Annotated in this window: 180 protein-coding genes and 2 pseudogenes (2 of these 182 cut by a window edge); 68 read left to right on the forward strand and 114 right to left on the reverse strand. The window is 70.8% G+C overall.

Translation table 11 applies throughout. The annotated features are described in order from the left end of the window. The 5 genes from OHS59_RS41305 to OHS59_RS41325 form a co-directional block, all read right to left on the reverse strand. Positions 1–2,046 carry the 5' portion of an RICIN domain-containing protein gene (locus tag OHS59_RS41305; RefSeq protein ID WP_328498458.1) on the reverse strand. It extends 9 nt beyond the left edge of the window, so only the first 2,046 of its 2,055 coding nucleotides appear in the window; the start codon lies at positions 2,044–2,046; its stop codon lies beyond the left edge, outside the window. 157 nt (positions 2,047–2,203) lie between these two features. Continuing rightward, positions 2,204–4,246, reverse strand: coding sequence for a beta-galactosidase (locus OHS59_RS41310; protein ID WP_328498459.1), 2,043 nt, complete (start codon positions 4,244–4,246; stop codon positions 2,204–2,206). A 100-nt stretch (positions 4,247–4,346) separates the two neighbouring features. Beyond that, entirely contained in the window at positions 4,347–5,687 is a 1,341-nt protein-coding gene (locus tag OHS59_RS41315; RefSeq protein ID WP_328498460.1) for an ABC transporter substrate-binding protein, read from the reverse strand. Between the two features lie 74 nt (positions 5,688–5,761). Further along, on the reverse strand, positions 5,762–6,736 hold the full coding sequence (locus OHS59_RS41320; protein ID WP_443061588.1) for a carbohydrate ABC transporter permease: 975 nt from the start codon (positions 6,734–6,736) through the stop codon (positions 5,762–5,764). 6 nt (positions 6,737–6,742) lie between these two features. Continuing rightward, positions 6,743–7,669: a carbohydrate ABC transporter permease gene (locus OHS59_RS41325; RefSeq protein WP_328498461.1), complete on the reverse strand. Its 927-nt coding sequence runs from the start codon at positions 7,667–7,669 to the stop codon at positions 6,743–6,745. 286 nt (positions 7,670–7,955) lie between these two features. On the opposite strand from OHS59_RS41325, the gene OHS59_RS41330 reads away from it, so the two are divergent. Beyond that, on the forward strand, positions 7,956–8,945 hold the full coding sequence (locus tag OHS59_RS41330; RefSeq protein ID WP_328498462.1) for a LacI family DNA-binding transcriptional regulator: 990 nt from the start codon (positions 7,956–7,958) through the stop codon (positions 8,943–8,945). Between the two features lie 335 nt (positions 8,946–9,280). Then, the gene (locus OHS59_RS41335; RefSeq protein WP_328498463.1) at positions 9,281–10,075 is read left to right on the forward strand and encodes an aminotransferase class IV; all 795 of its coding nucleotides are present in this window, start codon (positions 9,281–9,283) and stop codon (positions 10,073–10,075) included. 220 nt (positions 10,076–10,295) lie between these two features. Here OHS59_RS41335 and OHS59_RS41340 read toward each other — a convergent pair. Next, positions 10,296–10,367 (reverse strand): annotated as a pseudogene (locus OHS59_RS41340) (hypothetical protein); the annotation flags it as partial. A gap of 119 nt (positions 10,368–10,486) precedes the next feature. Between OHS59_RS41340 and OHS59_RS41345 the strand changes: the two are divergent. After that, positions 10,487–12,742, forward strand: coding sequence for an MMPL family transporter (locus OHS59_RS41345; RefSeq protein ID WP_328498464.1), 2,256 nt, complete (start codon positions 10,487–10,489; stop codon positions 12,740–12,742). A gap of 69 nt (positions 12,743–12,811) precedes the next feature. Here the strand turns inward: OHS59_RS41345 and OHS59_RS41350 are convergent, their stop codons facing one another. Together OHS59_RS41350 and OHS59_RS41355 are read right to left on the reverse strand one after the other, a co-directional pair. Continuing rightward, positions 12,812–14,209, reverse strand: coding sequence for a hypothetical protein (locus tag OHS59_RS41350; RefSeq protein WP_443061679.1), 1,398 nt, complete (start codon positions 14,207–14,209; stop codon positions 12,812–12,814). Positions 14,210–14,553: 344 nt separating this feature from the next. Further along, positions 14,554–15,573, reverse strand: a complete 1,020-nt coding sequence (locus tag OHS59_RS41355; protein WP_328498465.1) for an alpha/beta hydrolase family protein — start codon at positions 15,571–15,573, stop codon at positions 14,554–14,556. Positions 15,574–15,758: 185 nt separating this feature from the next. Between OHS59_RS41355 and OHS59_RS41360 the strand changes: the two are divergent. Further along, positions 15,759–16,574, forward strand: a pseudogene (locus OHS59_RS41360) (SAM-dependent methyltransferase). Positions 16,575–16,610: 36 nt separating this feature from the next. On the opposite strand, the gene OHS59_RS41365 reads toward OHS59_RS41360, so the two are convergent. From OHS59_RS41365 to OHS59_RS41390, 6 genes are read right to left on the reverse strand one after another with little or no spacing between them, the layout of a single operon-like run. After that, on the reverse strand, positions 16,611–17,873 hold the full coding sequence (locus tag OHS59_RS41365) for a vWA domain-containing protein (protein ID WP_328498466.1): 1,263 nt from the start codon (positions 17,871–17,873) through the stop codon (positions 16,611–16,613). Beyond that, positions 17,870–18,769 (reverse strand): AAA family ATPase, encoded by a 900-nt coding sequence (locus tag OHS59_RS41370; protein WP_328498467.1) that lies wholly within the window; start codon positions 18,767–18,769, stop codon positions 17,870–17,872. The genes OHS59_RS41365 and OHS59_RS41370 overlap by 4 nt, the downstream gene beginning before the upstream one ends. After that, positions 18,766–19,764, reverse strand: coding sequence for an XdhC family protein (locus tag OHS59_RS41375; protein ID WP_328498468.1), 999 nt, complete (start codon positions 19,762–19,764; stop codon positions 18,766–18,768). Before OHS59_RS41375 ends, OHS59_RS41370 begins: the two co-directional genes overlap by 4 nt. Further along, positions 19,761–22,154, reverse strand: a complete 2,394-nt coding sequence (locus tag OHS59_RS41380) for an aerobic carbon-monoxide dehydrogenase large subunit (RefSeq protein ID WP_328498469.1) — start codon at positions 22,152–22,154, stop codon at positions 19,761–19,763. Before OHS59_RS41380 ends, OHS59_RS41375 begins: the two co-directional genes overlap by 4 nt. Further along, positions 22,151–22,669 carry a (2Fe-2S)-binding protein gene (locus tag OHS59_RS41385; protein WP_328498470.1) on the reverse strand — a complete coding sequence of 173 codons (519 nt, stop codon included), beginning with the start codon at positions 22,667–22,669 and terminating at the stop codon, positions 22,151–22,153. Before OHS59_RS41385 ends, OHS59_RS41380 begins: the two co-directional genes overlap by 4 nt. Positions 22,670–22,674: 5 nt before the next feature. Then, positions 22,675–23,562, reverse strand: a complete 888-nt coding sequence (locus OHS59_RS41390) for an FAD binding domain-containing protein (protein WP_328498471.1) — start codon at positions 23,560–23,562, stop codon at positions 22,675–22,677. Positions 23,563–23,737: 175 nt separating this feature from the next. Between OHS59_RS41390 and OHS59_RS41395 the strand changes: the two genes are divergently transcribed. The 4 genes from OHS59_RS41395 to OHS59_RS41410 all read left to right on the forward strand — a co-directional run bounded on the left by OHS59_RS41395 (position 23,738) and on the right by OHS59_RS41410 (position 27,420). Continuing rightward, a complete protein-coding gene (locus OHS59_RS41395; RefSeq protein ID WP_328498472.1) occupies positions 23,738–24,697 on the forward strand; it encodes a LysR family transcriptional regulator in 960 nt (319 codons plus the stop codon). A 103-nt stretch (positions 24,698–24,800) separates the two neighbouring features. Beyond that, positions 24,801–25,610 carry an SRPBCC family protein gene (locus OHS59_RS41400; protein WP_328498473.1) on the forward strand — a complete coding sequence of 270 codons (810 nt, stop codon included), beginning with the start codon at positions 24,801–24,803 and terminating at the stop codon, positions 25,608–25,610. Between the two features lie 230 nt (positions 25,611–25,840). Further along, on the forward strand, positions 25,841–26,374 hold the full coding sequence (locus OHS59_RS41405; protein ID WP_328498474.1) for a GNAT family N-acetyltransferase: 534 nt from the start codon (positions 25,841–25,843) through the stop codon (positions 26,372–26,374). 395 nt (positions 26,375–26,769) lie between these two features. Beyond that, the gene (locus tag OHS59_RS41410) at positions 26,770–27,420 is read left to right on the forward strand and encodes a DUF4360 domain-containing protein (protein WP_328498475.1); all 651 of its coding nucleotides are present in this window, start codon (positions 26,770–26,772) and stop codon (positions 27,418–27,420) included. Positions 27,421–27,508: 88 nt separating this feature from the next. Here OHS59_RS41410 and OHS59_RS41415 read toward each other — a convergent pair whose 3' ends face one another. The 7 genes from OHS59_RS41415 to OHS59_RS41445 form a co-directional block, all read right to left on the reverse strand. Then, positions 27,509–28,816 carry an alpha-glucoside ABC transporter substrate-binding protein gene (locus OHS59_RS41415; protein ID WP_328498476.1) on the reverse strand — a complete coding sequence of 436 codons (1,308 nt, stop codon included), beginning with the start codon at positions 28,814–28,816 and terminating at the stop codon, positions 27,509–27,511. Further along, positions 28,813–30,039: a hypothetical protein gene (locus OHS59_RS41420; RefSeq protein WP_328498477.1), complete on the reverse strand. Its 1,227-nt coding sequence runs from the start codon at positions 30,037–30,039 to the stop codon at positions 28,813–28,815. Before OHS59_RS41420 ends, OHS59_RS41415 begins: the two co-directional genes overlap by 4 nt. Continuing rightward, complete coding sequence (locus tag OHS59_RS41425) at positions 30,036–32,354, reverse strand: tetratricopeptide repeat protein (protein ID WP_328498478.1); 2,319 nt, start codon at positions 32,352–32,354, stop codon at positions 30,036–30,038. The genes OHS59_RS41420 and OHS59_RS41425 overlap by 4 nt, the downstream gene beginning before the upstream one ends. A 147-nt stretch (positions 32,355–32,501) precedes the next feature. After that, a complete protein-coding gene (locus tag OHS59_RS41430; protein ID WP_328498479.1) occupies positions 32,502–32,864 on the reverse strand; it encodes a cupin domain-containing protein in 363 nt (120 codons plus the stop codon). A gap of 165 nt (positions 32,865–33,029) precedes the next feature. Next, positions 33,030–34,529 carry a metallophosphoesterase family protein gene (locus OHS59_RS41435; RefSeq protein ID WP_328498480.1) on the reverse strand — a complete coding sequence of 500 codons (1,500 nt, stop codon included), beginning with the start codon at positions 34,527–34,529 and terminating at the stop codon, positions 33,030–33,032. A gap of 96 nt (positions 34,530–34,625) precedes the next feature. Beyond that, positions 34,626–35,882, reverse strand: coding sequence for a cytochrome P450 family protein (locus OHS59_RS41440; protein WP_328498481.1), 1,257 nt, complete (start codon positions 35,880–35,882; stop codon positions 34,626–34,628). A 245-nt stretch (positions 35,883–36,127) separates the two neighbouring features. Next, entirely contained in the window at positions 36,128–36,541 is a 414-nt protein-coding gene (locus tag OHS59_RS41445; RefSeq protein WP_328498482.1) for a RidA family protein, read from the reverse strand. Between the two features lie 183 nt (positions 36,542–36,724). Between OHS59_RS41445 and OHS59_RS41450 the strand changes: the two genes are divergently transcribed. The 4 genes from OHS59_RS41450 to OHS59_RS41465 all read left to right on the forward strand — a co-directional run bounded on the left by OHS59_RS41450 (position 36,725) and on the right by OHS59_RS41465 (position 42,319). Further along, on the forward strand, positions 36,725–37,207 hold the full coding sequence (locus tag OHS59_RS41450) for a cupin domain-containing protein (protein ID WP_328498483.1): 483 nt from the start codon (positions 36,725–36,727) through the stop codon (positions 37,205–37,207). Continuing rightward, positions 37,204–38,130: an acyl-CoA thioesterase gene (locus OHS59_RS41455; protein WP_328498484.1), complete on the forward strand. Its 927-nt coding sequence runs from the start codon at positions 37,204–37,206 to the stop codon at positions 38,128–38,130. The genes OHS59_RS41450 and OHS59_RS41455 overlap by 4 nt, the downstream gene beginning before the upstream one ends. Positions 38,131–38,215: 85 nt before the next feature. Further along, positions 38,216–39,925, forward strand: coding sequence for an AMP-binding protein (locus OHS59_RS41460; protein WP_328498485.1), 1,710 nt, complete (start codon positions 38,216–38,218; stop codon positions 39,923–39,925). Between the two features lie 12 nt (positions 39,926–39,937). Continuing rightward, positions 39,938–42,319, forward strand: a complete 2,382-nt coding sequence (locus OHS59_RS41465) for a bifunctional salicylyl-CoA 5-hydroxylase/oxidoreductase (protein WP_328498486.1) — start codon at positions 39,938–39,940, stop codon at positions 42,317–42,319. A 180-nt stretch (positions 42,320–42,499) separates the two neighbouring features. Here the strand turns inward: OHS59_RS41465 and OHS59_RS41470 are convergent, their stop codons facing one another. From OHS59_RS41470 to OHS59_RS41485, 4 genes are all read right to left on the reverse strand, one after another. Further along, positions 42,500–42,919 carry a PPOX class F420-dependent oxidoreductase gene (locus tag OHS59_RS41470; protein WP_328498487.1) on the reverse strand — a complete coding sequence of 140 codons (420 nt, stop codon included), beginning with the start codon at positions 42,917–42,919 and terminating at the stop codon, positions 42,500–42,502. A 144-nt stretch (positions 42,920–43,063) separates the two neighbouring features. Continuing rightward, positions 43,064–43,876, reverse strand: a complete 813-nt coding sequence (locus OHS59_RS41475) for an SAM-dependent methyltransferase (protein ID WP_328498488.1) — start codon at positions 43,874–43,876, stop codon at positions 43,064–43,066. A 179-nt stretch (positions 43,877–44,055) separates the two neighbouring features. Beyond that, positions 44,056–44,796 carry a hypothetical protein gene (locus OHS59_RS41480; protein WP_328498489.1) on the reverse strand — a complete coding sequence of 247 codons (741 nt, stop codon included), beginning with the start codon at positions 44,794–44,796 and terminating at the stop codon, positions 44,056–44,058. Beyond that, positions 44,783–45,418 carry an RNA polymerase sigma factor gene (locus OHS59_RS41485; protein ID WP_328498490.1) on the reverse strand — a complete coding sequence of 212 codons (636 nt, stop codon included), beginning with the start codon at positions 45,416–45,418 and terminating at the stop codon, positions 44,783–44,785. Before OHS59_RS41485 ends, OHS59_RS41480 begins: the two co-directional genes overlap by 14 nt. A 395-nt stretch (positions 45,419–45,813) precedes the next feature. On the opposite strand from OHS59_RS41485, the gene OHS59_RS41490 reads away from it, so the two are divergent. From OHS59_RS41490 to OHS59_RS41500, 3 genes are all read left to right on the forward strand, one after another. Further along, on the forward strand, positions 45,814–48,417 hold the full coding sequence (locus tag OHS59_RS41490) for a glycoside hydrolase family 127 protein (RefSeq protein WP_328498491.1): 2,604 nt from the start codon (positions 45,814–45,816) through the stop codon (positions 48,415–48,417). Between the two features lie 158 nt (positions 48,418–48,575). Then, a complete protein-coding gene (locus tag OHS59_RS41495; RefSeq protein WP_328498492.1) occupies positions 48,576–51,986 on the forward strand; it encodes a glycosylhydrolase-like jelly roll fold domain-containing protein in 3,411 nt (1,136 codons plus the stop codon). Positions 51,987–52,065: 79 nt separating this feature from the next. Further along, the gene (locus OHS59_RS41500) at positions 52,066–55,338 is read left to right on the forward strand and encodes a family 78 glycoside hydrolase catalytic domain (RefSeq protein ID WP_328498493.1); all 3,273 of its coding nucleotides are present in this window, start codon (positions 52,066–52,068) and stop codon (positions 55,336–55,338) included. A gap of 118 nt (positions 55,339–55,456) precedes the next feature. Here the strand turns inward: OHS59_RS41500 and OHS59_RS41505 are convergent, their stop codons facing one another. The 3 genes from OHS59_RS41505 to OHS59_RS41515 form a co-directional block, all read right to left on the reverse strand. Further along, on the reverse strand, positions 55,457–56,902 hold the full coding sequence (locus tag OHS59_RS41505) for a glyceraldehyde-3-phosphate dehydrogenase (protein WP_328498494.1): 1,446 nt from the start codon (positions 56,900–56,902) through the stop codon (positions 55,457–55,459). Positions 56,903–57,086: 184 nt separating this feature from the next. Next, positions 57,087–59,654 carry a discoidin domain-containing protein gene (locus tag OHS59_RS41510; RefSeq protein WP_328498495.1) on the reverse strand — a complete coding sequence of 856 codons (2,568 nt, stop codon included), beginning with the start codon at positions 59,652–59,654 and terminating at the stop codon, positions 57,087–57,089. A 405-nt stretch (positions 59,655–60,059) separates the two neighbouring features. Then, positions 60,060–60,995: an SDR family oxidoreductase gene (locus OHS59_RS41515; protein WP_328499563.1), complete on the reverse strand. Its 936-nt coding sequence runs from the start codon at positions 60,993–60,995 to the stop codon at positions 60,060–60,062. Between the two features lie 141 nt (positions 60,996–61,136). Here OHS59_RS41515 and OHS59_RS41520 point away from each other — a divergent pair, with 141 nt between their 5' ends. Then, entirely contained in the window at positions 61,137–61,703 is a 567-nt protein-coding gene (locus OHS59_RS41520; RefSeq protein ID WP_328498496.1) for a TetR/AcrR family transcriptional regulator, read from the forward strand. Positions 61,704–62,135: 432 nt separating this feature from the next. Here the strand turns inward: OHS59_RS41520 and OHS59_RS41525 are convergent, their stop codons facing one another. Beyond that, the gene (locus OHS59_RS41525) at positions 62,136–65,309 is read right to left on the reverse strand and encodes an AfsR/SARP family transcriptional regulator (RefSeq protein ID WP_328498497.1); all 3,174 of its coding nucleotides are present in this window, start codon (positions 65,307–65,309) and stop codon (positions 62,136–62,138) included. A 274-nt stretch (positions 65,310–65,583) separates the two neighbouring features. Here OHS59_RS41525 and OHS59_RS41530 point away from each other — a divergent pair, with 274 nt between their 5' ends. After that, the gene (locus OHS59_RS41530) at positions 65,584–66,840 is read left to right on the forward strand and encodes a hypothetical protein (protein ID WP_328498498.1); all 1,257 of its coding nucleotides are present in this window, start codon (positions 65,584–65,586) and stop codon (positions 66,838–66,840) included. Between the two features lie 430 nt (positions 66,841–67,270). Here OHS59_RS41530 and OHS59_RS41535 read toward each other — a convergent pair whose 3' ends face one another. Next, complete coding sequence (locus OHS59_RS41535) at positions 67,271–69,415, reverse strand: ATP-binding protein (RefSeq protein WP_443061589.1); 2,145 nt, start codon at positions 69,413–69,415, stop codon at positions 67,271–67,273. Between the two features lie 114 nt (positions 69,416–69,529). Continuing rightward, entirely contained in the window at positions 69,530–70,273 is a 744-nt protein-coding gene (locus OHS59_RS41540) for a hypothetical protein (RefSeq protein ID WP_328498500.1), read from the reverse strand. 331 nt (positions 70,274–70,604) lie between these two features. On the opposite strand from OHS59_RS41540, the gene OHS59_RS41545 reads away from it, so the two are divergent. After that, positions 70,605–71,852, forward strand: a complete 1,248-nt coding sequence (locus tag OHS59_RS41545) for an aminotransferase class V-fold PLP-dependent enzyme (RefSeq protein ID WP_328498501.1) — start codon at positions 70,605–70,607, stop codon at positions 71,850–71,852. Positions 71,853–71,929: 77 nt separating this feature from the next. Here OHS59_RS41545 and OHS59_RS41550 read toward each other — a convergent pair whose 3' ends face one another. The 11 genes from OHS59_RS41550 to OHS59_RS41600 form a co-directional block, all read right to left on the reverse strand. After that, positions 71,930–72,967, reverse strand: coding sequence for a YihY/virulence factor BrkB family protein (locus OHS59_RS41550; protein ID WP_328498502.1), 1,038 nt, complete (start codon positions 72,965–72,967; stop codon positions 71,930–71,932). A 170-nt stretch (positions 72,968–73,137) separates the two neighbouring features. Beyond that, positions 73,138–74,064 carry a sensor histidine kinase gene (locus tag OHS59_RS41555; RefSeq protein WP_328498503.1) on the reverse strand — a complete coding sequence of 309 codons (927 nt, stop codon included), beginning with the start codon at positions 74,062–74,064 and terminating at the stop codon, positions 73,138–73,140. Next, positions 74,061–74,423, reverse strand: a complete 363-nt coding sequence (locus OHS59_RS41560) for an STAS domain-containing protein (protein WP_328498504.1) — start codon at positions 74,421–74,423, stop codon at positions 74,061–74,063. Before OHS59_RS41560 ends, OHS59_RS41555 begins: the two co-directional genes overlap by 4 nt. A gap of 140 nt (positions 74,424–74,563) precedes the next feature. Continuing rightward, a complete protein-coding gene (locus OHS59_RS41565; protein ID WP_328499564.1) occupies positions 74,564–75,625 on the reverse strand; it encodes a glycoside hydrolase family 5 protein in 1,062 nt (353 codons plus the stop codon). A 351-nt stretch (positions 75,626–75,976) separates the two neighbouring features. Further along, positions 75,977–76,258, reverse strand: coding sequence for a zinc-ribbon domain-containing protein (locus tag OHS59_RS41570; RefSeq protein WP_328498505.1), 282 nt, complete (start codon positions 76,256–76,258; stop codon positions 75,977–75,979). Positions 76,259–76,505: 247 nt separating this feature from the next. Beyond that, a complete protein-coding gene (locus OHS59_RS41575; RefSeq protein ID WP_328498506.1) occupies positions 76,506–76,994 on the reverse strand; it encodes a hypothetical protein in 489 nt (162 codons plus the stop codon). A 161-nt stretch (positions 76,995–77,155) separates the two neighbouring features. Then, positions 77,156–78,046, reverse strand: coding sequence for an STM4011 family radical SAM protein (locus tag OHS59_RS41580; protein WP_328498507.1), 891 nt, complete (start codon positions 78,044–78,046; stop codon positions 77,156–77,158). Between the two features lie 6 nt (positions 78,047–78,052). Continuing rightward, positions 78,053–79,471 (reverse strand): STM4012 family radical SAM protein, encoded by a 1,419-nt coding sequence (locus OHS59_RS41585; protein ID WP_328498508.1) that lies wholly within the window; start codon positions 79,469–79,471, stop codon positions 78,053–78,055. After that, complete coding sequence (locus OHS59_RS41590) at positions 79,468–80,274, reverse strand: STM4013/SEN3800 family hydrolase (protein ID WP_328499565.1); 807 nt, start codon at positions 80,272–80,274, stop codon at positions 79,468–79,470. The genes OHS59_RS41585 and OHS59_RS41590 overlap by 4 nt, the downstream gene beginning before the upstream one ends. A gap of 148 nt (positions 80,275–80,422) precedes the next feature. Further along, the gene (locus tag OHS59_RS41595; RefSeq protein WP_328498509.1) at positions 80,423–81,619 is read right to left on the reverse strand and encodes an STM4014 family protein; all 1,197 of its coding nucleotides are present in this window, start codon (positions 81,617–81,619) and stop codon (positions 80,423–80,425) included. Between the two features lie 36 nt (positions 81,620–81,655). Further along, on the reverse strand, positions 81,656–82,624 hold the full coding sequence (locus tag OHS59_RS41600) for an STM4015 family protein (protein WP_328498510.1): 969 nt from the start codon (positions 82,622–82,624) through the stop codon (positions 81,656–81,658). 325 nt (positions 82,625–82,949) lie between these two features. Here OHS59_RS41600 and OHS59_RS41605 point away from each other — a divergent pair, with 325 nt between their 5' ends. Together OHS59_RS41605 and OHS59_RS41610 are read left to right on the forward strand one after the other, a co-directional pair. After that, the gene (locus OHS59_RS41605) at positions 82,950–83,276 is read left to right on the forward strand and encodes a hypothetical protein (protein ID WP_328498511.1); all 327 of its coding nucleotides are present in this window, start codon (positions 82,950–82,952) and stop codon (positions 83,274–83,276) included. A 204-nt stretch (positions 83,277–83,480) separates the two neighbouring features. Beyond that, positions 83,481–84,518 carry a DUF6745 domain-containing protein gene (locus tag OHS59_RS41610; protein WP_328498512.1) on the forward strand — a complete coding sequence of 346 codons (1,038 nt, stop codon included), beginning with the start codon at positions 83,481–83,483 and terminating at the stop codon, positions 84,516–84,518. A 21-nt stretch (positions 84,519–84,539) separates the two neighbouring features. Here the strand turns inward: OHS59_RS41610 and OHS59_RS41615 are convergent, their stop codons facing one another. The 5 genes from OHS59_RS41615 to ligA form a co-directional block, all read right to left on the reverse strand. Then, positions 84,540–85,532 carry an endonuclease/exonuclease/phosphatase family protein gene (locus OHS59_RS41615; RefSeq protein WP_443061680.1) on the reverse strand — a complete coding sequence of 331 codons (993 nt, stop codon included), beginning with the start codon at positions 85,530–85,532 and terminating at the stop codon, positions 84,540–84,542. 317 nt (positions 85,533–85,849) lie between these two features. Then, positions 85,850–86,290, reverse strand: a complete 441-nt coding sequence (locus OHS59_RS41620; RefSeq protein WP_328498514.1) for a hypothetical protein — start codon at positions 86,288–86,290, stop codon at positions 85,850–85,852. A gap of 458 nt (positions 86,291–86,748) precedes the next feature. Then, the gene (locus OHS59_RS41625) at positions 86,749–86,895 is read right to left on the reverse strand and encodes a hypothetical protein (RefSeq protein WP_328498515.1); all 147 of its coding nucleotides are present in this window, start codon (positions 86,893–86,895) and stop codon (positions 86,749–86,751) included. A 166-nt stretch (positions 86,896–87,061) separates the two neighbouring features. After that, positions 87,062–87,679, reverse strand: coding sequence for a hypothetical protein (locus tag OHS59_RS41630; protein WP_328498516.1), 618 nt, complete (start codon positions 87,677–87,679; stop codon positions 87,062–87,064). Positions 87,680–87,790: 111 nt separating this feature from the next. Then, positions 87,791–89,938: an NAD-dependent DNA ligase LigA gene (gene ligA / locus OHS59_RS41635; RefSeq protein ID WP_328498517.1), complete on the reverse strand. Its 2,148-nt coding sequence runs from the start codon at positions 89,936–89,938 to the stop codon at positions 87,791–87,793. Between the two features lie 78 nt (positions 89,939–90,016). On the opposite strand from ligA, the gene OHS59_RS41640 reads away from it, so the two are divergent. After that, positions 90,017–90,568 (forward strand): GNAT family N-acetyltransferase, encoded by a 552-nt coding sequence (locus tag OHS59_RS41640; protein WP_328498518.1) that lies wholly within the window; start codon positions 90,017–90,019, stop codon positions 90,566–90,568. A 120-nt stretch (positions 90,569–90,688) separates the two neighbouring features. Here OHS59_RS41640 and OHS59_RS41645 read toward each other — a convergent pair whose 3' ends face one another. Then, positions 90,689–91,309: a hypothetical protein gene (locus OHS59_RS41645; RefSeq protein ID WP_328498519.1), complete on the reverse strand. Its 621-nt coding sequence runs from the start codon at positions 91,307–91,309 to the stop codon at positions 90,689–90,691. A 200-nt stretch (positions 91,310–91,509) separates the two neighbouring features. Then, positions 91,510–92,709, reverse strand: coding sequence for an FAD-dependent oxidoreductase (locus OHS59_RS41650; RefSeq protein ID WP_328498520.1), 1,200 nt, complete (start codon positions 92,707–92,709; stop codon positions 91,510–91,512). 294 nt (positions 92,710–93,003) lie between these two features. On the opposite strand from OHS59_RS41650, the gene OHS59_RS41655 reads away from it, so the two are divergent. Beyond that, positions 93,004–94,818, forward strand: coding sequence for an ABC transporter ATP-binding protein (locus tag OHS59_RS41655; protein ID WP_328498521.1), 1,815 nt, complete (start codon positions 93,004–93,006; stop codon positions 94,816–94,818). A gap of 285 nt (positions 94,819–95,103) precedes the next feature. On the opposite strand, the gene OHS59_RS41660 is transcribed toward OHS59_RS41655, so the two are convergent. Then, a complete protein-coding gene (locus OHS59_RS41660) occupies positions 95,104–96,192 on the reverse strand; it encodes a glutamate--cysteine ligase 2 (protein ID WP_328498522.1) in 1,089 nt (362 codons plus the stop codon). A 312-nt stretch (positions 96,193–96,504) separates the two neighbouring features. Here OHS59_RS41660 and OHS59_RS41665 point away from each other — a divergent pair, with 312 nt between their 5' ends. Beyond that, on the forward strand, positions 96,505–97,167 hold the full coding sequence (locus OHS59_RS41665) for a hypothetical protein (protein ID WP_328498523.1): 663 nt from the start codon (positions 96,505–96,507) through the stop codon (positions 97,165–97,167). Here OHS59_RS41665 and OHS59_RS41670 read toward each other — a convergent pair. The 5 genes from OHS59_RS41670 to OHS59_RS41690 all read right to left on the reverse strand — a co-directional run bounded on the left by OHS59_RS41670 (position 97,097) and on the right by OHS59_RS41690 (position 102,904). Further along, positions 97,097–98,101, reverse strand: a complete 1,005-nt coding sequence (locus OHS59_RS41670) for an ABC transporter permease (RefSeq protein WP_328499566.1) — start codon at positions 98,099–98,101, stop codon at positions 97,097–97,099. The two genes, OHS59_RS41665 and OHS59_RS41670, sit on opposite strands and share 71 nt — an antisense overlap. A 23-nt stretch (positions 98,102–98,124) precedes the next feature. Next, positions 98,125–99,087 (reverse strand): ABC transporter permease, encoded by a 963-nt coding sequence (locus tag OHS59_RS41675; protein WP_328498524.1) that lies wholly within the window; start codon positions 99,085–99,087, stop codon positions 98,125–98,127. Further along, on the reverse strand, positions 99,080–100,633 hold the full coding sequence (locus OHS59_RS41680) for a sugar ABC transporter ATP-binding protein (RefSeq protein ID WP_328498525.1): 1,554 nt from the start codon (positions 100,631–100,633) through the stop codon (positions 99,080–99,082). The genes OHS59_RS41675 and OHS59_RS41680 overlap by 8 nt, the downstream gene beginning before the upstream one ends. Position 100,634: 1 nt before the next feature. Next, positions 100,635–101,726, reverse strand: a complete 1,092-nt coding sequence (locus tag OHS59_RS41685; protein WP_328498526.1) for an ABC transporter substrate-binding protein — start codon at positions 101,724–101,726, stop codon at positions 100,635–100,637. Between the two features lie 164 nt (positions 101,727–101,890). After that, a complete protein-coding gene (locus OHS59_RS41690) occupies positions 101,891–102,904 on the reverse strand; it encodes a LacI family DNA-binding transcriptional regulator (RefSeq protein ID WP_328498527.1) in 1,014 nt (337 codons plus the stop codon). Between the two features lie 402 nt (positions 102,905–103,306). Between OHS59_RS41690 and OHS59_RS41695 the strand changes: the two genes are divergently transcribed. Further along, positions 103,307–105,910, forward strand: a complete 2,604-nt coding sequence (locus OHS59_RS41695) for a PA14 domain-containing protein (RefSeq protein ID WP_328498528.1) — start codon at positions 103,307–103,309, stop codon at positions 105,908–105,910. A 67-nt stretch (positions 105,911–105,977) separates the two neighbouring features. On the opposite strand, the gene OHS59_RS41700 is transcribed toward OHS59_RS41695, so the two are convergent. Both OHS59_RS41700 and OHS59_RS41705 read right to left on the reverse strand, forming a co-directional pair. Further along, positions 105,978–106,352, reverse strand: coding sequence for a toxin Doc (locus tag OHS59_RS41700; RefSeq protein WP_328499567.1), 375 nt, complete (start codon positions 106,350–106,352; stop codon positions 105,978–105,980). Then, complete coding sequence (locus OHS59_RS41705; RefSeq protein ID WP_328498529.1) at positions 106,349–106,588, reverse strand: hypothetical protein; 240 nt, start codon at positions 106,586–106,588, stop codon at positions 106,349–106,351. The genes OHS59_RS41700 and OHS59_RS41705 overlap by 4 nt, the downstream gene beginning before the upstream one ends. A gap of 173 nt (positions 106,589–106,761) precedes the next feature. On the opposite strand from OHS59_RS41705, the gene uvrA reads away from it, so the two are divergent. Further along, entirely contained in the window at positions 106,762–109,239 is a 2,478-nt protein-coding gene (uvrA, locus tag OHS59_RS41710; RefSeq protein ID WP_443061590.1) for an excinuclease ABC subunit UvrA, read from the forward strand. 31 nt (positions 109,240–109,270) lie between these two features. Here uvrA and mraY read toward each other — a convergent pair whose 3' ends face one another. Together mraY and OHS59_RS41720 are read right to left on the reverse strand one after the other, a co-directional pair. Further along, positions 109,271–110,338 (reverse strand): phospho-N-acetylmuramoyl-pentapeptide-transferase, encoded by a 1,068-nt coding sequence (mraY, locus tag OHS59_RS41715; protein ID WP_328498531.1) that lies wholly within the window; start codon positions 110,336–110,338, stop codon positions 109,271–109,273. 138 nt (positions 110,339–110,476) lie between these two features. Next, positions 110,477–111,511 carry a saccharopine dehydrogenase family protein gene (locus OHS59_RS41720; RefSeq protein ID WP_328498532.1) on the reverse strand — a complete coding sequence of 345 codons (1,035 nt, stop codon included), beginning with the start codon at positions 111,509–111,511 and terminating at the stop codon, positions 110,477–110,479. A gap of 242 nt (positions 111,512–111,753) precedes the next feature. On the opposite strand from OHS59_RS41720, the gene OHS59_RS41725 reads away from it, so the two are divergent. Further along, on the forward strand, positions 111,754–112,743 hold the full coding sequence (locus OHS59_RS41725; protein WP_328498533.1) for a helix-turn-helix domain-containing protein: 990 nt from the start codon (positions 111,754–111,756) through the stop codon (positions 112,741–112,743). Positions 112,744–113,128: 385 nt separating this feature from the next. Further along, complete coding sequence (locus OHS59_RS41730) at positions 113,129–114,784, forward strand: amidase (RefSeq protein WP_328498534.1); 1,656 nt, start codon at positions 113,129–113,131, stop codon at positions 114,782–114,784. Positions 114,785–114,823: 39 nt separating this feature from the next. Here the strand turns inward: OHS59_RS41730 and OHS59_RS41735 are convergent, their stop codons facing one another. After that, positions 114,824–117,346 carry a penicillin acylase family protein gene (locus OHS59_RS41735; protein WP_328498535.1) on the reverse strand — a complete coding sequence of 841 codons (2,523 nt, stop codon included), beginning with the start codon at positions 117,344–117,346 and terminating at the stop codon, positions 114,824–114,826. Between the two features lie 160 nt (positions 117,347–117,506). Then, a complete protein-coding gene (locus OHS59_RS41740) occupies positions 117,507–118,394 on the reverse strand; it encodes an SDR family oxidoreductase (protein ID WP_328498536.1) in 888 nt (295 codons plus the stop codon). Between the two features lie 130 nt (positions 118,395–118,524). Here OHS59_RS41740 and OHS59_RS41745 point away from each other — a divergent pair, with 130 nt between their 5' ends. Next, complete coding sequence (locus OHS59_RS41745; protein WP_328498537.1) at positions 118,525–119,319, forward strand: TetR/AcrR family transcriptional regulator; 795 nt, start codon at positions 118,525–118,527, stop codon at positions 119,317–119,319. 132 nt (positions 119,320–119,451) lie between these two features. On the opposite strand, the gene OHS59_RS41750 is transcribed toward OHS59_RS41745, so the two are convergent. From OHS59_RS41750 to OHS59_RS41770, 5 genes are all read right to left on the reverse strand, one after another. Further along, a complete protein-coding gene (locus tag OHS59_RS41750; protein WP_328498538.1) occupies positions 119,452–120,879 on the reverse strand; it encodes a cellulose binding domain-containing protein in 1,428 nt (475 codons plus the stop codon). Between the two features lie 72 nt (positions 120,880–120,951). Continuing rightward, positions 120,952–122,520 (reverse strand): beta-N-acetylhexosaminidase, encoded by a 1,569-nt coding sequence (locus OHS59_RS41755; protein WP_328498539.1) that lies wholly within the window; start codon positions 122,518–122,520, stop codon positions 120,952–120,954. Between the two features lie 78 nt (positions 122,521–122,598). Beyond that, positions 122,599–123,438: a carbohydrate ABC transporter permease gene (locus tag OHS59_RS41760; RefSeq protein ID WP_328498540.1), complete on the reverse strand. Its 840-nt coding sequence runs from the start codon at positions 123,436–123,438 to the stop codon at positions 122,599–122,601. Further along, positions 123,435–124,427, reverse strand: a complete 993-nt coding sequence (locus tag OHS59_RS41765) for a carbohydrate ABC transporter permease (RefSeq protein WP_328498541.1) — start codon at positions 124,425–124,427, stop codon at positions 123,435–123,437. Before OHS59_RS41765 ends, OHS59_RS41760 begins: the two co-directional genes overlap by 4 nt. Positions 124,428–124,552: 125 nt before the next feature. Next, positions 124,553–125,818 carry an extracellular solute-binding protein gene (locus OHS59_RS41770; RefSeq protein ID WP_328498542.1) on the reverse strand — a complete coding sequence of 422 codons (1,266 nt, stop codon included), beginning with the start codon at positions 125,816–125,818 and terminating at the stop codon, positions 124,553–124,555. Positions 125,819–126,092: 274 nt separating this feature from the next. Here OHS59_RS41770 and OHS59_RS41775 point away from each other — a divergent pair, with 274 nt between their 5' ends. The 11 genes from OHS59_RS41775 (at position 126,093) to OHS59_RS41825 (ending at position 139,849) form a co-directional block, all read left to right on the forward strand. After that, a complete protein-coding gene (locus OHS59_RS41775) occupies positions 126,093–126,932 on the forward strand; it encodes a GntR family transcriptional regulator (protein WP_328498543.1) in 840 nt (279 codons plus the stop codon). Positions 126,933–127,143: 211 nt separating this feature from the next. Next, positions 127,144–129,357, forward strand: coding sequence for a DUF262 domain-containing protein (locus OHS59_RS41780; protein ID WP_328498544.1), 2,214 nt, complete (start codon positions 127,144–127,146; stop codon positions 129,355–129,357). A gap of 144 nt (positions 129,358–129,501) precedes the next feature. After that, entirely contained in the window at positions 129,502–130,086 is a 585-nt protein-coding gene (locus OHS59_RS41785) for a TerD family protein (RefSeq protein WP_328498545.1), read from the forward strand. 261 nt (positions 130,087–130,347) lie between these two features. Then, entirely contained in the window at positions 130,348–131,592 is a 1,245-nt protein-coding gene (locus tag OHS59_RS41790) for an MFS transporter (RefSeq protein ID WP_328498546.1), read from the forward strand. Positions 131,593–131,734: 142 nt separating this feature from the next. Continuing rightward, a complete protein-coding gene (locus tag OHS59_RS41795; RefSeq protein ID WP_328498547.1) occupies positions 131,735–132,316 on the forward strand; it encodes a sugar O-acetyltransferase in 582 nt (193 codons plus the stop codon). 11 nt (positions 132,317–132,327) lie between these two features. Then, positions 132,328–132,876: a TetR/AcrR family transcriptional regulator gene (locus tag OHS59_RS41800; protein WP_328498548.1), complete on the forward strand. Its 549-nt coding sequence runs from the start codon at positions 132,328–132,330 to the stop codon at positions 132,874–132,876. Between the two features lie 100 nt (positions 132,877–132,976). Next, positions 132,977–133,390, forward strand: a complete 414-nt coding sequence (locus OHS59_RS41805) for a VOC family protein (protein ID WP_328498549.1) — start codon at positions 132,977–132,979, stop codon at positions 133,388–133,390. Between the two features lie 188 nt (positions 133,391–133,578). Further along, a complete protein-coding gene (locus tag OHS59_RS41810) occupies positions 133,579–135,969 on the forward strand; it encodes an excinuclease ABC subunit UvrA (RefSeq protein ID WP_328498550.1) in 2,391 nt (796 codons plus the stop codon). Between the two features lie 196 nt (positions 135,970–136,165). Then, a complete protein-coding gene (locus tag OHS59_RS41815) occupies positions 136,166–137,329 on the forward strand; it encodes a 4-hydroxybenzoate 3-monooxygenase (RefSeq protein ID WP_328499568.1) in 1,164 nt (387 codons plus the stop codon). Between the two features lie 120 nt (positions 137,330–137,449). Next, complete coding sequence (locus tag OHS59_RS41820; protein ID WP_328498551.1) at positions 137,450–139,129, forward strand: methyltransferase; 1,680 nt, start codon at positions 137,450–137,452, stop codon at positions 139,127–139,129. A gap of 126 nt (positions 139,130–139,255) precedes the next feature. Next, positions 139,256–139,849 (forward strand): DinB family protein, encoded by a 594-nt coding sequence (locus tag OHS59_RS41825; RefSeq protein WP_328498552.1) that lies wholly within the window; start codon positions 139,256–139,258, stop codon positions 139,847–139,849. Positions 139,850–139,939: 90 nt separating this feature from the next. Here the strand turns inward: OHS59_RS41825 and OHS59_RS41830 are convergent, their stop codons facing one another. The 5 genes from OHS59_RS41830 to OHS59_RS41850 form a co-directional block, all read right to left on the reverse strand. Then, complete coding sequence (locus tag OHS59_RS41830) at positions 139,940–141,205, reverse strand: saccharopine dehydrogenase family protein (protein ID WP_328498553.1); 1,266 nt, start codon at positions 141,203–141,205, stop codon at positions 139,940–139,942. Positions 141,206–141,279: 74 nt separating this feature from the next. Then, positions 141,280–143,691 carry a protein translocase subunit SecD gene (gene secD / locus OHS59_RS41835; protein WP_443061591.1) on the reverse strand — a complete coding sequence of 804 codons (2,412 nt, stop codon included), beginning with the start codon at positions 143,689–143,691 and terminating at the stop codon, positions 141,280–141,282. A gap of 43 nt (positions 143,692–143,734) precedes the next feature. After that, positions 143,735–144,208, reverse strand: coding sequence for a hypothetical protein (locus OHS59_RS41840; protein ID WP_328498555.1), 474 nt, complete (start codon positions 144,206–144,208; stop codon positions 143,735–143,737). A 158-nt stretch (positions 144,209–144,366) separates the two neighbouring features. After that, positions 144,367–144,603 carry a helix-turn-helix domain-containing protein gene (locus OHS59_RS41845; RefSeq protein ID WP_328498556.1) on the reverse strand — a complete coding sequence of 79 codons (237 nt, stop codon included), beginning with the start codon at positions 144,601–144,603 and terminating at the stop codon, positions 144,367–144,369. Beyond that, complete coding sequence (locus tag OHS59_RS41850; RefSeq protein ID WP_328498557.1) at positions 144,603–145,100, reverse strand: DUF2975 domain-containing protein; 498 nt, start codon at positions 145,098–145,100, stop codon at positions 144,603–144,605. The genes OHS59_RS41845 and OHS59_RS41850 overlap by 1 nt, the downstream gene beginning before the upstream one ends. Before the next feature lie 187 nt (positions 145,101–145,287). Between OHS59_RS41850 and OHS59_RS41855 the strand changes: the two genes are divergently transcribed. Further along, positions 145,288–146,493: a cysteine desulfurase-like protein gene (locus OHS59_RS41855; RefSeq protein ID WP_328498558.1), complete on the forward strand. Its 1,206-nt coding sequence runs from the start codon at positions 145,288–145,290 to the stop codon at positions 146,491–146,493. A gap of 42 nt (positions 146,494–146,535) precedes the next feature. On the opposite strand, the gene OHS59_RS41860 is transcribed toward OHS59_RS41855, so the two are convergent. The 5 genes from OHS59_RS41860 to OHS59_RS41880 form a co-directional block, all read right to left on the reverse strand. Then, positions 146,536–148,374: a hypothetical protein gene (locus OHS59_RS41860; protein WP_328498559.1), complete on the reverse strand. Its 1,839-nt coding sequence runs from the start codon at positions 148,372–148,374 to the stop codon at positions 146,536–146,538. Then, on the reverse strand, positions 148,371–152,147 hold the full coding sequence (locus OHS59_RS41865; protein ID WP_328498560.1) for a vWA domain-containing protein: 3,777 nt from the start codon (positions 152,145–152,147) through the stop codon (positions 148,371–148,373). The genes OHS59_RS41860 and OHS59_RS41865 overlap by 4 nt, the downstream gene beginning before the upstream one ends. Before the next feature lie 5 nt (positions 152,148–152,152). Then, on the reverse strand, positions 152,153–153,322 hold the full coding sequence (locus OHS59_RS41870) for an ATP-binding protein (protein ID WP_328498561.1): 1,170 nt from the start codon (positions 153,320–153,322) through the stop codon (positions 152,153–152,155). Positions 153,323–153,463: 141 nt separating this feature from the next. Further along, entirely contained in the window at positions 153,464–158,563 is a 5,100-nt protein-coding gene (locus OHS59_RS41875) for a hypothetical protein (RefSeq protein ID WP_328498562.1), read from the reverse strand. Further along, positions 158,560–159,414 carry a DUF4132 domain-containing protein gene (locus OHS59_RS41880; protein ID WP_328498563.1) on the reverse strand — a complete coding sequence of 285 codons (855 nt, stop codon included), beginning with the start codon at positions 159,412–159,414 and terminating at the stop codon, positions 158,560–158,562. The genes OHS59_RS41875 and OHS59_RS41880 overlap by 4 nt, the downstream gene beginning before the upstream one ends. A 356-nt stretch (positions 159,415–159,770) precedes the next feature. Here OHS59_RS41880 and OHS59_RS41885 point away from each other — a divergent pair, with 356 nt between their 5' ends. From OHS59_RS41885 to OHS59_RS41895, 3 genes are all read left to right on the forward strand, one after another. Then, positions 159,771–160,136: a peptidoglycan-binding domain-containing protein gene (locus tag OHS59_RS41885; protein ID WP_328498564.1), complete on the forward strand. Its 366-nt coding sequence runs from the start codon at positions 159,771–159,773 to the stop codon at positions 160,134–160,136. A 90-nt stretch (positions 160,137–160,226) separates the two neighbouring features. Beyond that, positions 160,227–160,994, forward strand: a complete 768-nt coding sequence (locus OHS59_RS41890; protein ID WP_328498565.1) for a peptidoglycan recognition protein family protein — start codon at positions 160,227–160,229, stop codon at positions 160,992–160,994. 156 nt (positions 160,995–161,150) lie between these two features. Continuing rightward, complete coding sequence (locus OHS59_RS41895) at positions 161,151–162,161, forward strand: ArsR/SmtB family transcription factor (RefSeq protein ID WP_328498566.1); 1,011 nt, start codon at positions 161,151–161,153, stop codon at positions 162,159–162,161. 67 nt (positions 162,162–162,228) lie between these two features. Here OHS59_RS41895 and OHS59_RS41900 read toward each other — a convergent pair whose 3' ends face one another. Further along, complete coding sequence (locus OHS59_RS41900; protein ID WP_328498567.1) at positions 162,229–162,819, reverse strand: TetR/AcrR family transcriptional regulator; 591 nt, start codon at positions 162,817–162,819, stop codon at positions 162,229–162,231. A gap of 293 nt (positions 162,820–163,112) precedes the next feature. Here OHS59_RS41900 and OHS59_RS41905 point away from each other — a divergent pair, with 293 nt between their 5' ends. Then, positions 163,113–163,994, forward strand: a complete 882-nt coding sequence (locus OHS59_RS41905; protein WP_328498568.1) for an alpha/beta hydrolase family protein — start codon at positions 163,113–163,115, stop codon at positions 163,992–163,994. Positions 163,995–164,187: 193 nt separating this feature from the next. Here OHS59_RS41905 and OHS59_RS41910 read toward each other — a convergent pair whose 3' ends face one another. Next, complete coding sequence (locus OHS59_RS41910) at positions 164,188–164,568, reverse strand: MerR family transcriptional regulator (RefSeq protein ID WP_328498569.1); 381 nt, start codon at positions 164,566–164,568, stop codon at positions 164,188–164,190. 125 nt (positions 164,569–164,693) lie between these two features. Between OHS59_RS41910 and OHS59_RS41915 the strand changes: the two genes are divergently transcribed. Next, complete coding sequence (locus OHS59_RS41915) at positions 164,694–165,767, forward strand: alkene reductase (protein WP_328498570.1); 1,074 nt, start codon at positions 164,694–164,696, stop codon at positions 165,765–165,767. 41 nt (positions 165,768–165,808) lie between these two features. Here the strand turns inward: OHS59_RS41915 and OHS59_RS41920 are convergent, their stop codons facing one another. Beyond that, positions 165,809–166,234, reverse strand: a complete 426-nt coding sequence (locus OHS59_RS41920; RefSeq protein ID WP_328498571.1) for an SRPBCC family protein — start codon at positions 166,232–166,234, stop codon at positions 165,809–165,811. Positions 166,235–166,508: 274 nt separating this feature from the next. On the opposite strand from OHS59_RS41920, the gene OHS59_RS41925 reads away from it, so the two are divergent. Continuing rightward, entirely contained in the window at positions 166,509–167,045 is a 537-nt protein-coding gene (locus OHS59_RS41925) for a DUF6328 family protein (RefSeq protein WP_328498572.1), read from the forward strand. Between the two features lie 6 nt (positions 167,046–167,051). Then, complete coding sequence (locus OHS59_RS41930; protein WP_328498573.1) at positions 167,052–167,813, forward strand: PIG-L family deacetylase; 762 nt, start codon at positions 167,052–167,054, stop codon at positions 167,811–167,813. A 29-nt stretch (positions 167,814–167,842) separates the two neighbouring features. On the opposite strand, the gene OHS59_RS41935 is transcribed toward OHS59_RS41930, so the two are convergent. From OHS59_RS41935 to OHS59_RS41970, 8 genes are all read right to left on the reverse strand, one after another. Continuing rightward, on the reverse strand, positions 167,843–168,352 hold the full coding sequence (locus OHS59_RS41935; protein ID WP_328498574.1) for an SRPBCC family protein: 510 nt from the start codon (positions 168,350–168,352) through the stop codon (positions 167,843–167,845). A 98-nt stretch (positions 168,353–168,450) separates the two neighbouring features. Beyond that, a complete protein-coding gene (locus OHS59_RS41940; protein ID WP_328498575.1) occupies positions 168,451–168,954 on the reverse strand; it encodes a GNAT family N-acetyltransferase in 504 nt (167 codons plus the stop codon). 89 nt (positions 168,955–169,043) lie between these two features. Then, the gene (locus OHS59_RS41945) at positions 169,044–170,237 is read right to left on the reverse strand and encodes an acyl-CoA dehydrogenase family protein (RefSeq protein ID WP_328498576.1); all 1,194 of its coding nucleotides are present in this window, start codon (positions 170,235–170,237) and stop codon (positions 169,044–169,046) included. Between the two features lie 79 nt (positions 170,238–170,316). Continuing rightward, positions 170,317–171,315 (reverse strand): ThuA domain-containing protein, encoded by a 999-nt coding sequence (locus OHS59_RS41950; RefSeq protein ID WP_328499569.1) that lies wholly within the window; start codon positions 171,313–171,315, stop codon positions 170,317–170,319. Between the two features lie 68 nt (positions 171,316–171,383). After that, a complete protein-coding gene (locus OHS59_RS41955; protein WP_328498577.1) occupies positions 171,384–173,567 on the reverse strand; it encodes an outer membrane protein assembly factor BamB family protein in 2,184 nt (727 codons plus the stop codon). Positions 173,568–173,719: 152 nt separating this feature from the next. Continuing rightward, positions 173,720–174,733, reverse strand: coding sequence for a citryl-CoA lyase (locus tag OHS59_RS41960; protein ID WP_328498578.1), 1,014 nt, complete (start codon positions 174,731–174,733; stop codon positions 173,720–173,722). Next, positions 174,730–175,932: a CaiB/BaiF CoA transferase family protein gene (locus OHS59_RS41965; protein WP_328498579.1), complete on the reverse strand. Its 1,203-nt coding sequence runs from the start codon at positions 175,930–175,932 to the stop codon at positions 174,730–174,732. Before OHS59_RS41965 ends, OHS59_RS41960 begins: the two co-directional genes overlap by 4 nt. Before the next feature lie 91 nt (positions 175,933–176,023). Beyond that, entirely contained in the window at positions 176,024–176,809 is a 786-nt protein-coding gene (locus tag OHS59_RS41970) for an IclR family transcriptional regulator (protein WP_328498580.1), read from the reverse strand. A 129-nt stretch (positions 176,810–176,938) separates the two neighbouring features. Here OHS59_RS41970 and OHS59_RS41975 point away from each other — a divergent pair, with 129 nt between their 5' ends. The 6 genes from OHS59_RS41975 (at position 176,939) to OHS59_RS42000 (ending at position 185,193) form a co-directional block, all read left to right on the forward strand. Continuing rightward, positions 176,939–178,489, forward strand: a complete 1,551-nt coding sequence (locus OHS59_RS41975; RefSeq protein WP_328498581.1) for an aldehyde dehydrogenase family protein — start codon at positions 176,939–176,941, stop codon at positions 178,487–178,489. Next, the gene (locus tag OHS59_RS41980; protein ID WP_328498582.1) at positions 178,486–180,264 is read left to right on the forward strand and encodes a thiamine pyrophosphate-binding protein; all 1,779 of its coding nucleotides are present in this window, start codon (positions 178,486–178,488) and stop codon (positions 180,262–180,264) included. Before OHS59_RS41975 ends, OHS59_RS41980 begins: the two co-directional genes overlap by 4 nt. A 129-nt stretch (positions 180,265–180,393) precedes the next feature. Continuing rightward, positions 180,394–181,581, forward strand: a complete 1,188-nt coding sequence (locus tag OHS59_RS41985) for an ABC transporter substrate-binding protein (RefSeq protein WP_328498583.1) — start codon at positions 180,394–180,396, stop codon at positions 181,579–181,581. Positions 181,582–181,607: 26 nt separating this feature from the next. Then, a complete protein-coding gene (locus OHS59_RS41990; protein ID WP_328498584.1) occupies positions 181,608–182,477 on the forward strand; it encodes a branched-chain amino acid ABC transporter permease in 870 nt (289 codons plus the stop codon). Further along, entirely contained in the window at positions 182,474–184,432 is a 1,959-nt protein-coding gene (locus OHS59_RS41995; RefSeq protein ID WP_328498585.1) for an ABC transporter permease subunit, read from the forward strand. The genes OHS59_RS41990 and OHS59_RS41995 overlap by 4 nt, the downstream gene beginning before the upstream one ends. Beyond that, positions 184,429–185,193, forward strand: a complete 765-nt coding sequence (locus tag OHS59_RS42000) for an ABC transporter ATP-binding protein (protein ID WP_328498586.1) — start codon at positions 184,429–184,431, stop codon at positions 185,191–185,193. The genes OHS59_RS41995 and OHS59_RS42000 overlap by 4 nt, the downstream gene beginning before the upstream one ends. Positions 185,194–185,227: 34 nt before the next feature. Here the strand turns inward: OHS59_RS42000 and OHS59_RS42005 are convergent, their stop codons facing one another. Beyond that, positions 185,228–186,088 carry a helix-turn-helix transcriptional regulator gene (locus OHS59_RS42005; RefSeq protein WP_443061592.1) on the reverse strand — a complete coding sequence of 287 codons (861 nt, stop codon included), beginning with the start codon at positions 186,086–186,088 and terminating at the stop codon, positions 185,228–185,230. Positions 186,089–186,262: 174 nt separating this feature from the next. Here OHS59_RS42005 and OHS59_RS42010 point away from each other — a divergent pair, with 174 nt between their 5' ends. Further along, the gene (locus OHS59_RS42010) at positions 186,263–187,129 is read left to right on the forward strand and encodes an SDR family NAD(P)-dependent oxidoreductase (protein WP_328498588.1); all 867 of its coding nucleotides are present in this window, start codon (positions 186,263–186,265) and stop codon (positions 187,127–187,129) included. A 44-nt stretch (positions 187,130–187,173) separates the two neighbouring features. After that, positions 187,174–188,172 (forward strand): aldo/keto reductase, encoded by a 999-nt coding sequence (locus tag OHS59_RS42015; RefSeq protein ID WP_328498589.1) that lies wholly within the window; start codon positions 187,174–187,176, stop codon positions 188,170–188,172. Positions 188,173–188,201: 29 nt separating this feature from the next. Here the strand turns inward: OHS59_RS42015 and OHS59_RS42020 are convergent, their stop codons facing one another. The 3 genes from OHS59_RS42020 to OHS59_RS42030 are packed head-to-tail and all read right to left on the reverse strand — an operon-like array spanning position 188,202 to position 190,641. Next, positions 188,202–188,561 carry an STAS domain-containing protein gene (locus tag OHS59_RS42020; RefSeq protein WP_328498590.1) on the reverse strand — a complete coding sequence of 120 codons (360 nt, stop codon included), beginning with the start codon at positions 188,559–188,561 and terminating at the stop codon, positions 188,202–188,204. Next, positions 188,558–189,832: a PP2C family protein-serine/threonine phosphatase gene (locus tag OHS59_RS42025; protein WP_328498591.1), complete on the reverse strand. Its 1,275-nt coding sequence runs from the start codon at positions 189,830–189,832 to the stop codon at positions 188,558–188,560. The genes OHS59_RS42020 and OHS59_RS42025 overlap by 4 nt, the downstream gene beginning before the upstream one ends. Beyond that, positions 189,832–190,641, reverse strand: coding sequence for an alpha/beta fold hydrolase (locus OHS59_RS42030; protein WP_328498592.1), 810 nt, complete (start codon positions 190,639–190,641; stop codon positions 189,832–189,834). Before OHS59_RS42030 ends, OHS59_RS42025 begins: the two co-directional genes overlap by 1 nt. A gap of 217 nt (positions 190,642–190,858) precedes the next feature. Between OHS59_RS42030 and OHS59_RS42035 the strand changes: the two genes are divergently transcribed. Beyond that, positions 190,859–191,701, forward strand: coding sequence for a class I SAM-dependent methyltransferase (locus tag OHS59_RS42035; protein ID WP_328498593.1), 843 nt, complete (start codon positions 190,859–190,861; stop codon positions 191,699–191,701). Positions 191,702–191,853: 152 nt separating this feature from the next. Here the strand turns inward: OHS59_RS42035 and OHS59_RS42040 are convergent, their stop codons facing one another. Both OHS59_RS42040 and OHS59_RS42045 read right to left on the reverse strand, forming a co-directional pair. Continuing rightward, positions 191,854–194,301 (reverse strand): ABC transporter permease, encoded by a 2,448-nt coding sequence (locus OHS59_RS42040; RefSeq protein ID WP_328498594.1) that lies wholly within the window; start codon positions 194,299–194,301, stop codon positions 191,854–191,856. Then, positions 194,298–195,065, reverse strand: a complete 768-nt coding sequence (locus OHS59_RS42045) for an ABC transporter ATP-binding protein (RefSeq protein WP_328498595.1) — start codon at positions 195,063–195,065, stop codon at positions 194,298–194,300. Before OHS59_RS42045 ends, OHS59_RS42040 begins: the two co-directional genes overlap by 4 nt. Before the next feature lie 216 nt (positions 195,066–195,281). Between OHS59_RS42045 and OHS59_RS42050 the strand changes: the two genes are divergently transcribed. The 3 genes from OHS59_RS42050 to pepN all read left to right on the forward strand — a co-directional run bounded on the left by OHS59_RS42050 (position 195,282) and on the right by pepN (position 199,912). Further along, positions 195,282–196,670 (forward strand): sensor histidine kinase, encoded by a 1,389-nt coding sequence (locus tag OHS59_RS42050; RefSeq protein ID WP_328498596.1) that lies wholly within the window; start codon positions 195,282–195,284, stop codon positions 196,668–196,670. Next, the gene (locus OHS59_RS42055; protein ID WP_328499570.1) at positions 196,667–197,380 is read left to right on the forward strand and encodes a response regulator transcription factor; all 714 of its coding nucleotides are present in this window, start codon (positions 196,667–196,669) and stop codon (positions 197,378–197,380) included. Before OHS59_RS42050 ends, OHS59_RS42055 begins: the two co-directional genes overlap by 4 nt. Before the next feature lie 81 nt (positions 197,381–197,461). Continuing rightward, entirely contained in the window at positions 197,462–199,912 is a 2,451-nt protein-coding gene (pepN, locus tag OHS59_RS42060; RefSeq protein WP_328498597.1) for an aminopeptidase N, read from the forward strand. Positions 199,913–199,970: 58 nt separating this feature from the next. On the opposite strand, the gene rox is transcribed toward pepN, so the two are convergent. Both rox and OHS59_RS42070 read right to left on the reverse strand, forming a co-directional pair. Continuing rightward, a complete protein-coding gene (gene rox, locus OHS59_RS42065; RefSeq protein WP_328498598.1) occupies positions 199,971–201,398 on the reverse strand; it encodes a rifampin monooxygenase in 1,428 nt (475 codons plus the stop codon). A 211-nt stretch (positions 201,399–201,609) separates the two neighbouring features. Then, positions 201,610–203,685 carry an MMPL family transporter gene (locus tag OHS59_RS42070; protein WP_328498599.1) on the reverse strand — a complete coding sequence of 692 codons (2,076 nt, stop codon included), beginning with the start codon at positions 203,683–203,685 and terminating at the stop codon, positions 201,610–201,612. A 91-nt stretch (positions 203,686–203,776) separates the two neighbouring features. Here OHS59_RS42070 and OHS59_RS42075 point away from each other — a divergent pair, with 91 nt between their 5' ends. After that, positions 203,777–204,256, forward strand: a complete 480-nt coding sequence (locus OHS59_RS42075) for a MarR family winged helix-turn-helix transcriptional regulator (protein WP_328498600.1) — start codon at positions 203,777–203,779, stop codon at positions 204,254–204,256. 42 nt (positions 204,257–204,298) lie between these two features. Here OHS59_RS42075 and OHS59_RS42080 read toward each other — a convergent pair whose 3' ends face one another. From OHS59_RS42080 to OHS59_RS42095, 4 genes are all read right to left on the reverse strand, one after another. Further along, positions 204,299–206,329, reverse strand: coding sequence for a hypothetical protein (locus OHS59_RS42080; protein ID WP_328498601.1), 2,031 nt, complete (start codon positions 206,327–206,329; stop codon positions 204,299–204,301). Positions 206,330–206,484: 155 nt separating this feature from the next. Further along, positions 206,485–207,729, reverse strand: coding sequence for a DUF418 domain-containing protein (locus tag OHS59_RS42085; RefSeq protein ID WP_328498602.1), 1,245 nt, complete (start codon positions 207,727–207,729; stop codon positions 206,485–206,487). A 187-nt stretch (positions 207,730–207,916) separates the two neighbouring features. Then, positions 207,917–208,588: a lytic polysaccharide monooxygenase auxiliary activity family 9 protein gene (locus OHS59_RS42090; RefSeq protein ID WP_328498603.1), complete on the reverse strand. Its 672-nt coding sequence runs from the start codon at positions 208,586–208,588 to the stop codon at positions 207,917–207,919. A 144-nt stretch (positions 208,589–208,732) separates the two neighbouring features. Continuing rightward, the gene (locus OHS59_RS42095; protein WP_328498604.1) at positions 208,733–209,680 is read right to left on the reverse strand and encodes a LysR family transcriptional regulator; all 948 of its coding nucleotides are present in this window, start codon (positions 209,678–209,680) and stop codon (positions 208,733–208,735) included. Positions 209,681–209,750: 70 nt separating this feature from the next. On the opposite strand from OHS59_RS42095, the gene OHS59_RS42100 reads away from it, so the two are divergent. Beyond that, a complete protein-coding gene (locus OHS59_RS42100) occupies positions 209,751–210,638 on the forward strand; it encodes an SDR family NAD(P)-dependent oxidoreductase (protein ID WP_328498605.1) in 888 nt (295 codons plus the stop codon). Between the two features lie 136 nt (positions 210,639–210,774). On the opposite strand, the gene OHS59_RS42105 is transcribed toward OHS59_RS42100, so the two are convergent. Then, the gene (locus tag OHS59_RS42105; RefSeq protein ID WP_328498606.1) at positions 210,775–211,365 is read right to left on the reverse strand and encodes a TetR family transcriptional regulator; all 591 of its coding nucleotides are present in this window, start codon (positions 211,363–211,365) and stop codon (positions 210,775–210,777) included. 140 nt (positions 211,366–211,505) lie between these two features. Here OHS59_RS42105 and OHS59_RS42110 point away from each other — a divergent pair, with 140 nt between their 5' ends. Next, positions 211,506–212,261, forward strand: a complete 756-nt coding sequence (locus tag OHS59_RS42110) for a dienelactone hydrolase family protein (RefSeq protein WP_328498607.1) — start codon at positions 211,506–211,508, stop codon at positions 212,259–212,261. A gap of 97 nt (positions 212,262–212,358) precedes the next feature. Here the strand turns inward: OHS59_RS42110 and OHS59_RS42115 are convergent, their stop codons facing one another. The 3 genes from OHS59_RS42115 to otnK all read right to left on the reverse strand — a co-directional run bounded on the left by OHS59_RS42115 (position 212,359) and on the right by otnK (position 215,862). Beyond that, positions 212,359–213,744 carry a tetratricopeptide repeat protein gene (locus tag OHS59_RS42115; protein WP_328498608.1) on the reverse strand — a complete coding sequence of 462 codons (1,386 nt, stop codon included), beginning with the start codon at positions 213,742–213,744 and terminating at the stop codon, positions 212,359–212,361. A 169-nt stretch (positions 213,745–213,913) separates the two neighbouring features. Further along, positions 213,914–214,573: a class II aldolase/adducin family protein gene (locus OHS59_RS42120; RefSeq protein ID WP_328498609.1), complete on the reverse strand. Its 660-nt coding sequence runs from the start codon at positions 214,571–214,573 to the stop codon at positions 213,914–213,916. Further along, positions 214,570–215,862, reverse strand: a complete 1,293-nt coding sequence (gene otnK / locus OHS59_RS42125; RefSeq protein ID WP_328498610.1) for a 3-oxo-tetronate kinase — start codon at positions 215,860–215,862, stop codon at positions 214,570–214,572. The genes OHS59_RS42120 and otnK overlap by 4 nt, the downstream gene beginning before the upstream one ends. 218 nt (positions 215,863–216,080) lie before the next feature. Here otnK and OHS59_RS42130 point away from each other — a divergent pair, with 218 nt between their 5' ends. The 3 genes from OHS59_RS42130 to OHS59_RS42140 are packed head-to-tail and all read left to right on the forward strand — an operon-like array spanning position 216,081 to position 219,688. Next, a complete protein-coding gene (locus OHS59_RS42130; RefSeq protein ID WP_328498611.1) occupies positions 216,081–217,481 on the forward strand; it encodes a homoserine dehydrogenase in 1,401 nt (466 codons plus the stop codon). Then, positions 217,481–218,839 (forward strand): GntT/GntP/DsdX family permease, encoded by a 1,359-nt coding sequence (locus OHS59_RS42135; protein WP_107017198.1) that lies wholly within the window; start codon positions 217,481–217,483, stop codon positions 218,837–218,839. Before OHS59_RS42130 ends, OHS59_RS42135 begins: the two co-directional genes overlap by 1 nt. Positions 218,840–218,893: 54 nt before the next feature. Beyond that, positions 218,894–219,688 (forward strand): DeoR/GlpR family DNA-binding transcription regulator, encoded by a 795-nt coding sequence (locus OHS59_RS42140; protein WP_328498612.1) that lies wholly within the window; start codon positions 218,894–218,896, stop codon positions 219,686–219,688. Between the two features lie 15 nt (positions 219,689–219,703). Here OHS59_RS42140 and OHS59_RS42145 read toward each other — a convergent pair whose 3' ends face one another. Beyond that, positions 219,704–220,531, reverse strand: coding sequence for an ArsR/SmtB family transcription factor (locus OHS59_RS42145; RefSeq protein WP_328498613.1), 828 nt, complete (start codon positions 220,529–220,531; stop codon positions 219,704–219,706). A gap of 227 nt (positions 220,532–220,758) precedes the next feature. Next, positions 220,759–221,502 carry a class I SAM-dependent methyltransferase gene (locus OHS59_RS42150; RefSeq protein WP_328498614.1) on the reverse strand — a complete coding sequence of 248 codons (744 nt, stop codon included), beginning with the start codon at positions 221,500–221,502 and terminating at the stop codon, positions 220,759–220,761. Positions 221,503–221,676: 174 nt separating this feature from the next. Here OHS59_RS42150 and OHS59_RS42155 point away from each other — a divergent pair, with 174 nt between their 5' ends. After that, the gene (locus OHS59_RS42155) at positions 221,677–222,864 is read left to right on the forward strand and encodes an FAD-dependent monooxygenase (protein WP_328498615.1); all 1,188 of its coding nucleotides are present in this window, start codon (positions 221,677–221,679) and stop codon (positions 222,862–222,864) included. Here OHS59_RS42155 and OHS59_RS42160 read toward each other — a convergent pair. From OHS59_RS42160 to OHS59_RS42180, 5 genes are read right to left on the reverse strand one after another with little or no spacing between them, the layout of a single operon-like run. Then, on the reverse strand, positions 222,853–223,755 hold the full coding sequence (locus OHS59_RS42160; protein WP_328498616.1) for an alpha/beta hydrolase: 903 nt from the start codon (positions 223,753–223,755) through the stop codon (positions 222,853–222,855). The two genes, OHS59_RS42155 and OHS59_RS42160, sit on opposite strands and share 12 nt — an antisense overlap. A 34-nt stretch (positions 223,756–223,789) precedes the next feature. After that, a complete protein-coding gene (locus OHS59_RS42165) occupies positions 223,790–224,758 on the reverse strand; it encodes an amidohydrolase family protein (protein WP_328498617.1) in 969 nt (322 codons plus the stop codon). Then, positions 224,745–224,972, reverse strand: coding sequence for a XapX domain-containing protein (locus OHS59_RS42170; RefSeq protein WP_328498618.1), 228 nt, complete (start codon positions 224,970–224,972; stop codon positions 224,745–224,747). Before OHS59_RS42170 ends, OHS59_RS42165 begins: the two co-directional genes overlap by 14 nt. Before the next feature lie 44 nt (positions 224,973–225,016). Next, positions 225,017–225,163, reverse strand: a complete 147-nt coding sequence (locus OHS59_RS42175) for a DUF1427 family protein (RefSeq protein ID WP_328498619.1) — start codon at positions 225,161–225,163, stop codon at positions 225,017–225,019. A 5-nt stretch (positions 225,164–225,168) separates the two neighbouring features. Then, positions 225,169–225,735 carry a quercetin 2,3-dioxygenase gene (locus tag OHS59_RS42180; protein WP_328498620.1) on the reverse strand — a complete coding sequence of 189 codons (567 nt, stop codon included), beginning with the start codon at positions 225,733–225,735 and terminating at the stop codon, positions 225,169–225,171. 131 nt (positions 225,736–225,866) lie between these two features. Between OHS59_RS42180 and OHS59_RS42185 the strand changes: the two genes are divergently transcribed. Continuing rightward, the gene (locus OHS59_RS42185; RefSeq protein ID WP_328498621.1) at positions 225,867–226,349 is read left to right on the forward strand and encodes a MarR family winged helix-turn-helix transcriptional regulator; all 483 of its coding nucleotides are present in this window, start codon (positions 225,867–225,869) and stop codon (positions 226,347–226,349) included. Between the two features lie 55 nt (positions 226,350–226,404). Here OHS59_RS42185 and OHS59_RS42190 read toward each other — a convergent pair whose 3' ends face one another. Continuing rightward, complete coding sequence (locus OHS59_RS42190; protein ID WP_328498622.1) at positions 226,405–226,887, reverse strand: MarR family winged helix-turn-helix transcriptional regulator; 483 nt, start codon at positions 226,885–226,887, stop codon at positions 226,405–226,407. Positions 226,888–226,958: 71 nt separating this feature from the next. On the opposite strand from OHS59_RS42190, the gene OHS59_RS42195 reads away from it, so the two are divergent. After that, a complete protein-coding gene (locus OHS59_RS42195; protein ID WP_328498623.1) occupies positions 226,959–227,864 on the forward strand; it encodes an NAD-dependent epimerase/dehydratase family protein in 906 nt (301 codons plus the stop codon). A gap of 61 nt (positions 227,865–227,925) precedes the next feature. Here OHS59_RS42195 and OHS59_RS42200 read toward each other — a convergent pair whose 3' ends face one another. The 3 genes from OHS59_RS42200 to OHS59_RS42210 all read right to left on the reverse strand — a co-directional run. Further along, on the reverse strand, positions 227,926–228,882 hold the full coding sequence (locus tag OHS59_RS42200) for a hypothetical protein (protein ID WP_328498624.1): 957 nt from the start codon (positions 228,880–228,882) through the stop codon (positions 227,926–227,928). A 234-nt stretch (positions 228,883–229,116) separates the two neighbouring features. Beyond that, entirely contained in the window at positions 229,117–229,734 is a 618-nt protein-coding gene (locus tag OHS59_RS42205; protein WP_328498625.1) for a hypothetical protein, read from the reverse strand. Positions 229,735–229,870: 136 nt separating this feature from the next. Next, a protein-coding gene (locus OHS59_RS42210; protein ID WP_328498626.1) for an RICIN domain-containing protein crosses the window boundary here: on the reverse strand, positions 229,871–230,686 show its final stretch. Its footprint extends 1,593 nt past the window's final position; 816 of the gene's 2,409 nt are visible here — the last part of the coding sequence; the start codon falls outside the window, past its right edge; its stop codon occupies positions 229,871–229,873.

The raw sequence follows: 230,686 nt of genomic DNA on the forward strand, positions 1-230,686 counted from the left end.
CGGGTTGGGCGCCTCGGTCACCTTCCAGCGCTGGTTGGCACCGGAGTTGGGCGTCCACAGGGTCACGGCCGCGCCCTCGTTCGTGGCCTGGCCGCCGACTTCGAGGAGCCGTCCGGTGGCCGCGTTCACGAGGGTCCAGGTACCGTCGCCGGTCGACGACATGATCCACTGGGTGGCCCTGTCGCGCGGGCCGGTGTCGGCCTCCAGTACCGGGGCGCCGTCACGCACGGCCAGCCGCTTGCCCTCCACCGGGTTGCCGAACACGTACCGCTGCCGGTTGCCGGTGTCCCCGGAGATCTGGCGCAGCTTCCACCGCTGACCCGGAGCATCGGCCGTCGCGCTCCTGATGACGAGGCCCGTGCCGTTGTCGGCGACGGTGAGTGCCTTGCCGCTCTGGACGCCGGTCAGTTCGTAGGTGTGGCCCTTGCGCAGCTCGGCGGCGTCCTTCGCGACACCCGAGACACCCTTGACCACGAAGGAGGTCACGGACTGCGCGGGCACCGTGAACGTGGCCCTGCGGTCACTGACCTCGACGGCCCTGTGGCGGTCCAGTTTGCCGTCGGCGCTGGTCACCACAGGGGTGACGGTGGCGTTGCGGCCGACCTTGCCGAACTTCGACAGGTCGACGGTGACGGCGCGGGACTCGTTGGTGCTGTTGACGTGGACGACCGTCGCCCCGTCGCCCTTCTTGGAGACCGCCGCAGCGCTGGACGTGTCGTCCGTCTTGATCAGCCGGTCACCGGGCTTGATGTAGTGCGTGAAGTTGCGGGCCGTGTCGAACTTCGTGTTGGTGTGGATCGGGCACGATTCGAGGGTGTCCTTCGAGGTGCAGCTGAACGGGAGCTGGATGCTGCCCCAGTTGCCGCCCTTGGCGGACTCGCCGCCCGGCTTCATGTTGTCGTAGTCCTCGACCGGCTGCCAGAACACCCAGGCCTTGGGCTCCAGTTCCCGCAGGTCGTCGACGATGCGCTGGGCGAGGCCCAGGCCCGGACGCATGTCCGTGAAGCTCTGGCCGTCGCCCCAGTCGCCCTCGACCTCGCTCTGCCACAGCGGCTTGTCGGCCGCCTTGGCCAGGTCGCGTACGGTCGTGCGCTGGCCGGTGCCGTAGGTGTGGACGTTCATCTGGCCGACGAGGTCCCGCACTTCCTGCGGATAGGTGTTCCAGTTCTGCGCGAAGATGGACGGGTTGGTCTCGTCCATCGCCGAGATCTCCGCCTTGGCCTTCGCCTTCTTCAGCGCCGGGGCCAGGGCGTCGATCACCTTCTGCTGGAGCTCGGGGCCTATGTGCGCCCCTTCCTGACGGCCGCCGACGGGCTCGCCGTCGGCGCCCAGACGGGTGCTCCAGTAGTTGGTGGTGGGCTCGTTGAACGGGTCGATCGTGTCGACCTTGATGCCCTCGGCCTTCTCAAGACGCCTGGTCGCGCCCGCCAGATAGGCGGCGAAGTCGTCGACGGACTCCGTCCTGAGCTGGTCCTCGGTGGCGTTGAACCCGCCGGACACGTAACCGCTCTTCGTCATGAACCACGGCGGGGAGTTGCTGAAGGTCTCCCAGTGGTCGATGTCGTCCTTGATGCGCTCGACCCACCAGCGCTGGGTGGCGTCGGCGTCCTTGTTCCAGTCGGCCGGGTCGTCGGCGCTCCACCAGTCGGTGTCCTCGCGGGTGGTGCCGGCCGGCGCCTTCCACCAGCCCTCCACCGCCCCACCGGCGCGCAGATAGTCCTTGACGTCCGGGGCGTTGCCACCGCCGATGTTGTAGCGGGCGATGTTCAGCGCCAGCCCGTCGTCCCCGAAGAGGAGCTTCGCGAGCTTCTCGCGTACGTCCCTGGGGTAGTCGCCGGTCGCGTTGGCGAACCAGACGAGGCTGGTGCCCCACCCCTCGAACTTCTGCTGCTCGTACGAGGGGTCGGGCCGCACGGTGACCGACGCGGTGTCCGCCGCCCGGACCTGCGCGGTGGACGAGGGCGCCAGGGACATGGCGGCCCCGGTGGCCAGTGCGGTGAGTCCGGCGGCTCCGAGGAGACGTCTGCTGCGGGTACGGCGTGCCATCGTGTGCTCCCAACTGAGGTGTGGGTCGCTGCGCGGTGGACCTCCCGCCCGTCGGGCAGGAGGGAACGCCCTCGGACGACGCGGTGCCGTCCGAGGAGTCGGTGGTGCGGGGAGAGCTGTATTCGGTCAGGTCGCGGACCGGCGCTGTGGGGTCCGCTCAGCCGGTGGGCTGGTGCAGTACGGCGACGTCCCTCGGTCCCAGGACGAGTCCGCCCTCGGTGTCGGTGGTGCCCACCAGGACCGCTCCGTCGAGACCGGCCAGGGCCACGTCCTCGTCGGTCCGGTTGACGAGGAACAGGAAGCGGCCGTCGGGTCCGCGGCGCACGGTCTGCTCGACCGATCCCCGTGCGTCGGCGGGCAGTTCGCTCTCCACGCCGGCCGGGCCGAGCAGCGCCGGCAGCAGACCGGCGAGCCCCTCGGCGCCGAGCCGGGTGGAGACGTACGCGGCCGAACCCTGGCCCACCGCGCGGCGGGTGACGGCGGGCCGCCCGGCGTACGCGCCGCTGCGGTAGTGGGCCAGCACGTCCACGGAGGGGTCGGTGACGTCGATCCGGTCGGTCCACAGAGTGCCCGTGGTGGCGCCGTCCAGCTCGACGGATTCGCCGTCGAGCAGCGGGCCGAACTCCTCGATGCGGATGCCGAGCAGTTCGCGCAGGGCGCCCGGGTGACCGCCGAGCCAGATGTGGTCGTTCTCGTCGACGACTCCGGAGAAGTACGTGGTGACGAGGTGGCCGCCGGCCTCCGCGTACCGCGTGAGCTCCTTGGCCAGCGGCGCCGGGACCACGTGGAGCACCGGGGTGATCAGGACGTCGTACCGGTCGAGATCGGTCGTGGTGGTCACGACGTCGGCGCGGATGCCGAGGGTGTGGAGCGCCGAGTACCAGTCCAGGGCTTCCTGGCGGTAGTCGAGGAGTGCTGAGGGGTGCGAGTCCTGCTCGCTCGCCCACCACGACTCCCAGTCGTAGACGATGCCCACGCGGGCCGGTTCGCGCTCGGAGCCCGCGACCGGTGCCAGCGCCTTGAGGGTCTGCCCCAGCTCGACGACCGCGCGGAAGACCTCGCTGTCGGCGCCGGCGTGCGGCACCATCGCGGAGTGGTACTTCTCGGCGCCCGCGGCCGACTGGCGCCACTGGAAGAAGCAGACCGCGTCGGCGCCGTGCGCGACATGCAGCAGCGAGTCGCGGGCCAGGTCTCCCGGCCGCTTGGCCACGTTGACGGGCTGCCAGTTGACCGCGCTGGTCGAGTGCTCCATCAGGAACCACGGCTGACCGCCCGCTGTCCCGCTGGTGAGGTTGGCGGAGAAGGACAGCTCGTCGCGGTCCTGCGGGCCCGGGTGCACGTAGTGGTCGTTGGAGACGAAGTCGATCTCGCCCGCCCAGTCCGGGTAGTTCATGCCCTTGGTGCCGCCCATCACCATGAAGTTGGTGGTGACCGGCACACTCGGCGTGATCTCCCGCAGCACGTCCCGCTCCGCGATCAGGTACTCCTTCAGCGCGTCGGAGGAGAAGCGCTTGAAGTCCAGCTGCTGCGTCGGGTTCGGGTGGGAGCCGGCCAGCCGGGGCGGCAGGATCTGCCCCCAGTCGCTGTACCGCTGCGACCAGAAGGCCGTGCCCCAGGCGTGGTTGAGGGCGTCGAGGGTGGTGTAGCGGGCGCGCAGCCAGTCGCGGAAGGCGTGGGCCGCGTCGTCCGAGTAGTCGTAGACGTTGTGGCAGCCCAGCTCGTTGGAGACGTGCCAGGCCACCAGCGCCGGGTGGTTCGCGTACCGCTCGGCCATCTTCCGTACCAGGCGCAGGGCGTGGTCGCGGAAGACGGGCGAGGTGGGCCGCCAGTGCTGCCGGGCCCCCGGCCACACCGTCTCACCGGAGGCGGTCACCGGGAGGATCTCCGGGTGCGCCGTGGTGAGCCAGGGCGGCGGGGACGCGGTGGCGGTGGCCAGGTCGACGCCGATGCCGCCCGCGTGAAGGAGGTCCATGACCTCGTCGAGCCACTCGAAGTCCCACCGGTCCCGGTCCGGCTGGATGCGGGCCCAGGAGAAGATCCCCACGGAGACCAGGTTGACGCCGGCCTCACGCATCAGCCGGACGTCCTCCTCCCACACCTCACGAGGCCACTGCTCGGGGTTGTAGTCGGCGCCGTACGCGAGACGCGGGGTGCGGTCACCGTCCGGCCCGTTCAGCTGGGACAGGAGGGTGGAGATCATCGTGGTCCTTCCGGGGTTTCACAGGGGTCCTGCCGTCCCGTCCCGAGCGGGCGGGACGGGACGGCAGGACCTGGGGGAGGCGTCGGGGCACAGGGCTCGTCTACTCGACGGTGAAGCCCTGCTCCTTGCCGTACTTGACGGAGGCGTCCTGCCAGGACTTCAGGCCGTCGGAGAGCTTGGTGTTGCCCACGTAGGCCTTGCCGACGGTGTCGTTGAAGATCGAGTTGGCGTACTGCTGGAAGGGCAGGTACGACCAGTCGTCGGCGACGTTGGCGGCGGAGTCCGCGAAGATCTTGTTGGCCTTCTGGCCGCCGAAGTACTCGAACTCGGTGTCGAGGAACGAGGACGACTGGAGTTCCGCGTTGGTCGCCGGGAAGGCGCCCTCCTTGACGCGGCTCTGCACACCGGCGCCGGAGTTGGCGTACTCGACGAAGGCGTAGGCGAGTTCCTTGTTCTTGCCCAGCGCGGGCAGGGTCAGCGAGCTGCCGCCGTTCTCCGCGCTCGCCTTGTCGCCCTTGGTCCAGGCCGGCATGGGCGCCGCGCGCCAGTCACCGGCGGCGTTCGGGACGCCGGTGACGAAGTTGGCGGGCATCCAGGCACCGCTGGCGAGGGTGGCGATGGTGCCGTCGCCCAGGCCCTTGTACCAGTCGTCCGTCCAGCCGTTGATCGGCGCGACGAGCTTCTCGTCGATCAGCTTCTGCCAGGTGTCCGTGTACTTCTTGGCGCCCGCGTCGGAGAAGTCGACGCTGACCTTGGTGCCGTCGACCTTGTAGGGACGCGAACCGGCCTGCCACAGCATGCTGGTGGTGAAGCCCGCGTCGCCGGCGTCGTTGGCGATGTAGACCTTCGGGTCGGCCTTGTGCAGCTTGCGGGCCGCCTCGACGTACTCGTCCCAGGTGGTCGGGACGGCGATCTTGTACTTGTCGAAGACCTTCTTGTTGTAGTAGAGCGCCATGGGGCCGGAGTCCATCGGCAGGCCGTAGACCTTGTCACCGCCCTGGCTCACCGCGTTCCACGGGCCGGGGGTGTACTTGGACTTGAGCTTGTCGGCGCCGTACGGGGCCAGGTCGCTCAGGCCCTTGGTGAGGGCGTACTGACCCAGCGCGAAGTACTCGACCTGCGCGACGTCGGGGACGCCCTTCTCGGCCGAGATGGCGTTCGACAGCGCGGTGTAGTGCTTGTCGCCCGACCGCTCGGCGACGAGGTTGATCTTGACCTTGGGGTACTTCTTCTGGAAGTCGGCGGCGACCGTCTTCAGCGTGGGCTCCCAGGCCCAGACCGTGACCGAGCCGCCCTTCTTCAGGGCCGCCTGGATGTCTCCGGCGGAGACGGCCTTCGTGTCGGAGCTGTCGTCGTCGGAGCCGCCGCAGGCGGTCGCGCCCAGGGCGAGGACGGAGAGGACGGCGAGGCCGCGCATCAGGCGGCTGGTCGTTCTGCGCATGGAGGTGCTTCCACTTCTTCGTGGGCGGGACAGGGTGAGGGTGGAGGTGGGGCTGAGGGGGGCCTGTGGGCGCGTCATTCCTTGACGCTTCCGGCGGCGAGACCGGACTGCCAGTACTTCTGCAGCAGCAGGAACGCGGCGATCAGCGGCACGATGGTGAGCAGCGAACCGGTGATCACCAGGTTGAAGATCACGTCACCGCCGATCGTCTGGGCCTGGTTGTTCCAGGCGTCCAGGCCCAGGGTCAGCGGGTACCAGTCCGGGTCCTTGAGCATGATCAGCGGCAGGAAGTAGTTGTTCCAGGTCGCGACCGTGGTGAACAGCAGGACGGTCACGATGCCCGGGGCGAGCAGCGGCAGGGCGACGGTGAAGAAGGTGCGTGCCTCGCCCGCTCCGTCGATGCGCGCCGCTTCCAGCAGCTCGACGGGGATGGCCTCGGAGGCGAAGACCCACATCAGGTACAGGCCGAAGGGCGAGACGAGCGAGGGGATGATGACCGCCCACGGGGTGTCGGTCAGTCCCATCTTGCTGAACATCAGGAAGGTCGGCACCGCCAGGGCGGTGCCCGGGACGGCGACGGCACCGATGACCACGGCGAACACCCCGCGCTTGCCCGGGAAGTCGAACTTGGCCAGCGCGTACCCGCCCAGGATCGCCAGGAAGGTGGCGCCGCCGGCCCCGAGCCCGACGTACAGCAGGGTGTTCAGCAGCCAGCGGACGAAGATGCCGTCGTGGTACGTGAACGTGTCGCGGATGTTGTCCCAGAGGGCGAAGTCGTCGGCGAACCACAGTCCGGACGAGTCGGCGAGCCCTTCCTGGGTCTTGGTCGCGCTGATCACCAGCCACAGCAGGGGCACCACGGTGTAGACCAGGATCAGGCCGGTGAGCACGGTCAGCAGGACGCTGCGCTTCGGGCGTCCCGCGGAGTGCTCACGGCGCTTGCGCAGCCGGGGCACACTCTTGGCCGTACCGGTGGCCGGGACGGACGCGGACGGGGAGGCGGAGGTGGCCGAACCGCTTGTGCTGCTCGTGCCGCTCATGCTGCTCATTGGTGGTCACGCTCCCTTGCGCATGCCGCGAAGCTGCACGACATAGGCGATGACCATGGTGATCAGCCCCATGATGATGGCGACCGCCGCGGAGTAGTTGTGCTGCTGGCCGTTGAAGGACAGCGAGTACGTGTAGAAGTTCGGGGTGAAGTCGGTCGTGATGGCGTTGCGCGCCAGCGGCCGCAGGATGCTCGGCTCGTTGAAGAGCTGGAAGCTGCCGATGATCGAGAAGATCGTCGCGATGACCAGGGCGCCCCGGATCGCGGGGAGCTTGATGGCGGTGATGACCCGGATCTGTCCGGCGCCGTCGATCTCCGCGGCCTCGTAGAGCGAGTTCGGGATGACCTTCAGCGCGGAGTAGAAGATCAGCATGTTGTAGCCGATGAACTCCCAGGTCACGATGTTGCCGATCGAGGCCAGCACCAGGTCGCTGGAGAGCGGGTCGGGCAGCGTGACGCCGAACGCGTCGTTGATGTCACCGACCAGCCCGTACTTGGTGCCGTACATGAAGCCCCACATCAGGGTGGCGACCACGGCGGGCACGGCGTACGGCAGGAAGATCGTGATGCGGAAGAAGTCCGTGCCGTAGAGCCGGCCGCTGTCCAGCGCGAGGGCGATCAGCAGGCCGATGAACAGCATGATCGGCACCTGGACGGCCAGGAAGAGCGAGACCCGTGCGAGCGAGTCCCAGAACCGGTCGTCCTGCAGGGCCTGTTGGTAGTTGTCGAAGCCGACGAACTGGGTGCCGCCGATCAACTGGTCCCGGAACAGGCTGAGATAGATCGAGTACGCGATCGGGGCCAGGAAGACGAGGGCGAACACGGCCACGAAGGGACCGATGAAACCCCACCCCGTCCAGGAGCGGCGGTCCCCCTGTGCCGGAGGTGGGGCCTTGCGCGGCTTGGCGCCCGCCGGCGGTTGTAGCGTCGTCATGTCGTTCCTCGCTCGTCCCTCTCGCGAAAACCCGGCGTCCTGCGCCGATGATGTTTGCGTAAACACGAAGGCCCGGAAGAGCTCGCCGCCTGTTATGTTTACGTAAACATCTGATGGCGGCATGTCTACACTGCCCCGTTGACGGTGGTCAAGGGTCATTTGAGGAAACTACGGTTCGGCACGACGAGGGAGTCGGGTGGACACAGCGGACAGCGCCTCGGCGAGCAGGCCACAGGCGGCGGGGCCCAGCAGGAGAAGGGCCTCGCGGCGGACGCAGAGCGCCTCCATGGCGGATGTCGCCCGGCTGGCGGGCGTCTCCTCGCAGACCGTCTCGCGTGTCTCCAACGGTTACGCGGGTGTGAACGAGGAGACCCGGCAGCAGGTGCTGGAAGCCATGCGCGAGCTGGGCTACCGGCCCAACAGCGCCGCCCGCGCGCTCAAGCGTGGCGAGTTCCGCACCATAGGTGTGATCACTTTCGGCCTTTCCACCACCGGCAACGTCCGCACCCTGGAGGCCATCGCGACCTCCGCGGCGCACGAGGGCTACGCCGTGACGCTGCTGCCCGTCGCCGTGCCCACCCAGGACGAGGTGCGCGGCGCGTTCTCCCGGCTGGGTGAACTGGCCGTCGACGCCGTCATCGTCATCCTGGAGGTCCACCTCCTCGACGCGGTGACCCTCTCGCTGCCGCCCCACATCAAGGTCGTGGTGGCCGACTCGGACGCCGGTGACCAGTACACCGTGGTCGACACCGACCAGGCGGGCGGCAGCCGCGACGCCGTACGGTATCTGCTCGGCCTCGGCCACGAGACGGTCTGGCACCTGGCGGGCCCCGAGGAGTCCTTCGCGGCGCAGCGCCGCGCCGACGCCTGGCGCGCCGAGCTCACCGGCGCGGGCCGCACGGCGCCCCCGCTGGTACGCGGCGACTGGTCGGCCGAGTCCGGCTACCGGGCCGGTCTCGAACTGGCCGAACAGCGGGACTGCACCGCGGTGTTCGCCGCGAACGACCAGATGGCGCTAGGTCTGCTGCGGGCGCTGCACGAGCGGGGCCGGTACGTGCCCGAGGACATCAGTGTCATCGGCTTCGACGACATCCCGGAGGCGGGCTCCTTCCTGCCCCCGCTGACCACCGTCCACCAGGACTTCGCCGAGGTGGGGCGACGGTGCGTCGAGGGCGTGCTGCGGCAGATGGGCCAGGACACCCCGGAGCACGGCACGACACTCGTACCGACGCGGCTCGTGGTGCGGGACAGCACGGCGGCGCCGCGGTCGCGGTAGACCACGGCGGGGGTCGGCGGGGCCGGGCGTTTGCGGGCCCGGCGTCCATGGCGCCCGCGGTCCGTGGGACCCGGTGCCCGTGGCGACGCCCGGCGCAGATGACACCCGTCTCCTGGCGGATCCGTCTCCCGGCGGGTGGACCCGGCTCTTGTGGCGCGGTCCTCGGCCCGGCCGCGGCAGCCGGGCATGCCTGGCTGGAGCATGCTCCCCACGGGTCCGGACACGGCTCACCGGCGGGTGCCGGCCGGACGTACTGATCACGCGGACGCGCCGCGGATGAATCCAGACGCGTCGGCGGACGTACTGACGGGTGTACTGAGAGGAGAGATTCTTTGATGACACAACCGGCAACCGCAGAAGGACTGTTGGCGTGGGTGCCCAGCCACGGACTGATCGCGGGTCTCGCGGCCGACACGCAGCTGCTGGTCGCGGACTCCTGGCTGCTCAGGGACGGGGAGGTGCGCGGCCTCGACCGGCACCGGGAGCGTTTCCTGCGGGCCTGCGGCGACTGCGGAGGACCCTCTCTCCAACAACTCACCGAGTTCTGGCGGGACATGATCGCCGCGCTGCCCCGTACGGGATCCTGGTTCCCGCGCGTCGAGCTGGTGGCCGGCTCCCTCCAGCTGAGACTGCTCCTGAGGCATGCCCCGCCCCTCTCCCCGGACGTACGGGTGTGGGCGGCGGGCCAGCCCGACCCGCGCACCGTGCCGCGCCGCAAGGGACCCGACCTGGACACCCTGGCCCGCGTCCGGCAGCGGGCCGCCGGACAGGGCGCGGAGGAGGCGGTACTGATCGCCCCGTCCGGTCTGGTGCTGGAGGCGGCTGCTTCCAGCGTGCTGTGGTGGGAGGACGACGTCCTGTGCCTGCCCCCGCCGCAGCTGCCGATCCTGGCCGGCGTCACCACGGCCCTTGTCCAGGAGCACGCTCTGCGCAGCGGGATCCAGCTGGCCCACCGCGAGCGAACCCTGGACCAGCTGGCGGACAGAGAGGTCTGGCTGGTGAACGCCTTGCACGGAATTCGGCCGGTGGTGAGCTGGGAGGGGCGGCCGATGGACGCGGGTCCGGCGCCGCGCGCGAGGGAATGGCGGGAATGGCTGGACGGCCGCATGGAAGCCCTGCCGGCTGACTGACCGAATACGGTGAGGACGGGATGTGCGCCGGGTCGAATCGGGGTCGGCCCGGCGCGCAATTACGTATACCTGCCTTTATCCTCTGCCCCTCTCCCCGTACATATCCGGATCGGATATTACGGGCGGCGATCGCGATGCGGTTGTACGCGTGGATGACGGTGGCGGCACGCTCGCGCGCGGCGAAGAAGGGTGTCTCCCACCAGGTGTTGAGCGCGAACAGACGCCGCTCGCTCCCACCCTGCGTGCGGGCGTATTTCGTGTGCATGCCGATACGGAAAGCGCGGCCGTTCATCTGCGATGCGCGAATCCGCCCCAGCTCCAGCAGTTCCGGCTCGACACGCTTCCGCAGGACGACGTGATCGGAACGTTGTTCAATGGATGAGTCAGACGAATACAGCCGTGGGAGTGCGCATGACGCCGACGGGGTCCAGCTCAGGAGGGGGCCCGGGCGCAGCTGGGAAACTGCGCAGGCTGGGGGAGTGGTGTGCCCGGCACTTCGTGATCGTCATCGTGGCCTGGCTCGTCGTTCTCGCGGCCGTGCAGGTACTGAACCGGTCGTTCGGCGGGGAGTACTCGGACGACTTCTCCCTCCCCGGTGTCCAGTCGCAGCAAGGGCAGGACGTCCTGAAACAGCACGACCCGGCGGCGGGCGGCTACAGCAGCCAGATCGTGCTGCGCGACGACAAGCAGCCGCTGACCTCCGCGAGTTCGCAGATGAGCCAGACGGTCACCGACCTGCAGAAACTGCCGCACGTACTTGCCGCGCAGAACCCGCTGACGGCACCGGGCTCCCAGCAGCCCTCGGGGCAGTCGCAGCAGCCGAACGTGGGCCCGCTCTCCAGCGACGCGAAAACCGGCTACATCACCGTCCGCTTCGACGTGCAGCCGTCCACGCTGGGCGACTCCTACCTCGACGGGGTGGACAACTCGGTCAAGCCCCTGAGAGGCGCGGGCGTCGACGTCGAGTACGGCGGACCGCTCGGCGAACTCGCCCGACCCGCCCCCGACGACCGGGTCAGCGAACTGATCGGCTTCGGCGTGGCGATCGTCGTCCTGCTCGTCGGCTTCGGCAGCGTCCTCGCGGCGGGCATCCCGCTGCTGACCGCCCTGATCAGCGCCCTGGGAGGGCTGGCCTGCCTGGGACTGCTGGCCGCGGCCTTCACCTTCGCCACGGTGTCACCGACGCTGGCCACGATGATCGGGCTCGGCGTCGGCATCGACTACGCGCTCTTCCTCATCACCCGGCACCGGCAGAACCTCATGGACGGCGCCGATCCGGTGCGGGCGGCGGGCCGGGCCACCGCCACGAGCGGCCGGGCCGTGCTCGTCTCCGGCTGCACGGTCATCGTCGCGCTGGCCGGGCTGTCGGTCTCCGGCGTCGGGTTCATCGGAAAACTGGGCGTCGCCGCGGCCGTGACGGTCGTCTCCGCCGTTGCCGGCGCGCTCACGCTCGTCCCCGCCCTGCTGGGACTCATCGGCCACCGCATCGACCGCTACCGGGTACGCCGCCCCGTCGCGGAGACGGACGCCGGGACGAACGCGGAACCGGGCGCCCCCGCCCACGGCACCTGGCACCGCTACGCCCAGCGCGTGCAACGGCGGCCCTGGTGGTTCCTGGCCGGTGGGACCGTCACCGTCCTCGTCCTGGCCATCCCGCTGCTCTCGATCCAGCTGGGTCACATCGGGGACGGCGCGGACCCGAAGTCGTTCACGGACCGGCGGGCCTACGACATCATGGCGCAGGCCTTCGGCCCCGGCTCCAACGGTCCACTGACCGTCGTCGTCGACCAGACGGGGGTGCCGTCCGACCAGCGCTCGGCGCTCCAGACACAGGTGCAGAAGTCCCTCACTGACGTGCCCGGCGCCGCCGCGACCACCCCGCTCACGCCCACCAAGGACGGCGACGTACTGGTCGCCACCGTCTACTCGAAGCAGGCCCCGCAGAACGCGGCCACCACCGACCTCACCAACCGCCTGGTCGACGAGACCCTGCCCCAGGCCGTCTCCGGAACCGACGCCAAGGGCTATGTCACCGGGACCACGGCCGCCCAGGTCGACTTCCGCGACATCGTCGCGGAGCGCCTCCCGCTGATCATCGCGGTCGTCGTCGCCCTGGCCTTCCTCATCATCCTGATGGTCTTCCGCGGACTGCTGGTCGCGCTCAAGGCGGCGGTCCTCAACGTCCTGTCGATCGCCGCCTCGTACGGGGTGGTCGTCGCCGTCTTCCAATGGGGCTGGGGCGGCCCCGCCCTGGGCGTGGACGGCAAGGTACCCATCGAGAGCTACGTACCGATGATGATGTTCGCCATCATCTTCGGCCTCAGCATGGACTACGAGATCTTCCTGCTGTCCAGGGTCCACGAGGCATGGCTGCACACCGGCGACGCGAAGGCGAGCGTCGCCCACGCCCTGGAGATCACCGCCCGTGTCATCACCTGTGCCGCCCTGATCATGGTGAGCGTCTTCGCCGCGTTCATCGTCAGCGACAACATCGTCGTCAAGATGCTCGGGCTCGGACTGGCGGTGAGCGTGCTGATCGACGCGACCGTCGTACGCCTGCTCCTCGTCCCCGCGGTCATGACCCTGCTGGGCCGGCATGCCTGGTGGACCCCCGGATGGCTCGACCGGATCATGCCTCACGTCGATCCGGAGGGCGATCACGACTGACCGGGGGCACCACGGTGCGGACACGCAGGACACGCAGGTTCCTGGGGGCGCCGGGGGCGCCGGGGATGCTCAGGGCGCGATGCCGACGCCCTCGATCCGGCTCCAGGACTTCTCCTGGCCGGACGTCATGGCCGGCCAACGCAGCCCGCCCGGACGGGGATTGACCTGAGAGGCGTACGAACCGGGTCGGAAGCCCGGGTCGTAGAAGCAGCCGGTGCCGTAGTCGGTGTCGAAAGCGGGGCAGGACGCCGCGACCGACTTCGGCGTCGGCTTCCTGCCGGTGCGCACCCAGGAGTCCAGCGCGGAGATCGAGTTGGCGTACTCGGAGTCGCTCAGCCCGCTGTGCTCGCTCTCCCGGGAGAAGGTCTGCACGAGGTGCCCCTCCCGGCCGGCGCCCCGAAGGCTGTCCCGGTACGCCGACTCGTGCTCGACGAACGCCGTCGGGTCGTCGATCGCGTGGAGCGTGAGCACCGGGATCGAGACCTTCCCCGTCAGGTCGCTGTCGTACGAGAGGTCGCGCACCGCGGTGGGGTCGGCGGAGAAGCGCTCGACGCCCGCGTTGAGCGCCTTGTCGTCATGGGAACCGGAGTAGCGCACGCCCAGGTTGCTGAACGGATTGCGCCCGCCGAGCCGGTTGTGCACGATGTCGCGGAAGGTGAACGTCGCGAACCGCAGATGCGACTCCAGGGTGCGCTCGGGTACCCCCGTGACCGCGAGGATGTCGTCCAGATTGCGCTGCTGCAGCGCCGTCCGCTCCTGCGGCGTCGACTCGAATCCCGTGCACTCCTGCAGACGCGCGCCGAGCCCGGCGGACGTCATGGTCGAGCCCGCCCGCAGACCCTCCCACAGCGGGTACTGGGCCTCGGTGGGACGAGGGTGGTTCTGGCAGTAGTACTGGTAGACCACGCGCAGGTCCACGCGGTAGTCGTAGCCGCGCGACCCACCACCGAGGACACCGTTGGTGAGCAGCGCCCCGTCGTACGGGCCGTGCTTCCCGGCGCCGTAGGTCTCCACGACCTTCGCGGCGACATCGCCGCCCCAGGACTGACCGTGCACGTACGTCCGCTTCGGCTTGCCGAACTCCTTGACGAAAAGGCGGCGCAGGTCCTCCGTGTCGGCGGCCGCCATCCGGGTCCCGTAACCGCCACGACGGTACGACGACCCGGCCCACGCGTAGCCCTCGTCCACCATCACCGACCAGCGTTCCAGGTCACCGGTGCTGCGCTCCGGGTCGGACTCCGCACCGAGGTCGGGGCCTCCGTGCGCGTGCACGACGAGGGATCTGTTCCAGTCCTTCGGGACGGCGATCGCGTAGTAGGCGCCGTCCGCGGCCCGGCCGGTGTAGCAGTCGGCCTTACCCACGAGGTTCGCAGGGCACTGCGCGGTTGCCGGTGCACCCGGGGCCGGCGCCACGGTGGCAGAGGCGGAAGAGGGACCGGAGAGTGTGCCGAGGAGGATTCCCGCGATGCCGGCGGCCACCGCCGCCCGGCGCCGCCGAAGAAAACCGGACCCGTGGGAACCGGACCCGTCGGGACCGGATCCGTGGGGACCGGGTCCCTGGGAACCGGGCCCGTCGTGGACCCCCGACGTACTCGGCCTCGTCCTGTCCATGGCGTGTTCTCCCTCTTCTCGCCGGCGCACCGTTGCGCGACGGGGCCGATGCTAAGGAGCGGCACGGCGAAAACCCATGGCTTGATCATTACGTTCATTGAGTTCGCCCGGGAGCCCACCGGGCGGCGACCGCGGACCCGGGGGCGGACTCGGGGCCAGACGTGGGGTCGGCCCCGGAGCGGACCCGGGGACCGCGTCGGTCAGCGCAGATGCTGTTCGAAGAACGCCATCGTCCTGTCCATCGAGGCCGGCCACCGCGGTCCGAACGTGTGCCCCTCGCCCTTCCACTTCACGAGTTCGACGTCCTTGCCCGCCGCCTCGAACGCCGCGGTGGTCCGCTCCGACCAGGCGAGGGGGCAGGTGTCGTCGGCGGTGCCGTGGTGGATCAGCAGCGGCTCGGTCGCCCGGTCCACGTAGGTGACGGGGGCGGCTTCCCGCCAGAACTTCGGGTTCTCCTCGGGCGTACCGTGCGCGGCGTCGATCTTCGCGACGGTCGGGTCACCCCCGCCGCGCTGGAAGTGGTCGATGTTCTGGTCCGGTCGCGAGCTGACCGGGGCGAAGACCACCGCGGCGTCGACCAGACCGGGCGCCACCACCAGCGTGTTGTAGACGACGCCACCGCCCATCGACCTGCCCAGCAGGCCGATCCGGTCGCCGTCGATCTCCGGGCGCCCCGACCCGCGCAGCGCCAGCACGGCGCCGATGGTGTCCTCGGTGTAGCCGAGGCGCAGGTTCACGTCGTTGTCGGGGTCGTCGTCGGAGCCCGCGTGGTTGCGGTAGTCGGTGTGCAGGACCACATAGCCGTTGCGGGCCAGCAGATCCTGCTCACGCGCCAGCCCGCGGCCCGTGGTGTAGACGGCGGGGTCGATGTAGCCGTGCGCCAGCACCAGGGCGGGGAAGGGCCCCTTGCCCCGGGGGATGTTCATGATTCCCGAGATGGTCAGCCCGTCCGCCTCGTACGTCACGGCGTACCGGGTGTAGGCGTCCGTACGGGTGAGGACGTCGCCGAGCCGAAGGTCCGAGCCGCGGTGGTCGCGCTCGATCAGGCCCGGGATCGACACGGGGTCGGCCGGCGCCGGGGCGGGTGTGGGGGTCCTGCTCGGCGCACTGCCGGTGGCGCGGGTCGGCGTCGGCGGATCCTCGCGGTCGTCCCCGGCGCAGCCGACCGCGGCCACCAGCACGAGGCCGGCGGCGGCGCAGGTCCAGCTCCGTGACCGCATGGGGCCAGTATCCCCCGGGAGGGCGTGATGGGGCGGGGCATGACGGGGACGGGCGGAAAGCAGTCGTACCGAGCCCCGATCCCGCCGGTGATACGAGGTAGCGCCGGTGCTGCGAGGCTCGATGGCCCTAGGTTGTATTCGTTGCACTCCCTGGCCGACGATGGCTCCCCCCAAGCAGGTTGCCGGTGACGCAGGACTCGTCCGCCCCCGACGAAGCGGCGTTGACGAAGATCGATTCGAAGGTGCCGCATTCGGCCCGGATCTGGAACTACTGGCTCGGCGGCAAGGACAACTACCCCGTCGACCACGCGGCGGGCGACGCGTTCCGCGAGGTCTTCCCCGGCATCACCGATCTCGCCCGCGACTCGCGGGCCTTCCTCGGCCGCGCCGTGCGCCATCTGGCGGGCGAGGCCGGAATCCGGCAGTTCCTCGACATCGGCACCGGGCTGCCGACGGTCGACAACACCCACGAGATCGCCCAGGGCGTGGCACCCGAGGCCCGTGTCGTCTACGTGGACAACGACCCCCTGGTCCTGATCCACGCCCGGGTACTGCTGACCAGCACCCCCGAGGGGGTCACGGACTACGTGGACGCCGATCTGCACGACCCCGAGACGGTCCTGCGTGAGGCGTCGAGAACACTGGACCTCACGCGGCCGGTCGCGCTGACACTGATGCAGGTCAGCGGGCACATGGACGACTACGACGAAGCACGCGGCATCGTCGACGCGTTGATGGCGGCGCTCCCTTCCGGCAGCTACCTCGCGTTCAACGACAGCGTGGACACCAACAAGGCCAACGCCGAGGCCACCCGCCTCTACAACGAGAGCGGGGCGGCGCCGTACCACCTGCGCAGCCCGCAGCAACTGGCCTGATTCTTTAAGGGGTTGGAGCTGCTCGATCCGGGTGTCGTTCCCCTCAACGACTGGCGGCCCGGCCCCGAGGGCACCCGCTCCTCCGGGGACGTGATCGCTCTGTGCGGCGTCGCACGCAAACCGTGATCCGTGAGCAGTGAGACGTGAACCACGGGAACGGGCTCACCGCCGGCCGGCCCGTCGGCTGCCGTCGTCCCCGATCGCCTCGATCACCTCGGTGAGGGCCATGAGGCTGTGCCCGCTCACGAAGGCGTCGCAGTGGGGGAGGGCGGCGGCCATACCGCCGGTGCGCGGGACGTAACCGGGCGCCGCCCTGCGCGGGTTGACCCAGACGATCCGATGGGCGAGCCGCGCGAGGCGGGACATCTCACGCCCGACCGCGCCGGGATCCTCGCCCTCCCACCCGTCGGAGAAGACCACCACCACCGCCCCGCGCGCCATGCCCCGGCGGCCGTACCGGTTGTTGAACTCGGCCAGCGCGTGGCCGATCCGGGTGCCGCCCGACCAGTCGGACGCTGCGGCGCCCACCCGGTGGAGCGCGGCGTCCACCCCGGACGGCCCGGTGTGCCGCAGCACCGGCGTGAGCCGGGTGAGCCGGGTGGCGAAGACGAACGCCTCGGCCGTGCCCCCGGCCGCGGCGCGCGGAAAGAGCCGCAGGTAGGCGCGTGTGTACGGTTCCATGGAGCGGGAGACGTCGCACAGCAGCACCAACTGCCGCCGCCGCAACCGGTCGCGGCTGCGGGCCAGCGTCATCGCCTCGCCACCCGTGCGCTGTCCGGCCCGGAGGGTACGGCGCAGGTCGACGCGGCGCCCGCGCCGACCGGTCTCCTGCCGGCGACCGCGGCGCAACGGCGTCCGCAGCACCAACAGGGCGAGCAGCCGGTCGACTTCGGCCAGTTCACCCGCGTCGAGAGCGGCGAAGTCCTTGTGCCCGAGAACCTCGGCCGCGCTGCCCACGCTGGGCAGCGCCTCGGTCCGCCGGTCCCGGCCCGCCTTCCGCGTGCGGTCGGAGTCTCGGTCCGGCACGGCGTCGAGCGCACCGCTCGGCAGCGGTGCGGCGCCGGCGTCCGGACCGGCGCCGGGCGGCACCGAAGCCCGCCCGGTCACGGGATCCGGCTCGGCCCCCGCCCCCGGCACCGGCCGCCCGCGATCCTGCCGCACGAAGAGCGACACGGAACGCGGAAGGCCTCCGAAGACCGTGTCGAAGACCCGGTCGAACGCACCGACCTGTTCGCGCCCCGTCACGAAGGCCACCCGGGCCGTCCAGTACAGCGCCGTACGGTCCACCGGCGGCAGCAGACGCAGCGCCTCCAGGAACCGCACCGACCGCTCCGGTGTCACCGCCACCCCGGCACGGCGCAGTTCCGCGCCCAGCCGGACCCCGAACTCGGCCCGGTCGAAGAGCGGAACCTCCACCGCGGTCATGGCCGACGGCCCGCGACCAGCCAGTCCAGACCGCGTTCGCGCACCGAGTCCTGGTCCTCCCGGTACTTCAGCAGCGAACCGAGGGTGCTCCCGGCGACCCCCGCGTCCAGGACGTCCACGTCGAGCAGCTTCAGCGCGGAGAGCCAGTCGATGGTCTCGGCGATGCCCGGTGCCTTCTGCAGCTCCAGCGCCCGCAGCCGCCGTACGGCCGCCGCGACCGAGACCGCCAGCTCATGTGACGTCCCGGGGACCCGGCGGCGTACGATCCCGACGAGCCGCTCGGTCTCCGGATAGTCGATCCAGTGGTACAGGCACCGGCGTTTCAGCGCGTCGTGGAGATCCCGCGTGCGGTTGGAGGTCAGCAGCACGACGGGCGGCACCTTGGCCCGGACGGTCCCGAGCTCCGGAATGGTGACGGCGGCCTCCGCGAGCACTTCCAGCAGGAACGCCTCGAAGTCGTCGTCGGCGCGGTCGATCTCGTCGATGAGCAGGACGGCGGGCGCGGGGCCGGGATGGCTGAGCGCGGCGAGCACGGGCCGGCGCAGCAGGTACGCCTCGCTGAACAGGTCGGCCTCGCCGATCTGTTCGTGCCGCGCCTCGGCGAGCCGGATGCCGAGCAGCTGGCGGGGATAGTTCCACTCGTACAGCGCCTCGGCCGCGTCCAGTCCGTCGTAGCACTGCAGTCTGATCAGCGGGCTGCCCAGGATGGCGGCCACGGACTTGGCCGCCTCGGTCTTGCCGACGCCGGCCTCGCCCTCAAGGAGCAGCGGCTGGGGGAGTCGCAGCGCGAGGAAGAGGGCGGTCACCAGGCCGTCGTCGGCGAGATAGCCCAGCGCGTCCAGCGCGGCGCGCAGACTCCCGACGCCCGGGAGGCAGCGCTCGACGTACTCGCTCACGAAGTTCCGGCTCCTGTCTCCGCCTCGGCCCGCGCGTAACGGGCGGGGTCCTTCTCGTACGCCTCGCGGCAGGCGGCGCAGCAGAACCACTGCCGGCCGCCGCCCGCGTCGGAATACGGGGTGCCGGCTTCCGCGGCGGCGACCTCCATCCCGCACACCGGGTCGACGGCGGTGACCGGGACGGCCACGGCTGCCGCTTCCACCCCTTCCGCGTCGTCCGCTCCCGGTACCGGCGAGCGCACCGCCCGCACGACCTCCGCGAGGATCGACAGCGCGATCTCACCGGGAGTACGCGCTCCGATCCACAGCCCCGCCGGGGTGCGGACGCGGGCCCGCTGCTCCTCGTCGAGTTCGGGACCGAGCCCGGCCAGCACCGCCGCCCCGCGCCGGGGACTGGCGACGAGCCCGATGTACGGCACCCCGGCCCGTACCGCCGCGATCAGGAGCCGCTCCTCGTCGCGGCCGTGCGAGGCGATCACCACGGCCCGGGTCCCGGCAAGAGTCCCGGCGCCGAGCACGTCGGCACCGGACACCGACGTGATCGCGTAGCCGAGCACCGGTCCGAAGGCGAGCACGGCGCGGGCGATGGGGGACTCGCCGAACACCAGCACGCGCGGTGCGGGCCGCAGGGGTTCCAGGAAGATCTCCAGCTCGCCGCCGGACAGACAGGGGTTGGAGACGCTGACCGCGCCCTCCTCGACGACCGGTTCCCCGGTGCCGTCCGCGGTCTCCTCAGGTGAGATGCGCAGCAGCAGGGACTCGCCGCTGCGCAGGGTCCGCAGCGCCTGGACCCGTACGGTGGCCTCCGCGCAGACCCCTCCGACGAAACCCTCGATCCTGCCGTCCGCGAGGACCAGCGCGGTGTCGCCAGGGCGCGCGCTCGCCGGACGGCGGGCGCGTACCACGGTGGCCTTCACGAACGGCACATGACGTCCCGTCAGTTCGGCCATGCGGGCCTCCAGCATCCCGGGAGGCGGTGGTGCGACGGGACTCATTGCGGTGCCTCCACCTCGCCGCCCTGCAGCGCCTGCCACACCCGGCTCGGGGTCAGCGGCATGTCGGCGTGGCGTGCGCCGATGGCGTCGAGGACCGCGTTGACGACGGCCGGCGGTGAACCGACGGTCGCGGACTCGCCGATGCCCTTCGCCCCGAACGGATGGTGCGGGGACGGTGTGACGGTGTGGTCCAGCTCCCAGGCGGGTACTTCCAGCGCGGTCGGCAGCAGGTAGTCCATGAAGGACCCGGAGAGACAGTTGCCGTCCTCGTCGAAGCCGATGATCTCCATCAGCGCCATCCCGATGCCGTCGGCGAGACCGCCGTGCACCTGCCCCTCGATGATCATCGGGTTGATACGGGTCCCGCAGTCGTCCACCGCGACGAACCGCCGCACCTTGACCGAGCCCGTGCCGGGATCGACGTCGACCACACAGACGTACGCGCCGAACGGGTACGTCATGCTGGGCGGGTTGTAGACGGTCGTCGCCTCCAGGTGGCCCTCGATGCCGTCCGGCAGCTCCAGTGAGCCGTGTGCCGCGAGCGCGATCTCCTGGATCGTTTTCGTCATCGCCGGGTCGCCCTTGACCGACCAGCGGCCCTTCGTCCATTCGAGATCGTCCGGGGCGACCTCCAGCATCGCGCCCGCGATGATCCGCGCCTTGTCCCGCACCTTGCGCGCCACCACGGCCGCCGCGGCCCCCGACACGGGTGTGGAGCGGCTGCCGTACGTGCCGAGCCCGAACGGTGTCCGGTCGGTGTCGCCGTGCACGACGTCGATGTCCTCGGGCGGGATGCCCAGTTCCTCGGCGACGATCTGCGCGAACGTCGTCTCGTGGCCCTGCCCCTGGGTCTGCACGCTCAGCCGGACGACCGCCTTGCCGGTCGGATGGACGCGCAGTTCACAGCCGTCCGCCATGCCGAGACCGAGGATGTCCATGTGCTTGCGCGGCCCGGCGCCGACCGTCTCGGTGAAGAACGAGAGCCCGATGCCCATGAGTTCGCCCCGGGCGCGCTTCTCGCTCTGCTCCTTGCGCAGTTCCTCGTAGCCCGCGAGGTCCATGGCCTTGCGCAGACAGGCGGGGTAGTCGCCGGAGTCGTACGTCCAGCCGGTCTTGTTCTCGTAGGGGAACTGCTCCGGGCGCAGCAGGTTGCGCATCCTCAACTCGGCCGGATCCGCGCCCAGTTCGTCGGCCAGGCAGTCCACCAGGCGCTCGATGAGATAGACCGCCTCGGTGACCCGGAAGGAGCAGGCGTACGCGACCCCGCCGGGTGCCTTGTTGGTGTAGACGCCCGTGACCTTGCAGTGCGCGGCCTCGATGTCGTACGAGCCGGTGAAGATGTGGAAGAAGCCGGCCGGGTACTTGGTGGGCTGCGCCGTGGAGTTGAAGGCGCCGTGGTCGGCGAGGACCTTGACCCGCACGCCCAGGATCCTTCCGTCCCGGGTCGCCGCGATCTCGCCGGCCATGTGGTAGTCGCGGGCGAAGGACGTGCTCATCAGGTTCTCGGAGCGGTCCTCCATCCACTTCACGGGCCGCCCGGTGACGATCGACCCGACGATCGCACAGACGTACCCCGGATAGATGCCGACCTTGTTGCCGAAACCGCCGCCGATGTCCGGGGCCACGACCCGGATCTTGTGCTCGGGGATGCCGGCCACCATCGCGTAGAGGGTCCGGTGGGCGTGCGGTGCCTGGGTGGTGGAGTAGAGGGTCAGTTTGCCGTCGACCGGATCCATCGAGGCGACCGCTCCGCAGGTCTCCAGCGGGGCCGGGTGGACCCTCGGATAGAGCATGGTCTGCTCGACGACGACGTCGGCCCGCGCGAACACCTCGTCGGTGGCCGCGCTGTCGCCCGCCTCCCAGTCGAAGACGTGGTTGTCCGTACGTCCTTCCAGGTCGTCCCGGATGACGGGCGCGTCGGGGTCCAGGGCGTGCCGGGCGTTGACCACCGGGTCCAGCGGCTCGTAGTCGACGTCGATCAGTTCGATCGCGTCGCGTGCCGCGTAGTGGTCCTCGGCGACGACGAACGCGACCTCCTGGCCCTGGAAGCGGACCTTGTCGGTGGCGAGCACGGCCTGCGTGTCCATCGACAGCGTCGGCATCCAGTCGAGCCCGAGCCCGGCCAGCGTCTCGCCGGTGATCACCGCCTTGACCTTGGGGTGCGCCTCGGCGGCGGACGTGTCGACGGACAGGATGCGGGCGTGCGCGAACGGGCTGCGCAGGACCGCCCCGTGCAGCATGCCGGGCAGCTGGATGTCATCGACGTAGCGGCCCTTGCCGCGTACGAAGCGGGGGTCCTCCTTGCGCTTCATCCGGCCGAAGCCGATGGGCCGCTCGTGCCCGTTCTCCTGTTGCCGCGGCGGCACCGGGGGTTCGTCGACGGTGGTCATGTCCGGCTCCCCGTGGTCGTGGCCGGAGCGGTGGCCGTGCCCTCGGGGGTGGCCGCGGCCTCTTCCCTGGCCGCCCACTGGATGGACCTGACGATGTTCAGATAGCCGGTGCACCGGCACAGCTGGCCCGAGATCGCCTCACGGATCTCCTGGTCGGACGGATCCGGGTTGCGGTCCAGGAGCGCCCGGCCGGTCAGCATCATGCCCGGCGTGCAGAACCCGCACTGCAGGCCGTGCTGCTCGATGAAACCCCGCTGCACGGGGTCGAGCCGGTCGCCGTCCGCCAGGTCCTCGACCGTACGGATCTCATGACCGGCCGCCATCGCCGCCAGGACCGTGCAGCTCTTCACCGGCTCGCCGTCCATCAGCACCACACAGGTGCCGCAGTTGCTGGTGTCGCAGCCCCAGTGCGTGCCCGTCAGCCCCAGGTCGTCACGGAGGAAGCGCACCAGCAGATGGCGGGGCTCGACCTCCCGGGTCCGGTCCTCGCCGTTGACCTTGACGGTGATCCGCATACGCCTCACGCCTCCCTTGCCGTGGTGGCCCCGGCGGCCCGTGCGACGGCTCGCCGCAGGGCCCGCCTGGTGAGTTCGCCGGCCAGGTGCCGCTTGTACTCGGCGCTGCCCCGGCCGTCGGTGACCGGCGAACAGCTCGCGGAGGCCAGCCGGCCGGCCTCCTCGTACAACGACTCGGCCGGCTCGCCGCCGTTCAGCAGCTCCTGGACCGCGTCGAGGTTCAGCGCACCGGCGCCCACCGCCGCCAGGCCCACGCCCGCGTCGGCGATCCGCCCCTCGCGCAGGGTCAGTGCGACCCCCGCGGCGGCGACGGCCCAGTCACCGGCCTTCCGCTCGACCTTCTCGTACGCGCTCCCCGCCCCCGGCAGGACCGGGATCCGTATCTGGACCAGCATCTCGCCGACGCCCACCGCGGTCTCGTACGGGCCCTGGTGGAAGTCGGCCATGGGCACGACCCGTTCGCCGCTCTCGCCGCGGATCACGACGCGGGCGTGCAGTGCCCCGCACACCGCGGACAGGTCCTCCGACGGGTCCGCCTGGCACAGGGAGCCGCCGATCGTGCCCCGGTTGCGGACCGGCGGGTCGGCGATCACCCTCTCCGCGTCATGGACGATGGGGAAGTGGCGGCCGACCAGCGACGATTCCAGGAGGGTGCGGTGCCGGGTGAGGGCGCCGATGTGCAGCTCCTCGCCGACCCTCTCGATGTGGTCCAGTTCGTGCAGGTCGTTGATGTCGACGAGGAGTTCGGGCCCGGCGAGGCGCAGTTTCATCATCGGCAGCAGGCTGTGACCGCCGGCCACGACCCGGGCCTCCTCGCCGTAGCGCCGCAGTAGCTCCAGCGCCTCGTCCACGCTCGCCGCGCGCCGGTAGTCGAACGAAGCGGGTACCTGCACGGCACGCTCCCTCCCGTCGAGGACCGGGCCGGTGTCCGGGGGTCCCGGGCCCCAGAGGTCCGGGGGGAACAATTGCGCGGGCGTATGTGCCGGTCAACGGCGACTCAAGCGAATGCTTAAGACACCTGGTACCGGAAGGGGTCCTACCGGCCGAACAGCCGTTGTAATGACGGACATGACGCTGACTCAGCTGCGCGCGTTCGTCACAGTGGCCCGCCTGGGCTCCGTGAAGGGCGCCGCCCAGTCCCTCGGTGTCACCGAGGCGGCCGTCTCCGGAGCGGTCGCCGCGCTCCGCCGCGAACTGGGCGACGTGCTCTTCATCCGGGCCGCCGGCGGGATCAGCCTCACCCCGGGCGGCAGCCGGCTGGCCGCGGGGGCCGCCGAGATCGTCGGACTCGCCGAGGAGACCCGGCACCGGGTCCGCCAGGCGAGTTCCGGCACCGCCCACCTGCGCGTGGCGTCCACCGAGGCCGGCGTCGAGCAGGTGCTGCCCGCGCTGCTCACGGCCTTCGGGCGCAGGCAGCCCGATCTGGACGTAGAGAGCCTCGCCGTACCGGTGGCCGTCTTCGGCGACCTGCTCCGCGACCGCCGTGCCGATGTCACGATCGGTCCGGCCCCGCATCCGGGACCGGCCGTCGAGTCGATACCGTTCCTGCGCTTCCAGCTGGCCGTCGTCGCCGCACCGGACCATCCGCTGCGAAACCGGCAACGGCTGGTCCCCGCCCAACTGGCCCAGGAACCATGGCTGCTCGGCCCCGCCGGGCTCGATCCGGACACCCTGTCCGGCGCCTTCCTCGCCCACATCGGTGTCGAGGCCACCGACGCCAAGGCGTTCCCGAGCGTCACGGCCTCGCTCAACGCGGTGGCCGCCGGGGCCGGCCTGTCCGTGGCCTTCCTGCACGTCGTGCGCGACGACCTGCGGCGCGGGGCACTGGTCCGGCTCGACGTCGCGGGCGCCCGGCTGGGCGGGATCCTGTACGCGAGCGCGCTCACCGGTGAACGGCGGTCGACGACGGCCACCGCGCTGTGCCGCTTCGTGACGACACCGGCCGCGACGCAGGCGGTGCTGACCCGCTCCAACGGGGTTCCCATGAACGAGTTCCGTCCGCCTGTCCACGTCACGATCTGGAGCTGACGTCCTCCCGCCGGGCCTCTTGAGCAGCTCCTGCCGGGCGTCTTAAGCAAAGGCTGAAGAGCACGTTGACGCCCCGGCGGGCGGAGCCCATCGTGTGTCCGTCATGGACTTCACCAACGAGTTCCGAGTGAACCTGCCGCCCGGCGAGGCCTGGGACGTACTGACCGACGTGGAGCGGATCGCTCCCTGCATGCCGGGTGCCCAGCTCACCGGCGTGGACGGGAATGCCTACAACGGCGTCGTGAAGGTCAAGGTCGGCCCCATGACCGTCCAGTACAAGGGGGTCGTCTCCTTCGAGGAGAAGGACGAGGCGGGGCGTACGGCGGTGCTGCACGCGCGGGGCCGTGACACCCGCGGCCAGGGCAACGCCGATGCCTGGGTCACCGCCCGGCTCGTCCCGGACGGCGACGGAACGCGGGTGACGGTGGACACCCGGCTCACCATCACGGGCCGGGTCGCGCAGTTCGGCAAGGGGATGATCGAGGAGATCAGCGGGCGGCTGCTCGCCCAGTTCGTCGACAACCTGGAGGGCCGGCTCGCCGCGGAGAGGCGCCGGGACGCCGGCTCGCAGTCCGTGCCGAGCGCCGGTCCCGCCGTGGTGCCGGACGCCGGCCCGGCGGGCGGACCGGCCACCGGGCCGGGAACCACGGTGCCGGCCGCCGCCACCGCGGACGGCCCGGAGGAGAACGCCCCCGCCGCCGCGACCGCAGCCGCGAAGGAGCCTGCCCCGGCGGCCCCGGTGGCTGGGCCCACCGCCGGGTCGAACGGCGTCGGCCCCGCACCCGCCCCGGCCGAGCCACAGCCCCTGGACCTGATGAGCGTCGCCCGGGGCGCCGTCCTCAAGCGCGCCCTGCCGGCGGTGCTGGTTCTGGCCGTGATCGTCATCGCCCTGGTGGTGTGGCTCGCGCGCTAGAACGCCCGGCCCGGCCACCGGGCCCCCGGACAGCCAGGGCGTCCCGCGGGTCCCTCGCGGGGCGCGGGGCGCGGGGCGCGGGACGCACGGTCGGAGGCGACGGTGGCGTGCGCCCCGCCGTCGGCTGGCGGGTCGGCGGCGGTCGCCGCGTGCCGCCGGACACACGTGCGGCCCACGGCTCGCGGCCCCGCGGATTTCGTACTCACGCCCGGTATCGACAGGATGGGGGCATGAACGACATCCGTACCCCCCGCCTCCTGCTGCGCCGCTGGCGGGACGACGACCTCGTGCCCATGTCCGAGATCCACGCCGACCCGACGGTCATGCAATGGATCGGCGACGGCCGCCCGCGCTCCCTGGAGGAGACCGCGGAGGACATCGAGGCGTGGGAGGAGGAGTGGGACGAGGAGGGTTTCGGGATCTTCGCCGTCGAACTCCTCGGCTCGGGAGAACTCGCCGGAGCGGTCGGCCTGTACGTCGCCGATTCCCCGCCCGAGATCGCGGACCGGATCGCCATCGGCTGGCGGCTGGGACGGGTCTACTGGGGACAGGGATACGCGTCGGAGGCCGCTCACGCCGCGCTTGAGTTCGCCCTCCAGGACCGCGGTATCGACCGGGTCGTCGCCGCGCCCCGGCCGGGTGACAGCGCGTCCGCGAACGTGCTGGACAAGCTCGGCATGAAGATGGAGGGCGCCGCGCAGGACCCGGTGCACGGACACGACCTGCGGCTCTACTCGATCGACCTGACGGAGTTCGAGGTCTGACCGGTGGGGTGCGCGCACGGCCGGCGGCTGCCCCGCCGACGGCCGATGCCGTGGACCGGAACGCGTCCGCGCCACGCCCGCCGTCGCAGGGTGCACAAATGGCTGGAGTTCGACCTGGCTCGTCCGGGTCGGGGTACGTACGATGCGATCGCTCCCGGCCTTCACAGCGCCTTCATGGCTCCTTCACAGGGTCGGGTCCCGGTAGGCGTGCGGACGGTGTGCGCGTAGTTGATTGTTTGACATGTGCATGACTGTCTGTGCGCCCGCGGCTCCATGTCTGATCCAAAGCACCAGGTCCGCGACGGCTCTCCGTGCACGCGGAGGCCCGCACCCCCCATTTCGCGGCGGGACACGTTCCCCGCCGCCGGAACACCGACGCAACGGATTGGAACACCATGACTGGTGGGCTGCTCCTGAGTGGCGCGATCGCCGCGCTGTTCGCCACCGCACTCCCCGCGCACAACCCGTCGGGCGTGATCGTCGACCCGCCCCCGGACAAGATCGTCATCAATGTCGCCACGGTGAACGGCTCCGGCTGTCCGCAGGGCACCGCCGCCGTCGCCGTGTCCCCGGACAACACCGCCTTCACGGTGACCTACAGCGACTATCTCGCCCAGGTCGGAGGCAACTCCGATCCCACCGCGTTCCGCAAGAACTGCCAGCTCAACCTGGTCGTCGCCGTGCCAGGGGGCTTCACGTACGCCATCGCCAGCGCGGACTACCGCGGCTTCGCCTCTCTCAAGGCGGGGGCGACCAGCACCGAGAAGGCCTCGTACTACTTCCAGGGCTCGTCGAACACGGCCTCCATCACCCATCCCTTCAGAGGCCCCTACGACGACAACTGGCAGGCCACGGACACCACGGAGTGGGCCCAACTGGTCTGGGCGCCCTGCGGTGTCCAGCGGAACTTCAACATCAACACCGAGATCCGTGTGAACGCGGGCACGTCCGCTCCCAGCAGCACCAGCTTCATGACCATGGACTCGACCGACGGTGAACTCAGCACCATCTACCACCTGGCATGGAAGGAGTGCCCCAGCTCCTGACCCGGACCGGGTCCCCTTGGCCGACTCCTCCGCACCGGGAGCCGGCCAAGGGCGTACCACCGGGCCGGTCCGGGGCGGACACCGGCTCTCAGCCGGCGGGGCCGGCGCAGATGTTCTCGGGCGGCCGGAACGAGCGGCCGTCGTCCGAGTCCTCGTCCACCTGGACCCGCACGGCATCCAACTGCCGCAGCAGCGAGGCGAGATGCTTCTTCGCGGGATCGCGGAAGAACGCGAGCACCGCTTTGTGGAAGGCGTCACGCAGCTCGGGCGGCATCACGTCCGAGGCGTCGAAGCACAGCGCGCGGGCCGTCGAGTTGAGCAGGCCGTCGATCTCCTGCTCGGTGGCGTTCGCGGGATCCGAGGGCGGCAGCCCCGTCGTGTTCGGGAACAGCGGGCGCACCGCCGGGTCCGCCTCGGCCCGCCACCGCTCCCGCCCGGCCGGGCTCGACAGCCGCTCCACCAGCTCCTGGGCCGCCGGGTCGTCGCTGAAGACGGCGGCCATGTCACCGGCGACCTCGAACGTGTCGCGGTACTCGGCCCGCCCGCGCAGGAACCGGGCCGAGGGCTCCACCCGGATGTCGTCGCCCGCGTACACGTAACGGATGAAGGCGCTCTGGTGTTCGTGGGTGCACTCGAAGCCGGGGGAGTTCAGCAGTCCCCGGGGCCCGGCCGGTCCGGACGTGCCCTCGTACGACGTGGTCAGGGACCGTTCCACGGAGGCGTCGGAGCGGCCGTCGAGCAGTTCCGCCCAGGTCGTCCACGCCCGTACGACGTCCGGATCCCGCCAGCTGAGCCTACTCGTCGCCCATTCCTCGTAACGGGTGGGGCCCGCCTGGTGGAGCAGGATGTCCTCGATCCAGTCCGTGCCGGGCCACCCCGAGGTGGCCTGCGAGGCGAGCCCCACGCACCAGGTCGGATCGTCGCTCGGCGTGCCCTCCTTGCTCCACACCAGGCTTTTCAGGTCGACCTTCAGCGGGACCCAGTAGGTGCGGCTGCTGCCGTCCACCAGGATTTCCGGCGACCACGGGGAGAAGGCGCGTTCGCGGGTCGGCGAGGTGAGCGGCTTCAGTTTGTCGCGGCGGGCGTACTCGGTGAGTTCGCCGATGCTGTTGAGGACCGCGACGTCCGGCGGGGTGTCCGCCTCAAGTTGTGAGACGAGGGTCTCGCGCAGTGAGCGGGTGCCCTCGTAGGTGTAGGTCCTGCCGGTCCCGTCGTCGAGCCGCTGGAGCGCGGCCTCGAAGGCCTCGCCCTCCGCTCCGGTCCACGGCCCCAGGACGACGAGGGGGTCGGGGTCGTCCGAGCCGCAGCCGGGGACCAGGGCGAGCAGACACCCGGCGAGCAGGACACGCAGGGCACGCAGGGGACGGGCCCTGAGGCGGGTCACGTGGCAGGTCATGAGACGGCTCCCGGGCGGGCGACCACGAGGTACTCGCGGCGGTACGCGTGCAGGGCGCCTCCGACGAGACCGGCGGAGAGCAGGCCCGCGGGGAGGACGACGGGGCCGGCCCCGTCGAGGAAGGGGAGCCGGCCGTCGGACAGTCTCTCGTCGATCCTGGTCTCCAGTACTCCGATGGCGTGGGGGTCGGGGCCGTCGAAGGGGCGCTCCTCGGCGATCGTCTCCGTCTCAGGAGACGTCTGCGCGGCGAGCGAGTGGGCCAAAGGCGCGGACCGTGTCTGGGCGTCCTGGGCGAGCAGCGCGTCGGCCGTCAGGAGCGGTACGGCGAGCAGGGGCAGTGCGGCGGCCGCCAGCGGAAGGCTGAGCCGGATCCGGAAGCGGCGGCGCAGGAACATCACGCTGTGCCAGAGACCGGCGGCGAAGAGTACGAGGGCGAGCCCGGAGACCACGGCGGCGGTGACCACGCCCCCGCCCCACGAGGCCCGTTCCGCGAGCCGTTCGCGCAACTGCCGCTCCAGCCCCGTGACCCGGTCCACGATCGAGGTCGCGCCGGAACCGGTCACCGCGGGACACGGCGGGTAGCGGTCCTGGCGGTCCGTGGCGGCGACCGGCGCCGAACAGAGCATGCTGCGCGCGTAGGTGAGCTCGGCGTCCCGCAGCACGGCGTCGTTCGCGTGGCCCTGGGCCCGCCCGATCCACCCCGTGTAGTCCACGACCAACGCCGACACCACGCGCAGCTCCTGCTCCTCGGCCACGGTCAGGGCTCCGCTGCGGGTGACCTGGTTGAGGCTCTGCGTCGCCCGCGCCACCCGTGTGCGGTACCGCTCGCTGAGCCCGCCCAGCTCGACGGCTCCCGCCTCGTCGAGGTTCTCCTCGGCCTCGCCCTGCGCGATGAACAGCGACGCCTTGGCGTTCGCGAGGCCGATCAGCGCGGGCGCCAGCCGGCCGCGCAGATACTCCGAGTCGTCCCGCACGTCCGTGTACGCCCAGCCGAGCGTGCCGAACGCCACCACCGCGAGCAGCGGCAGCGCGACGAGCCGGTCCCGCAGATACGCGCGGTTGCGGCGGCCGGCGGTGGACGGCCACAGGTAGCGCCAGAGCCGGCGGGCGAGTTCGGCGACGACGACCACCGCTCCCCGCGCGGCCCGGCGCAGACGTGCGGGCGGCGCCGTCTCGGCACCCGCGCCCCGGGCCGTACGCCTGCGTCGTGCCGCAGCGGTCACTCGCGGGCCGCCCGGACGGTCTTTCCCTGTGAGGGCGTATGGGCGATCGTCCGCAGCCAGGTCGTCACTCTCTTCCCGAGCCAGGGGCTGTCCCGGTGGTGCCGGAAGGCGAGCGGTCGGACCGCGTAGGCACGGTCCAGCAGGGTCTCGGCGACGGCCCCGTCCTCGGTGGCGGCGGACCGGGCGGCCTGGTGCGCGAGGGTGAGATACAGACGCGAGAGCTCTCGGCGCAGACCGGGCTCGTCGGACGGGAGTCCCAGCCGCGCGTCGGCGCCCGCGGCGAGCTCGGCCAGCCCCGCCGCGTCGATCGCATCCCGCACGAGAGCGCCCCGTACCGCTTCCCAGACCTCCGCGGTCATACGGACCCGGGCCTGTTCGTCCGTGAGTCCGTGCGCGTGGAACAGGCGGGCCAGTCTGGCCAGTACCTCGCGCAGCCGCTCGGCCACCGCGTCCGGGCGCTCGGCGGTGCGCACATGCTCGACGCCGACGCGTACGGCCGCCGTCCGCGCGGCGGTCCGGTGCCGTGAGTGCTGCGGCACCGCGTCCAGGGCCCGTACGGCGTCGTCCCACACCTGCTCCCCGCCCAGCGCGAGCCGCGCCCGTGCCGCACCGAACGCCGCACTGCCGAGCGACGGGTTGCGCAGCCGCACCGCCTCGTAGAACGTCAGCGCCTCCTGCCAGCGGCCGAGCCGCTCGGCGCAGTAGCCGAGGGCCAGCTTCGGCGCGTACTCGCCCGGGATCGCCGCGAACACCTCGTCGAAGTGGCGCCGTGCCGCCCCGGCCCGGTCCTGTCCGAGCGCGAGCAGCCCGCGGTGCCAGCCGAGGCGCCAGTCGTGGGGGGCGCGCTCGGCGCCGATCAAGCTCTCGGTGGACCGCAGTTCGCGTTCGGCGGCCGTGGTCCCGCCCCCTGCGCTGCGCAGTCGCAGACGGCAGCGCAGCAGCAGAACCTCCGGCGAGTCCCGCCAGTCCCCGGTGTGCTGCAGCAGCGCCTCGGGGGCGGCGTCGGCCAGCCTGCTCAGCTCGGCGTGATGCAGGTCGTGCGGATCGGGCCGCGGGACGGGCAGCCGCATGGCGACCTCGGCCGGCGAGGGCGGCGCGTACGGGGCGGGCGCGTCCGGTGCCGCCCACCGGGTGACGGGCGGCGCCGAACCGAGGGCCGCGTCGAGCGCGTACGGCGACTGGAAGAAGAGCGGTGACGGCTCGAAGGTCTCCAATCCGGTCCGCAGCGACCGCAACTCCCGGAAGACGCCGCGTAGTTGCTCCTCCATCTCCAGCGCGGTGGCGAACCGTTCGGCCCGTTCGCCGCGGGTGGCGCGGTGCAGTACCCGGGCGAGCGACACCAGTCCGAGTCCGCGGGGCGCGGGTGCCGTCATGGCGGGTGCCCCGGGAGTGTGAAGGATTTCGGCCCCGCCCGGTGGCTCCGACTCGCCGGTCGGCGGGCTGATCATGTCCAGGCGGCCCAGCTCCGCCAGGTCGTCGGGGCAGCGGCCCAGTCCGCTCAGCCGCCGCAGGGTCTCCCCGAGGCTGAACAGGTCGTCCTGGCCGGTGGACTGGCCGTCCGGGCCGACGGTCGGGGCCCGGAAACCCTCCGTGGTGTGGCCGGGCAGCCCGGCCGAGCGGACGCTCCCCACATCGATGATCTTCGTGGAGGTGCCGTCGTGCATCACGTTGTCCGGCTTGAGGTCGCCGTAGACCTTGCCGGGCCGGTCGGCGTGCAGATGCCCCAGCGCGGCCAGGATCCGTACCCCGTAGGCGAGTACGAACTCGTGGAAGCGGCCGCCGCCGAACTCGTCCGGGTTCACCTGGACCCGCGCCCGCACCTCTTCGAGCGTGAGGCCGTCCACGTACTGCAGGACGAGGAAGTCGCCGACCTCCGGATGGTGCCCGTAGTTGAAGACACGGATGATGTCGCCGTGGCTGAGGTCGACCAGGGCCCGCCGCTCCTGGGCCAGGGCACCCGCCGATGCCGCCGCCTGCTGCGGGTTGAGGATCTTGATGGCGACCTCGCGGTCGTCGACCTTGGTGTCGAGCGCGAGGTAGACCTCGCCCATGCCGCCGTAGCCCAGCGGCCGGATCAGCCGGTACTGGCCCGCGAGCAGCCGCCCCGAGGGCAGCGGCAGTCCTCCCGGGTCGCCGCCGTGGGACGCGGCCCGGTCCAACAGGGTGATCGACGGCAGCAGGACCGGGTCGGGGCTCTCCTCGGGCAGGACGACGTGCGCGGCCCGCAGGATCGGCGACGCGACCACGAGCGGGCCGAACGACGCACTGGACTCCGGCAGTTCACCGGTCGCCCCGCTGCCCGCTGCCCCCTCCATGCGACCCCAGAATAGACGCGGGGGCCCGGAATGACCCCGCGCCGAGGGGGAGATGCTGTGTCGGAGTCGGCCACCGTGTCGACCGACCGGCCGACCTGGGGGAGCGGACCGAGTGTTCCGGTGCCCACCGGGCTGTCGGCCGGGATGTCAGTCGGTCGCCTTCGCGTACTCCTGTGCCATGCCTCCGGCGAAGTCGAACACCACGGCGGGTTCGTCCCCCACGACCCAGGCGTCATGGCCGGGCGGGCAGACGAAGACGTCTCCGGGGCCGACCTCGCCCTCGGCGCCGTCGTCCATCCGTATCCGCATACGGCCCCGGACCACGTACCCGTTGTGATGGACCAGGCAGCTCTCGGTGCCCGCGATCGGTGCCACGGACTCGGACCAGCGCCAGCCCGGCTCGAACGTCGCCACGGCGAAGTCGAGCCCGGTGAGATGAACGGCTTCCAGGTGACCGTGCGGGAAGTCCCGCCGTTCGTCCGGCTTCTCGACCGCCTTGATCTCCATCATGACGGTCCCTCCAATCCAGCTTCGTTCACAGCCTCGGGGCCCTGCCGCCGTCCCCGTGACAGCCACGGAGTTCCCGTGACGTCCGCGGACACGCGGATCGGAGCCCCCTCCCTCTCATCGTCCGCCCGCAAGCCGGGCTCCGCCATTCGGGGGAACCGCCGCACGTCACACCAGCGGGATGGTCACCTCGTCCTCCACGGGCGGATCGACTTCCTGCGGCAGGTTCCCCGTCGCGGAGAAGCAGCGCAGCCGGACGGACTCCGGGGTGACGTCCAGGCGCAGGAAGCACTTGAAGAACGGCGGACTGTACGTCGCCGAACCGGGCGAGAAGAGCCGGCTGTGGACCTTGCGCACCGGCAGCCGCAGACGTGACGTGCGGTCGGGGCGACTGCCGGCACCCAGCAGGCTCGCGACCACGCGGGTGCGCGGGGTGACCCGGGTGGCCCGCACCCGGGCGCGGGTCGGGGGGACGCCGAGGCGCTCGGACACGACGGCGGTCGCCTGGTCCTCGGTGAGCGTGAAGAACCGCCGCATGCGCAGCCGGCGTCCGTAGAGCCTGCTGTAGAAGGCCAGGGAGTCGCCGCGCAGCGGATAGCAGCGGAAGTCTTCCTCGGTGACACCTGCGACGGAGATCCGCGGCATGGTGTGGGTGGCGTGCATGAAGGCCCCGCCGCCGCCGGCCACCACGTACTGGATGGTGCGGCCGTCCACGGCCACCGGGTAGCGCTGGTAGTTGTGGATGTCGCCGCCTATCGCGGCCACGTAGTGGTGGTCGGGATCGCGCACGATCTCGTCGACCGTTCCGCCGCCCTCGATGGAGCAGGGGTGGTGCTCGGCGTCCACGTACAGCGGGGAGCCGGTGACGAGGATCTTGGGGGTGTCCCCCTTGGAGACCTCGCGCAGCCATCGGCCCTGCTCGGCGTCGACGGTTCCGAGCAGGCCGGTGTCGATGCCTATGATCCGCACCGGGCCCGCGTCGACGGCCCAGTACGGGCCCGGCTGCACGGCCTGTTGGGCGGGCGCCGAGCGCAACCGCCGCGCCTCGGCGAGGCGTTGTTCGTCGGGCGCCCTCGGCTTGTGCCACAGCAGTGTCCGCCACCAGGCGGCCGACAGTCGGCGGGGCGGGGCCGGTGGCGCGAGGGGCGGCGCGTCACAGAAGACACGCATGAAGCCGTCCAGGTCCTCGTACCAGTCGTGGTTGCCGGGTATGGCGTATATCGGCGCCTGATAGTCCTGGTAGGGGCGGAAGAACTTCGGGCCGTAGTCGTCGGCGGCGCCGACCGGGTAGATCACGTCACTGGCGAGCACGGCGAACTCCGTGCCCCGACCGGCCTTCAGGAACCCGGGGACGACGGCGTACTGGGGGTCGTCCCCTTCGCCGGTGTCTCCGATGACCATGAAGGAGAAGCGGTCCGGCGCGGGGTGCCGGACCACTTTGTCGGCCGGTGCCCCGGCCGCCGTCCGCTGCTCCACCCAGCGGCCGCGGGTGTGGCCCGTCGGGTCCCCGAACAGTGAGGCCAGCGTGCCGTTCCGGGCCGGCCACAGGGTCTTGGGATTGACCCAGGACAGTTTCTCGACCTGCTGGGGCATCAGGTGCTTGTAGGCACCGCGTTCCGATGTGCCCCAACCGGCGCCGGCCGCGGTGTCGCGTGAAGAGTCAGACATCGGTGAACGGTAACAATGATCTGGTCGGCACCGGCTGTCGGGCACCTCCGGTGCCGGGCCGCGCAGTTGGTGACGCGTGGCGGGGGCGCCGGAGCCTCAGGCGGATGCCGGCCGGAGGACGACCGGGAGGGCGGCGAGGCCGTTCACCGCCGTGGAGATCACGGGCACCAGTTCCGACTCGGGCACGGCCAGCCGCATGGCGGGGAAGCGGGTGAAGAGCTGGGAGAGCCCGATCGCGCTCTCCAGGCGGGCCAGGGGGGCGCCGAGGCAGTAGTGCGGGCCCGCACCGAAGGCGAGCTGGCGTTCGTAGTGGCGGGAGTCGCGGATGTCGAAGCGCGCCGGGACCGTTCCGCGCTGTTCGCGGTTGGCGGCGGCCAGACCGACGACGATCGGCTCGCCGCGGCGCACGGTCACTCCGTGCAGGTCGGTGTCCCGCAGCGCGTAGCGCATGAACAGGTTGCGCAGCGGCGAGTTCCAGTGCAGGCCCGCTTCCACGGCGGCCGACCAGTCGAGTTCGCCGTCGAGAAGCGCGGTGAGTTGGTCGGGGTGGGTGAGCAGGGCGTGGACGGTGCTGGTCAGAGAGTTGACCGTGGTCTCGTGGCCGGCCAGCAGGATGATCTCCAGGGTGTCGATCAGCTCCTTCTCCGACAGCCTGCCGTCCTCGTCGTCCAACGCCTCGATCAGCGCGCTGGTCAGATCGCCGAGCGGGGCCGCACGACGGTCGGCGACCAGACGTGCCAGCACCTCGCGCTGCCCGACCGCGGCCTCCTGTCGCTCGGCGCCACTCACCTCGACACTCAGCATGGTCCGGAAGTGACCACGTAATCGGTGCTGCTGATCGGGATCGGTGAGACCGAACAGCTCGCAGATGATCAACAGCGGGAGCGGATAGGCGAAATTCTCCTTGAGATCGGTCACCGCTTCCGGCCCCCCGGACTCCAGACCGCTCAGCAACTCCCGGGTGATGTCACCGATCCGGGGCGCGAGCGCGTCGATACGCCGGGGAGTGAAGGCGTGGCTCACCAGGCGGCGAAGCCTGCGGTGGTCGGCCCCGTCCGCGTTGAGCATCGACTCCCCGACGATCAGGTTGAGCAGCGGCCACCCGGCGGGTATCTCCCCGCGTGTGTACGCACCCCAGTGCCGCGGATCGCTGGAGAGGTCGGGGTGTGCGTCCAGTACCGTCTGGGCCGCCGCGGCCGACATGGCCGCCCAGGAACGGACGTCGTCCGGCAGCGCCACCGGCACCATGGGGCCGAACCGCAGCCACTCGGCTGCTTCCTCGTGGGTCCCGCGGTTCGGATCGAGCCAGGACACGGGCTGGTCGAGCGACAGCTTCGAACGGTCGATGCGCATGGACAGCTCCAACTGCACGGGGGATACGTCGACTTGCGTCCGCCTACCGTGTGCGGCCGTACCGCGAGGGAAGCTGTACCGAGTCCGGGCCGACCGCCCGACAGGCATCGTATCGACCCGACCCCGCGCATACGTACGAAGCGGACGAAGCCCTGTCCGAGGAACCCAAGTCGTCTTGATTACCCGGTATGTTGACTGGTTCGACCGGTTTCCCAGGGGCGCGGGGCGGGGCAGGCCGGTCGGGGTTACGGCCGGATCAGCCGTTCCTCCGGGATCACCGCCACGCCCAGGATCTCGATCATCGCCTCGGGCTGCCACAGGGCCGTACAGCCGATGCCGGCCATCGCCGGATAGACGGGCCCGGCGAGCTCGCGCCACACCGTGCCGATCTCCTTGCCGTGCGCCTGGTAGTCGGGGATGTCGGTCAGGTAGATCGTCACGCTGACCAGGTCCCGCGGCTCGCCGCCCACCTCGCGCAGTGTCGTCAGGACATTGCCGAACGCCTGGCGGAACTGCTCGACGATTCCGCCCGGCACGATCTTCATGTCGGCGTCGAGAGCGGTCTGTCCGCCCAGGTGGAGCGTGTTCCCCGCGAGCGTTCCGTGCGAGTAGCCGCGGGGTGTCGGCAGGGCTCCCGGGTTCACGGCGATGGGAGTCACGTGGCCCTCCGGTTCGGATGGTCGCGGTCCGGCTCGACGAGTTGTCTCCGGCGCGCCATATTGACAATAAATGACGGTCGTGAAAAAAACGAGATACGACACTGACCGTGCAATCGATCACGCACCGATCACTCACTGATCACCCGCTCCCGAAGCCGCACGACCGGAACGGAGCCAGTCCCCATGGAGCCCGACCTCAGCAAGTACCGCCTGGAGGGTGACGCCTCGATGTACCGGCTGCCCAGCGGGATCGTGGCTCCCGTGGTGACGCGCGCCGGATCGGAGAGCGGGAACACCGCCGACTCCGGCGGGGCCGTCCGGATCTCGGGCGTCAGCATCCAGCACACACCCGCCACCAAACTGTGGTTCGGCAAGGTCAGCAACGACCCCGGCTACCGCTCGGTCACCCATCACCACGGCGAGGCCGAGACCGGCGGCTACGTCCTGTCGGGGCGGGCCCGCATCTACTTCGGCGAGAAGTTCGAGGACTACGTCGACATGTCGGAGGGCGACTGGGTCTTCGTCCCGCCGTTCATGCCGCACATCGAGTGCAACCTCTCCCGCACCGATCCCCTGACCTGGATGACCACCCGGACGCCGGAGAACATCGTCGTCAACCTCACCGACGTGGCCGACGCCGACCTGCGCGACTGGCTCGACCGATGACGCCGGGACCCGGTCCGACAACGGGCGGGACACCGCCGACCTCCGCGTTCTTCACCGAGGCCGTCACGCTGACGCCCACCCCGCCGGAGCACTTCGACCTCGCCTTCACCGCCGTCACCCAGCCCTGCCCCTGGCCCAAGGCGTACGGCGGCGACCTGGTCGCGGCGGCAGCGGCGGCGGCCATGCGGTCGGTGACCGACGCCAAGACGCTGCACTCGATGCACAGTTACTTCCTGCGCCCCGCCGACATCGGCGCACAGGTGCGCTACGAGGTCGAGGTGCTGCGCGACGGCCGCGGCTACAGCACCCGGCAGGTACGCGGCTACCAGAACGGCAAACCGCTCTACGTCTGCCTGGCCAACTTCGCGGCGGGGGAGCCCGGCGGGACCTTCCACGCGGAGTTCGCGGAGGTCGTCCCCGACCCGGAAGACCTCCCCGGCTCGGCCGCGTACCTCGAAGAGCGCAGCGGCGGCTCGATGACCGAGGAGTCCAAGGCCTACTGGTCCACCGGCCGCAGCTTCGACATGCGGCATCTGCCCGGCCCGGTCTACCTCACCGTCGAGGGCAAACGGCTGCCCCAACAGGCGGTCTGGGTAAGGCCGTTCGACACGCTGCGCACCGTCGAGGGACTGACCGACGCCCAGCGGGACCTGGCCGCGCTGGCCTACGTCTGCGACTACACGATCCTCGAACCCGTCCTGCGCGTACTCGACCTGGCCTGGGCCGACCCCGGACTCGTCACCGCCAGCCTCGACCACGCCATGTGGTTCCACCGCCCAGGACCGGTCGGCGACTGGCTCCTCTACGTCCAGGAAGCGGTCGCCGCCGACGCGGGCCGCGGAGTGGGCACCGGCCGCTTCTTCACCCGCGACCACCGTCACCTGGCCACCGTCGTCCAGGAGGGAATGATCCGCCCCGCCTGACCCGCCGCCCGGTACGGCTCGGCACCTCGGCACATCGGCGCCTCGGCATCGTCCGGTACCGGCGGCTCCCGGAAGGACTCCTCCGTTGACTCTTCCGCCACCGCTCCCACCGATCCGACCTCGGTCACCGGCTCCCTCGGCGTACGAGGACACCTTCGCCCGGGACCACCTCCCACCCGCGCACCTGTGGCCCGCCATCGAGTTCGGCACGCCCGAACTGCGCCACCCGGAACGGCTCAACGCGGCCACCGAACTCATCGACCGCACCGCGTCGACGTTCGGGGCCGACCGCCCGGCGCTGCGCACACCGGCCGGGGAGACCTGGACCTACGGGGAACTGAGGAAGCGGGCCAACCAGGTGGCCCAGGTGCTGACCGAGGACCTCGGCCTGGTCCCGGGCGGGCGGGTCCTGCTGCGCTCACCCAACACCCCATGGACCGTCGCGAGTTGGCTCGGCGTGCTCAAGGCCGGGGGCGTCGTCGTCACCGTCATGGCCGCGCTGCGCGCCCGGGAGATCGCCCCGGTCGCCGAACGGACCCTGCCCGCCCTCGCCCTGGTCGACCACCGGTGCGCCGAGGACGTCCACACCGTCCGTGACACCGTGCTGCCGTCGCTGAAGGTCGTCGAGTTCGGCGGCACCGGACCGGGCGACCTCGTGGCGCGCGCCTCGGCGAAGTCAGGTGAGTTCACCGCCGTGGACACCGCCGCCGACGACGTGGCACTCCTCGCGCCGACGTCCGGCAGCACCGGCACCCCGAAGATCACCATGCACTTCCACCGGGACATCCTGTCCATCGACGACACCTTCGGCCGCCATGTGCTGCGACTGCTCCCGGACGACCTGGTCGCCTGCAGCGCCCCCTTCGCCTTCACCTTCGGCCTCGGCATGCTCGTCGTCTTCCCGCTGCGGGCCGGCGCCTGCGCACTGCTCACCGAGGCCGTGACCCCGCCGGGCATGGCGGAACTCGTCCAGCAGCAGGGCGTCACCGTGCTCGCGACGGCGCCCACCGCCTACAAGGCGATCCTGCGCGAGGGGCGCGAACAGCAGCTAGCCGGACTGCGCGTCGGCGTCTCGGCCGGCGAACACATCCCCGTGGGCACCTGGGAGCAACTGCGCGACAGGATCGGACTGCGCGTCGTCGACGGGATCGGCGCCACCGAACTGCTGCACATCTTCATCTCGGCGGCCGGCGACGACATCCGGCCCGGCGCCACCGGAAAACCCGTGCCCGGCTTCCGCGCCACGATCCTCGGCCCCGACGGTACGGAACTCGGTCCCGGCGAGCCGGGCAGGCTGGGCGTCATCGGCCCGGTCGGCTGCCGCTACCTCGACGACGAACGCCAGAAGGACTACGTCGTGAGCGGCTGGAACGTCACAGGTGACGTCTTCCACCGCGACGAGGACGGCTACTTCCACTACCACGCCCGCGGCGACAACATGATCGTCTCCTCGGGCTACAACATCGGCGGGCCCGAGGTCGAGGCCGCCATAGACACCCACCCCGACGTCCTGGAATGCGCCGTCGTCGGCCGGAGCGACCCCGAACGCGGCGAAGTCGTCTGCGCCTTCGTCGTCCTGCGGCCCGGCGTGACCGGTGACGCCGCCAAGGCCAGGGAGATCCAGGACCACGTCAAACAGGTCATCGCGCCCTACAAGTACCCACGTGACGTGCGGTTCCGCGAGTCCCTGCCGCGCAACGCCAGCGGCAAACTGCAGCGTTTCGCGCTCCGCGCGGCCGTCGAGGGCACAACCGCCGAGGACGAGCAGGCCACCACGGCCGCCGGTGAGCACTGAAAGAGGAACCCCGTGAAGATCGCGATCGTCGGCGGTGGCCCCGGCGGCCTCTACTTCGCCGCTCTCATGAAACAGCTCGACCCGTCCCACGAGATCACCGTGTGGGAGCGCAACGCCCCCGACGACACCTTCGGCTTCGGGGTGGTGTTCTCCGACGAGACGCTCGGCGGCATCGAGAACGCGGACCGCGAGTTCGCCGACGCCATGGCACGCCGCTTCGCCCGCTGGACCGACATCGACATCCACTACCGCGGCCGCACCCACACCGTGGGCGGCCAGGGATTCGCCGCGATGGGCCGCCAGGAACTGCTCCGACTGCTGCAGCGCCGCTGCCACGACCTCGGCGTGCTCGTCCGCTTCTCCACGGCCGCCCCCGACACCGACGCCCTGCGTGCCTCGTACGACCTCGTGGTGGGCGCGGACGGTGTCAACTCGCAGGTCAGGGCGGCTCACCCGGGCGTCTTCCGCCCCACCCTGGACCAACGGCGCAACAAGTACATGTGGCTGGGCACGGACCGGGTCTTCGAGGCGTTCCAGTTCTTCGTCAAACAGACGGAGTGGGGGACCATGCAGGTGCACGGCTACCCCTACTCCGAGAGCGGCTCCACCTTCATCGTCGAGATGCACGAGGACGTCTGGCGCCGGGCCGGCTTCGACGTCACCGAGGAGACCGAGTTCCCGCCGGGTGCCTCCGACGAGCAGGCCGTCGAGCGTGTCCGCAAGCTCTTCGCCGACGAACTCGCCGGACACCAGGTGTTCGCCAACAACTCCAAGTGGCTCGGCTTCACCACCGTGCGCAACGAGCGCTGGTACCACGGCAACCTCGTCCTCGTCGGCGATGCCGCGCACACCGCGCACTTCTCGATCGGCTCGGGCACCAAACTGGCGATGGAGGACTCCCTCGCCCTCGCCGCCTGCCTGCACGAACACCCGGACACCGAGAGCGCGTTGGAGGCGTACGAGGCGGAGCGGCGCCCGGTCGTCGAGTCCACGCAGCGGGCCGCCCAGGCCTCCCTCGAATGGTTCGAGAACATCGGCATGTACGCCCACCAGGAGCCGACCCAGTTCTGCTTCAACCTGCTCACCCGGTCGCGCCGCATCACGTACGACAACCTCCGCACCCGCGACCAGGAGTTCGCCGACCGGGTCGACGCGGCCTTCGCGGCCTCCCAGGGGCTGCCCGAGACGGCACCGGCGATGTTCCAGCCGTTCCGGCTGGGCGAGCTGGAGCTGAAGAACCGGGTGATCGTGTCCCCGATGGACATGTACTCGGCCGTCGACGGCGTACCCGGTGACTTCCACCTCGTGCACCTCGGGTCGAAGGCGATGGGCGGCGCCGGACTGGTGATGACGGAGATGGTCTGCGTCTCGCCCGAGGGCCGCATCACCCCCGGCTGCACGGGGCTGTGGACCGACGGGCAGCGCGACTCGTGGGCGCGGATCGTGTCCTTCGTCCACGACCGCAGCACCGCCCGGATCGGACTCCAGCTCGGCCACTCCGGCCGCAAGGGCTCCACCCGGCTCATGTGGGAGGGCATGGACGATCCCCTGCCGGACGGCAACTGGCAGACCGTGGGCCCCTCACCGCTGCCGTACGGACCCGGCTCGGCCGTACCCCGTGAGCTGGACCGCGCCGGTATGGATGCGGTGGTCGCCGACTTCGTGGCCGCCGCCCGCCGTGGCGCCGAAGCGGGCTTCGACCTGCTCGAACTCCACTGCGCGCACGGCTACTTGCTGTCCTCGTTCCTCTCGCCCGCGACCAATCACCGCACCGACGAGTACGGCGGTTCGCTGCGGAACCGGCTCAGGTTCCCCCTGGAGGTCTTCGACGCCGTCCGGGCCGCCTGGCCGGCCGAGCGGCCGATGATCGTGCGGGTCTCCGCGACCGACTGGGTGCCGGACGGCACGACCGAGCACGACGCCGTGGAGATCGCCCGCGCCTTCATCGCCCACGGGGCGGACGCGATCGACGTCTCCTCCGGGCAGGTCTCCAAGGACGAGCGGCCCGCGTACGGGCGCTCGTACCAGACGCCGTTCGCGGACCGGATCCGCCACGAGGTCGCGGCGGCCACCGGCACGGCTGTCATCGCGGTCGGAGCCATCGCGTCCTACGACGACGTGAACTCGATCCTGCTGGCGGGGCGCGCCGACCTGTGCGCTCTCGGCCGCACCCATCTCTACGATCCGCACTGGACGCTGCACGCGGCGGCCGAGCAGGAGTATCGGGGCGGTGCGGGGCAGTGGCCGCTGCCGTATCGGGCCGGGGCGCGTAAGCCGCCGAGCGCTCGCACTGACGCTGTGCGTCCGCGGCTGTCCCTGCTGCGGGCCGAGGGTTCCGCGCAGACCGTGCACTTGCGGTGGCTGCCGCCACGGGAGCCGGTGCCTGTGTCGTGAGCGCTGCCCCGCACGGGGTGCCTGGGGTGCGCTCACAGGGCGACGGCCGTCTGTGGCTGGGTGCGCAGTTCCCCGCGCCCCTGAAACAGGCGCCGTACGTGGTTCCCGTGTCCCTGAAGCAGCGGCCGTCCGTGGCTGATCGCGCGGTTCCCCGCGCCCCAGAAAACGCGGAAGCGTGTCCTAGCCGGACTGGTTGCTGTCCTTCAGGGCGCCCCAGCCGTGCCAGCGGTCGACCTCGATCCAGGCGCTGACCCGGTCGCGGACGCGGTCGGGGTAGGGCTCGCCGGTGTAGTGCCGGGAGATGCGGTCGATGTCGGCGAGACCTTCGTCGTCCTTCATGTCCGTCACCTGGCCCAAGAGGGTGACATGGGTGTACCAGTCGTCCGCGTCGAGGACGGTCAGGGTCACCCGGGGGTCGCGGCGCAGATGCTTCAGACGCACCCGGCCCAGGTCCATGCTGATCAGCGCTCTACCGTCCTCCCACAAGTACCAGGTGGGCGTGGACACGGGCGCGCCGTCCGTGCGCACCGTGGCGATGACGGCCGCGTTGGGGCGGCTCAGCAGTTCGACGGCCTCGGGCGGAAGCGGCGGCTTGGACATGTGCACTCCTCCATCTCGGCGGGCCCGCAGAGTGGGGGGCTCCGGCGAATGCATCCTCGCGCCCCGCCATGGCCCGCGCCACTCGGCGCCGCCCCGACGTCGGACAGGCCCGGGGGGCGTCCGTCGGACGCCCCCCCTCGGCCGTCAGGGCTTCACGGCGACCGCGCCGAACTGCGGGACCGTGGTGGGGGAGCCGTTGCCGGCGTGCCAGTGCGTGCAGGAGACGAGGCCCGGTTCGAGGAACTCCAGACCGTCGAAGAACGCGGTGACCTCCGCGCGGGTGCGGGCGGTGATCGGCGGGGTGGCGTTCTCGTTCCAGAACTTCATCGCCTCCACGTTGCCCTCGCCGCCGAGGTCGGTGTCGGTCGTGGGATGGGTGAGGACCAGGTAGCTGCCGGACGGTACCGCCGCCAGGACCTGGCGCACGATGTCCTGCGCCTTACGGGTGTCGAGGACGAAGTTGAGGATGCCCAGCATCATCACCGCTACGGGCCGGTCGAGGTCCAGGGTCGCCGAGGCACGCTCGACGATCCCTTCGGGGTGGTGGACGTCGGCGTCTATGTAGTCGGTGGCGCCCTCGGGAGTGCTGGTCAGCAGGGTCCGCGCGTGGGCGAGCACGATCGGGTCGTTGTCGACGTACACGATGCGCGCGTCGGGCGCGGACCGCTGGGCGATCTCGTGCGTGTTGTCCAGGGTCGGCAGCCCGGTGCCGATGTCCAGGAACTGCCGCACCCCTCGCTCCTCGACCAGATGGCGGACCGCGCGGCCGAGGAACTCCCGGTCGGCGCGGGCCACGTCGCGGATCACCGGGAACATCCCGGCGACCTGGTCACCGACGGCCTGGTCGACCTCGTAGTTGTCCTTCCCGCCGATCCAGTAGTTCCAGACCCGGGCGTTGTGCGCCACCCCGGTGTTGAGTCTCCCTGAACCGCCGGACGGGGTCTGGTTCTCACTCATGTCTTTCCTCTCCCGGGCACGGCACGCGTGTCCTGGGCTGCTGCGGCCGCCTTGGCGGCACCGAACCGTCGTCCCCGCCATTCTGCCGCCTGTTGATCACGCCGTCCCGGGATTCCGGCCCGCCCGCCCGTGGCATCCGGCAGGCGGCCCGGAATCCCGGGCGTACCCGTGGGGCGGGCTCAGGGCCAGGAGAGAGGAGTCCCGGCCTTGTGGTCGCCGAGCCAGATGATCCGCTCGGTCTCGTCGTAGTGGCTCACGTCCGCGCAGGCGCCCTCGGGTTCCCGGTCCGCGGTCTGGAAGTGGCGTGCCGACCAGCCCGTGAGGCCGTGCCGGTCGAGCAACCGCCCGATGACCTTCCTGAAGTCCGGATGGGACACACAGGTGCGGTCGGCGAACTGCTTCCGAAGGTCGGCCCGGAAGTGCGAGAGGCGGAGCTGCTCCTCCGTGGGCCCGAGGTAGGGGTCCGAGCGATGGCTCCGGCACTGGTCCCGGCCACCCGTGTACACAGTGATCGACCCCTGCCGCGAGCTGTCGACGCAGGCGGTGAGTGCGGCGGGCGCCGTCCGGCCGAACAGCTCGGGCCACCGCTCGCGGCAGGTGGCCACGGGATCGTCGGTACCGGGGTCGAAGCTCAGCACGGCGTCGCCGTTGTCGGAGCTGACGCAGGACAGCCCCGTCGAGTCGAGGGTGTGGCCCCGCCCGTCACCGGCCACCCACGCGTAGGTGCCCGCGGTCGCGCCGGTCACGACCAGCGCCACGGTCGGCACCATGACCAGCACGCGCCTGCGCCGCTGGCGGGTGCGCTGCCGCACCCGGGCGAGAATTCTCGTCGCGACGGGCGAATCCGGGTCCGTGGCCCGTTCGCCGGGATCCGGATCACTGTCGCGCAGCATCCGGTCGAGTGCCTCATCGCTCAGCATGATCCTTCTCCTTCGTCGGATGCGCTGGATTCATCGGATTCGCCGGACCTCCCGGACTCGCCGAACCCGGTGGACCCGCCGAACCCGCTGAACCCGCCGGATTTTGATTCGGGTTCGCCGCGACCAGGTGCTGCTTCAGCCGCTGTCTGGCCCGGTGCATACGGGTGTCGACGGCGCCGACGGAGATTCCCAGCACTGACGCGATGCCGGCCCGGGACAGGTCGTCCCAGTAGGCCAGGCGCAGCAGCTCCCGGTCGGAGGCCGACAGCCGTGCCAGCGCCGCCGAGAGCCCGTCGTCCGGGTCGGAGACGGCGGAGGCGTCACCGCCGTGCGGCGGATCCGGCTCGCCCCGTTCGGCCACCCGCAGCAGCAGCCGCGCCCAACGGCGTCTGCCGCGTTCATGGTTGGCCAGCACCCGGCGTGCGATGCCCAGCAGCCACAGCACCGCCTCCTCGTCGTCGGCGGGCAGTTGCCGGCGGCGACGCCAGGCCACCGCGTACACCTCGGCCACCGCGTCGTGGGCCGCCGATTCGCCGGTCCGGCGCAGGCAGTACGCCGTCACCCTTCGATAGGTCGGCCGGAACAGTCGCTCCAGCCGTTCACCCCGTTCGTTCCCATCCATGCCCAGCAATGTCCACCACGTTCCGATCCCTTACCGCCTCGCGCCACGACTTCGCCCGGCGCATGCCCGCATGGGCGTTCTTGATCACTTTGAACGATTCAAATCACGTGTCCGATCGCATCGATTCACGGAGCAGCCGCGGCAGGCGCGTCGGGCCTCGGCCGCGCAATTCCCGCCTCCCTTGCGTGATCAACTCTGCCCGAAAAGCCCATTGATGGGGAACTGTCCTGACAACTGCCCTCCGTGTGCGAACTCTTGACGCGTGTGGTGTGCACACTTACCGTCTCCCGCGGACGACGTAAAACGATTCAAGTTTTCGAAGCGCACCACTCTCGCTTTCCATCTGCTGTGTGCCTGCTTTCTGTCTGTTCTCTGCCCGGAAGGAGCACGGCGTCTTGCCCGCACCGCACGACATGCCACGCCCGTCCCGCCGCCAGATCCTGGCCGCCGCGTCCGCGACGGCAGCCGCCGTCGTCCCGCTCGCCCCGCAAGGAGCCGCGGCGGCGACGCCCGGACGGCAGGAGCCCGCCGCCGGGGCGGCCGGACCACGTTCGGCGCTCACCGCCTTCGCGCCGGCCGACGTCCGGCTGCTGGAGAGCCCCTTCCTCGCCAACATGCGCCGCACCTGCGCGTATCTGCTCTTCGTCGACGCCGACAGGCTGCTGCACACCTTCCGGCTGAACGTGGGACTGCCCTCCGCCGCCGAACCCTGCGGCGGCTGGGAGGCGCCGGGCGTCCAGCTGCGCGGCCACACCACCGGACATCTGCTCAGCGCTCTGGCCCAGGCGTACGCCAACACCGGCGACGGCGCCTTCGCGGCCAAGGCCCGTTCCCTCGTGTCCGCACTGGCCGAGTGCCAGCGGGCCGCCCCGGCGGCCGGCTACCACGCGGGATATCTGTCCGCGTTCCCCGAGTCCGTCTTCGACCAGTTGGAGGCGGGCGGCAAGCCATGGGCCCCGTACTACACCCTGCACAAGATCATGGCGGGGCTGCTCGACCAGTACGAACTGGGCGGTGACAAGCAGGCGTTGGCCGTGCTGCTGGACATGGCGGCCTGGGTGGACGCCCGTACCGCCCCGCTCTCCGCCGAGCGGATGCAGACGCTGCTGAAGGTGGAGTTCGGCGGCATGAACGACGTACTGGCCCGCCTCCACCTGGTGACGGGGGACGCGGCGCATCTGCGGACCGCCCGGCGCTTCGACCACGAGGAGCTGTACGCCCCGCTGGCCGCCGGCCGGGACGAACTCGCGGGCCGCCACGCGAACACCGAGATCGCCAAGGTGGTGGGCGCGGTGCCGAGTTACGAGGCCACGGGGGAGCAGCGCTACCTCGCCGTCGCCGACCACTTCTGGACCACGGTCGTACGGGACCACTCGTACGCCATCGGCGGCAACTCCAACCAGGAGCTGTTCGGCCCGCCGGGCGAGATCGTCAGCCGCCTGTCCGAGGTGACCTGCGAGAACTGCAACAGCTACAACATGCTCAAGCTCGGCCGGCACCTCTTCCTGCACCTCCCCTCCCGCGCCGCGTACATGGACCACTACGAGTGGACGCTCTACAACCAGATGCTCGGGGAACAGGATCCCGACTCCGAGCACGGTTTCGTCACGTACTACACCGGACTGTGGGCGGGTTCGGAGCGGCAGCCCAAGGGTGGCCTCGGTTCGGCGCCCGGCAGTTACAGCGGGGACTACGACAACTTCTCCTGCGACCACGGCTCCGGTCTGGAGACGCACACCAAGTTCGCGGACAGCATCTACTTCCGCACCAGAGACACCCAGGGCACCCGAGGCGACCACAGCACGCGCGGCCCTTCGCTGTACGTCAACCTGTTCATCCCCTCCGAACTGCACTGGCGTGAGGTCGGTGTGACGATCCGTCAGGACACGGCCTACCCCACGACGGACCGCACCCGCCTCACCGTCACCGGGGGAGGCGCACGGTTCACGCTGAGACTGCGCGTCCCCGCATGGGTGGCGGACACCGGCGGCTCGGCCCGTCTCAAGGTCAACGGCCGGCCCCTCCCGATCCGGCCGGAGCCGGGTACGTACGCGGCCGTGGAGCGGCACTGGCGTTCCGGGGACACCGTGGAACTCGTACTGCCCCGCCGGCCCGTCTGGCAGGCCGCCCCCGACAACCCGCAGGTGAAGTCGCTGTCGTACGGGCCCCTGGTGCTCGCGGGGGAGTACGGCGGCACCGCGCTCGCCACCCTCCCGGCGATCCGGCCGGAGACCCTGCGGCCGGTGTCGGACAGCGGTACGGCGTTCACCGCTGTCGCCGACGACCGTCACGTCTCACTGCGCCCGTTCCACGAGGTGCACCACCAGCACTACAACGTCTACTGGGCCGTACCACCGCCTCCCGCACGCGAACGGGACATCGCCCGCTACCCCTTCGACGAGGGCGACGGCACCTCGGCGGCCGACCGCACCCGCACCTTCGCCGACGCGGCCCTCGCGGGAGGCGCCGCCTGGGCGGAAGCCGACGGTGTGCGGGCCGTGGCCCTGAACGGGCAGGGCGCCCACATCGCGCTGCCCGCCGGGCTGCCGAGCGGACTCGACGAACTGACCGTCAGCGTCCGGGTCCGGGTGGACACCCTGGCCGCGTCCGCCCGCGTCTTCGACCTCGGGTACCACAAGGACACGTACCTGTTCCTGGCGGCGACCACCGGAGCCCGGCGCGCCCGGGCCGCCCTGAAGATCGCCGGCATGGAGTCCGAGGACGTCATCGACGCCACCGGCCCGCTCCCCGTCGGCCGGTGGGTCCACGTCGCCCTCACCCTCGGCGGCGGCACCGGTGTCCTCTACCTCGACGGTGTCGAGGCCGGCCGCAACGACGCCATGGTGGCGAGTCCGCTGCTGCTCGGCGCGAGCACCCGCAACTACCTGGGCCGCTCGCAGAACACCACCCACCCCTACCTCCAGGGCGCGGTGCGTGACTTCCGGCTGCACAACAAGGCCCTGAGCGCGGCCGGGGCGGCGCGCCTGGCGGCCGACTGACCCATCGCTTCCGGTGCTCCGCCGAGCACCGGCTTCCCACCGAGTCACCGAGACCCTCTGTAGTACGAGCCCTGGTACCAGCCGCAGTACGAGTCCTTCCGCACACCGTTCCGTCCGGCGGGCACCCCGGTGCCCGCCGTTCACGCAGGAGTTCAACCATGTCTCACGACGACCTGTCCAGACGCCGCTTCGTGGCCGCGGCCGGTGCCGCCGGTACCGTGCTCGCGGCCGGCCTGTCCGCACCCGCCCATGCCGCGGGAGAGGCGGCCACGAGCGCGAGCGGGGCGGCCACGGGCGCCGAACACTCCTTCTCCGCACGGCACTTCACCGACCCCCGAAGAGACAGCAGGCCGACTGTCTACTGGTACTGGAACGGCCCCGTCACCCCCGAACTCGTGGACCGGCAGATGGCCGACCTGCGGGACAAGGGCATGTACGAGGTGGTGCTCTTCCCCTTCGACAACGCCGAGATGCAGCCGGTGTTCTTCACCGAAGAATGGTTCGACATCGTCGGACACGTGCTGCGCACCGCGGAACGCACCGGCATGCGCGTATGGCTGTTCAACGACGACCACTTCCCCAGCGGCCGGGCGGGGGAGTACATCGTCAAGGGTGGCACGGTCGGCTCCCGCACCTACGAGCCGCGTCCCGACCTGCGACTGAAGGCGTTGTGGCGTTCGACCACCGTCGTGACGGGCCCGGCCACCGTCGACCTGCGCCGCAGCAGCGGGGTGGGCGTGGAAGCGGGACACCTGGTCGCCGACGCGGCCGTGCTCGACGGCGCCGCCGTGCTCCGAGGCGGCGACAACTGGACGGACTACACCGTCACCGGCAGCGCCAAGGCCGAACACACCGCGGCCGGCCTCGTCGTCCGGGCCGCCGCCGACGGACTCGACGGGTACGCCGTCACCTTCGACCAGACCGGAGTCGTCACCGTCCTGCGCCTCAAGCGCGGAGCGGACCCGGTCGAACTGCTGCGCAGCACCCGCACCGACGGCTTCAACAAGACCAAATTCCACACGGTGGCCGTCACCGTCCGAGCGGCCACGCTGTCCGTCACCCTCGACGGCAAGGACAAGGGCACTGTCACCGACGACAGGTACGCGGCCGGTGGGGCGGGCGTACGGGCCGTGGCCGACCAGCGCTCCCTGTGGGACAGCCTCACGGTCACGGGGGCCGACGGCACCGCCCTCCACGCCACGACCTTCGACGACCCGGCCGCCGCGGGGGATTTCCCCGAGCGCGCCCGCCTCGGCGCCGACGCGACGGCCGTCGCCGCCGCGGCCCGACCGGTGGGCAGCACCGACGCCGCGGACGTCGTCGACATCACCGCGCGGCTGAGCGGCGCGCACACCTGGCAGGTCCCGGCGGGCCGCTGGCAGCTCGACCTGTTCGGTGGTTCCCCGCTCGTCGACGACAGCCAGGGCTACAGCCGCAGCTACGTCGACCTGCTCGACGACGAGCCCGTGGAACTGTTCCTCGACATCGTCCCGGGCGAGTACCACCGCCGCTTCCGCCGCTACTTCGGCACGGTGATACCCGGCTTCTGGGACGACGAGCCGTTCTTCGCGTCGGCGGAGGCCCACTTCAAGCGCCTGCCCTGGTCGCCCACCCTCGACAAGGCGCTGCGCGCGGTGGACGTCGAGCCGGGCGTCGCCTACGCCGCCGCCTTCGACGACCTGGGCCGCGACGGCCGGATCGCCCGAGGCCGCTACTGGCAGGCCGTGTCCAACCGCTTCGCCCGCTACTTCCAGAAGCAGGCCCGCTGGTACGAGCAGCGCGATGTCGCCCTCATCACCAACCCGCTCTACGACGAGACGTCCCTGGCCAAGCGCATCCCCTCCACCGGCGACCTGCACAAGGTCAACCAGTGGGCGCACGTGCCCGGTGGCGACATCATCACCGCCGAGTACGTGGCCGGTGAGCCCACCATGATTCCCCGTAACCCCGTGTCCGTCGCGCATCAGATGGGCCGGGAGCGGGCCCTGTTGGAGATGTTCGGCAACATGGGCTGGCAGGTCACGCCCGGGTTCGTGCACACGACCGTCGGCGCGCAGGCCGCCCGGGGCGTCAACCTGACCGTCCTGCACGCGCTGTGGACCGACGAGGTCCGCGTCTACTTCCCGCCGCCGTTCGGGCCGCGCGCCCCCTGGTGGTGGGCGATGCGGCCGCTCGCGGAGTGGATCGGCCGCGTGATGGAGGCCGGGCGCGGTACCTCCGGCGCCCGTACCGCCGTACTGCAGCCGCAGCGCGCCGCCGAGCAGTGGACCGGCACCGACCGGCAGGGAGAGGTCGACGGCGCGCTCGCCGACGCCGCCTACGCGCTGGAGCGTGCCCAGGTCGACTTCGACCTCGTCCACGAGGGCGCCCTCAGCGGTGACCCCGATCTGCTGAGCCACGCGAAGGTCCGCGGTGGCCGGCTGGCCGTGGGCGAGGCCCGCTACGACCTGGTGGTGGTGCCCGTGACGCCCACCCTGGACGTGGCCTCCGTGCGCGCCCTCGCGGAGTTCGCACGCGCCGGCGGCACCGTCGTGGCCCTCGGCACCCTCGCCGCCGAGGAGGCGGACCACAAGGACCGCTCCCTCGCCCGGGCGCTGACGGACCTGTTCGGCGAGCGGGTCCCCGGCCGCCGTCCGGTCGGCCGCGGACAAGCCGTGCGCGTCGCCGACCCGACCGGCCTGCGCGACGCCGCCCATGAGGCCGGGGTGGCCGCGGCCGTGCTGGAGACACCCCAGGACGCGGTACGCGTCATACGGGTCCACCGCGGCGGGGACACCGCCTTCATCGTCAACAACGAGGGCGGCGACGACGTCGAGACGTCCATGACCCTCCCGGCCACCGGCGTCCCCGAGCTCTGGGACCCGGCGACGGGCGGCACCGGCACCGCCCCCGTGCACCGGAGCGGCAGGAACGGCGTCCAACTGCCCCTGATCCTGGAGCCGTACCAGACCCGGATCTTCGTCGTACGCCATGACCGGGAGGCCGTCCCGCATCTGACGGCCTCGCCGCTGCCCGTCCTCACGGTCGAGCGGCACGGCAAGGCTGCCCTGCGCGCGACGGTGGAGGCCTCTGCCCCCGGCAGCCACCGGTTCACCGGCACGGACGGCACCCGCACGTACCGCGGCACGGTCCGTGTCGACGACCCGCTCGAACCGGTCACCGTGGACGGCGACTGGAACCTCACCCTGGAACGCGACGGCTCCACCCCGGTCACCGGACCCCTCGGCAGCTGGGTCACACATGACCGCCTCTTCTCCGGCAGCGGCACCTACACCAGGGACCTCGACGTCGAACGGGCCCTCCTCGACGGGCGCCGCGTCCTGCTCGACCTCGGAGACGTCCGTGACGTGGCGGCCGTCACCGTCAACGGCACCGAACTCCCGCCGCTGCTGTGGGCGCCCTGGGTCGTCGACATCACCCGGCTGGTCAGGGCCGGGCGCAACTCCCTCGCCGTGCGCGTCGCCAACACGCTCTCCAACGAGCGGAACAAGCCGCTGCCGTCCGGCCTGCTCGGACCGGTGACTCTGCGATTCCGACGTCACCTCACCGTCGACCTCACCCGCGACTGACCACCCCGACATCGCCTCCCCGCACGCCGTCCCCACCCCGCACGCCTTTGTCGCCCCGCACGCACTTCATGGAGCCCTCATGCTCAGACCCCGCCCGCGACCGCGTTCCCGCAGCAGGCACCGGCGGCCCGTGTCCGTACTCCTCGCCGGGCTGACCGCGTTCACGACCGTGCTGGCCGGCGCCGTCACCGCCGACGCCACCACCGCTACCGCCACCATCACCCCGGACCGGCTGCGCACCCAGCACCTGAGCCAGGTCCTGGGCATCGACGACACCACCCCCGACCTCAGCTGGGCGACCGAAGCCCGTGCCACGAACACCCGCCAGGCCGCCTACCGCGTCCAGGCGGCCAGTTCCCCGGAGCTGCTGCGCCGCGGCCGGCCCGACCTGTGGGACTCGGGCAAGGTCCGCTCGACGGTGCCCGAGACCACGTACGCGGGCAGGAAGCTCGGCTCCCGCGACCGTGTGTACTGGCGGGTCATGCTCTGGTCGTCGCACGGACCGCGCGACTCGGGCTGGAGCGACACCGCCGTCTTCGAGACCGGCCTGACCCGGCAGTCCGACTGGAACGCGGACTGGATCACCCACCCGGACTGGCGGCTGAGCGGGCGCACCGTCGAACCCGTCGTCGTCAAGGTCCCCCGCACCACGGCCCGTTACGTCCGGCTGGACGTCACCAAGCTGGGACTGCCCCTGGAAGAGGCCTTCCCCGACCGCACATGGCGCGTCCAGCTCGGCGAGATCGACCTGCGTGACTCCGCCACCTCCACCACCGGCCTCGCCCGCGGCGCCGCGGTGACGGCCTCGGAGACCAACACCCTGCGCAAGACCTGGGAACCGGCCCTCGCCGTCGACGGCCTGCCCAACAGCGCTCTGCAGACCGCCGCCGGATACGCGAGCGCCGCCCACACCGGCGCCGACGTGTCCGGCACACCCGTGGTCCTCACCCTCGACCTCAAGTCGGCGAAGACCTTCGACGAGGTGGCGCTGTACCCGCGCGCCGACGTCCTCACCGCGGACGGCCGCGTCCCCGACTTCCCCGTGGACTACGCCCTTTCGAGTGCCGACAGCGCCACCGGCCCGTACACCGCACTCGCCGACGTGGACGGACAGAAGACCCCCGAGCCCTACCTTCCTGCCGGACTGCCCCTGCTCACCGACGACTTCAGGCTTCCCGCCCGCGTGCGCAGCGCCCGCCTCTACATCGGCGGACTCGGCATCTACGACGCCACCGTCAACGGCGAACCGGTCGGTGACGCCGTCCTGGAACCCGCCAACACCGACTACGCGGAACGCGTCCAGTACGCCACCTACGACGTCACCGACCGGCTGAGGACCGGCGCCAACACCATCGGTGTCGCCCTCGGCAACGGCATGTCCAACGTCGTCAGCACCGCCGACCGCTACCGCAAGCTGTACGGCAACCTGAGTGACCCCAAGCTGATCGCCCGCCTTGAGGTGACCCTGGCCGACGGCAGCGTCCGTACCGTCACCAGCGGCGACGACTGGCGCACCACCCTCGGACCCACCACCTCCTCCAACTGGTACGGCGGCGAGGACTACGACGCCCGCCGCGAGATCGCCCACTGGGACGAGCCGAACGGCGACCGGCGAGGGTGGGACAGGGCCGTCGCGGTGGCCGGTCCCGGCACCGCGGCGAACCCGGCCGAACTCAGCGCCCGCGAGACCGAGCCCATCAGGGTCGTCGAGACCCTCAAGGGCAAGGAGGTCGCAGGCGCGGAGCACAGCCGGGTCTTCGACCTGGGCCGCAACATCGCCGGCTGGCCGGAGATCACCGTCAGCGCGCCCGCCGGAACGGCCGTCCGTGTCTACCCTGCCGAATCCCTCAAGGACGGCCACGCCTTCCAGTCCATCAGCAACGTGGGCGGACCCCTCTGGGACAGCTACACCACCCGAGGTACCCGCACCGAGACCTGGCACCCGAGCTTCAGCTACCACGGCTTCCGCTACCTGGAACTCAGAGGCGTACCCGAGGGCGCGACCGTCACCGTACGCGGCAAGGTACTGCGCACCGACAACACCTCGGCCGGTGACTTCAGCAGCTCCGACCCGCTCGTCAACGACGTCCACTCGCTGATCCGCCGGGCCGTCGAGGGCAACATGATGAGCGTCCTCACCGACTGCCCCAGCCGGGAGAAGCTGGGCTGGCTGGAGCAGAACCAGCTGGTGTTCCCGGCGCTCGCGGGCAACTACGACATGCGCTCCTACCTGCGCAAGATCGTCCGTGACATGGCCGACGCGCAGACCACGGACGGGCTGATCCCCAGCACCGTGCCCGAGTACACGAGCCTGCCCGGCGCCTACCGCAACGACTCCAACTGGGGCGGCGCCTTCGTCCTCGTACCGTGGCAGCTCTACACGACCTACGGGGACCGGGACACGATGGCCACGTACTACCCGCGTATGCGGCAGTACGCCGACTTCCTGGAGACGCAGGTGTCCGGGGGGATCCTCGACTACGGGCTCGGCGACTGGTTCACCCCGGACCGCACCTTCCCGCGGGCGGTCGCCGGAACCTACGGCTACTGGCGCGTGCTCGACGCCCTGAGCGGGACCGCTGCCGTCCTCGGCGACCAGGACGCGGCCGACACGTACCGGGCGAAGGCCGACGCCAGTGCCGCGGCCCTGGCCGCGAAGTACTACGACTCCGCGACCGGCACCTTCGGCGGCGGAGGCCAGGGCGCCGAAGCCCTCGCCCTCGACATGGGCGCGTACCCGGAGGGGGAGAAGGACCGGCTGCTCGGCCACTTCACCGGCGCCGTCGAGAGCGCCGGATTCCACCTGACCCTCGGCGAGATCTCCCTGCCCGCCGCCTTCCGCGTCCTGTCCACCAACGGCCGCGACGACATCGTCCACGAGATCGCCACGCAGACGACCAGCCCCAGCTACGGCTACCAGGTGCTCGCGGGCAACACCACGCTCGGCGAGTCCTGGGACGGCGGACCCGGCCAGTCGCAGAACCACTTCATGCTCGGCGCCATCGACTCCTGGTTCACCAGCAGGGTGGCGGGCATCGGACAGACCTCCGACTCGATCGGCTACTCCGAACTGCTCATCGACCCCGCCGTCGAGGGCGACATGACCTCCGCGTCAGGCTCCTACCGCTCCCCGTACGGAGTCGCCCGCACCGAGTGGAAGCGGGACGGCGGGCGGTTCCGTCTCACCGTGGACGTACCGGCGGGCAGCACGGCCGAGGTGCACGTCCCGCTGCTCGGCTCCGGCGCAAAGGCCCAGGCACCCGCCGGGGCACGACAGGTGCGTACGGGCGAGGACGAGACGGTGTACGAGGTCGGGTCGGGCAGGTGGAACTTCCGCTCGGCGGCTTCGTAACCGGGGCACTGCCCGGAGGCACGCCGGGACACTGCCCGGAGAGACGACGACGAACGCGCGCCCCGGTAACCGACCGGGGCGCGCGTTCTCGGTGCTCGGACTCGGGCTGCCGCCGGGGTCAGGCCGCGGGCGCCGGGTACGTCGGGTACTCGACCCCCGTCACATGCTGGACGACCCGGACGACCTGGCAGGAGTAGCCGAACTCGTTGTCGTACCAGAGGTAGAGGATCGCGTTGTCACCGTCGACCTTGGTGGCGCCGGCGTCGACGATCGAGGCGTGGCGTGAGCCCATGAAGTCGCTGGAGACCGCGTCGGGGGCGGTGGTGAAGTCGATCTGCCGCTTCAGCGGCGAGGTCAGCGACACGTTCCGCAGGTAGTCGAGGACTTCCTGCCGGGTGGTCTCACGGCCGAGCCGCAGGCTGAGGATCGCGATCGAGACGTCCGGCACCGGGACGCGGATCGAGCTGCCCGTGATCGGCGCGTCGAGATCGGGCAGCGCCTTGGCCACGGCGGAGGCCGCACCCGTCTCGGTGATCACCATGTTCAGCGGCGCCGAACGGCCACGACGGTCGGCCTTGTGGTAGTTGTCCAGCAGGTTCTGGTCGTTGGTGAACGAGTGGACGGTCTCCACATGGCCGCGCAGGACGCCGTACTCGTCGGCCATCGCCTTCAGCGGCGGGACGATCGCGTTCGTGGTGCAGGACGCGCAGGACAGGATCCGCTCGTCCGGCTTGATCGTGTCGTGGTTGACGCCGTGCACGATGTTGGGCACGTCGCCCTTGCCCGGAGCGGTCAGCACGACCTTGTCGATACCGGGGCGCAGGTGCTGCGACAGGCCCTCACGGTCACGCCACTTGCCGGTGTTGTCGATGAGGACGGCGTCCTTGATGCCGTACGCCGTGTACTCGACCTCCGACGGGTCGTTCGCGTAGATCACCTTGATCGCGTTGCCGTTGGCGAAGATCGTGCTGGTCGCCTCGTCGACGGTGATCGTGCCCTGGAACTGGCCGTGGATGGAGTCGCGGCGCAGCAGCGAGGCGCGCTTGACGATGTCCTGGTCACCGCCCCGGCGCACGACGACGGCTCGCAGACGCAGACCGTTCCCCGAACCGGCCTTCTCGATGAGGAGCCGGGCGACCAGGCGGCCGATGCGGCCGAAGCCGTACAGGACGACGTCGCGTCCCTCGCGGCTCTCGATCTTGTCGGCGCCCGTGGCACCGGCGACGGCCTCGGCGGTGAAGGCCTCCACCGTGAGGCCGCGGTCGTCGCTCCGGTGCGTGGCGGCGAGCATCCCGATGTCGATCTGGGAGGGGCCGAGGTCGAGCGTGGTCAGTGCCCGCAGGTAGGGCAGGGTCTCGGTGACCGAGAGTTCCACTCCGGCGATCTGCCGGGCGAACCGGTGGGTCTTGAGGATGCTGACCACCGACTTGTTCACCAAGGAGCGGCTGTGCAGCAGGACGGTGACGTCCCGCTCACGGTGTAGCTTCCCGATGATCGGGATCATCGACTCCGCGATCTCCTCGCGGTTCTTCCAGTTGGTGAACGAGTCGTCATTGACAGTCACAGGTTTATCTTTCGAGCTAGGCGGTGCTCAGATGATAAACCGTCGATCATCTTGCCTCGCACGGGGCCCGCCCGCATGCCCGTGCGGGAGCCGTACGACTGTGGCCCGCCGGGGAGGGCGGGCCACAGGTACCGCGGATACCGCGGGTACTGCTCAATCACTCAGCCGACTGTCACCGCAGCTGTCACGGGAAGCTGGTGATCTTCGAGGGGATGGTGTCCGAGCCCGAGGTCGGCGCGCCCGTGTCGTTGACGACGTGGGCGTACTGTCCCTTCCCTCCCAGTGAGATGACCTGGATGCTGTGCAGCTTGATCCCCGACTTGACCGGCACCTGGAACCCGTGGTGCTGGACGATCGTCGAGTCCGACGTGAAGTTGCAGTAACTGCCCAGGCCCCACGCCTCATGGGTGTTGACGCTGTCGGCCACCTTGTAGGCGGCGTACCCGACGATGCCGTCATGGGTGATGGCGGCGGAGTTCGGCACGTCGTAGGCCTTCTCGTTCTGGAAGAAGATCGTCCGGCCGCGTTCGCCGCTCCAGACCACGTCGTACTTGTTGAAGTGTTCGACGAACAGTCCCGTCGCGAGGACGTCGTCGCCGTTGACCTCAAGCCCGTAGTCGGCGCGGTTGGTCTCCCAACCGACACCTTCACCGTGGTCGGCTCGCCAGATCCACGTGTGGTCGATGATGGCGTCGTCGCTGTTGACGACCATGGAGTGGGTGGCCAGGCCGGGTCCGGCGCCGCCGATACGGACGAACACGTCCTGCACGGTGGTCGGGTTGGCGGCGTGGTCGGCCGAGGAGCCGGGCGCGCCGACCTGGAGCAGGGTGTCGGACTTGGCGGCACCGGCGTCGATGAGGAAGCCCGCCAGCCTGACCCCGTCGACGTCGGCGACGTGCATCGCGTCCACGCCGTTGTCGGGGATGATCGTGGCCAGGCCGAGCCCGAGGACCACGGTGTTGGCCCGGTTCACGTTGATCGTCCGGTCGAGGTGGTAGACGCCGGGCGTGAACAGGAGGTTGAGGCCCTGCGCCAGCGCCGCGTTGATGGTCGCCGCGGTCGCACCGGGCTTCACCACGTAGAACTGGCTGAGCGGGAGCGAGGAGCCGCCCGCGTTCGCCGGCCAGGACACGCCCCGGGCGTTCGTCCGCTTGCCGGGCACGAACACCTTGTAGTCGTTGCCGTCCAGGTACAGGAACGGCTTCTCGCGCGAGACCGGCGTGGTGTCCAGCGTCGTGTACGGGCCGGTGTCGAAGTTCGTCGCCGGGGCGCCCTGCACACCGGAGAACGTCATGTTCCACACACCGTTGGTCCAGCCGCCCACCGAGCTCTCGCGGGTGTACCACTGCTGCTGCGAGTACGGGCCGACCGTGCCGTCGATCTTCGAGTCCGCGATGTAGCCGCCGGAGGCCCAGCCGTAGCCCGCCGGTGCGAGGTTGAGACCGCCCTCGACATGGATACGGCGGAACGGCGCGGCCTGCGCGACCGCCCAGCGGTTGGTGCCGTTGACCGGCCTGATCGACAGGTTCTCCGCCGAACGCCAGAAGTTCTGGGTGGCGTTGCCGTTGAACCAGCCCGCGTCCACGGTGATGTCACCGTTGATCTTCACGTCGTCCGGGTTGAGTCCGAGCCCGGAGATCGAGGTGTAGAAGCCCAGTTGCGCGTTGATTCCGTTGTACGTGCCCGGCTTCATCAGGAACTGGTAGCGGCCCGAGCCGAACTGGTTGGACTCCTGCTGCGTGAAGACCTGGTCGAACTTGGCCTGCAGATTGGGGGTGTTCGGGTCCACGACGATGACGTTGGGACCGAGGTCGCCGCCGCCCTCGACGGGCGGGGTGCTGCCGCCGGTGCCGGTGTGCACCGCGACCTCCCACAGTGAGTACCCGTAACCGGTGCCGCGGGCCGTCCCGTTGATCCGCACGTAGCGGCCCGAGCCGCTGACGTCGTAGGAGGCGGTGCCGCCGGTGCCGTTGGTGACGGACTTCAGGGTCGTCCAGTCCTGGCCGTCGGCCGAGGCCTGGATGGTGAAGTCCTTGCCGTAGGCGGCCTCCCAGTTGAGGTCGACCTTGCAGATGTCCTGCTGCGAGCCGAGGTCCACCCGCACCCACTGGGGGTCGGACGCCTGGCTGGACCAGCGGGTGCCGGTGTCTCCGTCGAAGGCGGACGCGGCGGGCGTGCCCGCGTTCTCCGTGGAGGACGCGGTGGCGGGCTTGCCCTTGGCGGCGTTGGCGGTCGCGCAGTCACCGGCCGGGGGGTTGCCGGTGCCGGAGGTGCCGAAGACCTGGAACTCCCAGAGGGAGTAGCCGTATTCGGTGGCGCGGGAGACGCCCTGCATACGGACGTAGCGGCCCTGGCCGGAGACGTCGAGCGTGTCGGTCCCGCCGTCGCCGCCGGTGACGGACTTGATGTCGCTCCAGGAACTGCCGTTGTCGGAGACCTGGATCTTGTAGTCCTTGCCGTAGGCCGCCTCCCAGTTGAGGACGACCTTGCTGAGGGTGGCCGACGTCCCGAGGTCGACCTGGAGCCACTGGGCGTCGGTCCGGGCCGACGACCACCGGGTCCCGTTGTCGCCGTCGACCGCGCCGGCGGCGGGGGTCCCGGCGTTCTCGTCGGAGGAGGAAGTGGCGGTCCTGCCTTGGGAGAGCGGCGCTTCGGCCGCGGCGGCCGGTGTCTGCGCGGGGATGGTCACGAGTGCGGCTGCTGTGGCGAGGGCGATCCCGAGGGATCTGAGTCTTGTGCGTTGACGTCTCATACGTTGACTCCGTGCGGGTGTGGAGGACGAGGAGCGGCCGGGAAGAACTGGGTACCGGAAGTCGATACCGTTGCGGTGACGCTTAGTTCAGGTGTTGATTTAAGTAATGAATCAACTACTCGGCAACCCGTCGGACAACACTTCTTCACGGCGCGACGGAACGATTCCGCGATTCGCCGCGATTTTGTGAACGGGAGCGGTCCCGGGAGCGGGGGCGGTCTCGGAGGCGGGAGCACTTCCGGGAGCAGGGGCGGTCTCGGAAGCTGGGGCTTCCGGAAGCGGGGGCGGTGCCGGGAACGGGACCGGCCGCCGATGTGAGGTCGGCGGCCGGTCCCGAGGTGTGGGCGATGCCTGGACTCGGGGGGTGGGAGCGGGCGGTGTGCGAGCGGGTGGTGGGAGCGGCGGTCAGGCGGACGGGTCCGCGAAGTAGTGACCCTTGTCGAGGTCGTCGAGGAGCCCCGGCCGGGTCGGCTGCCACCCCAGCAGTTCGCGGGTCCAGGTGCTGGAGGCGGGGCTGTCGGTGCCGAGGAAGCCGCCCAGCCAGGCGAAGTGGCCGGCCGCGTCGTCGGGGGAGATCGAGACGACGGGCAGGTCGAGATGGCGCCCGATCACCTCGGCGACGGCACGGATCGGCACGCCCTCGTCCGCGATCGCGTGCAGGGTGGAGCCGGCCGGAGCGCTCTCCAGGGCCAGGCGGAACAGGTGCGCGGCGTCGGACCGGTGCACGGCGGGCCAGCGGTTGGCGCCGTCGCCGATGTAGGCGGAGACGCCCTTCTCGCGGGCGATGGCGACCATGGTGGCGAGGAAACCGTGATCCCCGTCGCCGTGCACGGTCGGAGGAAGCCGGACGACGGACGAGCGGACCCCGCGCTCCGCGAGGGCGGCCGTGGCGTGCGCGTTGGCCAGCCGCTTGGCCGGACCGGGGGCCCAGTGGGGGCTGGGTGGCGAGGACGGCTGGGCGTCCTGCTCGGTGCCGACCTCTCCGGGCTTCAGCCCGAGGGCCCCGGAGGCGATGAGGAACGGCCGGTCGGAGCCGGCGAGCGCCTCGCCGAACGTGTCGATGGCGCGCCGGTCCGCGTCGGCCGCGCTCTCGAAGCCGCCGCTGAAGGCGATGTCGTGCTTGAAGGCGAGGTGGATCACGCCGTCGGACTCGGCGGCCGCGCCGCGCAGGATGTCGAGATCGTCGATCGTGCCGAGGCGCACCTCGGCGCCCGCCTCGGTGAGGGCGGCGGCCGAGGCGTCGGAACGGGCGAGCCCGACGACCTGGTGGCCGGCGCCGATGAGCTCCGGAACGACGGCTGAACCGATCCAGCCGGACGCTCCGGTGACGAACACACGCATGAGGAGAACCTCCGGGTAGGCCGACCGGCCCCGCCCCGGGCTGCCGGGGAACGGCAGCATGAACGCGGACCAGTCGATGACAGTGACTGACATCAACCGTAACAGGCGATGTCAGTCACTGTCATCGCGTAGGATCGGGGCATGGGTCGATGGGAGCCGAACTCGCGCGGACGGCTTGAGCAGGCAGCGCTGGATCTCTACAGCGAGCACGGGTTCGAGCAGACGACGGCCGCGCAGATCGCCAAACGCGCCGGGCTCACCGAGCGGACGTTCTTCCGGCACTACGCCGACAAGCGCGAGGTGCTGTTCGGGGGTGCGCACCAGTTGGAGGAGGCCTTCGTGGAAACCCTCGCGGCCACCCCCGAAACGGCCGCGCCGATCGACGCGATGGCCTCGACGCTGGAGACCGTCGCCGCCTTCTTCCTGGAGCGCCACGAGTTCGCCCGGCAGCGTGCGGCCGTCATCTCGGCGAATGCGGAGCTGCGTGAGCGCGAGCTGATCAAGCTGGCGTCGCTGTCCGCGGCGCTCGCGGCCACCTTCCGGCAGCGCGGAGTCAAGGACCCGGCCGCGAGCCTGACCGCGGAGGCGGGCATGGCGGTCTTCAAGATCGGCTTCGAGCGCTGGGTCGGCGAGAACGGGGAGCGCACCCTGGCGGAGTTCCTGCGGGAGTCACTCGACGAGCTGAAGGGGGTGGCGGCGGGGGAGTGACGGGGCGGGCGGGCCGCTGTCGTGGCGGCCGTGCGAGCTCGGCCGGGTTGGACCCTTCCCGGAGTTCCGCAGCTCGTCGGACTCCTGCGCCGCACTCTCTGTGCCCGGTTGCGCATCGGTCACGGCTGCGACGCCGACAGCGAACGGTCATTCGCACGTGCAGGCGAGTGTCGAGAAGCAGAACTACTTGGATCATCCGGCCTGTACTTTGACGCTTGCCGCGCGATCATGCGCGTCGCATCTCATCGTTCTATGCGCAAGGAGCCCCATGTCTTACAAGCTGTTCACCGCAGCCGTACACGTCACGGCCGCCGCCTACGTGGTGCCGGTGGTCCTCCGCTGGATGTGGTGATCCCACCGCAGGTCGCCGGCAGCTGTGCGCGAGGCTGACCGGCGCCGACAAGGTGGCAGGGCCGGCTCCTGGGTGGGGGCTCAGGAGCCGGTCGATCTGTGGCTCGTCAGGGACCGGAGCAGTTTCGCGGCCTCCGCTTCCGCGCCCAGGTCGCGGTAGAGGGCGACAGCTTGTTCGCCGTACTCGACGGCCCGCTCGGTGGGGCGACGGGCCAGGGACGCGATCCGCGCGAGTCCCGCGAGCGCGTGGGCGGAACCCATGGGGAACTTGATGCGTTCGGCCACCTCAAGGGCCTGTTCGTAGCCCTTGGACGCGGTGTCGAGCCGGCCCGACTCCCGCTGGACGTCGGCCGCGGCGATCAGCGCCCGCAACCTCTCGTACGGATTGTCGATTCGAGTGGCCACCTGCTCCGCCATGGTGAGATGCAGCAGCGCTTCGCCCCGACGTCCTGACCGGGCGTAAGCCGTCCCCATGCTGATCAGCACGTCGGCCTCGCCCAGGGAGTCGCCACTCCCTCTGTGCGCGGCGAGTGCTCGCTTGAAACAGGTCAGCGCCTGATCGGTCTCTCCGAGAGCCTGGTGCACCCCGCCGAGATTGGTGTCGAGAATCGCCAGATCGACCCGCCCGCCGTGCTCTCGCATGAGGCCCAATGACTTCTCGTAGCAGCCACGGGCGTCGACGTAACGGCCTTGGAGGAAGTGCAACTCGCCGCGATTGTTCAGAGCCTGTGCCAGCCCGTACGGATCAGGCAATTTCTCATAGATCGACTCCATCAGCTGCACTTTGCGGAGAGCCTTGTCGTACCGCCCCGCGTAGGACAGGGCCGCTCCCTGGACATTGAGGCACTCGGCCTCGCCGGAGCGGTCGCCCACCTCGCGATACAGCTTCAGAGCCCGTTCCAGGACGCGCAGCGAGGTGTCGCCGTGGCCCGCCGCGAGATGGGCACGGCCTGCCTGGAACAGGGCGTCGGCACAGCCGTGGGTGTCGAGCCGGTCCTCGTGGATCGACAGGGCTTCGGTCGCGCATCGCAGGGCCTGACCATGGTTTCGCTGCGCCAGCAGGTCCGCGTGGTCGGTGAGGGTGCGGGCAAGCGCGGAACGATCGCCGGACGAGCGCAGGACCGGTACGCCCGCCTCGAAGAGCTCGGCCTCGATGTCCCACGCGCCCCACAGCTTGAGGGATCTGGCCAGGACGTGCGGGAACAGTGCCGCGTACTCCGGATGCCCGGCGGCGGCAGTGCGTGCGACCGCCACGAGGTTGGCGCGCTCGACGGTCAGCCATACCGAGGCCGCGTCCGCGTCCACGAACTTCGTGGCGTGCAGCGCCCGGGCCTCCGAGGAGAGAGGCAGGTCCAGCACACGGCGATGAGGGTGGGAGAGCCGGTCGGCCCGGTACGCGGTGGTGAGGTAGTGGGCGATGAGACGGCCGACCGAGGCATGCCGGACCGCTTCCGAGTCGGTGCGGAGACAGACCTCCAGGGCGTAGGACCGGGTGAGATCGTGCAGCCGGTAGCGTCCACGGACCGGCTCCTCCAGGAGACTGGAGTCGATCAGTTCCTCGATGCACCGCTCCAGCAGTTCGTGGTCCCGCCCCGGACCCGGTCCGACCAGTGCGGCGGCGGCTTGGAGAGTGATGTCGGAGCCGGGGTGCAGGGCGAGCAGACGGAACAACTCGCTCGCGGCGGTGCTGAGTTCTGTGTACGAGCACTGAAACACCGCGCCGATCACGGTGTCGAACTCCTGGAGCGGGCTGGTCGCCTGCGACAGCCGGTCGAGGAGATGCTGCAGGTCCCAGGAGTCCCGGTGGCGGAAACGGCTCGCCAGGACCTGGACGGCCAGGGGATGGCACGCGGACGCGTCCACGATCCGCTCCAGGCACTCCGGTTCGCCGGACACCCTCGATGCGCCGACGATCCGGGTGAAGAGAGCCGCAGCCTCTTCCCGGGACAAGGTGTCCACGAACAGATGGGCGGCGCCGTCCAGTCCGGCCAGCCGGCTCCGAGTGGTCACGAGGACACGGCAGGTGGGGGAGCCGGGCAGCAGAGGGCCGGCCTGAGAGGCGTGTTTGACGTTGTCCAGGACCACGAGCGCCCGACGCCCGGCGGTCCACTCGCGCCACCTGGTCGCCCGCTCGTCCAGCAGGGCGGGCAGCTCACCGGGCCAGCCGGTGGCGTGCAGCAGATTGGCCAGGGCGTCCGCCGGATCGAGCGGCTGCTGTCCACCGTAGCCCCGCATGTCCACGTAGAACTGGGCGTCCGGATAGGCCGTGGCCAACTCGTGAGCGGCATGTACCGCCAGAGTCGTCTTCCCGATACCGGGCATTCCGTGGATCACGGTTACCGGCAGAGCGGTGGTCGTGGCTTGCCCGGCCTTGGAGTCGGTGAGCAGGATGCGCAGTTCACCAGCTCGCCCGGTGAAATCCGGGATGTCGCGCGGTAGGCAGTTGCGGGGTTCCGGACGCGGGCCCGGATCAGGGGGCCCTGTCACCGTCTGCAGGAGGCCGTGGTCCTGTTCGAGCATGCGCAGATGAAGCTGCCGCAGTTCAGCGGACGGTTCGATGCCCTGGCTCTCCTGTAATCGCGCCCGTGTGTTCCGGTAGACGGCCAGCGCTTCGTCGTGACGTCCGGAGCGGTACAGGGCCAGCATCAGAGAACTGATCACCTGTTGGGCGAAAGGGCTCTGGGAGGCGAGTTCCCGCAGTTCGCCCACGAGGTCCGCATGACGGCCCAACTCCAGCTCCAGACCGATCCGTTCCTCCCGGACCCGGCGGTGGTCCTCGACGAGCCGGGCACGTGCCGACTGCGCCCAGGAACTGCCGTTGAACTCGGTCAGGGGTTCACTCCGCCACAGTGCTTCGGCGGTACGCAACAGCCCTATGGCCAGGGGTCGTTCACCGCGCGCTGCCGCGGCCAGTGCGTCCGAGCGCAGTCGTCGGAAGCGCAGCAGGTCGATGTCCTCCGGATCGGCACGCAACTGGTACAGCCGCAGAGAAGGCCGATCCACTCCCACCCTGTCGTCGCCGACCGCCCTGCGCAGCCGTCCCCGTAGCCGCGAGATGTAACTCTGCAAGGTGTCCACAGCTGTCGGGGGCAGTTCGCCGTCCCAGACCCGGTTCATCAGCGTGTCCGCCGATACCGGTTCACCCCGGGAATGGATCAGTACGGCCAGCACGCGGCGTTCCATCAGCGTCCCGAGTTCGTGCTGCCGCTCGTCGTGCCAGAGTTCAAGAGGTCCCAGAGCAAGAAGTTCCACCATGTCCCCCCGACGGGTGCTCTTCTTCCCACGGCCTTCAATGTCCGCACATCTGTGTGAGCCGTACCACTGTTCTACGGCTCTTCCGTGGAGTCAGGGGTGGAGACACAGGCGCACCGAAGCGTGACAGGCGCACAGGCATGGGCGCGATCACCGTGCCACAGGAGTGCAGGATTCCTGCAAGCCGACCGTCCAGCCCTGCGGGCATCCCTCTGCCATCGGCCGCGAAATGCCGCGGCCGCGAAGGCGATGATGGAAGAACCGGGGGATTTCAACGATGAGTTTGACAGTGCCGGAGCCGTATGGGCGGCATGTGCCGGTGCGTCTGGATGTAGAGCGCTGGGCCACCCGTCTGACCCGCAGAAGGGTTCTGGTCGTGGTGCACACAGTGATAGCGGGTCAGCGACTGCTCGACGCGATACGCCTGCTGGAGGGCGAGATCAGGGTGCAGACCTGCTTCACCCAGGCACCCGACGTGTTCAGCAACGGGGTCAGCGAGTTTCTCGAACGACTGGGCGGTCTGGTACTGCCCTGGAGTCAGGCGGTACAGACGAGCTTCGACCTCGCTCTGGCCGCCAGCCACGGCAGCCTGCACGAACTGCAGGCACCCGTCGTCGTCCTGCCGCACGGGGCCGGACACAACAAGATCATCCCGGTCGGGCAGCGCGGCCGTCCGGTGACGCGCCGGGGTGCCTACGGCCTCAGCAGGCAGAGGCTGGTGCGGGACGGCACGGTGGTACCCGAGGCCATCGTTCTGGCCCACCATGAAGAGCTGACCAGGCTCGGCCGTGAATGCCCCGAGGCGGTGTCGGTGGCGGAAGTGGTGGGCGACCCGTGTTTCGACCGTATCGCCGCGAGCCTCGCCTCGCGCGCGTTGTACCGGGAGGCACTCGGGGTCGGTGTGCGGCAGCAGCTCGTTCTCGTCTGCTCCACCTGGGGGCCCGACTCCCTTCTCGGACAGGGGTGGGACACACTGGAACGACTGGTCACCGAACTGCCCGGAGACGAGTACCGGATCGCCTCACTCGTCCATCCCCATGTCTGGAACGCGCACGGCGACTGGCAGGTCCGAACATGGCTCGCGGCGCTGGTTCGCTCGGGTCTGATCCTGGTCAGCCCGCACGAGGACTGGGCCGGAACGGTCGTCGCCGCCGACCACATAGTGGGTGATCACGGCTCGGTGACGCTCTATGGTGCGATGACCGGAGCGTCGGTGCTGATGGCGGGCCGCCCCGACGCACCTGTGGATCCGGGCTCGCCGATGGCCGAGCTGATGTCCTTCGCCCCGCGGTTGCACGAAGACCGTCCGGTGCGTCCACAACTGAAGCGGGGTTCTGCCTTCCGCGGCGCGCGTCGGTACGAGCAGGTCGCGGCCCGGATCACTTCGGAACCCGGCCGGTTCGCGCGCAGGATGCGTGCGCTGCTCTACCGCAAGCTCCACCTGCGCGCACCGGCGGCCAGGCCCACCACGGAAGCGGCGCGCCTCCCGCTGCCGGTGCGTTACGACGGACCCGGCAGCGTGGTGCCGCGGTGATTCTCCTCGCTGTGGTGTCCCGGACAGCGGTGTCCACGGCTGCGGGCGACGGCCCGGCGGTCAGGGTCCGGACCGTGCTGCTCGACGTTGCCTCCGGGGCTCTGTACGCGGACGAGCACTTCAGGGTCCGGGCTTGCGCACAGAACCCGCTGTCGGCGTTCGGTGACGTGCTGGTCGAGCCCGGCAAGGGAGCGTGGCAGGCCGACAGGCTGGCCGCATCGTGTCCAGGGGCCCTGGTCGTGGCGGTGCATCACGGCCCGCGCTGCTGGATACGGTCGGGCCCAAGTGGCAGGGTGCTCGAGGTCGAAGTCGGCGGACCGGGACAGCCGGAGGGGTTCTGGGAAACCGTTGCCTCGCTGGCTCATTCCTGTCTGGTGGCCGGGCTGCCTGCCTCAGCTCTCGGTTCCGCGGCGGTCTGCGTCCTGGGCACTCACGCCTCGTCGGGACCGTCGTGCTCCAACCGCCGGAGCCGGTGCCGGGCCGCTTCGGCGTCATCCGACCGCGACCGGCCCACGGACGAATAGAGGTCGAGCGCCTCCCGGTAGTGGTTCCGGGCCAGGCGTGTCCGCCCGCGCCGTTCGCAGACCTCGGCCAGGCTGCCGACGGCGCGGGCCACCTCGTAGTTCGCCGTCATGCCACGCAGCGTCGCCAGTGCCGACGACAGTAGTTCCTCCGCCAGGTCGAGTTGGCCCAGAACGAGATGCGCACGGCCCAGGAGGGTGGTCGCACGCGCGGCGTTGTAGGAGTCGCCCGCATCCCGAAGCGTGGCGTGAGCGACACCGGCATGGCTGACCACTTCCTCGGCCTGTCCGGTGGCGAGCGCGACATCGGCGAGGTTGAGCCTGGCCAGCCCTCCGGCCCGCTCGTCACCGTTCTTCGGCAGCTCCGTGGCGGCGCGCAGAAAATACGCCCCTGCCTCGTCCGGGCGCCCGAGTTGTCGGAGGGCGAGTCCGCGGTAGTTGAGCGTGCGGGCGTGACCGAGCCGGTCACCGTGCCCCAGGAACAGCTGTGCCGCCTGTTCGAACATGGCCAGGGCGCGGTCGGGGTCCCCGGCACCGAGTTCCCCGACACCGCCTGAGGTCAGCATCCGGCATTCGGCCGTCGTGTCCCCCAGGTTCCGCGCCGCCGCCAGCCCCTCCCTGTGTGCGGCGCACCAGTCTTCGTAGAACTTCCGCCGTAGGAAGAGCGGCCACAACGCGTCGGCCAGTTGCCAGCAGACGGCCGGGAATCCGGCGGTCCGGGCCTGACGGATCACGGCCATCAGATTGGGCAGCTCACGCTCCAACCAGTCCAGCGCGGTGTCGGTGCCGGTTCCCACATCGGCGATGACCACCGGTCCTGAGCCGTAGCCCCGGGCCATGGTCCGGTGCTGGGGATCGATGATCTCCTCAGCCCGCGTGGCGCTCGCAAGGTAGTGATCGGCGATGCGGCGCACGGCCTTGGCACGCTCCTGCAGTGATTCGTCCTCTCGCGCCTTCGCGGCGGCGTGCACGCGTACGAGATCGTGAAAGCGATGACGTCCTCCCGCGGTACTGACGAGCAGGCTCGCTTCGTGGAGCACGTCCAGCGCATGCTCCACATCTCGCTCCGTGGGGAGCAACGCCGAGGCCACCGAGGCATCGAACTCCCGGCCGGGATGCAGCCCCAGTAATCGGTAGAGACGGGCAACCGAGGGCGGCAGCGTCCGATACGACAGATCCAGCGCCGCTCGGACGCTGTGGTCGCCGTCTATGGCCAGTACCTCCAGTCGCTGATGTTCCGCAGTCAGTGAGCGGACCATGGTGCCGATACTCCGCTCGGGATGCGCCGCTAGTCGGGCACCCGCGACACGGACGGCCAGCGGAAGCCCTGCGCACAACTCGACCAAGGCGTGGGCGTCTTCGGGCTCCTCGGTCACCCGCCCGTCCGCGAGGGTGTCCGAGAGCAGTTCGACGGCCGAGTCGAGGGCGAGTGGTTCCAGGTGGACGGGATAACAGCCGTCGACGGTCAGTCCCGGCAGCCGCCTGCGGCTGGTCACCGCAGTGACGTTGCTGCCCCCGGGCAGCAACGGCCGGACCTGGGCCGCCGTCGCGGCGTCGTCGAGCAGCACCACCAGGCGACGGTCCGCGGTCAGTGACCGGTACAGCGCCGACCGTTCGGCAAGCGCCGTAGGGACGTCCTGCGCGGCAACGCCCAGGGCTCGTAGGAAACGCGCGAGTATCTCCGCCGGATGCTCAGGTCCGTCGGGCGACTGAGCGCCCAGGTCCGCGTGGAGTTGGCCGCCAGGAAACTGAGGGCGCAACGTATGCAGCCATCTCAGCGCGATCGTGGTCTTGCCGACTCCGCCCAGGCCGCTCACCGCGGCCAGTGCCGGCCGTTCGTCCCTTGCGGCGCGGGCGCGATGACGCTCCAACGCGGCCAGTTCGGAGGACCGGTCGATGACTCGTACGAGCGGGGGAAACTGCCAGGGCGTCTGACGGATGGAACTCGTCCGCGCACCTATGTGGATACCGCCGTGTACGGAGCCCGCCTGGACGACGGAACCGTACACGTCACCACGCAACTCGTTGTGGGACTCGTGCCCCTCTCTCGGCACTCGCGCCCTCCGCCCCATGTACGTAGGTACCCATGCCTCCGACGGATCCTTTCCGCGCCGGTGATCGATATCCGCGGATCCGGTGATGGACGAATTCAAGTGAGCCTCGACGCCTCAACGCATCAACGCACCCCGCAGCGTCAGCCCGTAGTTGACCCGTAGGCGTCGCTGTTCCCAGAGGGCGACCGTCGTGACGGAGAGCGGGGCGCCGAGCATGACCACGATCCGGGTGATCGCCGGCAGCGTCTCGTAGGCGCCGGTGAACAGGTCCACCAGGGCCATCTCCCAGACCAGCACCATCGCCAGCAGCGGCGGCACCGTCTCGTGGATGTCCGCCGTGCGGAAGACGTGGACGAGCGACATGCCGATTCCGTAGATGACGAAAGGCAGGACCCAGACGAGCGTGAGCAGCGTGGCGACCACGGTGACCACCGTCATCGGGACGTTCGTGGCCAGCCGCCCGTCGACCAGCCCGCTGAGCACGGACGCCGGGAACACGGCCACCCCGGCGATGATCGCCACCACGGACCCCACCGGCTTGGCCGTGCGGCGCAACAACTCCCGGCGAGCCGGCGGGCGGGCCACGGCGATCAGCACGCCGACGACCACCGGGAAAGTCATCGACAGGACGAGGACGTTGATCCACGACTGGTTCAGGCGATCGCTCGCTACGTCACCCGCCGACCGGGCGATCTTGTAGGAGAACGTCACCCACAGGACGGCCGCCAGACCGACGACGGTGCGGATCTTCTGGATACGGGCCACCACCGCGTCGTCCACGCGGTCCGGCCTCGAGGGGGTGAACACCTTGCGCCCGATCGCGATGGGCCCCACCGTGCGCCAGAGCCTCCCGAGCATGCCCGCACGCGGCGCGGGCGGCGGCCCGGGATACGGGTGACCGGGCCCCGGAGGGTAGGGGTGAGGGGCGTGCGGCGGATGACCGCCCGGCTGCGGTGGTGTGTTCGGGTACGGACCCTGCGGCGGGGGAGACACGTTGCGACCGTAGGGGTCGTACGGTGGTGGGCCCTGTGGGTTCCAGGCGTTCATTTCTGCGGCTCCCCCGGTTCGCGACTGCTGTGACGGACGCGTCGGGGCAGTGTATTGGTTGCACATGGGAAGCAGTTCGCGCCCGCCGGGACGCGTGTATGTGTGAGGAGTACGAACCTCGCGGGGATGGAAACACCCCTGTATGGAACTCACCGGCACGCGATACACCGGCACGGAACCGGGCTCGGACCCCGCTGTGGAACCCGGTTTGGACATCGAGGCGCTCCGCGAGGACACCCCGGGTACGGCGAACCGGGTGCACCTCAACAACGCCGGGGCCGGACTGCTCTCCCGGCGGACCCTCAGGACGATGACCACCCACCTGGAGCTGGAGGCGAACATCGGCGGGTACGAGGCCGCCCGCCAGGAGCAGGACCGCATCGACGCCACCCGCACGAACATCGCCCGGCTGGTGGGCGGGCAGCCCGAGGAGATCGCGCTCTTCGACAACTCCACGCACGCGTGGAACGCCGCCTTCTACTCGATGACGTTCAAGCCGGGCGACCGCATCCTGACCGGCCGGGCCGAGTACGGCAGCAGCGTCCTGGCCTATCTGCAGACCGCCAGGCGTTCCGGTGCCGAGGTCGTGGTGGTCCCCGACGACGAGTTAGGCCAGCTCGACACCGGCGCGCTGGCCGGACTGATCGACGAGCGCACGAAACTCGTCGGCGTCACCCACATCCCCACCAGCGGAGGCCTGGTCAATCCGGCGGCGGAGATCGGCCGGATCGCGCGAGCCGCCGGGGTGCCGTTCCTGCTCGACGCCACGCAGTCGGTGGGGCAGTTTCCCGTCGATGTCACCGAGATCGGCTGCGACATGCTCTCCGCCACCGGCCGCAAGTTCCTGCGGGGCCCCCGCGGCACCGGCTTCCTGTGGGTGCGCCGCGAGGCCCTGGAATACCTCGACCCCTTCGTCAGCGACATCGAGGCGGCCACCTGGGACGGCGCACGGGGCTTCACCTGGCACGCCGGCGCACGGCGTTTCGAGTCATGGGAAGCGGGATACGCCAACGTCCTGGGACTGGACGCGGCCGTGACCCAGGCCCTGGACCTGGGTCTTGACCGGATCGGGGAGCGGGCCACCGCCCTCGGCGCGTATCTGCGGCAGGCGCTCGACGCCTTGCCCGGCGTCACCACGTACGACCTCGGCCGGGTCCGGTGCGCCATCGTGACCGCGAGGGTCGACGCCGTGCCCACCGCGGACGTCGCCGCGGCGCTCGCACGGCAGGGGATCAACGTGAGCACGACCGTCCCCGAACACACCCAGTTCGACACGGAGACGCGGGACGTCCACCCGCTGGTGCGTCTCTCGCCGCACTACTACAACACCGAGGCCGAACTGGACCGGGCCGTGGAGGCCGTCGCCAGACTCGCGCGCACGGCCGGATGACTCGCGCGCGGGGTCGGACGACCAGCGTCCACGGCCGGACGACGGGCGGGCGCCCTCATGACGACGTGCGAGCGCCCTCATTCCATGCGCTGCTGCTCCTCGTCGGTCCAGGCGCGGGTGTCCCGGGGCGGGACGTAGGGTTCCTCGGTGTCCGGCAGACCGCCCGCGATGGCACGCTGCCGGGCCATCTCGGAGTCGAACTCCAGCCCGAGCAGGATCGCGATGTTGCTGATCCACAGCCAGACCAGGAAGACGATGACACCGGCGAGCGTGCCGTACGTCTTGTTGTACGAGCCGAAGTTCGCCACGTAGAACGCGAACCCGGCCGAGGCGATCATCCAGATCACCAGGGCCAGCACGCTCCCGGGAGTGATCCACTTGAAGCCGCGGCCCTTCACGTTCGGGGTCGCCCAGTAGAGCAGGGCGACCATGATCGTGACCAGGACGATCAGCACCGGCCATTTGGCGATCGACCACACCGTCAACGCCGTGTCGCCGATCCCCAGCGCCCCGCCGGCCTGGCGGGCCAGGCCACCGGTGAACACCACGATCAGCGCGCTGATCACCGTCAGCACCAGGAGTACGACGGTCACGCCCACCCGGATGGGCAGCACCTTCCAGACAGGGCGCCCTTCGGGCATGTCGTAGACGGCGTTGGCGGAGCGGATGAAGGCCGCCACGTAACCGGAGGCCGACCACACGGCGAGGACCACACCGACCACGGCCATGAGGGAGCCGATTCCGCCCCGGCCCTGCAGCTGTGTCACCGCGTCGCTGATGATGTCCCGGGCCGAACCGGGAGTCAGTTTCTTGAGATTGTCCAGGACCTCCTGGGTCGCCGACTTACCCGCGATGCCCAGGAGCGAGACCAGGAGCAGCAATGCCGGGAACAGCGAGAGAACGCCGTAGTACGTCAGTGCCGCGGCCCTGTCGGCGAGCTCGTCGTCCTTGAACTCCTTGACCGTGCCTTTCAGAACGGCCAGCCAGGACCGCTTCGGCATCTCGGTGAGCTTGTCCGGCGCTCGCTCCTCGATCTGCTCTCCCGGGCCCGGGACCTGCTGCTGCTCGGATCCCGGCGTCGTGACGTCGGGATCGGATTTCGGTGTCCTTGACATACCGGCCGGGTATCCCGCCCCGCCCCGCCCATGCCCGGAGCGCCGACCCTTAAGGGGCCCGGGGAACCGCGCGGCCGGCCACGACGCACCCGCACTCGCAGAAGCACCTCAGGAGCCCCCGGTTGAGGCTCCCCTTCACGCCCCCTCACGCACTCCCGTGGGCGGAGCCCTCAGCAGTCGACGTAACAGCGGATCACCGTGCCGTCGGGCCCCGTGTGGACCCGTACGAGATCGGTGAGGTAGTTCACCAGCAGCAGGCCCCGGCCACCGAGCTGGGCGGGCGGAGAGGGCCGCCGTCCGGCGAGCGGATCCTTCAGATGCCCCTCGTCGCGGACCTGGCACACCACCTGACCGGCCTCGGCCCATATGTGCACGATGCCCGTTCCGCCGCCGTGCACCACGCTGTTGGTGGTCAGCTCGGCCGCGACCAGCGCCAGGTCGTCCAGCCGGACGCCGGACAGACCGAACCGGGCGGCTCGCTCGACCACGAAGTGCCGGGCCGTCGGCAGCGCGTCCGCGTCGAAGGCGTGACCCTCCGCCGCCTGCGGAACCGGCAGGGGCTCGTTGTACCGCTCGACCACCCGCTCGGGCGCGTAGGACGGGCTGTTCCGCTGCCGGCCGTCGGTGATCACGACGGGATGGGTCGCGTACGCGTCGGTCAGTACCTGCTCGCTGAGCCCCGCCTCGTCGTACGGACACAGGATCGTGGCGTCCCGGCCCTCGAACGCGGAGTTGATCAGTGCCTCGTGCTGGGCGCAGGCCGGGTACTCCACGCCGGTGCGATCGGGCCAGATCGGCTCGCCGATGATCCGTACCCGCGTCTTCGGGTGGGCGTCGGCGAAGACCCGCAGCACTCTGGGGATGATCCGGCCGGGATTGCGTCCCACCTGCGTCATGTCGATGAAGCGCACGTCCGCAGCCGCGTCGCCCAGGGCGGAGCGGAGGACGTCCAGCTTCGGGCCGGGCACGGCGACCGCGACCGGTTCGCCGGCCGCCAGACCGTCACGGATGAACGGCACGGTGCCGTCCACGTACTCCTCGTCGCCCCGGTAGAACAGGGCGGGATGCACGAACGACTCGGTGATCAGGGCTGTCATCGCGCCACCACCTCGACGCCCGGCAGGTCGGGCCAGAACATGTCCAGTACCCGTCCCACGGCGGCAGGCGGCTGTTCGATCATGAAGCGACGTCCTTCGGGAAGACCTTGAGCCGCCACCGCGAGGGCGGACACACCGGCGACATCGACGAAGGTGACCGCCGAGAGTTCCAAGTGGTACACCTCCACGTCCTCCAGAGCCAGCCGGTCCAGCGCCCGCTCCCAGGCCGTGCGTGTGGCCAGACTGATCTCGCCCGCGGCCTGCCAGCCCGCACGGTCCGCCAACGGGCGCACCTGGAGGGTGCCCGTGGACCGCGCCGACGACACGTCCGGCGGATCCACCTCCCACGCTCTGTCCACGCTGACCACCCCTGGAGTGTCGTCGTTGCCGTCCCAGTATTCCCTCTCCCGGACCGCTGTGGAGCCACCGGGGCGCGGAAGATCCGATTCCGCGCCCCTCCGCCGCCGGAACGCGGAAACGCTGTCCCGTGGAGGTGCGGTCAGGGCCGGACGGGCTTGCCGCGTCCCCAGGCCCAGGACAGCCGGTCGGCGCCGGACCGGTTGGTGGTCGCCAGCCAGGGCCGGGCGGGGTCGCCGACCAGGGTCTGCAGCGAGTACGTGTCGTCGGTGCGCAGGCCCGGCCAGTACACGGACCCCATCTTGAGCTCGCGGAACGTGTCGGTGACGGCCTGCAGGTAGTTGACGAAATTGCTGTCGGGCGTCGCCTTGTCGTAATCCAGGCCGGTCGTCATCGGGGAGCCGAACTCGTCCGCCACGGTCCGGTTGGCGCAGTCACCGATGCGCACCTTGAGGTCGGCCACCCACTGGTCGTAGGTGGCGTACTCCTTCCAGAACCCGTAGTGGTGCAAGGACAGGTAGGTGCCCTTCAGGCGCGGGTCGGCGCAGACGGACGTGACGTGGTCGTTGTAGCCGGCGCCGCTGACGAACACCCGGTTGCGGGGCACGTTCCGGTACGTGTCCAGCCACTTCGCCGCTATGTCGGCCCACTCGGTGTCCGTGTAGCCGTGCGGCTCGTTCATCGGCTCGAAGTAGACGCGCTTGTCGCCCTTGTACGCCTTGACCACGGTGTTCCACATGGGCCAGTACGTGGTGGTGTCGTCGATGAAGCCGTCCTTGCGCGGACCCGTGCCCTCCCAGTAGGACAGGATCACCTTGAAACCCTTGTCCGACGCCGCGTCGATGACCCCGCGGTAGGACTTCCAGTACGAGCCGTTGACGGTGTACGGGTTGATGGGCAACCGGACGGTGTCGGCACCGAGGTTCGCGCGGAACGCCGAGATCACCCGGGACGCCTTTGTATAGGTCCGGGCATAGCTGTCCGAGGCCGACAGGCCGGAGAGCACGACGGGATCGTCGGCGAAGTTGTCGCGGGGATCGGCCCAGTTCACGCCCTTGAACCGGGTCGTGTCCATGCTCGGCGCGGCGGCGGTGGCGGCAGGGGCGGCGGCGATGCCCGTACCACTGCTCGCGGCGAGCGCAAAGGCCACCGCGGCGGCGCGCAGCCGGGGTGTGAAGCGTGGGCCGGCGGGGGTTGTGCGCATCATCTTGCCCTTTCAGGAGATGGCGGCTCGGCACAGTGATGGGGCCTGTGCGCCCCGCTTCTGTCTGCGTCACCGGACGCCATGCGGTGTTTACGTAAACACCGGGCGTCCGAAGCCCTGGCCGAATGGTCGGTCAGGGCTGGGTCGTCAGACATGTTTACGTAAACATGGCGGCGCCGGAATCGTGGCACCCACCGCAGTGATCGTCAAGGTTTCTCACGCGTGACATCTGTTGCCGCGAATCCGGGCGGAACGGCGGTCCGGCGCGGGCGAGTTGGAACCTGCCCGAGCCGGGGCGACAGCGCGGAGCCGTGGTGCCCGGGGCGGTCGCCCGGCGCCTCGCGGCCCCGGTCAGCCCTGGTAGGGCTGCTGCTGCGGCTGCCCGTGCGTCTGGCCGCTTGCGGCCTGCACCTGCAACTGCTCCGCCTGCTCCTTCGTGATCTTGTGCTGTACGCCGCAGAAGGTGCACTGGGTCGCGTACTTCGTCGAGACGGGGAACAGCGGGACGAAGAACAGGGTGAACTTCGTGACGCGCTTGCTGAGTGTGTGGGCGGCGGGGTTGCCGCACTGGCCGCACAGCAGGGTCAGTATCGCCAGCTGGTAGAGATAGCCCTTGGTGCCGAAGATGATCATGCGGTGGTTCCTTTCGGGGCGAGCGGTTTCCGGCGGCGCGGTGCCGGTGAGCGGAGAAGCGCGCTCACCGGTCACAGTCTCGTGCACGACGGTGTTCCCCGGTGACGGTACTTCCGCTGCCGCGGAGCCGTACGGCTGGTTGCCCCGGTGTTCGTGGGGTGTCGCTCGGCGGCCGGGCCGTCCGGGGCCGTTGGTGGAGCGGCCGGCCCGGTGGGTGGAGCGGCCGGCCGCCGAGCGAGGTGGTGGATCAGATGCCCATGGAGGCCATCTCGATCGCCGACCGGTAGTTCGCCGCCGCGGTCACCACACAGGCCCGGTACGTGCGGTTGTCCTTCACGGCGAGGAAGTAGTCCTTGAGGTTCTTCCAGTAGCTGAGCAGGTATCCGACGCCCGGGACGAAGCCTGCCGGCCGGGGCACCAGGGCGAAGGCCTCGGAACACCGGAGGATCTCCCCGGTCGCCGTGGAGAGCACGTCGGCGACCTCGGGGTTCATGTTCCAGCCGGCGGCCAGGTCCGCGTTCCAGATGGCGGCGGCCACCTCGCGCAGGTGGGCCTCCTCCTCCGGAGTGAAGCTGCTCTGACCGAACACCGCCTCCGCCGCCGCTACCCGCGCCGCCGTCGAGGGCGCCGGAGCCGAGGCCGGTCCTGCCGCGGCCGAGGCCGCGGTGCCCGAGACGCCGAGGAAGAGTACGGCCGCTGTGAGTGCCGCCGCGTACGTGACCTGTCTGCCGCCCATGCTGATCGGTCCCCTCTGTGGATGTGCCCGGAGTCTGCGCCCCGGACTCCGCTGCCCGGGGCAGACCGACGCTGTCATGTGCCTCGTAAAAGGGTCAACGGTGACATCCTGCCAGCGGCGGCCGACGGGTGATGCTTGACGCAACGGCAGTCAACCGGCCGTCAGATGAGCCCAGTTGTGGATATGAGGGGCAGGAGCGGGCGGTCGGGGAGGGTGGGCGGAACGCGTTCCAGGATGCCGCCCGCGAACACGTCGTACAGCGGCAGGGTCTCCAGGTGGACGTACCCGATGTGGCAGTCGCACAACTCCTTGGGGCAGGGCCGGGGGCCGAGCGCGGCACGGTAGGAGCCGTCGTAGAGGTTGCCAAGTTCGGTGCGGACGAAATGGCAGCGGCGGACCGTGCCCTCACCGTCGACCGAGAGGACGGACTCACCGGTGCGACACGGCATGCCCGCCGAGCGGTGGGGGTGTCGGCTGAACGGGAAGAGCGGGTCCAACTCCGTCCACTCGGCTGCCTGTTCGTCCGTGTACGTGTGTCCTTCGGCGGCGTTCACCCACAGGTAGACGTGCGACGGCAGTTCCACGCGCAGCCGCCGCGCGTGCTCCAGGTGGTCGGGCACGCCGACGATTCCGACGCTGAAACGGACGCCGAGGCCGGCCAGCGTGTGGGTCTTGGCCAGGAAGCGTTCGTACGGTGTCTGGCCGGGGTGATAGGTGCACCACAGGGCGACGGTGTCGAGGTCCGCGTCCCGCAGCCAGTCGGTCCGGCAGCTCAGATTGGTCTGGATGGCGACCCGTTGTACGTGCGGCTGGTTCGAGAGGTCCACCAGGGCGCGGCGGTACCAGGAGCGCACCAGCCCCTCGCCCCACGGGGTGAACAGCACCGAGAGACTGTCGTCCCGCTGCTCGTGCGCCCAGGCGGTGAAGCGCTCAAGTGCGGTGCGATCGGCCCGCAGTTGGGCGGTGGAGTCCCGCCGCTTCGCGAACGGGCAGTAGGGGCAGTCGTAGTCGCAGGAGGAAAGGGGTCCGCGATACAGCAGTGTGAGGTCCACCGGCGCTCACTTCGTCTCGTAGGCGGCCATGGCCTCGCGCACGGCCGGTGAGAAGAACTCGGGGCCGATGGCGTCCGAGTGCGCGAGCCCCTCGGCGGAGAGACGGAGCAGCTCCGGCCGGGCTCCGCCGAGCCAGCCGCGGGCGACGAGGGTGTCCAGCTCCGCCGGGAAGTCGTCGAAGGGGTCCGTACCGAACCGCAGGCGGTAGTCGGTGACGGTCAGGCCCTCCGCCTGGAGCAGCGACTGCAGCAGATGCCGGCGCCGCGCCTCGTCCTCGTCGACCCACCTGCCGTGCAGGGCGTGCGAGAAGTCCTCGGTGGCGGTGTAGTCGTCGATGATGCCGCGGATCTCCCGCATCGACACCGCGTAGTCGAAGGAGTAGTGCAGCCGCGAGGTGTACGAGCGGGCGCCGCAGCCCAGGCCGATCATGCCGTCCGTCTGGCACGCGTAGTCGTCCGGCCCCTGCGGCGGAGCGTCCGTCCGCCGGAACATGCGCATCGACACCTGCTCGTAGCCGTGGGAGAGCAGGTGGTCGCGCCCCTCCCGGTAGCGGCGCAGGCGCTCCTCGTCCCACTCCCGGTCGGCCGTCCGCCGGTCGGTGTGGCGGCCGAGGCCGGTGAGCGGACGTATGTAGAGGGGGTAGAGGTAGATCTCCTCGGGGCGCCAGGACAGGGCCGCGTCGAGCGAGTACCGCCAACTGGCCGCCGTCTGGCCGTCGATGCCGTAGATCAGGTCGATGTTCAGGACCGGGATGGCCGCCTCGCGGATGCGGGTCAGCGCGGCCTCGACGTCGCTTCGGCGCTGGGGTCGTACGGCGGCGCGGGACTCCTCCTCGACGAAGCTCTGCACTCCGAGGCTCAGGCGGGTGGTGCCGCGCTCGGCCAGCACCGCCAGCCGGTCCGCCGTGGCCGTGGACGGTGATGCCTCCACGGACAGGGGTACGGCCCGCAGGTCCACGCCCATCTCCCGCTCGGCGATGTCGCACAGCCGCTCCAGCTCGGCGGCCTCCAGATAGGTCGGAGTGCCGCCGCCGAACGCCGCGTTGGCGAAACGCGGCGGCTCCTCGTCACCCATGGCCTCGCGAACGGCGGCGGCCTGACGCCGCACGGCGTCCAGATAGCGGCCCGTCAGCCCGTCCGGCGCGCCGATACGGGTGAAGAGGTTGCAGAAGCCGCAGCGGATCTCGCAGAACGGGATGTGCAGGTACAGCGAGAGCGCCTGCCGGGACTCCCCGGCCCACAGGTCCGCGAGCCGCGGTTCCGGGGCGAGCGGCCGGTAGGCGGTCTTGTGCGGATACGCGTACGTATAGCTCTGGTAGGGGCGCGGCGGAGCGAGGGAGGTGCCCGCGGAACTGGGCGCGGTGGCACCCGTGGTGGCGCCTGTCGTAGTGGTGTCCGCGGAGGTGCCCGTGGAGGTGACGGTCATGCGGGCGGCTCCAGGAAGAAGTGGCCGTAGGGCACGGTCCACACGGATTCGTGGCCGAGGCGGTGGCCGGTGTAGCCGTCGTCCCCGTAGGCGGTGCCGTGGTCGGAGCAGACGATCGCGAAGCAGCGGCGGCGCGAACTCATCGCGCTGAACAGCCGCCCCACATGACGGTCGATGTACTCCAGCGCAGCGGCGTGGGTGCGGCGGCTGTCGCCCGTCTCACGGGTCGCGCCGGGGAGATGGAACCAGTTCGGCTGGTGCAGGGCGGAGGCGTTCAGAAAGAGGAACAGCCGCTGCTCCGCCGGGAGTTCGGCGACCGTCTTCTCGGCCCGTGCCACCTGCGCCTCGAAGGAGGTCGGAGAGGCCACGGAGAACTCCGGCTCCCAGTGGCTCTCCTGGAAGTAGCCGGGCAGCACGTCGCCCAGGGCGCCCTGCTTGTTGAAGAAGCCGACGCCGCCGATGCACACCGTGCGGTAGCCGCGCGCCGCCAGGGCGGACACGAGGTCCGGGGTCTCGAAGACGAACGTGCCGTCCGCCGTCGTCTCGCTGCCCGCGAACCGGGCCGCGAACAGGCGCGGATGCGGTCCGGGCCCGGCGGGCGTGGGGAGGAAGCCCGCGAACATCGCCTGGTGGGAGGCGTAGGTGAAGTTCCCCGGCGCGTGCCGCTTCTCCCAGGCGCCGCCCGGGAGATGGGTGCTGAGGTTGGGCAGCCGGCCGGCCGCCGCGAGCTCGACCGCCACGTCGTGGCGGAGCGTGTCCAGGGTGAGGAGGAGCAGATCGTCCCGCCCCACCACCTCGTTCATGTCCGGCGTACCGGTGCTGCCAGTGTTGCCGGTGGTGCTGGGCATGGCGGTGGTGCCGGTGGTGTCGACCGTGCCTACGCCGGTGCCGGTGCCGACGCCGGTGGTCGTGTCGGGAGGGCGGTCGGCCGCGGGCGGTACGGGGTCGGGCTCAGGCTGTGGCATGGGCTGTCCTTGGCAGGTCGTGCGGGTCGTGCGGTGAAACGGGCGGGCCGGGCTCCCGGGACGGTGTGGAGGGGCCGGGGGAGAGATCGCGGCAGAAGGAACCGGCCGCGGCTATCTGTGCCGCGTACGTGTCCAGTCCCTCCGCCCCGCTGCCCGGCAGGCCGGTGAGGCGGGGGAGCAGGTCGCCGAACGCGTTGACCTCGCCCACGGCGAAGCGGCGCCAGCCGATGGCGGGCAGCAGGTCGACGCCGACGCACAGCGTGCCCGGGAAGCAGGCAGCGGCCTGCTCACTCGCCTCGACGGCCGTGGCCCACCGGTCGCCCGCCAGTGCGCGCACGGCCGCCAGATCGCCGCGCATCCCGCCGAGATGAAGATTGGTCAGGGGAGAGCGGCTGGTGCGGACCACGGCATGGGTGGCCCGGCCACCCACGACCACGATGCGCAGATCGGCCGACCGGCCGCCGAGTGAGGCCTTCGGCAGCCACCGTTCGACATGCAGCCCGTCGGGAGCCAGGGTGTCGACGATCGCGGCGATCTCCGCCTCCGTCGTGTAACGGCGAACCCGCAGCGAGTTGTACAGGCGACCGCCCTCGCCGCGCTCCACCGACGTCGTCGCACGGATCCGGCCCGAAGCGGTGGTCTCGACGGCCAGGACACCGGAGGCGGACGAGCCGTGCGCGAGTTTGACGAAGACGCGCCGCATACCGGCCGCCTCCATGACATCCCGTACGTCCGCCCATCCCCGGATCTGCGCGAGGCCGCCGGACGTGGGGGACGGCGGCACCGGCACGTCCGCGCGCGCGAGCCGGTCGTGACACAGCCGTTTGTCGAACATCACGGCCAGATCCGCCGGGTCGTCGAGGCGCAGGCCACCACGCAGCGAGGCCACGCAGTCCAGGAACCGCGCGTACCAGCGCGCGGAACCCTCCACCCGTGTCGGGTCGTCGACACCGCGCAGCACGGCGTCCACGTCGGCGTCCTCACCGGGGGAGTCGAGGCGGACGATCTCGTCGTCGGCGAACTCGTGTCCGCCGTGGCGCAGTACGTCATGCCACTCGACGACCCGGGGTGTGCCGTGCCCGGCGGCCTCGGCGGCCGTGCGGAACAGGCCCACCCTGCGGTTGTCCCCGTTGGCGACGACCACCCACTTCGACGGTGCGTCCGCCGATCCCGTACGGCGCATGCCGCTCCCCCTCCTCGGTCCGGAATTCGCGGCGCGCTACTCGCCCACCGCGACGAAACGCCAGACCTCGCCGTCGTCGTCCTCGTCGGCCTCGGCGTCGTCCACGTCGGTGTCGACGCTCACGCCCGCGGGTTCGAGGGTCTCCAGCAGCCGTGTGCGCAGGCCGGGGCTGAGGTAGTTGTGGTGGAGGTCGAGGTTCTTGAGGTGCGTCAACGGCTGGCCGGTCAGCAGGGCCGTCGCGCCGTCGTCGGTGAGCACTCCCATCGAGACGTCGAGCTCCTCCAGGCGCGCCACCACGGGGGCGGACGCGAGGGCCGAGCAGATGGCGTCCTGGATCTCGCTGTTGTGCAGGGCGAGTTTCCTGAGAGAGGGCAGCCTGGTGCCCGCGAAGAAGGGTTCGAGGTCGGCGATGTCGGCGTCCCCGCCGTACTCGGACGTGCCCAGCCACAGGTCGAGTTCGACGAGGGCGGGCAGGTCACTGGCGGCGATACCGCGCACCGCCCCGACGGGCATACCGCCGGTCTCGACGCTCAGCTTGCGCAGCCGCTCGTGGCGGACGGCGGGGAAGACCAGTCCGTTGCCGCCGCGGACCCCGAACTCCTCCAGACCGGGGAAGGCTTCGAGGAGCGGACCCATGTCGCCCTGCGTGATCCAGGAGATCTCCGCCTCCTCCATCACGATGTCGCCGACGAACAGGCCGCGCAGGGCGGGCAGCCGGTCGCGGGCCGCGACCAGCGCCTGGACCACCTCGTCGGGGGCGGACTCGTACACATCGCTCCACGCGCCCACGACGATCGCCCGCACCCGCTCGGTGTCGACGGCCGCCAGGAAACGGCCGAAGGCCTCTTCCCACTGCTCGTCGGAGTCGTAGGAGTTCACCGCGATGTGCCAGGCCACGGACTCGGGCGACGGAAGTGAGGACGCGTCGGGTGCCGGCTCGTCGATGCCCGGGAAACTGAAGGCCGGCAGGCCGTGGAACTCCTTGAAGTGGTCACCGATGGTCATGCGCGCCTGCTCCTTCGTGCTGAAGTCCGTGGATCGGCAGTCGTGGGCCCTCATCCCGGCGCGCGCCGACCGCATCCAGGTACCGGAGTTCTACCAAGCCCCACTGACAACGCGTGGGACAGGGGTCCTCCTGCGGGATCCGACGGCTGTCCGACTGCCGTCCGACTGCCGTTCGGCACACGGCCGGAGGCGGCGCCCCGCGCACCGCACAGAGCACGTGACTCGCACCGCACAGGCCATGTGACCTGCGGGTGAGGGCGATTGTCAGTGCCCGCCTCTACGGTCCTTCCCATGGCACACGGTGTGCCGCAACGGGAGGAGACCCATGTACCGGCAAGGAGACGTCCTGATCGTGGCGCTGGACGAGAGCGCGGTGCCGGAGCACGCGACCGACGCGGCGTCCGAACCTCGCGACGGCCGCGGCAGGCTCGTCCTGGCACTCGGCGAAGTCACCGGTCACGCCCACGCGGTGGTCGGTCCGGGACGGCTCGTCCGCGAGGCCGGCCTGTTCGGGCCGATGCTGCTGCACGTGCCGGACGGAGCCCGCGTCGTCCACGAGGAACACGCGGCGATCTCGCTCCCGAAGGGCTGGTACCGGGTGATCCGGCAACGGGAGTACGTGCCGGGTTCGGTACGCATAGTCGCCGACTGACGACTGACGACTGACGACTGACGACTGACGACGGCTGACGACTGATGCGCGACGCGCACTCCAGGGCGCGCAGCGCAGGGGCGGACCGCTCAGAGGCACACAGTGCAGGGGCGGACGGACGGAATGCCAGGGCCGGGCGGCACGAGACGCGGCCCGACGCAGCAATGACTGCAATGACAGCAATCGGGGAGAGGAACGGCGTTGATGGACCAGGGCAGTTGGCGGACGACGGCGGCGGCCACGGGGCCGGGGGACCGGGCGGCGGCAGAGGAGGGCGTACGACTCGCCTACCGACGGGCGGGCCTGGCCGAACCGGACCGCATCGTGTGGACCCGCTCACCCCGCGAGGCGGTACGGACGCTCATGGCGGCGGCGCGTCCGGACGGCTCTCCGGACAGCACGGAGCAGGACACCTTCGGGGCGAGTGTCCGCGACGCCGTGCTGGGCGCGCCCTGGGCCGCAGAGCGGGCACGGCTGCACGGGGAGCTGGGTCCGGAGGGCTGGAGCGGCCATTGGCGTGCCACGGGAGCGGGCCTGTGGGAGTCCACCCGCATCCTGGTCGACCGCGTGCGGGCGGGAATCGTCGACGAACTCGCCGGCGACCGGCGGGAGGAGACACAGGTCCGCCTGCTCCTTCTGGACGCGGCACTGGGGCAACACGACGCGGCCTGGCTGTGCGCGTTCGACTCCGGGGACGAGGGCCCTCTGGCCGGCCTGGGCGCGGTGGCGCGCCACGCGGGCTGGTGGTGGCCCTACGAGAAGGTGGCGATCGTCAGTGAACGCCCCCTGACCCTGCATCGTGACGAAGCCGGACGCCTGGACCGCGGCGACGGTCCGGCTCTCGGCTACGCGGACGGGTTCGAGCTGTACGCGTGGCGGGGAATGCCCGTTCCGCGTGACTTCCTCGACGAACTGACCACGCTGACTCCCGAGCGGATCCGCGGCGAGGAGAACGCGGAGCTGCGCCGCGTGATGCTGGAGCACTACGGCTACGACCGCTACCTGGACGAGTCCGGCGCGGTCCCCGTGCACAGAGACGAGACGGGGGTGCTCTGGCGGGTCCAACTCGTCGGTGACGAGGACGTGGTGATGGTCGAGGTCGTCAATTCCACACCGGAACCGGACGGTACGAGCCGCACCTACTGGCTGCGGGTGCCGCCGTCGACCCGCACGGCCCGCGAGGGCGTGGCCTGGACGTTCGGCGTCGGTGCGGAGGCGTACGAGCCGCTGCAGCAGACGTAGGAGGCGCGGCGGCCGTGCGGGTCAGGGAGCCGGAGGCGAGCCGTCGGAGTCGCGCTCAAGCCTGATGTCGACGGCGACGGGGAGGTGGTCGCTGCCGGTGGCGGGCAGGGTCCGCACGTTCGTCACGGTTGCCGAGCGGGCCATGACGTGGTCGATCCGGGACACAGGGAAGGAGGCGGGCCAGCTGAAGGCGAAGGCCCGCCCTGCGTCCCCCGGCTCCATCCGTGAGGTCACCGGATCCAGACCTCGGTCGTCCACGGTGCTGTTGAGGTCACCGAGCAGGATCACCTTGTCCAGCATCTCGGCGGCGATGGCCGCACCCAGCAGCCCGGCGCTCTCGTCCCGCCGGCCGGAACCGAGACCGCTCAAGCCGAGGCGCACGGAGGGCAGATGGGCGACGTACACCGCGATGTCACCCCACGGAGTGCGTGCCGTGGACCGTAACCCGCGGCTCCACCCCTCCTCGATCCCGGCCGGTTTGATGTCCACCGGCCGTACGGCCGACAGCGGATGCCTCGACCACAGCCCGACCGTCCCTTCGACGGCGTGGTACGGGTAGTCCGATGCCAGGGCCTTCTCGTAGGCCGGCAACGCGGAGGGTGTCAGCTCTTCCAGGGCGATCAGATCCGGTGCGGCCTCGGTCAGGGCGAGAGCGGTGCCCGCGGGATCGGAGTTCACGTCACTGACGTTGTGCTGGACCGCCGTGAGGTCGTGTGCACCACGGTCCGCCGCCAGGAGCCGTCCGCCGAACATCTGCCCCCAGACGGCCGCGGGCAGCACCAGGACCACCATGGCGGTGGCCGAGCGGCGCAGCAGGGCGAGGACCAGCAGGAGGGGTACGGCCAGGCCGAGCCAGGGCAGGAACGTCTCCAGCAGGCTGCCGAGGCGGCCCACCGTATTGGGCACGGCGGAGTGGAAGGCCGACAAGGCGGCGGTCAGGACGGCGAGCGCGGCGATCACGCGCCCTCGCGTCCATGCCGACCCGTCGTCCGCGTCCGGCCCCCAATGCCGCAGGGGGAGGATTCGCCAGGAGAGGTGTCGACGCCATCGGTGGGGCGTCGCGGCCTGCCGCCCCGTCGCCGCACTGCCGTTCGCTGTCCGCTCCACCAAGTCCCACCCCTAGCCGTCCCGGAACCGCCCGCACCGCAAGCCATGAGTACGACTCAGGCCATGAGCACGACGTGCCGGTAACGACGCACCGTGCGGTGATCAGGTTCCGGCCGTGATCACCACGAACCCGGTGGGGGTGGGGTGGCCGCACGCCGACAGGCCCGTCGGAGCGAAGAGCTACGACGGGCCTGCGAGCAGGTGCCTTGGCGGCGTCCTGTTGCTCAGAGACGGCCGCCACTGAGACGGGAGAGCGGGCCGCGCTTGCGCAGACCGGCACGCCGGCCCACGGCGTAGGAGCAGAGGACCACAGTCGCGGTCCCTGCGCCGGCGGCCGCGGCCACGACCTTCCTGGCCTTCAGGAGGGTCCAGGCCAAGCCGGCCTTCCCGGCTGTCTGCTGGGCGGCGGTGGAAACGGTGCCCTGCACCGTCCTGGCCGTCTCCTTGGCTTTCTGCGAGGCGGCCCCGCCGAGGTTCACCAGGGCTTCCCTGCTGCCACGGCCGACGGCCCCGGCAGCGTCCCCGGCATTCTTCACCGCCTCGGTGGCGGCCTTCTGTGACTCCTTCGCGGGCGCCGTGGCACCTTCGGTCACGGTGGTCTTCGCCGCTCGCGCATGCGCGGTGGGCGACTGTCCGTTCGTGGTTTTGTTGTTCGCTCCAGCCATGAACACCGGGTATCCGGCTCTGCGTTCGGCAAACGGGAAATCTGTCCTACAGCTTCACACCGCTCCCGTACCGAGCACCCGAACACACACTTTTCGTCCACGATCCGCAGACAGGATCCGCGTATGTTCCGGCTTTGTCCGAGGACTTGTGGATTGCCCGGGCGGCAGACACCTGGCAGCACATGAGGATCGTCGGAGTGTGCCGAACCACCCGCGGAGGCTGGTAGACTCGATCTTGAGCGAGCCGCCAACCACGGCCCGGTCTCGCGTCGGTGGTCCAAGGAAAGACGCCCCGCTTCCTGCGGGGAAATGCAGGTGCAAGGCCTGCCCGGCGCTCAAAAAGACCCCACCCGTGTTTCTTCGGGTGGGGTCTTCGCGTTGAGGGGACGTCGGTGTGCGGGAGGCCCGCCCGGCAGCCGCGATCCGACTGCCGTCGCGGACGGGCCGCTCGACCGGCGTCAGCGTCGTCCGCGGAGCTTGCCCAGCAGTCCCTTGGCCTGGGCTCGGCGTCGCGGATCGGCCGAGGCGCGGCGAGCCTGCTCGATGGTGCGCCGTCCCTGCGGGCTCCTGGCGAACTGCTTGATCTTGTTCATGATGCCGGCCATGGCTCTACTCCTGTGGCGGGGGCGGTGGTGCGGTCCGTGCACAGCTCCGTATACCCCGCCGGGGGAGACAACAACAGAAATGGGCCTTCGCTCTTGCGCGGGACCTGACCGAGACGCTCCGCGGGACGGCGCCGTCACCAGGACCTACTCACCCGCGACCCCTCGGTCACGGGGTGAAGGTGTCGGTGAGGTGCACGGTGTAACCGTCGTCCTCCATGAGGAGAACGGTGACGCCGAAGGGGGAGGGGTGGTCGAGGTCGAGGGGAGTGAAGGAGTACTTGAGAGCGGCCTGGACCGGTGGGGCGAGGTCGCCACCGGGCTGCGGTCCCGGGACGGGGAGCCACACCGGCTCCGCCGCGCCCTGACCATCGACGCCCTGGCTGTCGGCGCCCTCACCGTTGGCGCCGTGACCGTCGGCAGAGGAGTCCACGGGCTGGTGGGTGTAGGGGAGCTGATGCAGCACGTGTCCGTCCTTCGTGGCGTGCACCAGGTTCAGGCAGGGGGCCGGGCCGACGACCGGAAGCCTGCACGCGGTGGCGACGTCCTGGGTCTCCCAGGCGAGGACGACCTCGTCCGCGCCGGCCGCCGAGGCGACGTTCGAGAGCTCGACGATCGCGCTCATGGCGTCCTCGCCGGCCTCGGCGGGACGTAGCCAGACGAGCCCGACCAGTTCACCGCGTACCAGCGGCATGATGACCGGGCGGGGCGCCCTCCCCTCGGCCAGATCCGCGGTGTACGCGTTCTTCATCGATGCGACCAGCGCGTCCCACGTCTGCGTGTCCACGGATTTCCCCTCACCAACAGCCTGTTCACGAGCGACGCAGAGCCTGTCACGGCGGCCCGGTCCCGCGCCAGCGGCCCCGGTCGAGGCCGCCGGGTCCGCAGGGCACGCCGTTCAGGGCTGTTCAGCAGGCTGTTCGAGGTGGTCGGTGACGAGCGCGGCGAACTCGTCGGGGGTGGCCAGCCGGATACCGAGGGTCTCGGCCTTGGCGCGCTTGGATCCGGCGCCCTCTCCGGCCACCACCAGGGTGGTCTTCTTGGAGACGCTGGAGGAGGAGCGGCCTCCGGCACGTTCGATGAGTTCGTTCATCTGGTTGCGGCTGAGCTTCTCCAGTGCGCCGGTCATCGCGCCGGTCACGACCACCGTCATCCCGGTGAGCGGCCCGCCCGCGGGCGCCGACCCCTCCGAGACGCCCTCCCCGCCCTCGGAGCCCTGGGCGCTCTCCGCTGCGCCTTTGGAGTCCCCGGCCGTCGGCGCGCTCGGCGGAGTGGCGCCGGGCTCGGTCATGTTCACCCCGGCGGCGACGAGTTTGTCGATGAGCGGGGCGAGTTCGGCCAGTTCGGCGACGATGGACGGGGCCTTCTCCGTACCGATGCCGTCGACCTGCTGCATCGCCGCGGTGTCGGCCGCGCGGACGTGGTCCATCGTGGCGAAGTGCCGGGCGATGCGACGGGACATCGACCGTCCCGTGCCCCGTACACCCAGCGCGCACAGCACCCGCGAAAGAGGCCGCCCCTTGGCCGTACCGAGCGCCGCGAGGAGGTTGTCGGTGCTCGTCTCACCCATCCGCTCCAGGTTCAGGAGCTGGTCGCGGGTGAGGGTGAACAGATCCGCGAGATCGGCGACCAGGCCCGCCTCGACGAGCTGGACGATGCGGGTGTGGCCCAGGCCCTCGATGTCGAGCTGATCGCGGCCCACGGCGTAGGAGAGGGAGGCCACCAGATGACAGTTGCGGCCGTTCTCGCAGCGCCAGCGCTGCTCGCCGGTGTCGATGTCGCTCCCGCACCGCGGGCACACCTCGGGGAAGGCGATGGGCTGTTCCTCACCCGTGCGCAGATGGGCGACGGGGGCCTCGATGCGGGGAATGACGTCACCGGCGCGGTGGACCATGACGTGGTCGCCCAGGCGCAGGTCGCGACGGGTGATGTCGGCCGGGTTGTGGAGGGTGGCGTAGGTGATGGTGGCCCCGTCGATGACGACCGGTTCGAGGACGGCGCGCGGTGCGATGATGCCGGTACGGCCCACGTTCCACTCGACCTCGAGGAGCCGGGTGATCTTCTCCACCGCGGGCAGCTTGTAGGCGATCGCCCAGCGCGGGGCGCGCGAACCGGATCCGGCGGTCTGCTGGTCGGCGGCCAGGTCCGCCTTGATGACGATCCCGTCGATGCCGAACGGCAGCGTGGCACGCAGCGCGGCGATCTCCTGGACCCGTGCCAGGACCTGCTCGGCCGTCTCGGCGGTGGTGCCGGGCACCGCGGTGCCCGCGGTGGTGTTCACCCCCAGCTCGGCGGCGCGGCCCATCAGCTCGCTGTGGGACAGCTCGGGCAGCCCTCCGGCGACCTCGGCGTCAGTGTCGGGCAGCGGCAGCAGCCCGTACCCGAAGAAAGTCATGGGCACGGTGTAGGCGCGCTCCTTGGCTCTCAGGGTGCCCGCCGAGGCGCCACGCGGATTCGCGAAAGGCTGCCCGCCGTGTGCGGTGCGCACCTCGTTGGCGTGCTCGAACTGCGCCGTGGTCATCAGTACTTCACCGCGCACCTCCACCGTGACGGGCTCGGCCAGCACCTCGGGAAGGCCCTCGACGGTGCCGATGGCGTGCGAGACGTCCTCTCCGGCCGTGCCGTCCCCACGGGTGATCAGACGCTCCAGACGGCCACCGGTGTAACGGGCGGCGATGGCCAGGCCGTCGAGCTTCGGTTCGACACTGAACCGCTCCACGTCGTGGCCGACGCGCCGGGCCAGCGAAGCCGTCCAGGCGGTGAACTCGTCGGCCGAGAACACGTTGTCCAGACTGAGCATCGCCACCGTGTGCGGCACATCGCCCTCCACCGCGCCACCGGCGACCTTTCCGGTCGGCGAGCCGGGCAGCACCTGGTCGGGGTGCTCAGCCTCCCAGGCGGTGATGGCGCGCACGAGGCGGTCGTAGGTGTCGTCGTCCATCGGCGAGGTGCCGCCCGTGTAGTAGCCGGCCGATGCCTTCACGGCGTCCTCGACCGCCTGCGCGTAGGCGACGGCATCCACGATCACTGCAACTGGTGAGGTCATGGGGTCATCCTGCACGCCACCACTGACAACGGCTCCGGACCGGGCTCCGACGCCGGACACCGCGTGATCCAATGGGGGATGGCATCGTTTTGGACCGGTGAACGAGTGCGGCTGCGCGGTATCGAGCCCGAGGACTGGACCGCGCTCATGCGCTTCGCGGCGGACGAGGAGCGGCTGGGAGACCTGGTGCAGCCTCCCCGCTCCGCCGAGGGCTACCGTGTCCGGGCGAAGGAACAGGCGGTCGCCGGGCCCGACGGCGACGTCTTCACCCTGGCGATCGAGGCCCTCGACACGGGAGAGATGGTCGGCGCCGTCGGTTCGCAGCACGCGGACGCGGGTGCCGGCCGGTTCGAGTACGGCATCACCATGGGCGCGGAGCACCGGCGCAGGGGATATGCGACAGAGGCCGCGGTGACGCTGCTGCGTTTCATGTTCGCCGAGCGGCGCTTCCACAAGTGCGAAGCGCGGGTCTTCGCACACAACGAGGCGTCGCTGTCACTGCAACGCCGACTCGGTCTCGTCGAGGAGGGGCGCCTGCGCGACCACGTGTTCTTCGCCGGCAAGCACCACGACATAGTCGTCATGGGCGTACTCGCCGACGAGTTCGCCCACCTGCACCCGGCCGGTTGACCGGTGAGGTGAGCGGCAGCGGACCCCGCGCCGTCGGCGGCCCCGGCACGCGATGGCGTACGCGAACGGGCGTCAGCCGGCGTGCCGGCAGCCTGGGGGCAGTGGCGCCGACGGGAAGGATCAGCTGGTCGCCGCGGCGGCCTCGGGCTCGGCGGCGGGCTCGGTGGTGGCCGTGTAGAAGACCGAGGAGCCCTGCTTGTTGCGGTGGGCACTGCTCCTGGCGACCAGGTTCTCCAGGGTGGTGCGCACGACGGTCGTCTTGATGGTGCGCTCGGGGTGGGCCGCGGTGAGCGCCGTGGTGATCTCGGCGGCGGAGCGCGGCTCGGTCTGCGCTTCGAGGTGGCCGCGGATCAGGTCGACGAGGCTCGGCTGAGTGGTTGCCTTGGCCGCCTTCGCCGCGGGCTTCTTGGCCTCGGTCTTCCTGGCCGCGGTCTTCTTCGCGCCCGTGGCAGCGGCCCTCTTCGGCTTGGCCTCCTTGGACTGCTTGGTCCGGGCGGTGGCCTGACTCGGCACGGAGGGCACGGTCCTGGCGGTTCCGGTGGCCGGCCTCGCACCGCCGAGCGCCTCCTGCATGTTCACCAGGACCGTGTGGTCGTGCTGCAGGGCGAGCAACTGCTCCTGCAGTGCCGCGATGTCCGCCGCGATGCGCTCCTGCTCCTTGCTGTTGCGCTCAAGGTCACTCGTCACCTGTGCGACGTACTGCGAGGTGAGTTCGGTGGTGGAGATCTGGTTCTCAGACATGTGTGGAGCCTTTCTCGGTCCGCCGGAACATGTGCAGAAGGAAAAGACATGTCCGTGCGCGAGTGGAGGGCGGGATGGTGTCTGTCAGGGCTGGTCCGTCCGAAGGACACACCTACGCGCTTTGCGCCAGTGTAGAGATAGTACGCACGTGTGGAACGGGCTGTTCCTGGTGCGTGCCTCCTCGGCTGTGCAGCCAGGTGTCAACGCGCGTGCCGATCCGGTGCCGTTGGTGACGCGGTCCACAGGTCGGTGTGCCACTCCAGGTGCCGGACGAGGTCGTCGTCGCCCGGGCGGGACGCCGGGGCTCCCTGGCCGGGACGGGGCGATGGGGGAGCACCGCGGGAGATGTTCCCGCTGACGGTGACGTTCTCCTCGACGCGCGGACGGCGGAGTGACTCGTAGAGGGAGAGCGCCGCCGCGGTGCCGGGTGCGTCGCGCAGGGCCTTCGCGAGGACGACGGCGTCCTCCAGCGCCATCGAGGCCCCCTGTCCGGTCGCTGGGGAAGCCGCGTGGGCCGCGTCACCGATCGTCAGGACGCGGCGGGAGCGCCAGGGCGTGCCGGTGGGAATCTCCGTGGCGTTGGTGACCATGAGACGGTCGGTGGTGGCCGCGACGACCCCCGCGGCAGGAGTGGTGTCCTTGCGCAGCAGCGGCAGAAGCAGCTCGCGCCAGCGGTCGGGGCTGCCGTGGTCGAGCTCGTCGGCGGTCAGCGGCTCACCGGCCACGCGCGCGAACCAGTACGTCTCCCCGTCGGGCGACACCGCGTAGCCGAAGGCGGTCGAGCTGCCCCGCACCATCGTGATGCGCTCGCTCTCCCCGGCGTTCTCCTCGGCCAGGAGCGGGTCGTCGGTGTAGCCGTAGAAGACGCGCTGTCCCGCGTAACGGGGCTCTACGGCAGGGGCGAGTCCGTGCCGTACGACGGAGTTGAGTCCGTCCGCCCCGACGAGCAGGTCACCGGTCGCGGTGCTGCCGTCGGTGAAGTGTGCGGTGACCGCGTCCGGGGTGTCCTGGACGGACGCGAGACGTGCTCCGTGCCGGATGTCGATGCCCCGGCGGGCGGCCTCCGCCTGCAGAGCGGTGGCGAGTTCGCCCCGATGCAGGCATCGGTACCGAAGGAGCGGGTCGTCGGCCTCACCGATCGGCACATGGGCCACCGCGGCACCCGTGTCGTCGAGGACACGCATCGAGCGCAGCGGGAAGCCGACCGCCGTGACCGCGGCGGAGGCGTCGATCTGGGCGAGAGCACGCATGCCGTTGCTCGCGAGCGTGAGGAACGCGCCGATGTCCTCGGCCGAGTCGGGATGCGCCTCGTACACGGTGACGTCCGAACCTGCCTTGTGCAGGGCGAGCGCGGCAGCCGTGCCGGCGATCCCACCGCCGATGACCAATGTGTGCACCACGTCGTATCCCCCACTCGTATGTGTACGGACCCTCGGTCGCACTGTATGCCCGCACTTCCACCTGTGCCTCGTGCGAGGCGTGAGGGCTGTGGCACGCCGTTGACGCAAGGGGAGTTCGGCCCTCGACTTCGCACATGCGTATGGGTGTACGGGTAGGAAAAGGCTTGGACTCATCAGCGGTCCGCGCGGGACAATTCCGGTTCCGGCCCACCCGTACCCACATGTCGGTGTGAGGCATGGGCAACTCCCCGGAGAAGCGGGCGACGGGCTGCCGTACGACTACTCGGGAGTGGGATGGGATCGCCTGAGACACGAGGAATTCAGCCGCGCAAGGGTGCGGTGTTGCTGGCGCTTCGTCACTACGGACGGGAGATGGCCCGGTTACGGCTCTTCTCGGTGCCCGCCCTGTTGCTGCCGGCGATGGGCAACATCGGCATCAACTACATCGCGCCGCTCGTCGTCGCGAAACTCGTCGCCCGGATCGCCGACGAAGGCGGCATCAGCGTATCGGCGGCGCTCCCTCACGTCCTCTGCTTCGCCGGCGTCCTGTTGCTCGGGGAGGCGCTGTGGCGCCTGGGCCTGCACTGCCTGAACCGGCTCGCCGCCCGCGGTATCGAGAACCTGTACGTGATCGGCATGGACGAGTTGTTCGCCAAGGACGCGGCCTTCTTCCACGACAACTTCGCCGGCTCGCTGACCAAGCGGGTGCTGAGCTTCGCCTCCCGCTTCGAGGAGTTCGTCGACACGCTGACGTTCCAGGTCGTGGGCCGTGTGGTGCCACTCGCGTTCGGGTCGGTGATCCTCTGGCGGTATGAACCGCTGCTCGTCGTCGGCCTGTTGACGATGCTCACGCTGACCGCGCTGTCCGTGGTGCCTCTCATCCGCCGCCGCCAAGCACTGGTCGACAGCCGTGAGGAGGCCATCGCCCGGGTGTCGGGGCATGTCGCCGACAGCCTGATGAACATGGACACGGTCCGGGCGTTCGCGGCCGAGGAACGCGAGGCCGCCGAGCACCGGTCCCGCGTCGCCGAGTCACGGCGGCTCACACTGCGGGCGTGGGACTACGGCAACCTGCGGATCGACACACTGGTCGCACCCCTGTCCGTACTCACCAACGCCCTGGGTCTGCTGCTCGCGGTCGCGCTCGCCGGCAGTGGGCACGGAGTGGAGGCGGTCGTGGTGGCCTTCACGTACTACTCGAACGCGACCCGCATCATGTTCGAGTTCAACCAGGTGTACCGCCGTCTGGAGAGCTCGATGACCGAGGCCGGGCAGTTCACCGAACTGCTGCTGATGCCGCCGACCGTGCTGGACCGGGTGCCGCCGGAGCCGCTGCTGTCCAAGGCCGCCGACGTCCACTTCGAGGACGTGACCTTCGCCCACGCGGGAGCGGGACCCCTCTTCGAAGGGCTCGAACTGGCGGTGCCCAGTGGGACGAAGATCGGTCTCGTCGGCCGCTCCGGCGGAGGCAAGACCACGCTCAGCCGGCTGCTGCTGAGGATGACGGACCTCGACGCCGGCCGGATCCTGATCGGCGGACAGGACATCAGCAGGCTGCGCCAGGCCGAGCTGCGCAGCCTCATCGCCTATGTGCCGCAGGACCCGGCGATGTTCCACCGCACGCTGCGGGACAACATCGCCTTCGCCCGGCCAAACGCCACCGACCGGGAGATCCGGCGCGCGGCCGAGATCGCGCACGTCACGGAGTTCGCCGACGGGTTGCCCGACGGCTTCGACACCATGGTGGGCGAGCGCGGTGTGAAGCTGTCGGGCGGACAGCGTCAGCGGGTCGCGCTCGCCAGGGCGGTCCTGCGTGACGCGCCGATCCTGCTGCTCGACGAGGCCACCAGCGCGCTGGACTCCGAGAGCGAGGTTCTCGTCCAGGAGGCGCTGTGGCGGCTCATGGAGGGACGGACGGCGCTGGTGGTGGCACACCGGCTCAGCACGGTCGCCACCATGGACCGGCTCGTCGTCCTCGACCGGGGACGGATCGTCGAGCAGGGCACACACCAGGAACTGCTCGCGTCGGAGGGCGCCTACGCCAAGCTCTGGCAGCACCAGTCCGGCGGCTTCCTCGACGACGGCCCCACCCGGGCGGCCGTGCACTGACGTGGCTGTGCATCGGGCCCGGCGTGCGCCGAAATGGAAAGGGGGGCGGGGCGACCGGATTCGAACCGGCGTCCTCCGAGATGATGTCGCGGCGCACTACCTCTGTGCTACGACCCCGCCCTTGGCCGTGATCGTAGGACCGATCACAACGATCAGCCACACCTTTTCGACGCGGCGGGCGGCAAGGCGGACCGGTCCGCCTTGCCGCCCGGGGCAGGCCGCGAGCACGGCCCAGGCCCCGCGAGCGGCAGGCGCCCGGTGGGTCCGCCCGCGCCCCGTCGATGCTCAGGTCTGGGTGCGTCGCACGCACTCCGTGACCACGTCGCTCAGGCTTCCCGTCCGTTCCAGGACCTGACGCTGCACCCGCGCGCCGTTGCCGTCGCGCAGCAGTTCCGCCGCGGACGTGTGTACGAGTGCGGTGTCTCCGCTGTCGTCCAGGGCGGGGCCGACATGGTCCAGCAGCGCGCGCACCACGTTCTCCGCCGGTGCCGGCGTCATGGACACGGGGTGCAGCAGTTCCTCCTCAAGACCGGACCGGGCGGCCCGCCAGGCGGCCAGGCGCAGCAGCTCCACGGGGTGTGCCGACGGGGCGGTTCCCGCACGCCACTCGCGCGCCGCCGTCTCCACGAGCCCTCGGGTGAGGGTGGCGAGGAGGGTGGCGGTGCTCGCCTCCAGGCAGACGTCCGACACGCGGATCTCCACAGTGGGGTACCGCTCGGCGATCCGCGCGTCGTAGTAGACCATGCCCCTGTCCTTCAGCACCTTGGTGGCCACCATGTCGTCGACCCGCCGGTGGTAGGCGTCCGCCGAACCGAAGAGTTCCGTGGGGCCGGCCATCGGCCAGCGCATCCACACCCGGCTCCGGTAACTGCTGTAGAGGCTGTCCTTGCCCTGCCAGAACGGGGAATTGGTGCTGAGCGCCGTCAGCACGGACATCCAGGGGCGTATGCGGTCGAGGACCGCGGCACCCTCTTCGTCGGACTCGACCGAGACATGGATGTGGCAGCCGCAGACGAGCTGCTCCTGGGCCGGCAGACCGAACTCCTCGACCATCCACTGGTAACGGGAGTTCGTACTGACCGACGGCATGACCGGCAGTGGGGAAGTGGCGAGAGCGACGACAGTGGCCCCGATGTCCCCCGCGACGCGCGCCGCCTCCTTCCGGCACCGGACGATCTCCGCGCCGAGTTCCTTCATGTCCGCCTGCGGATGGGTGGCGAATTCGAGCTGCTGGTTGTGCAGCTCCTTCTCGAACGTCTCCTCCGACGGATCGTCCCGGGCGGCGCGAGCGAGTACCGCGGCGGACAGAGCCTGGGGTTCCCCGGTATCGGGATCGACCAGGAGAAGTTCTTCTTCCACTCCCACGGTACGCACGTGATGAAGCCTCTCAGAAAGGTCGTCAGGGGCGACGACGAGGAAATGCCGGGAAGGCGGAGGCAGGCCACTCCTCCGTGAACCGCTCCCATGATCCGGCCGAGCGGCCTTCTCAACCTCGCGGCGCTTGTCCTCCCGGATTCCGAATGCCCTGGAACGGCGGACGGACACTCTGTCGCCCCGGCCGCGCCGCCGGCCTCCTCGCCCAGCAGCACCCCGACCGGACCGGCGAGCGAATCAAGGCCCTGCTCACCGGCTCCGCGAAGCCGGGCTCGTACAGCTCCTTCCAGCACGGCACCGGCCGTACCGACGGTGGGCCGGGCGCTGGACCAGAGCGTCGTCACCGAGCAGGGGCCGCTCGACTTCGGCACGCACCAGTGGCCGCACGACGACCGGCCGGCGACCGGGCGACTGCCGTACCGCGACCTCGGTACGGAGCCGGTCACCCTCGGCCCGTCCGTCGGCGCGTACTCGGTGGACGGCAAGCCCGCCGCCGAGGACATGTTCTCCGTGTCGCCCGAGCGGCTCACCGTCCCGGCGGGTGGCGAGGTGAGCGCCGCCGTCACGGCGGACAGCGGGGCGGGCAGCGCCGACGGCACCTCCGGCCGAGGCGCGGCAGCCGGACAGCGGCCCGCGAAGCTCGCCTTCGAGGTCTCGTACGACGAAGGGACGACCTGGCGGTCCGCCAAGGCCGTCCACGGTACGCACCTGTCGCTGACCCGCCCCGCGGAGGCGGGCTCCGTCTCCCTGCGGGCCACGCTGACGGACCCTGCGGGCGACAGACTGGTCCAGACGGTCGAACGGGCCTGCCTCACCACCGAGACCACCGAGTGGCAGCCAGGAAGCACCCGGACGCGTGACCGGCCTTGCCCGGGCGGCAGCGACGCCGCCCGGGCAAGGCCGGTCACAGCACCCGTCGTCTACGGCCCAGCCATGTCTGGGCCACCACGACCACGGCGAGGAAGGCACCGCTGACCACCTGCTGGTACGCGGAGTCCAGGGAGCCGATCTGGTTGATGACGTTCTGGATCACCTTCAGCAGCAGCACACCGACCAGCGAACCGCTGACGAAGCCGAAGCCGCCGGAGAGCAGGGTGCCGCCGATGACGACGGCCGAGATGGCCTCCAGCTCCATGCCCGACCCGAGGATCGTCACGCCCGACACCAGCCAGGCCGCGTTGAGCGCGCCCGCGAGGCCGGCGCACAGCCCGGACAGCGCGTACACGGCGATCTTCGTACGGGCCACGGGGGCACCCATCAGGGCCGCCGCGTCCTCGTTGCCGCCGACCGCGTACACGTACTGCCCGAATCGGGTGAGCCGCAGGACGACCGCGCCCAGTACGAACAGGGCCACCGTGATCCAGATCGGTACGCCGATGCCGAGCAGCGAGCCCTGCCCGAGCGTCGCGAAGAACGAGTCCTTGTCGACGAGATACGTCCGCGAGCCCTCGTCGGTGATCGCCAGCAGGATGCCGCGCGCCCCGAGCATGGCGGCGAGGGTGACGATGAACGGGGCCAGTCCCGACCGGGCGATGAGCAGGCCGTTGACCACTCCGATCAGCCCGCACACCGCGAGCGGGAGCAGGAGGGCCACCGCCGTGCCGTACTGCGAGCCCCAGGCCGCCAGCACGCCGCCGAGTGCGAACAGCGAGCCGACCGACAGGTCGATCCCGCCGGTGACGATGACGAACGTCATGCCCAGCGCGACCACCGCGAGGAAGGCCGAGGACAGCGCCATGTTCTCAAGGTTGTCGCCGGTCAGGAAGGTGTCGAAGCTCAGCGACGCCGCCACCATGGCCACCAGCAGGGTGACCAGGGCGCCGTGCTGCTGCGCGAGGGCACTGAAGCGCTCGGCACGGGTGGGGGCGTCGGTCCTGTCGGTGTCCTGCTGGACGGCGGCCGGTCGCATCTCGGCCTCTGTGGTCTTGATGGTCATCGCTTTCCCCGTTCACGGGCCGCGTAGACGGCGGCGATGATCACCACGGCCTGGGCCATCTGCGTCCACGACGGTTGCAGGTCGTGCTTGACGAGCGTGGTGGTCAGCAGCTGGATCAGGACCGCACCGGCGACCGTGCCGCCGATGCGTACCCGGCCGCCGGACAGGGGCGTGCCGCCGACGACCACCGCCGTGATCGCCGACAGTTCCATGAGGTTGCCCAGCGAGGTGGGATCGCTGGCCGTCAGCCGGGCGGTGGCGAGGATGCCCGCCACCGCGGCCAGCGCGCCGGAGCACGCGTACACCACGATGAGGACCCGGCGCACGGGCAGCCCCGCAAGCCGGGCCGCCGGCCTGCTGTCGCCGACGGCGAGCAGCTGACGACCGAAGGTGGTGCGGCGCACCACGAAGGCCACCAGCAGCGCCAGCGCCGCGGCGATGAGGACGAGATACGGGATGCCCAGCACGTCGCCGGAGCCGAGCGACGCCATGCTCGGATCGCGTACGTCCTCCAGCTGCGGGAGCAGCACCAGGGCGATCCCGCGTCCGGCGACCATGAGGGCGAGGGTGGCGACGATCGGCTGGACGCCCAGGAAGGCGACCAGCGACCCGTTCGCCAGACCGATCACGATGCCGCCCACCACCGCCATGAGCATGGCCATCCACGGGCCGTAGCCGAGGTACAGGGACAGCAGCGAGGTGGACAGGGCCATCACCGAGCCCACCGACAGATCGACGCCCTCGGTGCCGATCGCCAGCGCCATGCCGAGCGCGACGATGAGCACCGGCGCGACCTGCACGGCCTGGGTGCGGAAGTTCTCCGCCGAGACGAAGTTGGAGGTGAAGACGAAATTGAAGACGAGCAGTACGACGACACCGCCGTAGACGCCGTACTCCTGGAGCAGGCGCAGCAGCCGCTCGCGGTCCACCTGTCCGCGTGTGAGCGTCAGGTCAGTCATGGGCGCTCCCGGCCTGTTTCGCGGGTTCCGCGGGTTCTGGGCTTTCTGTGGGTGCCGCTGCGATGGCTCGCATCAGCGCGTCCTCGGTGACGGCGTCGCCGGTCAGTTCGTCGACCACCACCCCGTCCTTGAGGACGATGATCCGGTCGCTGCCCTCGATCAGTTCCTCGGTGTCGGAGGAGATCAGCAGCACGGCGAGTCCCTCCTCGGCGAGTTCGTCGATGAGGGACTGGACCTCCGCCTTGGCGCCCACGTCGATGCCCCGGGTGGGCTCGTCGAGGAGCAGCACCTTCGGGTGCATGGCGAGCCAGCGGGCCAGCAGCACCTTCTGCTGGTTGCCGCCGGACAGCTCGCCGACCTTCTGGTGCGGGCCCGCGGACTTGATGCGCAGCCGCTTCACGAACGTGTCGACGACCTTGTCGACCCGGGCGTTGTCCACCAGACCGAAGCGGGAGAGCCCGGGAAGGGCGGCGAGCGCGATGTTCTCCCGTACCGAGAGGCCGGGCGAGATGCCCTCGGCCTTGCGGTCCTCCGGCAGCAGGCTGATGCCGGCCCGGATCGCGGCCGGTGTGGAGCCGGTGCGCACGGGCAAACCGCCCACCGATACCCGGCCCGAGTCGGTCGGCAGCGCTCCCGCGATGGCCCGCGCGGTCTCACTGCGGCCCGAGCCGAGGAGCCCGCCCAGACCCACCACCTCGCCCGGACGGATGGCCAGTGAGACGTCGTGCAACTGGTGACGGACCGTCAATCCGTCGGCCTGCAGCACCGGTTCGGCCGAGGCCTGGTGGGAGCCGGTGAACTTGGTCAGGCCCTCGCTGCGGACCTCGCCGATCTCCCGGCCCAGCATCAGCGAGACCAGGCGCAGCCGGTCCAGGTCGGCGAGCCGTCCGGTGTGCACCACCCGGCCGTCACGCAGCACGGTGACGGCGTCGCAGATCTCGTACAGCTCGTCCATGCGGTGGCTCACGTAGACCACGGCGATGCCGCGCTCGCGGAGCATGCCGATCACGTCGAACAGAGTGCGCACCTCACGCGGTTCGAGCGAGGAGGTGGGCTCGTCCATGATGACGACCCGGGCGTCGATGGCGACGGCGCGCGCGAGGGCCACCATCTGCTGGGCGCCGACGCCGAGTTCGCGCAGCGGCCGGCTCACGTCGACCCGGATGCCGAGGCCCCGCAGCGCCTCGTCCGCCTCCCGGTGCATACGCCGGAAGTCGATCAGGCCGAGCCGGCCGCGCGGTTCGCGGCCGAGGAGGAGATTGCGCGCCACGCTCATCAGCGGGACGAGGTTGACCTCCTGGTAGATGGTGGAGATGCCTGCCTGCTGGGCCTGCAGAGGTGTCGTGAAGCGGACCGGCGTGCCGTCGTGGACGACCTCACCGGCGTCCGGCTGGTAGACACCGGTGAGTACTTTGATCAGGGTCGACTTGCCCGCGCCGTTCTCGCCGACGAGGGCGTGCACCTCCCCGGCGCGGGCGGTGAAGTCCACGTCGGACAACGCCTTCACGCCGGGGAAGAGCTTGGACACGCCGGTGACGGAGAGCATCTCAGTAGGCCTTGGCGATGTCCGACTTGGCGTTGGACTCGGTGTACGCGCTGTCCTTGATGACGATGTCCTGCGCGACTTCCTCGCCCTTGGTGAAGCTGTCGAGGGTCTGGAAGGCGAGCGGCCCGAAGCGCGGGTTGGACTCGACGACCCCGCTGATCCAGCCGTCCACGATGCCCTGGACGGCGTTGCGCGTGCCGTCGATCGTGACGATCTTGACGGCGCCGGGCTTCTTGCCCGCGCCCTTGAGGGCGTTGACGGCGCCGAGGCCCATCTCGTCGTTCTCGGCGTAGATGCCCTTGATCCCGGGCTTGGACTGGATGAGGTTCTCGGTGACCGACTGGCCCTTCTCGCGGGCGAACTCACCGGTCTGCTGGAACACCACCTTGAGGCCGGGCGCCTCGGCCTTGATCTGGTCCACGAAGCCCTTGGTGCGTTCCGTGGTGACGTTGTTGCCCGCCGCGCCGAGCAGGATGGCGATCTCGCCCTTCCCGCCGGTCGCCTCGATCATCTGGTCGGCGGCCCGCTTGCCCTGCTCCACGAAGTCGGAGCCGATGAAGCTCACATAGTCCTTGCACGCCTCGGCGTTGATCTTGCGGTCGACCGTGACGATCGGGATGTGCTTGGCCGCCGCCGTCTTCAGCACCGGCTCCCAGCCGTCCGAGTTGAGCGGGGCGATCACCAGCACGTCGGCGCCCTTGGCGATGAGGTCCTGGACGTCGCTGATCTGCTTGGAGAACTGCGACTGGGCGTTGGCGGTGAGGAGCTTGATGCCGCGCTTCTTCGCCTCCGCCTCGATCGAGGCGGTCTCGGCGATCCGGAAGGGGTTGGCCTCCTTCTCGGACTGCGAGAAGCCGACCGTGGCGTTCTTGAGGTCGAGCTTCTCGCCCCCGAACGTGTCCAGGGTGCAGGCGGGCCCCGAGCCGGCGCTCGGGGAGGCGACCTCCTGGCCGGCGTCGGCCTGCTGCTCGGTGGCCTTGTCGTCGGAGGAGTCCTCGGACTTGGTGCATCCGGTCAGTGCCAGGCTCGTGAGGAGGCCGGTGGCGAGAATGGCGCGTGCGGTGGTGCGGCGAGACGATGCGAGCGGCTTCATGAGGTCCCCAAACGGCGCGGCCCTGGAGCTGAGAGCGCTCCCGGGTAGTTCGGCACTTGACGGTCGATACGGCGTGCACGGCGTTCAGGGGAGGTTTTTACATCGTTGGAGAGGTCGTGTAAACCCCTCCGTCCGATATCTCGACCAATTCGTTCGGCCCGCCGTCAGCGTCGTCCGAGGGTGCTCTCCCGCTCCACCAGCTGGAACTCCGCTGTGAGTTCACGTCCGCCGGGGTCCTGGCGGCCCGAAAGACTGCGCAGCAGCGAGGCCACCGCGAGGCGGGCGATCGCCTGTTTGTCCGGTGCGATGGTGGTCAGCGAGACGGCTCCGAAACGGCTCTCCGCGATGTCGTCGAAGCCCACCACGGCGATGTCCCACGGCACCCTGAGCCCTCGCTCGTGCAGCACCCGCATGGCGCCGATCGCGATGAGGTCGTTGAACGCGAAGACCGCGTCGGGCCGGTGGCCCGCGTCCAGCAGCTCGGCCATGGCCCGGGCGCCGTCGTCCCGGTCCCAGCCGCCGACGGGCACGATCAGATCCTCGTCGGGCGTCAGGCCCGCCGCCGCCAGTTCCGCGCGCCAGCCGTCGAGCCGCAGATGGGCGGGCCGGTTCGCGGAGTCAGTCCGGACACCGAGGTAGGCGATCCGGGTCCGGCCGCGGTCGAGCAGGTGGCGCACCGCCGCCCGGGCGGCGGCGACGTTGTCGATCGCGATGTGGTCGAAGGGCAGACCGTACTCGCGCTCACCGAGCAGCACCAGGGGCACGTCGTCCGCCCGGCCCTGCAGATCCTCGGCCTCGAGCTCCAGCGGACTGAGGATCAGCCCGTCGATCACCCGGGCCCGGAAACCCTGGCTGACCAGCAGTTCCTGCTGGCGCTCGCCCCGCGTGTGATCGAGCAGGACGGTGAACTCGTGCTCGGCGGCGGCGTCGATCACCGCGCCCGCGAGCTCGGCGAAATAGGGGTTGCCGAGCTCGGGAACGGCCAGCGCGATGATGCCGGTACGGCCTTTGCGCAAATGCCGTGCGGTGAGGTTCGGCCGGTAGCCGAGCTCGTCGATCGCCTCCTGGACTCTGGTGCGCATCGCCGGAGTGATGTGCGGATAGTTGTTCACGACGTTGGAAACGGTCTTGATCGAGACGCCGGCCCGTTCGGCCACGTCCTTCAGGCTGACCCGCAAGGGATCTCCTCGGCATCGACGGGAACTCCGCGACCGGAGCTGTGTCACGAACCTGGACAGCGGGCGGGAGCCCGTGCTCTCATGCCAACTGCCTCTGCTTCCAACGTTGTACAGACTGAAGCTCCGAGCCGCCACCCTTCCTCACCCTAGGCCGTGTCCGCACAGTCCCGTCGTCCGCCCGGAGGCGTGCCAGGCGTCGCGGGGCAGGTGGGACTTTGTGGACACGGTCCGGGGACTTCCGCCGGGTCTCCGTGAGGTAGGGGCCGGCGTTCGGTGTGCGTGCTCGGCGTGGTGCGAAGGGCCATGTGGCGGGGCCACCTGTCCCCTCGCACCGTGCGCCGGGGGTGCCTGCCGCGCGTCGCGACGCCACGGAGTTCCGTCGGTGACTCCCAAGGAGGATTCGTGCGCATCAGACCACTCAGAAATCGGCTCGCCCTGCTCGTCGCGGCCTTACTCGGTGCCGCGGGACTGGCCGCCGCACCGGTCGCGACGGCCGTGGAGGAGCCTCCCGAGGTCCACGGCCTGAAGGGTGAGTACTACACCCAGTCCGCCCCCGGCGCCTTCGACTTCGACGAACTCAAAGCCACCGGCATGGACGCGCGACTCGACTTCGACAACCTGGAGTCGCGTCTGCGTTCCGCGACCGGGAAGTCGGACGACGTCAGCGTCCGCTGGACCGGCCGGATCGTGCCGGAGAAGACCGGTCCCACCACCTTCTCCATCATCGGGGACAACGGCTTCCGGCTGTGGGTGGACGGGAAACTCACCATCGACCACTGGGTCGACGACTGGGACCGCGAACAGAGTGCGGAACCGGTGGAGCTGACCGCGGGCAAGGCCTACGACATCAAGGTCGAGTACTTCGAGCACTACGGAGGCTCCAACCTCCACCTGCGCTGGACTCCGCCCGGCGGCGCCAAGACGGCCGTTCCCCAGTCGGCGTTCCTGCTGCCCGCGGGCTACGACTACGACGGCGCCATCGCCACCACGGTCCTGGAGACCGGCCGCACGCTGCGGCTCGACTTCGCCCAGAAGCTCAAGGCACCCCCGGCCGGTCTCACCGACCACCTGGACGCGGTGATCGGCGGCGCCACCTGGCCGCTCGGACGCGTCAAGCTCGACCCGGCGGACCACAGGTCCCTGCTCATCGCGCTCAAGGAGCCCGTGGTCGGCAACAAGACCGGCACCGCGCGCGGCACCGCCGATGTGCGCTACGACGGAGCGGGGGGCCTCTCCGCGGAGGACGGCAACGTTGTCAAGTCCTTCTGGAGCAGCGGCACCAACCTCTCGACCCACCAGCTGAGCACCAAGTGGGGCAAGGACGTCACCCCGGCCAACGCCCACCGCGAGTACCCGCGGCCGCAGCTCACCCGCGACGACTGGAAGAACCTCAACGGCTCCTGGCAGTTCGCGGCGGCCGAGGCGGGGGAGCAGCCCCCGGTGGGCCGGAACCTCGCCGAGAAGATCCTCGTCCCGTACCCCGTCGAGTCCCAGCTCTCGGGCATCGAGCGGCACGAGGACCGGATGTGGTACCGGCGCACCTTCACCGTCCCGAAGGACTGGAAGATCGGCTCGAAGCAGCGCCTGCGGCTCAACTTCGGCGCGGTCGACTGGCGCTCCGAGGTCTACGTCAACGGCACCAAGGTCGCCGATCACCAGGGCGGCTACGACAAGTTCAGCGCCGATGTCACCGACGCCCTCAAGCCGGGCCGTACCCAGGAGCTGATCGTCGGCGTCTACGACCCGACGGACGCCGCGAACGGCGAGAACCCGCCCATCGGCAAGCAGCGTCTCGACCCGAGCGGCATCTGGTACACGCCGTCCTCCGGCATCTGGCAGACCGTGTGGATGGAGCCCGTCGCCGCCGACCACGTCGACTCGCTCGCCCTCACCCCGGACGTGGCCGCGGGCACGCTGACGGTCGCACCGAAGGGCGTACGCGACGGAGTACCGGTCACCGCGACCGCGTACGAGGGCAAGCGCAAGGTGGCCACCGTCTCCGGCCGCACGGGCGGACCGCTCACCCTGAGGATCCGTGACGCGCGGCTGTGGTCGCCGGACGACCCGTTCCTGTACGACCTCAAGGTCAAGGTCGGATCCGACCGCGTCAGCAGCTACTTCGGCATGCGGTCCATCTCCGTCGAGAACGTCGGAGGAACCCCTCGCACGGTCCTCAACGGCAAGCCGGTCTTCATGATGGCCACCCTCGACCAGGGCTTCTGGCCCGACGGCCTGCACACCGCCCCGAGCGACAAGGCATTGGCCCACGACCTCAAGATGCACAAGGAGATGGGCTTCAACTCGGTCCGCAAGCACATCAAGGTCGAACCCGACCGGTGGTTCTACTGGGCCGACAGGCTCGGCCTGATGGTGTGGCAGGACATGCCGGCCATGACGGCGGGCGTCAACCCGTCCGCCACCGCCCGCGCCGGCTACGAGCGCGAGATGAAGCAGATGATCGACGAACACATCAGCAGTCCGTCGATCGTCATGTGGGTCACCTTCAACGAAGGGTGGGGCCAGTACGACGTGGGCCGCATCGCCGAACAGGCCAAGGCCTGGGACCCGACACGCCTGGTCAACAACCAGTCGGGCCTCAACCTCGGCGCCGACGGCGGCACGGGCGACATCATGGACGAGCACGGCTACCCGAGCCCCGCCCTGCCGCCGCATCCGGACGGCAGACGGGCCCAGGTCATGGGTGAGTACGGCGGCCTCGGCCTGGCCGTGCCCGGACACGCCTGGTCGGTGCAGCAGTCCTATGTCGACGTCGACCCGGCCACGTACACCGACGACTACCTCACCAAGCTCGCCGAGGTGCACGCCCTGGCCTGCGAGGGCGGCAACGGCGCGGTGTACACCCAGATCGCGGACGTCGAGGGCGAACTCAACGGGCTGCTCACCTACGACCGCGCGGTCGTCAAGCCCGATGTGAAGCGGCTCAAGGCGGCCCACGAGGCCCTGATCGACGACGTGTCCCGGGCGACTCCCGCGGGCTGCGTCTGATACCCGGGCCGCCCGGCGGAACGCCTCCCCGCCGATCGCCGGGCGGCCCCGGCCACGTCGAACCCCGTCAGATCCGCCAGGTACGTATCCGGTCGGCGGCCTGGTAGACGGTGGCCTTGCGGGCCTGGATGTCACGCACCAGCTCGACCAGTGCCCCGTAAGGCGGATCGATGCCCTCGGCGGAGGTGTGCATGTAGGCGACGGCGACCTGGCAGGCGTACAGGGAGTTCCGGTACGGCAGGGGCTCCAGCCGGACGATCGTGTGCAGGAGCGCCGCCGCCCGCCAGGCCGCGTCCGGTGTGGCGAGGCCGGGGCGCGGGATGCGGGTCTTGTGGCGGGCGACCGCGGCCACCAGGGCGGAGTAGTCCCCGACGGTCACGTCCTCGGGAACGGCCTGCTCCTGGATGTCGAGCAGCCAGGCGATGTCGACATGGAGCATCAGGCGGCTTCGGCTCCCTGTCGGTGACCGGCCGGGGGGATCTCGTCCGGGAAGGCCTCGTCGAACTCGGCGCGCTGCGTCTCGCCCCAGGAGACGGCGTAGCGCACGAACTGCTGGCGCTGGCGCTCGCGGAGTGACAGGTCGTGGACGTACTGCTTGAGGGAGGTGCCGGCGGCGGCCGCGGCGGCCCGCAGTTCCTGCATCTCCTCGTCGCTGTAGGTGATGTTCAAGGACGGCATGGGGGAATGGTACCTAGTTGGTACCAGGGTGGGCAACCGAGTCCCTACCGAGTCCCTACCGGGGAGGGGGGATGTCGTTGTCCGCGCGCCGGTCCTTCCCGGGGTGCTGAAGTGGGGTGGGAGGGTCAGGGTGGAGGTGTGGGGGTGGGCTTTTCAGGCTGGGAGGCGTTGTGGTGGGTGCCGCGTCCGACCCGTTCGTGCACGTCAAAGGTGCCTCCGAGCACAATCTGAAGAACGTCGACGTGGACGTGCCGCGTGACGCGATGGTCGCCTTCACCGGGATCTCCGGCTCGGGCAAGTCCTCGCTGGCCTTCGGCACGCTCTACGCCGAGGCTCAGCGCCGGTACTTCGAGTCCGTCGCGCCGTACGCCCGCCGTCTCCTCCAGCAGGTCGGCGCGCCGCACGTCCAGGAGATTTCCGGGCTGCCGCCCGCCGTCGCCCTGCAACAGCGGCACGGCGCCCCCAGCTCACGGTCCACGGTCGGCACCCTGACCACGCTGAGCAACCTGCTGCGCATCTTGTACTCGCGTGCCGGCACCCATCCGCCCGGGTCCCCGCGGCTCGCCGCCGAGGCGTTCTCGCCGAACACCGCCGCCGGTGCCTGCACGCGGTGCCACGGGCTGGGGGCCACCGTCGACGTCGCCGACGACCTGCTCGTACCGGACCCCTCCCTGAGCATCCGCGAAGGCGCCATCGCGGCCTGGCCCGGTGCCTGGCAGGGCGCCAACCTGCGCAGTGTCGTCAGCGGTCTGGGCATCGACATCGACAAGCCGTGGCGCAAACTCCGGAAGAAGGACCGAGACTGGCTGCTCCACACCGACGAGCAGCCGTCCGTCCTCATCGAGCCGGAGCGCGACCGCGTCGACTACGGCTACCACGGCAAGTTCTGGAGCGCCCGCGCCCACGTCATGCACGTCCTCGCCGACTCCAAGAGCGAGCGGATGCGGGAACGGGCGCTGCGCTTCGTCCGGAGCGTGCCCTGTCCGGAGTGCGGGGGCAGCGGCCTGCGGCGGGAGGCTCTGGCCGTGACCTTCGCCGGCCGGTCCATCGCCGAGGTCAACGCGATGCCCCTCACCGAGGTCGTCGCGCTGCTGCGGCCCGTCGCGGAGCTGCCCGCGGCCGAGGCGGCCACCACGGCGGACCCGGACGCGGAGAGGAACGAGGTCGCGGTACGGATCTGCGCGGACCTGGTCGCCCGTATCGAGGTGCTGCTCGGCCTGGGCCTCGGCTACCTCGGTCTGGGGCGCCGCTCCACGACCCTGTCGCCCGGCGAGGCGCAACGGCTGCGTATCGCCACCCAGTTGCGTTCGGGCCTGTTCGGCGTCGTCTACGTACTCGACGAGCCGTCCGCCGGACTCCACCCGGCCGACGCGGAGCCGCTCCTGGACGTCCTGGACCGGCTCAAGGCGTCGGGCAACTCGCTCTTCGTCGTGGAGCACGACATGGATGTGGTGCGTCGGGCGGACTGGGTGGTGGACATCGGCCCCGGGGCGGGCGAGAGCGGCGGCCGTGTCCTGTACAGCGGCCCGGTGCCCGGCCTCGAACAGGTCCCGGAGTCGGCCACCGGCCGGCATCTGTTCGGACACGTCCCGCCGACCGGGCACCGTCCGCGCAAGCCGCAGGGCCGGCTGCGGCTGAGCGGCGTCTCCCGACACAACCTGCGGGACGTCTCGGTCGACGTACCGCTGCAGGTGCTGACAGCGGTGACCGGTGTGTCCGGATCCGGGAAGTCGACGCTGGTGACACAGGTGCTCGCCGAGGTCGTACGCCGCCACCTCGGCCAGAGCCCGGAGGCGACCGAGGACGAGGACGAGGGCGCGGAACTGGAGGTCGACCTGCGGGACGTGTCGGGCCTCGAATCCTTCGACCGGCTGGTACGGGTCGACCAGCGGCCCATCGGCCGGACACCCCGCTCCAACCTGGCGACCTACACGGGCCTGTTCGACGCGGTCCGCAAGCTGTACGCGGCGACCGACGAGGCACGGGCGCGCGGGTACTCGGCGGGGCGGTTCTCCTTCAACGTCGCGGAGGGCCGCTGCGAGACCTGCCAGGGCGAGGGGTTCGTCGAGGTCGAGCTGCTGTTCCTGCCCGGCACGTACGCCCCGTGCCCGGCCTGCCACGGCGCGCGGTACGACGCCGAGACGCTCGAAGTGACGTACCGGGGCAGGAGCATCGCGGACGTGCTGGCCATGACCGTCGACGATGCCGCCGGATTCCTCGCCGACCTTCCCGCCGCGTCCCGGAGCCTGGAGACGCTGCGGGAAGTGGGCCTGGGATACCTGCGGCTGGGCCAGCCCGCGACGGAGCTGAGCGGCGGGGAGGCCCAACGCATCAAACTCTCCACGGAGTTGCAGCGCGCCCGCCGCGGACACGCGCTGTACCTCCTCGACGAGCCGACGGCCGGGCTCCACCCCGCCGATATCGCCCTGCTACTGCGCCAGTTGCACCGGCTCGTCGACGCGGGCAACACGGTCGTCCTGGTCGAGCACGACCTGGACACGATCGCCACCGCCGACTGGATCATCGACCTGGGCCCGGGCGGCGGCGACGCGGGCGGCCGGGTGATCGCCGAAGGCCCTCCGGCCAAGGTGGCGAGATCACGACGCAGCGCGACGGCACCGTACCTGGCACGGCGGCTGGCGGGTTCCTGAACCGCCTCCCAGGCGGGCCGGGGCAGTGCCCTCAGCTCGCCGCCCAGCCCGCGTAGAACACGCCGATGCCGACGATGACGCATATGCCCTGGATGGTCCAGAAGCGGACCACCACCAGGACCTCCGACCAGCCCTTGAGTTCGAAGTGGTGTTGCAGCGGGGCCATTTTGAAGACCCGCTTGCCGGTCAGCTTGAAGGAGCCGACCTGGATGACCACGGACAGGGTGATCAGGACGAAGAGGCCGCCCAGCAGGGCGAGCAGCAGCTGGGTGCGGGAGCAGATCGCGAGGCCGGCCAGTGCGCCGCCGAGGGCGAGCGAACCGGTGTCACCCATGAAGATCTTGGCGGGAGAGGTGTTCCACCACAGGAACCCGATGCACGCGCCCATCAGCGCGGAGGCGACGACGGCCAGGTCGAGCGGATCCCGTACCTCGATACAGGAACCGGGGTCGGTGAGGGTCATGGCGTTGGCGCACGAGTTCTGGAACTGCCACAGACCGATGAAGGTGTAACCGGCGAGGACCATGGCCGAGGCGCCGGTCGCCAGGCCGTCCAGGCCGTCGGTGAGGTTCACCCCGTTGGACATGGCCAGGATCATGAACAGGGCCCATACGACGAACAGCACCGGCCCGATGGTCCAGCCGAAGTCGGTCACGAACGACAGCTTCAGCGATGCCGGTGTCAGGCCGCGGTCGTCGGCGAACCGGATGGCCAGGACGGCGAACAGGATGCCGACGATCAGCTGGCCGGCCATCTTCGCCCCGGCCCGCAGCCCCAGCGAACGCCGCTTCACGATCTTGATGTAGTCGTCGAGGAAGCCGACGACTCCCATGCCCGCCATCAGGAACAGCACCAGGACACCGGGAAACGTCGGTGCCTCGCCGGTGATGACCTTGGTCAGGACGTACGCGGCGATGGTGGCCAGGATGAAGGCGATACCGCCCATGGTGGGCGTGCCGCGCTTACCGTGGTGGCCGCGGGGACCGTCGTCGCGGATGAACTGGCCGTACCCCTTCCGGGCCAGCAGCTTGATCAGCAGTGGTGTCCCGCCGAGGGTCAGGAACAGGCCTATGGCCCCGGCAAACAGGATCTGGTTCATCGGACGGCGGTTTTCCCCTCGGCTGCGTTCCCGTGCGTGACGGCCGCACCGTTACGGGCGGCCGTCGCAGCCCACACCCTATGCATAGAACCAAACGCTGTGAGCCGGTGGGTAGTTGAGGTGAAGCACCACCGACGGCTACTTCGTCGTCGAGCAGATGATGTGCGGGGCGAGCGCGTCGAGGAAGTCGGGTGCGTCGAAGATCTCGCCCGCTGAGGCGACACCGGCTTTCCTGATCCGTCCATCCAGGATGCGCTGGACGGCCTCCACGGCGAGGGGCGCGGTGACGGCGTAGATGTCCTGCCCGGCGGCCGTGGCACGGCGCTCGCTGCCGCCGGAGCGTACGACTACATCGACGAGGAAGGTCTGCGCGGACCGCCCGCGCTCGTCGACGGCGGTGGGTGCCGGGGTGTCCGGGGTCCCCAGGTCACCGGCCGCCTCGGTGGTCATGTAGGTGCGCACCTCGGGGACGGACAGGTGACTGGGGACGGTGACGACATCGGCCATCGTGAACTCCCCGACGACGGCCCGGGTGCCCATCGGATCGGGGAAGGGCCAGTCGAGGGTGGGCAGGTCGTCCTGGTGGTACTCCAGCCGACCGTTCCGGTACCGGACGCGTCGGCCGTCCCGCCGTGACTGGGCGGCCCTGCCGGCGGTGCGCGTCCCCGCGGTGGGATGCCAACCGCTCAGACCGTAGGCGATGTGCACCTCGTCGGCCGCGGTCCAGTCACCCATCGCGGCGGTGACCAGCAGATCGCCGAGGCCTCCGTAGAAGGCCATCGCGGGCACGACCACTGTTCCCGCGGCACGGGCACGGTCCGCGAAGTTCGCGAACGTATCGGCGTTGGCCTCGATCTCGGCCGCCACATCGACATACGGGATCCCGGCGCGCAGGGCCGCCTCGATCACGGGGGCGGCCGTGGTCGCGAAGGGTCCGGCACAGTTGATCACCGCCGCCGCACCGGCCAGGGCGCGGTCGAGTGCGGCAGGATCGTCGACCGGGGCCGGCCGTACGTCGAGTCCGGGACGGGATGCCGCCGCCAACGCGCGCAGTTTGCCCGCGTCGCGGCCGGAAAGCACCGGGACGAACCCGCGCTCCAGCAGCTCCGCCACCACGAACCGCCCGGTGTGCCCGTACGCGCCGAACACCACGACCGTGTGACCCGCACTCATGACTACTCCCCGTGCTCGCTGTGTTTGCTGTGTTCGTTGTGTTCGTTGTGCTTGCTGTGCTTGCTTGAAAGACCCGTCAGGATCCGCTTCGGATCCGCTTTCGGTCCGCTTCGGATGTACTGCAGATGCTTTCGAGCCGTTGTGATGTGTCGGGTTCCGTTGTGGTCCGCTGTGGCCATCCTGTCGAGCGAGGGTGGCCGGCCGTGAGTGTCCGGAACGCCATGCTGCGTACAATTACGGACATGACTTCTGTCGCGGTGGTCGCCACCGAGGGAATGCTGCACTTCGAACTGTCCGTGGCCTGCGAGGTGTTCGGCAGCGCCCCGGTGGGAGTGGACGTCCCGTGGTACGACGTCGAGGTCTGCGGGTCCGCCGCCGTGCGGGTCGGCCGGTTCCGGCTGGAGCCCGACCGCGGGCTCGACCGGCTGCCGTACGCCGACACGGTGCTCGTCCCCGCCTGGGCCGACGTCGACGAGGACCCGCCCGGCGAACTGGTCGACGCGGTGCGCGCGGCCCACGAGGCAGGCGCACGGGTCGCCTCCCTCTGCACGGGCGCCTTCGTGCTGGCCGCCGCCGGTCTGCTGGACGGCAGGCGCGCCACCACGCACTGGGCGCACACCGACGTGCTCGCCGCCCGCTACCCCCGCGTGGAGGTCGACCCGGACGTGCTCTACGTGGACAACGGCAGCGTGCTCACCTCCGCGGGCAAGGCCGCCGCGATGGACCTGTGCCTCCACCTCGTCCGCCTCGACCACGGTTCGGCGGTCGCCAACGCGGTCGCCCGACGGCTGGTCGTGCCGCCGCACCGGGCAGGCGGCCAGGCCCAGTTCGTCGCCGCACCGGTGCCCGCCCGGGACGACCATCCGCTCGCCGCACTGCTGCCCTGGGTCGTCGAACGCCTCGACCGGCCGCTGACGGTGGAGGACCTGGCACGCCGGGCCGGGATGAGTTCGCGCAACCTCGGCCGCCACTTCAGGGCGGCGACCGGCACCACCCCGCTGCAGTGGCTGCTGTCCCAACGGATCCGCCGCGCACAGGAGTTGCTGGAGACCACCGACAGCGGTGTCGAAGCCATCGCGGAGGCCACCGGCATGGGCACCGCCACGACGCTGCGCCGCCACTTCAACCACACGCTCGGTGTCCCACCGGACACGTATCGCCGAACCTTCCGCTCACGGCCCGGCCCCGCGGGAGCCGCAGACACGCGGAGTATCCCCCAACTCCGTGATTAATGAGGTGAGTTGGGAGACAACTCCCAAGGGGTCTCACAGCTCCCGGTGAAGGTGGTCCTCAGGTCCGCCCCCAGGTTCTGCCGCCATGACGGAAAACACACTCTGACCGTGGGCGTCGACGGCTCCGCCTGACGCCGCACAGTCGTTCCGGCCGGGCCGTGGAGGGCCGCCGCGACCCCTCCACGGCCGGGCCCGGCCCCCCCCCCCCCCCCGCGGCCGGGCTCAGCTCACCATGGCCAGGCCTGGCTCAGCATGGCCGCGGCGACCTCCTGGAACCCGGAGGGAATACCGGCTGGCCCCCGTTGGCGCAGGGGGCTGCTCGGACCGCGGAACCGGGGGACAGCCGGAGCGAGAAACGCCGGCCACACACCTAGCGTGTTGTTGCATGACGTCGCAGGAGTCGCACCGAACGGACCGGACCAACACCCCACGCCGCACCGTGCTCGCACTCGGCACCGCCGCTGCCGCCTCGCCGCTGCTCGGCGCGTCCCCCGCCCGGGCCGGTACCGCGAGCAGCACGCGGCACGCGTCGACCACGGCACCGACAGGACCGACAGCACTGGACGAACTGGGTATCGGAGAACTGCGCCGACGGATGGCCGACGGACGGCTCGACGCCGAACGGCTCACCCGTCACTACCTGGAACGTATCGAGCGCATGGACCCACTCCTGCACGCCGTGATCGAGGTCAATCCCGACGCGCTGCGCGAAGCCCGGCGCCTGGACGCCGAGGGTGACCCGCGGAAACCGCTGCACGGCATGCCCGTCCTGCTCAAGGACCTGGTGGAGACCGCTGACCGGATGCACACCACGGCCGGTTCCCTCGCCCTGGAGGGGGTGCGTCCGGCGACGGACGCCACCGTCGCGGCCAGGCTGCGCGCGGCCGGCGCCGTCATCCTCGGCAAGACCAACCTGAGCGAGTGGGCGGGCGGGATGTCGCTCACCCACCACGCGGGCTGGAGCGCCAGAGGAGGACAGACCCGCAACCCGTACAAGCTGGACCGGTCGCCGAACGAGTCGAGCTCCGGCAGCGCGGTCGCCGTCGCGGCAGGCCTGTGCGTCGCCTCGATCGGCACCGAGACCAACGGCTCGATCATCGACCCGTCCTCGGCCAACTGCGTCGTCGGGGTCAAGCCGACCGTCGGACTGGTCGGACGCGGCGGAGTCATCCCCGGTGTGCCGAGCCAGGACAGTGTCGGCCCGATCGCCCGCACGGTCCGTGACGCCGCGATCCTGCTCGGCACTCTCGTCGGGGTCGACGACCGTGATCCGGCGACCCGGGCGAGCCGCGGCCGTTTCCATCGCGACTACACCCGGTTCCTCGACGCCGACGGGCTGAAGGGAGCGCGTATCGGCGTACCGCGGACGGTCTACTTCGGCTACAGCCACCACGCCGACGACATCGCGGAGCGGGCCATCGCCACCCTGCGCGAAGCCGGGGCGACCGTGGTCGACCCGGCCGACATCCCGACCGCCGAGCAACTGGAGGACCTGCCCAGCTCGATGGTCGTCCAGGCGTACGAGATCAAGCGCGCCCTCAACGGATACCTGGCCGATGCCCCCGGTGAACACCCGCGCAACCTAGCGGAGTTGATCGCGTTCAACCTTGAACACGCCGACCGCGAGCTGCGTTATGTGCGGCAGGACGGACTGGAGGCGGTGCAGCGACTGGACTTCGGTGAGAGCGAGTACCGCGAGGCGCTGGCCACCAACCACCGGCTCTCGCGGGCCGAGGGCATCGACGCGGTGCTGCGCCGCTACCGCCTGGACGCGCTGGTGATGCCCACCACCGGGCCGCCCGCCAAGATCGACCTGATCCGCGGGGACAGCTACGGCGGCGGTGCCTCCACGCCCGCCGCCCTCGCCGGATATCCCGCGGTCAGCGTCCCGGCCGGCTTCGCGCTCGGCCTGCCCGTCGGACTGACGTTCATGGGCACGGCGTGGAGCGAACCGGTCCTGCTCCGCCTCGCCCACGCCTACGAACAGGCGAGCCGGGTCCGCCGACCGCCCACCTACCGGCCGGCCGACGTCGGCTTCTGACCCGGCCGACGGGACGCTGCCGACAAGGCATCAGCTGTGTCAGCCGCGCAGGATCGTCACCTTCAGGGTCGGGTCGGCCGAGATCTCCGCCGCCGTGAAGCGCTCGGTGACCCACTGCTTGCGGGAGAAGAGACGGGTCTGGTCCGTGTAGTGGGGGGAGGCCGGATTCGTCGACTGCCCGTAGGTCAGGAGAGTGTGGGCGCGCGGGCCGTCGGGGGTCAGTTCGACGGCCATCAGGAAGGTGCTGCCGAAGGCGCCCGAGGGCGGTGTGCCGGAGCCCGCTCCGGGGCTGGCCTCCAGGACGTTGAAGCAGCCCTTGTCGCCGTTGCAGCCGGGCAGCGGGATCCCGGCCCACCTCTGTACGGCGCCGAGTTCCGTGTCGACCGGGAGGTCACTGGCGGCGAAGTCCTGGACGGCGTCGGCGAGGGCGCGTCGGACGCGCACGTCGTCGCCCTTGATGCCGCGCGGTGTGGTGAGGGGCTGTGCCGGGTCGTAGGGGACGCGGCTCCAGGTGTCGGACGGGCCGTTCTCGGAGAGGCGGTCGTGGAAGGTGATCCAGAGCGCCGCACCCCGGCTGCCGGTGTCGGCGCGGGTGTCCCAGCGGGCGAGGGTGGTGCAGGCCTTCCGCACGTCGACCTCGTTGCCGTCCGTGGTCCTGAGGCGGGGGTGGGCACGGCACATGGCGACCACGTCGTCGCGGCCCGTCTCGGCCGACAGGACACGGTTGCCGAACATCGACGCGCGCAGGCCGCGTCCGGTGAAGCCCGGGGCGCCGAGTCCGTCCGTACCGGCCAGGCGTTCCGCGATCATACGGAGGCCGAGTTGGGCGCGCTGCCCGAGGCGGGCCGTGTTGTCGTAGCCGCCGGGGAAGCCGGTGAGCGGGGCTTCGGGGTTGGTGTACCGGGGCCCGTTGTTGGAGTTGGCCACGTAGTCCGAGCGGCTCAACCTCGGCTGCCGGGACGGGCCGCGGACACCCGGCACGAGCGCGTCGGGGTCACTGCCCCAGGCGCAGGCCGACGTCGAACCGTCCAGGGCGGGCGGCCCCTCCTCGCTGCCGGGCAGAGTGCAGCGCGTGAGTTGTTCGCCGGTCAGGTGCGGTACGTGGGAGGAGTCGGTGAAGTACGTCCCGCCGCCGCTGTCGGCCGCGAGGGTGTACGTCCAGGGGATGCCCTGGTAGGTGTCTTGGGCCGTGCGCAACTGACCGAGGTCCTCGGCCTTGCTCATGGCCAGCCAGGTGTTCAGGGACCGCAGGTTGTCGGCGTTGGCGTCGCGGACCGCGTAGGCGGTCGTCGCGGTCCAGCCGAAGGCGAGGACCTGACCGAAGCGTGAGGTGTACAGGGTCCGCTCGACGGTCGACAGTCCGCCGTTCCTGTCGCGGACGGTGACCGGGACGGTACGGCGTTCCATCCGCTCGGTCCTGCCGTCGACCAGATAGCTGGTCGGGTCACCGGGCGCGAGCTTCAGCGCGTAGACGGAGGAGTGCTCGGCGTTGCTCGCGGTGTGCGTCCAGGCGACGTTCCGGTTGTGCCCGATCTGGACCAGGGGCGTGCCGTACAGGCCGGCGCCGGACACGTCCAGGGTGCCGGGGATCGTCAACTGCACCTGGTAGAAGCGGAAGTCGCCGCCGACCCAGGGGAGGTGCGGGTTGGCCAGGACCATCGCGTTGCCGCTACGGGTGGCGTCCTTGCCCAGCGCCCAGCCGTTGCTGCCGAAATCGGCGGGGAGGCCCCGGCCGCTCTGCGCGCTGTGGGCGCTCAAGGCTCTGTGAGTGTTCAAGGCGCCTTGAGTGCCCTGGGCGAAGGCTGTCGCGGCCTTCGAGGCGGGGGTGTCCGGGGCGGGGGTCTCGGGGGCGCCGCCCCCGGAAGCCGCCGTGCCGTCGGCGCTCGCCGTCGCAACCGCCGCCGCCGTCGCAACCGCCGCCGCCGTCGCTGTCGCCGCCCCCGTCGTCACCGGAGGCTTCGCGTCCCCGATGGCCGGGGCCAGCGGTACGACGCCGGTCGCGCCGTTGACGTCGTACACGAGGGTCCACACGTCGAGCGGGGTGATCGGCCGCACCCACGGTTCGCCCTTGCAGCGCGGGTCCGGCAGCTCGTCGGTGCCCGTGTCCCGGAGGTAGCGGTTGTATCCGGCGGCGTATCCCTCGACCAGTCGGCGCAGTTCCGCCGTCGGCCCCAGCGGTGCCTTCATGTCGAGCAGCTTCCGGACGGTGCCGGCGTGCCACTGCCCCTTGTAGTAGCTGTCGCTCGCCAGGTTCGATCCCTCGCCGTCCTCCCCGTCGGCGCCGAAGAACCGTGAACGCTCGCCCCGCAACGTGACCATCCGGTCGGCGAGTTCACAGACGTTGTCCTGCGCGAACGCGTAGCCGTAGCCGTAGCCGAGCCCGTCGAAGTTCGCTGCTCGGATGTGCGGGATGCCGTACTCGGTCCGGCTGATCCGGGCCGTGCGGCCGCTCTCGGTCAGTCTCTCGCCGCCCGCTCCCGTCACGGCGGCAGCGGAAGCGGAGGCTGAAGAGGGCGCGGACTGCAGGGCCATGGTGGCAGAGGTGAGACAGAGTGCGGCCATGACGGCCGCCAACCGGCTTCCTCTGGAACGTGCTTGACGTGTCGTCAGCGTTCTGGATTCACCCATGACCCCCACTCTTCAGGGCCGACCGGCCGCCGGACATCCAGCCGACGGTGGAGATTCCTGGCCGCCCATGGCTCTCGGGATGTAGCCCTGAGGCCTATCGCCCGTCCGTCGCGGCGGCCGCGTTGTCGGACAGTCGCTCACGCAGGACCGTGCCCATGGTGATGGGTTCGCGGCCCAGCAAGGCGGCCAGCGTCGGGTCCACGGTGGCGAATTCACCGGCGCGAGCGGCCGTGAAGACGCCGAGCAGCTGGTCCGCGGCCTCGGCGGGCACACCGCGGCCGATCAGCTGCTGCCGGAACAGGTCGTCGGGTGCGGTGCTCCTCGTGATCGTGCGGCCGGTGACCTCGGTGGCGATGCGGGCGATGTCGTCGAAGGTCAGGGACCGGCCCGCGGTGAGCGGGGGCGTGGGGCCGTCGAAGCGGCCCTCGTCGGCCAGGACGGCGGCGGCCGCGTCGGCGAGGTCGGCGTGGGCGGTCCAGCTGACGGGTCCGTCCGCGGGAAGCGCGACTTCGCCGGACTGCAGGGCGTGCCCGAGGAACTGGACCGCGCTGGACGCGTAGAAGCCGTTGCGCAGCGAGGTGTACGGCACGCCGCAGGTGCGCAGCACTTCCTCGGTGGCGGCGTGGTCGCGGCAGGGCTGGAAACGCGACGACGCGGAGGCCCCCATGTGGCTGGTGTAGAGGATGCGGCGGGCGCCGGCGGCGACGGCCCCGTCGATGGCGGCGCGGTGCTGCCGCACGGCCTCTTCGCCCATCTTGTCGACGGAGACGATGAGCACCTGGGAGGCGCCCTCGAAGGCGTGGACCAGGCCGGCGGAGTCGGTGAAGCTGCCTTGCCGGACGCGTACCCCTCGATCGGCGAACGCCTTCGCCCGCTGCGGGTCGCGGACGCTGACGCCGATCCTGTCCGCGGGTACGCGGGTCAGCAGCTGTTCGACGACCTGTCGTCCGAGCTGTCCGGTGGCTCCGGTCACGATGATCATGTTGCGCTCCAGTGAGGTGGTGATGCGGTGACGTGGTGATGTGGCAGCTCGGTGAGCTGGTTCCAGTGGAAACAGATCAAGCGTATCACCGATATTAACGCTGGAAACGCATGTGCGGTATCGTTGATATATGCCACCAAATTCACACGTCGGGGACGACGCCGCCGACTCCAGCCCCAGCCCCATCCCCAGCCCCGGCGCGGACGCTGGCTCGGGGTCAGGCTCGGGCTCCGCGGTCGTGGGCCGCGAGGAGACCCGCCGGCGCGTCATCGAGGCCGCCGCCGACCTGCTCGCGCGCGAAGGCCGTGACGCCGTCACCACTCGCGCGGTCGCGGTCGCGGCGGGCTTGCAGCCGCCGGCCATCTACCGGCTGTTCGGTGACAAGGACGGGCTGCTCGAAGCGGTGGCCGAACACGGCTTCGCCGTCTTCCTGGCGGCCAAGCACGTCGACCCCGACCCGCAGGACCTCATCGAGGACCTGCGGGACGGCTGGGACCTGGCGGTCGAGTTCGGTCTGGCGAATCCCGCGCTGTACACGCTGATGTACAGCGAGCCGACAAGGCCTGCATCGGCAGCCTTCAAGGCCGGTATGGAGATCCTGATGGGCCGCATCCGCCGCCTCGCCGCGGGCGGCCGTCTCCGCGTCGGCGAGGAACTCGCGGCCACCCTCATCCATGCCACGGCACGCGGCGCGGTCCTCACCTGGCTGTCCCTGCCCGCGGACCGGCGCGACCCGGCCCTGCTGACCATTCTTCGGGAGTCCATGGTCACCGCCGTCACCAACGAGGAACCGGCCGTCAAGGACGTGGGCCCGGCCGGCGCCGCCCGCGCACTGCGCGCGACGCTCCCTGACCAGACGACCCTCAGCGGCGCGGAGCAGCACCTGCTGAGGGAGTGGCTGGACCGCCTGGCCTGCGACGGTTGAGACGCTGCCGCTCGCGCGGGCCCAAGCCCCCGTGGGCCCGGACCCCGTAGGCCGAAGCCTCGCGGGCCCGGACCCCGCGGGCCCAAGCCGCGCAGGCCCAGGCCGCCCCGGGCCTGGGCCTGCGGCGTGCGGTCAGCTGCCGGGGACGGTGTCCTGGAACGTGGTGCCCGCGCTGCGGTAGGCGTTCAGCCTCGTGGTGACCTGGGCCGGTGTGAGCACCTGGTCCTTGACGTGCAGGACGTAGTCGACCTGCTGGTCGTACGCCCTCGCCGTGGTGCTTGTCTGGCCCGCGAGGTCGATCAGCCACTGGTTGAAGTTGATCGACATGGGCCGCTCCGGAAGGTACTCGGAGCCATGCGTGCCGAAGAGCTGCCCGTCGATGTAGTACTTGATGCTGTTGTTGTCGATGGTCAGCACCAGGTCGTGCCAGCCACTGAAGCTCTGGCGGGCCTCGGTGTGCTGGTTGACCGCCACCCACGGCTCGGCCTGATAGGTCTCCCAGGACGTCGTGTAGAGGATGTTGGACGGCTCGCCCCAGCCGCCGTTGGGCAGGTACTCGAAGTCGTACTCGGAGTAGTCGTCCGCCAGCGGTGCCTTGAGGTCGTTGATGGTGAAGAACGTCTGGACGAGGCGGTCGCCGTCCGGACCGTACTTGGGCGCGTCGTTGAACCGCACCCGTGCCGCGTAGGTGCCGTTCTTGAACTTCGTCGACTTGGTGAGGATCTCGGTCTGCTTGGTGCTCGCCGCGGTGCCGGCGGTCGACGTCTCCAGGTTCATGATGGAGTTGCCGCCCGTGGTGGCGAAGGTGACCTTCTCGGGCGCCCAGGTGGCACCGGGCACGCCCGGGCCACCGGAGTTGGAGCGCACGTTCCAGCCGTTCGCGGAGATCCTGGGGTCGTTGTAGCCGCTGTAGTTGAAGTCGTCGAACAGGGTGGCGGCGTCGGCCGGGGGATCGGTCGGCGGGTCGGTGGGCGGATCCGTCGGCCCGTTGCCCGCGGGGGCCTGGCCCCACAGGGTGGTGCCGGCCAGCTGCGCGGTGACCTTGGACCAGTCGCCGTACGAGGTCTGCGAGGCGCCGAAGGAGTAGTCGTCGCTCTGGTTCAGCGAGGCCCACGACGACTGGTAGAAGCGCAGTTGCAGGTCACCGGTGTCGGCGCCCGGGGCGAGTGAACCGGCTCCGGAGGTGAAGCCGATCTCCAGGTAGCGGTCGGCCGTGGCGGTCGGGTTGGCGAGCGTGCCGAAGGTGCCCGTGACGTTGGCGCAGCCCTTGACGGCCCAGGAGCAGGCGAAGCGGTAGCTGGCGCCCGCCGAGTCGGCCTTGAAGTAGTAACGGACCTTGACGCTGCTCAACTGCACGGTCGTGGCACCGGTGTTCTTCACCTTGAACCAGGGTTCGGCCTGGTCGGCGCCGGCTCCGGTGGCGCTCGTACGGTACTGGACGCTCAGTCCGTCGGCGGCCGCGCTGGCGGTGGCCGGGAGTGCGGTGAGCGCGGCGGCGCCCATGGCCACCGCGACGGCGGTGTGTGCGGTGGCGCGCAGCCGGTTCTTCGCGAATCTCATGGTGGTTCCTCTCCAGAAAGGTGGGGTGATTCCCGGAAACGGACGGGGTCGGGGTGGGGGCGGGAAGGCGGGTCAGGGGTGGTGGTGGACGCCGAGTGCGTCCAGCCGGGCTGTGTGTCCGTCCAGGCGGGACCGGAAGTCGGTCCAGTCGGTGGCGCCGCTCCAGCCGCGGTCGGCGAGGGCGCACAGGCGCGGATAGGTGAGGTACTCGATGTGTGCGGGCGTCGTGACGAACTCGGTCCACAGCTGGGCCTGTGTGCCGAGCACCCGCCCCGCGGCCTCGGCGTCCGCGTCCTCAGGCACCGGGTCGTGGGCGTGGACGCCGCGCAGATCGACGACGGAACCGGGCTGTGCCGGGGGCTCGTTCGGGTCGTCGGACTGGGCGTAGTCGAGGTAGGTGGCCCGGTGGTATGCGTCTATCACCGGGTGGCCGCGGCGGGCCGCCGTGAGGGTGTGGGAGGGGTCGCGCCAGGTCATCACGGTGAATTCGGGGGGCAGTTCGGCGCCGGTCTCGGCCCAGCCCACCGGGCGGCGGCCGTTCCGGACGAGGTGGTCGCCGATCTTCCCGAGGAACCAGCCGTGCAGGGCCGCGGGGCTCGACAGGCCCTCCGTCGCGGCTCGTTCGCGTGCGGTGGCGCTGTGCGTCCACTCGGCGGTGGGGCACTCCTCGCCGCCCAGATGGATGTACGGCGACGGGAAGACGTCCATGACCTCGTCGAGGACGGTGCGGCAGAAGTCGAGGACCTCGTCGTGGACGCCGAGGACGGTGTCGCACACCCCCCAGCGCGTCCAGACGTCCAGCGTGCGCTCCGGATGGTTGCCCAGGGCGGGATAGGCGGCCAGGGCGGCGCGTACATGCCCGGGCATCTCTGTCTCGGGCACGACCGTGACGCCGCGGGCCGCGGCGTACCGGACGAGACCGGTGAGTTCGGCGCGCGTGTACGCCCCACCGTGCGGGATCCCGTCGTACGCGCCGCTGCCCGCCGGGCCCTTCTGCGACTCGGCGCGACGGCTGCCGATCTCGGTGAGCTTGGGGTAGGCGGCGACCGGCATGCGCCAGCCCTGGTCGTCCGTGAGGTGCAGGTGGAAGACGCTGATCTTGTGCAGGGCGAGCACATCGACGTACCGGCGGAGGTAGGACACGGGCTGGAAGTGGCGGGCCACGTCCAGCATCGCGCCGCGCCAGGGGTGCCGCGGGACATCGGTGATGTCGACGCACGGCAGCGGCCACCGGGTGACGCGCTGCGGATCCGCCGACAGGGCTGCCGGGGGCAGGAGTTGACGGACCGTCTGAATGCCGCGCAGCAGGCCGGTGGGGTGCGCGGCGCGCAGCAGCACGGCGTGCGGTTCGACGGTGAGTACGTATCCCTCCTCACCCAGGCCACCCAGGCCGCCCACGTCACCGGGGTCGCCCAGCCCACCGGGGCCGGAGTCGAGTGCCAGGGTGAACTGTCCGTCGGGGGAGGGCGGCAGGGGCAGTCCGGTGGCGGGGGCGAGCAGGGTGCGCAGCAGGTCCGCGGCCGGTTCGGCGCCTTCGCCGATGCGCAGCGCGGTGTCGGCGTCGAGCGTGAAGTGTCCCGGCCGAAAGGCTGCTTCGGTGGGGCGGGGGATGAGGGTGGGTGCAGATGCCTGTGCGGGCACGGATCGCCTCCGGGACGACGGTCGCGGGGAGTGCGGGGGGGGGAGTGTGCGGGATGTGCGGGGCGGTCCTGCGCGGGTTCAGCCCTTGACCGCGCCGGCGGCGAAGCCGGACGTGACATGGCGTTGGAGCAGCAGGAACACCACGAGCGCCGGGGCGGCGAAGAGGGCCGAGGCGGCCATGGTGGCGCCCCAGTCGGTGCCGAAGACGTTCTGGAAGGAGGACAGCCACACGGGCAGGGTGCGGTTGTCCTGATGCTTGATGATGAGGAAGTTGGCGTAGGCGAACTCGTTCCAGGCGGTGATGTAGCCGAACAGCGAGGTCGCCATGAGCCCGGGCGCCAGCAGCGGGAACGCGATGTGCCGGAACGCGCCGATCCTGGTGCAGCCGTCGACCTGCGCGGACTCCTCCAGCTCCGGCGGGATCGTGCCGATGAACCCGCGCAGGACGATGACGGTGAAGGGCAGCGTCATCATGAAGTAGACGAGGGTCAGGGTCGGCAGCCGGTCCAGCATGCCGGTGTCCCGGGAGATGATGTAGACCGGGATGATCAGTGACTCCCAGGGCGCCATCTGGGCGATGAAGACCATGAGCATGAACTGCCGGCGTCCCCTCCACCTCATCCGGGCCACCGCGTAGGCGGAGCCGAGCGCGATGACGAGGGAGAGCAGGACGGCGCTCAGTGTGACGAGGAGGCTGTTGCGCCAGAACAGGCCGAAGCCGTCGGCGCCGACAGCGGTGCGGAAGTGGTCGAGCGTCCAACTCTCGGGCAGGAAACGGGGGTTGTCGGACTGGATGTCACGGGTCGGGGTGAACGCGGTCGCGACCATCCAGTAGACCGGGAACAGACAGAGCACGACCGTGACGACGGCGGCGACATTGAGGGGTATGCGGCGGATACGGGGCCGGGTCGTGCTCATGAGAGCTCGTCCTCCTGGCGGAACATCTGGCGGAAGTAGAGGACGAGTACGCCCGACATCAGTACGACGGTGACCATGGAGGCCGCCGACCCGAGGTCGTAGCGCTGGCTCGACAGGGCGGTCTGCACCGCGTACACGGGCAGGATCGTGGTCGCGTCGCCGGGCCCGCCGTTGGTCATCACCCAGATCTGGACGAACGCCTTGAACGTCCAGATGACTTCGAGCGAGAACACGAGCAGGAAGATCGGCCGGACGACGGGGAAGGTGATGGAACGGAATATCCGCGCCCCCGACGCCCCGTCGAGCCGCGCCGACTCGTACAGCTCGACGGGGACGGTGGTGAGCGCCGAGTACAGGGTGATCGCCGCGAACGGCACGGACTGCCACACGATGAGCGCGACCAGGATGGCGAAGGCGGCCGGTCCGTGCGCGAACCAGGCGTAGCGGTCGAAGGACTCGAACCCCAGGTCCGTCAGGACCGCGTTGACGATGCCGAACTCCGAGTGGAACAGCCACTGGAAGACGGTGGTCGCCGCGATGACGGGCATCGCCCAGGTCAGTACGAGCGAACTGAGGACCGCGGTCCGGCCGAACCGGCCGAGCCGCTCGATCATCAGCGCGACCAGCGTGGACAGCAGCATGATCAGTGCGACGTTGACCGCCATGAAGAGGAAGGTGCGGCGCACGACCTCCCAGAAACGGCTGTCGCTCAGCAGCGTCTCGTAGTTGTCGAGTCCGACGAACCGTGCGTCGCCCAGGATGAGTTGGCGCAGTCCGAAGTCCTGGAGCGAGATCACCACGGCGCGGGCCAGCGGATAGACGAGCAGGTAGAGCGTGCCGAGGACGGCGGGCGCGATGAGGACGTACGGCCAGAACCCGCGGCCGACGCCGTCCTTCGAAGGGCGCGGTGGTCCTGAGCCGGTCGAGCGCCGGGGGCGGCGACTGGTCGGTGGGGGATGGGGTGCGGTCTGCTCTCGGACGGCCGTCACGGCACACTTCCTCCAGCGCGTGCACCGGCGTGGACGGCCGGTGGGTGGACGGTTCAGGAGTCGGTCGGCCTGGCTTCAGGAGTCGACCGGCCGGCAGGTGCCGACCGGGTCAGGTGTCGGACGGTTCAGGTGCCGGAGTTCATCGCCGTGGTGATGGCCTCGGACGCCTTGGCGGCTTCCTTGCGCGCGTCGCCTCCGGTGAGAACGGCGGTCAGGTAGTCCTTGATCGGGTTCTTGGCCTCGACGGCGGCCCAGCCGGGTGTGTTGGGCGTGGCATGGCCCTCGGCGGCACCGACCGCCATGGCCGAGGCGCCCGGGTCGTCGGCGACCGCGTCGGACAGGGTGGTCTTGTTCGGTACGTAGCTCATGGCGACGGCGAGCTTCTTCTGCCAGCTGTCGCCGGTGAGTTCCTCGATGAAGGTGTAGGCCGCGTCCTGCTTGGCGGAGGCCGTGGGGATGACGAGGTCGGAGCCGCCGGTGAAGACGGCGCCGGGGGTGTCGGCGGTCTTGCCGGGGATCGGGAAGAAGCCGAGCCTGCCCTTCAGGCCGGGGTTGTTCTCGACGACCGTGTTGGCGCCGCCCGGGGACGAGACGACCTGGGCGACCTTGCCCTTGGCCATGACGTCCGCCTGCGGAGGGTTGGCCTCGTCGGAGTCCTTGGGGCCCCTGCCGAGCGCCTGGAGCTTCTTGTAGAACTCCATGCCGCGGATCGCCTCGGGGGTGTCCAGCGATCCCTTCCACTTGCCGCCGGACTCGGTGGCGAGGTCACCGCCCTCGTCCCAGACGAAGCCCGCGAGGGTGTACCAGTTCTGGCCGGGCAGGTAGATGCCCTGCCTACCACCGGTGTTGAGCTTCTTCGTGGCGGTGATCCACTGGTCACGGGTCTTGATCGCGGCCGGGTCGACGCCCGCTTTCTCGAAGAGGTCGGTGCGGTAGACGACGACGCGGTTGGCGGCGTAGTACGGGATGCCGTACTGCTTGCCCTCGTAGGCGCCGGGCTCGGCGAGGCCCTTGAGCCAGTCCTTCCCGCCGAGTTCGCCGACCTTGTCGCTGAGGTCGAGCAGGCCCCCGCTCTGCGCGAACTGGGCGACCTGGGTGTTGCCGGTCTCGATGACGTCCGGCGCGTCACTGCTGGCGAGGGCCGCCGTGACCTTCTCGCCGATGCCGTCCCACTCCTGGATCTGCACCTTGACGTCGATGTCGGGGTGCGCGGCCTCGAAGCCCTTGACGAAGTCCTTCTGGAACTCGGCCGAGACGCTGTCGCGCATCAGCCAGACGTCGATGGTGGTACTCCCGCCGGAACTGCCGTCGGAGTCGTCGGAGGAACTGCAGGCACTCAGTCCGGCGGTCATGACGAGTACGGACACACCGGCAACGAAGCGGAACTTCACGGTTCACCTCTGGAGGACATGAGCCAACCACCTGACCAGTGAAGTCCACTGGACAGCTCACCTCTCGATGCGGGGATGAAACTGGCATAGACCAATCGACGCCGTCAACCCCTCGCGCTGAGCGGGTTGTTGGGGACCTCACGGGCCAGGACACGGGCGCCGGCGGTTAGACAGCGGTTACACTTCGCCCGACCAGGAGGGACGCCGCGTGCGACAACTGGTCAACTGGTAAGGGGGCGTCGTGCATGAGGGGCACAACATGAGGGGGAGCGGCATGAAGGAAGACGCACCGGGTGCGGTACTGAAGCGGGAGCGGGTCCGCGACTTCATCCTCGACCTCGTCGAGTCGCGCAGCCCGGGTGACGCGATCCCCTCCGAGCGCTCCCTGTGCGCCCGCCTGGAGGTGTCCCGCCCGACCCTGCGCGCGGCGGTCGACGAACTCGTGGCCGCGGGACTCCTCGTACGGGAACACGGCCGAGGCATGTTCGTGGCCCCCGAGAAGATCACCCAGGAACTCGTCTCCGGCCGGCAGAGCATGACGGCACCCCAGGCCGCCGGGGCCTGGTCGAGCCGCCTGCTGGAGTTCACCACCTTCCCGGCCGGCGCACGCGTGGGCCGCAAACTGCGGATGTCACCCGCCGCCGAGATCGTGTACGTGGCACGGCTGCGCCTGGTCGACGGCGCCCCGATGGCCATCGAGCACCTGCACATCAGGGCCGACCTGGTCCCCACGCTGTCCGCCGAGGAACTGGAGGCGGGTGACCTCTACGAGCACCTGCGAAAGCAGCACGGCGTACACGTCCAGGAGGCCGTACAGGCGATCGAGCCGACCGTCGTCACCCGCGCCGAGGCCGAACTGCTCGACGTTCCCGAACTGTCCCCGGCGCTGCTCTTCGAACGGCTCACCTCGGACACCACGGGCCGCCCCGTCGAGTACGTCCACTCGATCTACCGCGGCGACCGCTACCGCATCGTCTCCCGCCTCACCCTCGACCCCTCGGCCACGGAACCCCCGACCGGACTCGGCCACCACCCCGGCATCCCCCCGGGCGACTTCGCCCACCGCGAGACGATCGCGTCGTCCACGCGGGGGGACATCCAGGCGGGGTCGTGAGCACCAGCCCTCACGCTGAACGGGCGTCCGCGCCCCCAGCACCCGGCAACAAGCTGAACGGTCATTCATGCCCCATCATCCGGCGACAACGGGCCCGGTGGCCTAAGAAGAAGCTCGGTGACCGTCTGTACGGCTCAGGACGTGCTTGGCAGCATGGATGGATGGCAAGGTTGCCTGCGGAGTGGTTGTTCCGGCTGGGGGGAGCGGCGACATGGGCGCGGAGGAGATCAGGTCGCAGGGATTCAGCCTCAAGGAGCTGTTCCGCGATGTCTCCTACGAGATCGACTACTACCAGCGCGACTACACCTGGGGCGAGGACGAGGTAAGAACCCTGCTCAGGGACTTGTGCGACACATTCCGGAGCTGGTCCAACAACCCGGCGATTCTCCGCCGTCCCGCGAACGCCCCTCAGTACTTCCTCGGCCCGTTCGTCTACTACGAGCAGTCCCGCGGCCGGCGTTGCCTGGTCGACGGCCAGCAGAGGTTCGTCACACTGCACCTGATGTTCCTGCAGATACGAGCCAGGGCTCGGGAGCTGCGGCACGACCGTGCGGTCGACCGTCTGAACCGGGCGATCACCACCGACGGCCGGCGTTTCTCGGTGGCCATCAGCGATCACGAGCCGGTACTCCGCGCGATCAGTGACGGCCACACCTTCGAGGCGGACCTGGGCGACTCGCTCTCGCGCCGCAATCTGTGGGCGCGCAGCCAGCAGATAGAGGCCCAACTCGCCGAAGAGATCGACGGGGACAAGCTCCACCTGTTCACCGAGTGGCTGCTGGACCGGGTGGCACTGGTCGGCATCCGGGCCGCGAACCAGGACCACGGCTACCGGATGTTCGAGACGATGAACGACCGGGGTGCCCGCCTCACCGCCGTCGATCTGCTCAAGAGCCATCTGCTCTCCCACGTCGGATCGAACGAGGACCGGCTCAACACCCAGTGGCAGGAGATGCTCAGAGAGCTGACCACGGACCGCGAGGACCCAGGAGCGGCGGGACGCTTCATCAAGGCCGCTCTCCTGGCCCGTCACGCACGCCCCGGCCGCGACGAGGACCGTCGGCAGATCAATTCCAACCTCAACATGTGGGTCCGCCAGAACGCCACGCATCTGGGACTCGTCTCGGAACACCCGGAGCACTTCCTCCGCTTCGTGCAGGATCTTTTGGAGACGGCACGGCTCTACCGGCCCTTCCTCGCGGCGAGCCGCGAACTCAAGAAGGACGGCGACCGGTTGGAGACCGTCCTGTTCAACGAGCGCAACGGACTCGGCGAACAGGCGGTGGCCGTCCTCGCCGCCATCGGCCCCGAAGACACGCCGTCCGAGGCCAAGGACAAAGGTCGGCTGGTGGCCAACTACATCGACCGCTGGTACGCCCTGCGCGTGCTCCAGGACCTGTCGGTGCAGTCGGCCGACCTCACCGACCTCGTCCATGACACGCTCGTACCGGCGCTGCGGGAGTGCCGCACTTCGGCCGACGTCGCCTCCACGCTGAGCGGGTTCGCTCTGCGCGACGGCGTCTCCGTCCCCGAGGCCGCCACCTTCGGACTACGCGGGAACAACGCGCATCAGACGAGGTACCTGCTGGCCAGGGCCACCGCGTACGTCGAGGAGGCCTGTCAGCGGCCCCACGACGTGCTCGACTATCTGGACCGAACGCGGTTCCACATCGAGCATCTGTGGGCCAACCACCACAGCCGCGTCGAGAAGGAGATCCCCGACCCTGTCGTCTTCCGGAGCCACCGGAACCAGCTCGGCGGACTCGGCCTGCTGATGGGCAGGGAGAACCCAAGCATCAACGACATGCCGCTGCAGGAGAAAGCCCCGTTGTACGCGCGCAGCAGCATCCTGCTCGGAATCATCTCTCCTGGATACGACCGCCGGAATCCGCTGCTGCGGGAATTCATCAAGACGCATCAACTGGACAAGCTCCTAAGGTCGTTCGGGCCCCGGGAGCCGATGACGTCCGTCGTCCGGACCCGTCAGGAGCTGTACCTCCGACTGTTCTCGCTCATCTGGAACCCCGAAGGGCTCGGATTTCCCCTGCCCGAGCAACCCGAACCGCAGGTCCCGGAGGCATCTGTCGCGCGGCGCCGCCCGGATTCCGTTCGGCGTGCGACGGGGACGCGACGCCGTCGCACCGACGTGGCGAAGATGCTAGACGCTCAAGTCCTCGAACCAGGTACGGCGATCGTGCTCACCTATCGGTCCGTCGATCATTGGGCGACCATCGACGAGGACGGGGGCATCGTGCTCAAAGCGACCGGCGGAACGCCCTACGGCCGAGTGGACGAGGCCGGTGCCGTGGCGCGCGGCACCAAGACTTGTCAGGGCATGAACGAGTGGCGGGTCGAGGACGCTGAGGGCGTGCGCATCTCCCTGCGCACCCTGCGGGACCGCGCGGTGGCGGCCGGCCTCCTGTAGGGCCGCCCGTATCCGGTGTGCTTGGGGTGCCTGTGCCCCGAGGGGGACAGGGATCTGGTGATTCGTGTGGGTCCCGGACTATGTGGTGTGACAAGGGGGAGGCACACTGCATACAGGCATTCTCACGATCACGAGGGAACAGGCATGATCACGCTTACGAAGGAAGACGGCCCGGCGGATCTCGACGGAGTGACTCATCTGTCGATCGGGGTGTCCTGGGACCCCACCGTCGGCAGCAGCGGCGGACTGATCGGCAAGCTGCGTCAGAAGACGGGCACGGACCTCGACCTGATCGCCATCGCGATGCAGGGTTCGGACCCGGTGCGTCTGGCCGGTCTGGACTCTCTGGACCCGCTGGGCAACGGTTCGTTGGTGCACACCGGCGACAACCAGACCGGCAAGGGAGCCGGTGACGACGAGACGGTGACCGTCGAGTTCGCCCGTGTCCCGACGAACATCACCTCGATCGTCTTCGTCGCCGCCGCGTACAAGAAGAGCAGCTCCTTCCAGAAGGCGCGGAACATCAGCTTCAAGGTGTACGACGCGAGCGGGGGCAGTACACAGCAGGTCGCGGACATCTGGCCGAGCCTCCTCAGCAACGACAACGGCTGCGCCGTCGCCAAGGCGATCCGCGTCGGCGGGGCCTGGAAGCTGCAGGTCATCAACGAGACCGGAAAGATCAAGCAGGGCGACGAGCAGGCCCTGATGCGCTTCGCCGCCAGCAAGTAGGTAACACAGGCGGGTCGCACAGGGGGACATAGGGCGGGGCGGGACCGGTGCGCATACCGGTTCCGCCCCGCCCTATGTCCTGGGCCCGACCCCGAGCACCGGGGCCTGCCGCACCGGTCCTGGTTCGACGGAGTCCAACGACTTGCCCGTCCGTGGTCTCCGGCAGCACCCCGAGCCGTCCGGGCCATCCGGACCACGGCTTCCGAAGGTGCCGACAGCCAGGAGTGTACGTTCGTACGCTCTGGCTATAAGGTCTCGCGTATGACTGTTGACGTACTGCGCCGACCCGCGGCGGCCGAACGGCAGGCTCGCGTAGCCGTCGCCGTGCTGTTCTTCACCAATGGAGCCCTGTTCGCCAACCTGCTGCCGAGGTATCCGCAGATCAAGGCGGATCTCGGCATGGGTAACGCCGCATACGGCCTGGCCGTCGCCGCGTTTCCGGCGGGGGCCATCGCGGCCGGTCTCGCCGCGGGAGTGGTCGTCCGGCGGATGGGCTCGGGGCGGGCGGCGGTGGCCGGAACCCTGCTGACCGGCGCGGGGATCCTCGTCGCGGGCCTGGCCGACTCGGTGGTGCTGTTCGCGGCGGCGTTGTTCCTGGCCGGAGCGATGGACGCGATCACCGATGTCGCGCAGAACGCCCACGGCCTGCGTGTGCAGCGACGCTACGGGCGTTCCATCATCAACTCCTTCCACGCGATCTGGTCCATCGGCGCCGTCGTCGGCGGATCCATGGCCGCCGCGGCGATCGCACTCGGTCTCTCGCGCGGGCAGCACCTGACGATCTCGGCGGTGGTGTTCGCGGTGGCCGCGTGCGTCGCGTTGCGGTTCTGCCTGCCGGGCCCCGAGACCGACACCGAGCCCGGAGCGGAAACCGGGTCGGCTGCGGAGTCGGCGGCCGAGTCCGGCCTCGACGGTCGCACGGGACGGCAGGGGAAGCGTCCGGCGGTGGGCCGGCGTACCGCGTACGTGCTGGCCGCGCTCGTGCTCATCGCCACGGCGGGCACGCTAGTCGAGGACGCGGGCAGTTCCTGGGCCGCTCTCTACCTCTCCGACTCGCTGTCCGCGTCGGTGGAGCTGGCCGCCTCCGGCTACATCGCCCTGGTCGGAGCCCAGTTCGTCGGCCGCATCATCGGCGACCGGCTCGTCGACCGGTTCGGCCAGCGCACGGTGGCCCGGGCCGGCGGCCTCATCGTCGTGGCCGGCATGGGCCTGGCGTTGGCCGTGCCCACGGTGCCCGGCACTATTCTCGGGTTCGCCGCGGCCGGGTTCGGTGTGGCGACGCTGGTCCCCGCCGCGATGCACGAAGCCGACGAGCTGCCCGGCCTCAAGCCCGGTTCGGGGCTGGCCATCGTCTCCTGGCTCATGCGCCTGGGCTTCCTGCTGTCCCCGCCGGTCGTCGGACTGGTGGCGGACGCGGCCAGTCTGCGGGTGGGCCTGCTGGTGGTGCCCTTCGCCGGACTGCTCGTGCTCCTGCTCGCCGGAGTGCTGAAGCCCGGGCGCAGGTAAAAACCGGGCGCGGGTATACCCGGTGCAGGTGAATCCGGCGCAGGCAGATCCGGCGTGGACAGGTCCGGCGCCGGTAGGTCCGGCCTTCGCGGCGCGTGCGTTTCACGGACCGCGGTCCGACGTCGAGTGTACGATCGTACGCATGTCGACGGACTACTTCGCCCAGGATCCCCGCACGAACCTCGAACGCATGACGGCGGGTGACCACTACATCGCCGACGACCCGGAGATCGTCCGCCGGTACGAGCGAGCCATGCGCCTGGCCGCCCGCTACCAGGCCGCCTACATCGAGGACACCGAGGCGGCCCGGCCGATCCTCGCCGAACTGCTCGGGGCGCTGGGCCCGGACGTACACGTACGGCCGCCGCTGTACGTCGACTACGGCAGCAACATCACGATCGGCGCGCGGACCTTCGTCAACTACAACCTGACCGCGCTGGACGTCGCCGCGATCACCATCGGCGAGGACTGCCAGATCGGCCCGAACGTCCAACTGCTCACCCCCACCCACCCCTTGGAGCCGGAGCCCCGGCGCGACAAGCTGGAAGCCGCCCAGCCGATCACCATCGGCAACAACGTGTGGCTCGGGGGAGGCGCCATCGTGCTGCCCGGTGTCAGTATCGGCGACAACTCCGTCATCGGCGCGGGCGCGGTGGTGACGAAGGACGTGCCCGCGAATGTCGTCGCCGTCGGCAACCCCGCCCGCCCGGTCCGTACCCTCTGAAGGCTCCCGCCATGGCCACCGGACACACCGACCCGCAGCGCCGCGAACGCATCATCGCCGCGACCCTCGATCTCATCGCCGAGGAGGGGATCGCCAACGTCTCGCACCGGAAGGTCGCCAGGCGCGCCGGTGTCCCTCTGGGTTCGATGACGTACCACTTCAGCGGCATGGACGAGCTGCTCCGGGAGGCGTTCACCCGCTTCGCCGACCACATCGTCGCCGTCTTCGACGCCCACCTCGCGGCTCCGGCCGACCGTGACCAGGCCCGCGAGGCGGTGACGGATCTGGTCCACGTCCTGTCGGAGGGGAGCCAGCGCGACCTCGTACTCACCCAGGAGCTGTACATCCTCGCCGCTCGTCGGCCCGTCTACCGGGAACTCACCCACGAGTGGATGGGCCGCAGCCGCGTCCACCTGGAGAAGCACTTCGACCCGGACACGGCACGTCAACTCGACGCCCTCATCGAGGGGTTGACCCTCCACCGCGCTCTGGACAACGAACCCCACGACCGTGCCCTGACCCTTGAGGCGATCACTCGCATCACCACGAAGGGCACGTAGGGCCGCGGCGAGAGGCCTCACAGACCGGGGGGGGGTGGGAGGCCGGATCGATCAGGAATCGAGAAGCGCCGACCCCCGTGCCCCATCTAGCGTGACTGCCATGGACGTCACCATTCACGCGAGCTTCCTCCCGCACAACGATCCGGACGCCTCCCTGGCCTTCTACCGGGACGCCCTCGGCTTCGAGGTCCGTGACGACGTCGGCCACGGCGGCATGCGCTGGATCACGGTCGGGCCCGCCGGCCGGCCCGGCACGTGCATCGTCCTGGAACCGCCGGTCACCGACCCCGGCGTTTCCGACGACGAGCGCCGCGCCGTCGCCGAGATGATGGCGAAGGGCACGTACGCGGGCATCCTCCTGGCCACCCCCGACCTCGACGCCACCTTCGAGCGAGTCCGGGCGGCGGGGAGCGGCGAGGTGGTCCAGGAGCCGGCCGAGCAGGCGTACGGCGTGCGGGACTGCGCCTTCCTCGATCCCGCGGGCAACATGATCCGCATCCAGGAACGACGCTGAGCGGTCCGGCGACCGCAGCACATCCACGCGCACTGCTCGAAGCCGGTCGGACCGAACCGGTCGAACCGGACTGGCCGGACCGAACCGGTTGAACCGAACCGATTGAACCGGACCGGTCGGACCGAACCGGGCGACACCTGCGGGGACCGCGAGGGCGGCCCCATGCACCAGCAACAGATGGAGACACGATGAGCATGGCCCCGAACACGGACCCGCAGTCGCCCGCGCCGCACGCCGCCGACAGCCACGACCTGATCCGCGTGCACGGCGCGCGGGAGAACAATCTCAAAGACGTCAGCATCGAGATCCCCAAACGCCGCCTGACCGTGTTCACCGGTGTCTCCGGATCGGGCAAGAGCTCGCTCGTGTTCAACACGATCGCCGCCGAGTCGCAGCGGATGATCAACGAGACCTACAGCGCCTTCGTGCAGGGCTTCATGCCGACGCTCGCCCGCCCCGAGGTCGACGTCCTCGACGGGCTGACCACCGTGATCACCGTCGACCAGCAGCGGATGGGCTCCGACCCCCGCTCCACCGTGGGCACGGCCACCGACGCCAACGCGATGCTGCGCATCCTCTTCAGCCGCCTCGGGACGCCGCACATCGGCCCGCCCAGCGCGTACTCCTTCAACACCGCCTCGGTCCGGGCCAGCGGCGCGATCACCGTCGAACGCGGCGCCAAGAAGACGGTGAAGGCCACCTTCAACCGTACCGGCGGCATGTGTACGCGCTGCGAGGGCCGGGGCTCGGTCTCCGACATCGACCTCACCCAGCTCTACGACGACTCCAAGTCCCTCTCCGAGGGCGCGTTCACCATCCCCGGCTGGAAGTCGGACAGCCAGTGGACCGTGCAGGTCTACGCCCAGTCCGGCCTTGTCGACCCGGACAAGCCGATCCACGAGTACACCAAGAAGCAGCTTCAGGACTTCCTCTACGGGGAGCCGTTCAAGGTCAAGGTCAACGGCGTCAACCTCACGTACGAAGGACTGATCCCCAAGATCCAGAAGTCGTTCCTGTCCAAGGACAAGGAGTCGATGCAGCCGCACATCCGGGCGTTCGTGGAGCGCGCGGTCGCCTTCGCCACCTGCCCCGAGTGCGAGGGCACCCGGCTCAGCGAAGGGGCCCGCTCGTCGAAGATCGGCAAGCTCAGCATCGCCGACGCCTGCGCGATGGAGATCCGCGACCTGACCGAGTGGGTCCGCGGCCTCGACGAGCCGTCCGTGGCGCCGCTGCTCGCCGCGCTGCAGCAGGCCCTCGACTCGTTCGTGGAGATCGGTCTCGGCTATCTCTCGCTCGACAGGCCGGCGGGCACCCTGTCCGGCGGCGAGGCGCAGCGCGTCAAGATGATCCGCCACCTCGGCTCCTCGCTCACCGACATCACCTATGTCTTCGACGAGCCGACCATCGGCCTGCACCCCCATGACATCCAGCGGATGAACGACCTGCTGCTGCGGCTGCGGGACAAGGGCAACACGGTGCTCGTCGTGGAGCACAAGCCCCAGACCATCGCGATCGCCGACCACGTGGTCGACCTCGGCCCCGGAGCGGGCACGGCGGGCGGCACCGTCTGCTTCGAGGGCACCGTCGAAGGGCTGCGCGCCAGTGACACCGTCACCGGCCGCCACCTCGACGACCGGGCCACCCTCAAGAAGACGGCACGCAAGCCCACCGGCTCGCTGGAGATCCGCGGCGCGACGTCGCACAACCTGCGGGGCGTCGACGTCGACATCCCCCTCGGGGTGCTCACCGTCGTCACCGGTGTCGCCGGCTCCGGAAAGAGCTCGCTCGTGCACGGATCGATCCACGACGACGAGGGCGTGGTGTCGATCGACCAGGGCGCGATCCGCGGCTCCAGGCGGAGCAACCCGGCGACCTACACCGGGCTCCTGGACCCGATCCGCAAGGCGTTCGCCAAGGCCAACGGCGTGAAGCCGGCACTGTTCAGCGCCAACTCCGAGGGTGCCTGCCCCACCTGCAACGGCGTGGGCGTCATCTACACCGACCTGGCGATGATGGCCGGTGTCGCCACCCCCTGCGAGGAGTGCGAGGGCAAGCGGTTCCAGGCGGCGGTCCTGGAGTACCACCTCGGCGGCCGTGACATCAGCGAGGTGCTCGCGATGTCGGTGACCGAGGCCGTGGAGTTCTTCGGCGAGGGCGAGGCGAGCACACCGGCCGCGCACCGCATCCTCGTCCGGCTCGCCGACGTCGGCCTCGGCTACCTCAGCCTCGGCCAGCCGCTCACCACGCTCTCCGGCGGTGAGCGCCAGCGGCTCAAGCTGGCCACCCACATGGCCGACAAGGGCGGCGTGTACGTCCTCGACGAGCCGACCACCGGCCTGCACCTCGCCGACGTCGAGCAGCTGCTCGGCCTGCTCGACCGGCTCGTGGACTCCGGCAAGTCGGTCATCGTCGTCGAGCACCACCAGGCCGTCATGGCACACGCCGACTGGATCATCGACCTCGGTCCCGGCGCCGGCCACGACGGCGGCCTGATCGTTTTCGAAGGCACCCCCGCGGACCTGGTCGCCGCCCGCTCCACCCTCACCGGCGAACACCTCGCGGCCTACGTCGGCGCCTGACCCGGCGTCTGTCCATCGAACGCCAGTAGCCCCGCGGCGACAGGTTCAAGGGCCTGTCGCCGCCATGGTGATCACTTTGTTGTTCGAGTCGCGCATTCGGGTGAATCAGGTCTGCCGACCGGTTTTGGGCTCCCTAGTATCTGGTTCCGTGACAGACGGGAAGAGGCGCCCAGGACCGGCTGACCACACGACCGACGTGGTCGTCCTCGGGGCCGGACCGGCCGGGCTCGTGCTCGGCAACATCCTGGTGGACCGGGGGATCGACTGCGTCGTCCTGGAACGGTCCGAACGCGCCCATGTGCAGAGACGGGCCCGTGCCGGATTCCTGGCGGCCAACACCGTGCGGATCCTGGAACGGCACGGTCTCGCCGAGGGGCTGAGCCGACACGGAAAGATCCACAGCACCTGCGAGTTCCGGACCGAGGACGGCCGGTTCCGGCTGGACTACAGCGGGCTCGGGCAGGGGGAACAGCACACCGTCTACCCCCAACAAGAGCTGGTGAAAGGCCTGTTGACGAGGTTCCTGGCACGCGGCGGGCAGCTTCGTTTCGGCACCGAGGCCGTAGCCGTGCGCCACGCCGACACCGGGCGTCCCGAGGTGGCCGTGCGAGACGCCGACGGACGGCCCGGCCTGTGGCGGGCGCGGTACGTGGCCGGCTGCGACGGGCGGCACGGCGCCGCCCGGCGTTCACTTCCCGCCGGTACGGTCCGCCACCACCGCGACCACGGCGTGACCTGGCTCGGCCTGCTCGCCGAGGCACCCCCCAGCCTGGACGCCGTCGGATACGCGGTCCACGAGCGCGGGTTCGCCGGACACATGGCCCGCACCAGCGAGGTCACCCGCTACTACCTGCAGACCGGGCGCGGCACCCCGGCCGACGCCTGGTCCGAGGAGCGGATCTGGGACGAGCTGGAACTGCGGATGCGGTCGCGGGAGTACGGCCCGCTGCGCCGCGGGCGCGTCGTGCAGCGCTCCGTCGTCGACCTGGAGTCCGACGTGCTCGAACCGCTGCGCCACGGCGCGCTGTTCCTCGTGGGCGACGCCGCCGGTCTGATCAGCCCGTCCGCCGCGAAGGGCGCCAATCTGGCGGTTCTCGAAGCGGCACTGCTGGCCGACGCCCTGACCGATGACCTCACCCTGGGGAACCCGGCGGGCCTCGACGCCTACTCCGCACGCTGTCTGACACACATCTGGCGTGCCCAGGAGTTCTCACACTGGATGATCGGGCTGCTGCACGGCCCCTCCGGCACGGACGGCGAGTCGCTGTTCCACAACTCCCTGCGCCGCTCCCGCCTCACCTCGCTGCGCACCTCGCGCAGCCAGCAGGACTGGTTCGCCGAGCACTACGTCGGCGTATAGCCCGTCACGCCCCGAGCCCCGCACCCGCCTGCATCCGTACGCCCACATCTATACGCCCACATCTGTACGCCTGCCTCCGTATGTGTACATCCGAACCCCGGAATGAGGATCCCCCCGCACATGATCACGGCATTGTCGGGCGACACGTCCCGTCTGCGCGCGACGGTCGACTTCGTCAAGGAACAGGACACCGCCACACTGCTCCCCCTCCTGTTTCCCGGGCTCGACGGCCCGGAGCTGCGGGCCCTGGTGGAGTGCTGCGACTTCTCACACGCGGCGCTGCTCGTCTTCCCGTCCGACGAGGCGGCGCTGGCCGCCATGCTCGCCGACTGCGGGCTCGTCCCGGGCACGCCGCCACAGCCGAGCGTCGTCGTGCGCGAACGCCTCGCCGTACGGCACAAGCGGGGTGCGGCGGAGCTCGACGTCGGCATCCTGCGCCCCGCTGTGGAACGCCCGGACGGGACGCGGCGCATGGTCGAGGTGTTCGCGCTGACCGTGCCACCGGGGTCGGACCTCGGCACCGTCGCCGCCTACGAGCGGGAACGGCAGCACGAGACACACATCGCCTTCGAGGTCGAGACACCTGACCCCTTGGTGCTGCGCGGCCTGTGTGCGGCCTTCGGACGGTACGGCGCCACCCCCGACGGCGGCGGCTACAACCCGCACGAGAACGGCACGGTGTTCTACTTCACCGCGCCCGCCGAAGCCAAGGCCGGGTACCGGCGCGTGGAGCTGTACGTCCCCGGCGACCACCGCGACATCCTCGCCGCCCACCTCGACGAGCACCGTGCACGGCAGCCCGCCGAGACCCTGCTGCGCCTGCTGACCGGGGCATGGACGACACAGGCCCTGGCCGCCTTCGCCCAGCTGGAGGTGGCCGACGCGATGGACGAGGAGCGGGGCATCGGCCTGGCCGAACTGGCGCGGGACACCGGTGTGCTGGCTCCGAACCTCGCCACCCTGCTGCGCTACCTCACCATGCTCGGCGTGGTGAACGAGGGCCGCGACGGATTCCGGCTCACGGACACCGGCCGGCTGCTGCGCGCGGACGCCGAGGGGTCGATGCGGGCGCTGGCGCTGATGTACGGAGGGCCGTTCTACGAGTCCTTCGCCGGGCTCGGACACACCGTGCGCACCGGAGAGGTCGCCTTCGAGCGGTGCTTCGGCGAGAACCACTTCGACCACTTCGCCCGCGATCCCGAACTCGCCGAGCTCTTCGACCGGTCGATGGCCGCCGGTTCACGGATGTTCGATCCGCTGCCCACCCACCCGGTCCTCGCGGCGGCGGCCGAAGGGGCCACGGTGGTCGACATCGCGGGTGGCGACGGGGAGTTGCTCGGCCGGATCCTGTCCGCGCATCCCCGCCTGCACGGCATCCTGCTGGAGCGTCCGCGCACCGTCGAGACCGCCCGCCGCCTCCTCGACGCGGCCGGCCATACGGAGCGGTGCGCCTTCCGGGCGGGTGACTTCGCGGACGTACCCGCGGGCGGCGACGTCTACGTACTGTCCCGCGTCCTGCACGACTGGGACGACGACCGCTGCCGCGAGATCCTGCGCCACATCGCCCGCGCGATGTCCGACACCGCCGATCTGCTCGTCGTCGAACGCGTCCTGCCCGCCGACGGCTCCGCCTCCCTGGCCACGGCCTGGGACCTGCACATGATGTGCAACGTCGGCGGCCGGGAACGGCGCGCCGACCACTACGCCCGGCTGTTCGCCGACGCGGGCCTCACCCTGGTGGGTCTGGCACCGCTGCCCCTGGACGGCAGCGTGCTGCATGTCCGCACCCGATCCCGCTGAGAACGCTTCGGCCATACGGTCACCGGTCGTCCCTCGCGGCCCCTCGCCCGGTGACGGGCGTGGCCGACCGGCCGCGGTGGGGCGGGTGGTGGCGAGGGGCCGGTACGCGGCGGGAGACTTGGCCCCATGAACACAACCGATCCCAAGGCCGACCTTCACTTCTACCTGCAGAACGCCCGTGACGCCCTGCTGTGGAAGCTCGAAGGGCTCTCGGAGTACGACATCCGCCGTCCGCGGACGCCGACCGGCACCAACCTCCTGGGCCTCGTGAAACACACGGCCGGTGTGGAGTTGGGCTACCTCGGTGACACCTTCGGCAGGCCGTCCGGCGAGACACTGCCCTGGCTGGAGGCCGGCGCCGAACTCAACGCGGACATGTGGGCCACCGCGGAGGAGTCGCGCGAGCACATCGTGGGGCTCTATCGCCGGGCCTGGGCGCACGCGGACGCGACGATCGACGCGCTCGCGCTGGACACGGTCGGCCGGGTGCCGTGGTGGCCGAGCGGCAAGGACGAGGTGACGTTGCATCATGCCGTCGTGCGTGTCGTCGCAGACACGCACCGGCACGCCGGCCATGCCGACATCCTCCGGGAACTCATGGACGGTTCGGTCGGGATGAACAAGACCAACGACGGCATGGCGTCGGATGACGCGGAGTGGTGGGAGGAGTACCGGAGCAGGCTGGAGCGCGCGGCTCAGGAAGCAGACCGCGACGCGTGACGCAGCACCGTACCGCCCTGGCGGCGGCCACTCGGGCCCGGCACGATCGCCCTCGTGACAAGTCCCCCACGACGGGTCCCCCACGACAGGTCAGCGGGACGGGCCGTCGAGGTCCTCTGCGGGTACGCCGATGGTCTCCTCCCGCATGCCCCACGGCGACCCGTACTCCGTGAGCAGGTCGAGGAACGGCCGTGGAGGCATCGCCTCGGGGCCGAGTACTCCGCTGCCGTGCCAGGCCCCGGACGCGATGAGTTCGAGGGCCGCCACGGGGTTGATCGCGGTCTGCCAGACCACGGCCTGGGAGCCGTACTCCCGCATCGACCACTGGTTGTCGACCACGTGGTAGAGGTACACCTCCCGTGGCCGGCCGTCCTTGGTGCCCTTCACCCAGGTACCGGCGCACGTCTTGCCGCGCATCCGGTCTCCGAGTCCGGCCGGATCGGGCAGACAGGCGGCGACCACGTCCCGCGGGGAGACCGCGGCCTTGCCCCCGCCGCCGCCGTCCACGGTGACCGGCTCGGTACGGTCCAGACCCAGTTTGTGCAGGGTCTGCAGGACGCCGATGGACTCGTCGCCGAGTCCGTACTTGAAAGTGACCCGCCCGGCCTTCAACCACCGTGGGATCAGGAGCACTTCCTCGTGCTCGACGTTGACGCACTCCACCGGACCGATGCCCTCGGGGAAGTCGAAGACCTCCGGCTCGCTGAAGGGCGCTGTGGTGAACCAGCCCCGGTCCGCCTCGTAGACGACCGGCGGGTTGAGGCACTCCTCGATGGTCGTCCAGATGCTGAAGGACGGGGCGAAGCCGTATCCGTCCACGACCAGGTCGGCGCCGTCACGGACGCCGATCTCCTCGATCTCGTCGAAGAGGACGTCGGCGGCGTACCGGGCGAACACGTCCGACAGGCCCGGCTCCACCCCCATACCGACCAGTGCGAGCCGGTCCGCCGCCTCCCACTCGACGGACCGGGCGAACTGCGCGTCTCCCAGCTTGACGCCGCACTCCTCGTAGGGACGGACCGGATGCGGCCGGGAGAGGGACATCGCCATGTCCAGGTAGTGGGCGCCATGGGTGAGCGCCGCGTCGAAGAGCGACAGCACGAAACGGGGGTCTGTGGCATTGAGCAGGACATCGCAGTGGTGCTCGGCGAGCGCGGCCCGTACGCCGTCGGTGTCCGAGGCATCGAGCAGCGCCGCCGAGAACCGGTGCTCGTCCTCTCCGAGTGCCGCGACAGCCGACTCGGCCCGCGAGAGGTCGTGGTCGGCGACAACCATGTGCTCGAAGAAGGAGCGCCGGGCCGCGATCCTGGTGATCGCGGTGCCGACGCCCCCTGCTCCGACCAAGAGGACTCGCATCGCGCGGCACTCCTTCGTCCGGCCCGCCCGTTCAGTGGGCCAGGACGATAGCAGTGGCGGCGCTCGAACCGTCCCTAGTACGCCTCCTGCTTCCGCGTGCCGGGTTTCCGTGTGCTGGGTTTCCGTGTGCTGGGCGGTGGTGCGGTGCGGCCCTGGAGTTCGATGGCCAGGGGTGCGGCCGTGAACATCGAGGAGTACGTGCCGACGACGATGCCGATGAGCAGGGCGAGGGCGAAGTCCGTCAGGGAGTCGCCGCCCAGCAGAGTGAGGGCGGCGAGGATGAACACGGCCCCCATGCCCGTGTTGACGGTCCGGGGGAGGGTCTGCAGGATCGCGGTGTTGACGAGGACCGGGAAGGAAGTCCTCTTCTGTTCGTCGGTCCGGTTCTCTTTGGCGGGCCGGCCGGCGGCCTGGTTGTCGGCCGACAACTCCCTGATCCGGTCGAAGACGACGACGGAGTCGTTGACGGAGTAGCCGATCACCGTGAGCAGCGCGGCGAGGAAGACTCCGTCGACCGGCTTGCCGAGCCAGGCGAAGACACCGACGAGGATCAGGGTGTCGTGGACCATCGCGGCGACCGCGGACGCCCCGAAGGCCCAGCGGAAACGGACCGCGAGATACAGCAGTTGCGCGGCCAGGGCCGAGCCGAGGGCGATGAGAGCTCCACGGCGCAGTTCGTCCCCGAGGCTGGGGCCGATGAGCTCGTCACGGATCTTCTCGGCACCTCCCGCGAGATCGCCGACGGCCTTGTCCACCTCCGCCGCCTCGGCGTTGGACAGCTGATCGGTGCGCACGGTGAGGTCGCCGTCGCCTGAGGTCTGCACGACCGCGCGGGGCTGTCCCACGTCGGCCAGGGCGCCCCGGGCCCGGTCGGCGTCGACCGGCGCGGAGGTGGCGTACTCCATGAGCCGTCCGCCGGTGAACTCGACGCCGAAGTTCAGCCCTCTGACAGCGATGCCCGAGGTGGCCAGGACGAGGGCGACGGCGGACGCCGCCAGCCAGGTGCGCCCGTGCCGCATCAGGTCCGGGTTGCGGCGGGTGAGCCGGTCGCGGACCTTCCCGGTGTCCGCGATGCCGGTGAGACGCGGACGCCGTCGTACGGACCGGCGGGCGACCGCGTGGTCGGCGAGGACGCGGGTGATGACCAGGGCACTGAGCATGGAGGCGAGTACGCCGATGCCCAGGGTGACGCCGAAGCCGCGGACCGGGCCGGAAGCGAGGAGGAAGAGCAGACCGGCGGCGATGAGGGTCGTGATGTTGGAGTCGGCGATGGCACTGAAGGCGTTGCGGAACCCGGCGGTGAGAGCCGGGCGCAGACCCTTCCGGCGGGCCGCGTACTCCTCACGGGCCCGTTCGAAGACGAGCACGTTGGCGTCAACGGCCATGCCGATGGCCAGCACGAACCCCGCGAGCCCCGGAAGGGTCAGGGTGGCGCCGAGCGCGACCAGGGCCGCGTAGGAGATGACCCCGTAACAGGCCAGGGCCAGGGCGGCGAGGGCGCCGAGGAGCCGGTAGACGGCGATGATGAACAGTGAGGTCAGCGCGGTGCCGATGACGGCGGCCCAGGCACTGGCCTCGATGGCCGAGGCGCCGAGCGTGGGGCCGACGGTGCGCTGTTCCACGGTCTCGACCGGCACCGGCAGAGCCCCGCCGTTGATGAGCAGGCCCAGTTCGCGGGCTTCGTCGCGGCGGAAGGAACCGCTGATCTGGGTGGATCCTCCGGTGATGCCCGTACGGCAGGCGACGGTCGAGTCGACCTGGGGGGAGGAGATGACCTTGTCGTCCAGGACGATGGCGACGCGGCGGGCCGGATCGCCGGCCGGGTGACACGCGGCCCTGCCGGTCAGCTGGGCCCAGGCGTCGCCGCCCGCACCCTTGAAGTCGACGCCGACATACCAGCCGGCCCCGCTCTGCTGGTCGATACGTGCCTCGGCACTGTCGACGTCCGCGCCGGTGAGCACCGACGGGCCCAGTCGTACGGGGTGTCCGGACTCGTCGGGGAGGACGAGGTCGGCCGGCGGCTCGGTCGGCCGTTCGGACTGCCGCTCGGTCTGCGACTCAGGTGTGGCTTCGCCGGAGTCACCTGTGCCGGGGCTCGTGGACGGATCGGTACCGAGAACGGGGTGGAAGGCGAGCTGGGCCGTACGGCCGAGGACGTCCGCGGCTTCGCGCGGGTCCTGGACACCGGGCAGTTCGACGATGATCCGGTCGTCCCCGGAACGGGCGATGGTGGGTTCGGACACGCCGAGCGCGTCGATGCGGTGGCGGAGTACCTCCAGGGTGCGGTCGGTGGCTTCGGAGTCGGCCTCGGCGGTGGGGGAGTCACGGGTTTCGAGGACGATCTGTGTTCCGCCGCGCAGGTCGAGTCCGAGACGGACCGGCACGGTGAGGGTGATGTAGAGCGACAGGGCGAGCACGGTCAGGGCGAAGAACGCCCGCACGCGGATGGCGCGCGACAAGGGTGCCTCCAACAGGGCAACAGGCATACCGCGCCCGTGAGACGGGCGCGGTGGGGATCGACGGGTGACGTCAGATGCCGGTTGACGGCGGCGGGCCCCGCCCGCTGTGCCGCGCGGAGTGCTGCGGAGGTGTGAAGGCGCCGGGAGCGGCCGACTGCGGCGGCCCTGGTTCCGGCAGGGGGACCACGAGGCCGGCCGGTACGGACACCCCGGCGGGAGGCGGTGCGTGCCACTCGCCCGCGGTGGACCGGCCCGCGCGGGGCGGCTGCCCGCAGACGGTGGTGCAGGTGTCGTCGACGCCGGTACGGGTGTCGGCCTCGGCCTTTGCCAGTACATGTGCCAGTACATGTTCCGGCGCCGGGCTGTGGTGTGTGGCGACCGGGACCGGCGTCGGTGTGCCTGGGGAGGCCGTGGCGGGGATGCCCTGCAGGCCGAGTACGCCGAGGAGTGTGAACAGCGCCGCCAGCAGCATGCCGGTGACGGGGGGCCGGTGTCCGGCGGTGGGGGAGGCCGCACGGGTTCGCTCTGCCCTGTGCTCTGCCACGATGTCTCCCCCCCCACCTGTCTCTGCCCGAACGGGTCACGCCGACGAAGAACGGAAACACCGGGTCCGCTCATGGGCGGGCCGCCACGGACGGCGGCCCCACAGGACAACGCACGGGCGACGCACAAGGTTCGCGCGAACCGGCACGGATGAAGGAATCAGGTCCGGGACGCCTGACGGTCGATCTCCTCGTCCGGTACCCAGCGCAGCACGTCACCCGGCTGGCAGTCGAGTGTGCGGCAGATCGCGTCGAGGGTCGTGAACCGCACGGCCTTCGCGCGGCCGTTCTTGAGCACGGCGATGTTGGCGGGCGTGATGCCGACGGCGGCGGCGAACTCACCGACCGACAGATTGTGCCTGGCGAGCTGGAGGTCGATGTCGACGATGATCGCCATCAGACGACCCCGGCGATCTCGGTCTCCAGGTCCGTCGCCTTGCGCAGGAGGCCTCGCATGATGACGGTGAGCATCGCGAACGCCGCGCCCACGGCGACAGCCATGACCGTGGCCCCCAGTACTCCGAGGAGTTCCATGCCGTCGTCCGGAGAGGGAATGTCGCTCAGGAGGATGTGCACGGAGACCCCGCCCGCCAGCAGCGTCGCCACGACCGAGGACCCGATGACGATGTCGACCCAGCGGAAGGCCAGCGGCGTGAAGATCGCGTCACGCTGCACCATGTCGAGCAGCATCCACACCGCGAAGAGGGCGACCTGGACACAGGCGACGCCGATGATCGCCACCGTCACATAGGGCGTGGCGAACGGGCCGTAGGGCGGGAAACGCTCGACCTCGTCGGCCGCCGTCGTCGGAATGACCACTATCTGGCCGAAGAGCCCGCCGGCGACCGTCGCGAGGATGCCCACCCGGAGCACGGCAATGAAGAGTTGATGCATGCATCGATTATCGATCGGTATCTATCGAAAATCAATCGATTCCCCAAACTCTTCATATGGCCTGGTGAGCGAGGGCCCCTTGTGGCGGGAGGAACGAACGATCACGCTGCAAGGGCGGCCGGACCAACGGGCAGGGCCGGCCCACAGCACAGCCGGTCGCCCCGGCATGGCACCGACAGGAGCATTCGTGACGTACGACATCACCGCCCTCCGCGCCCAGTTCCCGGCGCTGAGCGCCGGGATCGCGCACTTCGACGGGCCTGGTGGTACCCAGACCCCACAGCCCGTCATCCGGGCGATCGCCGACGCGATGGCGCAGCCGCTGTCCGTCCGGGGCCGGATGACACCGGGGGAGCGCAACGCCGAGGCCATCGTCACCAGGACGCGACAGGCCCTGGCCGACCTTCTGGGAGCGGACCCGGCAGGGATCGTCTTCGGCCGCAGCGCCACACAGCTCACCTACGACTTCTCCCGCACCCTCGCCAAGTCCTGGTCACCCGGCGACGAAGTGGTCGTCACCCGCCTCGACCACGACGCCAACATCCGCCCCTGGGTCCAGGCCGCCGCCCAGGCCGGCGCCACCGTGCGCTGGGCCGACTTCGATCCCGCCACCGGAGAACTGACCGCCGCCCACATTCGCGCCGTACTGTCCCCGCGCACCCGGCTGGTGGCCGTCAGTGCCGCCTCCAACCTGATCGGAACGCGTCCCCCGATCGCCGAGATCTCCGGCCTGGCACACGAGGCCGGAGCGCTCACCTACGTCGACGGCGTCCACCACGCCGCCCACGCGCTGGTCGATCTGGAGGAACTGGGCGCGGACTTCTTCGTCTGTTCCCCGTACAAGTTCTTCGGCCCCCACCACGGAGTTCTCGCGGCCCGGCCGGAGTTGCTGGAGACGCTGCACCCGGACAAGCTGCTGCCCTCCACCGAAGCGGTCCCGGAACGCTTCGAACTGGGCACCCTGCCGTACGAGTTCCTCGCGGGCACGGAGGCGGCCGTCCATTTCCTCGCCGGGCTGGACGCGAACGCCACGGGGACACGGCGGCAGCGTCTTGCCTCGGCGTTCACGGCCCTCGAAGCACATGAGCAGATCCTGCGCACACAGCTCGACAAGGGACTGGCCTCACTCCGAGGAGTCCAGGTCCACTCCAGGGCGGCCGACCGCACGCCGACCGTGCTGCTCACCTTCGAGGGCCGGTCGACGGCGGACGCGTACAGCTTCCTCGCGGAGCGTGGCGTCCACGCGCCGGCCGGGTCCTTCTACGCGATCGAGGCCTCCCGCCGACTCGGCCTCGGTGACACGGGAGGCCTACGGGTCGGCCTCGCCCCCTACAACAGCACGGAGGACATCGAGCGGTTCCTGACAGGCCTGGCCGAGTTCCTGGCACTCTGAGGGGCTCACCGGCCGTCTTGATTCAGGGCGGTTCAACCTGAATCAAAGGGAAGGCGGCTGTGCCGGATCGGCGCCCCACGCCGCGGCGCACAGCGCCCGGTCCACCTCCTCGGTGTAGTGGGCCGCAGCGAGCCAGGCGCGGGCGAACCTGTCGATGTCCGCGGGGATCAGCCGGCCGAAGACATCGCGGGACCGGTCCGCGGCAGCCGCGTGGAGTTCGTCGAGGAGGTCTCCCGCGCAGGCGAAGCCGTACCGGCTCAGACGCCTGCTGTCGGCGGAGCCGTCCCCCGGGAAGGCGAGGACGCGACGGCCCGCCGAGGCCGCCTGGTGGACACGGCGCCGCAGGAGATGCAGCGGCGCCTCGTCCGGGGCGGGCGGGGAGCCGGCCGGGGGCATTGCCGGGGCGGGCAGATCCGCGTGCTGAAGGCGGTCGAGGCCCAGGCCGACATGGACACCCGCAGCACGGGGGTGCTCCACGGCGACCAGCAGTGCCCGGGGTACGGGAGCGGGGTCGAGGCGGGCTATGACACGCAGCCGGGTACCCGGCGCGCTCGCGAGGAGCCGGAGGTTGTCGCGGTGGGGCAGCGCGGGATGGTCGTGCGCGGCGGCGAGACGGAGTGTCAGACCGTCGCAGTCGGCGAGCAGACAGTCGCCCGCGGCCTCGCGGACCGTCCCGGTGAGGGTGACATCGAGGAACAGCAGATCGTCCCCGCCGGCCGAGCCGGTCAGGGCACGTGACACCTGTTCGGCCACCGGTGGCGCCCACAGACGGTCGAGAGGATCCTCGCTCCAGGCGGCGCCCGCCGCCCGCACGGCCCGCACGCCCGCGCCCGCACCCAGCCGGCCCGTCGGGGAGACGGTCGCGCCGGACACGGCGAGCCCGGCCCGCGACAGCTCTCGGTGGCTGAGGGTCGTGTCCCCGACGCGGACGGCCCGGTCGGCCGCGCCCACGGCCCGGCCGGAACCGCCCGGGGCGACATCGGACACCGTGTACAGCCGGCCCTCGGCGTCGGCCGTCCAGGTGACCGCTCCCGCATAGCCGGTGGCCGTCAGGACGGGCTCGGAGAACAGCCCGTACAGCCGCAGGGACCCGTCCGGAGCGTACGGCTGCCGTGCGGTGCCGCGCAGGCCGGCGAGTTCGGGTCCGGTGGAGTCCGGAAGACGGTGGGACGTCCCGAGAACCTCGCGCAGAGCGGCGGTGAGATCGGTGAGGCGGTACGCCGGATCGGCGGCGCGGGCGGCGCGCAGTTGGGTGACCACGGAGACCGCCGAGGCGGAGACCCTGGGCATACCACTGACCCGTGCGGTGTGCGCGGCGCGCAGCAACTCCGCCTGCAGCACGGCGCCTGCCCCGTCCGTCCCGGCTTCGAGCACCGCGCCCGCGGCGGCGTACATGGCCCGCGCGGCGGCACGCTGCTCGGGAGTGGCGGCCTCGGCCTCCGCGCCCGGCACGGTTTCCGATACCGGCTCGGAGCTGGACCCGGACCCGGACCTGGACCCGGACCCGGACTTGGGCTCGGCGCCGGGATCGAGGCCGGACCCGGTGCTGGACTCGGAGTCGAGGATGGGCGCGGAGTCGGTGATCGGCGCGGACTCGGCGATCGGCGCGGCCGAGGCGGCGGCGGCGCGGTGCAGGCAGTCCGGTGCCAGCAGGCAGCCGCAACGGATCGCGTCCGCGCTGGTCACGCTGCCACCGGGAGCGTGCAGTTCGAGGTGGGTGTCGTCGTCGACGGCGATGCGCACGGTGTCGCCTTCGCGGACGCGCGGGCGATCCGCGAGCTTGGTGACGCCGGCGTCCAGCCGCTTGCGGAGCCGGGGGGTGAGCCCCCGCACGAGTTCGGCGGTCACGGACGGGGCGACCGGAGGCAGGTCGAGGCTCATGAGACTTTCTCCCCTACCCAGCGGGCGAGTTCGAGCGGGCTGAGGGCGGCGACGGGCATACCGGCGGCGACGAGCTGTCCGGCGACGCCGGTCGAGTACCGGGGGCGGCCCATGTCGTCGAGACTCGCGCAGCCGAGTACATGGCAGCCCGCCCCGACGAGGCCGCGGACCTCGGCGAGCAGACCTCCGATGGGGTAACCCTCCTCGAAGTCGCTGACGACCACGACGAGGGTGCGCGACGGCACGGTGACGAGCTCGCGGGCATGGCGCAGTCCCGCCGCGATGTGGGTGCCGCCGCCCACACTCACCTCAAGCAGCAACGACAACGGGTCGTCGACATGGCCGGTGAGGTCGATGACCTCCGTGGAGAAGGCCAGGAAGTGCGTGGACAGGGTCGGTACCCCGGCCAGGACCGAAGCGGTGAGCGCCGCCCAGACGGTGGAGGCCTCCATGGACCCCGACACGTCGGTGACCAGGATCAGCCGCCAGTCCGCGGCCCGTTTGGCGCGCGAACGGAAGACGGGGTGCTCCGGAACGACCTGGACGGTTCCGTCCGGGCCGCGGCGTGCCGTCGCGAGGTTGGCGCGCAGGGTGCGGGCCAGATCGAGTCCGCCGCCCGGCCGTCGGCTCGGGCGCGGCAGAGTCGTGCCGTGCAGCGCGGGACGCAGGCGGGTGGCCAGTTCCCGCGTCAGCGCCTCGACCAGGCGGCGGACCAGTGGGCGCAGGGCGGCGAGCCGTGCCTCGGGCAGCCCTCCCGCGTGCCGGAGCACGTTACGCAACAGGTCGACGGAGGGGCGCACGCTGTTCGGATCGAGTTCGGCGAGCACGTCCTTGCGGCCCGACGTGGCGGCAGCCGCCAGCACCTCCTCCCGGATGCCCGGGCCGAACAGCGCGGCGAGTTCCTCGGACCACTCGCGCACTCCGGGGTACGGGGCTTCACGGCCGCCGCGTGCGCCCGGCCCGTTCAGACCGCCTCTGCTGCCCTCGCCGCGGCCGCTGCCGTACAGCTCGTCCAGCGCGGTCGCCAACGCCGAAGCTGAGGACGGCAGTTGCTCCGTACGGCGGCCGAGCACGAGCCGCCAGCGATCGGCGGCCCCGAGGACGTGTTCCTCGGGGGAGGGCTGGGCGACACCTGGGGCTGCTGCCCCCGGTGCCTCGGGTCCCTCGGGCGTTTCGGACGTCGTCGGTACGTGCTTGCCCACGGGCGGCGGTGGCAGCAGCCCGAGCGTGCGCAGGGCGGCGCGGGCCGCGAGGTCCGCGCCGGTCCAGGTGGCGAGTGCGGCGGGATCGACGCCACCGGTGTCGCTCGGACGCGTGGTGGCGAGGCGCTCCTCGACGATGTCGAGGAGCCGGTCCCGGGCCGCGGGACTGAGGGCGTCGAAGCCTCCCCGCAGCGCGGGGAGCCGATCGAGGAGGTGCCGGTCGGGCATCTCGGCCACACGGTCGAGCAGCGGCTCCAGGGCGGGAGGCGCCGCCTCCAGCAGCGGACCGGCGGCAGTCAGCACGCCGATGAGGCGGTCGGTGAGCGCCGACCGGGCCTCGGGGGTGTTGGCCGCGTCGACCCAGGAGGCGATGCGATCCCCGAGAGCGTGCGGGTCCTCGTGTCCGAGGAGCACCCGTACGGCTCCGGCGGCGCCGCGCATCAACGGAGAACCGTCGGCGGCCAGCCGGGCGAGCGCGTCGGTGAGCCGTATGCCGCCCAGGAGGTCGGCGCGGTGGGCGAGTTCGAGCAGCGCGTGCGCGTCGGCCGGGTCCTCGGAGCCCGTGAGACCGTCCACCTGCCGCACCGCGGCCGCGGTCAGCAGCTCGGCCACGCCGGCCACCACGGCGGTACGTTCCTTGCACGCGTCCAGGCCCGCGACATGACCCGTCCGCAGCCGGTCCAACAGAGCCAGAGCCGCGAGGAGTTCCGGCAGTGTGGCCGACTGGGGGAGCACCTCGCGGACATCGGTGAGACGTTCGTCGGTGAGAGCCGGCAGACCGCACTCCGCCGCCTGCCGGAGCCCGTGCAGGGTCTGTGCGGCCGTGGGTCCGCCCTCGTCCTGCTTCGTCCGCCGACGCTCACGCAACAGGCCTTCGGTGGCCTGCGCGAGGGTGACTCCTCGGACACCGGCCGCGGTCAGCATGGCCGCCGTGGCAGGTGTCCAGCGCGCCTCCCAGCGTGAGGTCAGAGCCTCCGTGCCGCCGGCGCCGACGGATTCCTTGCGCTCCCCGTACGGCACACCGCACACGGTCAGACGCTGCAACAGGAGTTCACGGCGGCGGTCCAGGTCGGAACGCAGCGGGTCCAGCCGCAGCTCCCGGGTGGCGTCGGTGCCACGGCTGTCGGGCCCGGGGAGCCGCAACGCGGCCAACTCGTCCTCCACCGCCGGAGCGAGTCCGCTGCGGGGCGCTCCGGGGGCCGGACGGCCGGCGCGCGTGCCTACGAGCACCCGCTCCATCGCCCGTGCGACGGCCCGCCCTCGCCCGTACGGCTCACCCTGCGTGAGTACGGTCTGCACCGCCTCGACCAGCTCGCCCCGGCCGGCCATGGGGAGGCCGCGCAGCCGGGCGAGATCTCCGGCGAGGCGGGTGATCTCCCTGGCCTCCGCGGGCCCCGACGGGTGGCCCAGCGTGCGCAGTTCGGCGCAGACCTCCACGGCGGCGCGAGTCAGGGCCTCCTCCAGCGCGGCCGGATCGCCCGCCGCGCGCAGCACCAGATGCTGCCACTCCGGATCCCGGATACCCGCCGGATAGCCGGACCGCTCGTCGAGCAGCGCGTAGGTGTAGGGGATGAGAGACGTCGTCCAGGCGGGGGAGTCGGAGCGGGTGGCGCCGGGCGAGGGGGACCGGGGTGCCCCAGCCGCCCCCGGCGACGCCGGCGACGTCAGCGCCGGCGACGTCAGTGCCGATGACATCAACGCAGGCGCATGGAAGGCGCCGACGACCACGGCGGCACGTTCGCCGTTCGCGGTGGCGGCGGCCAGCCGGGCGCGCATCCACTCCTCGCGCCGCAGGTCCAGCTCGGGCACGCCTCCCGAGGCCGCCGCGTCCTCACGCAGCGCCCAGCCCGTCAGAAGCGCGGCGCGACGCAGCGCTTCGGGAGGCGAGCCCGGGGCGGCCGCCTCGACGAGACGGTCCCAGAGATCGTCACCGGAACGGCCCGTGAGGCGCGCCCGCAGTGCGGTGGCGATGCCTGCGGCGGCCCGGGAGACCGGTGCGGAATCGAGGTCCGGTGCCGAATCGCTCGGCACACCCGGTGACCGCGGGGCCGACGACCGGTCCGCACCGTCGTGGCCGTCATGGTCGTCGTGACTGTCGTCCGGGGGCACGGCGTCGTGGCCGCCGTTCGGACGCACGGGATCGTGGCCGTCTTGCGGGCGTACGGCGTCGTGCGGATGTGCGGGGTTCTGGCGTCCGGCGGTGCTCCACGCCCGGTCGGCGAGCGGCAGGTCGCACGCGACGACCGGCACGCCGTGCCGCGCGGCCCAGCGCAGGGCGGCCAGTTCGGGCGAGAAGTCGGCGAACGGATAGAAGGCCGGACCCCGGCCGCCGCCCCCGTCGCGGGGAGCGGCGGCGAGGGCGACCGGAGCCCGCGTCTCCTCATGGCTGAGCCAGGGAAGCCATTCCTGCATCTCGTCGGGGAGTTCGACGAGCAGCACGTCCGGCGCGGCCGCGTCCAGCAGTGCGGGCACGGCCGCGGCCAGCGAGGGCGCGTGATGCCGTACGCCGATGAGACAGGGCGCCGCCGGGTCGGTGAGGGCCGCGACGGCTTCCTCGGGGGAGAGGGGCACGGTGGTCAGTCCTCCAGGACGGTGCGCAGGTCCCACAGGGTGCGCCAGGTGGCGGAGCCTTGCTCGGCGCGGCGCCTGACGGGGCCGTCCCAGTAGCCGCGCAGCCGGGCCGCGTCGGCGGGGTCGTCCTTGCGGACCACCCCGAGGAGGTGGCCCGGCAGCAGGCCGAGGACATCACGGTCACCGGGGAAGTAGGCGGCGGCGAGCCCCAGGGCGCCCGCCACGGACACGGCTTCCGCGGTGCTCATCACCGTGGAGGGCCGCTCGACCTCCCAGCCCTCCGCGGACCGGCCCTCCCGCAGATCCCGGAAGGCCGTGATGAGGGCTTCCAGCACGGCGTCGTCGACCCGGAAGGGCGCCCCGGCCCGCTCGACCGAGGCACGGGCCTGACCGCGTACGAGCGCGGTCTCGGCGTCGAGGTCGGCGATGGGCCCGATGGTCTCGAAGTTGAAGCGGCGCTTGAGCGCGGCCGACATCTCGGAGACGCCCTTGTCGCGCAGGTTGGCGGTCGCGATGAGGGTGAAGCCGGGCGCCGCGTGCGCCAGGGCGTCCTCGGTGCCCGACAGTTCGGGCACGGCGATGCGCCGCTCGGACAGCAGCGACACCAGTGCGTCCTGCACCTCGGGCAGGCAGCGGGTGACCTCCTCCACCCGCGCGACGGCTCCCCTGGTCATGGCGGTCAGGACGGGCGAGGGCACCAGGGCCTGCCGACTGGGCCCCTGGGCCAGCAACAGGGCGTAGTTCCAGCCGTACTTCAGCTGGTCCTCCGTCGTGCCCGCGGTGCCCTGGACGACCAGGCCGCTGGTGCCGCAGACCGCGGCGGACAGCAGCTCGGACAGCATGGACTTGGCGGTGCCGGGCTCGCCCACGAGCAGCAGCCCGCGCTCACCGGCGAGGGTGACGACGCACCGCTCCACCAGGGCGCGGTCGCCGACGAACTTGCCCTCGATGACAAGACGCCGCGGCACCCCCTCGGGCACCTGGCCGCCGTCGGGCAGCCGCAGTGCCTGCCCGCCGCTGCCCATGACGAACGTGACGACGGCGCGGGGCGTGAGCCGCCACGCCGGGGGCCGGGGCCCGCCGTCGTACGCGGCGAGGAAGGCCAGCTCGGTTGCGTGGCGGTCCTCGGGCGGGGTGATCTGGCGGCCGGGGGCGGAGGCCAGGGTGGTCGTCATCGGTGGTCCGTCCGGTCGCGTCGTGAGGTCGTCGGCAGGGGGGTTGTGAGCAGAGGGGTCGTCGGCAGTGCGGGCGTCATCCGCGGAGCCGCCGTCCGGGGAGCCGTCATCAAGGGGCCGTCCTGTCGGCTCGGGTGGTGGTCATCGGCGGCGGCCCTTCCGGGTGGCGCGGGTGGTGAGCTTCTCGTAGGCGGGCACGTCGCCGTCCCGCACACGCTGCCAGGCGCGGGCGAACAGCTCGGGCACCGGGAGGAACGGCACGGCGCGCGTGCTCTCGCGTATCGGGTAGAGGCTCTCCTTCCAGGTCTCCACCGGCAGGGCGGGGGACTTGAGGTCACGCCATCCGCACGGCAGGAAGAGGGTGCGCCCGGCGCGCGGTCGCTTCGCCTCGACCACCAGGTCGGTGGCGGCCAGTTCGGCGCGGGCCTTCTTCAGCCGGGCGGGCCTCCAGCCGGTCCAGCGGGCGCAGTTGCGGTCCGTCGGATCGGGCAGGGCCAGCAACTGGAGGTAGAGCGTCGCCGCGTCCTCGCCCAGACCGTGTGCCTCGGCGACCTCGGCGACCAGCGCGGGAGCGGCGACGGTCGGGTCCTGCGCGTATCCGGCAGGCCCCTCGGGGTCGGCGCCGGCCTTCAGCGCGTGGGCCAGTTCGTCGGCGAGGATCGAGCGCAGGGCCTGGAGACCACCGTCGCGATCCGGGCCCACCAGGCCCGACAGGAGGCCGAGGACCGCGTCGTCCGGGCCGGTGAGGGCGGCGGGGCGCAGCAGGACCGTCTCCCGGTCGCCGTACCAGGGGCGCAGCACGAGGACGTCCCCGACAGGTGTCAGACCGTGCTCGTCGGCGCCCCCGGTGGTGGGGAGCCCGTGCACCTTGCGCAGTTCGACCGCCGTCGAGGCGCCCTTGTCCGTCCACATGACGTCCAGGTCCAGCAGCAGTCCGGGGTCGGTGAGGCGGCGCCGCAGCGCTGCCAGCCCCTCGGGCAGGGACGCGCGCAGCGGGTGCGCGTACGGCAGGGCGTAGGCGAGTGAGGCCAGGGAGGCGACAGCGCGGGTCAGGTCGTGCCGGCCGGGCAGTGCGGTGGGGTCCGCCGGTCCGAAGTTGCCGTCCTTGTCGAGACGCTGCACCGTGGTGCGGCTGATCCAGGGGGTGAGCCCCGGGTTGAGCACGGCCTCGGCGAAACCGGCGGGCAGACCGGCGAGGTCGACCGCGAGATCCTCGGGCAGGCGGACGACGGAACCGAGCCGCTCGGCCCACACCCGGCCCGCCGCCGCCGTGTCGGGGCCGGTCGTCCACAGGTCCGCGGGGTCCTCGGGCAGCAGGGCACTGAGCAGCGCGGACCGGTCCTCCCCGCTGAGCGAGGACAGACGGCCGTTGCCCAGGTCCAGTTGCCGGGGCTTGAGTCCGATCGTCGCCAGCGCGTCGGCTCCGGGCTGCTGCGGACGCCCGGCGAGCAGCACCGTCGCCTGGACGGGGCCCAGGCCGCCGCGGGTCGCCGCGGCGAACGCGGCGGGCGCCTCGGGCAGCCAGGGCGCGGCGCCCTTGTCCCGGACCAGCCGGGTGACGGCGGCGAGGCCGTTCTCGGGGAACGCCGACACCACCGCCTTCTCCTTCTCCAGGGTGAAGTGGGCGACGGCACCGAACGCACCCGAGGGGTCGTGGTCGAGAGCGAGCCAACTGACCCGGGCCCGCTGGGTGTCGACGTTCTGGCAGCCCAGGACGACCACGGTGCGGCCATCACGGCGAAGTACCTGACCGACGCGCTGCTGCTGGGTGTGCGGCTCGCTCAGCTGGATCTCCCGGAGCCCGTGTCCGGGCGTGGCGAGCGGCCCTTCGGTGATCGCCTCGAACAGCAGGAGCAGCGCTTCGCGCTCGGCCTCGGCCGCGATCGGTGTGGCGGCCCGGTAGGCCAGTGGCCGCAGCGCGGCCAGCAGGGACGGCCACGCACTGCCCATGCCGGGGACCGTGTACTCCTCGCTCCGCCACCCGTCACCGACAGCACCCGTCACGGCGAGGTCGGGCAGCGGCTTGCCGTCGGCGGGCCGCCCCGACAGGACATGGTTCACGGCCCGGATCTGGCGCAGAGCGGTCCACTGGGTCTCGCTGCCCCAGCCTCCCCACATGTCGGCGAGGCCGTCGGCCGCCGTACGCACGGTCCGGTCGTCGCCGTGCACGGGACTGTAGTCGGCGAACATGCCTTCGCTCCGCCGTCGGTCGCTCCGCGGCCGCTCGACCGGCGGCTCCACGAACGAGGCGACCGACCCGACGACCCGGAGCGTCGCGTGGACCAGGGCGGACACACCGGTGAGCATCCGCTCGTCGGTGAGGTCGGGCAGGGCCTTGGACACGGCACGCCGGACGAATTCGTCCGCGGACGGGACGACGGGCTTGGCGTCGGCGGTGGTCCTGACGGCATGAACCGCCCTGAGGACGGCACTGCGCACCTTCGTGGCGGTGGCACCGGCCTGGGGGGCGGCGCCGTCGGCCTTGAGGATCTGGGCCTCCCGCTCGGCCAGCGCCTGGGCCGCGGCGGCCAGGACGTCGGCCGCCGTCTTGTCGGTGAGCGCGCGCAGTACGGCGGACGCCCGCTCGTCACGGGGGCGCAGCGCGTGCCAGAAGGCGACCGGCGGTACGAGCCGGGTGCCCGCGGCGAACTCCCCGCCGGCCTGACCGGGTGTCACCCGGCCGAGCTCGCCGGTGACCGACGTGTCCTCGGCGGCGAACAGCGCCACCTGCTGGTGGAGCTGTGCCGCGACGGGCTCGGCGCCGCCGGGCAGTCGCAGCGCGCCGAGGGGGAAGCCGGTCGACCTGCTGCCGCCCGAAAACAGGGTGACCGTCCTGCCGTCCGGTGTGCCGCTGGTCGTCCGGGCCTCGGCGCCGGCGCCCTCCGAGCGCACCCAGCGGCCCAGCACCGTGCCGTCGGTGCCGAACGGGCTGTGTTCGAGGCCGGGTTGCAGCGGCAGAACCTCGCAGTGGTGCTGCAGGAGGGTGGCGTCCGTACGGATGCCCGACTGCAGGAAGGCCGGCAGGGACGCGCGCCCGTGCGTCCCGGTGGCCGGGTCGTACTCCAGCCAGACCTGCTGCAGGCCCTGCCTGCCCTGGCGCCAGCACGTCGTGCCGTCACCGATGACGGGCCGGTCCGCCGGCAGGACGGTGTCGCCGGCGTGCAGGGTGCGTCCGCCGGTGGCACGGCCGCCGCCGGGCAGCGGGATCGACGGGTCACCGGCGCCGCTGCGGTACCAGTAGGTCAGTTGCTCGCCGCCGAGGGTGAACACCTCGGACGGCCGGGCCGACCAGTAGCCGAACTGCTTGTTGTCCTGCCGCCACATCACCAGCAGTTCGCCGTCGGTGTAGCGGAATTGCGGATGGGTCCAGCGGTCCAGCTCCACGGGCAGCCGCAGGTCATGGTCCAGGAGCACCTCGTCCGGGCCGACGACGACGGCCTTGTGTCCGCGGGACAGGATCAGCGCGGGCCAGGCCTCGGTGAGGCGCAGATGGTCGTCCTGGTCGCGGCCGGTCTCGCCGTCCATGAGCCGCAGCGCCTCGTCGAGGGCGGGCCAGCCCAGCTCGTCGGGGATGCCGGCCCGCAGGGTACGGCCCAGCAGCGGCGCGATCTCGTGCTTCGCGACGCGCGCGACCGCTTGCGGGCTGACCCGCGCGGCGACCGGGCGGAAGGGGCGCAGGCGCTGGAGTGCCGCGCGGGCACCGGGCAGGCCTGTCGACCCGCCGAACGTCTCGGCCGCGTCGTCCAGCCACTCGCGCAGCACGTCGTTCAGGACGGGATGGACGGCGAGGCTCTCCAGTAGCTGGGAGGAGAGCGACCGGTCGTTGCTCAGTGCCCCGACGGCCCGGTGCAGCAGAGGCCGGGTGCGCGCGTCCGCGCCGGCGGCCGTCAGATCGCGTCCACCGGGCAGGCTTTCGCGCAGCCAGCGGTCGAGGGCCAGATGCACATCCTTGTCGGCGTCGGGCATCGCGAGAGGGATACCCGACGCCACGCACAGGTCCAGCAGGTCGAGGTCCGCACCGGCGTACCACCGGCCCGTGAAGAGGTCCACGGCCCGGCCGTCGGCCCGCAGGCGCGGCGCCATCCGCTCGACGAGCTGAAGGGTGAGCGGGGAGCGCCCGCTGACCGTGCCACCGTGCTTGCGGTGGGTGGCCCAACGGCTCAGCCAGTCCGCCGCGTCGACGCTGTCCGCACCGACGACGCCGTCGGCGGTGCCGGTGCCGGTGCCGCCGTCCTCACCGGTGAGGAGGCGATCGGCTCCGGTCTCCGCGAGGAGCGTCAGCCAGAACTCGTCGTCCTTGACGTCGCGTCCCAGACCGGTCGGCATGATCTCCAGCAGCCGCGCCCGCACGTCCCGTCGCCGCTCGGCGAGGACGGCGAGAGTGGCTCGGTACGCGGTCCAGAAGGAGGCGGGGGCACGCACCGCGGCGGGTGAGGCGACCAGGTCGGCCGCGAAGGCGCACTCCTCGGTGACCCTGTTGAGCCCGGCGGCCTTGATCAGGCCGCGGGCATCCTGCGGCAGCGACGCGTACGGCGGCATGCCCGCCGCGCAGCGCTCCACGCACAGCTGCCGGAACTGCGCCCACGCCGTTGCCGGGTCGAGCCGGTGCGCCAGATCCTTCACGTATTCCTTGAGCGCCTTGACCGTCAGTGCCCCGGCGAAGGCGAACTCCAGGAACACGGCACGCTGCCGCTCCTCGTCGACGGTGAGCGCGTGGACCCGCTCGGCCTCGCGGGCCTTGCCGAAGAAGGTGGCGGCGTACGTCGTGTTCTCGTACTGGAGGAAGACCCGGGCTGCCTGTTCGTAGAAAGTGGGCAGGAAGTGGGGCACGGCGCGGCCGAGCCGCTCGCCGAGCACCTCGAAGCCCTCCTTGGCCGTGCCGGGGCGGGACTTGGCCTGGCGCGCGAGCCGCTCGACGTCCTTGACCAGTGCCAGTGCGTGGTGACCGTTGGCCGGGTCGTTGACCAGTGCCCAGGCAGGGAAGCCGAGGGTCTCGCGGCGGACCTGGCCGACCTCGGGAGTCTCCGGTTCGCGGGCCAGACCGAGGAACTCCAGGGCCAGGTCCTCGGCCTCGCCGAGCGTGCCCGGCACGAGCCGGACGGCCACCCGGCCGTCCAGCGCGGGGTGGCTGTACGTCCGCACGGTGAGGGTGTCGGCGTCCTCACCGGTGGTGGCGCCCATGGGCAGGACGGCGCCGGCTTCGAGCAGCGCGGCCGTGGTGGTGTGTGCGTAGGTGGTCATGCGGCCTGCTCCTCGTCCTCGATGTCACGCCCGGCGAACAGGGTGGCTGCCATGCGCATGCCCTCCGACCAGGCGACGGGTCCCACCTGGCCGAGCTTCAGCACCCGGCCGGCGCTGTCGGTCCACATCAAGGGGCCCGTCTCGGTCTGCTCGTAGCTGTCGTAGTCACCGATCCAGACGCGGGCCTCGACGCCGCGGGAGTCCTCCCGCACGGAGCAGACGGCGTTGCCGCCGCGCACGCGGTATCCGTGCTGGGTGGTCCGGCCCTGCAGGAAGCGCAGTTGCTTGAACGCGCCGCCCGCGTAGTCCTCCACGGTGGTGGCCTCGGCGTCGATGCCCGCGGGCCGCCGCCACACCTCGCGGAAGAGCTGCTGGGCGCGCTGCTCGACACCGATCTCGACGGCGAACTCCCGCAGATCTTCGAGCTCGTCCAGGAGGACGGGATGGGGGAGACGGACGAGTTCGGGGGTGATGCGCACGCTGTCTCCGTCGAGGTCGACCAGACCGAGACCGCGGTCGAGGTCGGCGTCCCGCAGGAATCCGGCCACTTCGCTGTCCGGGCCGGTGACCACGAGATCGCGCAGCGCGCTCTGCCAGGCGGGATCGGGCCACACCCGGGCGATGACGGCGAAGGGCACGGGAAGCGAACGCACCATCCACTTCTCGACGTCGGTGAGGCATTGGCGTTCGTGCCGCTCCAGCCACTCGGAGAGCTGTCGCAGTCCCATGACCGCGGGATCCTCCGCGAGTTTGGCCGGTACGGACTTCAACCGCCGTCCCGCGGCGTTGCGGCACACCACCTTTCCGCCGTCGAGGCCGACCTCGTAATCGCCGGCCGTGACCCACCCCATATGTGCCTCCCCGCACTTCACTGATCAAGTGCCGAGAACTGTAGGTGAGACCACTGACAACGCTCCCTCCGGAGCGTATGACTCCGGACCCGGCACTCCGGACCCCGGCACTCCGGACCCGGCACTTCGGACCTCGGCACTCCGGACCCCGGCGCTCCGGATCCCATGGCTTCCGGCGGGCCCGCCCCGCGCCCTCCGCCTGAACGCACCACTCCGGTACGGCGGTTGCGTGACATGGCCGCCGCAGACCGCCTGACCTGCCTTCTTTCGGCCTGTTCGAATCTCGTGGACCGACGGTCGTGTTCCCACGCACTCTTGCTTCCATCACGGCACCCACACACTCCGGGAGAGACATCATGCGCACCCATCGCCTAGCCCTCCTGGGCAGCACCGTCGTACTGGCCGTCGGAGGATCCCTCGCGGGCGCACCCTCCGCGAGTGCCGCCGCAGCCGAGCCCTACTGCAACTACATCTCCGACACCGCGCGGCCCACGGTCCGGCCCGACGACGAGGGCAACGCGGTGCGTCAGGTGCAGTGCCTCATCAACGTGTACAGCGCGTACCCCACCTGGCTCGAAGTGGACGGGGACTACGGCCCGGCCACCGCGCAGGGCATCTACTGGGTGCAGACCTGTAACGGCACGACGGGCGGTGCCGACGGCATCGTGGGACCCAGCACCTGGTCCCGCCTCTACAGTCCCAAGCCCGCCTGCGCCCTGTAACGGAATGCCGTTGTCCACGAAGCCGCCCGCCCCCTGTCCGACGGGGCGGGCAGCTTCGCCGGGCCCGAACACCCCAGGAGGAACCGCGCGATGACGGCACCGGACCCGAACTCCGCACGCTCCCCGAGCCCGGCCCGCACAGAACTCCCGGTGTCCCGACGCGTCTTCCTGGGCGCCCTCGGGGTCGCCGCCACCCTCGGCGCCGTACCCCCCATGTCTTCGTCGGCGGCTGCCGCGTCGGCCGCGTACACCCTGCTGTCGCGCGGGGACTGGGGCGCGGACGAAACCCTTCGGTACACCGCCGACGGTACGGAGACCTGGCCGCCGGAGTACTACCCGGTGCAGACCCTCACCGTGCACCACACCGACGACGGGAGCACCGATCCGGACCCGGCGGCGGTGGTACGCGCGATCTACCGCAACGACACGGTCGGCAAGGGCTACGGCGACATCGGCTACCACTTTCTGATCGACAGGAACGGCCTGGTGTACGAGGGGCGTTGGTCCGGTACCGACGGCACGGCGGCACATGACCCGGAGGGACGGCTCGTCACCGGCGCGCACGTCCTCGGCCACAACACCGGGAACGTCGGCATCGCCCTCCTGGGCACGTTCACGAACACACCACCCTCGGCCGCCACCCGCACCGCACTCGTCCAGCTCCTGGCCGGACTGGCCGAGCGCCATGCCATCGCGCCCCTGGGAAAGGTGCTCTACCGCAATCCGGTCAGTGGAGTCAGCCGTGCCGCGCCCGCCATCGGCGGCCACAGTCACTGGGCGGCCACCGACTGTCCCGGCACCGTCCTCGCCGACATGCCCGCCATACGCGCGGAAGTCGCCGCCCTGATCCAGGGGTGACGGCCGCGCGCACCGGGAGCCGGTTCTGTGCGTGCGAGCGTTCTGTGCGTGTGTTCTGTGCGTGCACGCGAAGGGCGATCCGTCCCAGTCATTGTCTTCGTGGGGGCGGCGCGGCATTCTCTGCCACATCGGGCAGGAATCACGCATGGGGGAACCGTGCTGCGCATTCATTTCACGACCGAGGATCTCTCCAGAACCCGGCTCGCCGCCCGCCCCGACCCCTTATGGGAGATCGCCGCCAGCCTGCACCGCTTACAGTCCCAGCTCGGACGCTGGGCCTACGCCTCCTGGCACCGCGAGGCCCGTGCGGCCATCGCCACGCGGCAACTGGGCGTCGCCGTACGCACCCTGCTCATTCCACTGTTCCCACGTGCGACGTACTTCCCCGACTTCCTCACCCCGGCCGAGGCGGGCCACGGACTGAGCAGTGGCCTCGACGCCATCCTCGGCACCCCGCCGGCCCGGGTCAGGCACGAGATCGGTCTGCTGGCACAGGTCAGGAAAGTCCCGACGGGCATGTACCGCCTGGCGGACAACGACGTCCGTCCGGAACTGGTCACGGCGCTGCGCAAGTACCACGAGGCCGTCATCGCTCCGTTCGGCGACCGCATGCAGGCCCGCATCGACGCCGAGTGCGCCCGCCGAGGCCGCGATCTGCTGCACGGCGGAGCGGAGAGACTGCTCGGGGGACTGGGGCCCGCAATGCGCTGGAGAGCCCCCGTGCTGGAGGTCGAGTACGTGGGCGGTGTCGATCGTGACCTGCACCTCGGCGGACGCGGCCTGCTCCTGATCCCCTCGTACTTCTGCTGGCAGAAGCCCGTCTCCTTCGCCGACCCCGATCTGCCGCCCGTGCTGCTCTACCCGCTGGCGCCGACCGGCCCCACGGCCCCGCCCCGCTCGCCCGACACGCCGTTGTCGGCGCTGCTCGGCCGCACCCGTGCGGCGATCCTGTGCGCGGTGACGTACGGCGCGACCAACTCCGAGATCGCCCGCGCCGTATCGGTCTCCGCGGCCAACGCCAGCCACCACACCGCCGTGCTGCGCGACTCGGGACTCATCGCCAGCCACCGTCACGCGAACACGGTCCTGCACACCCTCACCCCGCTCGGAGCGGCGCTCCTGCGCCTCCCCGACCAGGACCGCAGCACCTCGATGCAGGACAGCTGAGGACAGCTGCGGACCGAAGGGGCAGGCACCGGCGGAACCGGCCGTAGGGATCCGTGCGGGCTCAGGGTCACCGGCGCAGACCCGCGATGAGGATCTCCACCATCCGGCGTGCGTCGTAGCGGGGGTTGCTGCCGGCGCCCGCGCACAGCCCGCCGACGCCACGCATGAGTTCGTACGGGTCCATGCCGCCGCGAATCTCCCCCGACTCGGCCGAGGCTTCGAGCAGGTCGGCGCACACGGGCACGAGGCGTTCGAGGAAGTAGGAGTGCAGGGGGTCGAAGCAGGGGTCGTCGGACTGCAGCACTGAGGCGAGCCCTTGCTTGGTGACCACGAAGTCGACGAAGAGGTCGATCCACTGCGCCAGTGCGGCATACGGATTCGCGGCGGACGCCAGTAGCGCGGGGCCGGCCTCGGCCAGGGCCTCCACCTGGTGCCGGTAGACGGCGACGATGAGATCCGCCCGGGTCGGGAAGTGGCGGTAGATCGTGGCCGTACCGACGCCGGCCTTGGCGGCGATGTCGCGAATCGGCGCCTCCACGCCCGATGCGACGAAGACGGCGGCGGCCGAGTCGAGCAGGACCTCCTCGTTGCGTCGCGCGTCCGCCCGTTTGGGCCGGGCCGGGGTCGTACGTCCCGCGCCCTGGTCGTCTCCGCTCACCGCACCGTCTCTTTCGCCGTCGGCCTTCCCTGCCCGCTTTACTAAACGGGACAGTGTCCCGTATGTTCGGGACCAATGCGGGACAGTGTCCCGTTTCTCCATGATGGCAGATCGGGGAGGCCGCGTTCCAGCCGGACCCCGTCGTCGCCTCGGACAGTCGGAAAAGGAAAATCCCCGTGCCTGCATCAGCCGATTCAACCCCTGCGTCAACCCCTGCATCGACCCCTGCGTCAACCGCGTCGAGCGAGGCGCCGACGGACGTCACCGTCGCCGCACCCACCCCCGTCGTCTCGGTGAATCCTGTGGTGCTGGAAGCGCCCGGCCGTGGCGAGGACCTGCGGGTGAAGGTCTCCGCGCCGGTGACCGGGGACGGCCTGCCGATCATCGTCCTCTCGCACGGCTTCGGGTCGTCGCTGCACGGCTACGGTCCTCTGGCCGACTTCTGGGCCGCTCGGGGCTTCGTGGTCGTCCAGCCGACCCACCTCGACTCACGGAGGGTGGGCCTCGCCCAGGACGATCCCCGTACGCCGCGGATCTGGCGTTTCCGCGTCGAGGACATGAAACGGGTTCTCGACGGGCTCGATGTGCTGGAAGCCGCCGTACCCGGTCTCGGTGGTCGTCTCGACCGGACCCGCATCGCCGCGGCCGGACACTCCTTCGGCGGTCAGACGGCCGGCAACCTGCTGGGCCTGCGGGTCCTGGATCCGGTGAGCAAGGAGGAAGAGGACCTGTCCGACGCGCGGATCAAGGCGGGCGTACTGCTCGCCACGGCAGGGAAGGGCGGAGCCGACCTGACTCCGTTCGCGGCCGAGCACTTCCCGTTCATGAACCCGAGTTTCGAGAACATGACCGCGCCGGCCCTCGTCGTCGTCGGGGACCGGGACGACTCCCCGCTGTCCGTCCGGGGGCCGGAGTGGCTTGCCGACCCGTACTTCCTGAGCCCCGGTGACAAGAGTCTGCTCACCCTGTTCGGGGCGGAACACTCGCTCGGCGGGATCGCCGGGTACGAGGTCCGGGAGACGACGGACGAGAACCCCGAGCGAGTAGCCCTGCTCCAGCAGGTCACCTGGGCCTACCTCCGCCAGGCGCTCGGCATCGAGGACGACAGCTGGACGGCCGTGCAGAAGGAACTCGCGGAGAGCGCCGCTCCATTGGGCCGGATCGAATCCAAGTGACGTTCCGCGCGGCTGCGGCTGCCGTTGGGACTATGACCGCGACCGCGACCGCGACCGCGGCGCTGCCGGGCGGTGGTCGCGCGTCGGCGCCACACCCGGCGCCGTCACTCTCGCTGTCGCAGTGGCAGTCGCTGTCGTCGTCGCTGTCGCAGTCACCGGCCTGGGACGGATTGTCGGCCGTGCGCCGGTGTCGTCAGACGCAGGTCGCGGCTGTCTGGAGCTGGTCGCGGTATGCCCGCGCCGAGGTCATCAGCCGGTCGAGGGCGTCGCGGGTCTGGACGAGATCAGCGATGTGCGCGGTGAGCCGGTCGCGCTCCTCGGCCATGCGGTCGAGGGCGGCGTCCGAGTTCTCCTCGCTGGGCGAGTCGACGCAGGGGAGCAGTGCGGCGATGGTCCGGCTCGACAGGCCGGCCGCGTAGAGCCGCTGGATGAACCTGACACGCTCGACCTCGTACTCCGTGTACTGCCGCTGCCCACTGGCACTGCGGGTGCTGGTGAGCAGTGCCTGTTCCTCGTAGTAGCGCAACGACCTGACGCTGACACCGGCCCGTTCCGCCAACTCCCCGATACGCATGCCCTGCTCCCCGCTGATACGTGCGCTGTTATCTGCGCCACAGACCTTGCCTCTGACGTCAATGTCAGGTTTTAGCGTAACCGTTGTGCCCGGCAGCCGGGCCACGGATCGCTAAGGAGTCTTACGTGACGAGCCTGTTCCAGCGTTATGAGCTCGGTTCCCTGACGCTGCCCAACCGAGTGGTGATGGCCCCCATGACCCGGGTGAGGGCCGCTGCCGGAGGTCTGGCCACGCCGTCGATGGCGACCTACTACGCCCAGCGCGCGAGCGCCGGGCTGATCGTGACGGAAGGGGTCCAGCCGAGCCTGATCGGGCAGTCCAACCCCGGCACTCCGGGTCTGCACACCGATGAGCAGCAGGCGTCCTGGCAGCAGGTGACGGACGCCGTGCACGCCAACGGCGGACGGATCTTCGCCCAGCTCATGCACGGCGGGCGCGTCTCGCACCCCGACACCATGGGCTCGCAGCCGGTCGGCCCGTCGGCCGTGGCCGCCGTCGGCGACGTGTTCACGCCGACGGGGCCCCAGCCCGCCCCCGCGCCCCGCGCACTGGAGACCTCGGAAGTGCCGGAACACGCCCGTTCCTACGGCGACGCGGCTCGCCGGGCCGTGGACGCGGGATTCGACGGCGTGGAACTGCACGGCGCCAACGGATACCTGATCTCGCAGTTCCTCTCCACCAACGCCAACCTGCGTACCGATGTGTACGGAGGCTCCGTGGCGCACCGGATCAGGTTCGCCGTCGAGGCGGTGTCCGCGACCGTCGAGGCCGTCGGCGCGGCGCGCACCGGCATCCGGCTATCCCCGGGCGGGACCTTCTGGGGCGTGGAGGAGGCGGAGGTCACGGAGCTGTACACCGCTCTGCTCGCGGAGTTGGCGCGGCTGGAGGTGGCGTACGTGCACATCGAGGCGACCACGGACGAAGAGGTGCTGGTGGCGCTCCGCCGCGCCTGGCCCGGCACCCTCGTCATGAACCCGGTCATGCCCATGGGTCCCAAGCAGACCGGCCGGTCGGACGCCGATCACTGGCTCGGCCTGGGCGCGGACCTCATCAGCTTCGGCCGCGCCTTCCTCGCCAACCCCGACCTGGTGGAACGCCTGCGCACCGGAGTTCCCATCGCCCCCGTCGACGAGGCGACCTTCTACCAGGGCGGCGACGCCGGATACCTGACCTACCCGGCGCACCAGTACAGCGCCTGACACCGGCGGGGCACAGCGCCTGACACCGACGGGCGGAGTGGTCAGGCCGACGCGGCGGTCTCGGCGAGCTTCTGGAACTCGCCGAGGTCGTAGTTGGCGAGCGCCGAGTCCAGGTTGGTCAGGGCGCCCAGGCGCTCGACGAAACCCTTCGGGTCGTACTCGATCTGCAGCGTGACGCGGCTCGACGTCTCGCTGAGGCGGTGGAACGTGACGACCCCCGCGTGGTGGACGCCCTCGACGGTGTGCCAGGCGATCCGCTCCTCGGGGACCACCTCGGCCAGTTCGGCGACGAAGTTCTTGTCCGCGCCGGGCAGGGACAGCTGCCAGGCGAAACGTCGTTCGTCCAGGGGCTCCACGAGTCGTACGTGGCTGAGGAAGGACGGCCACCTCGTCACATCGCTCCACAGGGCCCATGTGACGGAAACAGGGGCTTGGATGTCGACGGTCTCCACCAGTGATGCGGACACGGAGCCACCTTTCGTGGTCGGTTCGGCGCGGATCCGGATGGATCAGCAGGGCCCGGCTACCCGCGCACTCTCCTCCCACACGCGGCGGGCGCCCGGCCCGTTCCTCGGCCGCCCGAGCGGTGCACCCGGCGCCGTGCCCGCCGCCACTGCCCGAATTGCCCCAACTGCCCTGCGGACGGCCGGGCTTGGCGCAGGCCATGCGGGGTATCCGGGCGGGGTGTCGGGCTGCCCCGACGTACCGCACACCAGTCGCACACCACCTGTGGAGGACCTCATGGCCGTGACGGACCCATCCGCCCCGACGATCCCCTCCGCCCCCAGGGACGCCCTGGGGGACCAGGTGGAACCGGAGGCACCGAGAGAGCAGGCGAACCGGCGCTGGAACGAGATCCTCCAGGAGACCCGGGTCGCCCAGACCGGCGTACAGATCCTCTTCGGCTTCCTGCTCAGCGTGGCCTTCACCCCCGGGTTCAAGGACCTCGGGACCATCGACCGGACGATCTACGTCGTCACCGTCGTCCTCGGAGCGGCGGCCACCGGGTCCCTCATCGCCCCGGTCTCGATCCACCGCTTCCTGTCCGGCCAGCGGATGAAGGACGAGCTGGTGGAGACCGCCCACCGGCTGATGATGTTCGGAATGGTCCTGCTCGCCCTCACCATCGGCTCGACCCTGCTGCTCATCCTGCGCGTGGTTCTGCCGGGGCTGATAGCGGAGTTCCTCGTCGCCGGGGTGATGCTGTACTTCGCCCTGTGCTGGTACGCACTACCCCTCTGGCTGCGCCGCCGCTCGACACGCGACGATGCCGCCTGAGGCCACATGACCGCACCGAGTGTGCTCGCGGTGTTCGCCCACCCGGACGACGAGTCCCTGTCAGCGGGCGGAACGCTCGCACGGCACGCCGCGGCGGGTGCTCGCGTCGCGGTCGTCACCGCGACCTGGGCTCCCGGCACCAGGCGTGCCGCGGAACTCGCGGAAGCGCTCCGAATCCTCGGCGCCGGCACTCCACGGCTGCTCGGCCACGCCGACGCCCGTGTCCCCCGGTCGGCACCCGGCAGGGTCCGGTTCTGTGACGCGCCACTCGACGGGGCGGTGGGTGAACTGGTCGCGCATCTGCGGGAGTTCCGCCCGGAGGTCGTGGTCACCCATGACGCCTACGGCGGGTTGACCGGCCATCCGGACCATGTCCACACCCACCGAGTGACGATGCTCGCCGTCCAGGCGGCCGGCCTGGAGCGGCTCTACCCGGACGCGGGCGAGCCCTGGCGGCCGAGCGCCCTGTACCTGGCCACGCACCCGTACTCGGCGCTCCGGGTGTGGGGCGGACACCTGGCCCCCAGGGGCAGGACGATGCGCAGCGTGCCGGACGAGTGGATCACCGCGACCGTCGACGTCGGCCCCTGGCTGGAGCAGAAGGTGGCCGCTGTACTGGCTCACCGCACCGAGGTGGAAAGGGGAGCGGTCCCGGCGCTGATCGCCGGACTCTCGGCGGCCGACCGGGCGCGGCTGCTCTCCACCGAGTGGTACATCCGCCACGACCCCTGCTCCACCGCGGCCCCGCGGACAGAACTGACGACCTGAACCGGACGCGGAGTGGCGGCGGGCGGTTGTCAGGAGTGTGACGGTGCTTCGAGTTCTCGTTTGAGGTTGTGCAGGGTTCTGTCCATGTTGCCGACCTGGAAGACGGCGAAGGTCTTGCCGCCGGTGGCCACGCGGTCGAAGGCGTTCGCCACGAGTGTGGGCCAGGAGCGCCGGTCGTCGGTCCAGGTCTCCGTCACCCGCGTGCCGCCGCCCTCCGCCTCGAACCGGTACTCCCACGTGGCGATGGGCGCCTTGAGGCGCGGACGCCTGAGTCCGATCGCGTGGACGCGGAAGGCGAAGCGGCTGCCGGGATCCGCCGCGGTGACCGTGCAGCGGGTCGTCCAGCGAAAACCGCGACGCTTGTTGTGTCCCTCGAAGACCATGCCGACATGAGCGGGCGCGTCCCCGCCCGGGATCGTCGCGCCGAGGTTCTCCGGGCTCCAGCGGCCCATCTGTGAGAGCCGGCTGACCTGGTCGTACACCGTTGACGGTGCTGCCTCGACCAGGATGCTACGAGCGACGGTGAACGTGCGGGGCATGGGCACTCTCTCCCTGGGCGCAGAAGCTACTGGCGAGTCTACTGGTAAGTAAGGAGCGTACTCGGGGCTCGTTCGCCGATGGCGGGCGCGTCGGAGAGTCAGGTTCCGGAGCGGTCGGCGGAGATATGGAACTCCAGCTCGGGCCGGTCCCAGACCACGGCCGGCGGGGTCGCCGACGCGGTCCCTACGTGCACCGCGCCCACGCTGCGGTAGAAGCCCTCGGCGGGCGGATGCGACACCACGCGGACACGGTCGAGCCCTGCCGCGCGGGCCTCGGACTTCATGTGTGCGACGAGCAGCCGTCCGACCCCACGCCCCTGCGCCTGGTCGGAGACGAACATCAGGTCGAGCTCCGGCGGGGCGAGGACGAGCGAGTAGAACCCGAGAACCTGGCTCTCGTGTCCGTTCATGGCGGCGACGGCCACGAAGACGCGGTGGGTCTCGATGTAGTCGGGGCCGACCCGGTAGCCCGCCACCATGGCCGCGTACTGGCCCTCGTAGGCGCGTGAGCCGCGTACGAGCCGCGTGAGCCGTTTGGCGTCCCGCGCGACGGCCCGCCGGACCGAGACCGGCCCACTCCCGCCTGTAATGCTCCTGTTCATTGGGTGAGTATTACAGGCGGGAGATCGCCGTCTTCACAGCAGGCTTCAGAGCAGGAGGTCCCAGGGCCTCAGGCCTCAGGCCTCAGGTCTCAGACGAACGCGCTCTCGCCCGTGACCGCCTTCCCGACGATGAGCGTGTTCATCTCCCGGGTCCCCTCGAAGGAGTAGATGGCCTCCGCGTCCGCGAAGAAGCGGGCGACGTCGTAGTCCAGCACGATTCCGTTGCCGCCGAAGATCTCCCGGGCCCAGCCGACGACCTCACGCATGCGTGCCGTGACATGGGCCTTGGCCAGCGACGAGTGTTCGTCCTTGAACACGCCCGAGTCCTGCAGCCGCGCGAGCTGCAGCAGCATGCCCCAGCACGCGGTGATGTTGCCGAGGCTCTTGACCAGCAGGTCCTGTACGAGCTGGAAACCGGCGAGCGGCCGGCCGAACTGCTCGCGCTCGGTGGCATAGGCGAGCGCCAGCTCGTACGCGCCGATCATCACGCCCAGGGCCTGCCAGGCGACCCCGCTGCGGGTGGCGCGCAGGACCTCCGCGACGTCACGGAAGGACGAGACGTTCTGCAGCCGGTCGGTCTCCGGCACCCTGACATCGGTCAGCGTGATGTCCGCGTTCTCGACGATCCGCAGGGAGATCTTGTTCGCGATCTTCTCCGTGACGAAGCCCGGCGTGCCCTTGGCGACCATGAATCCCTTGACCTGGTCGTCCGCGAGGTCCCGCGCCCAGACCACGATGTGGTCGGCGAAGGTGGCGTTGCCGATCCAGCGCTTGGCGCCGTTGAGGACCCAGGTGTCGCCCTGCCGCTCGGCGGTGGTGCCCATACCGGCCGCCACGTCGGATCCGTCGAGCGGTTCCGTGAGGGCGAAGGCCCCGATCGTGTCCATGGTGGCCATGCCCGGCAGCCAGCGGTCCCGCTGCTCCTGGCTGCCGCCGGCGTGGACGGAGTACATGGCCAGTCCGCTGTGCACGCCGAAGAACGTGGCGACGGACGCGTCCACCCGGCTCATCTCCAGTGCCATCATGCCGGTCAGCAGGTGGCTCACCGCGGGACGGTGCTCGCCGTAGCCCTCGTACGCCAGCCCGACCAGGCCGCTCTCCCGGAACCTTGTGATCAGCTCGGTGGGGAAGGTGCCCGCGGCCCAGTTCTCGTTCACCAGCGGCTTGACCTCGTCGCGCATGAAGGCTCGCGTCTTCAGCAGAAGCTTGCGCTCCTCGTCCGACAGCGCGGCCTCGAAGTCGTAGAAGTCGGCGACGATCCCGTCATCCATGGAAGATCTCATAGCGGCCTTCTTCCACGCTTTCCTTGCAGGATGCACGGGAATTCGGCGAACGGGTGAACCGCCACCGCGCGGGAGCGGTTCAGCCTGCCCGGCAGAACGGCTTCCTGCCCATGGCGGACTCGATGCCGCCGAGGATCAGCTTCCGGAACTGTTCGGCGCCGGGGTACGAGCCGTCCGTCGAGAAGGCCTTGGCGTCATGGCCGAGGGTGGTGAGCCAGGCACGTCCGCCGTCGTAGTACTGGCACCAGGCGACCGGGTGGTTCCCGCCATGACCGGGGTGCCCCTGGTTGCCCGTGACGCCCTCGGCGAGCGTGGACTCGTCGACGGTGGCCAGGACGCGGACCCTCGAAGGGGCCGGGACGAGGTTGTACCACTCGTCGGTGAAGTCCCAGTGCGCCGGCAGACCGGAGGTGGAGGAGTCGCGCCGGTTCTGTACGTCGACTCTGCCGCGTTGCTCGGGCCCGTGGTCGTAGAAGTTGGCGCCGCCCAACAGGCCTTCGTACCAGGGCCAGTTGTACTCCGTGCCGAAGGCGTTGTGGATCCCGGCGAAGCCACCGCCGCCGCGGATGTACTGGCGCAGGGAGGTCTGCGCGGCGTCGTCGAGGGTGTCGCGGCTGGTCGAGTAGAAGACGACCGCGTTGTACCGGAAGAGCCTTGCGGGCGAGGAGAGTTGGGTGACGTCCTCGGTCCAGTCGACGGTGAAGTCGTGTTCGGCGCCCATCTTGACCAGAGCGTTCTGTACGACGTTGGTGTCGGCGAGCGCCGGGTTGAGTCCGGCGCCGAGTGCGGGACCGAGGTTCGCGTGACGGGGTCCCGCGGTCCGGGTGTAGAGAAGCACCCGATAGCCGTCGGTGGCCGGGGAGAAGTTGCCCCAGTCGTGGTAGCACCTGGCACTCGCACCACGGCACACCCCGTAGTCCGGATCGCCCAACTCCTCTGCCCCCTGCGCTCCTTGGGTCGTTCGGGCTCCGACTCCCGCCGGTCCGCGCTCGCCCCGCCCGGCCGCCTCGTACTGAAGGCCGAAGAAGGCCGCCAGGGCGACAAGGAGGGTGCTGCTGACGGCGGCCAGGACGACCACCGTCAAACGTGCAGTACGTGCCGAACGTGTCCCGGACGTCATGACAGTCTGCCCTCTCACTCGCCCTCTCACCGGACGACGACCTTGCCGGTGGACTGGGGGAAGACCGGGTCGTTGTAGAAGTACTCCCCGGGCTTGCCGAAGGTGTACGTGTACGACTGGCCCGGCATCAGCAGCCCGGTGTCGAACTCCGCGTCGAAGAAGGCGACCGCGCCGTGTGCCTGGGCGTTGTCGGCGGGATTGGTGAAGGTGACGGTGGTGCCGGCGGGGACCGTCAGGTGCTGGGGCGCCATGGCGTTCTGGGCGACCGTGTTCTCGGTCGCGCCGGGTGCGCCCGTGGCAGCGCTCCAGACCCGCCCCAGGGTGACGGTGTTGCGGGCCGCCGCGCCGGTCACGGCGGCGGTGCGGATCTGGTTGCGGCGGGAGGGTGGGGTGGGCGCCGGAGCCTGGCCGACCCCGCCGCCGAGCTTGAACGCCCAGAGGTGGTCGCCCCGGGGGATGTCGGGGAAGGGGAGCCCGTTCCCACCGGCGAGCACGGCTATGTACTGCTCGCCGTCGATCTCGTAACTGACAGGGACGGTGTTGACCCCGGCGCCGCACTGCCAGGTCCACAGAGTCCTGCCGTCGGTGTCGTCCATCGCTTCGAGCACGCCGTCCGGGCGGCCCTGGAAGAGGACTCGTCCGGCGGTGGTGAGGACGCCGTTGCCGTGGGCCAGCGACCAGGGGCCCTCCTTGCGCCAGGCGACCGTGTTGGTGCGGGGGTCCATCGCGACGAGCCCGCCGCCGAACAGTTCGCCGAGGGGTCTGGCCGTGTTGACCCGGCCGCCGCGGGTGTTGGAGTAGGAGGAGTTGACGAGCCCGTAGCCGACATAGACGTATCCGGTCCTCGGGCTGAAGGAGGGGAAACCCCAGTCGGCGCCGCCGCCCGCGCCGGGGAAGATGATGGTGGCCCGGTCCCAGAAGACCTCGTACAGGCCGCCGGTCGGATAGAAGGGCACCGGCCGGGTCGTCTTGTCCAGCTCCGGATACGGGGACACGAACGGCTCGCCGCCGGGGAACGGCTGGGTCGGTGAGGTCTTCTGCAGGGTGTGCTGGGGGACCGGCCGCTCCTCCATGCCGTGCACGGCCTCACCCGTGCGGCGGTCGAGGATGTAGTACCAGCAGGTCTTCGAGCCGTAGACGACGACCTTGCGCTTCCTGCCGTCGACGATGAGGTCGGCGAGCACCGGCGCCATGACGTTGTCGGCGTCCCAGATGTCGTGGTGGACGGACTGGAAGTGCCAGCGCCGCTTGCCGGTCTTGGCGTCGATGGCGACGATCGAGTTGGCGAAGAGGTTGTCGCCGCCGCGCGAGGATCCGTCCGTACGGGGATAAGGGTTGCCGAACGTCCAGTAGACCAGGCCGAGTTCGGGGTCGACGGCCGGGTGTATCCACGGGACCGCGCCACCGGTCTTCCAGGAGTCGCCCTCCCAGGTGTCATGTCCGTACTCCCCGGGGCCGGGCGGGCCCCAGAAGGTCCACCGGACGTCGCCGGTCTTGGCGTCGAGCGCGTACCCGCGTCCGCGGGCCCCGGCGGTCGAGCCCTCCGTGCCGATGTAGACCAGGCCGTCCCAGTGCACGACCGCGCCCGCGAGGCCGCCGCTGTTGCCGCCGCACTGACCGCTGTCGTTGTCGCAGCCGTCGTCGCCGCCGTTGTCGTCGACGATCAGTGGTTTCTGCCAGACGATCGCGCCGGTCTTCTTGTCGAGGGCGTACACGATGTTGGCGCCGGAGATGGTGAAGACCTTGCCCTCGGCGACGGCGACGCCGCGCATGTTGGTGGTCTCGGTGCCGAGGCTCGTCCGCCAGATCACCTCACCGGTCCTGCCGTCGATCGCGAAGACGTTCTGCTGGGTGGTCTCGACGTACAGCACACCGTTCTGCACGACGATCGTGCACTGCTGGTACGCGCCGGTGGAGCCGCCCTCCAGGTTGACGTGCCAGGCGCCGCCGAGCCGCTTGATGTTCCGCGGGGTGATGTCCTGGAGTGTGGAGTGGTTCTGGTTGCCGTGGTTGCCGCCCACCTTGGGCCAGTCGGCGCCGGTGGTGCCCAGCGCGGCCGACTGCGGGGGCACCGGGAGCGCGAGGCCGGGGGACGCGTTCGCCGCGCCGCTCGGGGCGCTGCCGGAGGCCGCTTCCGCGGTGGACGCCAGGGTGGAGACGCCGGCCGCGCTGCCCGCCGCGGCCGTCAGGAGGAAGGTCCGTCTTTCCATCGCCGAGTTCCCTCGATTCGATCAAGGTCCGCTAGATGGTTCGTACGAGCCGCAGAATGGGTTCGTGTGATGGGAGGTCACGTTAGAGACGGCAGTGCGTCCATGACAAGACACGTGACAGGGATTTTCGGGCCATGAGGGTCAACAGGGCGCTACGGGCGCGCTGTTGGTGCCACCAGGTGGACCGGCACCATGGATGGCGGCATGGGGCTCTTGTTGCGCCGCCCCTGCCCGGTCTCCTCCCAGGCGTGCGCCAGGATGCCGACACTGCGGCTGAGTACGAACAGGCCGCGGGCGAGCGGTGCGGCGAAGCCCAGTTCGGCGTAGATGACGGCGGTGGCGCCGTCGATGTTCATGGGAACCGGCTTCTTACCCTCGCGCCCCCGGTTGAGCAACTCCTCCACCGTACGGGCCGCCCGCAGGTGGGCGCCCTCCACCAGACCGTCCGCCACGGCCCGGTCCACCAGGGAGAGCAGTGGGTCGCGGCGCGGATCGCGGGGGTGGAAGCGATGGCCGAAGCCGGGCAGATAGCGCGAACGGCTCTGCCACTCACCGACGACCTCCGCGACGGCGAGGTCGAACCCCCTTCCCTGACCGTGCCGTTCGACGATCTCGCCCAGCAACTGCACACACTGCTGACCGGCCCCGCCGTGCACATCACCGAGCATGTTCACACCGGTGGCCATGGCGCTGTTGAGCCCCACTCCGCAGGTGGCGGCCATTCGGGCGGCGGCGATGGAAGGGGCCTGCGGTCCGTGGTCGACGCCGGCCACCAGGGCCGCCTCCAGGAGCCGGGCCTGCTCGGCACGGGGGAGTTCGCCGCGAAGCAGCAGCCAGATCGTGTCGACGAAGGTCGCGTGGCCGATCAGGTCCTGTACCGGGTGCTCGCGCAGTTCGATGATGCCGGGTTCGACCCGGCTGACCGCGGTGGCCCACCACTGCGCGACGAGACCGTCCTGCGAGCCGGCTGCCGGACCGTCTTGCGAAGCGACTGCCAGGCCGTCCTGTGAACCGGCTGTCGCGCCGTCTTGCGAACCGGCTGTCAGGCCGTCCTGTGAACCGGCTGTCAGGCTGCCCCGCGAACCGGCCGTCGGAAGGTCGTGCCGTCCGTCCGTCGGGGGCTCGTGGGGTCCGGCCGTCGGCACATCGTCCGGCCCGGTCGTCATGACGCCCGGGCCCCGGCGGCGTGGCGGTGCGCCCGCCAGCGGGCGATCAGCCGCTCCCGCCCCTCGCCGTGCTGGTCGAGCAGCGGGGGCGGGGCCTCCGGCGGGAGGGCTTCACCGTCCACGAGCACGCCGTTGCCGCTGACCCGCAGCGTGCGGCCGGAGCCGTCCGGATAGGGCAGATCCGTGAAGAAGCCGCGGTGCTCCAGCTGTTCCAGCTCGACGGCCTCGGGGACGGTCAGCACGCGGGCCGCCGGGACCCCGGCCGCGGACAGCGTGGCCTCCCACTCCAGGGCGGTCTTCCGGCGCAGTGCCGCGTTGAGTTCGGAGTTGAGTTCCGCGCGGTGCAGTTTCCGTGCCTCGCGCTCGGCGAACCTGGGATCCTCGACCAGCTGTGGCAGCCCGGCGAGACGGCAGAGCGTGACGAACTGCTCCTGCCGGTTGGCCGCGATGTTCAGGCCCCCGTCGGCGGTCTCGAAGGTCCCCGAAGGCGCCGCGGTGGCGTTCTGGTCACCCATCGGCTCCGGATCCACCCCGCTGACCAGGTAGTTGGAGACGGCCCAGCCCATCGCGGAGAGGGAGACCTCCAGCATCGAGAGGTCCAGCCGGGCGCCTTGCCCGGTCCTCTCCCGTCCGACCAGGGCCGCGCTGATCGCCAGAGCAGCCCCGAGCCCGCCCAATGAGTCGCACACCGGGAAGCCCACTCTGAGCGGGGCCGTGTCGGTGGTGCCCGTGATGCTCATCATCCCCGACAGCCCCTGGATGATCTGGTCGTACGCGGGAGCGGCGCTCATCGGCCCCGACTGCCCGAAGCCGGTGATCGCACAGCTGACCAGGCGCGGATTCAACTCCCGCAGCCGGTCGGCCCCGTACCCCATCCGTGCCAGCACTCCCGCCCGGAAGTTCTCCAGGAGGACGTCCGCGCCGCTCAGCAGTTCCTCGAAGTCGGCCCGGTCGCCGGGGTCCTTCAGGTCGAGTACGAGTGATTGCTTGCCGGCGTTCTGGGCGAGGAACGAGGCGCCGATACCGGCCCGGTTCAGCTCGGGATCAGGTCCCAGACTCCGCGCGAGATCGCCCCTGCCCGGCTGTTCGACCTTGACGACCTCGGCGCCGAGGAGCATGAGGTGGTAACTGCAGTACGGCCCTGCGAGCACATTGGTGAGATCGAGTACGCGGATTCCTGAGAGCGGTCGTTCGGGCATGCACCGGCTCCTTCTGCGGTTCCAGCGGTTCCAGCGGTTCGAGCGGTTCCTGCGGTTCCTGCGCTTCGAGAGGTCCTTGCGGGTCGACGGTTCACTTCGTCGGGCTGAGCGGGTGGTCGAAGCCCTGCTCCGACATCTGCCGGGCGACCTCGGCGAGCGCCGTGGCGAACCGCTCGACGACGGACTCGGGGAAGCGGTGGCTGGGCCCGCTGAGCGAGAGAGAGGCGACCACGGCCCCGCTGCGGCCGACGACGGGCACGGCCACGGCCGTCAGTCCTTCGTCGCGCTCGCCCCGGCTGACCGCGAAACCCCGCTCCGCCGCCAGGTCCGCCCACACCCGCAACTGCCTGGCATGCCCCTCACCGTGCGGTGAACCCGCCGCGATCCGGCGCAGCAGGGCGTCGGGAGCCGTACGAAGAAGGATCTTCGACGAGGCCCCCGCCCACAGGGGGAGTTCGTCGCCGACCCGCACGACATGACGCAGGGGCTGCGGGCTCTCCTGCTGGGCCACACAGACGCGGGACAGGCCGCGCAGCATGAAGAGATTGACCGTCTCCTGCTGCTCCTCGGCCAGGTCCCGCATCAACTTGCGTGTCTCGCGGGGCAGTTCCCAGCTGGTCTGCGCGAGGTGCGCCCAGCGCCACAGGCCGGGACCCGCCGTGTATCCGGCCGGGGTGTCCCAGAGCAGACCGCACTGCTCAAGGGTCTGCACCATGCGGACCACCGTGGTCTTGGCCAGACCGGTGGCGTCGACGATCTCCCTCAGCGTGACCGTCGGCTGATCCTCGGTCAGCAGCCCCAGGATGTCCAGAGCCCTGCGTACGCTCCGCACCCCGGTCGCCTCGCCCGCCGCCCGCTCATGGTCGGTCCCGCTCACGCGCCTTCCCCCTCTGCTTCGAAACTTCCTCGAACGGCCCTCTTGCCACCGCGAGTTGGCGCCCGTACGTTACACGCCGACCCACAGAGCAGTCCACCAGTACCACTCAGCGGTTTCCTGGGAGATCTCATGCTCGATTCCCTTCTCAAGGCCGGCCTGGACGCGGCGGTGGCCGAAGCGCCGCCCTACGTCGCCGGCCAATGGGGTGGCAGCGGACCGGCATCGACCCGAACAGGCCCGTATCTGCGCCGAGTCGTCAGCCGGACAGCCACCGCGACCGGGGACGAGATCTTCCGCGCCCTCGCCTTCGCCCGCTCCTCGGCCCGCACGGTCGCCGGGCTCGCCCCCGCACTGCGCGCCGACGTCCTGGACCGAGCATCCCGCGCCGCCTCCGCCCACCGCGAGGGGCTGGCCCGCCTCCTCGCCCTGGAACTGGGCAAACCGGTCAAGGACGGGCTCGGCGAGATCGACCGGGTCGCGGACACCTTCGCCGTGTGCGCGGCGGAGGCACGCCGCATCGGCGGCGAGACCCTGCCCGTCGCGGGCTGGGCCCGCGGCGTCGGCAACACCGCCTTCACCTATCGCGCACCGGCCGGGGTCGCCCTCGCCATCACCCCCTTCAACGCTCCCGCGAACCTCCTCGCCCACAAACTCGGCGCCTCCTTCGCCGCGGGCAACACCACACTCGTCAAGGCCCCACCCCAGGCACCGGCCTCCAGCGCGGCGATCGTGGCACTCCTCCTGGAAGCCGGAATGCCCCCGCAGGGCGTGCAGTTGCTGCACGGCGGCGGCGAGGTGGGCGCACTGCTGTGCGCGGCCGACGAGGTGGCCGTCATCAGCTTCACCGGCGGCGCGGCGACCGGCCGGGCCGTCGCCCGTGCGGCCGGACCCAAACGCCTGGTCCTCGAACTGGGCGGCAACGCCGCCACGATCGTCTGCGAGGACGCCGACATCGGGCAGGCCGCGAGGGAATGCGCCCGCACCGGATACAGCAACTCCGGCCAGAGCTGCATCTCCGTCCAGCGCGTCTACGTCCACCGCTCCCGCTACGACGCCTTCCTCGACGCCTTCACCGCCGCCGTCGACACCCTCAAGGTCGGCGACCCGCTCGACCCGGCCACCGACGTGGGCTCGATGGTCGACGAGGAGGCCGCCGAACGCGTGGTCCGCTGGTCGGCCGAGGCCGTCGCCTCCGGCGCCCGCGTGCTGCGCGGCGGCACCCGCGACGGCGCCACCGCGGCGCCCACCGTCGTGGCGGACCCCGCACCGGACTCCTCGGTCGTGGTCGACGAGGTCTTCGGGGCGCTGGTCGCGGTGCTCCCGTACGACGACTTCGGCGCGGTCGTCGACACGTGCAACGCCGGCCGCTACGGCCTGCAGGCAGGGCTGTTCACCCGTGATCTGGGCCGCGTCATTACGGCCTGGCGCGAACTGGAGACCGGTGCGCTGATCGTCGGCGGCAGCTCCAATCACCGCCTCGACCACATCCCCTTCGGCGGGGTCAAGGACTCCGGCTTCGGCCGCGAGACACCCCGCTCGATGATCGACGACTACACGGTCGTCAAGACCCTCATGCTCCGCGGCCTGTCCGTCTGGGGCGACGCGAACTCCCTCGACACGCCCTCATCCGATGCGCCCCCATCCGATACGACCGCCACCGACGGGGAGGCCGACGCATGACCGCCGTGACCGCCGCCGAAGCTTTGGTCGCCCAGCTGGAGTCGTACGGCGTCGAGTACGTCTTCGGCACCTGCGGCCACACCAACATCGCCCTGCTGGACGCGCTCGGCCCCAGCCCGATCCACTTCGTGATCGCCCGCCACGAGCAGGCCGCCGCGCACGCCGCCGACGGTTACGCCCGAGCCTCCGGGAAACCGGGCGTCCTGCTCACCCACGTCGGCCCCGGCATGATGAACGCGGTCACCGGAGTGGCCACCGCCGCCCTCGACTCGATCCCGCTGATCGTCATCTCCGGCGACATCCCCTCCTACTACGCCGGCCGCCACCCGCACCAGGAGGTCAACCTCCACGCGGACGCCGACCAGACGGCCATCTACCGGCCCATCACCAAGCGCGCCTGGCATGTGCACCGCGTCCAGGATCTGGCCCGTACGACCGAGCGCGCCTTCTGGACCGCGACCTCCGGGCGGCCCGGCGCCGTCCTCGTCAACATCCCGATGGACCTGTTCAACCGGCAGGTCGAGGAGTACGCCGACGCGTACCCGCTGCCCAAGGGCGCCGCGCTCCCCGGTCTCGACCGGGACACCGCCGAGCGCATCGCCCGCACACTGCTGGCCGCCGAACGCCCGCTGATCTACTTCGGCGGCGGACTGCGCAAACCGGCCGCCCGCCAGGCCCTTTCCGTCCTCGCCGAGCACCTCGACATCCCGCTCGCGCACTCACTGATGGGCAAGGGTGTCCTGCCCGACAGCCACCCGCTGCTTCTCGGTATGCCCGGCTTCTGGGGGCTGGAGACCACCCACGCGTACACCAGGGGCGCCGATGTGGTCCTCGCGCTGGCCACCCGGTTCGCGGAGACCGACGCCAGCTCGTGGGACCCGGCGTACACCTGGACCTTCGGTGACAGGCACGGACCGCCCGGTGACACGCACGCCCCGCCCAGCAGGCTCATCCAGATCGACATCGACCCGACCGAGATCGGCCGCAACTATCCCGTCGAGATCGGCGCCGTCGCGGATGTCGGGGACGCGGTACGGGCCATCGGCGAGGCCGTACGGGCCACCAGGCCCGAGCCCGTCGTGAGAGAGGGGCTGCGCGAGACCGTCGCCGCCGCCCGGCGGGCCGTCTTCGACACCGCCCGCGAGGACGGCCGCAGCGACAACTTCCCCCTGCGGCCCCAGCGCATCCTCGCCGATCTGCGCGACGCGCTGCCCGACGACGCCGTGCTCGTCACCGACGTCGGCTGGAACAAGAACGGCGTGGCCCAGTGCTACGAACTCCCCGACGGCGGGCGCTTCATCACCCCCGGCGGAGCCTCGACCATGGGCTTCGGCCCGGCCGCCGCGGTCGGGGTGCAACTGGCCCGGCCGGACCGCGTGGTGGTCGCACTCATCGGCGACGGCGGGATGAGCGCGCAGCTGCCCGCGGTGCCGATGGCCGTCGAACAGGGCCTGCCCGTCATCTTCGTGGTGATGAACAACCGGGCCCACGGCACCATCGCCGACCTCCAGGCCTCGTCGTTCGGCCGGTCCTACGGCTGCGAGTTCACCGACGCCGAAGGCCGGCCCTACAGCCCGGACTTCGCGGCCTTCGGGCAGTCCTGCGGCGCCGACGGATACACCGTCGGCGCTCCCGCCGACCTGGCCAAGGCCCTCGCCGACGCGGTCGCCCGGCGACGGCCCGCCGTCATCGACGTACCGATGGTCAACGAACCCGTGCCGACGCCGGGCCACTGGAACATCAAGGACATCTACCGCGGGTCCTTCGCCGACTGACCGACCGCCTCACTGACTGAACGCCCCGCCCCGGTCCGCACCCGCCCCGGTCCGCACCCGCCTCGCTCCACGCCAGCTAGCCCCGCGCCTCCCCGTCCGCTCACCGCCCGCTCACAACGAGGTGACCTCATGACCCGCAGCAGGACCCCACGGCCACGGGCCGACTCCCGACCGCGTACCGCCGCCCGTACCGCCGTCTGCACGGCCGCCGCACTGGCCGCCGCCCTCACCGCGTGCAGCGCGCCCGGCGAATCGGACGACGACACGAAGGCGTCCTCAGGACCCATCAAGGTCGCCGTCGTCAACGCGCAGAGCGGGCAGCTCAGTTCGCTCGGCGACTGGGAGTACAAGGGCGCCAAACTCGCCATCGACGAGTGGAACGAGAAGGGCGGCATCGACGGCCGCAAGATCCAGGTGAAGCTCTTCGACGACCAGGGCGACCCGACCACCGGCACCAACATCGCCCGCAGGCTCGTGAGCGAGAAGTACATCGCCATGATCGGCACGGCGGAGAGCGCGGTGACCATCGCCATGGGACCGGTGCTCCAGCAGGCGAAGATCCCGAACATCACCTCCGGCCAGTCCGACGGCCTGGTCGCGCTGAAGAGCCCGTACCTCTTCCTCAACGGGCCGACCAGCACCACCTACGACTCGACGCTCGCCGAGCACCTGGTGAAGGACAAGGGCTACAAGAAGATCGCCATGATCACGAACAACGGTTCCTTCGGGAAGGGCGAGCACGACGCGTTCCTGAAGGCCGTGAAGGAACTCGGCGTGACCCCGTCGACCGACCAGGTGGTCACCACCGACCAGAAGGAGTTCAGCGCGGCCCTGACGAAGATCCGGTCCACGAAACCCGAGGTGATCTTCATCGGCTCGGAGGAGGTCGAGGCGGGGCTGATCGTCAAGCAGGCCCGGGACCTGGGCATCACCGCCCCCTTCGCGGGCGCGGCACCCCAGGGCACCCCCGTCTTCATCGACACCGCGGGCAAGGCCGCCGTCGAAGACACCATCGTCAGCTCGCCCTACCTGAGCAACGACACCAGCGCCGCCTCGAAGAAGTTCGCCGCTGCGTACGAGGCCGCGTACGGCAAGGAGGCGGAACTGCACGGGGCCAAGGCCTACGACGGGGCGAACATCCTGCTCACCGCCCTCAGGACCAGCAACGGCGCGAGCGGCGAGGAACTCGCGGACGCCATCCGCGACACCCGGTACAAGGGTCTGCTCGGCGACTTCCGGTACGACGAGTCGGGCGTCGGCATCACGAAGACCACCATCGGCGTCATCCGCGACGGCGAACTCGTCCCGCAGCGATAGGCATCGGGAGCACCGGGAGCACTGACGTGCAGGAGACACTGCAGACACTCGTCGGAGGCCTGAGCCTCGGAGCGGTCTACGCCCTGGTCGCGATGGGATTCTCCCTGGTCTACCGGACCATGGGCCTGGTCAACTTCGCCCACGCCGACATCGCCATGATCGGCGCCTACGCGGCCTCCACCTTCTACCTGACCTCCAAGCTGCCCTTCGCCGTCGCCATGGTCGTAGCCATCGCGGTCACCGCCGCCATCGGCCTGGTCATCGAACGGGTGCTGCGGCCCCTGGAGAACAAGGACTTCGACCTGATGCTGATCGGCACGATCGGCTTCGGCATCGTCCTCCAGGCCGTCGCCATCCTGATCTGGGGCACCACCGGGCGGGCGGTCCGCTCACCCGTCCGGTCCGCCCCGCTCGACCTGTTCGGGGTGCGCGTGCGCACGTACGACCTGCTGGTGATGGCCGTCGCGGCCCTCGCCGTGCTCGGCCTCGCCTGGTTCCTCGCGCGCACCAAGCGCGGCGCGGCCATGCAGGCCGTCGCCATGGACCACGAGGCGGCCACCGCCGTCGGCATCGACGTCGGCCGCAGCAACGCGCTGGCCTTCTCCATCGGCGCTGGCCTCGCCGCCCTGGCGGGAGGTCTCGTCGGACCGATGCTGTACGTCGACGCCTCGCTCGGCGGCGCCCTCGGCATCAAGGGCTTCGCCGCCGCGATGCTCGGCGGCTTCGGCTCCATCCCCGGCGCCGTCGTCGGCGGCCTCGCGATCGGTGTCCTGGACTCCTACGCGGCCGGCCACTTCCAGGGCTACTCGGTGCTCGTGACCTTCCTGGTCTTCACCGCCGCCATCATGATCCGCCCGATGGGCGTCTTCGGGGAGAGGACGGTGAGCCGCGCGTGAAGACGCGTATCGCAGGGCTTTCGGCGCCTCGTGCCGGACTGTTCGCGGCCGCCGCGGTGGCCGCCTGGCTGCTGCCGTACGGCCTCGGCAGCTACTCCATCCATGTCGTCAACATCGCCCTCATCTACGCCCTGCTGGCCATCGGCATGGGCCTGGCCATGGGCATCTCCGGGCAGATCAACCTCGCCCAGGTCGCCTTCTTCGGCGTAGGCGCGTACACCCTCGCCATCCTGACCACCGAGTCCGGTCACGGCTTCTGGGCGGCGGCCGCCCTCGCGGTGCTCGCGACCGTGGCGACGGGCCTGTTCGTCGGCATCCCCGCCCTGCGCATGCAGTCCCACTACCTGGGCATCGTCACCCTCGGCCTGGCGCTCGGCTTCATCAACTGGATCACCAACGCCTCCGTCACCGGGGGAGCCGACGGCATCTCCGGAATCCCGCTGCCCACCCTGCCCGGCATCGACCTCTCCAGCGAATACCTCTACTACTACCTGGAGTTGGTGGTCTGCGCGCTCGGCCTCGGCTTCGGACTCTTCGTCGTCCGTACGCACCTGGGGCGACGCCTGCGCGCGATGCGCGACGACTCCCTGGCCGCGGGCGCGATGGGCGCGCAGATCCCCCTGCTGCGCATGACCGCGTTCCTGCTCGCCAGCCTGTACGGCGGCCTGGCCGGAGTGCTGTACGCGGGCCTCATCCGCTATGTCGCCCCGGAGACCTTCTCCATCGGCAACATGTTCATCCTGCTCGCCATGGTCATCATCGGCGGCCGGCGTTCCCTCGTCGGCTGTGTGGTGGGTGCGGTCGGCCTGACCCTGATCCGCGAGTGGCTCTCCGACTTCTCGACCTACGCACAGCTCGGATACGGCGTGGTGGTCGTCCTCATGGTCGTCTTCGCACCGACCGGACTCGCCGGAATCCCCTTCCGCACAAGGGAGTTCGTGAACCGGCGACGACGAAGCCGCAGTGCGGCGGAAGACCGTGCCCGGCTGCGTCCCTTCCAGCCGTACGAGGCCGTCGAGCCCCCTGCCAACGCTGCCGGGCCCCTGCTCGACATCCGGTCCGTCACCAAGGACTTCCGCGGACTGCGCGCCCTGGACGACGTCTCCCTCACGGTCGCGCCCGGCGAGATCCGCGGCATCGTGGGCCCCAACGGCTCCGGCAAGACCACCCTGTTCAACGTGATCAGCGGCTTCTACCGGGCCACTTCGGGCCAGGTGTGGTTCGCCGGCCGTGACACCACCACCGCCCGCCCCTACACGCTCTCCCTCCTCGGCGTGGCCCGCACCTTCCAGAACCTGCGCCTGTTCGGCCAGTTGACCGTCCGGGAGAACATCCTCGTCGCACTCGACCGCACCACGACACACACCATCTGGCAGTACGCGGTGTGGCAGCCCGGAGTCGTCCGCCGCGAGCGGCAACTGCGCCGCAGCGCCCAGGAACTCCTGGAACGCTTCGGGCTCGCCGACTTCGCCGAGGCCGCGCCCGGATCCCTTCCCTACGGCATCCAGCGGCGCATCGAAATAGCCCGCGCCGTGGCGGCCCGGCCCCGGCTGCTGCTGCTCGACGAACCGGCCGCCGGGCTGAACGGCGAAGAGGTGCGGCAACTCGCCCGCATCGTGCGGTCCATCCGAGACAGCGGCACCACGGTCGTCCTCATCGAACACAACATGGGCCTGGTCATGTCGCTGTGCGAGCGCGTCACCGTGCTCTCCAGCGGCGGGGTCATCGCCGAGGGCACGCCCGCCGAGGTGGTGGCCGCTCCCGAGGTCATCGAGGCGTATCTCGGGGATTCGGAGTCGGCGGACATCCCGCGCCCGGAGCAGGCCCCGACTCAGACTCCTGCACCGTCCCATGCACCGGGTCCGGCCGAGACCCCTGCTTCGACCAAAGGACCTGCTTCGGCCGAGGCACCCCCTTCAGCCGACGCACCCGCTTCCAGGGAGGCAACCCGGTGAGGACGATCTCCTTCCGGCGGGCGGCCACGCCCGCCTTCGATCCCGGCACCCCGGCCACCCTCGCCGTCGACGACCTGTCCGTCCACTACGGCGGTGTCCGGGCGGTCAGTTCGATCAGTTTCAGCGTGGAGCCCGGTGCGTCGGTGGGCATCATCGGCGCCAACGGCGCGGGCAAGACCTCCACCCTCAAGGCCCTGATGGGTCTGGTCCCGCGGGGCGGCGGACGCATCACGCTGGGGGAGCGCGACCTGACCCGGGTCAGGGCCCGAGACATGGTGCGGCACGGCATCGGCTACGTACCGGAGGGCCGGCACGTGTTCCCCGGCCTGAGCGTGGAGAAGAACCTGCTGCTCGGCGCGTACGCCCGCCGCTGGGACGACGGGACCCGGGCCACGCTGGCCGAGGTGCACGAACTCTTCCCGGTGCTGGGCGAGATGGGCGGGCGACTGGCCGGCGCGCTCTCCGGCGGACAGCAGCAGATGCTGTCCATCGGCCGTGCCCTGATGGCCGGACCGCGCATTCTCCTCCTCGACGAACCGTCCATGGGGCTCTCGCCCAAGCTCGTCGGCGAGATCCTCAACGCGCTGAAGAGACTGCGGGAGGAGGGGCTGAGCCTGCTGCTCGTCGAGCAGAACGCCAAACTCACCTTCGGCGCGACGAGCCACTGCCTGGTCATGGAGAACGGCAGCGTCGCCATGACCGGAACCTCCGAGGAACTCAGCCGGGACACCCGGGTCCGCCGGATCTACCTCGGGCTGTGAACGGCGGTGGATGCCGTCGGCACCACGGGTGGCGTCACTCGGTGCCGGCGGCGAACCGGTCGGTGCCCAGCACGGTGAGCAGGGCGAGCTTCTCGTGGCTCTCCGTACCCGGCGTGGCGGTGAATATGAGCAGCGACTGGCCCTGGTCCGGCTCCAGCAGGAGCTGGCAGTAGAGGTCCAGCTCTCCGACCTGGGGGTGGACGAACCGTTTGGTGTCGCTCCACCGCAGGCCCACCTCGTGGCGCTCCCACAACCGGGCGAACTCGTCGCTGGCGCTCAGCAGGATGTCCGCCAGGTCCGCCGCGGGGGAGCCGGGCCCGTCCCGGGTGACGGTCGCGCGCAGCAGCGCGACATTGGTCCGGCTGTTCTTGCCGTACTCCTCGGGGTGGTAGCGCTCACGGGCGACCGGATCGGTGAACCACCGGTACGTCGCGCTGCGGTCGTTGCCCGTGTACTGGGTCTGGTGGCCGAGCAGTGCCACCGCGGACGGTGTCTGCAGCAAGGTCTCGCCCAGCGGGCCCATGACCTGGGCGGTGGTGCCGGCCAAGCCGTCCATGACCCGCATCAGCCCGGGGCTCACATGATGGACGCGCGCGTCACGGCGGGCGGTGCGGTAGCCGGCGAGCAGGAACAGGTGATCACGTTCGTCCGGGGTCAGCCGCAGGCCGCGGGCGATGGCCGCGATCATCTGCTCCGACGGCTGCGGTCCGTCGCCGCGCTCCAGCCGGGCGAAGTAGTCGGCGGACATGGTGCACAGCTCCGCCACCTCCTCGCGGCGCAGGCCAGGGGCGCGCCGGCGTTGCCCGCGGCGCAGCCCGACGTCCTCGGGCTGCAGCGCCGTACGCCGGGTGCGCAGGAAGGCGCCCAGGGACGATCGGTCGAACGTTTGGTCCATGGTCCCCATCCTTGGCCATCCGTCGGGGCTTATCCACGACCTCCCATTCAGTGGTTGAGCGTGTCCTTCCACGCCCCGGGAGCGGCGAGTTCACTGGCGTTGTGATCACCGGTCAGCGGTCGCCCATCACCGGTCGCCACGAACCCCGAACCCCGAGCCCCGGAGCCAGGAATCATGCACACGAACAGTTGGACGGCGGACGAGCTCCCGAACCTCACCGGCCGTACGGTCGTCATCACCGGCGCAGGCCGTGGCCTCGGCCTGATCGCGGCACGCGAACTCGCTCAGGCCGGTGCCCGCGTCGTGCCGGCGGTACGCGACACGGACAAGGCCCGCCGTGCCGTCGCCGATCTGCCCGGCACCTTCGACATCCGGCCGCTCGACGTGTCGGACCTGACCTCGGTACGCGCCTTCGCCGACTCCTGGTCCGGCGACATCGATATCCTGATCAACAACGCCGGTGTGATGGACATCCCCGCCGCCCGGACCGCCGACGGCCTCGACCTGCAGACCGCCACCAACTACACCGGCCCCTTCCTGCTGACCACCCTGCTGCTCCGGCACATCACCGACCGGGTGGTGCACGTCACCAGCGAACTGCACAAGCAGGGCAGGATCGACCTGGACGACCTCGACTGGCGGACGCGCAAGCACAACGGGATGCAGGCCTACCAGGCGTCGAAGCTCGCAGTCGTCCTGTTCTCGCTGGAACTCCAGCGTCGTCTGACGGCCACCGGCAGCCCCGTGCGGTCCGTGCTCGCCAGCCCCGGCATCGCCCGTACCTCCCTGGCGGCCCAGTCCAGGTCGAACGTCATCAACCGGTTCACGTTCCTCACCAACGCTCCCGAGCGCGGAGCACTGTCGCTGCTCTACGCCGCGACCCAGGACGTACCCGGCAACGCCTACGTGGGACCCGACGGCGTGGGCGGCTTCCGGGGCTCCCCGGCCCTGCGCAAGCCGGGCAGGGCCGGCCTCGACCCGGCCCTGGCCGGCCGGCTGTGGGACGCCACCGCCGACCTCGTAGGGGCGGGCGCCCGATGAACCACGCCGCGTCAGGTGACGACCCACAACCACAAGGTGGAGACATGACTCTGCAGACTCACAACATCGGCGGGCTCGGCCTGGTCGCCTCCGTCGAGGGCCTCGGCACCATGGGCATGACCGCGATGTACGGCACCCCCGACGAGGCGGAGGCGATCAGAACAGTTCACCGCGCGGTCGAGCTGGGCGTCACCATGTACGACACCGCGGACATGTACGGACCCTTCAGCGGCGAGGAACTGCTGGGACGGGCGCTGAAGGGCCGCCGCGACGAACTGATCGTGGCGACGAAGGGCGGTGGCGTCACTCTCGACGAGACCGGCAAGTTCGTCGGCGGCCCCAACGGCGGCCCCGACTACCTGCGGGCCTGCGTGGAAGGCTCGCTGCGCCGGCTGGGCACCGATCACATCGACCTGTTCTACCTGCACCGCGTCGACCCGGGTGTGCCCGTCGAGGAGTCGTTCGGCGCCCTCGCCGAACTGGTGACGGAGGGAAAACTCCGGTACCTCGGTATCAGCGAGGCGTCCCCGGCCGGCATCCGGGCGGCACACGCGACCGCGCCGCTGTCGGCGGTGCAGACCGAGTACTCGCTGTTCAGCCGCACCGTCGAGGTCAACGGCGTGCTCGACACGGTCCGCGAACTGGGCATCGGATTCGTCGCGTACGCGCCGCTCGGCCGCGGTTTCCTCACCGGGGCCGTGCGATCGGTGCACGACCTGCCGGCCCACGACTTCCGGCGCACCGCACCGCGCTTCGCCGACTCGAACCTGGAACGGAACCTGTCGCTCCTCGACCGGATCGTCGGCGCGGCGGACGACCTCGGTGTGACGACCGGTCGGCTGGCCCTCGCCTGGGTCCTCGCCCAGGACGGAGTCACGGCCCTACCCGGAACGAAGCGGCGCACCTGGCTCGAAGAGAACGTGGCCGCAGCCGCCATCGAGCTGGACCCCGCGACCGTCGCCGGGCTGAGCGCCGCGATTCCTGTCGGTGCGGCGGCCGGCGACCGCTACGCGCCGATGGGCATGGCCTCCGTCCAGGAGTGACCCCGGTACCCCGGGGGCCGGTGTCGGGCTCAGGCGGTGGTGGCCCGCCACGCCGCTTCGGCGGCCTTGACCGTCGGGTGGACCGCGAAGACCTGGTCCAGGCCGACCATGCGGAAGATCCGGCTGACGAGTTCGGGGACGGCGGCCAGGGCGATGCCCGCACCGGCCGCCAGCGCGTGATTGCGGGCGGCGATCAACACGGTGATACCGCTGGAGTCGCAGAAGGTGAGGCCGCCGAGGTCGAGGACGAGCTGCTGGCCCGGATGCAGATGGAGTCCGGGCAGTGCCGCGCGTACCTCGGGGGCGCTGTGGTGGTCCAGGTCCCCGGCGAGCTCGATGACCGCTCCGGCGGGAGCGGTGCGGGTGCGGAGGGTCAGGCGCTCAGTCACTGGTGCTCATCACTGGGGGGTCGGGGCACATGGATGGCCAGGACGGCGGTGTCGTCGTCCACGCCGCTGCCGAAGGTGTCGAGCAGATCGCGGATCGCGTCGACGATGTCCGACGCGGTGGTGGGCGCGCGGGTACGGGCGAAATCGAGAAGGGCATCGTCGCCGTAGCGGTTCTCGCTGTCGACACCGGCGTTGACATGGGCCTCGGTGAGCCCGTCGGTGTGCAGCAGCAGGGTGTCGCCGGGGGCCAGCCGGACGGCGGTGGTGGCGATGTGGGCGTCGGCCAGGACGCCGATGAGCTGTCCGCCCGGGGTGGGCAGATAGTCGGTGGTGCCGTCGGCACGCATCAGCAGGGCGGGTGGATGCCCCCCGCTGGCCAGCGTGACGTGGAAGCCGCCCTGTTCGTGGTCGGGGGTCAGCAGGCCGAAGAGGACGGTGCAGAAGCGGGGGTCGGCGCCGTTGTACTCGTGGTTGAGGACCGTGTTGAGGTTGCGGAGGACGGCGACGGGATCGGGGTTGTACACGGCGGCGGCACGCAGGGTGTAGCGGGTCAGTGAGGTGACGGCCGCCGCCGCGGCACCTTTGCCGCACACATCGCCCAGGAACAGGCCCCAGGTGCCCTCGGCCAGCGGGAACAGGTCGTAGAAGTCGCCGCCGACCTCGTCGGCCGAGGCGATGTGGTAGTACGCCGAGACGTCGAGGCCGGGCACGTTGGCCAGCGTCGGCGGCAGCAGCGTCTTCTGCAGGGTGGTGGCCAGGCGCTGGAGGCGTTCGCGTTCCAGGTCGGCCTCCTTGCGGGCGCGCAGCAGCTCGGTCTCGTAGGCGCGGCGGTCGCGGGCGTCGAAGAGAGTGGTGCGGATCAGCAGGGGCTGACCGTCACTGCCCGTTCGCACCGTCGAGGTGACCAGGACCGGCAGACGGGAGCCGTCCGCGGCCTTGAGCTCCAGGGCGATGCCGCTGACCTCGCCCTGCATCCTCAGCAGCGGGGCGAAGTGGGTCTCGTGGTAGAGCCGTCCGCCGACGGTCAGCAGGTCGGAGAAGTACCTGCCGCCCAGCAGGTCGTCGCGCTCGTAGCCGAGCCAGTTCAACAGGGTGGTGTTGACCTTCGCGATCCGGCCGTCCAGAAGGGTGGACAGATAGCCGCAGGGCGCGTGCTCGTAGAGATCCTCGGCGCTGTCCTCCAGCAGTGCGGAGAACTGCGCCCGGTCGTCCGCCGACCGGCCGTTTCTCGTCTTCCCGCCGCCTTCTTCCTTGTCGCCGGACGGGGACATCAGGCGAGTGCGTCCGCGAACGAGATGATCGCCGCCGCGGTCTCCTCCGGGGCGGCGAGCTGCGGGCAGTGACCGGTGGCATTGAGCGTGACCAGGCGGCTGCCCGGAATCTGGGCGTGCACGAACTCGCCCACCTCCCGGGGAGCGATCGCGTCGCTGGAGCACTGGGCCACCAGGGTGGGCACCTTGACCAGGGGGAGGTCCTTGCGGTTGTCGGACAGAAACGTCACGCGGGCGAAGACCCGGGCGATGTCCGGATCGGTGCGGCAGAAGCTGTTGGTCAGCTCCTCGCCCAGTTCCGGCCGCTCGGGATTGCCCATGATGACCGGTGCCATGGCACCCGACCAGCCCAGATAGTTCGCGTCCAGCGAACCCAGGAGCTCATCGATGTCATCGGCGTCGAACCCGCCCCGGTAGCCGGTCTCGGGGTCGTCGATGAAACGCGGCGAGGGCGCCAGCAGCACCAGTCCGGCGAACGCCTCGGGCTCCCGGACGGCGGCCACCACGCCCATCATGGCGCTCACGGAATGCCCCACGAACGTCACGGGGCCGAGCGCCAGCTCCCGGCACAGCTCCAGCACGTCCTCGACATAGCCCTCCAGCGTCGAGTACCGCTCCCGGCTCCACGCCGACAGATCCGAGTTTCCCGCGCCCACATGATCGAAGAGCACGACGGTGAAGTCGCGCTCCAGCGCCGGGAGCACCAGACGCCACATGTTCTGGTCGCACCCGAACCCGTGCGCCAGCATCAGCACGGGCCCACCGGGCCGCCCGGACACCGTCACATGGTTCCTATGCCGCACATCCATACGAAGCATCCTCGCAGACGGCGGGCCGTCGCCGCGGGCCGAGGACCTCACGGCCCGGGCCGGTGCACGGCTGTCCGGGGGCCGCGCCGGAACCGGCCGCCGAGCCCGAACATCTCCGGCCCGGCCCGCCACGTCCCGGCGCCACCGCCCATGACACGGACAAGGGGAGCGGCGACGCGTGGGGGCCGACCGCAGGCGGCCCCAATAGGCTGACCGGATGGATCAGGATGAACGGCTGCTTCATTCGTCCTCGTTCGGCGCGGCCGCGGTCGCCTACGCCGAGCACCGTCCGGACTACGCGCAGGCCGCCGTGCGCTGGGCGCTCGAACCCGCGCCCGGCCCGCGCGTGCTCGACCTCGGGGCCGGCACCGGCAAGCTGACCGCCACTTTGGTCGCGACGGGTGCCGAGGCCGTCGCGGTCGAGCCCGACCCCGCGATGCTGACCGAGCTGCGCCGCTCGCTGCCGGGGACCCGCGCCCTGCCCGGCAGCGCCGAGGCGATCCCGCTGCCTGACGCGTCCGTCGACGCCGTGCTGGCCGGCAACGCCATGCACTGGTTCGACATGGCGGTCGCGGGTCCCGAGATCGCCAGGGTCCTCGCACCCGGCGGCATCCTGGCCGGTCTGTGGAACGTCATGGACGACCAGGTGGAGTGGGTCTCCGGGCTCGCGCGGGTCAGCGGGAGCGCGGCCATCGGCCCACGTGACACGCCCGCCGCCTGGCGCGCCGAGACGGCCGACACGCACCTGCCGAATGCCGAGACGCACCTGCCGGACGCCGACATGCGCCTGCCGGAGACCGGCAACCACCTTCCGAATACCGGCGGGCCCGCCCGGTTCGGCTCGCCCGAGCAGGCCGAGTTCCCGCACGGACAGCGCCGTACCGCCGAGACGCTCGTCGCGACTCTCGCGACGCGCGCGGGAATGCTGGTCATGCCGGAACAGGAACGACAGGCCACGCCGGGCCGGATCCGCGCCTTCCTCGCGGGCCGACCGGAGACCGCCCGCGGCGAGTTCACCCTCCCGATGCTGACCGGCGTACTGCGCGTCCGGCGACTGTGAAACACCACGTCGGCACCCGGGCCCGAGGGCCTGCACGCCTCAGACCCGGCAGGACCGCACACCTCACCACCACCTCCGGCCCCACCGCTCCTTGCGGCGGGGCCACAGGCCTCTGATCCCGACTTCCGATCCCGGCTCACGATCCAGGCTTCCTATTCGGTGCGCAGAGCCGTGGTGGTCCGGGCCCTGGCGGCCCAGCCTGCGGGCAGGAGCGCACCCACGGTGGCGATCAGCAGACCGCCGAGAGTGAGCGGGAGCAGTTCGGCCCCGTGGTAGACGGCGAGGACGGAACCGGGGAGGCGGAGTCCCACGCTGTCGCCCATCGCGGGGAGGACCCAGCCGTGCAGGGCCACGCCGAGCGGCACGCCCAGCGCGCCCGCGACCAGTGCGGTCACGACGACCGAGGTGAGGACCATCGCGACGGTCTGCCGGGGCGTCATGCCGAGCGCCTTGTGGACACCGATCTCGCGGACGCGCTCGCGGGTGTCGAGCAGCACACCGTTCAGCACGCCGAGCGCGGCGACGGCGACGAGCATCAGCGTGAGGAACACGGACAGGGCGTTGAGCGTGAGGACCATGTCGCTGCCGCCGCCGAGTCCACCGGCCTGGGCGGTGGCGCCCAGCGGTGCCAGGCTTTTGTTCAGCGTGTCGACGTACCCCGTCACATCGGTGCCTGACGTGACCGCGATGTGATGGCTCGTCTCCGTCAGATCGGGACGGGCGGCCGTGAGGGTCGAGACGTCGGTGAGGACCTGCATACCGTCGTTACGGGGGTCGAGAACCTCGCCGACGATCCGGACCGTGACCGGCGCGGCCAGACCGTCCAAGGTGACCGTGTCGCCGACGCGGGTGCCGGTGGCGGCCAGGAAGGGGGTCGGGACCACAGCCTCGCCGGGCTTGTCGTTGCTGGGCTCGTCGACGCCCGGCCGGTCGATCCAGCGGCCCGAGACCATCGTGTAGCCGCCCCAGGAGGCGTCGCCGGTGAAGGCCACCACGTCGACGGTGCCGGTCAGGCCGGACACGGTCGCCCGCACCGTCGCGGCGCTGTAGTACCTCCCGGTTCCGTCGGCGGCCCTGACGGCCGCGGCGACCGCGGCGGGATCGGCCTTGGGCTGCTGCTTGGAGCCGGAGCCGGAGCCGGAGTCGGGACCGGAACCGGAGTCGGGACCAGGGCCTTGCGGTCCTTGCGGTTCTTGAAGCCCCGAGGGCCCGAAGTCCGGCAAGGGCGCGGGCACGACGACATCGGCGACGTCGTGTGCCTTGGCCCGCATCACCTGGCCGAGCGAGGCGCTCATCCCCACGGTGAACGTGACGGCGACGGTGCCGAACAGGATCGCCGTGCCCATGGCCAGTGCACGGGCGGGCCGCGCGAAGGGCCGGGCCAGACCCAGCGCGACCGGCTGCGACAACGGCAGCCGTCCGGCGAGGCGGGCCGCCCACCGGCCGCGCCCCGCCGAAGCGGTACGTCCGACGGCGAGCGCGTCGACCGTACGCAGCCGGCCGGCCCGCCAGGCGCTCGCCCAAGCGGTCAGCGCCACCAGGCCGAGCACCCCGGCGATCACCGTCAGGTCCACCCAGGGGACGACGGCCAGGGCCGAGGTGCCGTAGACCTCCTCGGTCTCGGCCATCACGGGGACGGCAAGCACGTGACCGACGGGGACACCGAGGGCCGTGCCGGCGGCGGCCGGGACCAACGCCTGACCCACGTACGCCCGCACGACCTGGGCCGGGGTGAAGCCGACGGCCTTGAGGACGCCGATGCGGCGCGTGCCCGCGCCGACGGCGGACGCGACGACGTTGCCGACGACGAGCGCCGACATGACCAGCCCCAGGGCGCCGAACGCCATGAGGAACGGGACGTAGAGGGCGGTGTCCTGCTCGGCGTTCCGCTTGACGGTGAGCCATGACTGTCCGCCGACGGCGGCTCCCGGTGGCAGGGGTTTCTTCACGGCCCTGCCACCCGCGGCGACCTGCGCCGCGGTGCCGGCGTCGGTGAAGCGGTAGAGCATCTGGTAGCCGCCGCTGCCGGGCGCGGTGAGCGCGGCCATCCGGGACGGGAGCACCCAGGCGTCGGCGGTCCGTGTGACCGATCGGGCCACCCCGACCACCGTCAGCGTCGGTCCGCCGGACAGACCGGGGAAGCTGATCTTCATGCCCATGGTCGCGAGGAGCGAGGAGTCGGCGGACAGCACGATCTCGCCGGAGTGCGTGGGCCACCGCCCGTCGAGCAGTGCCACCTCGTCCACGTCCCGGCCGGGATCGCTCCGGCCGACCACGGTCATCGGCCATCCGGGGCCCGCCCCGTCGGACCGCGGGGTGACCGTCGCCGTACGGAACGGCCCCGCCGCACCGCTCACTCCCTCGGCGGCCTCGGACTTCGCCAACTGCCCGGCACTCACCTTGTCCGCGTCGAACTCCACGGACAGATGAGCACCGTGCTGCTCGGCGAAGGCGTCGCCGAAGGGCGCGCCGGACACCACGAGCAGCGATCCGCCGAGGACGGAGGCGGCCACCGCCATCATCGTGGCGAGCCCGATCACCAGCGTCTGTACCCGGCGTCGTCCCACTCCCGAGCGCACCACCCTGCCCAGCGCGCTCACCGGGTGACCTCCGGCGTGACGGACGGCGAGGTGACGGCCTGCGAGGTGACGATGGGGGCGGAGACGGTGTCCGTGGGGAAGGCCCGCGAGCGGACGTCCTCGGTGATCCGGCCGTCGGCGATCCGGACCGTCCGGTTCGTGCAGGACCGGGCCAGAGTCAGGTCGTGGGTGACCACGACGACGGTCTGGCCCTCGGAGTTGAGGTCGGTGAGCAGCCTGCTGACGTCCTGTCCGGCCGCCGTGTCCAGCGCCCCGGTCGGCTCGTCGGCCAGGAGCAGCGCCGGTCGGTTCATCAACGCCCTTGCCACCGCGACGCGTTGGCGCTCACCGCCGGACAGCCGCCCCGGGTGGGCGCGGGCGTGCCGGTCGATGCCCAGCAGCTCCAGGAGTTCCGCCGCCCGACGGCCCGCCTCGCCGCGGGCCATGCCCGCGAGGCGGGCGGGCAGGACCACGTTGTCGGTGACGGTCAGATCGTCGAGCAGGTTGAAGAACTGGAAGACCATGCCGACCTTCGACCGCCGGTAGAGCGCCGATCCGGCCTCGCCCAGCCGGTCCACCCGCACCCCGTCCACGGTGACGGTCCCCGTGTCGGGCCGGTCCAGGCCCGCGATCAGGTTGAGCAGCGTGGACTTGCCGCTGCCGGAAGGTCCGAGGACCGCGACGGCCTCGCCGGGCCGCACGGTCAGCGACACCTCGTGCAGAGCGGGCGGGCCGTCGTCGTACCGGCGGCTCACCTCGCACAGTTCGATCACCGGCATGGTCACGAAAAGCTCCTCGGGTACGGGCACTTGTGCAGCGGCACGTGGAAAAGGGCACCCGGAACGGGTGGTCGGTGTGTGGCGGTCGGCTGCGTGAACGCTAGGAGCGGACCCGGCCCGCACGCGTCGCCCGCCCGAACCCATTGAGGTACCGCGCTGGGACGACGCGGCCGGCACCTCATCCCTGCGATGTAGGCGGGTGATGTATCCGGAGCGGCGGGAATGACCACCGGGAGGGACTCCCCGGGCCCGTACGGCGGAGAGAATGAACCGGTGATCGACGTACGCACGACGCTGGAGCGGCTGCGGGAGGGCGCCCGCCGGACGGTCCGCGACGCGCTGCTGCCGAGCGGTCCACCGCTGCGGCCCACCCGGCGCCCCTGGCAGTTCGACACGCTGGTGGCACTGGCGCTCGGAATCACCACCGTCTACTACGGCATCGACAACGCCGACAACGTCGTGGTGCGTGAGATCGCGCCCGGCGTGGCGATCGTCGTACCGCGCCCGTCCGGCCCAGGCGGCCTGGCCTTCATGGTGACCCTCGCGGTCGTCGCCTCCGGCGCCCTGGTGCTGCGCCGCCGCTACCCGCTCGCCGTGCTGTGCGTCGTGACGGCCGCGACCCTGGCCACCCCGCACAGCGTCTCGCGGCTGACCTTCTACGCGTACGTCATCGCCGTCTACAGCGCCGCCGTCTACAGCCCGTACCGGGTGGCGACCCTGGCGGCGCTGCCGGTGTCGATCGTTCTGGTCGGCACCTCGGGGAACTCGGTGACACCGATCGTCCCCAACGAGTACGTCGCCCTGCTGATCCTGGCCCCGATGGCCGTGGCCGCCGTCGGCCTGCGCACCTGGAAGCTCCGTACCGACGAGGGCCGTACGCGGCTCTCCGCCCTGGAACGCGAACAGGCCGAGGCGCTGCGCCGGGCCGTCGAGCACGAGCGGGCCAGGATCGCCCGCGAACTGCACGACGTCGTCACGCACAACGTCAGCGTGATGATCATCCAGGCCGGTGCCGCTCGCAAGATCATGAGAACCTCCCCCGAACAGGCCGGTGAGGCACTGCTCGCCGTCGAGGCGGGCGGACGCGCGGCCATGACCGAACTGCGCCACGTCATGGGACTGCTCACCATGGCCGACGAGGGCCAAGGGACGTACGGAGATGCGGAGTTGGCCGATCCGGCGGCGGAGCTGGCCCCGCAACCCGGCCTGGACCAGCTGGAAACGCTGCTCGGACGGGTCCGGGACACCGGGCTGTCCGTCGCCCTGACCGTGACAGGACCGCCCCGCCCGCTCCCGCCAGGCCTCGAACTCGCCGCCTACCGCGTGGTCCAGGAAGCCCTGACCAACACCGTGAAGCACGCGTCCGGCGCCACCGCCGCCGTGACCGTCGAATACGGCCCGGAACGGCTCCGGGTGGAAGTCACCGACACCGGGGGACACCCGGGCGCGAGCGCGGCCACCGGAAGCGGCCGCGGCCTGATCGGCCTGCGCGAACGCCTCGCCGTGCATGACGGAACCCTGAACACCGGCCGGCGCCTGACCGGCGGATACCGTGTGGAGGCCCAGATCCCCCTGGAGACAGTCCCCTTGGAGACACCGTGGACACCGTGACCGAGCCGCTGCGGGTGCTCCTCGCCGACGACCAGACCCTGGTCCGTACCGGATTCCGGCTGATCCTCGGCGCCGACGGCATCGACGTCGTCGCCGAGGCCACCAACGGGACCGAAGCGGTCGAAGCGGTCCGCCGCACCCGGCCCGACGTGGTCCTGATGGACGTCCGGATGCCCGAGATGGACGGCCTGGAAGCAACCCGCCGTATCCTCACCGGCGGCCAGGGCGAACCCCGCGTCATCATCCTGACCACCTTCGACCTCGACCGGTACGTCTACGCGGCACTGTCCGCCGGAGCCAGCGGCTTCCTCCTCAAGGACGTCACCCCCGAGCAGCTGACCGCGGCCATCCGCACGGTCCGTACCGGCGACGCCCTTCTCGCGCCCGCCATCACCCGCCGCCTCGTGCAGAGGTTCACCCGGCAAGGCGGCGACACCGCCGCCCTCCACCGCGACCTCGCCTCGCTGACCCCGCGCGAACTGGAGGTCCTGGGCCTGCTGGCCCAAGGACTGAGCAACGCCGAACTCGCCGGCCGCCTCCACCTGGCCGAGACGACCGTCAAGACGCACGTCGCCCGCATCCTCGCCAAACTCGGACTCCGCGACCGCGTCCAGGCCGTCATCGTCGCCTACGAGACGGGACTGGTCAGCGTCGGAGCGCACGAGGCCGCCCGACAGCCCACCGAGCGGACGCAGACCGAGCACACGTAGGCCGACCAGACGTACACCGAGGGGGCATGGGCCGAGCAGACACGGCCGAAGCCGAGACGTGGATCCGACGAGGGAGCACACATGGAGATCCGGAGCCTGACCCGTACCGAAGCGGAGCGCCGCGCGGAGCTGCTGACGGTGCTGCGGTACGACGTGGCCATCGACCTCACCGGCCTGCCCGACGGGCCGGAGGTCCGGTGCGTGTCCACCGTGACCTTCATCTGCCGTGAACCGGGCGCGGAGACCTTCGTGGACTGCGCGGCCCAGGTGGTGAGCGCGACACTGAACGGCGAAACCCTCACTCCCACCGGGGACGGACGGATACCCCTGCCCGCACCGGCCGGCCACAACGTGCTGCGCGTGGAGAGCGTCCAGGCGGACACGGCCACGGGCGAGGGCGTCCACAAGGCGACCGACCCCGCGGACGGCGAGGTCTATGTGTGGATGAGCTTCGAACCGGACGAGGCCCGGTTCGTCTGGGCGTGCTTCGACCAGCCCGACCTCAAGGCCCCGCACGCCTTCACCGTCACGGCCCCGCCCGGCTGGACCGTCACCGGCAACTCCGGCGACCCGCGCGTCGAGGAGCTGGACTCGGCCCGCCGCTGGACCTTCCCGGACACCCCGCCCCTGTCCGTCTACAACACCGTCATCAACGCGGGCCCCTTCCACGAGATCCGGCGCGAGGCCGACGGCCACGACCTGGGCCTCTACACCCGGCGCTCCCTCGCTCCGGTCCTCGAACGCGACGCCGACGACATCTTCACCTTCACCCGCCAGGGCCTCGCCTTCTTCGGCGAGGTCTTCGGGATGCCGTTCCCGCAGCGCACGTACAACCAGGTGTTCGTGCCGGAGTTCGGCGGGGCGATGGAGAACTACGGCTGCGTGACCTGGTCGGACGGCTTTCTGCGGCGGGCGGCGCCGACACCCGCCGAGCAGGAGCTGCTCGCGAAGGTGCTGCTGCACGAGATGGCGCACATGTGGTTCGGCAACATCGTCACCATGCGCTGGTGGGACGACCTCTGGCTGAACGAGGCCTTCGCTGAGTTCGCCTGCCACTGGGCCGCCGAGCGCGCCACCCGGTACACCGACGCGTGGGCGGGGCACCTGGCGGGCGGCAAGCTGAAGGCGTACCTGTCCGATCAGGGACCCGTCTCGCACCCGATCCACCAGCCCATCCACGATGTCGCGCAGGCCGCGTCGATCTTCGACAACATCACCTATCCCAAGGGTGCCTCCGTCCTCCAGCAGCTCATGACGTTTGTCGGCGAAGAGCGTTTCAGGGCGGGCATGAGCGCCTACTTCGCGCGCCACGCGTGGGGGAGTGCCACGCTCCAGGATCTGATCGACGCACTCTCCGAGGCCAGTGGCCGGGACCTGGACGCCTGGCGTGCGGCCTGGCTCGCGACGGCGGGCACCGACCGCTTCACCCTGGAACGCGACGGCGACTCCGTCACGCTGGTGGCCGCGGACACGCCACGCCCGCAGGTGCTCGCGGTGGGCGCGTACGCGAGGAAGGGCGAGTCCCTCGAACGCACGGCGCTGGTACGGGTCGAGGTGACGGGAACCCGCACGCCGGTCACCGGTCTGCCGCCCGAGGCGGACCTCGACGTCCTGCTGATCAACGACGAGGACCTGACCTTCGCCACCACCCGTCCCGACCCCACGGCCAGGGACGCCTTCTTCCGGGCGGCGGCGCACCTGCCCACCGCCATCTCCCGGGGCGTGGCCACGGCGACCGTGTGGGACATGCTCACCAACGGCGAGGCCACGGCGGCGGAGGCCGGACGGTCCATCACCGCGGTCCTCACCGCCGAGACGTCCGACGCCGTGATCGAGCCCTGTCTGAACCTCGCCGCGAGCATCGCCGAGCTGTGGGCGCCGCCCGGCGAACGTGCCGGACTGACGGCGGCGGTGGCGACCGCCTGCCGCCGTCTGGCCACGGACCCCGGCCGCCGCCGGGTCGCCCTGCGCGGCCTGGCCCGCACCGCCGCGAACGCGGACGAGCTGGCCCGGCTCCTCGAACGGGCCGGTGACGACGTGGACCTGCGCTGGCGCGCGCTGGCCCGCGCGGCCGAACTGGGCGGGGAGGTCGCGTCGGAGACCGCCGTCCTGCTGGCCCACGACCCGGACCCCGACGCCTGGGTCCGCGCCCTCACCGTACGAGCCGCTGTGCCCGACCCCACCGCGAAGGCAGAGGTCTGGCAGAAGCTCGCGGTGGACCGCGCGGTCCCGCTCAGCTCGGTCGACCAGGTGGCGGCGGCCTTCTGGCGCCCGGACCAGGACGCCCTGCTGGCGCCGTACACCGAGCGCTACCTGGACCTGATTCCGCACCTGCACCGAGGCGGCATGATCCCGGCGATGGTCTACGCGGGACGGCTCTTCCCGCCGTACGCCGTCGACCCCACGTACCTCGAAAAGGCCCGGCACGTGTCCCGGGAGGTGGCCCCGGTGGTCCGCAAGACCGTCCTGGAACGCTCGGACGAGACAGGGCGGATGCTCCACTCCCGCAGTGGGAGCAAGCCGGTGCGGTGAACTCGTCGGCCTCCTCGGTCCGGTTCGGGCCCGCGCGGTTCCGGCCGACGGCGCGCGCTCAACCGGCCGAGGCGCCGAACCACTTGGGCAGGTGGTCGAGCAGGTCCCGCTGATCCTCACCCGCCCATGCCACGTGGCCGTCCGGCCGCAACAGCACGGCGGGTGCGTCCAGTTCCTCGCTGACGTCGACGACGTGGTCGATCCGGTCCGTCCAGCCCGACACCGAGAGGCGGCCGGTCTGGTCGAGGAGCAGGCCGCGCCCTTCGTGCATCAGCGAGTACAGGCGCCCGCGCTTCAGCTCGACGTCCCGCATCCGTCGGCCGAGCAGGTCGTGGCCCTCGCCGAAGTCGTAGCGGACCCCGACCGCGGTGATCATCTCGGTCACGTACCGGTTCACCTCCTCGAAGTCCATCAGCTTCGAGAACAGCTCCCGCAGCGCGGTCGCCCCCGCGTCGGTCCCCAACAGCGTGATCTGCGCACGGGTGTTGTCCAGCACACGGGCGCCCACCGGGTGCCGCTCGTCGTGGTAGCTGTCCAGCAGCCCGGCCGGCGCCCAGCCGTCGACCGCGGCGGCCAGCTTCCAGCCGAGATTGAAGGCGTCCTGCATACCGAGGTTGAGCCCCTGCCCGCCGGTCGGCGGATGAATGTGCGCCGCGTCACCGGCCAGCAGCACCCGGCCGACCCGGTAGCGCTCGGCCTGCCGGGTGGCGTCACCGAACCGGGACAGCCAGCGCGGCGAGTGCACTCCGAAGTCGGTACCCGCGACCGCCCGCAGCCGCTGCCTGAACTCGTCGAAAGTCGGCGAGGCGGCACGGTCCTCGGCCACCCCGTCGGCGGGCACGATGACGCGGTGCGTCCCGTCCCCGTTCGGGATGGTGCCGAACCGCAGCTGGGTCTTGCGGACCTCCGCCACGACGGCTTCGACCGACGCCGGGTCCGCCGTCAGTTCCATGTCGCCGAGCAGCGTCTCGACCGTGGCGGGCTCACCGGGGAAGCCGACGCCGACCAGCTTGCGCACCATGCTCCGGCCGCCGTCGCACCCGACGAGATACCGCGAGCGGAGGTGCGTGCCGTCCGCCGTCTCGACGGTCACCCCGTCCTCGTCCTGACTCAGCCCGACCACCTCACAGCCGCGCCGGATCTCGGCACCGAGTTCGAGGGCCCGCTCGTGGAGCAGCCGCTCGGTGACCGGCTGCAGGGTGGAGAGACCATACGGGTGGGCCGTGTCCAGCCGGTCCGGCCACGGCTTGGTGATGCCGCCGAAGAGCCCGCCGACCTGGAACTTGTCGCTGACCGCGAGGAACCGGTCCAGCAGGCCGCGCTGATCCATCACCTCGACGCTGCGGGTGTGCAGGCCGCGGCCCCGGGTCTCCGCCGTCGGCTCGGCCAGCTTCTCCAGCACGACCACGCGCACACCGTGCAGCCGCAACTCGGCGGCCAGCATCAGACCGGTCGGCCCCGCGCCCACAACGATCACGTCAATCATCGAAAACCCCAACCCAACGACGTAGAACATCCGAAGCCGGTCCGGTGGTTTCCGGCTTCGGCCGGTGATTCTGCGCCACGACCGGGGTCTTGCCGCAAGCCCCCCGGTGCGCTATAGCTTGAGAAAGGCAAGGAGCACACGACTCCTTGCCTTTTTGTTGCCCCCGTTCCTTGCCTTTCTCGTTGCCCCCGCCCGGCGTCGCCTCCGCTCGCTACTTCCGGCGTGCGAGTCGGCCGGGCCACCAGACGGCCGGGCCGATGTCCCGTACCAGCGCCGGGACCAGGAGCGAGCGCACCACGATGGTGTCGAGCAGTACGCCGAACGCGACGATGAAGGCGATCTGCGCGAGGAAGGCCAGCGGGATGACGATCAGGGCCGCGAAGGTGGCGGCCAGGACCACCCCGGCGGACGTGATGACACCTCCGGTGGTGATCAGCCCGCGCAGCATGCCCTGACGTGTGCCCAGCCGCAGTGTCTCCTCCCGTACGCGCGACATGAGGAAGATGTTGTAGTCGACGCCGAGAGCGACGAGGAACACGAACCCGTACAGCGGCACCGAGGCGTCCGTCCCCGAGAAGCCGAAGCCGTGCCGGAACACCAGGCCCGCGATCCCGAGCGTGGCGAGGTAGTTCAACGCCACGGTGGCGACCAGCAGTACGGGCAGCAGGAGGGAGCGCAGCAGGAGGACGAGGATGGCCAGGATGATCAGCAGGACGACGGGGATGATCAGGGTCCGGTCGTGCTCCGCGGTGCGCTGCGTGTCGTACTGCTGCGCGGAATAGCCGCCCACCAGGGTGTCGGCGTCGATCGCGTGCAGCCGGTCGCGCAGCTTCTGGACGGTGTCCTTGGCCGAGTCGCTGTCCGGCGCGGCGGTCAGGACGGCGTCGACGCGCACCCGGCCGTCCACCACCAGCGGCTTTCCGCCCGGTCGGCCCGACGCGCTCGCCGCCTGCGCCTCGGCGACCCCGTCCGTTCCGGCCGCGGTGCGGGTGATCTCCGTACGACGGTCCGCGTCCGCGATGATCACGACCGGCTGGCCGGAGCCGCCGGGGAAGTGCTTGCCCAGGGTCTCCTGCGCGGCGACGGACGGTGCGTCGTTGACGAACAGTTCGTCCAGGGGGACGCCCTTCGACTGCAGCGCGGGGAAGAACGCCGCACCTGCCACGAGCAGGGCGACGGTGATCATCCACAACTGCCGGGGGCGCGTGTCCACCCAGTGGGCGACGCGCCGCCAGATGCCGTGTCCGCCCGTCTCCGCGTCGGCCGCCCGGGGCTTCGCGGGCCAGAAGGCCACCTTGCCCATGAGGGCGAGCACCGCGGGCAGGAACGTCAGCGTCGTCAGCACCGCGCACACGATGCCGATCGCCCCGACCGGCCCCAGCGCGCGGTTGTTGGTCAGGTCGCTGAGCAGCAGGGCGAGAAGCCCCAGGGCCACGGTCGCGGCGCTGGCGGTGATCGCGCCGAAGGATTCGCGCAGGGCCTTGCGGGCGGCCAGGAAACGGTCGTCGCTGCGCGCGAGTTCCTCGCGGAAGCGTGCCGTGAGCAGGAGGGCGTAGTCGGTGGCGGCGCCGATCACCAGGATGGACAGGATGCCCTGCACCTGACCGTCCACGCGCACGATGTCGTGGTCGGCCAGCACGTAGACGACGGCGCAGGCGATGCCGAGTGCGAACACGGCGCTGATGATGATCGTGAAGGGCAGCAGAACACTGCGGTAGACCAGCAGCAGGATGAGCAGAACGGCTGCCAGGGCCACCCCCAGCAGAATTCCGTCGATGCCCGCGAAGGCCTCACCGAGATCCCCCTGGGTGGCGGCGGGCCCGGCGATCTGGACACGGGTTCCGGGTACGGCGCCGGCCTCGCGCTCCAGTTCGTCCAGTACCTCGCCGAGCCGCTCTCCGAGGTCCGGGCGCAGCGGTACCACACCCTCCAGCGCCGCTCCGTCCTTCGAGCGCAGTGCCGGTGACGGCCGGCTTTCCACCCCCTCCACGTCGGCGAGCGACTCCAGGACCCGGGTGGCGGAGTCCTGTTGGGCCGTGGTGACCTCACCGCCGTCCTTGGCGGTCCACACGAGGACGGCGGGCAGGGTCTCCCGCTCGGCGAAGGCCTTCTGCTGCTCGATGACCTTCGTGGACTCGGCGTTCTGTGGCAGGAAGGCCGCCTGGTCGTTGGTGGATACGTCCCCGAGCTTGCCGGCGTAGGAGCCGAACGCTCCGCCGAGGCCGAGCCAGACGATCACGAGAACAAGGGGGACCAGCCATCGGACCGGTCTGCGCGCGGCGTTCATTGACTTCCCAAGCGGATGGAGGCGACGGACACGAGCCAAGATAACTCAATGAGAATGTATCTCAACCATTGAGAGATATTATCCTTGTGGCATGCAGCCCAACAGTTCGGAGAGCCGTGAAGGCCCCGCCAGTGACCTCCAGGCCTACGCTGTTCTGCTGCGTTCGCTGAACAGCGAGTTCAACCGGATCGCCCATTCGTTTGCCCAGGCCAACGAACTGCATGCCACGGACGTCCACGCGCTGGCGGCGATCCTGGACGCCTCGGCGAACGACGGTGAGCCGATGACGCCCTCACGCCTGCGGGAGCGTCTCGACCTCACGTCCGGGGCCGTCACGGCATGTCTGGACAGGCTGGAGCGCGCCGGCCACATCAGCCGGACGCGGGAGAGCGCCGACCGCAGGGTGGTCCACCTGACCTACAACTCAGGTGCCCGGGCGCTCGCCCGCGAGTACTTCAGCCCGTTGGCGCGCAGCACGGAGGCCGCCCGGCAGAAGTTCACTCCCGAGCAGCTCGAAACGATCGCGGAGTTCCTCCACGCGCTCAACAGTGAACTGACCGGCGAGCGTTGACCGGCCGGCACTGATCGGCAGGTCGTCCGTCGGGTAGCTCCGTCAGGGAGCCCGGACCTCGGTGTGGCCGGGGAGTTGTCCCACAACCTCCGCATCGGTGTTCCCGGGGGCGCGGACGGCGAGGAAACGCCCGTCGGCCTTCGCGCGCAGCGGCCCCGACGCCTCGATGCGGCCGATGGACCTGCTGCCGGCGGCCAGCAGGTACGAGGACCCGGACGGGGCCCGCCAGCCGACGTCGGCCAGTACGTCCTGGCCGAACCGGCTGCACTCGGCGGTGTCCTTGCGGACACCGGCCGGCCGGGCGGGCTTGGTGCCCGGACCGAGGAAGAGGTACTCCACGCGTCCGGGGCCGCGCCAGGTGTCGGCGCGGGCGCACACCCAGGTGCCCTGTCCGGCCCGCTCGGGCAGGTCCTGCTGGGCGAAGACCCAGTGGTTCACCGCCCGTACTCCCTGACCGCGCAGCCCGTTCAGCCGGCAGGCGGTGCGCGCCCAGCCCCGCAGCCCGTTCGGGCCGGTGGCCTCCCGGGGCGGGCGCGGGCGCACCCCCGGTTCCGGCGGTGGCATGTAGGTCAGATGGACGGGGGACATGCCGCCGAGGTCGGTGAGCAGGAACGCGTGGTTCTCGACGATGCGTTCCGAGGACCGCAGTCGCACGACGGGCCAGGTACGGCAGTCGCCGTCGGCCGACGGCACCGGGACGGGCTCGGTGAGACCGTTGCCCGATTGGGTCAGGTCGCGGGAAGGGGCGTCGGGCGTCAGCAGATCGCGGGTGCTCGCCTCCTCGATCCACGGCGCCAGCAGCATCCGTACGGAGTCGGGGGTGCGGGAGACGACGACCGCGGCGGCGGTCGTCACGCCGGCGCCGTCGGTGAGAGCGGACACCAGCTCGGGTGCGCCGTCGCCGTGCAGCGGTTCGCTGTAGCGCACGGTGGTCAGCTCGTCGTTGAGGACGACGACCGCGCGTCCGTCGACGTCGTCGGCGAACAGCAGGTGGGGCGCCCGGCCGGTGCCGGTGGACGCCGCTCCCGATTCCGCCGACCGCCGCCCCCGCCAGGACGGGTCGGCCCAGGCCCGCAGGGCTCGCTCCAGCAGCGCCCGGTCGCCGGTCCGTGCGCCGCGGGCGGGCCAGGCCGTGAAGTCGACCCGGGCGGTGTCCGCCCAGACGTCGGCGGGCGTACGGCGCAGCAGTTCGGCGTTCGTCGCCAGCGACGTGTTCCGCTGCCGCCCGCCGTCGGCGGGGCCGACGGTGCCGTCCGGGAGGGTGAGGGCGACGCCCCCGACGCAGGCGGCCAGCAGTACGACGGTCACGGCCGAGCGGACCCGTTGTCTGCGGCGGAGCAGGTCGGTCGGCCGCGCGTGCAGCAGGCAGGGGTCGAACTCCGGGGCGAGCAGGGCGGATGCCGGGATGCCGGAACCGTCGGCCGCTTGTGTCGTCGCCCGAGGTCCGGTGTCCGCCTCACCCGTGCCGCCGCCGGACATCGGTGTGTGAGGGCCGCCCTCGGCGAGCAGCCGGTGCGCGGCCGGCAGGGCCTTGCCGGGCTCGGTCACGCCGGTGTCCCGCAGGACGAGAGCTGCTTCGTCGGCGGACAGTTTCTCCAGTACGAGCAGGGCGACGGCCGCCCGCACCGGCCAGTCGGCCTGTGCGAGGGCACGGTCCAGTACCAGTTCCTCGGCGCCCCCGGACTGCGGGAAGACCCGCAGCCCCCACACCGTCGGGAGGGCGGGGCGCCCCGCCCACCGTCCCCACGGGTGGGGGAACCGGCCGGGCCGCGCGTCCTGGGCCATGGCCGCCCGCAGTACGCGCGTCCGCAGGGCCGCGTACTCGCCCGAGGCCGCCTTCCGCACGTCGCTCGACCTGCGCGGGCCAGGTATGGCGGGCCTGCCGTGGGGCAGCGCCCGCTGCACGACGCCGTGCGCGGCCAGGACGCGCCGGTGGCGGCCCAGGGAACGGGGGAGGGTGACGTAGACCAGCCGGACCAGCCGCGCGTAGTGCTCGATGAGCGCGGCTTCCGCGCGCCGCACATCGAGCACGCGCTGGTCGCCGTCCGGGGGTGTCTGCCGACGTACGAACATGATCACTTCGCTCTTTCGGGGGACGAGGAAGATCCGTCAGTACGGTCAAACGAGTGATCTTCGATGCCGTCACCTTGGTCGCCGTCATCTCGCTCCCCGTCACCCCGGTCGCGCCCGGGATCCGGCGGAGGCAGGGTGACGGCGAGCGCGGGGCCCTATTTGATCCGGCGCGTGATCAGGGTGGCGCCGTGCAGCACGTACTCCAGCGGACCGCGGCGGAAGTACCGCGTCCAGACGGTCGCCAGCAGCATCGCCGCCGTGATGAAGACGAGCAGCTCGACCAGGGCCGGGCCCGTCTCCTCCTCGAAGCCGACCACATGGATGGCGAGGATGTGCGCGACGTACGCGGTCAACGCGATCATGCCGACGGCGGCGACCGGCCGGAGCAGTCGGACCAGGCGCGGCAACCGGGCGGCGGCGGTGACGCAGGCGGCCACCACGAGCAGGGCGACGCCGGTGTTGCCCAGGACGGAGAACGTCGTCTGGCTGTGGGGCGCGCCCACCAGCAGCCAGGCGGCCGGAGTGTCGTCGTCGAGGTAACCGACGGTGTCCGACCACCAGGCGGACGCCGCCCCTTCGCCGTCCGTGGCCGCGGCGACCGTGGCGAGGGCGTTCGGTACGAGGTGCAGGGCCAGCCAGGAGCCGCCGTGGCCGAGCACGGCCAAACCGGCGCCGGTCAGGGCCAGCCGGCCGCGGATCCGGGCCCGGCCGAGATCGAGGCGGGCCACCGCCATCCCCGCGATCATGAACGGCGTCCAGGTGAGCACCGGGTACTCGCCGGTGAACAGCAGCTCCAGCAGACCGTCGGTGTCGCTGACACGCGCCAGCGGATCCGCCGCGACGATCCTGTCGGCCCAGTCGCCGCCGTAGATCGCCTGCTGGATCACGTAGAGCGCCAAGGGCATCAGCAGGGCGCTCACGGTGGCGAGCAGCGCCAGGGTGCGGGCGCGCAGCCGGTACAGCGGCAGGACGATCAGGAAGATCAGTCCGTAGAAGGACAGGATGACGTCGACGTCCGTGTCCAGGGCGGTGAGCGCGTAGCCCGCGACGATCAGGATCAGCGCACGCAGGACGATCCGGCCCGCCGCCTGCCGTCCGGCCCGGCCGGTGCGCGGCTGCGGGCGGCCGGTGATGAGGACGAGGGAGAACCCGGCGAGCAGCGCGAACAGTGCGGAGGACCGGCCGCGGGCCAGCTCGGCGAGGAAGCCCACCGGGCCGCCCACCGTCGGCTCGGGGCCCACATGGGCGGCGTACATGCCGAAGACGGCCAGGCCGCGGGCGAGGTCGATACCGATGAGCCGGCCGGCTGAGGGCGGGCGGGGGGTGCCTGGCCGGGGGCCGGGCAGGTGGACCGGCGACGGAAGGGCCCGAGCGGAGACTGAGGGCGCGTCGTGTGTCATGGGTTCCAGGCTGGCGCCGCGTAGGGGTCCGGGCCCATCCGGCAAGTGGCCGACATCCTCCAGCCGACCGGCTGGAGGCGCTCCGTCGCCCAGCGGGAACATCGTCGGGGGAACCCGCGGGCAGTCTCCCGCGTGATAGGAATCCCGAACCCCGCCGGACGTGTCGCGCCCGGCGGGACCGGTCGGGTCAGCGGAAGTTCACATCGCTGCACAGGAAGTACGTCTGGTCCATGTGCGACGCCTGCCAGATCGTGTAGACGACATGGCGGCCACTGAGACCCGAAGTGCTCACGTCGATGGCGTAGTTCTGACTGGGGGCGTACGAGCCGGTCCGGGCGACCAGTTGGAGGTCGTCCCAGGTGAGCGGTTGGGTGGCGGGGTCGAAGCCCTGGCGGGTGACATAGACCAGGAAGTAGTCGGCGCCGTGGCTGGCCTGGTCGTACAGCTTCACGGTGAAGCTGCCGTCGATGTCCGTCGTCTTCCAGGCGCCCACGGCGTCCAGGGAGTTGTAACGGCCGCTCTCGGTCCGGCCGCCGCTGCACAGCTGCCCGTCGGGGACGACCGCCTCGAAGTCACCGGCGGAGCCGTTGCGGTAGAGGCCGTTCCAGTTCCACATGGCGTTCGGGTTGTCCTGCCAGGCCTGCCAGCACATGGGGTCTTCCGTCGCCATGGCGGGGTTCTGGAAGTCGCTTCCCCAGCGGAGCCAGCAGCCGTAGTTGCGGGACGCCGGATCGACCACCGAGCCGTGGGCGAAGGCCGGTTTGCTCCAGGGGATCAGGCAGAGCAGCACGGCGGCGAGCAGGCTCAGGGTGAGGGTCGCGTGGGAATGAGTGGCGCGAGCATGACAATTGGAAGTCAAGGTGAACTCCTTTCGGAGGTGGGGGGAGTGAGTTGTGGTCCGTGGGAGCGCTCCCGCGCCACCCAATCTCTGCTCGACGAAACGGAATGGCAACACTCGATCGCGCCAGATTCACGTGTGGGAGAGGTGGGTTCGAGCGGGCGGTCACGGCGGCGGTGAGGGAGAGGCGTGGGCCGCCGTCCCGGTGCCGAGGGCCGCGGTGCGCAGGGCGGCCGCAACGCGGGTGACCGGGTCGGCCGGCGGGTGGGGGAGGCGGGCCAGCAGCAGCCGCCGCTGTTCCTGGGGCCCGCCACGTACGGGCAGGACGCGTACGCCCGGTGGTGCGGCGGGAGCCAGTGAGGCGGGCACCGTGGTCAGTCCGCAGCCGGCGGCGACGAGGTGGAGTTTGGCCAGCCAGTCGCGGGCCGTGTGGGCGATGTCGGGACGCTCGTCCAGACCGGGCCACACCCCCAGCAACTGGTCCCCACCGGTGCGGGATCCGGCGATCCAGCGCTGCCCGCGCAGGGCGGTCACGTCGATGTGGTCGCCATGGGCCAGCGGATGGGCGGCGGGCACCGCGACACACAGGGCGCGTTCCGTGAGCGTCTCCAGCGCCAGCGGGGGAGACTCCGCGTCCGGCGGCCGGAACGGGGGCGCAGCGGCCAACAGCGCCAGATCCAGGCTCCCGGCGCGCAGGGCGCGTACCAGCGCCGGGGTGCTGCCTTCCCTGCTGACGACGTGGAGATCGGGGTCGGTACGGCGCAGCTCCGACAGTGCTCCGGGCAGGAGGACGGCTCCGGAGGTGGGGAACCAGCCCAGACGAACGGTCCCGGTCTGCCCGGGGAGGCCGGACAGTTCGCGCGCGGTCGCGTCGATCTCGTCGAGCACGACCGTCGCGCGCCGCATGACGACACGGCCGGCGGCGGTCAGCCGCGCCCCCTCGCGCCGCCGCTCCAGCAGCTCGGCGCCCGCCACCCGTTCGATCGAGGCGATCTGCCGGGAGACCGCGGACTGGGTGTAGCCCAGCGACACCGCGGCCGAGGTGAAACTCCCCTGCTCCGCCACCGCGCGGAAGACCCGTAGCGCGGTCAGTGACACCTGCGTGAAGTCCATGACGATTACGCATACCAGACGTGCGTGACTCTCGTTGGACGCATGCCACGACCCTTCCTAGCGTGGGCCCATGACCGCTTCACGCATCGCCCTCGTCACGGGCGCGAACCAGGGGCTCGGCCGCGCTCTCGCCGAAGGACTGGCCGCTCGGCTGGGTCCGGACGACGTGGTCCTGCTCACCGGGCGCAGCCACCGGCGGGTCTCGGAAGCCGCCGACGAGGTGGCGCAGGCAGCCGGTGCACGCAGCCAGGTGCAGGGCCGCGTTCTGGACGTCTCCGACCAGGACGCCATCACGCGCCTCGCCGACGAACTCCGGACCCGGCACGGCGGCGTCGACATCGTGATCTCCAACGCCATCGCGCGCCTGCTGCCCGAGGATTCCCAGGCCGAGCGGGCCGACGAGTTCATCGACGTCTCCAACACCGCCACCCACGCGATCCTGCGTTCGTTCGGACCCGTGCTGCGCCCGGGCGGCCGGCTGATCGTCGTGGCCAGCACCCTGGGCACCCTCGGCCACCTCGACCCGCGGCTGCATCACCTGTTCGACGGCGTGAGCCTCGGCCAGGTCGAGTACGCCGTCGAGTCCTGGCGCGCTGCCATCCACTCCGGAACCGCCGAAGAGGCGGGCTGGCCCCGCTGGTTGAACGTACCGTCCAAAGTGGCCCAGGTCGCCGCCGTCCGCGCGTTCGCCGCAGAACGCCGCGAGGACGATCTCGCCGACGGAACCCTGATCGCCTCCGTGTGCCCCGGCATGGTCGACACCGCCACCTCGCGTCCCTGGTTCAGCGACTACGGCCACGCCCAGTCGCCCGCCCGGGCCGCCCGCAAGGTGCTCGACCTGGTCCTCGCCGAGCGGGTCGAGCCCGAACTCCACGGTGAACTGGTCCGCTTCGGCAAGGTTCTGCCCTGGTACAGCGGCACGCCCCCGACGGAGCAGGACCGGATACTCACGCCCTGACCGAGACGAAGGGAGACGCCGCCGAGCGAGCCCGCCCAGCCAGGGGCGCGGGGAACGGCGCGCTCAGCCCCCGACCGGAGCCGCACGCCTCTGCGGACCCGCACCCCCCGACACGCATCGAGCATCGAGCGACAAGCTACGGCGCCAACGCGGCGAAAGCCTCGTCGAGGAGTTCGACGAGGCTCAGGCGCCCGTCCGACCCGATCCAGTGGTCCTGGGCGACATTGAGGCAGTCCAGCGCGGCAGCGGCCCGCACCGACTGCGCGAGCGTCGGAGGGCCGGAGGTGCCCGCACGGTCGGCCAGGGCCTGAGCCAGGGCAGGCCGCCAGCGGTGCTGCTTCTCCAACTGGCGGGCGCGCAGGCCGGGATGGTCGCCGACGAGCCGGGCCGTGGCCAGAGCGCCCACCGGGTCGAGGCGATGACGTTCCAGGAGGACGTCCAGGGCGTGCCGCAGTGCCGACCAGTCGTCCTCGTCGGCGGGCCGCTCGCGGAGAGCCGCGGCGACCTTCAGGTCCAGTCCGTCGTAGGCCGCGAGAACCGCGTCCTCCTTGGTACCGAAATAGCGGAGCAGGGTGCTGCGCGAGACGTCGGCGGCCCGGGCGAGGTCGTCCAGGGTGACTTGGTCGAAGCCCCGCCGCCGGAACAACTCGAAGGCCACCTGGGCCAGTTCGGCTCGTACGGCCGCCCGTGCGATGTCCCTGGTCCTGCCGCGTCCGCCCGTGTTCACGTCGGGATCCTAACCGTGTGACGGCTTGCCGAGGAGGAGACTCAGTCACTAATCTGACACTCGGTTCCACATGTGGCGCCATGGTGCACCGGACGCGCCGACGTCGTACCACGTCCTCCAGGAAACGAGCCCCGCCACCCATGACCTCGACACAGGGATCGACCGTCCATGTCGCGACAGCGGACGGAACAGCCGACGCCTACCTGGCCCACCCCGACGACGGCCTACCGCACCCGCCGGTCCTGCTGTACATGGACGCTTTCGGGCTGCGGCCGCACCTGGAAACCATGGCGGACCGGCTGGCCGGGGCCGGTTACACGGTTCTGGTCCCCAACGTCTTCTACCGGTTCGGCCCGGCTCCGGTCGTGCCGCTTCCCGAGTTCGTCGACCCCGCCGACCGGCCGGAGATCCTCCGCAGCATCGGCGTCGCCGCCCGGACACTCACACCCGAGGGAGCCATGCGCGACGCGGCCGCCTACCTGGACCGGCTGGCCGAGTCGCCGCTGACCACGGGCGGTCCCGCGGGCGTCACCGGCTACTGCATGGGGGCGGGCCTGGCACTGCGGACGGCCGGTACCCACCCGGACCGGGTCGCCGCCGCGGCCGGATTCCACGGCGCCCACCTCGCCACCGAAGCACCGGACAGCCCTCATCTCGTCGCCGACCGCATCACGGCCGAGCTGTACTTCGGGCACGCCGACCAGGACTCCACCAACCCGGCCGACCAGATCGAGCGCCTGGAGAAGACGCTCACCGAGGCGGGAGTGCGCAACCGGAGCGAGGTGTACGCCGGCGCTCACCACGGATTCACCCAGGCCGACACGGCCATGTACAGCGCCGGGGCGTCCGACCGCCACTGGACGGCGCTCCTCGACCTCCTGGCGCGCAACCTCTAGGCACCACCAGCCGTCTCTGGGACGTGTCTTCAAGTGATCCGGTTCGGCGGGACGGTTCTTCAAGCGATCCGGTTCGGCGGGACCGTGCGGAGCCGACCTAGAAGGGCGGCTCCAGGGAGTACCCGTCCTCGCGGAGAGCGACGGCTTCGGTCCTCGCTTCGGCGGCCCGCTCTTCGGCTGCCCGCTGTTCGGCCACTGTGGGGTGGACGGCTATGGCCTCGGCCGCCCGCCCTTGCCGGACCAGGACCTCGAACAGTTCCCTACGTGCCTCGATCGTGCCGCGGTCCCGCAGTTCGGCGGCGGCCGCGGCGAGGTGGCCGGCGGTGCTGAGGAGGCCGGCCCTGACGATGGAGGAGTCGGTCCACGGGTCCGGGTGGGCCTCGACCACGGCGATCGCTTCCTCCGCACGGCCGAGACCGGCAAGAGCGAAGGCCAGCCAGTGGTGCTGGAACTCCTGATGGCCGTGATGGGGAACGGTGAGCGGATGCTCCAGGAGGCGGAGCAGTTCCTCGGGCCGGTCGAGGAGCGGGTGGACGAGCGGGCTCAGGAGGTTGGAGCAGTCGTACCAGCTGAAACCGGGTTCGGCCACGGTGATCGCGTCGTCCAGCCGGCCGTCCAGCAGCAGGACCGAGGAGAGCCAGGACCGGTACCCGACCCAGTCGTCGGCGGCGAGGGCGTCACGCATCACGGTCTCGGCCTCCTCGGCCCGGCCGCGGTCCCGGAGGGCGCCGGCGTAGATGTCCAGGACGGTGCGCGCCCTGTCTCCGGTGGCGAGCTCGCGCAGCTCGTCCAGCCGGTCGTGGCGTGCCAGCAGTTCGGCGTAGGCGGTGAGGGTGTTCTGGGTGAGGTGGCGGCCCTCGGTCATGTCCTCGCCGAGGATTCGGATCGCCTCGTCGGCGCGGCCCGCGCGTTCCAGCACCTGGGCCTGGAGCTCCTGTGCGTCCGAGCCGGAGTGGCCCCACCGGCCCTCTTCGCGGGCTCGCCGCGCGGCTTCGGCGTACGGGGCGAGCAACTCCAGCACCCGCTCGTCACGGTCCTGACCTTCGGTGATCTTCACCAGATCCGTCCGGATCCACGACTCACCGAGGTGCGGTACGAGCAGGTCGACGGCCTCGTCGACGCGCCCGGCCCTGGCGAGCAGTTCGGCGAAGTTCCGGCAAGCGGCCTGTGAAGTGTGGCCCTCCTCGGCCGGGCGGACCAGATCCAGGGCCTCGTCCGTCCGGCCCGCCCGCAGCAGGATGTCCGCCCGCGCCCACAGGGCTGTCCGCCACCCGGTCGCGACGAACGGGTCCATCACCTCCAGCGCCCGCGTGAACTCGCCCGACCGGCACAGCTCAGCCACCGCGCCCTCCGCGCAGAACCACTCGCCGCGCTCCTTCGCCGCCCGGATCACCAGGTCCAGGTGACCGCGCTCCAGCAGGAGACCCACTTTCCGGGGAGGAAGACCGCCGTAGTTGCCCGCCTGCCATGCAAGATCGTCCATGTTCACAGCTGGAAGGGTAGAAGCAGCCCCTCAGGCGTGCGCCGGGGGGTGGTCGATCCGAAGGTCGTTTCGGCGCTGCTGGGCGAGCAGTGTCCGGAGCATGCCGAACCGCGCCGATCGCCCGCTCGGCCTACGGCGGGGCGAACAAGGTCCGCCCTCTCCTCGCCGATCAGTCAGCCACGGTCCAGGGCGCCCCGTACTTCTCCGCCAGCGGTGCGATCTCCGCGGGCGACAGGAGACGCGGAGCGCGCTCGCCGAGTGCGAGGAGGAGCGCGGAGACCTCTTCCAGTTCCACCGCCGCCTCCACGGCCAGGGACATCGAAGGACCCGCGACGACCGGGCCGTGATTCTGCAGCAGCGCCGCCCGGAAGGGGAAAGGCAGTGCCTCCATCAGGTCGGCCTGCCCGCTGTCGCCGGGTGCGGCATAGGGCAGCAGGGGAGTCTGGCCCACACGCATCACGAAGTAGGGCGTCAGCGGGGGTATGGCACTGCGCTCGTGCCAGGGGGCCAGGCAGGAGACGGCCGCCGCGTGGCGGGAGTGCAGATGGACGACGGCCCGGGCGGACGCGTCGCGGCGGTAGAACGCCGTGTGCAGCGGGAACTCCTTGGACGGCTTCGGCCCGTCGAGGTGCGCTCCCGACAGGTCCAGGACGCTGAGCGCCTCGGGGTCCACGCGGGACAGGTCCGCACCGGTGGGAGTCAGGTAGACCCGTGAGCCTTCGAGGACGCTGAGGTTGCCCGAGGAACCGGGGCTGAGGCCGAGCGCCGCGAGATGGGCGCCCGCCGCGGCGAGTTCGGACCGGGGGCCGTTCGATCGCTGGTCGTTCATACGAGCGCGCTCCAGGCCTCGGTGAAGATGTCCGGGTCGCCGAAGTTGCCCGACTTCAGGGCCACGTCGATCGTCTGTCCGTCGTCGTGCGTGCCCCCGTACCCGTCGTTCCGGTTCCGGCAGGTGGCCCGGGCCCAGGTGACGCCCGGGGAGATGGGGGATCCGATGGTGAGCGTGCGCACGCCGAGCGCGGTGACCACCGAGCCGGACGTCTCGCCGCCCGCGACGAGCAGCCGTCGCGCACCGGCCGCGACCAGGCGCGTGGCGCAGGCGGCCAGAGCACGCTCCACCAGGGCCGACGCGGCGGGGGAGTCGTCCAGGTCGCTCAGGTCGCCGACCGCGTAGAGGAGCGGTGGCCGCCCCAGGTCGTGCTGCCAGCAGTCGCGGGCGAACGCGACCAGTCCGCCGACCGCGGCCTCGAAGTCGGCCCGCAGAGCGGCGAGATCGAGCTTGCGGTGCGGAAGGTGGGCGCGGGCGTGCGCCACCTGGGCGCGGGTCGCCGAGGACGCGCTGCCGGAGAGCACGACGGCCGGATCGCCGGGACGGGACACGGCTGCCGCACGTGCGGCAGCCGGGCGTGGGCCGGTCAGGCCGAGCGCGAGGCCCGCGGCGCCGGTGACGAGCGCGTGGTGCGTCGTGGCCGCCGAGACGGTGCGCAGGTCCTCGTCCTCGGTGGCGTCCACCACGACGAGCGCGTCGGCGAGGCCGGGATCGTCCAGCGCCGCCGCGAGAGCCCCGGCCCCGGCGCGTACGGTCTCAAGGTCCACCAGTCGTACGGGACGCGTGGTCTGCGGTGCCAGCAGCCGCCCCACGTGCGAGTCGCGCATCGGGGTGAGCGGATGGTGGCGCATCGGGCTCTCGTCGAGCAGCTCGTCGTGGACGAAGAGCCTCCCGCGGTAGACGGTGCGGCCGGTGGCCGGGAACGAGGGCACGACCACGGCACGCCGTTCCCCGAGCGTGTCCAGCAGCGCGTCGGCCACGGGACCGATGTTGCCCTCGGCCGTCGAGTCGAAGGTGGAGCAGTACTTGAAGTAGAAACGCCGGCAACCGGCCCTGCGCAGGGCGTTCAGCGCGGCGAGCGAGGAATCCACGGCCTCGGCGACCGGTGCCGTACGCGATTTGAGTGCGATGACGACCGCGTCCGCGTCGTCCACCGCGGCGCGCCCCGGTTCGTCGGCGATGCTGTCGGGGCCGACGGCCACCACGGTGCGGTAGCCGCGGGCGACCAGCGTCGTGGCGAGATCCGTTGCTCCGGTGAAGTCGTCGGCGATGGCCCCGAGGGTCGGCATCAGGCCTCCTTGCAGTGGGTGGATGACTGAGTATGTGAAAAAATGTTAACAGACTTTACGTAGCTGGGATCTGCTGATACATCTTGTTAACGCGCTCCTCCGTGACTCTCGCTACGCCGACGAGTCCGTACCCGTGCCGCAGCACATCGCCGGGAGCACATCACCGCAGTACGGCGCCACCGCGTCACCGCGACGCGCCCGTCATCCAGGAGGGGTCCATGAACCTGCACCACTTGTTCGCCGACACAGGCGACCGGACCGTGCGCTACGCACTGTCCGGAGCCGGCGGCGGCTTCGCCCGGACCCTGCTGGCCCAGACGCCCCGCATCCCCGCTCTGGTGCCCGCCGTTCTCTGCGACCGCGACGTACCGCGCCTGCACGCGATGCTCCTGGAACTCGGATACCGCGCCTCCGACCTGAGCGTCTGCGCGACCCCGGACGAGGTGGCCGCCGCCGCACAGGCGGGGAACATCGTCCTCGTCCCGGACGGCACCCTGTTGTCCGCCGCGCCGTGGGACATCCTGGTCGAAGCGACCGGCAGCCCCGCCGACGGCTACGCGATGGCACACGAGGCCCTCACCGGCGGCCGGCACGTCGCCATGGTCAGCAAGGAGGTCGACTCCGTAGCGGGCCTGCACCTCGCGGACCTCGCGCAGGACAACGGCGTCGTCTACACCACGGCGGACGGCGACCAGCCCGCCAACCTCATCGGCCTGGTGACCTGGGCCCAGTTCCTCGGCCTCGACATCGTTGCCATCGGCAAGTCCAGCGAGTACGACCTCGTCCTCGACCCCGACAAGGGCACGGTCACCCAGCTCGACACCACCGTCCCCGCCCCGCAACTCGCCGCGCTGCTTTCCCTCGGCGACGACGTGCCCGCCACCCTCGCCGCCCGCGCGGCGGCCGTGTCGGCACTGCCGGTCGGCGCCACCGCCGACTACTGCGAGATGGCCGTCGTCGCCACCAGCACCGGCTTCCGCCCCGACGTCGAGCGCCTGCACTACCCGGTCGCCCGCATCGCCGAACTCGCCGACGTCTACGCGCTGCGCGAGGACGGCGGGCTGCTCCACCGCGCCGGAGCGGTCGACGTGTTCAGCGCACTGCGGCTCCCGGACGAAGCGTCCTTCGCCGGTGGCGTGTTCGTCGTCGTCCGCACCGGCGACCAGGTCACCTGGGAGACCCTGCGGGGCAAGGGCCACGTCGTCAGCCGCGACGGCCGCTACGCCGCGATCTACCTGCCGTACCACCTCATGGGCGTCGAGACGCCGGTCTCGCTGCTCTCCGCGGTCCTGCACCTCCGCCCCTCCGGGGGCACCGACCCGCGCGCCCACGCAGCGCTGGCGGGCCGCGCGCAGCAGGACCTGCCCGCCGGGACCGTCCTTGCGATGGGCGGCCACCACCACGACGTGACCGACGTCCAGGCCGTACTGCTGCGCGACGAGGACACACCCGCCGACGTCGCCCCGCTCTACCTCGCCGCCCACTGCACACTTGCCCGCCCGGTCGCCGCCGGTGGACTCATCCGGCTGGCCGACCTCGCCGACGCCGACGAGAACCTGCTGAAGGCCTGGACCCTGGGCCGCGCCTCCCGCGCCACTTCCCCCGAAAAGGTCGGCTGATGGACACGGACATCCAGCATCTGCTGCTCGGCGTGGCCGCCGTCGCCGTCCTGATCGTGCTGATCACCAAGGCCAAGCTGCACCCCTTCCTGGCGCTGAGCATCTCCGCGCTGGGCCTCGGGCTCGCCGCCGGGATCGGCCCCGGCAAGACCGTCGAGTTCTTCCAGACCGGCTTCGGCGACGCCCTCAAGAGCACCGGCCCCACCATTGGCCTCGGCACCATCCTCGGCGGCATCCTGCTCGGCTCCGGCGGCGCCGACCGCATCGCCACCGTGTTCATCGGCGCACGGCCGGTCAAGTGGATCCCCACCGCGATCACCGCGGCGGCCCTCCTCATCGGTATGCCGCACCTGTTCGACGTCAGCTTCGTGATGCTCGTACCCCTCGTGTACGCGGTCGCCAAGCGCACCGGCACCCACCTGCTCTACGTCGGACTGCCGATGGCGGCCGGGCTCTACATCTCGCACGGCCTGCTGCCCCCGCACCCCTCGCCGACGCTCGCCGTCTCCGCCTACGGCGCCAACACCGGCCTGACCATCATGTACGGCCTCATCATCGGCATCCCGATCGCCGTCATCAGCGGCCCGCTGCTGACCAAGGTCGCGAGCCGCTGGTTCGGACCCGCCCCCGACCTCGACAAGGGGCCCGTCCCCGAGCCCGAGCCGCTGCCCGAGAACCAGCGGCGGCCCGCGTCCTTCACCCTGGCGCTGATCACGGTGCTGCTGCCGCCGGTCCTCATGCTGATCGGCACGGTCGGCACGTCCCACACGGCCGAGGGCACCTTGCCGTACGCGTTCTTCGAGGCCTGCGACTCCTCCGTGCTGTCCCTGCTGGCCGCCGTCGTGTTCGCCTTCTTCGCCCTGGGCGTCCGCTCCGGCTTCGGCCTCGGACAACTCCAGAAGATGGCGGGCAAGGGACTCGGACCGGTCGGGGGCATCGTCCTGATCCTCGGCGCCGGCGGCGGCCTCAAGGCGATGCTGACCGCCACCGGCATCGACAAGCTCATCTCGGACTACGCCGTGGACTGGTCGATACCCCCGCTGCTCCTCGCCTGGCTCGTCGCCGCGCTGCTGCGGATCTGCCTCGGCTCGGCGACGGTCGCGACCGCCGCGGCCACCGGCATCGTCGCGCCGCTGCTCGGCGCCTACCCGGGACTGTCTCCCGAACTGATGGTGCTGGCCAGCGCCTCCGGTGCCGTCATGCTGTCCCATGTGAACGACTCGGGTTTCTGGCTGTTCAAGGAGTACTTCCAGCTCTCGGTGTCCCAGACCTTCCGGACCTGGACACTGATGCTCTCCCTGCAGTCACTGCTCAGCCTGGGTGGAGTATTGCTCCTGAGCACGTTCGTCGGCAGCTGACGTGACGAGCCGGTGAGACACGTCTTGGTGAGACAACAGGAAGGACCATCGACGATGGCCGAGGACCGCTCCCTCCCGCTGATTCCCGACCAGCGGCGCGAGCAGTTGCTGAAGCATCTGCGCCGCGACGGAGTGCTCAGCGTCCAGCAGATCACCCAGCTCCTCGGTGTCTCGCACATGACCGTCCGCCGCGACATCGCCGAACTGGAGCGCCAGGGGCTGGTCTTCTCCGTACCGGGCGGCGCCCGGATCGCCAGCCACCTGCAGAGCGAACCCAGCCACCAGGCCAAGACGCTCATCGAGCAGCCCGAGAAACAGGCCATGGCCGCCGAGGCCGCGCGCCTGGTGGAGGACGGCATGACCGTCTACCTCGACGCGGGTACGACCCTGTCGGCCATGGTTCCGTTCCTCGTGGACCACACCGCCCTGACCGTCGTCACCAACGACTTCACCACCGTGGACCTGCTGATGGCCGCCGCTCCCCACCTCGACCTCATCCACGTCGGCGGGAAGGTGGAGTCCGCCAACCGGTCGAGCGTCGGCCGCCTCGCCGCCACCGTCCTGCGGCAACTCGCCCTGGACATGGCCTTCATCAGCACCAGTTCATGGGACCTCCTGCGCGGGGTGACCACCCCCTCCGATCTCAAGGTGGAGGTCAAACAGACCGCCATGGAGTGCACGGGCACGTCCGTACTCGTCGCGGGATCCTCGAAGTACGGCACCTTCGGCAAATACCGGGTGGCCGCCCTCGGCGCGTTCGACACGGTCATCACCGACAGCGCGCTGGCCGACGCGGCGGCCGAAGGCGTACGAGCCTCCGGAACCGAACTGCATCTGGTCAACCCCTAGCGGACTCAGGGCGGTTCACGCGGCGGGCCGGGAGAGCAGGTCGACCAGTTCGGCGCCCCGGCCGGTCAGCCGCTGGCGCACCTCCCGGCCGTACCGCTCCCGCTGCAACAGGCCCGCTGCCTTCAACTGCTCGCAGTGGTACGTGATGGTGCTTGCGCCCACGTGGAGGAGCCCGGCGAGTTCACTGACCGTCGCGGGCGGCTGCACCGAGCGGAGCACGCCTGCCCTGACCGGTCCCAGCAGCTGGACGAGGCCGTCCTCGCGCGGTGCCCTCGCGGTCGGCGAACCCAGACGCCCCACGCCCGGCACGGGGTAGCTGAACCAGACCACGTCGTCCTGGTCGAGGCTGTAGAGGGAGGGGGCGGTGCCGGAGACCACGGGGATCAGAACCAGTCGCCGGCCACCGAGTTCGAAACGCTCCCTCCCGCACGGCGGCAGCGCCAGCGTCCCGTCCGCGTAACTCACCCTCGGGCTCAGACCGGTCAGCACCCCGTCGAGGTTGCGGCTCACCACCGCGGAACCCACCCGCTCGGTCTCCTTGCCCAGCAGGGCGTCGGCCCGCACCCAGAGAGGCTCGAGCTGCCGCCAGGCCGCGTGCACCACGTCGCCGGTCAGCGCCAGAAGATCGGGTATCCAGCCACGGCCCGGCGCGAACAGCGGACGCAGGGTGTCCGCCGAGGCCGGCAGGGCGGAGTCGACCGCGTCCCGCCACCGCCTCGGCACGCCCTGCCGCGCGCCGCCCAGCACCTCGTTCAGCACGGGGAACAGAGAGGCGCCGGGGGCCCGGCCCAACTCGACGCGCACCTCGTCCAAGGGGCCGAGAAAGAGACGACTGTCGGTCAACGAGACAACCCCCTGCGGAACGACCGTCCTGCCGGACCGTCTCCAACCCCTGCTGAGAAACCCCTGCTGAGACCGACGCTCCGGCACCGGTTCCTCCCGACGCCACGAAGGGCCCGGGAAAAGCCGTCGGCAGGTACTGTGCGCGCAAGGCTAGTGAGGACCCCGGTCGCACCGGCCCTGACATGTGTCAGGGGTCGCACGAGTGAGCCCGGACGACAGCCGAACGCCTATCGCGACGGGGGGACCCGGTAGACGGAGACGTGGGAACGCGACTCGGCGGTGAACGCCGTGCCGTCCCAGTCCGCGTGCCTGGATTCCGGTTCGAAACCCGCGAGTTGGGCCATGAGGTCGAGTTCGGCCGGCCAGATGTAGCGGTGCGGGCTGCGGAACAGCTGTGCCTGCTCGGTCCCGTCGAACCGGAAGTGGTGCGACACGACCTGCTGGTGCAGGACGTCGTAGGTGTCCAGGCCGATGTAGTCGGGATCGGACTGCCAGACCGTGGCAGTCCGGCCCGGCGGAAGACTGCGCAGCTCGGGTACCCAGAGCTCGATCACGAACCGGCCACCAGGTGTGAGATGGCGGGCGGCGTTGCGGAAACACTCGACCTGCTCGGCCTGTGTGAGGAGGTTGGAGATCGTGTTGTAGACGAGGTAGACCAGGCTGTACTCCCCGGGGGCGACGGCCGTCGCCATGTCGCCGACGACGACGGGGATCGTCGTTTCGTCGGCCTTGGCGCGCAATTGCTCCACCATCGGCAGTGACAGCTCGATGCCGGTGACGGGGACGCCTCGCCCGGCGAGCGGAACGGCCACCCGGCCGGTCCCGATGGCGAACTCAAGAGCCGCTCCGTCCCCCGCGAGTTGTGCGAGGCGGTCCACGGTCGGGCCGAGCGTCTCGGGTGCGAACATGCCGGTGCCGGGTGTGTCGTACCGCCGGGCGGTGTCGGTGTCCCAGATCTTCTGCGGATGCATTCCGTCAACGCTCGCCGTCCGTCCAGGCGTTGTCCAACGAATAAGCGCATCCAGGTACGAGGTCCGCTGGGAGGCTCGTCTTCCCTGCGCGGCGCCCTCTATGACAGACAGTCAGTCGGCGGTTCAATGGGATGTCGTCCCGTCGGTGCGAGTGGACCGAGGTGAGGTTGTGGCGTGAAGGCGATCGTCGTGGGAGCGGGCATCGGCGGACTGGCGGCGACACTGAGCCTGCGCCGTGCCGGCCATGAAGTGACGCTGGTCGAGCAGACACCGCGGTTCACCGAGATCGGGGCCGGTATCCAGCTCGCGCCCAACGCCACGCGCGTCCTGCGACGGCTGGACCTGCTGGACGAGGTCGCCGCGTACGCGTACCGCCCCTCCGAGGTGTACTTTCGCACCTGGTCCGACGGGACCGACGTCTGCCGCTACCGGCTGGGACGCGAGGTCGAGGATGAGTTCGGGGCGCCCTACCTGCTCCTTCACCGGGCCGATCTGCACCAGGCCCTCGCCGCCGCGGTGCCGTCCGGGTCGGTGCGCCTGGACACCACGGTCGTGGGAATCGACCAGGACGACACGGCCGCCCATGTCACCACCGCGAGCGGCGAGCGCCTGGACGCGGACCTGGTCGTCGCGGCCGACGGGATACGGTCCGCGGTCCGCCAGTGGCTCTTCGGCGCGGACAAGGCGCTCTTCTCGAAGACCGCCGCCTACCGGGCGCTGCTCCCGGCCTGCGAGGTGGCCGATCTGGACCTGCCCGAACTCGCCGTCTGGATGGGACCGAGCCGCCACTTCGTCCACTACTGGGTACGGCGTGGGGAACTGCTCAACGTGGTGGCCGTGTGCACGGCGGACGAGACGGAGCGGACCCAGGAGTCGTGGACGGCGCGGGCCGAACCGGGCGAGCAGCTGGGCGAGTTCGAGGAATGGGACCCCCGGGTGCTCAGTGTTCTGGAACGCGCCGGTCAGGTGCTTCGCTACGGCATCCACACCAGAGCCCCGCTGGAGCGGTGGAACGTCGGACGAGTGACCCTGCTGGGTGACAGCGCCCACGCGATGGTGCCGTTCCTGGCCCAGGGCGCGGCCCAGGCGATCGTGGACGCGGCCGTCCTCGGCGACGTACTCAAGGACGCGACGACGGCCGATGTGCCCGACGCGCTCGACCGGTACGTACGCCGGCGGCTGGCGACCGCCACGAGCGTGCAGGCCGGGGCCGTGCGGGCGGGCGAGGAGTTCCACCTGCCGGACGGCCCCGAGGCCCGGGCCCGCGACGCCCGTATGGCGGCACACGCGGCGGAGAACAGGTTCATGCCTCAGTCGGCCGGGTGGGCGGACGACGCCCCCTCCTCCCGGTCAGAGGGATGAACGGGCGGTGCGTTCCCGGCTGAATTCGAGGGAGAGGGCGAAGCACCGCTCCACCTCGGCGTCGGGGAGGCCGTACCAGAGGTGGTCGGCTCCGTCGATCAGCCGCAGGTCGGCGGGTGTTCCGGCATCCCGCAGCGCGGCGGCCAGCCGTACGCCCTGGTCGCTGGGGACGATGTGGTCCCGCGTGCCGTGCAGGATCAGGAAGGGCGGCGCGTCGGCGCCGGCATGATGGACGGGGCTGGCGTCGCGGGTGCGGTCGGGCATGTCGGCGGGAGCGCCTCCGACCATCATCGCCTCGAAGGTGTGCCCGTCGGCGGGGTCCTCGGCGAGTGCGACGAGGTCGGTGGGCGCGTACCAGGTGACGCAGCCGGTCATGGGCGGCACTGAAGGGTTGCGACGGGGCGAGGTGAGCGCGAGCAGAGCGGCCAGGTGGCCGCCCGCGGACTCGCCCCAGACGACGGTTCGGGCCGTGTCCAGGCCGAGTTCACCTGATCGCGCGTGCAGCCAGGCCGACGCGGCGGAGAGGTCGTCGACCTGGGTCGGGTGCACGGCTTCGCCGCTGAGCCGGTAGCCGGGGCAGGCGACCGCGAACCCGGCCTGCGCCAGGCGGGCGAAGGGGCCGGGCTGCCAGGAGCGGAACGCCGGGCCCGGATCGTCGCGCAGCCCGGTGCGCCAGGCGCCCCCGTGGACGAAGACGATGACCGGAAGGGGCCCCGTCGGATTCTCGGGGAGCCACAGGTCCAGTTCCAGGGGCCGGTGGCCGTCGGGCACCAGGTAGGGGACGCCGCGCAGCAGCCGTACGCCGGGAGCGGGCCGGGCCGCGGGTGGCAGGGGCAGCCGGATCGGGTCGGCGGGTGCGAGGAGCGCGGCGAGGTCGGGCGCCAGGGGCATGGATCACTCCGGAGTACGGAGCCGGGGCGGCGGCTCAGTGGGCGAGACGGGGCAGCAGACGGTGTGCGTTGTCGGTGGTCAGGGAGCGCCAGGTGGCGCCCTCGACCGGGACCGGGGCCGCGTCGACCGAGGCGACGTGGGCTTCGGCGGCGGCCGGCGGGGTCCAGCAGTAGTCGCTCCCGTACAGCAGCCGGTCGGGGCCGACCAGGCTCAGGAGCGCGGGGACCTGGCGGGGGAAGGGGGTGCCGGCGAGGTCGTAGTGCAGGCGGCGCAGTTGTGCGAGGGCGTCGGGAGCACCCCGGTCGTCGGGCATGAACAGCCTCATGAAGCCGTTGACGCGGTCGGCGAGCACGGGCAGGGCGCCACCGCAGTGGGGAACGACGACCTTCAGGTCGGGGTGGCGTTCGAGAGTGCCCGCGAACAGCAGGTCCGTGACGGTCCGCGCGGTGTCGAAGATGAACTCCACCATGGGGCGCGGCCGTTCGAGCGCGGACTGCTGCCAGCACACGGGGGAGGTGGGGTGGAGGAAGACCACGGCGTCGCGGCGCGCGAGTTCCGCGAAGACCGGCTCCAGCCTCGCGTCACCGAGGTAGACGCCATGGGTGTTGGTCTCCAGGACCACACCGTCGGCCCCGAGGGTGTCGAAGGCGTACGCGATCTCGTCGAGGGCGCCGTCGACGTCGGGCAGCGGCAGCGAGGCGAACAGGCCGAACCGGCCCGGGTGTTCGCGAACCACCTGGGCGCTCTCCTCGTTGACCTCGCGCGCCAGCCGCCCGGCCTCGGCATCGTCTCCGAAGTGCACGCCGGGGGAGGAGAGCGACAGCATCGCGGTGCCGATGCCACAGCGGTCCATCAGGTCAAGGTGTGCGGCGGGGGACCAGGTGGGCCAGCCAGGCATGCCGTCGGGCAGTTCGTGCCCGGCTGCCCTGGCCTGACGGACGTAGGACTCGGTGACGAAGTGGGCGTGCACATCGATGAGTCGGGGAGCTTCAGTGGCTGTCATGGGTGGACTCCTGGAAGGTGGCCGGGCCGGGACCGCCGGCCTCGGGTGACACCGGACGGCGCCGGGCGGCACGGCTGCAGATCGCGGTGACGGTCCGCTCGCCCGCGACGATGCCCGCCAGCCCGGTGAGACCGATGAGCGGGGGCGCGGGGGAGGGGACCGACAGGCACCAGTAGACGGCGCCCATGAACAGTCCCGCGACGAAGGCCAGCACCGCGTGTTGGGTGAAACGGCCGGCTCGGGCGGTCCTCGGGGCGGTCACAGCGCCGCCAGGACGGCTTGGCCGAGCAGCATGCCCAGCAGACCGAACAGTGCGATCGGCGGCGGCGCGGGAGACTTGACCCGCATCATCGCGTAGAGAGCCCCGACGAGCAGTCCGGCCGCCAGCGCCTTGAAATAGGGCATGCCGCTCATCCCTGCGTCTGCGTACGCCACTGGTGATCGGGCAGGAAGCGCACGTCGTACTGCTGGGGTACGGTGCCGAACTTGTGCGGCTCGGGTACGTACGGCCGCTGCGGCAGGCCGAGTTCCTCGGTGGGTGTGCCCAGGTTCTCGAAGAACCGCTCGAAGGTGCCGCCGGGTCCGGCCGCCACGCCGACGATGCGGCTGTGATGGCGCTCGATGCGGTAGGCGTGGGGGCAGTTCTTCGGTACGAAGCCGAAGTCGCCGGCGGTCAGCAGCCTCTCGTACTGCTCGCCCGCGGTGTCCTCGACGAACAGGCGTACCGCGCCGTCGGCGATGTAGAACACCTCGTAGGTGTCCGGGTGCGAGTGCGCCGGGATGATGTCGCCCTTGGGGCCCTCGGCGGTGAAGAAGTTGAACGTGTTCTCGGTCTGTTCACCGCCCGCGTAGACGGTGAACAGGTCGCCGAAGAGGTGTGCGCGGTCACCCATGCCCTTCTCGATGAAGTACGGCTTGCCCGGATCGGAGGGGATGCGCGAGGCGGCACGGTGGCGGGTGGCGAATTCAGCGGTCATGTTCTCTCCCGGAGGTGGCTCACGGAGGGCACGGCGACATCTCTATGTCAGGTAGCCTGACATGAGAATTGGCTGCGTGGCAATGCCCCGACCTAAGCTCGAAGCCCCTGTGCATCCGTTCTGAGGAACCCATGAAGCCCGTTGGCACTCCGCTCCCGCAGCTGCTCCTCGACGCCCGCCGCTGGTTCGACGGGGCGTTGGTGGCGACGTTGGAGCAGGCGGGGATGGCGCCCATCTCCCCGACGCAGGCCCAGTTGTTCGCCGCGCTGGACGAGAAGGGCACCACGGTCTCCGAGCTGGCCCGGCGCATGGGCGTCACCCGCCAGACCGCGCATCAGGCCGTGCACAGCCTCATCGGCATGGGGCTGCTGGAGCAGATCCCCGACCCCTCTTCCGCCCGCCGGCGGCTGATCCGCCGCACCGGCGAGGGCGCGGCGGCGCACCTCGAAGCGATCTCCGCCCTGACGGCACTCGAAGAAGAACTCGCGCTGCGCATCGGCCGCCACTCCGTCGACTCCCTGCGTGCCGCGCTGGAGGCGCCCCGGGGGGACCCGCCCACGCTTGAGATCCGGCCCGTGGGCAGGCCGGGGTCGGGGTCAGGGTCGGGGGGCTGAGCCCCCTGGGCCGAGCCCGGTGCGCCGGGCCCTCTGAACAGAGCCCTGGGGGCCGTCAGCCCCGGTCTGCGCGGTGCTCCTGCGACAGTGAGTCGGCGAGGTGGGCGAGAGTCTCCGCGAGTACCGGCAGCAGGGCGTCGGGGATCTTGTCGAGGACGCGGTTGCGGGCGCTGGCCAGATGCGCGGGCTGCGCCGCCCGCATGGTGTGCAGGCCGGAGTCCGTGAGGACGGCGTCGTTGCCCCGGCCGTCCTGACCGTGGCGTTCCTTGCGGACCAGTCCGTGCTTGCCCAGTCCGTCGACGACGCGCGTGATGCGCGACGGGGTGAGGCCGGCGGCGTCGGCGAGCGCGGACATGCGCATCCGGCGGTCCGGAGCCGAACTGAGGAGCAGCAGGACGGCGAACTCGGTCATCGTGACACCGGTGCGGGACATGTCGTCCTCCAGCGTGCGGGGCAGGGCGTGGACCAGGCGGCCCAGGCTCTGCCAGAGCTGGAGCTGTGCGGGGGACAGAGGGGCGGGATCGGCGTCGGCAGCCATGTCGGCCAGTGTATTTGACGAGGCAAGCAACCATCGACATTATTGCTGGAGCAAGCAAATATGGAGGCACCATGAAGATCCTCGTCACCGGCGCCACCGGCTATGCCGGCCGCCGCGTGTCCACCGCCCTGGCCCGCGCCGGGCACACCGTCCTGGGCCTGACCCGCGACACCGCCACCGAGGCTGCCCGCGATCTCACGGTCGACGAAGTCACCCCTGTACAGGGCGACTTGTCCCGGCCCGAGTCATGGCGTGACCATCTGGACGGCACGGACGCGGTGGTGCACCTGCTGATGGACATGAGCGACCCGGTCGGCACCGACCGGCGCCTGTTCACCGAACTGGTCGAGGCGCAGGAGAGGGACGGTCGGCGCCGTCACCTGGTCTTCACCACCGGCATCTCCGCCTACGGCCGCACCGGACCGGCGCTCATGGACGAGAACACCCGGGGCAACCCCGAGAGCCCCATAGGCTTCCGCTTCGCCCTGGAGAAGGAACTCGCCGCCACCGGCCTGTCCCACACGGTGGTCCGCCCCGGCTTCATGTACGGCGGCCCGGCCACCACCTCCATGACCGGGCAGTGGTTCGCCGGAGCCGAGGCCGGCGAACCCGTCTTCTACGGCGACACCACCAAGCGGTGGAGCTGGATCCATGTCGACGACCTCGCCGACGCCTACGTCCGTGTCCTCGACAACCCCGCGGCCGTCGACGGCGAGGTCTTCGTCGTCGCGGACGACCAGCGTCTGAGCGCCCTGGACATGCAGCGCGTCGCTGTGAGCGCAGCCGGTTGGACCGGTGGGATCGCCGAGGAGAGCGCCGAAGCGGGCGGCATGCTGCAGATGGCCGCCGATCAGGACGAACTCGTCACCAGCGCCAAGGCCCACCGCCTGCTCGGCTGGCGCCCCCGCCACGCCTCCTTCACCGACGCGCCCGAGCGGCACTACCGCGCCTGGAAAGCCGCACGTCGGGCCACCTGACTGCTCCTCGAAGGCCCAAGGACACAGGGCGCCGTCCTTGCTGTCCTTGCCGCTCTTCGGGTCAGTCGGACCGGAGGTTCTCCAGCGTCGACCGGGTGTCGGTCTTCACCCATCGCGAGACCTCACTTATCTCGGGCGGCGACGTGGTCCCGTAGGAGGTCGTGTAGACGTTCCAGCTCATCTGGTACGTCATCCAGCCGTCGCGCACCGCGAGAGTCACCGCCCGGCTGCCGCCGGTCGACGAGCCGGTCGTGGTGTCCTCGGTCACGAGATAGGCCTCGTCACCGAAGCCGGACACCTTCGCCACCTCGTAGTCCTCGTACCGCTGGCTGTACTCGGACCACAGCGCGGTGAACTCGGCCGACGGATCGGTCTCCTTGTGGAGATCCATCTGTACCGAGAGATACGCGTCGGAGTAGGAGGTGCTCGACGAGGACGTCTTCAGGGAGATGCTGCAGTAGCTCTGATCGATGGCCTTGTGCTTCAGGGAGTTGTGCGTGGGGGCCGTGCCCTCCCCGGAGTACTCGGTCCTGAGGGCGTCGTAGTCGACCGAGGAGCAGAGATTGGACCTGGCCCGGTATCCCGCCAGATCCGCATCGCCGCCGAGCGGACCGAAGAGGAAGATCCCGCCGGCCCACAGGGCGGAGGCGACGACCGCACCCGCCGCCGCCCACAGCACCGCGCGCCCCGCGCCGCTCTTGCCGCCGGTCGGCGGGGGAAAACCTGACGGCTGCCCGTACGTGTAGTGCGGGGCCGGAGGATAGGCGGGCGGGGGGCCGTAGGTGTTCCCCGGCTGCGTGCCCTGGTACGGGACCATCGGGGGCTCGGGTCTCGGCGGTGAGGACTGCGGGAGTTGTGCCTGCGACCGGTCCGCTGGTGACTGATGTGTCTGCGACTGGTGCGAGGAGGTGGGCTGGTCGGGCGACGGAACGGCGGGGCCGGGCGGAGCGGTGGAGCCGGGGGGAGGCGACGCCTGCGGTTCGGGCTGCGCCGGGACGTCTTCGGGCCGATTCTGCATCCTGTGCTCCTTCTCCGAAGGGCAGTTCTCCAGAATCGACCTTCCCGCATCGACCATCGCGTAGTCGTCGCCGCGGTCCTCGACGAGGTCTCCCGGAAGCCGATGTGCGGCCCGGCTGAGCGGCCTGCCTGAACGACCGCGGCCACGGGGCTGTTTGTCCGTCGGATGTGCCCGCCTCGCGCCCGCAGCGGAGGACGCGGGCATGAGGCGGGCACACGATCGGCCGGAGGGGTCCTAGCCGATGTTGAAGTCCAGGTTCGTCACGTACCAGGAGTCCTCGATCTTGCTGGACTGGACGTTGATGTCCAGCTGGTCCGCCGTCACTCCGGTGGAGTGGGACAGGACGATCTCGTCGAGGGTCTGCCCGTCGATGGTGATCTTCTCGGCGGGGAACTCCACGGTGTCGCCCTTGGCCGGGACCTCGGCGACCTCCACCTTCGGGTCGTCGCTGGGCGGCTCGGGCGTGAACGACTCACCGAGCTGCTTGACGGTCGCGTCGATCTGCTTCCTCTCGGGAGCGTCGTCGGCGCACGTCTTCTCACTGCCGACCGTCGCGGGCTTCGACCCGCTGGCCGGCTCCGCCATCACCAGGCAGGCGTCCTTGGGCTCGCCCTTGACGACCGCGGTGACCCACGCGGCGACTGCTCCTTCGGCCGTGGACCGGTCGGCGGCCGAGGCCGGCGACGACGCCGAGGCGTCCGAGTCCGGCTTCTTGTCGGCCGCGGGCGAGCCGCTCGCGGGCGACTTCTTGTCCGCGTCGGAGTCCGAGTCGCTCGAACATCCGCCGAGAGCCACGACCGCCGCCAGCGCGGCTCCCGTGATCGAGCTGATCCGTCTCGCCCTCTGATGCACTAACACCACTCCAAGCGCCTTTCCTGTGAACGTACCTATGCCTCAGCGGCACCATGAGCCATCTCTCGTCACAGTGCCGCCTCAACCATCAAGACGGCGCGCGGAGCCCGGCGGTTCAACTTTTGACCGCTCGGTTTCAGGCGAACTGCCATAGGTGGTCATCGGTGCCGTTGTCCTCGAACTGGACGACATGTGCGCTGTTCTGGGTGGACATACCGTCCACTCCCAGGACCTTCCCACTGTGCTTGTTACGGATCAGGAACCAGCCGTTCCCCGCGTCGGCGAAGGCCCACAGATGGTCGTCGGTGCCGTTGTCCTCGAACTGCACGACGTGCGCGCTGTTCTGGGTGGACATGCCGTCGACCCCCAGGACCTTCCCGCTGTGGCCGTTGCGGATCAGCGACCATCCGTCGCCCTGGTCCAGGACCTGCCAGGCATGGTCCCCGGTGCCCGAGTTGTCGAACTGGACCACGTGGGCGCTGTTGTCGGTGGACATGCCGTCCACGGCGAGCACCTTCCCGCTGTGCTTGTTCCGGATCCGCCGGTACGGGCTCTCCGGCTGCCAGGGCGTGCCGGCGGGGGAGGCGGTCGGAAAGGACGCGATGCGGAGCCGGGCCGCACCCATGGGGATCAGCGTCACCTGCTCCACCGCGCCCGCGGACCGGGCCGGACTCTGCTGCAGCGGGGCCACCACATGCTCGTCGTCGGCGATCCACTCCGGGACACGGCGGGCCTCCGCCGTGATCGAGACGGGGGTGGCCGACTGCGTGAACGGGTTGGCGGCGACCGGACCCGGGGCCCGACGCACCTCCAGGCCCCCGCCGGGCACCAGCCCGTAGTTCCAGGGTGTCGTGGCATGGACCTCGTACTCGGGGAAGGTCGCGTCCCCGCCGTAGCGGACGTATCTCTCGCCGATGCGCAGTGCGTAGGTGAGCGGGCCGTGGCTGACACT

The organism is Streptomyces sp. NBC_00414 (genome assembly GCF_036038375.1).
Lineage (GTDB): Bacteria > Actinomycetota > Actinomycetes > Streptomycetales > Streptomycetaceae > Streptomyces.

Excerpts from the sequence above, each read along its gene's own strand:
- OHS59_RS41310 (WP_328498459.1), bottom strand. The coding sequence starts at position 4,246 with ATGATCTCCACCCTCCTGTCCCAGCTGAACGGGCCGGACGGTGACCGC.
- OHS59_RS41315 (WP_328498460.1), bottom strand. The coding sequence starts at position 5,687 with ATGCGCAGAACGACCAGCCGCCTGATGCGCGGCCTCGCCGTCCTCTCC.
- OHS59_RS41320 (WP_443061588.1), bottom strand. The coding sequence starts at position 6,736 with ATGAGCAGCATGAGCGGCACGAGCAGCACAAGCGGTTCGGCCACCTCC.
- OHS59_RS41325 (WP_328498461.1), bottom strand. The coding sequence starts at position 7,669 with ATGACGACGCTACAACCGCCGGCGGGCGCCAAGCCGCGCAAGGCCCCA.
- OHS59_RS41330 (WP_328498462.1), top strand. The coding sequence starts at position 7,956 with ATGGCGGATGTCGCCCGGCTGGCGGGCGTCTCCTCGCAGACCGTCTCG.
- OHS59_RS41335 (WP_328498463.1), top strand. The coding sequence starts at position 9,281 with ATGACACAACCGGCAACCGCAGAAGGACTGTTGGCGTGGGTGCCCAGC.
- OHS59_RS41345 (WP_328498464.1), top strand. The coding sequence starts at position 10,487 with ATGACGCCGACGGGGTCCAGCTCAGGAGGGGGCCCGGGCGCAGCTGGG.
- OHS59_RS41355 (WP_328498465.1), bottom strand. The coding sequence starts at position 15,573 with ATGCGGTCACGGAGCTGGACCTGCGCCGCCGCCGGCCTCGTGCTGGTG.
- OHS59_RS41365 (WP_328498466.1), bottom strand. The coding sequence starts at position 17,873 with ATGACCGCGGTGGAGGTTCCGCTCTTCGACCGGGCCGAGTTCGGGGTC.
- OHS59_RS41375 (WP_328498468.1), bottom strand. The coding sequence starts at position 19,764 with ATGAGTCCCGTCGCACCACCGCCTCCCGGGATGCTGGAGGCCCGCATG.
- OHS59_RS41380 (WP_328498469.1), bottom strand. The coding sequence starts at position 22,154 with ATGACCACCGTCGACGAACCCCCGGTGCCGCCGCGGCAACAGGAGAAC.
- OHS59_RS41385 (WP_328498470.1), bottom strand. The coding sequence starts at position 22,669 with ATGCGGATCACCGTCAAGGTCAACGGCGAGGACCGGACCCGGGAGGTC.
- OHS59_RS41395 (WP_328498472.1), top strand. The coding sequence starts at position 23,738 with ATGACGCTGACTCAGCTGCGCGCGTTCGTCACAGTGGCCCGCCTGGGC.
- OHS59_RS41400 (WP_328498473.1), top strand. The coding sequence starts at position 24,801 with ATGGACTTCACCAACGAGTTCCGAGTGAACCTGCCGCCCGGCGAGGCC.
- OHS59_RS41405 (WP_328498474.1), top strand. The coding sequence starts at position 25,841 with ATGAACGACATCCGTACCCCCCGCCTCCTGCTGCGCCGCTGGCGGGAC.
- OHS59_RS41410 (WP_328498475.1), top strand. The coding sequence starts at position 26,770 with ATGACTGGTGGGCTGCTCCTGAGTGGCGCGATCGCCGCGCTGTTCGCC.
- OHS59_RS41415 (WP_328498476.1), bottom strand. The coding sequence starts at position 28,816 with ATGACCTGCCACGTGACCCGCCTCAGGGCCCGTCCCCTGCGTGCCCTG.
- OHS59_RS41425 (WP_328498478.1), bottom strand. The coding sequence starts at position 32,354 with ATGGAGGGGGCAGCGGGCAGCGGGGCGACCGGTGAACTGCCGGAGTCC.
- OHS59_RS41430 (WP_328498479.1), bottom strand. The coding sequence starts at position 32,864 with ATGATGGAGATCAAGGCGGTCGAGAAGCCGGACGAACGGCGGGACTTC.
- OHS59_RS41435 (WP_328498480.1), bottom strand. The coding sequence starts at position 34,529 with ATGTCTGACTCTTCACGCGACACCGCGGCCGGCGCCGGTTGGGGCACA.
- OHS59_RS41440 (WP_328498481.1), bottom strand. The coding sequence starts at position 35,882 with ATGCGCATCGACCGTTCGAAGCTGTCGCTCGACCAGCCCGTGTCCTGG.
- OHS59_RS41450 (WP_328498483.1), top strand. The coding sequence starts at position 36,725 with ATGGAGCCCGACCTCAGCAAGTACCGCCTGGAGGGTGACGCCTCGATG.
- OHS59_RS41455 (WP_328498484.1), top strand. The coding sequence starts at position 37,204 with ATGACGCCGGGACCCGGTCCGACAACGGGCGGGACACCGCCGACCTCC.
- OHS59_RS41470 (WP_328498487.1), bottom strand. The coding sequence starts at position 42,919 with ATGTCCAAGCCGCCGCTTCCGCCCGAGGCCGTCGAACTGCTGAGCCGC.
- OHS59_RS41475 (WP_328498488.1), bottom strand. The coding sequence starts at position 43,876 with ATGAGTGAGAACCAGACCCCGTCCGGCGGTTCAGGGAGACTCAACACC.
- OHS59_RS41480 (WP_328498489.1), bottom strand. The coding sequence starts at position 44,796 with ATGCTGAGCGATGAGGCACTCGACCGGATGCTGCGCGACAGTGATCCG.
- OHS59_RS41485 (WP_328498490.1), bottom strand. The coding sequence starts at position 45,418 with ATGGATGGGAACGAACGGGGTGAACGGCTGGAGCGACTGTTCCGGCCG.
- OHS59_RS41495 (WP_328498492.1), top strand. The coding sequence starts at position 48,576 with ATGTCTCACGACGACCTGTCCAGACGCCGCTTCGTGGCCGCGGCCGGT.
- OHS59_RS41500 (WP_328498493.1), top strand. The coding sequence starts at position 52,066 with ATGCTCAGACCCCGCCCGCGACCGCGTTCCCGCAGCAGGCACCGGCGG.
- OHS59_RS41510 (WP_328498495.1), bottom strand. The coding sequence starts at position 59,654 with ATGAGACGTCAACGCACAAGACTCAGATCCCTCGGGATCGCCCTCGCC.
- OHS59_RS41515 (WP_328499563.1), bottom strand. The coding sequence starts at position 60,995 with ATGCGTGTGTTCGTCACCGGAGCGTCCGGCTGGATCGGTTCAGCCGTC.
- OHS59_RS41520 (WP_328498496.1), top strand. The coding sequence starts at position 61,137 with ATGGGTCGATGGGAGCCGAACTCGCGCGGACGGCTTGAGCAGGCAGCG.
- OHS59_RS41525 (WP_328498497.1), bottom strand. The coding sequence starts at position 65,309 with ATGGTGGAACTTCTTGCTCTGGGACCTCTTGAACTCTGGCACGACGAG.
- OHS59_RS41530 (WP_328498498.1), top strand. The coding sequence starts at position 65,584 with ATGAGTTTGACAGTGCCGGAGCCGTATGGGCGGCATGTGCCGGTGCGT.
- OHS59_RS41540 (WP_328498500.1), bottom strand. The coding sequence starts at position 70,273 with ATGCTCGGGAGGCTCTGGCGCACGGTGGGGCCCATCGCGATCGGGCGC.
- OHS59_RS41545 (WP_328498501.1), top strand. The coding sequence starts at position 70,605 with ATGGAACTCACCGGCACGCGATACACCGGCACGGAACCGGGCTCGGAC.
- OHS59_RS41550 (WP_328498502.1), bottom strand. The coding sequence starts at position 72,967 with ATGTCAAGGACACCGAAATCCGATCCCGACGTCACGACGCCGGGATCC.
- OHS59_RS41555 (WP_328498503.1), bottom strand. The coding sequence starts at position 74,064 with ATGACAGCCCTGATCACCGAGTCGTTCGTGCATCCCGCCCTGTTCTAC.
- OHS59_RS41565 (WP_328499564.1), bottom strand. The coding sequence starts at position 75,625 with ATGCGCACAACCCCCGCCGGCCCACGCTTCACACCCCGGCTGCGCGCC.
- OHS59_RS41570 (WP_328498505.1), bottom strand. The coding sequence starts at position 76,258 with ATGATCATCTTCGGCACCAAGGGCTATCTCTACCAGCTGGCGATACTG.
- OHS59_RS41575 (WP_328498506.1), bottom strand. The coding sequence starts at position 76,994 with ATGGGCGGCAGACAGGTCACGTACGCGGCGGCACTCACAGCGGCCGTA.
- OHS59_RS41585 (WP_328498508.1), bottom strand. The coding sequence starts at position 79,471 with ATGACCGTCACCTCCACGGGCACCTCCGCGGACACCACTACGACAGGC.
- OHS59_RS41590 (WP_328499565.1), bottom strand. The coding sequence starts at position 80,274 with ATGAACGAGGTGGTGGGGCGGGACGATCTGCTCCTCCTCACCCTGGAC.
- OHS59_RS41595 (WP_328498509.1), bottom strand. The coding sequence starts at position 81,619 with ATGCGCCGTACGGGATCGGCGGACGCACCGTCGAAGTGGGTGGTCGTC.
- OHS59_RS41600 (WP_328498510.1), bottom strand. The coding sequence starts at position 82,624 with ATGACCATCGGTGACCACTTCAAGGAGTTCCACGGCCTGCCGGCCTTC.
- OHS59_RS41605 (WP_328498511.1), top strand. The coding sequence starts at position 82,950 with ATGTACCGGCAAGGAGACGTCCTGATCGTGGCGCTGGACGAGAGCGCG.
- OHS59_RS41610 (WP_328498512.1), top strand. The coding sequence starts at position 83,481 with ATGGACCAGGGCAGTTGGCGGACGACGGCGGCGGCCACGGGGCCGGGG.
- OHS59_RS41620 (WP_328498514.1), bottom strand. The coding sequence starts at position 86,290 with ATGGCTGGAGCGAACAACAAAACCACGAACGGACAGTCGCCCACCGCG.
- OHS59_RS41625 (WP_328498515.1), bottom strand. The coding sequence starts at position 86,895 with ATGGCCGGCATCATGAACAAGATCAAGCAGTTCGCCAGGAGCCCGCAG.
- ligA (WP_328498517.1), bottom strand. The coding sequence starts at position 89,938 with ATGACCTCACCAGTTGCAGTGATCGTGGATGCCGTCGCCTACGCGCAG.
- OHS59_RS41640 (WP_328498518.1), top strand. The coding sequence starts at position 90,017 with ATGGCATCGTTTTGGACCGGTGAACGAGTGCGGCTGCGCGGTATCGAG.
- OHS59_RS41645 (WP_328498519.1), bottom strand. The coding sequence starts at position 91,309 with ATGTCTGAGAACCAGATCTCCACCACCGAACTCACCTCGCAGTACGTC.
- OHS59_RS41655 (WP_328498521.1), top strand. The coding sequence starts at position 93,004 with ATGGGATCGCCTGAGACACGAGGAATTCAGCCGCGCAAGGGTGCGGTG.
- OHS59_RS41670 (WP_328499566.1), bottom strand. The coding sequence starts at position 98,101 with ATGCGACCGGCCGCCGTCCAGCAGGACACCGACAGGACCGACGCCCCC.
- OHS59_RS41675 (WP_328498524.1), bottom strand. The coding sequence starts at position 99,087 with ATGACTGACCTGACGCTCACACGCGGACAGGTGGACCGCGAGCGGCTG.
- OHS59_RS41680 (WP_328498525.1), bottom strand. The coding sequence starts at position 100,633 with ATGCTCTCCGTCACCGGCGTGTCCAAGCTCTTCCCCGGCGTGAAGGCG.
- OHS59_RS41685 (WP_328498526.1), bottom strand. The coding sequence starts at position 101,726 with ATGAAGCCGCTCGCATCGTCTCGCCGCACCACCGCACGCGCCATTCTC.
- OHS59_RS41705 (WP_328498529.1), bottom strand. The coding sequence starts at position 106,588 with ATGCCGTCCTTGAACATCACCTACAGCGACGAGGAGATGCAGGAACTG.
- mraY (WP_328498531.1), bottom strand. The coding sequence starts at position 110,338 with ATGAACCAGATCCTGTTTGCCGGGGCCATAGGCCTGTTCCTGACCCTC.
- OHS59_RS41720 (WP_328498532.1), bottom strand. The coding sequence starts at position 111,511 with ATGAGTGCGGGTCACACGGTCGTGGTGTTCGGCGCGTACGGGCACACC.
- OHS59_RS41725 (WP_328498533.1), top strand. The coding sequence starts at position 111,754 with ATGACTTCTGTCGCGGTGGTCGCCACCGAGGGAATGCTGCACTTCGAA.
- OHS59_RS41730 (WP_328498534.1), top strand. The coding sequence starts at position 113,129 with ATGACGTCGCAGGAGTCGCACCGAACGGACCGGACCAACACCCCACGC.
- OHS59_RS41735 (WP_328498535.1), bottom strand. The coding sequence starts at position 117,346 with ATGGCCGCACTCTGTCTCACCTCTGCCACCATGGCCCTGCAGTCCGCG.
- OHS59_RS41740 (WP_328498536.1), bottom strand. The coding sequence starts at position 118,394 with ATGATCATCGTGACCGGAGCCACCGGACAGCTCGGACGACAGGTCGTC.
- OHS59_RS41745 (WP_328498537.1), top strand. The coding sequence starts at position 118,525 with ATGCCACCAAATTCACACGTCGGGGACGACGCCGCCGACTCCAGCCCC.
- OHS59_RS41750 (WP_328498538.1), bottom strand. The coding sequence starts at position 120,879 with ATGAGATTCGCGAAGAACCGGCTGCGCGCCACCGCACACACCGCCGTC.
- OHS59_RS41760 (WP_328498540.1), bottom strand. The coding sequence starts at position 123,438 with ATGAGCACGACCCGGCCCCGTATCCGCCGCATACCCCTCAATGTCGCC.
- OHS59_RS41775 (WP_328498543.1), top strand. The coding sequence starts at position 126,093 with ATGAAGGAAGACGCACCGGGTGCGGTACTGAAGCGGGAGCGGGTCCGC.
- OHS59_RS41780 (WP_328498544.1), top strand. The coding sequence starts at position 127,144 with ATGGGCGCGGAGGAGATCAGGTCGCAGGGATTCAGCCTCAAGGAGCTG.
- OHS59_RS41785 (WP_328498545.1), top strand. The coding sequence starts at position 129,502 with ATGATCACGCTTACGAAGGAAGACGGCCCGGCGGATCTCGACGGAGTG.
- OHS59_RS41790 (WP_328498546.1), top strand. The coding sequence starts at position 130,348 with ATGACTGTTGACGTACTGCGCCGACCCGCGGCGGCCGAACGGCAGGCT.
- OHS59_RS41795 (WP_328498547.1), top strand. The coding sequence starts at position 131,735 with ATGTCGACGGACTACTTCGCCCAGGATCCCCGCACGAACCTCGAACGC.
- OHS59_RS41800 (WP_328498548.1), top strand. The coding sequence starts at position 132,328 with ATGGCCACCGGACACACCGACCCGCAGCGCCGCGAACGCATCATCGCC.
- OHS59_RS41805 (WP_328498549.1), top strand. The coding sequence starts at position 132,977 with ATGGACGTCACCATTCACGCGAGCTTCCTCCCGCACAACGATCCGGAC.
- OHS59_RS41810 (WP_328498550.1), top strand. The coding sequence starts at position 133,579 with ATGAGCATGGCCCCGAACACGGACCCGCAGTCGCCCGCGCCGCACGCC.
- OHS59_RS41820 (WP_328498551.1), top strand. The coding sequence starts at position 137,450 with ATGATCACGGCATTGTCGGGCGACACGTCCCGTCTGCGCGCGACGGTC.
- OHS59_RS41825 (WP_328498552.1), top strand. The coding sequence starts at position 139,256 with ATGAACACAACCGATCCCAAGGCCGACCTTCACTTCTACCTGCAGAAC.
- OHS59_RS41830 (WP_328498553.1), bottom strand. The coding sequence starts at position 141,205 with ATGCGAGTCCTCTTGGTCGGAGCAGGGGGCGTCGGCACCGCGATCACC.
- secD (WP_443061591.1), bottom strand. The coding sequence starts at position 143,691 with ATGCCTGTTGCCCTGTTGGAGGCACCCTTGTCGCGCGCCATCCGCGTG.
- OHS59_RS41845 (WP_328498556.1), bottom strand. The coding sequence starts at position 144,603 with ATGGCGATCATCGTCGACATCGACCTCCAGCTCGCCAGGCACAATCTG.
- OHS59_RS41850 (WP_328498557.1), bottom strand. The coding sequence starts at position 145,100 with ATGCATCAACTCTTCATTGCCGTGCTCCGGGTGGGCATCCTCGCGACG.
- OHS59_RS41860 (WP_328498559.1), bottom strand. The coding sequence starts at position 148,374 with ATGAGCCTCGACCTGCCTCCGGTCGCCCCGTCCGTGACCGCCGAACTC.
- OHS59_RS41870 (WP_328498561.1), bottom strand. The coding sequence starts at position 153,322 with ATGACGACCACCCTGGCCTCCGCCCCCGGCCGCCAGATCACCCCGCCC.
- OHS59_RS41875 (WP_328498562.1), bottom strand. The coding sequence starts at position 158,563 with ATGACCACCTACGCACACACCACCACGGCCGCGCTGCTCGAAGCCGGC.
- OHS59_RS41880 (WP_328498563.1), bottom strand. The coding sequence starts at position 159,414 with ATGGGGTGGGTCACGGCCGGCGATTACGAGGTCGGCCTCGACGGCGGA.
- OHS59_RS41885 (WP_328498564.1), top strand. The coding sequence starts at position 159,771 with ATGCGCACCCATCGCCTAGCCCTCCTGGGCAGCACCGTCGTACTGGCC.
- OHS59_RS41890 (WP_328498565.1), top strand. The coding sequence starts at position 160,227 with ATGACGGCACCGGACCCGAACTCCGCACGCTCCCCGAGCCCGGCCCGC.
- OHS59_RS41910 (WP_328498569.1), bottom strand. The coding sequence starts at position 164,568 with ATGCGTATCGGGGAGTTGGCGGAACGGGCCGGTGTCAGCGTCAGGTCG.
- OHS59_RS41925 (WP_328498572.1), top strand. The coding sequence starts at position 166,509 with ATGGCCGTGACGGACCCATCCGCCCCGACGATCCCCTCCGCCCCCAGG.
- OHS59_RS41930 (WP_328498573.1), top strand. The coding sequence starts at position 167,052 with ATGACCGCACCGAGTGTGCTCGCGGTGTTCGCCCACCCGGACGACGAG.
- OHS59_RS41935 (WP_328498574.1), bottom strand. The coding sequence starts at position 168,352 with ATGCCCCGCACGTTCACCGTCGCTCGTAGCATCCTGGTCGAGGCAGCA.
- OHS59_RS41940 (WP_328498575.1), bottom strand. The coding sequence starts at position 168,954 with ATGAACAGGAGCATTACAGGCGGGAGTGGGCCGGTCTCGGTCCGGCGG.
- OHS59_RS41945 (WP_328498576.1), bottom strand. The coding sequence starts at position 170,237 with ATGAGATCTTCCATGGATGACGGGATCGTCGCCGACTTCTACGACTTC.
- OHS59_RS41955 (WP_328498577.1), bottom strand. The coding sequence starts at position 173,567 with ATGGAAAGACGGACCTTCCTCCTGACGGCCGCGGCGGGCAGCGCGGCC.
- OHS59_RS41960 (WP_328498578.1), bottom strand. The coding sequence starts at position 174,733 with ATGACGACCGGGCCGGACGATGTGCCGACGGCCGGACCCCACGAGCCC.
- OHS59_RS41965 (WP_328498579.1), bottom strand. The coding sequence starts at position 175,932 with ATGCCCGAACGACCGCTCTCAGGAATCCGCGTACTCGATCTCACCAAT.
- OHS59_RS41975 (WP_328498581.1), top strand. The coding sequence starts at position 176,939 with ATGCTCGATTCCCTTCTCAAGGCCGGCCTGGACGCGGCGGTGGCCGAA.
- OHS59_RS41980 (WP_328498582.1), top strand. The coding sequence starts at position 178,486 with ATGACCGCCGTGACCGCCGCCGAAGCTTTGGTCGCCCAGCTGGAGTCG.
- OHS59_RS41985 (WP_328498583.1), top strand. The coding sequence starts at position 180,394 with ATGACCCGCAGCAGGACCCCACGGCCACGGGCCGACTCCCGACCGCGT.
- OHS59_RS42005 (WP_443061592.1), bottom strand. The coding sequence starts at position 186,088 with ATGGACCAAACGTTCGACCGATCGTCCCTGGGCGCCTTCCTGCGCACC.
- OHS59_RS42010 (WP_328498588.1), top strand. The coding sequence starts at position 186,263 with ATGCACACGAACAGTTGGACGGCGGACGAGCTCCCGAACCTCACCGGC.
- OHS59_RS42015 (WP_328498589.1), top strand. The coding sequence starts at position 187,174 with ATGACTCTGCAGACTCACAACATCGGCGGGCTCGGCCTGGTCGCCTCC.
- OHS59_RS42025 (WP_328498591.1), bottom strand. The coding sequence starts at position 189,832 with ATGTCCCCGTCCGGCGACAAGGAAGAAGGCGGCGGGAAGACGAGAAAC.
- OHS59_RS42030 (WP_328498592.1), bottom strand. The coding sequence starts at position 190,641 with ATGGATGTGCGGCATAGGAACCATGTGACGGTGTCCGGGCGGCCCGGT.
- OHS59_RS42035 (WP_328498593.1), top strand. The coding sequence starts at position 190,859 with ATGGATCAGGATGAACGGCTGCTTCATTCGTCCTCGTTCGGCGCGGCC.
- OHS59_RS42050 (WP_328498596.1), top strand. The coding sequence starts at position 195,282 with ATGACCACCGGGAGGGACTCCCCGGGCCCGTACGGCGGAGAGAATGAA.
- pepN (WP_328498597.1), top strand. The coding sequence starts at position 197,462 with ATGGAGATCCGGAGCCTGACCCGTACCGAAGCGGAGCGCCGCGCGGAG.
- rox (WP_328498598.1), bottom strand. The coding sequence starts at position 201,398 with ATGATTGACGTGATCGTTGTGGGCGCGGGGCCGACCGGTCTGATGCTG.
- OHS59_RS42070 (WP_328498599.1), bottom strand. The coding sequence starts at position 203,685 with ATGAACGCCGCGCGCAGACCGGTCCGATGGCTGGTCCCCCTTGTTCTC.
- OHS59_RS42075 (WP_328498600.1), top strand. The coding sequence starts at position 203,777 with ATGCAGCCCAACAGTTCGGAGAGCCGTGAAGGCCCCGCCAGTGACCTC.
- OHS59_RS42080 (WP_328498601.1), bottom strand. The coding sequence starts at position 206,329 with ATGTTCGTACGTCGGCAGACACCCCCGGACGGCGACCAGCGCGTGCTC.
- OHS59_RS42085 (WP_328498602.1), bottom strand. The coding sequence starts at position 207,729 with ATGACACACGACGCGCCCTCAGTCTCCGCTCGGGCCCTTCCGTCGCCG.
- OHS59_RS42095 (WP_328498604.1), bottom strand. The coding sequence starts at position 209,680 with ATGGACTTCACGCAGGTGTCACTGACCGCGCTACGGGTCTTCCGCGCG.
- OHS59_RS42100 (WP_328498605.1), top strand. The coding sequence starts at position 209,751 with ATGACCGCTTCACGCATCGCCCTCGTCACGGGCGCGAACCAGGGGCTC.
- OHS59_RS42110 (WP_328498607.1), top strand. The coding sequence starts at position 211,506 with ATGACCTCGACACAGGGATCGACCGTCCATGTCGCGACAGCGGACGGA.
- OHS59_RS42115 (WP_328498608.1), bottom strand. The coding sequence starts at position 213,744 with ATGGACGATCTTGCATGGCAGGCGGGCAACTACGGCGGTCTTCCTCCC.
- OHS59_RS42120 (WP_328498609.1), bottom strand. The coding sequence starts at position 214,573 with ATGAACGACCAGCGATCGAACGGCCCCCGGTCCGAACTCGCCGCGGCG.
- otnK (WP_328498610.1), bottom strand. The coding sequence starts at position 215,862 with ATGCCGACCCTCGGGGCCATCGCCGACGACTTCACCGGAGCAACGGAT.
- OHS59_RS42130 (WP_328498611.1), top strand. The coding sequence starts at position 216,081 with ATGAACCTGCACCACTTGTTCGCCGACACAGGCGACCGGACCGTGCGC.
- OHS59_RS42135 (WP_107017198.1), top strand. The coding sequence starts at position 217,481 with ATGGACACGGACATCCAGCATCTGCTGCTCGGCGTGGCCGCCGTCGCC.
- OHS59_RS42140 (WP_328498612.1), top strand. The coding sequence starts at position 218,894 with ATGGCCGAGGACCGCTCCCTCCCGCTGATTCCCGACCAGCGGCGCGAG.
- OHS59_RS42150 (WP_328498614.1), bottom strand. The coding sequence starts at position 221,502 with ATGCATCCGCAGAAGATCTGGGACACCGACACCGCCCGGCGGTACGAC.
- OHS59_RS42160 (WP_328498616.1), bottom strand. The coding sequence starts at position 223,755 with ATGCCCCTGGCGCCCGACCTCGCCGCGCTCCTCGCACCCGCCGACCCG.
- OHS59_RS42165 (WP_328498617.1), bottom strand. The coding sequence starts at position 224,758 with ATGACAGCCACTGAAGCTCCCCGACTCATCGATGTGCACGCCCACTTC.
- OHS59_RS42175 (WP_328498619.1), bottom strand. The coding sequence starts at position 225,163 with ATGCCCTATTTCAAGGCGCTGGCGGCCGGACTGCTCGTCGGGGCTCTC.
- OHS59_RS42180 (WP_328498620.1), bottom strand. The coding sequence starts at position 225,735 with ATGACCGCTGAATTCGCCACCCGCCACCGTGCCGCCTCGCGCATCCCC.
- OHS59_RS42185 (WP_328498621.1), top strand. The coding sequence starts at position 225,867 with ATGAAGCCCGTTGGCACTCCGCTCCCGCAGCTGCTCCTCGACGCCCGC.
- OHS59_RS42190 (WP_328498622.1), bottom strand. The coding sequence starts at position 226,887 with ATGGCTGCCGACGCCGATCCCGCCCCTCTGTCCCCCGCACAGCTCCAG.
- OHS59_RS42195 (WP_328498623.1), top strand. The coding sequence starts at position 226,959 with ATGAAGATCCTCGTCACCGGCGCCACCGGCTATGCCGGCCGCCGCGTG.
- OHS59_RS42200 (WP_328498624.1), bottom strand. The coding sequence starts at position 228,882 with ATGCAGAATCGGCCCGAAGACGTCCCGGCGCAGCCCGAACCGCAGGCG.